Source organism: Rhizobium gallicum bv. gallicum R602sp, assembly GCF_000816845.1.
In the GTDB taxonomy this organism is placed as follows: Bacteria; Pseudomonadota; Alphaproteobacteria; order Rhizobiales; family Rhizobiaceae; genus Rhizobium; species Rhizobium gallicum.
Window position 1 is genome coordinate 1,641,776 of the sequence record NZ_CP006877.1, and the last position, 224,499, is coordinate 1,866,274.

Annotated in this window: 224 protein-coding genes, 9 tRNA genes and 2 pseudogenes (3 of these 235 cut by a window edge); 140 read left to right on the top strand and 95 right to left on the bottom strand. The window is 59.7% G+C overall.

Annotated elements, in window-relative coordinates; all coding sequences use genetic code 11:
- The 4 genes from RGR602_RS08130 to RGR602_RS08145 form a co-directional block, all read right to left on the bottom strand.
- Positions 1-595 carry the beginning of a bifunctional 2',3'-cyclic-nucleotide 2'-phosphodiesterase/3'-nucleotidase gene (locus RGR602_RS08130; protein WP_039844677.1) on the bottom strand. 1,394 nt of this gene lie to the left of the window's left edge, so the window shows 595 of its 1,989 coding nt (coding positions 1-595); its start codon is at positions 593-595; the stop codon falls past the left edge of the window.
- A gap of 99 nt (positions 596-694) precedes the next feature.
- Positions 695-1,027: a PilZ domain-containing protein gene (locus tag RGR602_RS08135; protein WP_223843985.1), complete on the bottom strand. Its 333-nt coding sequence runs from the start codon at positions 1,025-1,027 to the stop codon at positions 695-697.
- 89 nt (positions 1,028-1,116) lie between these two features.
- On the bottom strand, positions 1,117-1,998 hold the full coding sequence (locus tag RGR602_RS08140; RefSeq protein ID WP_039844679.1) for a DMT family transporter: 882 nt from the start codon (positions 1,996-1,998) through the stop codon (positions 1,117-1,119).
- 72 nt (positions 1,999-2,070) lie between these two features.
- On the bottom strand, positions 2,071-2,532 hold the full coding sequence (locus RGR602_RS08145; protein WP_039844680.1) for an Lrp/AsnC family transcriptional regulator: 462 nt from the start codon (positions 2,530-2,532) through the stop codon (positions 2,071-2,073).
- Positions 2,533-2,691: 159 nt separating this feature from the next.
- Here RGR602_RS08145 and ald point away from each other — a divergent pair, with 159 nt between their 5' ends.
- The gene (ald, locus tag RGR602_RS08150; RefSeq protein WP_039844681.1) at positions 2,692-3,810 is read left to right on the top strand and encodes an alanine dehydrogenase; all 1,119 of its coding nucleotides are present in this window, start codon (positions 2,692-2,694) and stop codon (positions 3,808-3,810) included.
- Positions 3,811-3,825: 15 nt separating this feature from the next.
- Here ald and RGR602_RS08155 read toward each other — a convergent pair whose 3' ends face one another.
- From RGR602_RS08155 to RGR602_RS08180, 6 genes are all read right to left on the bottom strand, one after another.
- Positions 3,826-4,335 (bottom strand): DUF1203 domain-containing protein, encoded by a 510-nt coding sequence (locus RGR602_RS08155; protein WP_039844682.1) that lies wholly within the window; start codon positions 4,333-4,335, stop codon positions 3,826-3,828.
- Positions 4,336-4,405: 70 nt separating this feature from the next.
- Positions 4,406-4,966, bottom strand: coding sequence for a GNAT family N-acetyltransferase (locus RGR602_RS08160; RefSeq protein WP_039844683.1), 561 nt, complete (start codon positions 4,964-4,966; stop codon positions 4,406-4,408).
- 8 nt (positions 4,967-4,974) lie between these two features.
- A complete protein-coding gene (gene sseA / locus RGR602_RS08165; protein WP_039844684.1) occupies positions 4,975-5,844 on the bottom strand; it encodes a 3-mercaptopyruvate sulfurtransferase in 870 nt (289 codons plus the stop codon).
- A 21-nt stretch (positions 5,845-5,865) separates the two neighbouring features.
- Complete coding sequence (locus RGR602_RS08170; RefSeq protein WP_039844685.1) at positions 5,866-6,603, bottom strand: alanyl-tRNA editing protein; 738 nt, start codon at positions 6,601-6,603, stop codon at positions 5,866-5,868.
- 5 nt (positions 6,604-6,608) lie between these two features.
- Positions 6,609-7,649: a cysteine synthase A gene (locus RGR602_RS08175; RefSeq protein WP_039844686.1), complete on the bottom strand. Its 1,041-nt coding sequence runs from the start codon at positions 7,647-7,649 to the stop codon at positions 6,609-6,611.
- 104 nt (positions 7,650-7,753) lie between these two features.
- Complete coding sequence (locus RGR602_RS08180; protein ID WP_039844687.1) at positions 7,754-7,975, bottom strand: hypothetical protein; 222 nt, start codon at positions 7,973-7,975, stop codon at positions 7,754-7,756.
- On the opposite strand from RGR602_RS08180, the gene RGR602_RS08185 reads away from it, so the two are divergent.
- Positions 7,962-8,798, top strand: a complete 837-nt coding sequence (locus tag RGR602_RS08185; RefSeq protein WP_039846725.1) for an SDR family NAD(P)-dependent oxidoreductase — start codon at positions 7,962-7,964, stop codon at positions 8,796-8,798. The two genes, RGR602_RS08180 and RGR602_RS08185, sit on opposite strands and share 14 nt — an antisense overlap.
- A gap of 143 nt (positions 8,799-8,941) precedes the next feature.
- On the opposite strand, the pseudogene RGR602_RS37945 reads toward RGR602_RS08185, so the two are convergent.
- The 3 genes and pseudogenes from RGR602_RS37945 to RGR602_RS08200 form a co-directional block, all read right to left on the bottom strand.
- Positions 8,942-9,172: pseudogene (locus RGR602_RS37945) on the bottom strand (DUF6429 family protein); the annotation flags it as partial.
- Between the two features lie 138 nt (positions 9,173-9,310).
- Complete coding sequence (locus tag RGR602_RS35400; RefSeq protein WP_082046505.1) at positions 9,311-9,691, bottom strand: hypothetical protein; 381 nt, start codon at positions 9,689-9,691, stop codon at positions 9,311-9,313.
- Between the two features lie 385 nt (positions 9,692-10,076).
- Positions 10,077-10,151, bottom strand: a tRNA-Asn gene (locus RGR602_RS08200).
- A 117-nt stretch (positions 10,152-10,268) separates the two neighbouring features.
- Between RGR602_RS08200 and RGR602_RS38170 the strand changes: the two genes are divergently transcribed.
- Positions 10,269-10,565, top strand: a complete 297-nt coding sequence (locus RGR602_RS38170; RefSeq protein ID WP_039844689.1) for a membrane protein — start codon at positions 10,269-10,271, stop codon at positions 10,563-10,565.
- A gap of 145 nt (positions 10,566-10,710) precedes the next feature.
- Positions 10,711-10,784, top strand: a tRNA-Cys gene (locus tag RGR602_RS08210).
- A gap of 116 nt (positions 10,785-10,900) precedes the next feature.
- On the opposite strand, the gene RGR602_RS34825 is transcribed toward RGR602_RS08210, so the two are convergent.
- Positions 10,901-11,359 (bottom strand): tyrosine-type recombinase/integrase, encoded by a 459-nt coding sequence (locus RGR602_RS34825; RefSeq protein WP_170250633.1) that lies wholly within the window; start codon positions 11,357-11,359, stop codon positions 10,901-10,903.
- A 683-nt stretch (positions 11,360-12,042) separates the two neighbouring features.
- Positions 12,043-12,261 (bottom strand): DUF982 domain-containing protein, encoded by a 219-nt coding sequence (locus RGR602_RS35405; protein ID WP_082046506.1) that lies wholly within the window; start codon positions 12,259-12,261, stop codon positions 12,043-12,045.
- Between the two features lie 91 nt (positions 12,262-12,352).
- Here RGR602_RS35405 and RGR602_RS08220 point away from each other — a divergent pair, with 91 nt between their 5' ends.
- The 4 genes from RGR602_RS08220 to RGR602_RS08235 all read left to right on the top strand — a co-directional run bounded on the left by RGR602_RS08220 (position 12,353) and on the right by RGR602_RS08235 (position 13,782).
- The gene (locus tag RGR602_RS08220) at positions 12,353-12,646 is read left to right on the top strand and encodes a hypothetical protein (RefSeq protein WP_039844690.1); all 294 of its coding nucleotides are present in this window, start codon (positions 12,353-12,355) and stop codon (positions 12,644-12,646) included.
- The gene (locus tag RGR602_RS08225; protein WP_039844691.1) at positions 12,643-12,951 is read left to right on the top strand and encodes a hypothetical protein; all 309 of its coding nucleotides are present in this window, start codon (positions 12,643-12,645) and stop codon (positions 12,949-12,951) included. The genes RGR602_RS08220 and RGR602_RS08225 overlap by 4 nt, the downstream gene beginning before the upstream one ends.
- Positions 12,951-13,340 carry a hypothetical protein gene (locus tag RGR602_RS37000; protein ID WP_170250631.1) on the top strand — a complete coding sequence of 130 codons (390 nt, stop codon included), beginning with the start codon at positions 12,951-12,953 and terminating at the stop codon, positions 13,338-13,340. Before RGR602_RS08225 ends, RGR602_RS37000 begins: the two co-directional genes overlap by 1 nt.
- Positions 13,341-13,479: 139 nt before the next feature.
- On the top strand, positions 13,480-13,782 hold the full coding sequence (locus RGR602_RS08235) for a hypothetical protein (protein ID WP_039844693.1): 303 nt from the start codon (positions 13,480-13,482) through the stop codon (positions 13,780-13,782).
- A gap of 191 nt (positions 13,783-13,973) precedes the next feature.
- On the opposite strand, the gene RGR602_RS08240 is transcribed toward RGR602_RS08235, so the two are convergent.
- Entirely contained in the window at positions 13,974-14,285 is a 312-nt protein-coding gene (locus RGR602_RS08240; RefSeq protein WP_039844694.1) for a hypothetical protein, read from the bottom strand.
- Positions 14,286-14,417: 132 nt separating this feature from the next.
- On the opposite strand from RGR602_RS08240, the gene RGR602_RS08245 reads away from it, so the two are divergent.
- The 3 genes from RGR602_RS08245 to RGR602_RS08270 all read left to right on the top strand — a co-directional run bounded on the left by RGR602_RS08245 (position 14,418) and on the right by RGR602_RS08270 (position 18,063).
- Positions 14,418-14,600 (top strand): DUF3307 domain-containing protein, encoded by a 183-nt coding sequence (locus tag RGR602_RS08245; protein ID WP_166677328.1) that lies wholly within the window; start codon positions 14,418-14,420, stop codon positions 14,598-14,600.
- A gap of 636 nt (positions 14,601-15,236) precedes the next feature.
- Positions 15,237-15,494, top strand: coding sequence for a hypothetical protein (locus RGR602_RS08250; RefSeq protein ID WP_170250630.1), 258 nt, complete (start codon positions 15,237-15,239; stop codon positions 15,492-15,494).
- A gap of 2,383 nt (positions 15,495-17,877) precedes the next feature.
- Positions 17,878-18,063, top strand: a complete 186-nt coding sequence (locus RGR602_RS08270) for a hypothetical protein (protein WP_039844700.1) — start codon at positions 17,878-17,880, stop codon at positions 18,061-18,063.
- 18 nt (positions 18,064-18,081) lie between these two features.
- Here the strand turns inward: RGR602_RS08270 and RGR602_RS08275 are convergent, their stop codons facing one another.
- Positions 18,082-18,327: a hypothetical protein gene (locus RGR602_RS08275; protein ID WP_039844701.1), complete on the bottom strand. Its 246-nt coding sequence runs from the start codon at positions 18,325-18,327 to the stop codon at positions 18,082-18,084.
- A 471-nt stretch (positions 18,328-18,798) separates the two neighbouring features.
- Between RGR602_RS08275 and RGR602_RS08280 the strand changes: the two genes are divergently transcribed.
- The 7 genes from RGR602_RS08280 (at position 18,799) to exoR (ending at position 27,887) form a co-directional block, all read left to right on the top strand.
- The gene (locus tag RGR602_RS08280; RefSeq protein ID WP_052451508.1) at positions 18,799-19,704 is read left to right on the top strand and encodes a hypothetical protein; all 906 of its coding nucleotides are present in this window, start codon (positions 18,799-18,801) and stop codon (positions 19,702-19,704) included.
- A gap of 348 nt (positions 19,705-20,052) precedes the next feature.
- Entirely contained in the window at positions 20,053-20,718 is a 666-nt protein-coding gene (locus RGR602_RS08285) for a protein-L-isoaspartate O-methyltransferase family protein (RefSeq protein WP_170251337.1), read from the top strand.
- Positions 20,719-20,948: 230 nt separating this feature from the next.
- Positions 20,949-21,773: a PopZ family protein gene (locus tag RGR602_RS08290; RefSeq protein ID WP_039844702.1), complete on the top strand. Its 825-nt coding sequence runs from the start codon at positions 20,949-20,951 to the stop codon at positions 21,771-21,773.
- Positions 21,774-21,890: 117 nt separating this feature from the next.
- Complete coding sequence (locus tag RGR602_RS08295) at positions 21,891-24,731, top strand: valine--tRNA ligase (protein WP_039844703.1); 2,841 nt, start codon at positions 21,891-21,893, stop codon at positions 24,729-24,731.
- A 394-nt stretch (positions 24,732-25,125) separates the two neighbouring features.
- A complete protein-coding gene (locus RGR602_RS08300; RefSeq protein WP_039844704.1) occupies positions 25,126-26,361 on the top strand; it encodes an OmpP1/FadL family transporter in 1,236 nt (411 codons plus the stop codon).
- Positions 26,362-26,593: 232 nt separating this feature from the next.
- Positions 26,594-27,085: a hypothetical protein gene (locus RGR602_RS37010; protein WP_203226190.1), complete on the top strand. Its 492-nt coding sequence runs from the start codon at positions 26,594-26,596 to the stop codon at positions 27,083-27,085.
- A 1-nt stretch (position 27,086) separates the two neighbouring features.
- On the top strand, positions 27,087-27,887 hold the full coding sequence (gene exoR, locus RGR602_RS08310; protein WP_039844705.1) for an exopolysaccharide production regulator ExoR: 801 nt from the start codon (positions 27,087-27,089) through the stop codon (positions 27,885-27,887).
- Positions 27,888-27,896: 9 nt separating this feature from the next.
- Here exoR and xth read toward each other — a convergent pair whose 3' ends face one another.
- A complete protein-coding gene (gene xth, locus RGR602_RS08315) occupies positions 27,897-28,688 on the bottom strand; it encodes an exodeoxyribonuclease III (RefSeq protein WP_039844706.1) in 792 nt (263 codons plus the stop codon).
- A gap of 122 nt (positions 28,689-28,810) precedes the next feature.
- Positions 28,811-29,143, bottom strand: a complete 333-nt coding sequence (erpA, locus tag RGR602_RS08320; protein WP_022715352.1) for an iron-sulfur cluster insertion protein ErpA — start codon at positions 29,141-29,143, stop codon at positions 28,811-28,813.
- A 222-nt stretch (positions 29,144-29,365) separates the two neighbouring features.
- On the opposite strand from erpA, the gene RGR602_RS08325 reads away from it, so the two are divergent.
- The 13 genes from RGR602_RS08325 to RGR602_RS08385 all read left to right on the top strand — a co-directional run bounded on the left by RGR602_RS08325 (position 29,366) and on the right by RGR602_RS08385 (position 44,650).
- Positions 29,366-30,583 (top strand): deoxyguanosinetriphosphate triphosphohydrolase, encoded by a 1,218-nt coding sequence (locus RGR602_RS08325; RefSeq protein WP_039844707.1) that lies wholly within the window; start codon positions 29,366-29,368, stop codon positions 30,581-30,583.
- Positions 30,584-30,636: 53 nt separating this feature from the next.
- Positions 30,637-32,394, top strand: a complete 1,758-nt coding sequence (gene argS, locus RGR602_RS08330; RefSeq protein WP_039844708.1) for an arginine--tRNA ligase — start codon at positions 30,637-30,639, stop codon at positions 32,392-32,394.
- A gap of 61 nt (positions 32,395-32,455) precedes the next feature.
- The gene (locus tag RGR602_RS08335) at positions 32,456-35,458 is read left to right on the top strand and encodes an SPOR domain-containing protein (RefSeq protein ID WP_039844709.1); all 3,003 of its coding nucleotides are present in this window, start codon (positions 32,456-32,458) and stop codon (positions 35,456-35,458) included.
- Positions 35,459-35,577: 119 nt separating this feature from the next.
- Positions 35,578-36,591, top strand: coding sequence for a beta-N-acetylhexosaminidase (gene nagZ / locus RGR602_RS08340; RefSeq protein ID WP_039846731.1), 1,014 nt, complete (start codon positions 35,578-35,580; stop codon positions 36,589-36,591).
- 20 nt (positions 36,592-36,611) lie between these two features.
- The gene (locus RGR602_RS08345; RefSeq protein ID WP_039844710.1) at positions 36,612-37,472 is read left to right on the top strand and encodes a segregation and condensation protein A; all 861 of its coding nucleotides are present in this window, start codon (positions 36,612-36,614) and stop codon (positions 37,470-37,472) included.
- Positions 37,472-38,185: an SMC-Scp complex subunit ScpB gene (scpB, locus tag RGR602_RS08350; RefSeq protein ID WP_052451510.1), complete on the top strand. Its 714-nt coding sequence runs from the start codon at positions 37,472-37,474 to the stop codon at positions 38,183-38,185. The genes RGR602_RS08345 and scpB overlap by 1 nt, the downstream gene beginning before the upstream one ends.
- A 187-nt stretch (positions 38,186-38,372) precedes the next feature.
- Positions 38,373-38,564 carry a twin-arginine translocase TatA/TatE family subunit gene (locus tag RGR602_RS08355; protein WP_022715359.1) on the top strand — a complete coding sequence of 64 codons (192 nt, stop codon included), beginning with the start codon at positions 38,373-38,375 and terminating at the stop codon, positions 38,562-38,564.
- 51 nt (positions 38,565-38,615) lie between these two features.
- Entirely contained in the window at positions 38,616-39,245 is a 630-nt protein-coding gene (gene tatB, locus RGR602_RS08360) for a Sec-independent protein translocase protein TatB (protein WP_039844712.1), read from the top strand.
- Positions 39,242-40,069 carry a twin-arginine translocase subunit TatC gene (tatC, locus tag RGR602_RS08365; protein ID WP_039844713.1) on the top strand — a complete coding sequence of 276 codons (828 nt, stop codon included), beginning with the start codon at positions 39,242-39,244 and terminating at the stop codon, positions 40,067-40,069. Before tatB ends, tatC begins: the two co-directional genes overlap by 4 nt.
- A 101-nt stretch (positions 40,070-40,170) precedes the next feature.
- Positions 40,171-41,454 carry a serine--tRNA ligase gene (gene serS, locus RGR602_RS08370; RefSeq protein WP_039844714.1) on the top strand — a complete coding sequence of 428 codons (1,284 nt, stop codon included), beginning with the start codon at positions 40,171-40,173 and terminating at the stop codon, positions 41,452-41,454.
- A gap of 4 nt (positions 41,455-41,458) precedes the next feature.
- Entirely contained in the window at positions 41,459-42,226 is a 768-nt protein-coding gene (gene surE, locus RGR602_RS08375) for a 5'/3'-nucleotidase SurE (RefSeq protein WP_039844715.1), read from the top strand.
- 6 nt (positions 42,227-42,232) lie between these two features.
- Entirely contained in the window at positions 42,233-42,886 is a 654-nt protein-coding gene (locus tag RGR602_RS08380) for a protein-L-isoaspartate(D-aspartate) O-methyltransferase (RefSeq protein WP_039844716.1), read from the top strand.
- A 171-nt stretch (positions 42,887-43,057) separates the two neighbouring features.
- Complete coding sequence (locus RGR602_RS08385; RefSeq protein WP_039844717.1) at positions 43,058-44,650, top strand: LysM peptidoglycan-binding domain-containing M23 family metallopeptidase; 1,593 nt, start codon at positions 43,058-43,060, stop codon at positions 44,648-44,650.
- Positions 44,651-44,726: 76 nt separating this feature from the next.
- Here RGR602_RS08385 and RGR602_RS08390 read toward each other — a convergent pair whose 3' ends face one another.
- Complete coding sequence (locus RGR602_RS08390) at positions 44,727-45,599, bottom strand: ATP-binding protein (protein ID WP_039844718.1); 873 nt, start codon at positions 45,597-45,599, stop codon at positions 44,727-44,729.
- 211 nt (positions 45,600-45,810) lie between these two features.
- On the opposite strand from RGR602_RS08390, the gene yajC reads away from it, so the two are divergent.
- The 5 genes from yajC to RGR602_RS08415 all read left to right on the top strand — a co-directional run bounded on the left by yajC (position 45,811) and on the right by RGR602_RS08415 (position 50,522).
- Positions 45,811-46,158 carry a preprotein translocase subunit YajC gene (yajC, locus tag RGR602_RS08395; RefSeq protein WP_039844719.1) on the top strand — a complete coding sequence of 116 codons (348 nt, stop codon included), beginning with the start codon at positions 45,811-45,813 and terminating at the stop codon, positions 46,156-46,158.
- Positions 46,159-46,202: 44 nt separating this feature from the next.
- On the top strand, positions 46,203-48,734 hold the full coding sequence (secDF, locus tag RGR602_RS08400; RefSeq protein ID WP_039844720.1) for a protein translocase subunit SecDF: 2,532 nt from the start codon (positions 46,203-46,205) through the stop codon (positions 48,732-48,734).
- Between the two features lie 3 nt (positions 48,735-48,737).
- Entirely contained in the window at positions 48,738-49,124 is a 387-nt protein-coding gene (locus RGR602_RS08405) for an Mth938-like domain-containing protein (RefSeq protein ID WP_039844721.1), read from the top strand.
- 17 nt (positions 49,125-49,141) lie between these two features.
- Positions 49,142-49,978: a phytoene/squalene synthase family protein gene (locus RGR602_RS08410; protein ID WP_407692043.1), complete on the top strand. Its 837-nt coding sequence runs from the start codon at positions 49,142-49,144 to the stop codon at positions 49,976-49,978.
- A 73-nt stretch (positions 49,979-50,051) separates the two neighbouring features.
- The gene (locus RGR602_RS08415) at positions 50,052-50,522 is read left to right on the top strand and encodes a hypothetical protein (RefSeq protein ID WP_039844723.1); all 471 of its coding nucleotides are present in this window, start codon (positions 50,052-50,054) and stop codon (positions 50,520-50,522) included.
- A 3-nt stretch (positions 50,523-50,525) separates the two neighbouring features.
- Here the strand turns inward: RGR602_RS08415 and trmFO are convergent, their stop codons facing one another.
- The 7 genes from trmFO to RGR602_RS08450 form a co-directional block, all read right to left on the bottom strand.
- Positions 50,526-51,959 (bottom strand): methylenetetrahydrofolate--tRNA-(uracil(54)-C(5))-methyltransferase (FADH(2)-oxidizing) TrmFO, encoded by a 1,434-nt coding sequence (trmFO, locus tag RGR602_RS08420; protein WP_039844724.1) that lies wholly within the window; start codon positions 51,957-51,959, stop codon positions 50,526-50,528.
- A gap of 272 nt (positions 51,960-52,231) precedes the next feature.
- Positions 52,232-53,905 carry a GNAT family N-acetyltransferase gene (locus RGR602_RS08425; protein WP_039844725.1) on the bottom strand — a complete coding sequence of 558 codons (1,674 nt, stop codon included), beginning with the start codon at positions 53,903-53,905 and terminating at the stop codon, positions 52,232-52,234.
- 130 nt (positions 53,906-54,035) lie between these two features.
- Positions 54,036-54,527, bottom strand: a complete 492-nt coding sequence (locus tag RGR602_RS08430; protein WP_039844726.1) for a hypothetical protein — start codon at positions 54,525-54,527, stop codon at positions 54,036-54,038.
- Positions 54,528-54,612: 85 nt separating this feature from the next.
- On the bottom strand, positions 54,613-55,959 hold the full coding sequence (locus RGR602_RS08435; RefSeq protein WP_052451511.1) for an HlyD family type I secretion periplasmic adaptor subunit: 1,347 nt from the start codon (positions 55,957-55,959) through the stop codon (positions 54,613-54,615).
- Positions 55,949-58,213 carry a type I secretion system permease/ATPase gene (locus RGR602_RS08440; protein WP_039844727.1) on the bottom strand — a complete coding sequence of 755 codons (2,265 nt, stop codon included), beginning with the start codon at positions 58,211-58,213 and terminating at the stop codon, positions 55,949-55,951. Before RGR602_RS08440 ends, RGR602_RS08435 begins: the two co-directional genes overlap by 11 nt.
- 23 nt (positions 58,214-58,236) lie before the next feature.
- Positions 58,237-60,261 carry a hypothetical protein gene (locus RGR602_RS08445; protein ID WP_039844728.1) on the bottom strand — a complete coding sequence of 675 codons (2,025 nt, stop codon included), beginning with the start codon at positions 60,259-60,261 and terminating at the stop codon, positions 58,237-58,239.
- 147 nt (positions 60,262-60,408) lie between these two features.
- Positions 60,409-61,398 (bottom strand): hypothetical protein, encoded by a 990-nt coding sequence (locus RGR602_RS08450; protein ID WP_039844729.1) that lies wholly within the window; start codon positions 61,396-61,398, stop codon positions 60,409-60,411.
- Between the two features lie 868 nt (positions 61,399-62,266).
- Here RGR602_RS08450 and RGR602_RS08455 point away from each other — a divergent pair.
- Positions 62,267-63,034 carry a helix-turn-helix transcriptional regulator gene (locus tag RGR602_RS08455; RefSeq protein WP_039844730.1) on the top strand — a complete coding sequence of 256 codons (768 nt, stop codon included), beginning with the start codon at positions 62,267-62,269 and terminating at the stop codon, positions 63,032-63,034.
- 13 nt (positions 63,035-63,047) lie between these two features.
- Here the strand turns inward: RGR602_RS08455 and RGR602_RS08460 are convergent, their stop codons facing one another.
- Entirely contained in the window at positions 63,048-63,377 is a 330-nt protein-coding gene (locus RGR602_RS08460) for a hypothetical protein (protein ID WP_052451512.1), read from the bottom strand.
- A 370-nt stretch (positions 63,378-63,747) separates the two neighbouring features.
- On the opposite strand from RGR602_RS08460, the gene RGR602_RS08465 reads away from it, so the two are divergent.
- The 6 genes from RGR602_RS08465 (at position 63,748) to RGR602_RS08490 (ending at position 70,258) form a co-directional block, all read left to right on the top strand.
- Positions 63,748-64,767, top strand: a complete 1,020-nt coding sequence (locus RGR602_RS08465) for a UDP-glucuronic acid decarboxylase family protein (protein WP_039844731.1) — start codon at positions 63,748-63,750, stop codon at positions 64,765-64,767.
- 1 nt (position 64,768) lies between these two features.
- Positions 64,769-65,752, top strand: coding sequence for a UDP-glucose 4-epimerase GalE (gene galE, locus RGR602_RS08470; RefSeq protein WP_039844732.1), 984 nt, complete (start codon positions 64,769-64,771; stop codon positions 65,750-65,752).
- Positions 65,749-67,638, top strand: a complete 1,890-nt coding sequence (locus tag RGR602_RS08475) for a glycosyltransferase family 2 protein (RefSeq protein ID WP_039844733.1) — start codon at positions 65,749-65,751, stop codon at positions 67,636-67,638. Before galE ends, RGR602_RS08475 begins: the two co-directional genes overlap by 4 nt.
- A 46-nt stretch (positions 67,639-67,684) precedes the next feature.
- Complete coding sequence (locus RGR602_RS08480) at positions 67,685-68,191, top strand: DUF995 domain-containing protein (RefSeq protein ID WP_039846734.1); 507 nt, start codon at positions 67,685-67,687, stop codon at positions 68,189-68,191.
- 12 nt (positions 68,192-68,203) lie between these two features.
- Positions 68,204-69,169 carry a glycoside hydrolase family 26 protein gene (locus RGR602_RS08485; RefSeq protein WP_039844734.1) on the top strand — a complete coding sequence of 322 codons (966 nt, stop codon included), beginning with the start codon at positions 68,204-68,206 and terminating at the stop codon, positions 69,167-69,169.
- 123 nt (positions 69,170-69,292) lie between these two features.
- On the top strand, positions 69,293-70,258 hold the full coding sequence (locus RGR602_RS08490; protein WP_039846735.1) for a hypothetical protein: 966 nt from the start codon (positions 69,293-69,295) through the stop codon (positions 70,256-70,258).
- Between the two features lie 156 nt (positions 70,259-70,414).
- Here the strand turns inward: RGR602_RS08490 and RGR602_RS35425 are convergent, their stop codons facing one another.
- Together RGR602_RS35425 and RGR602_RS35430 are read right to left on the bottom strand one after the other, a co-directional pair.
- Positions 70,415-70,558, bottom strand: coding sequence for a DUF1127 domain-containing protein (locus tag RGR602_RS35425; RefSeq protein ID WP_074061123.1), 144 nt, complete (start codon positions 70,556-70,558; stop codon positions 70,415-70,417).
- 299 nt (positions 70,559-70,857) lie between these two features.
- Positions 70,858-71,004, bottom strand: a complete 147-nt coding sequence (locus tag RGR602_RS35430) for a DUF1127 domain-containing protein (protein ID WP_022715389.1) — start codon at positions 71,002-71,004, stop codon at positions 70,858-70,860.
- An 861-nt stretch (positions 71,005-71,865) separates the two neighbouring features.
- Between RGR602_RS35430 and RGR602_RS08505 the strand changes: the two genes are divergently transcribed.
- The 3 genes and pseudogenes from RGR602_RS08505 to RGR602_RS39640 all read left to right on the top strand — a co-directional run.
- The gene (locus RGR602_RS08505) at positions 71,866-72,969 is read left to right on the top strand and encodes a DUF2157 domain-containing protein (RefSeq protein WP_039844736.1); all 1,104 of its coding nucleotides are present in this window, start codon (positions 71,866-71,868) and stop codon (positions 72,967-72,969) included.
- A complete protein-coding gene (locus RGR602_RS08510) occupies positions 72,966-73,556 on the top strand; it encodes a GDYXXLXY domain-containing protein (RefSeq protein ID WP_039844737.1) in 591 nt (196 codons plus the stop codon). The genes RGR602_RS08505 and RGR602_RS08510 overlap by 4 nt, the downstream gene beginning before the upstream one ends.
- 121 nt (positions 73,557-73,677) lie before the next feature.
- Positions 73,678-73,758, top strand: a pseudogene (locus tag RGR602_RS39640) (hypothetical protein); the annotation flags it as partial.
- A gap of 239 nt (positions 73,759-73,997) precedes the next feature.
- Here RGR602_RS39640 and RGR602_RS08515 read toward each other — a convergent pair.
- Positions 73,998-74,192, bottom strand: coding sequence for a hypothetical protein (locus RGR602_RS08515; protein WP_039844738.1), 195 nt, complete (start codon positions 74,190-74,192; stop codon positions 73,998-74,000).
- 840 nt (positions 74,193-75,032) lie between these two features.
- Here RGR602_RS08515 and RGR602_RS08520 point away from each other — a divergent pair.
- From RGR602_RS08520 to tig, 4 genes are all read left to right on the top strand, one after another.
- Complete coding sequence (locus RGR602_RS08520) at positions 75,033-75,224, top strand: hypothetical protein (protein ID WP_039844739.1); 192 nt, start codon at positions 75,033-75,035, stop codon at positions 75,222-75,224.
- 575 nt (positions 75,225-75,799) lie between these two features.
- Positions 75,800-76,327 (top strand): site-specific integrase, encoded by a 528-nt coding sequence (locus tag RGR602_RS08530; RefSeq protein WP_039844741.1) that lies wholly within the window; start codon positions 75,800-75,802, stop codon positions 76,325-76,327.
- Positions 76,328-76,531: 204 nt separating this feature from the next.
- Positions 76,532-76,616 (top strand) — tRNA-Leu (locus RGR602_RS08535).
- A 272-nt stretch (positions 76,617-76,888) separates the two neighbouring features.
- Positions 76,889-78,370 (top strand): trigger factor, encoded by a 1,482-nt coding sequence (gene tig, locus RGR602_RS08540; protein ID WP_039844742.1) that lies wholly within the window; start codon positions 76,889-76,891, stop codon positions 78,368-78,370.
- A gap of 109 nt (positions 78,371-78,479) precedes the next feature.
- Here the strand turns inward: tig and sthA are convergent, their stop codons facing one another.
- The 5 genes from sthA to RGR602_RS08565 all read right to left on the bottom strand — a co-directional run bounded on the left by sthA (position 78,480) and on the right by RGR602_RS08565 (position 83,176).
- Positions 78,480-79,886 (bottom strand): Si-specific NAD(P)(+) transhydrogenase, encoded by a 1,407-nt coding sequence (gene sthA, locus RGR602_RS08545; RefSeq protein ID WP_039844743.1) that lies wholly within the window; start codon positions 79,884-79,886, stop codon positions 78,480-78,482.
- A gap of 102 nt (positions 79,887-79,988) precedes the next feature.
- Entirely contained in the window at positions 79,989-80,564 is a 576-nt protein-coding gene (locus tag RGR602_RS08550) for a dual specificity protein phosphatase family protein (protein WP_039844744.1), read from the bottom strand.
- 425 nt (positions 80,565-80,989) lie between these two features.
- The gene (locus RGR602_RS08555) at positions 80,990-81,340 is read right to left on the bottom strand and encodes an Atu4866 domain-containing protein (RefSeq protein ID WP_039844745.1); all 351 of its coding nucleotides are present in this window, start codon (positions 81,338-81,340) and stop codon (positions 80,990-80,992) included.
- A 135-nt stretch (positions 81,341-81,475) separates the two neighbouring features.
- On the bottom strand, positions 81,476-82,027 hold the full coding sequence (locus RGR602_RS08560) for a nuclear transport factor 2 family protein (protein WP_039844746.1): 552 nt from the start codon (positions 82,025-82,027) through the stop codon (positions 81,476-81,478).
- A gap of 90 nt (positions 82,028-82,117) precedes the next feature.
- Positions 82,118-83,176 carry an aldo/keto reductase gene (locus RGR602_RS08565; RefSeq protein WP_039844747.1) on the bottom strand — a complete coding sequence of 353 codons (1,059 nt, stop codon included), beginning with the start codon at positions 83,174-83,176 and terminating at the stop codon, positions 82,118-82,120.
- Between the two features lie 99 nt (positions 83,177-83,275).
- Between RGR602_RS08565 and RGR602_RS08570 the strand changes: the two genes are divergently transcribed.
- On the top strand, positions 83,276-84,199 hold the full coding sequence (locus RGR602_RS08570; protein WP_039844748.1) for a LysR family transcriptional regulator: 924 nt from the start codon (positions 83,276-83,278) through the stop codon (positions 84,197-84,199).
- Positions 84,200-84,320: 121 nt separating this feature from the next.
- Here RGR602_RS08570 and RGR602_RS08575 read toward each other — a convergent pair whose 3' ends face one another.
- From RGR602_RS08575 to map, 5 genes are all read right to left on the bottom strand, one after another.
- Positions 84,321-85,775 carry a PAS domain S-box protein gene (locus RGR602_RS08575; protein WP_082046508.1) on the bottom strand — a complete coding sequence of 485 codons (1,455 nt, stop codon included), beginning with the start codon at positions 85,773-85,775 and terminating at the stop codon, positions 84,321-84,323.
- A gap of 675 nt (positions 85,776-86,450) precedes the next feature.
- On the bottom strand, positions 86,451-86,900 hold the full coding sequence (locus tag RGR602_RS08580; protein ID WP_039846736.1) for a GNAT family N-acetyltransferase: 450 nt from the start codon (positions 86,898-86,900) through the stop codon (positions 86,451-86,453).
- A 194-nt stretch (positions 86,901-87,094) separates the two neighbouring features.
- Positions 87,095-87,616, bottom strand: a complete 522-nt coding sequence (locus RGR602_RS08585) for a tyrosine-type recombinase/integrase (protein ID WP_039844750.1) — start codon at positions 87,614-87,616, stop codon at positions 87,095-87,097.
- A complete protein-coding gene (locus RGR602_RS39385; RefSeq protein WP_323808238.1) occupies positions 87,588-88,055 on the bottom strand; it encodes a tyrosine-type recombinase/integrase in 468 nt (155 codons plus the stop codon). The genes RGR602_RS08585 and RGR602_RS39385 overlap by 29 nt, the downstream gene beginning before the upstream one ends.
- 226 nt (positions 88,056-88,281) lie before the next feature.
- On the bottom strand, positions 88,282-89,115 hold the full coding sequence (gene map, locus RGR602_RS08595; RefSeq protein ID WP_039844751.1) for a type I methionyl aminopeptidase: 834 nt from the start codon (positions 89,113-89,115) through the stop codon (positions 88,282-88,284).
- 379 nt (positions 89,116-89,494) lie between these two features.
- On the opposite strand from map, the gene RGR602_RS08600 reads away from it, so the two are divergent.
- Both RGR602_RS08600 and RGR602_RS08605 read left to right on the top strand, forming a co-directional pair.
- Positions 89,495-90,397, top strand: coding sequence for an adenylate/guanylate cyclase domain-containing protein (locus tag RGR602_RS08600; RefSeq protein ID WP_039844752.1), 903 nt, complete (start codon positions 89,495-89,497; stop codon positions 90,395-90,397).
- A gap of 95 nt (positions 90,398-90,492) precedes the next feature.
- Positions 90,493-91,389, top strand: a complete 897-nt coding sequence (locus RGR602_RS08605; RefSeq protein ID WP_052451514.1) for an aminoglycoside phosphotransferase family protein — start codon at positions 90,493-90,495, stop codon at positions 91,387-91,389.
- A 26-nt stretch (positions 91,390-91,415) separates the two neighbouring features.
- Here RGR602_RS08605 and RGR602_RS08610 read toward each other — a convergent pair whose 3' ends face one another.
- From RGR602_RS08610 to phaC, 3 genes are all read right to left on the bottom strand, one after another.
- Positions 91,416-92,414, bottom strand: coding sequence for an alpha/beta hydrolase family protein (locus RGR602_RS08610; protein WP_039844753.1), 999 nt, complete (start codon positions 92,412-92,414; stop codon positions 91,416-91,418).
- A gap of 88 nt (positions 92,415-92,502) precedes the next feature.
- Positions 92,503-93,747, bottom strand: a complete 1,245-nt coding sequence (locus tag RGR602_RS08615) for a DUF2778 domain-containing protein (RefSeq protein WP_039844754.1) — start codon at positions 93,745-93,747, stop codon at positions 92,503-92,505.
- Between the two features lie 280 nt (positions 93,748-94,027).
- A complete protein-coding gene (gene phaC / locus RGR602_RS08620; protein ID WP_039844755.1) occupies positions 94,028-95,863 on the bottom strand; it encodes a class I poly(R)-hydroxyalkanoic acid synthase in 1,836 nt (611 codons plus the stop codon).
- Between the two features lie 154 nt (positions 95,864-96,017).
- Here phaC and RGR602_RS08625 point away from each other — a divergent pair, with 154 nt between their 5' ends.
- The 4 genes from RGR602_RS08625 to recJ all read left to right on the top strand — a co-directional run bounded on the left by RGR602_RS08625 (position 96,018) and on the right by recJ (position 101,241).
- On the top strand, positions 96,018-96,434 hold the full coding sequence (locus tag RGR602_RS08625) for a hypothetical protein (protein WP_039844756.1): 417 nt from the start codon (positions 96,018-96,020) through the stop codon (positions 96,432-96,434).
- Positions 96,435-96,656: 222 nt separating this feature from the next.
- Complete coding sequence (locus RGR602_RS08630) at positions 96,657-97,874, top strand: LL-diaminopimelate aminotransferase (RefSeq protein WP_039844757.1); 1,218 nt, start codon at positions 96,657-96,659, stop codon at positions 97,872-97,874.
- 67 nt (positions 97,875-97,941) lie between these two features.
- Positions 97,942-99,264 (top strand): homoserine dehydrogenase, encoded by a 1,323-nt coding sequence (locus tag RGR602_RS08635; RefSeq protein ID WP_039844758.1) that lies wholly within the window; start codon positions 97,942-97,944, stop codon positions 99,262-99,264.
- Between the two features lie 153 nt (positions 99,265-99,417).
- On the top strand, positions 99,418-101,241 hold the full coding sequence (recJ, locus tag RGR602_RS08640; RefSeq protein ID WP_039844759.1) for a single-stranded-DNA-specific exonuclease RecJ: 1,824 nt from the start codon (positions 99,418-99,420) through the stop codon (positions 101,239-101,241).
- Positions 101,242-101,253: 12 nt separating this feature from the next.
- Here recJ and rfbA read toward each other — a convergent pair whose 3' ends face one another.
- From rfbA to RGR602_RS08665, 5 genes are read right to left on the bottom strand one after another with little or no spacing between them, the layout of a single operon-like run.
- On the bottom strand, positions 101,254-102,123 hold the full coding sequence (rfbA, locus tag RGR602_RS08645) for a glucose-1-phosphate thymidylyltransferase RfbA (protein WP_039844760.1): 870 nt from the start codon (positions 102,121-102,123) through the stop codon (positions 101,254-101,256).
- A 10-nt stretch (positions 102,124-102,133) separates the two neighbouring features.
- Positions 102,134-103,021 carry a dTDP-4-dehydrorhamnose reductase gene (rfbD, locus tag RGR602_RS08650; RefSeq protein WP_039844761.1) on the bottom strand — a complete coding sequence of 296 codons (888 nt, stop codon included), beginning with the start codon at positions 103,019-103,021 and terminating at the stop codon, positions 102,134-102,136.
- Between the two features lie 2 nt (positions 103,022-103,023).
- Positions 103,024-104,079, bottom strand: coding sequence for a dTDP-glucose 4,6-dehydratase (gene rfbB / locus RGR602_RS08655; RefSeq protein ID WP_039844762.1), 1,056 nt, complete (start codon positions 104,077-104,079; stop codon positions 103,024-103,026).
- Between the two features lie 6 nt (positions 104,080-104,085).
- The gene (gene rfbC / locus RGR602_RS08660) at positions 104,086-104,661 is read right to left on the bottom strand and encodes a dTDP-4-dehydrorhamnose 3,5-epimerase (protein ID WP_039844763.1); all 576 of its coding nucleotides are present in this window, start codon (positions 104,659-104,661) and stop codon (positions 104,086-104,088) included.
- A gap of 21 nt (positions 104,662-104,682) precedes the next feature.
- Positions 104,683-106,662, bottom strand: a complete 1,980-nt coding sequence (locus RGR602_RS08665) for a CgeB family protein (protein WP_039844764.1) — start codon at positions 106,660-106,662, stop codon at positions 104,683-104,685.
- A gap of 199 nt (positions 106,663-106,861) precedes the next feature.
- On the opposite strand from RGR602_RS08665, the gene RGR602_RS08670 reads away from it, so the two are divergent.
- The gene (locus RGR602_RS08670) at positions 106,862-107,971 is read left to right on the top strand and encodes a DegT/DnrJ/EryC1/StrS family aminotransferase (RefSeq protein WP_039846738.1); all 1,110 of its coding nucleotides are present in this window, start codon (positions 106,862-106,864) and stop codon (positions 107,969-107,971) included.
- A gap of 218 nt (positions 107,972-108,189) precedes the next feature.
- Here RGR602_RS08670 and RGR602_RS08675 read toward each other — a convergent pair whose 3' ends face one another.
- Positions 108,190-109,404, bottom strand: a complete 1,215-nt coding sequence (locus tag RGR602_RS08675) for a Gfo/Idh/MocA family protein (protein ID WP_039844765.1) — start codon at positions 109,402-109,404, stop codon at positions 108,190-108,192.
- Positions 109,401-110,582: an ATP-grasp domain-containing protein gene (locus tag RGR602_RS08680; protein WP_223843986.1), complete on the bottom strand. Its 1,182-nt coding sequence runs from the start codon at positions 110,580-110,582 to the stop codon at positions 109,401-109,403. The genes RGR602_RS08675 and RGR602_RS08680 overlap by 4 nt, the downstream gene beginning before the upstream one ends.
- Positions 110,583-110,928: 346 nt before the next feature.
- Here RGR602_RS08680 and RGR602_RS08685 point away from each other — a divergent pair, with 346 nt between their 5' ends.
- Positions 110,929-111,762 (top strand): SAM-dependent methyltransferase, encoded by an 834-nt coding sequence (locus RGR602_RS08685; RefSeq protein WP_039844767.1) that lies wholly within the window; start codon positions 110,929-110,931, stop codon positions 111,760-111,762.
- 41 nt (positions 111,763-111,803) lie between these two features.
- Here RGR602_RS08685 and RGR602_RS08690 read toward each other — a convergent pair whose 3' ends face one another.
- The 8 genes from RGR602_RS08690 to RGR602_RS08725 form a co-directional block, all read right to left on the bottom strand.
- Positions 111,804-112,793, bottom strand: coding sequence for a fatty acid desaturase family protein (locus tag RGR602_RS08690; protein ID WP_039844768.1), 990 nt, complete (start codon positions 112,791-112,793; stop codon positions 111,804-111,806).
- A gap of 2 nt (positions 112,794-112,795) precedes the next feature.
- Positions 112,796-113,533 (bottom strand): class I SAM-dependent methyltransferase, encoded by a 738-nt coding sequence (locus tag RGR602_RS08695; protein ID WP_039844769.1) that lies wholly within the window; start codon positions 113,531-113,533, stop codon positions 112,796-112,798.
- Between the two features lie 67 nt (positions 113,534-113,600).
- Positions 113,601-114,464, bottom strand: a complete 864-nt coding sequence (locus tag RGR602_RS08700; RefSeq protein ID WP_223844006.1) for a glycosyltransferase family 2 protein — start codon at positions 114,462-114,464, stop codon at positions 113,601-113,603.
- 177 nt (positions 114,465-114,641) lie between these two features.
- Positions 114,642-114,716 (bottom strand) — tRNA-Glu (locus RGR602_RS08705).
- Between the two features lie 344 nt (positions 114,717-115,060).
- Positions 115,061-115,135, bottom strand: a tRNA-Glu gene (locus RGR602_RS08710).
- Between the two features lie 351 nt (positions 115,136-115,486).
- Positions 115,487-115,561, bottom strand: a tRNA-Glu gene (locus RGR602_RS08715).
- A gap of 199 nt (positions 115,562-115,760) precedes the next feature.
- A complete protein-coding gene (locus RGR602_RS08720) occupies positions 115,761-116,813 on the bottom strand; it encodes a YcbK family protein (protein WP_052451636.1) in 1,053 nt (350 codons plus the stop codon).
- A gap of 175 nt (positions 116,814-116,988) precedes the next feature.
- Positions 116,989-117,429, bottom strand: coding sequence for a VOC family protein (locus RGR602_RS08725; RefSeq protein ID WP_039844771.1), 441 nt, complete (start codon positions 117,427-117,429; stop codon positions 116,989-116,991).
- 195 nt (positions 117,430-117,624) lie between these two features.
- On the opposite strand from RGR602_RS08725, the gene RGR602_RS08730 reads away from it, so the two are divergent.
- Both RGR602_RS08730 and RGR602_RS08735 read left to right on the top strand, forming a co-directional pair.
- Positions 117,625-118,203: a cold-shock protein gene (locus RGR602_RS08730; protein ID WP_022715433.1), complete on the top strand. Its 579-nt coding sequence runs from the start codon at positions 117,625-117,627 to the stop codon at positions 118,201-118,203.
- An 11-nt stretch (positions 118,204-118,214) separates the two neighbouring features.
- The gene (locus RGR602_RS08735; protein ID WP_223843987.1) at positions 118,215-118,688 is read left to right on the top strand and encodes a DUF192 domain-containing protein; all 474 of its coding nucleotides are present in this window, start codon (positions 118,215-118,217) and stop codon (positions 118,686-118,688) included.
- Between the two features lie 35 nt (positions 118,689-118,723).
- Here RGR602_RS08735 and RGR602_RS35440 read toward each other — a convergent pair whose 3' ends face one another.
- Positions 118,724-118,921, bottom strand: a complete 198-nt coding sequence (locus RGR602_RS35440) for a hypothetical protein (protein ID WP_082046510.1) — start codon at positions 118,919-118,921, stop codon at positions 118,724-118,726.
- A gap of 57 nt (positions 118,922-118,978) precedes the next feature.
- Positions 118,979-119,055: transfer RNA gene (locus RGR602_RS08740), tRNA-Pro, on the bottom strand.
- Between the two features lie 287 nt (positions 119,056-119,342).
- Between RGR602_RS08740 and RGR602_RS08745 the strand changes: the two genes are divergently transcribed.
- Together RGR602_RS08745 and RGR602_RS08750 are read left to right on the top strand one after the other, a co-directional pair.
- Positions 119,343-119,648 (top strand): ETC complex I subunit, encoded by a 306-nt coding sequence (locus RGR602_RS08745; protein ID WP_039844773.1) that lies wholly within the window; start codon positions 119,343-119,345, stop codon positions 119,646-119,648.
- A 48-nt stretch (positions 119,649-119,696) separates the two neighbouring features.
- Positions 119,697-119,773 (top strand) — tRNA-Arg (locus RGR602_RS08750).
- Between the two features lie 238 nt (positions 119,774-120,011).
- Here the strand turns inward: RGR602_RS08750 and RGR602_RS37015 are convergent.
- Together RGR602_RS37015 and RGR602_RS08760 are read right to left on the bottom strand one after the other, a co-directional pair.
- Positions 120,012-120,173, bottom strand: coding sequence for a hypothetical protein (locus RGR602_RS37015; RefSeq protein WP_170251052.1), 162 nt, complete (start codon positions 120,171-120,173; stop codon positions 120,012-120,014).
- Between the two features lie 125 nt (positions 120,174-120,298).
- The gene (locus RGR602_RS08760; RefSeq protein WP_039844775.1) at positions 120,299-120,829 is read right to left on the bottom strand and encodes a c-type cytochrome; all 531 of its coding nucleotides are present in this window, start codon (positions 120,827-120,829) and stop codon (positions 120,299-120,301) included.
- Between the two features lie 138 nt (positions 120,830-120,967).
- Between RGR602_RS08760 and RGR602_RS08765 the strand changes: the two genes are divergently transcribed.
- Complete coding sequence (locus RGR602_RS08765) at positions 120,968-121,171, top strand: DUF1515 family protein (RefSeq protein WP_039844776.1); 204 nt, start codon at positions 120,968-120,970, stop codon at positions 121,169-121,171.
- On the opposite strand, the gene RGR602_RS08770 is transcribed toward RGR602_RS08765, so the two are convergent.
- The 3 genes from RGR602_RS08770 to RGR602_RS08780 form a co-directional block, all read right to left on the bottom strand.
- Positions 121,152-121,391 (bottom strand): hypothetical protein, encoded by a 240-nt coding sequence (locus tag RGR602_RS08770; protein WP_039844777.1) that lies wholly within the window; start codon positions 121,389-121,391, stop codon positions 121,152-121,154. The two genes, RGR602_RS08765 and RGR602_RS08770, sit on opposite strands and share 20 nt — an antisense overlap.
- A gap of 385 nt (positions 121,392-121,776) precedes the next feature.
- Positions 121,777-122,265 (bottom strand): GNAT family N-acetyltransferase, encoded by a 489-nt coding sequence (locus RGR602_RS08775; protein ID WP_039844778.1) that lies wholly within the window; start codon positions 122,263-122,265, stop codon positions 121,777-121,779.
- Positions 122,266-122,905: 640 nt separating this feature from the next.
- Positions 122,906-123,169, bottom strand: a complete 264-nt coding sequence (locus RGR602_RS08780; protein ID WP_039844779.1) for a DUF982 domain-containing protein — start codon at positions 123,167-123,169, stop codon at positions 122,906-122,908.
- 619 nt (positions 123,170-123,788) lie between these two features.
- Between RGR602_RS08780 and RGR602_RS08790 the strand changes: the two genes are divergently transcribed.
- Positions 123,789-124,442, top strand: a complete 654-nt coding sequence (locus tag RGR602_RS08790) for an HAD family hydrolase (protein WP_210263604.1) — start codon at positions 123,789-123,791, stop codon at positions 124,440-124,442.
- An 88-nt stretch (positions 124,443-124,530) separates the two neighbouring features.
- Here the strand turns inward: RGR602_RS08790 and RGR602_RS08795 are convergent, their stop codons facing one another.
- From RGR602_RS08795 to RGR602_RS08820, 6 genes are all read right to left on the bottom strand, one after another.
- The gene (locus RGR602_RS08795) at positions 124,531-124,686 is read right to left on the bottom strand and encodes a hypothetical protein (RefSeq protein ID WP_223844036.1); all 156 of its coding nucleotides are present in this window, start codon (positions 124,684-124,686) and stop codon (positions 124,531-124,533) included.
- 253 nt (positions 124,687-124,939) lie between these two features.
- Positions 124,940-125,230 carry a hypothetical protein gene (locus RGR602_RS08800; RefSeq protein WP_022715462.1) on the bottom strand — a complete coding sequence of 97 codons (291 nt, stop codon included), beginning with the start codon at positions 125,228-125,230 and terminating at the stop codon, positions 124,940-124,942.
- 216 nt (positions 125,231-125,446) lie between these two features.
- Positions 125,447-126,214 carry an amino acid ABC transporter ATP-binding protein gene (locus tag RGR602_RS08805; RefSeq protein ID WP_039844780.1) on the bottom strand — a complete coding sequence of 256 codons (768 nt, stop codon included), beginning with the start codon at positions 126,212-126,214 and terminating at the stop codon, positions 125,447-125,449.
- Positions 126,215-126,230: 16 nt separating this feature from the next.
- Positions 126,231-127,385 (bottom strand): amino acid ABC transporter permease, encoded by a 1,155-nt coding sequence (locus RGR602_RS08810; protein ID WP_039844781.1) that lies wholly within the window; start codon positions 127,383-127,385, stop codon positions 126,231-126,233.
- 1 nt (position 127,386) lies between these two features.
- Positions 127,387-128,589: an amino acid ABC transporter permease gene (locus tag RGR602_RS08815; RefSeq protein WP_039844782.1), complete on the bottom strand. Its 1,203-nt coding sequence runs from the start codon at positions 128,587-128,589 to the stop codon at positions 127,387-127,389.
- A 97-nt stretch (positions 128,590-128,686) separates the two neighbouring features.
- Complete coding sequence (locus RGR602_RS08820; protein ID WP_039844783.1) at positions 128,687-129,712, bottom strand: amino acid ABC transporter substrate-binding protein; 1,026 nt, start codon at positions 129,710-129,712, stop codon at positions 128,687-128,689.
- Between the two features lie 368 nt (positions 129,713-130,080).
- Here RGR602_RS08820 and RGR602_RS08825 point away from each other — a divergent pair, with 368 nt between their 5' ends.
- Positions 130,081-131,271: a cystathionine beta-lyase gene (locus RGR602_RS08825; RefSeq protein ID WP_039844784.1), complete on the top strand. Its 1,191-nt coding sequence runs from the start codon at positions 130,081-130,083 to the stop codon at positions 131,269-131,271.
- On the opposite strand, the gene RGR602_RS08830 is transcribed toward RGR602_RS08825, so the two are convergent.
- Together RGR602_RS08830 and RGR602_RS08835 are read right to left on the bottom strand one after the other, a co-directional pair.
- A complete protein-coding gene (locus RGR602_RS08830) occupies positions 131,272-132,420 on the bottom strand; it encodes an FAD-dependent monooxygenase (RefSeq protein WP_039844785.1) in 1,149 nt (382 codons plus the stop codon). It abuts the gene before it with no gap.
- 23 nt (positions 132,421-132,443) lie between these two features.
- Positions 132,444-132,689: a zinc-finger domain-containing protein gene (locus RGR602_RS08835; protein WP_039846741.1), complete on the bottom strand. Its 246-nt coding sequence runs from the start codon at positions 132,687-132,689 to the stop codon at positions 132,444-132,446.
- A 157-nt stretch (positions 132,690-132,846) separates the two neighbouring features.
- Here RGR602_RS08835 and RGR602_RS08840 point away from each other — a divergent pair, with 157 nt between their 5' ends.
- The 7 genes from RGR602_RS08840 (at position 132,847) to clpA (ending at position 139,227) form a co-directional block, all read left to right on the top strand.
- Complete coding sequence (locus RGR602_RS08840; RefSeq protein ID WP_039844786.1) at positions 132,847-133,632, top strand: alpha/beta fold hydrolase; 786 nt, start codon at positions 132,847-132,849, stop codon at positions 133,630-133,632.
- Positions 133,633-133,758: 126 nt separating this feature from the next.
- A complete protein-coding gene (gene cysE / locus RGR602_RS08845) occupies positions 133,759-134,589 on the top strand; it encodes a serine O-acetyltransferase (protein WP_039844787.1) in 831 nt (276 codons plus the stop codon).
- Positions 134,590-134,724: 135 nt separating this feature from the next.
- Positions 134,725-134,928, top strand: coding sequence for a DUF3126 family protein (locus tag RGR602_RS08850; protein ID WP_022715471.1), 204 nt, complete (start codon positions 134,725-134,727; stop codon positions 134,926-134,928).
- 160 nt (positions 134,929-135,088) lie between these two features.
- Positions 135,089-135,508, top strand: a complete 420-nt coding sequence (locus tag RGR602_RS08855; RefSeq protein WP_039844788.1) for a DUF3597 domain-containing protein — start codon at positions 135,089-135,091, stop codon at positions 135,506-135,508.
- Between the two features lie 239 nt (positions 135,509-135,747).
- A complete protein-coding gene (locus RGR602_RS08860) occupies positions 135,748-136,116 on the top strand; it encodes a phasin family protein (RefSeq protein ID WP_039844789.1) in 369 nt (122 codons plus the stop codon).
- Between the two features lie 260 nt (positions 136,117-136,376).
- Positions 136,377-136,730 carry an ATP-dependent Clp protease adapter ClpS gene (clpS, locus tag RGR602_RS08865; protein ID WP_027509391.1) on the top strand — a complete coding sequence of 118 codons (354 nt, stop codon included), beginning with the start codon at positions 136,377-136,379 and terminating at the stop codon, positions 136,728-136,730.
- Positions 136,731-136,740: 10 nt separating this feature from the next.
- The gene (gene clpA, locus RGR602_RS08870; protein ID WP_039844790.1) at positions 136,741-139,227 is read left to right on the top strand and encodes an ATP-dependent Clp protease ATP-binding subunit ClpA; all 2,487 of its coding nucleotides are present in this window, start codon (positions 136,741-136,743) and stop codon (positions 139,225-139,227) included.
- A 273-nt stretch (positions 139,228-139,500) separates the two neighbouring features.
- Here the strand turns inward: clpA and RGR602_RS08875 are convergent, their stop codons facing one another.
- From RGR602_RS08875 to RGR602_RS08890, 4 genes are all read right to left on the bottom strand, one after another.
- Positions 139,501-139,932 (bottom strand): HIT family protein, encoded by a 432-nt coding sequence (locus RGR602_RS08875; RefSeq protein ID WP_039846742.1) that lies wholly within the window; start codon positions 139,930-139,932, stop codon positions 139,501-139,503.
- Positions 139,933-139,985: 53 nt separating this feature from the next.
- Positions 139,986-141,176: a GNAT family N-acetyltransferase gene (locus RGR602_RS08880; RefSeq protein WP_039844791.1), complete on the bottom strand. Its 1,191-nt coding sequence runs from the start codon at positions 141,174-141,176 to the stop codon at positions 139,986-139,988.
- A gap of 78 nt (positions 141,177-141,254) precedes the next feature.
- Positions 141,255-141,974, bottom strand: coding sequence for a glycerophosphodiester phosphodiesterase (locus tag RGR602_RS08885; RefSeq protein ID WP_039844792.1), 720 nt, complete (start codon positions 141,972-141,974; stop codon positions 141,255-141,257).
- A complete protein-coding gene (locus RGR602_RS08890; protein ID WP_039844793.1) occupies positions 141,971-142,441 on the bottom strand; it encodes a RidA family protein in 471 nt (156 codons plus the stop codon). Before RGR602_RS08890 ends, RGR602_RS08885 begins: the two co-directional genes overlap by 4 nt.
- Before the next feature lie 137 nt (positions 142,442-142,578).
- Between RGR602_RS08890 and RGR602_RS08895 the strand changes: the two genes are divergently transcribed.
- The 16 genes from RGR602_RS08895 to lpxB all read left to right on the top strand — a co-directional run bounded on the left by RGR602_RS08895 (position 142,579) and on the right by lpxB (position 158,263).
- Positions 142,579-143,418, top strand: coding sequence for a cell envelope integrity EipB family protein (locus RGR602_RS08895; protein WP_039844794.1), 840 nt, complete (start codon positions 142,579-142,581; stop codon positions 143,416-143,418).
- Between the two features lie 144 nt (positions 143,419-143,562).
- Positions 143,563-144,273: a pentapeptide repeat-containing protein gene (locus tag RGR602_RS08900; RefSeq protein WP_039844795.1), complete on the top strand. Its 711-nt coding sequence runs from the start codon at positions 143,563-143,565 to the stop codon at positions 144,271-144,273.
- Between the two features lie 51 nt (positions 144,274-144,324).
- A complete protein-coding gene (locus tag RGR602_RS08905; RefSeq protein WP_039844796.1) occupies positions 144,325-144,969 on the top strand; it encodes a metallophosphoesterase family protein in 645 nt (214 codons plus the stop codon).
- Positions 144,970-145,157: 188 nt separating this feature from the next.
- The gene (gene rpsB / locus RGR602_RS08910) at positions 145,158-145,922 is read left to right on the top strand and encodes a 30S ribosomal protein S2 (protein ID WP_022715483.1); all 765 of its coding nucleotides are present in this window, start codon (positions 145,158-145,160) and stop codon (positions 145,920-145,922) included.
- Positions 145,923-146,163: 241 nt separating this feature from the next.
- Positions 146,164-147,090, top strand: a complete 927-nt coding sequence (gene tsf / locus RGR602_RS08915; RefSeq protein WP_039844797.1) for a translation elongation factor Ts — start codon at positions 146,164-146,166, stop codon at positions 147,088-147,090.
- A gap of 95 nt (positions 147,091-147,185) precedes the next feature.
- A complete protein-coding gene (gene pyrH, locus RGR602_RS08920) occupies positions 147,186-147,908 on the top strand; it encodes a UMP kinase (RefSeq protein WP_039844798.1) in 723 nt (240 codons plus the stop codon).
- A gap of 54 nt (positions 147,909-147,962) precedes the next feature.
- On the top strand, positions 147,963-148,523 hold the full coding sequence (frr, locus tag RGR602_RS08925; RefSeq protein ID WP_039844799.1) for a ribosome recycling factor: 561 nt from the start codon (positions 147,963-147,965) through the stop codon (positions 148,521-148,523).
- A 34-nt stretch (positions 148,524-148,557) separates the two neighbouring features.
- Entirely contained in the window at positions 148,558-149,301 is a 744-nt protein-coding gene (locus RGR602_RS08930; protein ID WP_039844800.1) for an isoprenyl transferase, read from the top strand.
- Positions 149,302-149,304: 3 nt separating this feature from the next.
- The gene (locus tag RGR602_RS08935; RefSeq protein ID WP_039844801.1) at positions 149,305-150,141 is read left to right on the top strand and encodes a phosphatidate cytidylyltransferase; all 837 of its coding nucleotides are present in this window, start codon (positions 149,305-149,307) and stop codon (positions 150,139-150,141) included.
- A gap of 29 nt (positions 150,142-150,170) precedes the next feature.
- Complete coding sequence (gene rseP / locus RGR602_RS08940; protein ID WP_039844802.1) at positions 150,171-151,304, top strand: RIP metalloprotease RseP; 1,134 nt, start codon at positions 150,171-150,173, stop codon at positions 151,302-151,304.
- A 194-nt stretch (positions 151,305-151,498) separates the two neighbouring features.
- On the top strand, positions 151,499-153,841 hold the full coding sequence (bamA, locus tag RGR602_RS08945; protein WP_039846743.1) for an outer membrane protein assembly factor BamA: 2,343 nt from the start codon (positions 151,499-151,501) through the stop codon (positions 153,839-153,841).
- 37 nt (positions 153,842-153,878) lie between these two features.
- Positions 153,879-154,940: a UDP-3-O-(3-hydroxymyristoyl)glucosamine N-acyltransferase gene (gene lpxD / locus RGR602_RS08950; RefSeq protein WP_039846744.1), complete on the top strand. Its 1,062-nt coding sequence runs from the start codon at positions 153,879-153,881 to the stop codon at positions 154,938-154,940.
- Positions 154,937-155,404: a 3-hydroxyacyl-ACP dehydratase FabZ gene (fabZ, locus tag RGR602_RS08955; RefSeq protein WP_039844803.1), complete on the top strand. Its 468-nt coding sequence runs from the start codon at positions 154,937-154,939 to the stop codon at positions 155,402-155,404. The genes lpxD and fabZ overlap by 4 nt, the downstream gene beginning before the upstream one ends.
- Positions 155,401-156,219 (top strand): acyl-ACP--UDP-N-acetylglucosamine O-acyltransferase, encoded by an 819-nt coding sequence (gene lpxA, locus RGR602_RS08960; RefSeq protein ID WP_039844804.1) that lies wholly within the window; start codon positions 155,401-155,403, stop codon positions 156,217-156,219. The genes fabZ and lpxA overlap by 4 nt, the downstream gene beginning before the upstream one ends.
- 2 nt (positions 156,220-156,221) lie before the next feature.
- Positions 156,222-157,100, top strand: coding sequence for an LpxI family protein (locus RGR602_RS08965; protein ID WP_039844805.1), 879 nt, complete (start codon positions 156,222-156,224; stop codon positions 157,098-157,100).
- Positions 157,088-158,263: a lipid-A-disaccharide synthase gene (lpxB, locus tag RGR602_RS08970; RefSeq protein ID WP_039844806.1), complete on the top strand. Its 1,176-nt coding sequence runs from the start codon at positions 157,088-157,090 to the stop codon at positions 158,261-158,263. Before RGR602_RS08965 ends, lpxB begins: the two co-directional genes overlap by 13 nt.
- Positions 158,264-158,288: 25 nt before the next feature.
- On the opposite strand, the gene gltA is transcribed toward lpxB, so the two are convergent.
- From gltA to lexA, 3 genes are all read right to left on the bottom strand, one after another.
- Complete coding sequence (gene gltA, locus RGR602_RS08975) at positions 158,289-159,578, bottom strand: citrate synthase (RefSeq protein WP_022715495.1); 1,290 nt, start codon at positions 159,576-159,578, stop codon at positions 158,289-158,291.
- Positions 159,579-160,018: 440 nt separating this feature from the next.
- Entirely contained in the window at positions 160,019-160,192 is a 174-nt protein-coding gene (locus RGR602_RS37020; protein ID WP_170250838.1) for a hypothetical protein, read from the bottom strand.
- A gap of 338 nt (positions 160,193-160,530) precedes the next feature.
- Positions 160,531-161,247: a transcriptional repressor LexA gene (lexA, locus tag RGR602_RS08990; RefSeq protein ID WP_039844809.1), complete on the bottom strand. Its 717-nt coding sequence runs from the start codon at positions 161,245-161,247 to the stop codon at positions 160,531-160,533.
- 204 nt (positions 161,248-161,451) lie between these two features.
- Here lexA and RGR602_RS08995 point away from each other — a divergent pair, with 204 nt between their 5' ends.
- Both RGR602_RS08995 and kdsA read left to right on the top strand, forming a co-directional pair.
- A complete protein-coding gene (locus RGR602_RS08995; protein ID WP_039844810.1) occupies positions 161,452-162,330 on the top strand; it encodes a VOC family protein in 879 nt (292 codons plus the stop codon).
- The gene (gene kdsA / locus RGR602_RS09000) at positions 162,327-163,172 is read left to right on the top strand and encodes a 3-deoxy-8-phosphooctulonate synthase (protein ID WP_039844811.1); all 846 of its coding nucleotides are present in this window, start codon (positions 162,327-162,329) and stop codon (positions 163,170-163,172) included. Before RGR602_RS08995 ends, kdsA begins: the two co-directional genes overlap by 4 nt.
- A gap of 22 nt (positions 163,173-163,194) precedes the next feature.
- Here the strand turns inward: kdsA and RGR602_RS09005 are convergent, their stop codons facing one another.
- The gene (locus RGR602_RS09005) at positions 163,195-165,039 is read right to left on the bottom strand and encodes a methyl-accepting chemotaxis protein (RefSeq protein WP_039846745.1); all 1,845 of its coding nucleotides are present in this window, start codon (positions 165,037-165,039) and stop codon (positions 163,195-163,197) included.
- A gap of 441 nt (positions 165,040-165,480) precedes the next feature.
- Here RGR602_RS09005 and eno point away from each other — a divergent pair, with 441 nt between their 5' ends.
- The 13 genes from eno (at position 165,481) to RGR602_RS09070 (ending at position 176,651) form a co-directional block, all read left to right on the top strand.
- Positions 165,481-166,755 carry a phosphopyruvate hydratase gene (gene eno, locus RGR602_RS09010; RefSeq protein WP_039844812.1) on the top strand — a complete coding sequence of 425 codons (1,275 nt, stop codon included), beginning with the start codon at positions 165,481-165,483 and terminating at the stop codon, positions 166,753-166,755.
- A gap of 141 nt (positions 166,756-166,896) precedes the next feature.
- Positions 166,897-167,217 (top strand): FtsB family cell division protein, encoded by a 321-nt coding sequence (locus RGR602_RS09015; protein WP_039844813.1) that lies wholly within the window; start codon positions 166,897-166,899, stop codon positions 167,215-167,217.
- A gap of 146 nt (positions 167,218-167,363) precedes the next feature.
- Positions 167,364-168,410 carry a pyruvate dehydrogenase (acetyl-transferring) E1 component subunit alpha gene (gene pdhA / locus RGR602_RS09020; RefSeq protein ID WP_039844814.1) on the top strand — a complete coding sequence of 349 codons (1,047 nt, stop codon included), beginning with the start codon at positions 167,364-167,366 and terminating at the stop codon, positions 168,408-168,410.
- A 15-nt stretch (positions 168,411-168,425) separates the two neighbouring features.
- Positions 168,426-169,805: a pyruvate dehydrogenase complex E1 component subunit beta gene (locus tag RGR602_RS09025; protein WP_039844815.1), complete on the top strand. Its 1,380-nt coding sequence runs from the start codon at positions 168,426-168,428 to the stop codon at positions 169,803-169,805.
- 18 nt (positions 169,806-169,823) lie between these two features.
- Positions 169,824-171,215 (top strand): pyruvate dehydrogenase complex dihydrolipoamide acetyltransferase, encoded by a 1,392-nt coding sequence (locus tag RGR602_RS09030; RefSeq protein WP_039844816.1) that lies wholly within the window; start codon positions 169,824-169,826, stop codon positions 171,213-171,215.
- Positions 171,216-171,234: 19 nt separating this feature from the next.
- Positions 171,235-171,876 carry an SGNH/GDSL hydrolase family protein gene (locus RGR602_RS09035; protein WP_039844817.1) on the top strand — a complete coding sequence of 214 codons (642 nt, stop codon included), beginning with the start codon at positions 171,235-171,237 and terminating at the stop codon, positions 171,874-171,876.
- Between the two features lie 2 nt (positions 171,877-171,878).
- A complete protein-coding gene (locus tag RGR602_RS09040) occupies positions 171,879-172,460 on the top strand; it encodes a GNAT family N-acetyltransferase (RefSeq protein WP_039844818.1) in 582 nt (193 codons plus the stop codon).
- 15 nt (positions 172,461-172,475) lie between these two features.
- Positions 172,476-173,924 (top strand): dihydrolipoyl dehydrogenase, encoded by a 1,449-nt coding sequence (gene lpdA / locus RGR602_RS09045; protein ID WP_039844819.1) that lies wholly within the window; start codon positions 172,476-172,478, stop codon positions 173,922-173,924.
- Positions 173,925-173,977: 53 nt separating this feature from the next.
- On the top strand, positions 173,978-174,232 hold the full coding sequence (locus RGR602_RS09050; protein ID WP_039844820.1) for a GlsB/YeaQ/YmgE family stress response membrane protein: 255 nt from the start codon (positions 173,978-173,980) through the stop codon (positions 174,230-174,232).
- Positions 174,233-174,246: 14 nt separating this feature from the next.
- Entirely contained in the window at positions 174,247-174,495 is a 249-nt protein-coding gene (locus tag RGR602_RS09055; protein WP_039844821.1) for a GlsB/YeaQ/YmgE family stress response membrane protein, read from the top strand.
- Between the two features lie 94 nt (positions 174,496-174,589).
- Positions 174,590-175,561: a lipoyl synthase gene (lipA, locus tag RGR602_RS09060; protein WP_039844822.1), complete on the top strand. Its 972-nt coding sequence runs from the start codon at positions 174,590-174,592 to the stop codon at positions 175,559-175,561.
- A 67-nt stretch (positions 175,562-175,628) separates the two neighbouring features.
- Positions 175,629-176,195 carry an AAA family ATPase gene (locus tag RGR602_RS09065; RefSeq protein WP_039844823.1) on the top strand — a complete coding sequence of 189 codons (567 nt, stop codon included), beginning with the start codon at positions 175,629-175,631 and terminating at the stop codon, positions 176,193-176,195.
- A 9-nt stretch (positions 176,196-176,204) separates the two neighbouring features.
- Complete coding sequence (locus RGR602_RS09070; protein ID WP_039844824.1) at positions 176,205-176,651, top strand: type II toxin-antitoxin system RatA family toxin; 447 nt, start codon at positions 176,205-176,207, stop codon at positions 176,649-176,651.
- Between the two features lie 28 nt (positions 176,652-176,679).
- Here the strand turns inward: RGR602_RS09070 and RGR602_RS38185 are convergent, their stop codons facing one another.
- The 3 genes from RGR602_RS38185 to RGR602_RS09080 form a co-directional block, all read right to left on the bottom strand.
- Positions 176,680-176,988 (bottom strand): hypothetical protein, encoded by a 309-nt coding sequence (locus RGR602_RS38185; protein ID WP_082046595.1) that lies wholly within the window; start codon positions 176,986-176,988, stop codon positions 176,680-176,682.
- 71 nt (positions 176,989-177,059) lie between these two features.
- A complete protein-coding gene (locus RGR602_RS09075; protein WP_039844825.1) occupies positions 177,060-177,560 on the bottom strand; it encodes a CinA family protein in 501 nt (166 codons plus the stop codon).
- 2 nt (positions 177,561-177,562) lie between these two features.
- Entirely contained in the window at positions 177,563-178,783 is a 1,221-nt protein-coding gene (locus tag RGR602_RS09080; RefSeq protein ID WP_039844826.1) for a bifunctional 2-C-methyl-D-erythritol 4-phosphate cytidylyltransferase/2-C-methyl-D-erythritol 2,4-cyclodiphosphate synthase, read from the bottom strand.
- A 145-nt stretch (positions 178,784-178,928) separates the two neighbouring features.
- On the opposite strand from RGR602_RS09080, the gene dusB reads away from it, so the two are divergent.
- The 8 genes from dusB to hflX all read left to right on the top strand — a co-directional run bounded on the left by dusB (position 178,929) and on the right by hflX (position 189,071).
- Positions 178,929-179,951, top strand: coding sequence for a tRNA dihydrouridine synthase DusB (gene dusB / locus RGR602_RS09085; protein WP_039844827.1), 1,023 nt, complete (start codon positions 178,929-178,931; stop codon positions 179,949-179,951).
- Positions 179,951-181,093 (top strand): two-component system sensor histidine kinase NtrB, encoded by a 1,143-nt coding sequence (locus RGR602_RS09090; RefSeq protein WP_039844828.1) that lies wholly within the window; start codon positions 179,951-179,953, stop codon positions 181,091-181,093. Before dusB ends, RGR602_RS09090 begins: the two co-directional genes overlap by 1 nt.
- Complete coding sequence (ntrC, locus tag RGR602_RS09095) at positions 181,090-182,541, top strand: nitrogen regulation protein NR(I) (RefSeq protein ID WP_039844829.1); 1,452 nt, start codon at positions 181,090-181,092, stop codon at positions 182,539-182,541. The genes RGR602_RS09090 and ntrC overlap by 4 nt, the downstream gene beginning before the upstream one ends.
- Positions 182,542-182,765: 224 nt before the next feature.
- Positions 182,766-185,036: a sensor histidine kinase NtrY-like gene (locus RGR602_RS09100; RefSeq protein ID WP_039846746.1), complete on the top strand. Its 2,271-nt coding sequence runs from the start codon at positions 182,766-182,768 to the stop codon at positions 185,034-185,036.
- Positions 185,026-186,390, top strand: a complete 1,365-nt coding sequence (ntrX, locus tag RGR602_RS09105; protein ID WP_039844830.1) for a nitrogen assimilation response regulator NtrX — start codon at positions 185,026-185,028, stop codon at positions 186,388-186,390. The genes RGR602_RS09100 and ntrX overlap by 11 nt, the downstream gene beginning before the upstream one ends.
- Positions 186,391-186,451: 61 nt before the next feature.
- The gene (locus RGR602_RS09110) at positions 186,452-187,315 is read left to right on the top strand and encodes a D-amino-acid transaminase (RefSeq protein WP_039844831.1); all 864 of its coding nucleotides are present in this window, start codon (positions 186,452-186,454) and stop codon (positions 187,313-187,315) included.
- 110 nt (positions 187,316-187,425) lie between these two features.
- Positions 187,426-187,668: an RNA chaperone Hfq gene (gene hfq, locus RGR602_RS09115; protein WP_003539403.1), complete on the top strand. Its 243-nt coding sequence runs from the start codon at positions 187,426-187,428 to the stop codon at positions 187,666-187,668.
- Positions 187,669-187,745: 77 nt separating this feature from the next.
- Positions 187,746-189,071 (top strand): GTPase HflX, encoded by a 1,326-nt coding sequence (gene hflX / locus RGR602_RS09120; RefSeq protein WP_039844832.1) that lies wholly within the window; start codon positions 187,746-187,748, stop codon positions 189,069-189,071.
- Positions 189,072-189,396: 325 nt separating this feature from the next.
- On the opposite strand, the gene mazG is transcribed toward hflX, so the two are convergent.
- Positions 189,397-190,236: a nucleoside triphosphate pyrophosphohydrolase gene (mazG, locus tag RGR602_RS09125; protein WP_039844833.1), complete on the bottom strand. Its 840-nt coding sequence runs from the start codon at positions 190,234-190,236 to the stop codon at positions 189,397-189,399.
- 6 nt (positions 190,237-190,242) lie between these two features.
- Positions 190,243-190,830 carry a nucleoside deaminase gene (locus tag RGR602_RS09130; RefSeq protein ID WP_039844834.1) on the bottom strand — a complete coding sequence of 196 codons (588 nt, stop codon included), beginning with the start codon at positions 190,828-190,830 and terminating at the stop codon, positions 190,243-190,245.
- A gap of 249 nt (positions 190,831-191,079) precedes the next feature.
- Between RGR602_RS09130 and cysG the strand changes: the two genes are divergently transcribed.
- The 5 genes from cysG to RGR602_RS09155 are packed head-to-tail and all read left to right on the top strand — an operon-like array spanning position 191,080 to position 196,283.
- On the top strand, positions 191,080-192,516 hold the full coding sequence (cysG, locus tag RGR602_RS09135; RefSeq protein WP_039844835.1) for a siroheme synthase CysG: 1,437 nt from the start codon (positions 191,080-191,082) through the stop codon (positions 192,514-192,516).
- A 2-nt stretch (positions 192,517-192,518) separates the two neighbouring features.
- Entirely contained in the window at positions 192,519-192,833 is a 315-nt protein-coding gene (locus tag RGR602_RS09140) for a DUF2849 domain-containing protein (RefSeq protein ID WP_039844836.1), read from the top strand.
- Positions 192,834-192,841: 8 nt separating this feature from the next.
- Positions 192,842-194,512 (top strand): nitrite/sulfite reductase, encoded by a 1,671-nt coding sequence (locus tag RGR602_RS09145; RefSeq protein ID WP_039844837.1) that lies wholly within the window; start codon positions 192,842-192,844, stop codon positions 194,510-194,512.
- Between the two features lie 10 nt (positions 194,513-194,522).
- Positions 194,523-195,035, top strand: a complete 513-nt coding sequence (locus RGR602_RS09150; protein WP_039846747.1) for a DUF934 domain-containing protein — start codon at positions 194,523-194,525, stop codon at positions 195,033-195,035.
- A gap of 36 nt (positions 195,036-195,071) precedes the next feature.
- Complete coding sequence (locus tag RGR602_RS09155; RefSeq protein WP_039844838.1) at positions 195,072-196,283, top strand: UbiH/UbiF family hydroxylase; 1,212 nt, start codon at positions 195,072-195,074, stop codon at positions 196,281-196,283.
- Positions 196,284-196,341: 58 nt separating this feature from the next.
- On the opposite strand, the gene RGR602_RS09160 is transcribed toward RGR602_RS09155, so the two are convergent.
- Positions 196,342-197,091, bottom strand: coding sequence for a cytochrome c biogenesis CcdA family protein (locus RGR602_RS09160; RefSeq protein ID WP_039844839.1), 750 nt, complete (start codon positions 197,089-197,091; stop codon positions 196,342-196,344).
- 194 nt (positions 197,092-197,285) lie between these two features.
- Between RGR602_RS09160 and RGR602_RS09165 the strand changes: the two genes are divergently transcribed.
- Positions 197,286-197,361, top strand: a tRNA-Lys gene (locus tag RGR602_RS09165).
- 225 nt (positions 197,362-197,586) lie between these two features.
- On the opposite strand, the gene RGR602_RS38190 is transcribed toward RGR602_RS09165, so the two are convergent.
- Both RGR602_RS38190 and RGR602_RS09170 read right to left on the bottom strand, forming a co-directional pair.
- Complete coding sequence (locus tag RGR602_RS38190) at positions 197,587-197,772, bottom strand: hypothetical protein (RefSeq protein ID WP_082046511.1); 186 nt, start codon at positions 197,770-197,772, stop codon at positions 197,587-197,589.
- Positions 197,773-197,950: 178 nt separating this feature from the next.
- On the bottom strand, positions 197,951-198,133 hold the full coding sequence (locus RGR602_RS09170) for a DUF3606 domain-containing protein (RefSeq protein WP_039844840.1): 183 nt from the start codon (positions 198,131-198,133) through the stop codon (positions 197,951-197,953).
- A gap of 135 nt (positions 198,134-198,268) precedes the next feature.
- Between RGR602_RS09170 and RGR602_RS37025 the strand changes: the two genes are divergently transcribed.
- Positions 198,269-198,709 (top strand): hypothetical protein, encoded by a 441-nt coding sequence (locus RGR602_RS37025; RefSeq protein WP_133937784.1) that lies wholly within the window; start codon positions 198,269-198,271, stop codon positions 198,707-198,709.
- 729 nt (positions 198,710-199,438) lie between these two features.
- Here RGR602_RS37025 and RGR602_RS09180 read toward each other — a convergent pair.
- A complete protein-coding gene (locus RGR602_RS09180) occupies positions 199,439-199,642 on the bottom strand; it encodes a hypothetical protein (protein WP_022715545.1) in 204 nt (67 codons plus the stop codon).
- A 220-nt stretch (positions 199,643-199,862) separates the two neighbouring features.
- Entirely contained in the window at positions 199,863-200,048 is a 186-nt protein-coding gene (locus RGR602_RS38195) for a hypothetical protein (protein WP_039844841.1), read from the bottom strand.
- A gap of 65 nt (positions 200,049-200,113) precedes the next feature.
- Here RGR602_RS38195 and RGR602_RS37030 point away from each other — a divergent pair, with 65 nt between their 5' ends.
- From RGR602_RS37030 to RGR602_RS09220, 6 genes are all read left to right on the top strand, one after another.
- Positions 200,114-200,275: a hypothetical protein gene (locus tag RGR602_RS37030; protein WP_170250846.1), complete on the top strand. Its 162-nt coding sequence runs from the start codon at positions 200,114-200,116 to the stop codon at positions 200,273-200,275.
- 1,389 nt (positions 200,276-201,664) lie between these two features.
- The gene (locus RGR602_RS09200) at positions 201,665-201,874 is read left to right on the top strand and encodes a hypothetical protein (protein ID WP_039844843.1); all 210 of its coding nucleotides are present in this window, start codon (positions 201,665-201,667) and stop codon (positions 201,872-201,874) included.
- Entirely contained in the window at positions 201,874-202,248 is a 375-nt protein-coding gene (locus RGR602_RS09205; protein ID WP_039844844.1) for a GFA family protein, read from the top strand. The genes RGR602_RS09200 and RGR602_RS09205 overlap by 1 nt, the downstream gene beginning before the upstream one ends.
- 146 nt (positions 202,249-202,394) lie before the next feature.
- Positions 202,395-203,690, top strand: coding sequence for an efflux RND transporter periplasmic adaptor subunit (locus RGR602_RS09210; RefSeq protein WP_039844845.1), 1,296 nt, complete (start codon positions 202,395-202,397; stop codon positions 203,688-203,690).
- An 11-nt stretch (positions 203,691-203,701) separates the two neighbouring features.
- Positions 203,702-204,418, top strand: a complete 717-nt coding sequence (locus RGR602_RS09215) for an ABC transporter ATP-binding protein (protein ID WP_039844846.1) — start codon at positions 203,702-203,704, stop codon at positions 204,416-204,418.
- Complete coding sequence (locus tag RGR602_RS09220) at positions 204,408-205,616, top strand: ABC transporter permease (protein WP_039844847.1); 1,209 nt, start codon at positions 204,408-204,410, stop codon at positions 205,614-205,616. The genes RGR602_RS09215 and RGR602_RS09220 overlap by 11 nt, the downstream gene beginning before the upstream one ends.
- 48 nt (positions 205,617-205,664) lie before the next feature.
- On the opposite strand, the gene RGR602_RS09225 is transcribed toward RGR602_RS09220, so the two are convergent.
- A complete protein-coding gene (locus tag RGR602_RS09225; RefSeq protein ID WP_039844848.1) occupies positions 205,665-206,558 on the bottom strand; it encodes a dihydrodipicolinate synthase family protein in 894 nt (297 codons plus the stop codon).
- 95 nt (positions 206,559-206,653) lie between these two features.
- Between RGR602_RS09225 and RGR602_RS09230 the strand changes: the two genes are divergently transcribed.
- The gene (locus RGR602_RS09230; protein ID WP_039846749.1) at positions 206,654-207,268 is read left to right on the top strand and encodes a GntR family transcriptional regulator; all 615 of its coding nucleotides are present in this window, start codon (positions 206,654-206,656) and stop codon (positions 207,266-207,268) included.
- Between the two features lie 46 nt (positions 207,269-207,314).
- Here RGR602_RS09230 and RGR602_RS09235 read toward each other — a convergent pair whose 3' ends face one another.
- On the bottom strand, positions 207,315-208,127 hold the full coding sequence (locus RGR602_RS09235) for a ferredoxin--NADP reductase (protein ID WP_039844849.1): 813 nt from the start codon (positions 208,125-208,127) through the stop codon (positions 207,315-207,317).
- A 244-nt stretch (positions 208,128-208,371) separates the two neighbouring features.
- On the opposite strand from RGR602_RS09235, the gene pcsA reads away from it, so the two are divergent.
- From pcsA to RGR602_RS09305, 14 genes are all read left to right on the top strand, one after another.
- Positions 208,372-209,100 (top strand): phosphatidylcholine synthase, encoded by a 729-nt coding sequence (pcsA, locus tag RGR602_RS09240; RefSeq protein ID WP_039844850.1) that lies wholly within the window; start codon positions 208,372-208,374, stop codon positions 209,098-209,100.
- A 9-nt stretch (positions 209,101-209,109) separates the two neighbouring features.
- Positions 209,110-210,090 carry a quinone oxidoreductase family protein gene (locus RGR602_RS09245; RefSeq protein WP_039844851.1) on the top strand — a complete coding sequence of 327 codons (981 nt, stop codon included), beginning with the start codon at positions 209,110-209,112 and terminating at the stop codon, positions 210,088-210,090.
- Positions 210,091-210,142: 52 nt separating this feature from the next.
- Positions 210,143-211,708 (top strand): ABC transporter ATP-binding protein, encoded by a 1,566-nt coding sequence (locus tag RGR602_RS09250; protein WP_039844852.1) that lies wholly within the window; start codon positions 210,143-210,145, stop codon positions 211,706-211,708.
- Positions 211,698-212,795, top strand: coding sequence for an ABC transporter permease (locus RGR602_RS09255; protein ID WP_039844853.1), 1,098 nt, complete (start codon positions 211,698-211,700; stop codon positions 212,793-212,795). Before RGR602_RS09250 ends, RGR602_RS09255 begins: the two co-directional genes overlap by 11 nt.
- Positions 212,792-213,709, top strand: a complete 918-nt coding sequence (locus tag RGR602_RS09260) for an ABC transporter permease (protein ID WP_039844854.1) — start codon at positions 212,792-212,794, stop codon at positions 213,707-213,709. The genes RGR602_RS09255 and RGR602_RS09260 overlap by 4 nt, the downstream gene beginning before the upstream one ends.
- A 47-nt stretch (positions 213,710-213,756) precedes the next feature.
- The gene (locus RGR602_RS09265) at positions 213,757-214,830 is read left to right on the top strand and encodes a BMP family ABC transporter substrate-binding protein (RefSeq protein ID WP_039844855.1); all 1,074 of its coding nucleotides are present in this window, start codon (positions 213,757-213,759) and stop codon (positions 214,828-214,830) included.
- A gap of 145 nt (positions 214,831-214,975) precedes the next feature.
- Positions 214,976-215,938, top strand: coding sequence for a galactofuranose ABC transporter, galactofuranose-binding protein YtfQ (ytfQ, locus tag RGR602_RS09270; RefSeq protein ID WP_039844856.1), 963 nt, complete (start codon positions 214,976-214,978; stop codon positions 215,936-215,938).
- 117 nt (positions 215,939-216,055) lie between these two features.
- Positions 216,056-217,579: a galactofuranose ABC transporter, ATP-binding protein YtfR gene (gene ytfR, locus RGR602_RS09275; RefSeq protein WP_039844857.1), complete on the top strand. Its 1,524-nt coding sequence runs from the start codon at positions 216,056-216,058 to the stop codon at positions 217,577-217,579.
- Positions 217,576-218,592, top strand: a complete 1,017-nt coding sequence (locus RGR602_RS09280) for an ABC transporter permease (RefSeq protein ID WP_039844858.1) — start codon at positions 217,576-217,578, stop codon at positions 218,590-218,592. Before ytfR ends, RGR602_RS09280 begins: the two co-directional genes overlap by 4 nt.
- Entirely contained in the window at positions 218,589-219,557 is a 969-nt protein-coding gene (gene yjfF / locus RGR602_RS09285) for a galactofuranose ABC transporter, permease protein YjfF (RefSeq protein ID WP_039844859.1), read from the top strand. The genes RGR602_RS09280 and yjfF overlap by 4 nt, the downstream gene beginning before the upstream one ends.
- Before the next feature lie 11 nt (positions 219,558-219,568).
- The gene (locus tag RGR602_RS09290) at positions 219,569-220,321 is read left to right on the top strand and encodes a FadR/GntR family transcriptional regulator (protein ID WP_039844860.1); all 753 of its coding nucleotides are present in this window, start codon (positions 219,569-219,571) and stop codon (positions 220,319-220,321) included.
- A gap of 75 nt (positions 220,322-220,396) precedes the next feature.
- Complete coding sequence (gene glmU / locus RGR602_RS09295) at positions 220,397-221,761, top strand: bifunctional UDP-N-acetylglucosamine diphosphorylase/glucosamine-1-phosphate N-acetyltransferase GlmU (protein WP_039844861.1); 1,365 nt, start codon at positions 220,397-220,399, stop codon at positions 221,759-221,761.
- A gap of 95 nt (positions 221,762-221,856) precedes the next feature.
- Complete coding sequence (glmS, locus tag RGR602_RS09300; protein WP_039844862.1) at positions 221,857-223,683, top strand: glutamine--fructose-6-phosphate transaminase (isomerizing); 1,827 nt, start codon at positions 221,857-221,859, stop codon at positions 223,681-223,683.
- Between the two features lie 116 nt (positions 223,684-223,799).
- Positions 223,800-224,499 carry the 5' portion of a DUF502 domain-containing protein gene (locus RGR602_RS09305; RefSeq protein ID WP_039844863.1) on the top strand. It continues 32 nt past the right edge of the window, so 700 of the gene's 732 nt are visible here — the first part of the coding sequence; the start codon lies at positions 223,800-223,802; its stop codon lies beyond the right edge, outside the window.
- Positions 224,487-224,499, bottom strand: the 3' portion of a protein-coding gene (gene recG / locus RGR602_RS09310) for an ATP-dependent DNA helicase RecG (RefSeq protein WP_039844864.1). The gene runs 2,093 nt beyond the window's last position; 13 of the gene's 2,106 nt are visible here — the last part of the coding sequence; its start codon lies off the right edge, out of view — the gene reads right to left on this strand; it ends in the stop codon at positions 224,487-224,489. The two genes, RGR602_RS09305 and recG, sit on opposite strands and share 45 nt — an antisense overlap.

Sequence of the window (224,499 nt, forward strand, 5' to 3'; positions counted from 1 at the left end):
TCTTGACCGGGCTGTCGTTGCCTGCGCCGTCCTTGATCTGCTTTTCGACGATCACGTAGGGCTTGAAGAAGAGATCGTCCTTCTTCGGATCGGAGGCGAGCTGGCCCTTCGTCAGGTTGGCGCAGACGAACGGGAAATTCGCGCCGCCAAGCACCTTGAACATGAAATCGAGGCCGTAGTTGAACTCGTGGTTTCCGAGCGTGCCGACAGTATAGCCGAGCGTGTTCATCGCCTTGATCACCGGGTGAACGTCGCCATCCCTCATGCCGTGCTGATAGGCCATGTAATCGCCCATCGGATTGCCCTGCAGCAGGTCACCATTGTCGATCAGCAGCGAGTTGGCCGCTTCGGCGCGGATGTTATCGATGATCGTCGCGGTGCGCGCCAGACCCATCGTGTCGTTCGGCTTGTCGGCATAGTAGTCGTATGGGAAAACGTTGACATGGACGTCGGTGGTTTCCATGAGCCGCAGATGCGCTTGATTGGCGGCCGCGCGCGCCGTGAAGGGGTGGAGCAGAACAAGCGCCGAAGTCGCGGCTATGCCGCCAAGCAATGACCGGCGGGTAATCGGGTGCAAATCAAGAATGGGAGACATTGAACACTCCTTCGCAAATGACGCATGGCTCAACAGGCGGCGAGCCTAGGATGATTTGCACGGCAGTGCATCCGGAAAATGACAAACCGGCCTTGGACGTTATCGCGTTAACACCGGCTTCACATCCTTGTGGAAGAAGCGGAAGTAGGATGCGACCTGAGCCTGGGCGTTGGAGTTCGGGTCGAACTGGATACCGAGGCGCCCATTGTGGCTCCACCGGATTATGCCGTGCAGCGTTCCAAGATCTTCCGCTAGGATTTGCACCCGGCTGCCCGATGCGGCATAGAGCGGCGCTCGAATTTCCACCGCAGCGCCCGTTATCGAGAGATTGAGGATGCGGGCGTCTACTTCGTTATTGAGATAGCGAACCTTACCGAAAATGCGGCAATACTTGCGCTCGGCCCTGCGAGCAATGATATTTAGATTACGCATTATACAGCCCTCAATAGAATACTTGGTGCACGGTATCGCGAAAATATTGAAAATACTTTTATAGAAATCGCTAAATTACGAGACGGGCTCTATCTCCGCACAGCGCTGCTGCGCGCCACCACATGCTCACGCCAGATGGTGAAAATGCCGGCAGCCACGACGATCACCGAGCCGGCGATCGTGTTGAGGCTCAGGGCTTCGTCAAAGATGACGACGCCGATGATCGAGGCGTAGACGAGCTGTAGATACGTAAGCGGCTGAACGGCTGCGGCATCGAGCATGTCATAGGCGCGGATCAGGAAATAGTGGCTGGAGATGCCGGTTAGGCAGAGGAGCGTCATCCAGCCCCACTCGCTGGCCGACATCGTGGCCCAGTAGAAGGGACCGATGAGTGTTATCGTTATGGCGCCCGCGACGCCCGTATAGAAGAAGCTCGTCATCGAAGAATCGTCACGGCTGACGAGGCGGGTGGCGATGACGTAGAAGGCGAAGATGAAGCAGCCCACGACCGCAAGCAGCAACTTCGGATCAAAAAAGCCACTTTCTGGCTTCAAGATCAAAAGAACACCGGCAAGCCCCGCGCAGATTGCCGTCCAGCGGCGCCACCCGACGCGCTCGCCGAGCAGCGGCACGGAAAGCAGGGCGATCAGGATCGGAGTGCCTGCAAAGATCGCCTGGGTGCGCGCAAGTCCGATGATTGCGAAACAGGTGATCGCCAGAACGACCTGCGCGGCAAGCAGCACGCCACGCGTGACCTGAAGCAAAGGCCTGTTCGTACGCACGGTCGCCTTCAGGCCGCCGCGCATTCTCGACGCGAGCAGGATCGTGAAAATTGCAAAGGCCCAATAGCGGATCATCGTCACGAAAACAGGCGGATAGGTGCTCGCCAGATGCTTCGAGATGCCGTCCTGCACGGAAAAGATGGTGATCGCCAGAAGGACGAAGATATAGCCTTGCGTCTTGGATTTCATGCCTTGCCGTAAGGCGGGAGAGGCCCGCATACGACTGAAGCTAGGCCAGGATTCATGCCGCTTTGCAAGGCCTCAAAGCCCGACATTCGGCCTGTCGATGATTTCCCGGAGCGCGAAGCTGGAATTGATCTTGACGACGTGGGGAAGGGCGGAGAGCCAGTCGCGGTGTATGCGCTCGTAGTCTTCCAGGTCGTGTGCGGCGACACGCAGAATGTAGTCGTACTCGCCCGACATTAAGTAGCAGACGAGCACGTTCGGGCAGCGCTTCACCGCCGCCTCGAATTCCGCAAGGGTCTTTGCAAACTGGCCGGAGAGCGAGATGTGCACGATGGCGATCATCCTGTAGTCCAGTGCCTTGTGCGAAAGGCGCGCGTGATAGCCGCCGATGACGCCGCTCTTCTCAAGAATGTCGAGCCGTCTGGAACAGGCGGAAGCCGAAAGGCCCACCTTGTTTGCAAGATCGGCATTGGTGATGCGGGCGTTCGCCTGAAGCGCCTTCAGAATCGCACGATCGATGGTATCGAGTTCAGACATTCGAAGAACCTTCGAAAACAGGGTGGTTCCCGCAATAATCCTCGAAAAATAGCTCTCAGGCAAATGCTCTTTGCAAGGACATTTCGCGCGTCCGGTGTTTGGATTTGTGTCATCCAAACGCTCCGCCCCAAGCGGACATAAAATGAGAGGAACGCTTAAATGCGTGTCGGTTGCCCGAAGGAAATCAAGAATCATGAATATCGTGTCGGCCTGACACCCGCTTCGGTTCGCGAATATGTCGCCCATGGCCATGACGTCTGGGTCGAGACAAAGGCAGGCTCCGGCATCGGTGCCGATGACGCTTCCTATATCGCCGCTGGCGCGAGGATCGCCGCCTCGGCCAAGGATATCTTCGATAAGTGCGACATGGTCGTGAAGGTCAAGGAGCCGCAGCCCTCGGAATGGGTGCAGCTTCGGGACGGCCAGCTTCTCTATACCTATCTCCACCTCGCGCCCGATCCAGAGCAGACCAAGGGCCTGCTTGCGTCCGGCGTCACCGCGATCGCTTATGAAACCGTTACCGACGAGCGCGGCGGTCTGCCGCTGCTTGCCCCGATGTCTGAAGTCGCGGGACGCCTGTCGATCCAGGCGGGGGCCACGGCGCTTCAAAAGGCCAATGGCGGCCTCGGCATCCTGCTCGGCGGGGTTCCCGGCGTGCTGCCGGCCAAGGTCGCGATCATTGGCGGCGGCGTCGTTGGCCTGCATGCGGCCAAGATGGCAGCCGGCCTGGGCGCCGATGTCAGTATCCTCGACAAGTCGCTGCCGCGCCTGCGCCAGCTCGACGACATTTTCGGCGGACGCATCCACACGCGTTATTCCAGCATCCAGGCACTGGAGGAAGAGGTCTTCACCGCCGATCTCGTCATCGGCGCCGTGCTCATTCCCGGTGCGGCCGCACCAAAGCTCGTCACCCGCGAAATGCTGTCCGGCATGAAGAAAGGCTCAGTCATCGTCGATGTCGCGATCGACCAGGGCGGCTGCTTTGAAACCTCGCATGCGACGACACATTCCGAGCCGACCTACGAGGTCGAAGGCGTGGTGCACTACTGCGTCGCCAACATGCCGGGTGCGGTTCCTGTCACCTCCGCGCATGCGCTGAACAACGCAACGCTCGTCCATGGCCTGGCGCTTGCCGACCGCAGCCTGCGCGCCATCGCTGAGGACAAGCATCTGCGAAACGGTCTCAACGTCCACAGAGGCCGCATCACCAACAAGCCGGTCGCCGACGCGCTTGGTTATGAAGCCCACGCAGCGGAAAGCGTATTGAACGTAGCGTAATACCATCACGCTGCGTTAGATGAAGGCGCTGGCCTCGCTGAAGGCCGGCGCCTTTTGCTTGTCGATCCGGCACTGGAAGCAATTGTTGCGCGCCGAGCGCACATGCACGTATGCGATCTCCCGGCGCTTCAGCAGCTCTTCGGCATAGCCCGGAACATCGGTGGTCGCGGTGACGGCTCCGGTGCCGTAGACAATTCGATTGTTCTCGCCATAGCCGCGCACGATAAAGTCGCGGCTCGTCTTCAGCACCGGCGGCAGCTCTTCCTCCGCTTTATAACGCTCGCACCGGTTCTTGTGCAGGAAGATCGGGCCGGTCTCGGCATAGGGCTGCAATTCCGGAAACGGGCGGTAAGCGAAAACAAGCAGCAAGTCGCCGGCATCGATATTCTTCAGGCAATGACGGCAGGGATGCCCCGGTCCATCGGAAACCATCGTTTCGGGCAGATTGTCATAGGCATCGCGGCCACCGGTCCAAAGGTGCTCGGCATCGGCGGTCGGCATGGCGGAATAACAGATGGGTGGCATGGCAAATCTCCTTCGTGATTGCCATGAAATGCACTTTTAGAGCCGGCCAAACCACCCGATTCCTGCCGGCTCAGCTCTTCCTGGCAATTTCCAGCAGTTCCTTGTCGCTAAGCGGTCGGACGATGCCGGTGCCGGTTGAGACTGGAGAGAAGCCGAACATCTGATAGAGCTGTAGGGCGCGCGGATGGTCGAGGTTGTTGGTCGTTGTCGTGACGCGCGTTGGGTTCAGCGTCCAGATGGCGTAGAGCGCCTGCAGCAGGAACCACTTGCCGATGCCGAGGCCGAGCGCGTGCTCGATGAGGCCGAAATGGCAAAGTTCGATCGTATCCTCGTCCTCGCAGAAATACTCGTAGAAGCCGGCGGGTGCGCCGTTGACATAGAGCACGCTGATATTGTTGCGCTTGTCGTGCAGGGTTTCGGTAAGCGCCTCGTCGCTCATGCGCAGCCGGTCCACCCATTGCCAGCGGGCGCCGACCTGGCGGTAGAGATAGCGGTAGAACGGCAGCGGAATGCCCGGCGCGCGCATGATCGCCGTCTGGATGTTGACTGGCACCGGTAGGCTTGCCTTGGGCGGCGCCGTCATTTCCAGCCGGGTGATATGCGCCGTGAGCGAGGAGGGGGACTTCGCCATGGTGCGTCTCAGACCTTGATCGGGTCGGGCGGGCCGGTCACCACAGGGGTATCGTCGCGGCTGCCCCACTCGCTCCACGAGCCGTCATAGAGCTTGTTGTCGGTATGGCCGATCGATTCGAGCGCCAGCGTGATGATCGCAGCCGTAATCCCCGAGCCGCAGGAGGTGACGACCGGTTTCGAAAGGTCGATCCCCGCACTCTCGATGGTCTGCTTCAGCTCCGGCAGCGATTTGAAACGGCCCTGATTGGCAAAAACACCGGAGGGAAGGCTGCGGGCGCCTGGCATATGGCCGGAGCGCATGCCGGCCCGCGGCTCCGGCTCGGTGGCGGCGAAACGTCCGGCGCTGCGCGCATCGGCGATCTGCAGCGCGCCGCTGGAAACGATGTCTCGCATGGTTTCGAGGGAAACGACGCGGCCTGCATCATAATTCGTCTTGAAGGTCGTCGGCTTATAGTTCGGGACATCCGTTTTCAGCGGTCTGCCCTCCGCCTTCCAGCCGTCGAGTCCGCCGTCGAGAACGAAGACGTTTTTCGCGCCCATGACCCGGAAGAGCCACCAGACGCGCGGCGAGGCGAACATGCCGATACCGTCATAGACCACGATACGGTCCGTCTCGCTGATACCGAGCTTGCCGGCTTCTTCGGCGAAATAATCCGGAGAGGGGATGGTATGCGGCAGCCCGGTGGAATGATCCGCAATCTTGTCTTGGTCGAAGCGGATCGCGCCCGGAATGTGGCCACTTGCATATTCGGCGTCCGCGTCGCGATTCTGCGCCGGGAGATAGAAAGAGGCATCCAGCACGCGCAGGTCCGGCTTTCCGAGCTCGCCCTGCAGCCAATCGGCCGAGACGACGAAACGGCTCTTCTCTTCGCTCATTCTGATCTCTCCCTGATTGTCTTAGGCTTCGTTGCCGGGCACGCCGAAGCGGATGCGGAAGCGGCGGTTCTCCTTACCCTTCTTCTCGATCTTGGCAATGTGGACCTGACCGACTTCCTGCGTTTCGGAGACATGTGTGCCGCCGCAGGGCTGGCTGTCAATCGCCGAGTTTTCGCCGATACAGACGAGGCTGACGCGGCCAAGTCCCATCGGCGGGCGCACGTTCTTCGATTTCACGATGCCGGGGTTCGCAGCCAGGTCCTCGTCGGTGATCCACTGGACATAGACCGGGTAGTTGTGGGCAACGAGTTCCATCATCTTCGCCGTCACCTCTTCCTTGTCGATCGTCTCGCTCATGTCGAAATCGATGCGGCTCTCGTCCTCGCCAACAGCGGCACCCGTGATCGGATAGGAACAGACGACCGAAAGCAGGTGGCAGGCTGTGTGCATGCGCATTAGCCGGTAGCGGCGCGGCCAGTCGACATGCAGGACGAGCCTTTCGCCGATTACCGGCTGCGGCTGGCCCGCAGACGGGACGTGGACGACGATATCCTTGGTCGCCCCGTGCTTCGTCGGGCCAAGGTCGATCTTCGAACCGTCGGCGCGCTCCAGAAAGCCCGTATCGCCCGGTTGGCCGCCGGACGCTGCATAAAAGCAGGTCTGATCCAGCTCGATGCCCCCGCCTTCGTGGATGGCGGTGACCACCGCCTCGCATGTCGATAGATAGAAATCGTCACGATAGAGGGCATTGACTGGCATGGGGCTCACGCTGCTGGTTCGTAGGGTATCTTTATGTCCTGCGACGCGGTCAGCCACGAGGGAACGGGCAGGCCCTTTGACGTCAGGAAATCGGGGTTGAAGAGCTTTGACTGGTAGCGGTTGCCGTAGTCGCAAAGGATCGTCACCACGGTGTGACCCGGGCCAAGATCCTTCGCAAGACGTACCGCACCGGCAATATTGATTCCCGTCGAACCGCCGAGGCAGAGCCCTTCGTGTTCGACGAGATCGAAGACATAGGGCAGCGCTTCGGTGTCGGAAATCTGATAGGCGAAATCCGGCGTGAAGCCTTCGAGATTGGCCGTGATGCGACCCTGGCCGATGCCCTCGGTGATCGAGGAGCCGGAGGATTTCAATTCACCGTTCTTGTAGAACTCGTAAAGTGCTGCCCCCTCAGGATCGGCGATACCGATCTTGACGTCCTTGCGGAACGCCTTGAGGCCCGCCGCGACGCCCGCAAGCGTGCCTCCAGAGCCGACGGCGCTGACGAAACCGTCGACCTTGCCGTCAGTATCCTTCCAGATTTCCGCGGCCGTGGTCTCGATGTGTGCCTGGCGGTTCGCGATATTGTCGAACTGGTTCGCCCAGATGGCTCCGTTCGGATCGGACTTCGCCAGCTGTTCTGCCAGGCGGCCGGAAACCTTCACATAGTTGTTCGGGTTCTTGTAAGGCACGGCAGGCACTTCGACCAGTTCGGCGCCGAGCAACTTCAGCGCGTCTTTCTTCTCCTGGCTCTGCGTTTCGGGGATGACGATCACCGTGCGGTAGCCGAGCGCGTTGGCGACGACCGCCAGCCCGATGCCGGTATTGCCGGCGGTGCCCTCGACAATCACACCGCCCGGCCTCAGTAGCCCCTTCTTCTCGGCATCGCGGATGATGTAAAGCGCGGCGCGGTCTTTCACCGACTGGCCGGGGTTGAGGAACTCCGCCTTGCCGAGGATGGTGCAGCCGGTCGCTTCGGATGCGCCCTTGAGCTTGATGAGCGGAGTGTTGCCGATCGCCTCGATGACGGATGGATGGAAGGTCATGGAATCTGCCTCTGTGGAACTGGTAGTTTAGGAACGGTCTTTTCCCTTCACAAGGCTGGGTTGGCAAGAAATGCTATTCCATGGCCCCGCCTGCGACGATAAAATTAGACTTCCGCTTTCAAAAATCCCACGTGACTTGCAATTTGCGTCGGACTGCCCGCCTCAAGCACACCAAAACCCTCGACGGGATCATCGGCGGCCGGATCGGCTGAAATGAGCCACAATAGCGTGATAAAGGCATGAATCCGGGAGGCAGCGAGGAACTTCCGGTTCTGGTTTTGTGCTGAATCGGCAGTCTGGAGGAAGTCAATGATGCGTGATTTCATCGCCCGTCCCGAACATGGCATCGCCTGGATTTCCGGCGCGAATTCAGGCATCGGACGGGCATTGGCGCTGAAACTGGCAGGCGAGGGATACAAAGTCGCCGTCACCGCGGGCAATCATGAAGAGCTGGCCGAACTTCAGACCGAAGCAAGCGGGCTTTCCGGCAGCATCGTCGTTCTCGATGGCGACGTGACCGATCCCGAGGATATGGAGCATGTGCTTGCCTCGATCGAATACGAGCACGGCGCGCTCGCCCTGGCGATCTTCAATACCGGCATTTACCAGCCTGTGCATGCCGAGGAATTGAACCGTGCGGATTTCGAGAAGAGCTTCGCCGTCAACCTCTGCGGTGTTGTCAATTGCCTCCTGCCTGCAATTCGGCACATGAAGGCCAAGGGGCAGGGGCAGATCGCCATCGTCTCGTCCGCCGCCGGCTATGGCGGCCTGCCTACGAGCGCGGCCTATGGCGCCACCGAGGCGGCGCTGATCAACATGGCCGAAAGCCTGAAATTTGACCTCGACAAGATGGGTATCCGCATCCAGATCATCTGCCCCGGCTTTGCCGATATGCCGGCGGCGCGCGAGAACAGCTTCCCGCTGCCGACGCTCGTGTCGCCTGCGGAAGCCGCCGAACAGATTGCGGCAGGCCTCAAATCCAATCGCTTCGAAGTAAGTTTTCCGAAGCGCTTCACCTATATGCTGAAACTCCTTCGGCTGATGCCCTACGGCCTCTACTTCCGGCTGGTGAATCGTTCGGCGCGCTGGTGGAAGCATCCACCCCCTTCGTCCGGCCACCATCCGGCGACACCGCATCCTGCGGAGTGATTGGGGTAAAGTCTCTCAGTGCAGCCTACGGCCAATGAAGAAGAGCCGGTTCACGAAGGCGTGCTCGCCCGCCCTGCCGATAATCCGGTCAGCAAGATTGACGAGCATTTGCCTTGGAACTGGAAAGCGAAAAGCGCTGCTAATCTCGGCGGCCGCGTAAACAAGGCCCGAAAAAGCTCCTCCGAGCGCTGTAGGCCTTCATCCGTCAAGATCAATGACTTCGTTTTGCTCGCCGGATCGCCGATCAGGCCCTTCTTGAACAATCGATCTGTTGCATTCCAATCAAAACCCTTCGACGCCCGACGCCCGTCATGCAACGTCAGCCATAGTAGCGCCAAGACAGCGTCGTCGATCTTGTCCTCGTCGATGTCCATGCTCCGATCATAACATGCAAGCGACCCAATCTCATGCGACCTTCAGCGTATGCATACTCAGGCGCCGGCTTTTTTCGCTAACGCAAGGAAATATCGATGGCCAACGATATCGGGTAGACCCTGAGATCGGCCCGGCGCCTACCGGTAATCATCACGATCGCCTCTGGACGATGATGCCCCTTCCAATCTGTCCAGCATTTGCAAGAGAAGGTCGGCGCAAACCTTTGTCGGTTCGTCATCGGCACACTTGATGTCAATTTCAACGTCTCCATCATGGATGTGAAAATGCGCCGCCTTCGATGGGGGAGGAAGGGGTGGACGATCACGCATTCGTCCCCTGCGCCAACCAAGACGACGACGATCCTCATCTGAGGGAGCGGCTTGCTGACCGGGCGGAGTGGATTCAGGCGCCGCTGTTGCATTGTCTGGCGGCCGCGGCGTGTCGGTGGGCTGCTGGGCAAAGCTTGCGCCGGCGGTCAATGCCAAGGTAACGGCTGCAATGGAAAGGATGGGTTTCATGACTGATCCTCGGATTTCGCACATGAAGGAACGCCTCGCACCGAGGTTGGTTGCAACGATACTTTTAAGGGCTAAATGGCGTTGCGCTAATGACGACGTATTGGAAGAGCGTCGTGTCCGACATAGCTTGCGGCGCTTCGAACCATCAAGGTCGTTCCAGCCTTCTAAGCCGGCGTTGGGAGCATGAGGAGGGCCGATATAAAGTCCTGCTGCAAAAGGTCCTCATCGCGCTCGTGAGGGCCGCGCGAGATATATTCCTGCACAAAATCGAAGCCACAGCAGGAGTTTAGCCACCAACAGGAAATAAGTAGTCGGAATAAAATGAGGAGCCGGTTCATTCAAGAACCGACTCCTGCAAATGCATCAACCACTTAGGTTGGAAATCTGGCTCCCCGGGCCGGATTCGAACCGGCGACCTGTCGATTAACAGTCGAATGCTCTACCGCTGAGCTACCAGGGATCACCGCTTGGCGCGGCGTGAGTGGGCTAATACAAATGCTTGTTCGATTTGCCAAGCAGTTTTTTCAAAAAAATGACATCCGCTTGCATTTGCGGCGTTTGTTACCATCTCCTGTGCATGACTGACGGGAAAGACAATAGCAGAAACCCGCGCGAAAAGCGCTTCGGCATCGATCATACAACGGGAAAGCTCGTTCTCGGTTCCCTGCACATCCCTCTGCCGCGCTCGCGGATTGCCCGCGTGTTCATAGGCGTCCTGCTGATCTTCTGCGGTATCCTGGGCTTTCTGCCGGTTCTCGGCTTCTGGATGATACCGCTCGGCTTCATCGTTCTCTCGCACGACCTGCCGTTCGCCCGCAGATGGCGCCGCCGATTCTCCATCTGGTGGCACAGGCGGAACACGTCCGCAGGCTGATGGAGAAACCAAGGAAAAGAGCGTGTGAAGAACGGTTCGGAACACCGTTCAGAGGTTGCCGGGGTCATTTTTCAGAAATGGCCTCTTGCGATTTTTCTAGGATGGTTCTAAACGCTCGCCACGGTTCGATTACTTGAACCTGTGAGGCCTCGTGGCGGAGTGGTGACGCAGAGGACTGCAAATCCTTGTACCCCGGTTCAATTCCGGGCGAGGCCTCCAAACTTTATTCACCCCAGTTGTAAGTAGTCGATTTTGCTTGATTATTTCTCGGGTGCGGCAATCTGGACTTGAACCGCTCCGCCACACCAAAGCAGGTGTGGCAACCCGTTCCCGGTTTAACCGTCCGTCCCATCAGCCGCCGGCAACAATTTTGTGCCGATTCCGTCCCAATTGATCTTGCCTACAGCCATCCTCGCAAGACGTGCCCGGTTTGCATCCCGGGTGTAGATTTTCGACGTCTTTGCATCTTTCCAGCCGAACATCGCCTCAAGCATATTATCGGTCGCTTCGTTACGAGCGACATTCGTGGCCAGTCCCTTGCGCACGGAATGCGATGTCAGATGCGGCATTCCCGCCTGTCTCCACCAATCCGAAATGCGATTGCCAAGCCCCTTCACGCTGAACGGCTTGCCGAATTCTGTGACGAGGTGCGTCAATGCTGTGACTTTGTGCGTTGCCAAGACGCCTTCGAGAATCGGATGAATGGCGATCTCGATATCAACAGGCGTCCGGTTGCGATTCTTGAAGAGCCGAAGCTTGAATGCATCCAGCCTGCGATGCTGCGGACCAAGCACGGCTAGATCCGATACGCGCAAGCCTGTGTACGTCTAGATTGCCTCATAGAGCACAGCCTTGGAGTTTATGCCGTGATGCTCGATGAAGCGATCGACGTCTTCCGGCTTGGCCGTCTCGTGGCCAATCGCTGTAAGCGCGGAAAGGGTCAACGAGGCGCGCGATATTTGGCGAGATCGGCTTATTGTCCTTCTTCGTCTCAAAGACCTGGCGAAGGACTTTCAGGCGCTCGTCGGCTGCGAATGACGTTTCCTTCTTGCGATCCCGGAGAACCTCAACACCAAATATCTTGGCCATGAGCGGGTTGCAAAGGATGGCTACGTCGAGATCAGTGTTGACGAGCCGAACTCTCACACCGGCTACGACCGACGGCATGTCCTGAAGCACAAATATCTCTGGGAAAAGCAGAACGGCCCGCTGCCTGATGGGATGTTCTTGAAGTGCCTGGTTGGCGACAAGACGAACACCGAGCCGCCGAATTGGGAGCCGCTGCGCAACGCTGCCTTACCTCAATGGCCATCGCGGTTTGGGCTACGAGGCTGCGGAGCCGGAGGTCGGGCCTGCGATCATCGCGGTAGCGAAGCTCCGGCACGCTGCGAGAAAGGCAAGATCCAAGGCAGGTTGAAGCATGAATGAATTCGCACTCGCAACCATCCCGGGCGCCGTCGGCTATTAGGTGGACCGATCAATGGCCAGCAGCGAGCTCAACAGCGGACCTAGCCTCTTCAGCGGGCAGTCGGCCTTCATGCACCGCTCGACAAGTTCGCCACGCATGGCGCCATTTGTCGCTGCTCTGGTTGGGCTCGTGGATAAGCCAGTTCATTGCCTCCTCAGCCGAACCGACAATTATCCGGATACGGCCATCTCCCAAGACGAGGGGTTTCTTCCAACGTTGCGTCAACATGGTCTCGCTCCAAACGAAAGTTTCTCGGTCATAAGAAATCCGCCGCGGCGTCAGATCGTTCCATCGAATTTCAAAGAAGCAGGAGCGGTCGATGAACAAATTCGACTGCGGAGCAATGAAGCGCCCACGGCGGATAGCCTACTACCGGCGAGTCCATGACGCCGAGAACCGCGTCCTTCGCGATGGCCGGCACGACATCATCTTCGCGACGGAAACCGAAGCGCTCAAGGCCGCCAACGGTGCGTTCTTCGAACATCTCAACAGCCCGATCACCGGCATTTCCTCCATGGGCGGCAGCAAGAAGGGCGTGGCGAAGAAGACCGCGGAGGCGATCTTCCGGAAGGGGGAGCGGATCGAAGTCGAGCGTAAAGGAGCAGTCGCATGAACGCCAACGTCAAGATCGATTTGGAGAGCGCCTCGGCTCTCTGGAAGGATGGCTCATCGATCGGCGTCATCGCGACCAAGTATGGTGTCTCCCGGCAGACAGTCGGGACATCCCCGCTGCTGCAAATCCACGCTAGCGACGAAGAGCGTCTTGGTACAGGCAAGGAGCTGCATGAACTCGGCGTTCATCAATGCCGGTGGCCGCTGAATAACGGCTCTCCATTCCTGTTCTGTGCCGATGCGACCGGCGGTGATCTTTACTGCTGGCATCACATGAACCGCGGCTATCGCGTCAGGAAGGGTTGATGGTCGACCGTATCTCCTGCTGCATCCCATTTTGCAGCCGCACCACGAAGCACGAATGCCGCGAGTGGATTTGGCCGCTTGTCCGGCGCTACAATGCGCCGCCGCGACAGCAAGCTTGTCCGGCTCTACCAGAAGCGGTTCGAGAAAAATCAGTTCTGGGAATTAAAGACCGGCTCGCCGGAGAGGAGAGCGGCGGTTCGCCTTGCTGGCCTTTGCGCGAAATCATGGTCGGCGTGCAAGAAACAGGCGATCGAAAGGGCTGCTGGTATATGAGCAAAGGCAAGCTCGACGCACTTCTCGACGGGTCTCGGCATCAAGTTGGTAACGGTCTATCGACGCCGTGCGGCCGCGCAAACCAGCTCCGATGGGGATGTACGTTTGAGGCTTAGCCCGGGTGAACTTCCTGACGCATTCTCACTCGGGCTGCGGCGCGGGCACCAATTCGAGGCAACGCTTCAACGATAAAGAATCGTTTTGAATGCCGCGGGCAGTGCTGTTTAACTCGCCTCCATAGGAGGAGGAGTTCCCATGAAGAACGTGATTTTAGCAACTGCGCTTTTGCTCCCGTCGTCAGGCCTTGCCGCCCAGGCCGTGGAAGTCAATGCCCGCGCTCACACGTGTAGTCAGATTGCGCAGATGATCCGCCAATCCAAAGCGACTTTTGTACGCACCGGCTTCGGCGGCCGCAGCTTCCGCTATCCGCCGTCCCGCTGTAGGCTGGGTGACAAGCGCGCCATCGTCAGCTTGCGGGATGCCAACGGACAGATGTGCACCCTCGATTATGCGTGCGTTAATGATCCGGCATCACCCTATAATTGGTCCTTGGATTAGCGTCGGAGTCCAGGGGATAAGTAAACCGAAGGCGGCGCGTCGAACCTGGACCGGCCTGACCACCACAGCCCGCCACCTTAACCGGTGTGCGGGCAGGGATTAACGACCCAGGCAAGGTGATCAAGCTCGAAGACGGCATGATCTTCAATTGTGTTGTGACGGGTAACGCATGACACGTACCGAACGAGCGATCATGTCACAGGGCCAGCTTTAACATCAGAGTCGAATGTGGCTGAGCTCCAGTCGGCGATGAAATACTTCTCGACCGTAAGTTCACCCTTCTCAGCTCTGGCGGCCTTTGCTGCAGCGTTGAATACTGCTTGTGCCGCGTCGCGATCTTGGAAGTCGCCGATCAACGTGGTGTTGGGTAGCTTATACCATTTCTTTGCGGTAGGCGCCCATACCCAAGTCGACCATCCAAGTTTCTCCGCTTGAGCGATAAAGGCGGCGTGCGGATCTCGATGGGTGTCCGCTATATCGTAAACGGCAATGTAGCGTGCCATAGGCGTTCCTTTGCTGGTTGCATCAGCAGTTGATAATGAACACCCATGAGTCGCAAGTGCAGTTCAACAACGCGATCCGCTTTGCGCAGTGGTTTTACGGTTATTCGACTTCTCCACAGGATGCCAGCCAAGATGATCGAAAATATCGTGATGCTGGCCCTTATGCTGCTGGCGGCCCATTGGCTCTGCGATTACCCGCTGCAGGGGCAGTTCCTTTCCGACGCCAAACAATCAGGCCCGCTGCGCGTTTACCACCTGATCGCACATTCCGGCATCCAAGGCGCCGGCGTGGCGGTGGTCACAGGGAAAATCTAGCTCGGCTGGTGGCATGGCTGGCACACACGGCGATCGACGAGGCGAAGGTGAGGGGCAAGACGACGTTGGCCCAAGACCAGGCGTTGCATATCGCCTGCAAGATCGTCTGGCTCGCTTCCCTCGTTCTGTCCGCAACGCTGCTGGATGGGTCGTCTATATTGCTCTGGTGGCGATGATTTTTGCACTGTCATCTATCTCGGCATGGTGGCCGAGATGAGCGGGATGGTTGAACGCGGTGCACTGCTGGTGATGTGTATCGTGGTGGCGGTCACGCTGCTATGCTGGATATTGTAGAAATTCGTATCGCGAAGTGCAGAGTAGCTTGATGTTGTGGAAGCCTAATTCGAACGGTTCTCTGCCCGCCTCGCTCGGCGGCGGGCATTGCGCAACTCAGTGTAATAACATCGCGAAATCTCTGAGGATAGTCTCTCGAAGTCGATGATGCCGATGGGCCACGGTGCGCCAATGAGCGACCTCATCGTCAAATTGGACACCGCCATAGCAGTGGATGTGATGGCCGCCGTCGGCATGGAAGTAGATCTGAAGAACTCGCAGACACAGCTTGGCAAGCGCTTCGACTAGGAGGCGGAAGACCGCAAGGACCAGCAGAAGAATTTGCAGGTCACGCTTGGAGGCATGAATAACCAGATAGGCCAGATCACGCCGTTGCAATTCCAGCAGTCGCGCATGCTCGAACAGATCACCGAAAACAAGGCGGCCATCATAGAGACGAACAAGCGAACCGATCGCGTCGTGGAATCCTTCGGCGGCAAGCTGGTTGGCGAAAATGTAAATGAGGCTTTGACGCAGATCAAAGTTCTCAGCAGCAAGTTCGATGACGCCAATGGGCGGGCGAACAAGACGCTTTTTAGAACGCCGATCGTCCGGCCTTAGACCGCGTATCTAATAAAAAAAGAGCCCCGATCGTCGGGGCAGAGGTAATGACGAATACCGCTCATTGGGGGTGCGCGGCTCCCATAAGATGGGCTAGGTGATCTGCCCGTTAAACTAGCCCAAAGGTATTAGTGCGATTTCGCACAAAAATGCGGCCCTGCGTCCGGGGTTTGAGCAGGGCCAGATCGCCGGCTAGATGCGCGTGCGTAGTAGTGCCGCGCAATCCGATCAATTCAACGACTTAGCCGCCAAGATTGTTCCGCTAGCACATAAAAAAGCGCCGCCGAAACGCGAGGTAGGTGCTTTGGAGCGGGTACTCCTAATAGGATCTAACGAACGTATGAAAAGAATGCTCAATGCACACGATGCCATCTTGGCCCGCTTGCCACCGGCAGCGGAGATGATCCGAGGAGCCGAACGCCTGTCGACTGGAAAGCGAAGGGCTGTGCCCCGGAGACGACAGGGATGAAAAAAGGAGTGCGCCTACCTGGAGTGCGCCATAAATCGTATGGCAACCCCTAGTGTTTCGTAGCGCTGTCGATAGATGGCTTTCAAAGAAGCTCGGTGGGTGATCGCGGCGCTCCAGACGCTCGACCACCTCTCTCAGCGCGATCTCGGACTTGATATTGTCGATCGCCTCGCGGAAGGACTTCTCTATTGTCGGAGAATTCGCGTCGATGAGGGCAGATTTGCTGGCGAAGGGTGGCCGTTATTCAGCATCGGCGCCCTTGGGCCTACCTTCTTCGGAGCGGGAGCCTCATCCTTGATGATCTGCCCGAAGCCGATGGCTTGAAGTGAACCCGCCTCATGCGCGGAATGTCGACGATCTTTCGGTGCGTGCAGGCCCTATAGGTCTAATGCAGTAGCAATTTAGTCATAGGTGTTCCTTTCCATCGTTTCGGCTTTCGATGATACTCCGCCAAGCAGAGACACGGAGTGACGGATGGGAAACTTCGGGCCCGTGATTATCGCAAACATTCCCTATTCGGATTTGGAAAAGCTCTCAAATTCCGTGAAGAAGTGCGCCGGCGTTTACATACTCACGGCACCAAGCGGCGGACCAGGAACACCCGCGGTCGACGCTCACTGCTGGTTCCCATCACTCGATGACAGCATCCAATTCGAGCGTGAATGGGCGGCGCCCCACGACGACTGAGTCACGACAAGGACGACGTTGGTCACGCCATCGCAATTGCTGGGATCGCCGTTGACGACGCGATACGACTTGCCATTGGCCGTGAGGGCGAGAGATCGTGATCCCACGGACCAGATGGAAACCTGCACGTCTCCGGCCTGAATGACAGCCCTCGATCTCGCGCGCCGTGTATCCCACCGGCACGAGCTTGGCCGTGTACGATCTTTCGACCGGATCGCCGCCCAAGACAGGATCTCGAGGCGTTACGCGTGTTACGGTATCCCTCTGGCCGACTTCGCGATGAGGCGATCACCGGAGCCCTGCAAGCGTCTGTCGTTAAATTGTTCCATATTGCACCGCATATTAAAATTAGCAGTTGCTTGTGCACCTGCGAAATTGTGGCATCCTGCGAGCGATCAACAGGGGGTGCTATGACCGCCAAGCTATACTTTATAGGTAGACCACAACCAACACGCATGAACTGCCGGCAGATCGTCGATGCTGCCATGCTTGAATTGGTCGAAAGCCTGCACTCACAAGGTCTTGGACGAGCTGAGGTGGCCCTCGCCCTCGCCGACGCATCCGAAGACTACGTCATCAGGCTAGCGAGTGAGGCGGCTCACAGGGCCTAGGCTACCAGCGCGCGCCAGGATCGGCACAGTAACGGCCAGAGCAGTCCCTCGATCGTGGTTGCCAGCGGGGTGGCGAGCGCAACGATCTCGGCCACGTCGATTAAAGGAGAGGTTGAATACTCGACCTTCTCACGCTTGACCGTGCAGAGCCGGTTATGATCGGTGAATGGCTGCCAGGATTGGAAATCTCGAGGAAACGGCCTCGTAACTCGCGTTCACGATGGCATCGGAGATTCGGTCGTCCGACGTGACCATTTCCGGAGGGTGGTCATTCGTCACCGTCCGGCGCGAGCCCTCTTGAGCCTGTGCTCAGCAAAGACCTCGGCGCCCTCCGCGATGGAAGCGCGCCGGACTCATGCCCGGTTTTCCCACGTCGAATCCCAGATAGATCTGGATGCCTGTATGGGCGATACGAGCGTTCGGGCAACAAGGTAGCCGTCATCGCGCCGGCGCCTTCCCGCAACGGTTACAGCGTCGGTTAAATTCATTGTGGACCCAAGGTTAGGGGCGTAGCCGGGCACTATCCCAATGGATAGGCTCGATATACACACGCACGATTCATCTTTTGGTGGCGAAGTGCTTTTCTATCGATGCTTCAAGAAGGAGGAATTTCCCCATGGAAGCCCACAGGTATAACGTTCATAAGAATCTGAACATCTATTGGTCGGTGTTCGATGAAGTCACCGGGCAAAAAGCAGTGATCAACGGATTTGTCATGGACATGCTCACAGCCGAAGAGGCCAAGGAGTTGGTCGGAGCATTGAACCGCGAGTTAGATCAAGTATTTCTTCTGGCTGCGTGACACCGATGACACCGAGCATCAGACTTCCACTTCCCTGACGCTCGCAAGCCAGTCGTCGATCACTTCTTTAAACGCCTCCGGTCCGAGCAGGATCTCGCCCTGATAGGGTTCGACGGTCGCGCGTTCCGGAGCATCATCGTCGTAAGCGATGGTGATATGCAGCTGTTCTCGGCGTAATCCCAGCTCATCTTCGACGCGAACAGCTCTCCGAACCGCTCCATCAGCGGCGGGCCACCCCGCCGGATTTTCACTTCGCCATTCCATGCACAGTCAATGCCATGTCCAATGATGAAGCCGGAGGAGAATGCCGGGATTTTACGAGATAGAATAGGCGAAAAGAGTATGGCAGGCTGTGGCAGCCACGTTGATTTTTCCAAAGATTTTATTTCAGGCCAAGTGTGGCGGCATCCCTGGCAAACGTTTGAAAGCGCCAGGCTTGGTTATTCGGGGCGAGACCACCAAACTTCTCAATGTTTTGACATTTCGGCGTGCGTTTCATCGCCCCTCCGTACAATTCGTGATGCTAATAAATATGGCGGATTGCATTCGAAAGAAACTTCGCAATCGATTAGCTCGAAACCGTAACAGGTCGGAGGTTTTTCGCGTCTGCCAGGCAATTATTTGACAAACAATCATATTTTGGAAAATGAGCGCCTCTCCGGGAGTAACCTCCAAGGCAAAAGCCGGGCGCTGCGGTCTGGCTGAATTGCCGAAATCAGTCCGCTGTGATCCGATATGCCGGCCATTGAACAGGAAATTCGACAGGACGCACGCATTCCGCCCGGCTATAGCGTTCGGCAGCTTCTGGCATCGCCGCTGTTTGCAATGTCGCTGACGGAGGCGGCGAGCCGCCTCATAGCCATCTATCATGAGGCGCCGCGCGCGGTGCGCTATACCTCTGATCTGCGCCGTTGGCTCGTCGCCCAGGCCGCGCTCGCCTTCTATTTCGAGCGTCGGACGGATGCGAGCTGCGAGGATCTGACGGTTACGCGTCTTACCGAGTTTGCGCCGCTGCACCAATTCGCCAGCAGGAATACGATCGCTTCCTATATTGCGCAGATGCGCCAGTACAAGCTCTTCACCGAACGGGAGAGCCCGGACAAGAGACTGCGGCCGTTGGCGCTTTCCGAAGCGGCGGAGCATCTTATCCGCAACTGGTTCGACAGCCATATGGCATCGCTGGATAGATTAGACGGAGGAGAGCGGCTTGCTCTTTCCCAGGCCGACCCACGGCTGCTTTACTATTCCCATCCGCCCGCTGCCCGGGCACTCATCGCCGATCCGCGCTGGAACGATCCGCCGGAAAGCGTGAGGACCTTCACGTTCACCAATCTCGGCAGCAACGTGATCCATGACCTGGTGGCCCGTTTTCCCTCGGGCAATACGCTTTCCGAGCGCTGCTACGTTGGCGAACTGAGGCCGGGAGATCTTGCAAGCCGCTACCATGTCTCGCGCACGCAGATCGTGCGCGTCCTGAACCGTGCGAGAGCCCTCGGCGACATCGGCTGGGACGGCTCGCAATATGGCGAGAAGTTCTGGATTTCCGCCCGCCTGATCGAAGATTATCGGGGATGGCAGGCCGTCAAATTCGAAGCGCTGTCGAGGTCGATGAGCGACGCTTGCGCGCAGATATACATATAATGCCGCGTTCAGGCGCGCTGCACTTCGCTGACGCTATCGTGTCGTCTCGCTGTCCAGCAGCCCGCAGCAGAATATGGCAATCAGCGCTGCGATGATGAAGAAGTCGAACAGCGTGAGATACTCGAAAAAGGCAGACATGGCCTGCACCTCTCCTCCATTTCCTCCGGTTGTAAGAATACCCCAAACCACCTCTTAGTTCCAAACAAGAGTTGCAGTCCCGGCCGCGCCGGACAGCAGCCCGGTTCAAGCGGGAGGATTCTTGCCGCAGTTGCTTACTGTGCCTTGAAAGCGCACGCCGCGGAGATTAAGAGGACGGGTGACAATGCCGCGTTCAACGGGCGAGAGGATATGATGGATTTCGAAGCAGCACGCGCAAAGATGGTCGACAACCAGATCCGTACGACGGACGTCACGTCGCATTCCGTGCTGACGGCCTTCCTGACGGTGCCGCGCGAGGCCTTCGTGCCGGAGAAATCCAAGGCTCTTGCCTATATCGACAACGATGTCGAAATCTCGCCGGCAGCGGGCGGCGTGTCGGCGCGCTTCCTGATGGAAGCTTCGCCGCTGGCAAAGCTGCTGCAACTTGCTGCCATCAGCACGGACGATGCAGTTCTCGAAGTCGGCTGCGGCACGGGCTACACCTCGGCTCTGCTGGCCATGCTTGCCGGTTCGGTGGTTGCGCTTGAATGCGACGAAGCGCTTGCAGCCGAAGCAAAGAAAAACCTCTCCGGCTATGCCAACGTTTCCGTCGTCACCGGCGCGCTGGAGCAGGGCAACGGTGCCGGCGCGCCCTACGATCTGATCTTCGTCAATGGCTCCGTCGAGGAGGTCCCCGCTGCCCTTCTTGGCCAGCTCGCCGAGGGCGGCCGTCTTGTCACCGTTCAGGGCTACGGCAACGCCGCGCGCGCCAAGGTATTCTTCAGCGAAAACGGCGCTGTATCGGAAAACGTGTTCTTCAATGCTTCGGTCAAGCCGTTGCCGGGCTTTGCCAAGGTTCGAGAGTTCGTCTTCTGAGCGTATTTTTCAGGATTTATGAAGCGGGCGCCTCGGGGCGCCCGTTTTGTTTTCGGCCTGTCGCAAAAGCGTCAGCGGCGCTGGCCTAGACTGCCGCAACAAAACTGTGCACGGGCGCATTCATTTGATTCGCGCTGATTTTTTTCATGTCTGGGGTATTCTAAGGTCTGGGTGATTCGGATGCCCACTCCACGCAATCCGATCTTTTTGCAGGGATAACGGGGATAGATATGGCTCAGCCAGGCGTAGTGCGTGAACCGTCCATGGAAGAGATTCTGGCGTCGATCCGCCAGATCATCGAGAGCAATGAGCCGGGCGCGGGCAGGGCGATTTCGCCGTCCCTGCCGCCTGTCTACGGTGCCGATGACGAGGAGAGTGACTCCAACATCCATCTGACGGTCGACGAGACTTATGCTGACGTCGAGTTCCCCGAGCCTATGATGATGTCCGATCCGCGTTTCGTTGCGGCGAATTCGGCAGGCAGCCGCGAAGCGGAAGCGCCGGCACCGGCGCGGGCGATGTCGCTTGCCGATGTTGCTGCCCGCGTTCGTGCCGCCTCGGAGCGTACCGCACCGCAACCACAGCACGAAGCGCCGCCGGTCTTTCGTCAACCGGAACCGGCCGGATCCCCCGACCAAGAAGCCCGCCATCCGGCGGAAGCCGTTTCGGCACCTTTTGGTGCTCCGCCGCCGGCCGCAATGCCGGCACCTGCCGTTGCGCAGGCAGAACGCGTTGACATGCCGCAGCCAGCTGCCGCAGAACCGGCGCAGCGGGCTGCCGTCCCGCCGGCCGCCGACGCTGAAGAAAAGCTTTTGCCGAATCTTGCCGAAGAAACCCAGAGCCTGATTTCGCAGAGCGCCGGCCTGCAGGTTGCACGCTCGTTCGAGGAGCTTGCGCTTGCGATTGATGGCGCCGAGCGCCGCTCGCTGGACGAGATTGCCGAGGACATGCTGCGCCCGATGCTGCGCGAGTGGCTGGACGACAACCTGCCGACGCTTGTCGAACGGCTGGTGCGCGAGGAAATCGAACGCGTGGCGCGCGGCCCGCGCCGCTGACCGGGACCGCTTTTATCGAACAAGCCGCTCCGGTCCCCGGGGCGGCTTTTTTATTGACTTGCCGTCAGCCATCCTATTTACAACCCCCATCCTAAAACCCCGAAGTTTGGTCATAAAATGCTCGACAAGACCTATGATTCCACCGCAGTCGAACCGAAAATCGCCGCGAAATGGGATGAGGCCGATGCGTTCCGCGCGGGCGCCAACAAGAAGCCCGGCGCCGAGACCTTCACGATCGTCATCCCGCCGCCGAACGTGACCGGTTCGCTGCACATGGGACATGCGCTGAATAACACGCTGCAGGACATCATGATCCGATTTGAGCGCATGCGCGGCAAGGACGTGCTCTGGCAACCGGGCATGGATCATGCGGGCATCGCCACACAAATGGTCGTCGAGCGCAAGCTGATGGAGCAGCAGCTGCCGGGCCGGCGCGAGATGGGCCGCGACGCCTTCATCGAGAAGGTCTGGGAGTGGAAGGCGGAATCGGGCGGCTTGATCTTCAACCAGCTGAAGCGCCTAGGTGCTTCCTGCGACTGGTCGCGCGAACGGTTCACGATGGACGACGGACTCTCGGAGGCTGTTCTCGAGGTATTCGTCACCCTCTACAAAGAGGGTCTGATCTACAAGGACAAACGCCTCGTCAACTGGGACCCGAAGCTTTTGACGGCGATCTCCGACATGGAAGTCGAGCAGGTTGAGGTCAAAGGCAATCTCTGGCATTTGCGCTATCCGCTTGAGGAGGGCGTCACCTATCAGCATCCCGTAGCCTTTGACGAGGAGGGTAAGCCCACCGACTTCGAAACGCGCGACTACCTGGTTGTTGCGACGACCCGGCCCGAGACCATGCTCGGCGATACTGGCGTGGCGGTGAATCCCGAAGACGAGCGCTACAAAGCGATCATCGGCAAACACGTCATCTTGCCGATCGTCGGCCGCAAGATTCCGATCGTTGCCGACAACTACGCCGATCCGACGGCCGGCACCGGCGCCGTCAAGGTCACCCCTGCACACGACTTCAACGACTTCGACGTTGCCAAGCGCACGGGCCTGCGGGCGATCAATGTTCTCAATACCGATGCTTCGGTTACCATCAAGGACAACGAGGACTTCCTGGAAGGTCTCGGCCATCCGGCCGCCTTGCATGGCGCCTGGGACCGGCTGGAAGGCCAGGATCGCTTCACGGCCCGGAAGATCATCGTCGAGATTTTCGAGGAAGCGGGGCTGCTCGACAAGATCGAGCCGCACATACATACGATCCCGCACGGCGACCGTGGCGGGGTGCCGATCGAGCCGCGTTTGACCGAACAATGGTGGGTGGACAACAAGACGCTTGCGAAGCCTGCCATCGCATCGGTCCGTGAAGGTCGCACTCAGTTTGTTCCGAAGAACTGGGAGAACACCTACTTCCAGTGGATGGAGAACATTCAGCCCTGGTGCATTTCCCGCCAACTCTGGTGGGGCCATCAGATCCCGGCCTGGTACGGTCCGGACGGCCAGGTCTTCGTCGAGAAAACCGAGGAGGAGGCGCTGCAGGCTGCGATCCAGCATTACCTGTCGCACGAAGGCCCGATGAAGGCCTTCGTCGAGGACCTCTTGGAAAACTTCAAGCCGGGCGAAATCCTGACGCGCGACGAGGACGTTCTCGACACCTGGTTCTCCTCGGCGCTCTGGCCTTTCTCCACGCTCGGCTGGCCGGAGCAGACCCCGGAACTGGCGCGGTACTACCCGACGAACGTTCTCGTCACAGGCTTCGACATCATACCGTTTTGGGTGGTTCGTATGATGCAGATGGGCCTGCACTTCATGAAGGACGAGGACGGCAATCCGGTCGAGCCCTTCCATACCGTCTATATCCACGCGCTCGTCCGCGACAAGAACGGCCAGAAGATGTCGAAGTCGAAGGGCAACGTCATCGATCCGCTCGAACTGATGGACGAATACGGCGCCGACGCATTGCGCTTCACTCTGGCGATCATGGCTGCACAGGGCCGCGATGTTAAGCTCGATCCGGCTCGCATCGCCGGCTACCGGAACTTCGGCACCAAGCTTTGGAACGCCACGCGCTTTGCCGAAATGAACGGTGTCAAAAGCGATCCGAACTTCGTACCGGAGGCCACGGGGCTGACGATCAACCGCTGGATCCTGACGGAGCTTGCCCGTACGGAACGTGACGTAACGGAAGCAATCGAATCCTACCGCTTCAACGATGCGGCCGGTGCGCTTTACCGGTTCGTCTGGAATCAGGTCTGCGACTGGTACCTGGAACTGCTGAAGCCGGTCTTCAGCGGTGAAGACGAGGGCGCGAAAAAGGAGGCTCAGGCCTGCAGCGCCTATGTTCTTGAAGAGATCTACAAGTTGCTGCATCCGTTCATGCCGTTCATGACCGAGGAGCTTTGGGCGCATACGGCAGGCGAAGGCGTCGAGCGCGAAACGCTGATCTGCCATGCCGAATGGCCGGCGCCGTCCTATGCCGACAATGCTGCAGCCGACGAGATCAACTGGCTGATCGACCTCGTCTCCGGTATCCGCTCGGTTCGCGCCGAAATGAACGTTCCGCCGTCGGCGACTGCGCCGCTGGTCGTCGTCAAGGCCAACAATCTGACGCGCGAACGGCTTGCCCGGCACGAGGCGGCGATCAAGCGCCTTGCCCGTGTCGAAGCGATTACGCTTGCCGATAGCGCCCCGAAGGGGGCAGCGCAGATCGTCGTCGCCGAAGCGACCGCCTGCCTGCCGCTCGGCAGCCTGATCGATCTTTCGGTTGAAAAAACTCGCCTGGAAAAGGCAATAACCAAGACCGAAGGAGAGATCGCGCGCATCAACGGCAAGCTGTCCAACGAGAAGTTCGTCGCCAACGCCAATCCGGAAGTGGTGGAAGCGGAGCGCGAGAGGCTGGCCGAATTCCAGAGCCAGATCGCAAGCCTCAAGGTAGCGCTGTTGCGCGTCATTGAGGCCTAGGCTTCCCTAGGCGTATAATACCTCAAGGCGTCCGATTGGTCGGACGCTTTTTTTGGCCGTTGAAATGATTCGATCGTCCTGGCTGAATATTTCCGGCTGCAAACATACCGTTTTGCGAATTTATGAAATGAAATGCCCTCTCGGGGCGAAAATCACGACTGTTGTCTGATTGATACAGATCACCCGATATGTGGAATGGCAATCCAAAAATACCCATAAATGATTAGGGTATTAGGATAAAATTTTATGAACAAAAAATATTGACGTGCCCGTCAATTCCTTACGTCAATTTAACACCTCTCCCGCATTATGGCTGCAAGAAGGCGCAAGTTGCCATTTATCGCGATCGCCTGCACTCTGCCGCCATTGGAGTGCTTAAGTGGGGGAGACACAGTTGGCATCTGGTATGTTTTTCAAAGGCGTAGCATCGCTCGCCGTCCTTTCGTCCTTCGCTTCGTCATCGTTTGCAGGCGGGCTGGAGCGCGGCGGGTATAATATCGACCTTCTGTTTGATCCTTCGCGCTTTGCGGTCGAATCCACGGCCACTTTCGTGATGCCGCAGCGCAAGCTGAAGAATGTGGATGATATCAACCCTGCGAACGGCGATCTCAACACGATCCCGGGATACTCCACCTCGGCGGATGACAGCGAGGACTACTGGTCTCCCCGTATCGGCGCCAAGGCTGCAATCGGCGATGCGGACTGCATGTTCGATTATTCGCAGCCCTATGGTGCTCACACCAATCCAGGTGCTCGCTGGGCGGGCGCAAGCGATAACATCGAGACAAAGGTCAACAGCGACAACTATGCTCTGACCTGCTCTTACAGATTCGACATGGGGCCAGGTCAGTTTCGCGTCATTGGTGGCGCCAATTACCTCGAAATGGATGGTTTCAAGGAACGCCTCCTCGTTCCACCGGAGCTCCTTGGCCTTCTGGGGCTTCCTGGAAGCGGCGTGGGTCGTCTTGATCTTGAGGGGGACGGCTGGGGATGGCGAGCCGGCGTGGCTTACGAAATTCCGGAATATGCGCTTCGTGCGAGCTTGATGTACTACAGTGAGGTCAAGCTTAACGAAGTCACGGGAACGGTGGACTTGACGCAGGTGCCGGCCGCCCTTCATCCCCTCGGCGGACTGATCATTCCGGTAGAGGGATCGACGGCGATGCCGGATGCTGTCGAACTGAAGCTCCAATCAGGGATTGCACCAGATTGGCTTGCATTCGGCTCCGTCAAATGGACGGACTGGAGCCAATTGCAACGCATCCCGTTCTACAATAGCGGTGTCGAAATCACCTCTCTCGATCTGGGTTATCGAGACGGCTGGACAATTACCGGCGGTGTCGGTCACAAGTTCAATGATCAGTGGAGCGGCGCCGTCAGTGTTACTTGGGACCGCGGCACATCTCAGGAATACGGTTCGCAGACCGACAGTTGGCTGCTCGGTGCCGGTGTTTCCTATTCGCCGAACAAAAACGTCGAGTTCCGCTTTGGTGGCGTGCTCGGCATCCTGACGAGCGGGGATTCGTCTCCGACCACGATTGACGGTGTTGGTGTGGGCGACGAGGCGACATACGAGTTCGACAACGATCTGGTGACGGCGCTCTCGACGTCCCTCAAAGTCAAATTCTGATCTTGCATCAATGACGTAGAAGAGCCCGGCAAATACGCCGGGCTTTTCTTTGCGCCCGCCGTATTAACCTTGCTCCAAGTCATCTCATTTTGTGACGATTCAGCAACACATTTTTACGACAGTTCGCATATCATGCCGGCGGGGCGAATTTGTCCATTTCCCGCCACAAACAGGGCGCAGCGATATTTGCGGGCGAGGGAATGGCAGGCGTAGGGTACGTTTAAGAAGCAAGATGGGTCGAGTTTTTTCCGCGACGGGCAAAGAGCGTATGAGCGCCGGCTTGGATGCCGCTTCTTGTGCGATTCAGCTTTTCCCGCAAGGCGATTCCGCCCGAAAAATTCACTCAGAAGTCACGCACCCAAGCTGTCTTTCCCTCGATGATACGGCGTCCATTGTCGCCGTACGCAGGCACCGCGATCACGCCAGCACCGGTTTGGTCACATTTGGTGTTTACGAATATTTGAAAGGCGGAAGGACGCTTGTTCGCTCCGCAGGAATGACGCCGCAGGCATTGCAGGCGGACCAGGCCGGAACGCGGGTGGTCTATCGCGATGCGCAAAAAATTCAGGCTCTCGAAGAAGGGCCGAAGGCTGGATGCGACGCGGGCAAAGGGGCCATTGAGCCCGCCGCGGGATCGCTCGCCTGGAGGAATACGCCGGGAAGCCGGGCAGCGGAGTATATGCTGCCATGGCGGTCTGCGATGGAAGCGAAAGAAACCGAGTGAAATGCTGACATCCGAGTTCAGACTTTTCAGATTTACGCTTATGGGGCTGTCTATCGCGCTTTCGGCGGCGATATCCTCCCCGGCCAAGGCATTCGATATCAATGCAGGCGTCACCAAGGAATCCGGTCCGTTCGATCTCTTCAAGTTCGGCTTCAAGGCCTATAAGAGCGGCCAGAAGGAAGAGGCCATCGAAGCCTATAAATACGCCGCCGAAAAGGGCCATACGGGTTCGCGCTGGGCGCTCGCCAATATGTATGCCGACGGCGACGGCGTCGCCCAGGACGATTTCGAAGCCTTCAAGATATACAGTGAGATCGCCCAGCAGGGCGTGGAGCCCGGCTCCGAAGATACCGGCTTCTTCATCAACGCGCTTTTGTCGCTCGCCAACTATTACAAGCACGGCATTCCCGGCAGCCCGGTGCGGACCGATCTCAGCCAGGCCCGCCAGCTCTATTTCCAGGTGGCATCGACCTTCGGCGTCGCTGAAGCGCAGTTCCAGCTCGCGCAGATGATGCTGTCGGGCGACGGCGGCACGCGCAGTCCGCAGCAGGCGAAGAAGTGGCTGAACCAGGCCCGCAAGAGCGGCCACCCCGGCGCCATGTCGGTCTTCGGCAATATTCTCTTCCAGGAAGGCCAGTCGGCACGCGGCCTGGCGCTGATGACGGCAGCGCTCGACCGCTGCAAGCCGAAGGATTGCGGCTGGATGGAATCGCTGCAGGAGCAGGCCTTCTCGGTCGCGACCGAAGGTGATCGCCGCACGGCTGTTTCGCTCTCCCACAAGATCGCGACCGGCCGCGACTAATCTGCGACCTTAAGCTGCGAAGTCGAAATAGGCGACGACCGGAACGTGGTCGGACGGCTTTTCCCAGGCCCGTACATGCTTTTCGATCGCCACCGACGTCATGTGATCGGCGGCCTCCGGCGAAAGCATCAGGTGATCGATCCGGATGCCGTTGTTCTTCTGCCAGGCGCCGGCCTGGTAATCCCAGAAGGAATAGAGCTGAACGGCGTCGCTCGAGGTGCGGACGGCATCGGTAAGCCCGAGATTTTCGAGCCTGCGGAAGGCCTCGCGCGTTTGCGGCAGGAAGAGCGCATCGCTTTCCCAGACCTTCGGATCGAAGCAGTCGTGCGGTTCGGGGATCACGTTGTAGTCGCCGGCAAGGATGAAGACGTCCTCATAGGCGAGGCGCGAGACCGCAAATTGGCGCAGCCGCTCCATCCAGGCGAGCTTGTAGGGATATTTTTCGGTGTCGACGGGATTGCCGTTCGGCAGATAGAGGCAGCAGACGCGAAGGGCGCGATTGCCGGGGATCGAGAACACGGTTTCGATAAAACGCGCCTGCTCGTCGAGAGCATCGCCCGGCAGCCCGCGGCTCACCTCGTCCGGCGTGGCCTTGGAAAGGATCGCAACGCCATTGAAACCCTTCTGGCCATGCGTTTCGACGTGATAGCCCATCGCCTCGATCTCGAGCCGCGGGAAGGCCTCGTCGATCGTCTTGATCTCCTGCAGGCAGACGATGTCCGGATCGGAATCCTTGAGCCATTGCGTGAGGTTGTCGATGCGCGCCTTGACGCCGTTGATGTTCCAGGTCGCGATCTTCATAGGTTGTTCCTTTTGCAGCTTCGTACCCGATCTTTTATCGTGCCGTCCCACATGCGGACAAGACGACAAACCAGCCGGAAGGGATACTTCGGCCGGTTCGATGTGGATAGACAGGCAAAGCTTTAAATCGAGAAGCTGGTGCCGCAGCCGCAGCTTGCAACCGCGTTCGGGTTCTTGATCTGGAAGGATTGACCGAGAAGGTTGTCGACGAAGTCGATTTCCGAGCCTGCCATGTAGACCAGCGACAGGCTGTCGATCAGGACCTTGGCGTTGTTCTTCTCGATGACGATGTCATCGTCGCGGGCATCGCCGGTAAGATCGAACTTGTATGAAAAACCCGAGCAGCCGCCGCCTTCGACGGAAACGCGCAGCGCGTTCTTGCCGGTTTCGGCACCGACGATCGCCGCGATTCGTTTTGCCGCCGCGTCGGAAAGGGTTACACTTGTATCCGTCATGTTTCCTCCTGCCGGGGTCAAGATCCGGAGAGAATTGATACTGGCCGATGAAACGTCAAACGGCTGATATCAAAAGAATTTACCACATGCGTTGCCAGAACGCATTAATCGGCAAAGCAGTTAAGAAAGCGCCTCTTTGCCGTTTATGTTGGCTATAGGTATGAAGAGCGCGATGCGGCGTCAATGGGCGAGGTGCTGCGCGATGTTGAATGACGGTGAAAAATGAAGATTGACAGGCAGGCGTTGGGTTTTGGAAATGGCGAGCGGGCAACCTATGCGGCAGACCCCTGGACGACGCGCGGAAGGCTTTATGCCGAAAGCTGCAGCCCGACGCGTTCCGAATTCCAGCGCGATCGCGACCGCATCGTCCATACGACCGCTTTTCGCCGTCTGAAGCACAAGACGCAGGTCTTCATCGCGCAGGATGGCGATCATTATCGCACACGCCTGACGCACACGATCGAGGTCGCCCAGATCGCGCGTGCCTTAGCGCGCGCCCTGAAGCTTGACGAGGACCTGGCGGAGGGCGTGGCGCTTGTCCACGACTTTGGCCACACGCCTTTCGGCCACACCGGCGAGGACGCGCTGCACGAGGTGCTCCTGCCCTATGGCGGCTTCGACCATAACGCCCAGTCGCTCCGCATCGTCACCAAGCTGGAGCGGCGCTATGCCGAATTCGACGGCATCAACCTGACCTGGGAGAGCCTCGAAGGCCTCGTGAAGCACAATGGGCCGCTGCTGACGAAGGACGGGCAGGGCACGCGCGGGCCGGTGCCGCAGCCGATCCTCGATTACTGCGAAATCCACGACCTCGAACTTGCGACCTTCGCCAGCCTCGAAGCGCAGGTGGCAGCGATCGCCGACGACATCGCCTATAACACCCATGACATCGACGATGGTCTGCGTTCGGGCTACCTGACGTTCGAGATGCTGGAGGAAATTCCGTTCCTCGCCGGACTGATGGCCGAGGTCCGCGCGCGCTACCCCCATCTTGAGAAGAGCCGGTTCACGCATGAGATCATGCGCCGGCAGATCACGCGCATGGTCGAAGATGTCATTGCCGTCGCCCAGGAGCGCCTGACTGAGGTGAAGCCGAAAAGCGTCAAAGATGTACGCAAGGCCGGCAAGGTGATCGCAACCTTCTCGGAGGCGATGTCGCAGACCGACAAGCAGATCAAGCAGATGCTCTTCAAACGCATCTACCGCCATCCCGACATCATGCGCATCCGCGCAGGCGCCGCAAAGATCGTCACCGATCTTTTCGCCGCCTACATGGCCAATCCGAAGGAGATGCAGAGCCATTACTGGGTCGATCATATTGCAGGCCTTGCCGATGCGCCGAAAGCCCGCCATGTCGGCGATTATCTGGCGGGCATGACCGACACCTATGCAATCAGCGCCCACCGGCGATTGTTTGACCACACTCCGGATTTGCGATAGGCAGCGGGCGCCGTGGCAGGAGCTGCGTCAGAGCCTATGCATGGAAGAGTGCGATGAACCTTTTTACCGACTTCGAAGCCAGGATTAAGAACGCCCTTGAACAGATTGATATCGTCAAGGAAAAGCGATCCGAGCTCGATTTCGGCCGCATCGCCGTCGAGCCGCCGCGTGATGCAAGCCACGGCGATGTCGCGACCAATGCCGCCATGGTGCTGGCAAAGTCGCTGGGGACCAATCCGCGCGCGCTCGCCGAAATCATCATCGCCAAGTTGAAGGAAGATGCCGACGTAGCCGACGTCTCCGTCGCCGGTCCCGGCTTCATCAACATCAGGCTTTCCATCGGCTACTGGCAGCGCTTGCTTGCCTCGCTCATCGCGGCCGGAACCGATTACGGCCGCTCGAAGCTTGGCGCCGGCAAGAAGGTCAATGTCGAATATGTCTCGGCAAACCCGACCGGCCCGATGCATGTCGGCCATTGCCGCGGCGCCGTCGTCGGAGACGCGCTGGCTAACCTGCTTGCCTTCGCCGGCTATGCCGTCGAGAAGGAATACTACATCAACGATGCCGGCTCGCAGATCGACGTGCTGGCGCGCTCGGTCTTCCTGCGCTACCGCGAAGCGCTTGGCGAAAGCATCGGCGATATCCCGCCCGGCTTTTATCCGGGCGATTATCTGATCCCGGTCGGAAAGTCCCTTGCTGGCGACTATGGCGTGCGGCTGCACAACATGCCGGAAGAGCAGTGGATGCCGATCGTCAAGGATCGCGCGATCGACGCGATGATGACGATGATCCGCGAGGACCTCGCAGCCCTCAACGTGCATCACGACATCTTCTTTTCCGAGCGGATGCTGCATAACGCCGGCGCTGCCGCGATACGCACCGCGATCAATGATCTGACCTTCAAGGGCTATGTCTACAAGGGCGCGCTGCCGCCGCCGAAGGGCCAGGTGCCGGAAGACTGGGAAGACCGCGAGCAGACGCTCTTCCGCTCGACGGAAGTCGGCGACGACATGGATCGCCCGCTTATCAAGTCGGATGGCTCCTACACCTATTTCGCCGCGGATGTCGCCTATTTCAAGAACAAGTTCGATCGCGGCTTCGACGAAATGATCTATGTGCTCGGCGCCGACCACGGCGGATACGTGAAGCGCCTGGAGGCCGTTGCCCGCGCCGTTTCCGAAGGAAAATCGAAGCTCACCGTTCTGCTTTGCCAGCTCGTGAAGCTCTACCGCAACGGCGAGCCGGTGAAGATGTCGAAACGCTCCGGCGATTTCGTGACGCTGCGCGACGTGGTCGAGGAAGTGGGCCGCGATTCGGTTCGTTTCATGATGCTCTACCGCAAGAATTCCGAGCCGCTCGACTTCGATTTCGCCAAGGTAACGGAGCATTCGAAAGACAATCCGGTCTTTTACGTGCAGTATGCGCATGCCCGCTGCATGTCGGTTTTCCGCCAGGCGAAGGAGGCGTTTCCGGATCTTGACCTATCGCCCCAAGACCTTGCGGATGCGGTCTCCGGCATCTACGATCCCACGGAATTGCAGCTGGTTGCGAAGGCGGCAGAATTCCCGCGCATCGTCGAATCTGCGGCACAGTCGCACGAGCCGCATCGCATCGCGTTTTACCTGTATGATCTCGCAAGTTTCTTCCATGCGCACTGGAATAAAGGTAAAGATCAAACGGACTTACGATTTGTTAACGATAAGAACCGAGAATCGAGTATTGCCAGACTTGGGCTGGTGTATGCTGTCGCTTCGGTTTTGAAGTCGGGACTCGCCATTACAGGCACTGCCGCACCGGATGAAATGCGATAACGTCACCATTTCCCCACATTGCGCTGGCATTTGACCGCGTGGGTTTACGGGTGGGATGAGTATGGCTGACAAACAACTGGCGTATGATACGCGAAAGAAGACGGAGCTTTTCGATGAAGGCGATCCGCTGGCTGAGCTTGCGCGTATCGTAGGCTTCGAGCCGCGCATAGCCGCCAATACGGTTGCTGAAGCGCCCCGGCAGGAGCCGGCATTCAATCTCGAGGACGAGCTTCTCCGCGAATTCGAGCGTTTCGACGCTCCGCGTCCGCTCGCCGGCCTCGATCGTCCGGCCGAGCCTGCCGCCGAAGAATATGACTATCCCGCAGCCGAGGCCATCGTCGAGCCGGAGCCTGTCGATCCGCCGGGTGCCACATCGCCCGCCGGGGAGGAGGCCGAGGTCCTTTCCGCCGCCGATTGGGCCGCGCCCCAGGCGTCCGAACCAGTTTTCGGTGGTGCCCGCGATCTGATCGAGGAGCTCGAGCTCTCGATCGGCGGTCCCACGGTTCAAATTCCTCAGGCTTCGGCCTCTGCCAAGGCGCCGCAGTGGTCGGCTGCCAGCATCAAGCTTCCGCTTGCAAACTTCCATGCCGCTCGCCGCGACGAGCCGGTTGAAGCGCCCGTAAAAGGCGTTGCGCCTGTCGAGGCGGTCGCCGCTCCCGAACAGCAGCCCGAGCCTGTTGCGCATGTTCAGCCCGTTGTCCAGCCCGAACCGGTAACGGAACCGGTTATGGAGCCGGTCGCCTTTGATCCGGCCGAGGAATTCGAAACCGCTGCTCCGCAGGGTTTTCCGGCCGAGCTCGATCGCCATGACGAAGTGGTCATGGATGAAGCGCAAGCCCAGGCAATGCTTGCGCCGGTGGAGGCGCCGGTTGCGATGGAGCCCCGGGTTGAAGCTGAACCATTCGATCTGGTTGCTGCCGCAACGGAAGGCGTCGTACAGGCTGACGCCGCGCTGACTGAAGCGCCTCCCGAAGATCAGCCGATCGCCTTCGATTTCGATGATCTGCTGGCGGACGTCTCCCGTTATCCGGTTCCTCAGCGCGCGGCCTCTGCGCCCGAGGAGCCGAAGGCGGCACCTTTCGAGGAGTGGGAGCCGCTGGTCGTTGCGCCCGTTACTGCTGCACCTGACGCCGCTCCAGTGGTTGTTGCGCCTGCTGCCGCCGAAGTTCCCGCTGGGGCCGCACCTGCCAAGCAGGACGCTGACAGCGAAGATCCGTTTGCCGGCCACGATTTCGAACTCGATCTCGAAGGCATCGAACTCGAACTCGCCGATCTAGATTTTGCCGAGCCTGCAAAGACGCCGGAACCTGCTCCTGTCGTTACGGCACCGCCGCCTGCCGTGGTTGTCGCGCGGCCAGTCGGGCAGGTTGCTGCCGCTTCGCTTTACGATAGGCCGCATCCCGCAGCCGTGGAGAGCGTGGAGAGCGTGGCCGCTGCAGCCGACGCCGATGAAGATCTTCCCTTCGATGCCTCGATGATTTCCGAGGCCGACCATCATCCCGAGACTGTCGAGGACATGCATGTGCCGTCGCTGCCGCCCGTCGAGCAGCCGGCGCCGGCTGCGCCGGTAAACGACTTCGATTTCGACGTCGACGCGGAAATTGCAAGCCTCTTCGAAACGTCAGTCCGAAAGGAACCGGCTGCGGCGGCACCCGCTTGGGCTCCTGCAGCAGCCGCTGCCGTTGTTGCAGCAGCGCCGGTGGCGCCTCGGCCGCAGTCGGCTGGCGGACTTGACGAATTCGAGCGTGCGCTTGAGGAGGATTTCCGCCGCAGCGTTCGTGAACCCGTTCGCCGCGCCGAAGCGCCGGCCGAGGTCCGTATCCAATCCGCGGCCGAGGCCGAGGACATGGGTCGCGCCCGTTCCATGAAGCGGTTGCTTGCGGCTGCCGCTCTGATCATCGTCTTCGCCGGCGGTGCCTACGGCGTCTTTTCGGTTGTTACCGACGGCGGCCTCGGCATTGCTGGCGGCGAACCGCGCGTGATCGTGGCCGACAAGGAACCGGTCAAGATCGTCCCGGAAAATCCGGGCGGCAAGACTGTGCCAAACCAGGACAAGGCGGTTTATGACCGCGTTGCCGGTGCCACCGAAGCGCCGAAGCAGAAGGCGCTCGTTTCATCCGACGAAGAGCCCGTCGATGTCGTTCAGCGCACCCTGACGCCCGAAGTTCTGCCGGAAGACAACGATGGACCCATCGCCGACAACCCGGCAAGTACGCCGGTCGGCGATACGCAGGACCCGCGTCTGCTTCCGAACGAGGACACGGCTGAGAACGGTGCTGCGGCCGAAGACGGCCCCGATAGCGATCGTCCGCCCGCCGTTGCACCGCGCAAGGTTCGGACAATGATCGTCAAGCCGGACGGAACGCTGGTTGCCCGCGAAGAGCCTGCCGCACCGGTTGAAGAGCCCGCCGTTCAGCCGCCTGCCGCCGTGACGGCCTCTAAAGGTTCGGCGGCAAGCTTCCCGGCGAGCAACGAGGTCGCCTCTGCCGATATCCGCGCGACGCCTGTTGAAACGACCACCGTCGCGCCGCTGCCCGCCTCTCAGCAGCCATCCACGTCTACCCTGGAAAAGGTTGCCGCTGCAGATCCGGCAAATGCGAAGGTCGATCAGCCTGTCGCCCCGGTTCAGACACCGCCCGCCGCTGAAAAGCCTGCCGATACGGCGCCGGTACCGACGGCCCGTCCGGCCGAGCAGCCGGTCAATGTCGTCGGCACCGTGACCGAAAAAGGCAATGTCCGCCCGGCCGAACAGCAGCCGAAGCCGGCTGAAGTGGCATCCGTCGAGCCTGCCGCTGCCAAGCCGCAGCAGGCTGCACCGGCTGGCGGGTACGGCATGCAGATCGCGTCGTTGCCGTCCGAAGCAGAGGCGAACAAATCCTATGCGAGCCTGTCGAAGAAGTTTGCAAGCGTCCTCGGCGGCCGCAGCTTTGAAATCCGAAAGGCCGAAATCGCCGGTAAAGGCACGTTCTACCGCGTCCGGATCCCGGCCGGCTCGAAGGACGAGGCCGCAGCCCTTTGCCAGCAATATCGCTCAGCTGGAGGCAGCTGCCTGATTTCGAAGTAAACGGTTGATCGTTTGATCCGGAGCGGCGGGCATGTCCCGCCGCTTTTTTGTGTGCTGCTTTCCTGTGAATGGCGATTGACCTTACTCGCAATTCCCCAACAGGCCTCTATGATTCGGATATGAACGAATCAAAAGCGATGATCCTGGGCTGTAGCGGCCTGTCACTCACCCCTGAAGAAAAAGCCTTCTACAAGGCTGAGCGGCCCTGGGGCTTCATCCTCTTCGGCCGCAATATCTCCGAACCGCAGCAAATCGCCGGTCTCGTCGCCGAAATGCGCGAAAGCGTCGGCTGGCACGCGCCGGTGCTGATTGATCAGGAAGGTGGTCGCGTACAGCGCATCCGCCCGCCGATCCTGCAGCACTATCCCTCCGGCCAGGCGCTCGGGGATATCTACCGGCGCAATCGCGAGCAGGGGTTGCGCGCGGCATGGCTGATGTCGCGGTTGCACGCCTTTGATCTTCTCAAATTCGGCATCAATGTCGATTGCCTGCCTGTTCTCGACGTACCGGTCGAAGGCAGCAGCAGCGTCATCGGCAACCGTGCCTATGGCGGAGATCCGAAAACCGTCGCCGATATGGGGCGTGCCGCGGCCGAGGGGCTGAAGGCCGGCGGGGTGCTGCCGGTGATGAAGCATATCCCGGGCCACGGCCGCGGCTTTGCCGATTCCCACCACGAACTGCCGGTCGTCACGGTCTCGCGCGATGAACTGGAAGCGCACGACTTCCCCCCCTTCATCGCCATGAGGGACGAGCTTGCGGCAATGACCTGCCACGTCGTCTTTACGGCGATCGATCCGGACAATCCGGCGACGACCTCCAGCAAGGTGATCGACGGCGTGATCCGAAAGCGCATCGGTTTCAAGGGCCTGTTGCTTTCCGATGATACGTCGATGAACGCCTTGGCTGGGACAATTAGCGAGCGGGCTGCAAATATCATTGCAGGCGGATGCGATATCGTGCTGCATTGCAACGGCCATATGGACGAGATGCGGCAGGTCGTGGCAAACACGCCGGTATTGGCGCATGCCGCGCTGGAGCGGGCAAATGCCGTGCTGGCGGGCTTCCCAAAAGTCGACCAGGCGGACGAGGCGGCGATCCGCGCCGAATTCGACGGAATGTTCGCAACCGTCTGAGCGATGGAAGAGAGGCAGAGGTGAACACGGTCAAAGGCACAGAGTGGACACAGGCGGCGGCAACGCCGATGGACAAGCTTTGGCAGGACAATGGTGCCGACCGCGCGAGCCATGAGCCGGCGCTGGTGATCGACGTCGCCGGCTTCGAAGGCCCGCTCGATCTCCTCCTCTACCTCGCCCGCAACCAGAAGGTCGATCTTTCGCGCATTTCGGTGCTGGCGCTTGCCGAGCAGTATCTGCAGTTCATCGAAACCGCCCGCCGCATCCGCATCGAGCTTGCCGCCGATTATCTCGTGATGGCGGCATGGCTCGCCTATCTCAAGTCCCGCCTGCTGATCCCGCAGCAGGTCAAGGACGACGGTCCCTCCGGCGAGGAGATGGCCGCAACGCTTGCCTTCCGCCTGAAACGCCTCGAAGCCATGCGCGAGGCTGCAAGCGGGCTCGTCAACCGAAACCGTCTCGGCCGTGATATCTTTGCCCGCGGGGCGCCTGAGCATATTCCGGACCGGCAAAAATCCGCGTACGAGGCAAGCCTTTACGATCTCCTGACCGCCTATGCGTCGCTCCGCCAGCGCCAGGCCGTGACCCAGGTCACGATCGCGCGCCGCACCGTCTGGTCCCTGACCGATGCCCGCGAACTGCTGACCCGCATGATTGGCGACATCGGCGGCTGGACTGTGCTGGAGCATTACCTTCTGCGTTATCTGGCATCGCCGGAAGAGCGCGTCACGGCAATCGCCAGCGCCTTTGCCGCCTCGCTGGAACTCGTACGCGAGGGCAAGCTGGAGATCCGCCAGGACGCCGCCTTCGAGCCGCTCTATATGCGCCGGGGACCGAAGCATGCGACCCTGCAGGTCGTCGAGCAGGAGAGGCCCGCTTGATGGATTCCAGAGACGATATCGGCCGCGGTGAAGGCGAGGGCGCTTTCCACGAGAATTTCCAGGCGGAGATGGAAGCCGAGCGCATCGCCGAGGCGTTGGTCTTTGCTTCCTCGCAGCCGGTTTCCGAAGCCTTCATCGCCGATCGCTTGCCGAGAAATTTCAGCGTTCGCGCCGTCATGCTCCGGCTCAAGGAGCAGTATGCGCCGCGCGGCGTCAACCTTGTCCAGGTGGATGATGCCTGGGCCTTTCGCACAGCCGCCGATCTCTCCTTCGTCATCCGCCGCGACGACAACGAAGTCAAGAAGCTGTCGCGTACCGCCCTTGAGGTTCTGGCGATCATTGCCTATCACCAGCCGGTCACCCGCGCCGAGATCGAAGATATCCGCGGCGTGCAAACCTCACGCGGCACGCTGGACGTGCTGATGGAAGCAGGCTGGGTGCGCTTCCGCGGCCGCCGGCGCACGCCCGGCCGGCCGGTGACGCTCGGCACGACCCGCGATTTCCTTGACCATTTCGGCCTCGAGGAACTTCGCGACCTGCCCGGGTTGGAGGAGCTGAAGGGCGCCGGCCTTCTTTCCGGCCGCATTCCCGCGAATTTCAACATCCCATCGCCCTTGATGAGCGACGAACTGACCGAGGACGAGGATCCGATCACGCAGTTGGACCTTGAGGAATTGGGTCTTCTCGCGCCCGGCGGCGCCTCTGAAGATTAGTGTCATCCGGTCTTTGTTTTGACACCGACGACGAAAACAATAGAGATCACTATAATTCGATACCCGGACGACTTGTCATTATGGGCGAAGCCGTGACATTAAGCGTCAATTCAAGGGGAGTTTCGATATTGGAAACGATGTCGGAAACTCTTACATCGAAGAAAGATCGCAACAGGGAGTATGCGTAATGGGTTCTTTTAGCATGTGGCACTGGTTGATCGTTCTGGTCATCGTGCTGTTGCTGTTCGGCCGCGGTAAGATTCCGGAGCTCATGGGCGACGTTGCCAAGGGCATCAAGAGCTTCAAGAAGGGCATCAACGACGAAGAAGCGCCGGACACGGCGAAAACCGTCGATCACAAGGCCGACGAACCGAAGTAACAAGTCCGGGAACGGGTGGCTTTTGCCCCGCTTCCCCTCCAGGAGCCTTGAATGTTCGATATTGGCTGGACCGAGTTGCTTGTCATCGCGGTCGTGTTGATCGTCGTCGTCGGTCCGAAGGATCTGCCGCCGATGCTGCGCGCTTTCGGCAAGATGACGCAGCGTGCCCGCAAGGTCGCCGGCGAATTCCGCGCCCAGTTCGACGAGGCGTTGCGGGAGGCGGATCTCGATGACGTACGTCAGACGATCAGCGATGCGCAGCGGCTTAATCCGGCAAACAGCCTGCGCGAGGCGATGAACCCGCTTCGCCAGATGGGCAACGACATCAAGGCCGACCTGCAGAAGGCAACGGCGGTCGAAAACAAGACCGAAGCGCCGCCGGTTACCGTGCCGGCGCCGTCGATGAGCCTGCCCGAAACGCCGCCTGTCGTTGCGCCGGCTCTAGAAGCGGGCCCCGCACCAGCCGTCGCCGAAAAGCCGAAGGCCGTGCGCAAGCCGCGCGCTGCCGCCGAAAAGGCGCTGCCTGCGGCTGCAACCGGGGCTGCTCCTGCTGCAAAGACCGCCGCCGCCGCGAAAGAACCGGCCGCAGCAACAAAGGCTGCGCCAGCAAAGCCTGCTTTGGCAAAGAAGACTGCAGCCGCTGCGAAGAAGACGGCGACCAGGAAAAAGGACGAGGCATGAGCGGTGATATCGAAGACAAGCCGCAGCCGTTGATCGAGCACCTGATGGAGCTGCGCACGCGGCTGATCTGGGCGATCGGCGCGTTTTTCGTCGCCTTTATCGTCTGCTTCTTCTTCGCCAAGCATCTCTTCAATGCCCTGGTTTACCCTTACAAATGGGCAGTCAGCTGGGCCGGCCTCGATGTAACGAAGGCACAGCTCATCTATACGGCTCCGCAGGAGTTCTTCTTCACGCAGGTGAAGGTCGCGATGTTCGGCGGCCTTGTGATCGCCTTCCCAATCATTGCCGCGCAAATCTACAAGTTCGTCGCCCCCGGCCTCTACAAGAACGAGCGTGCGGCCTTCCTGCCGTTCCTGATCGCATCGCCGGTCCTGTTTCTGCTTGGAGGCGCACTCGTCTATTTCTTCTTCACGCCGATGGTCATGTGGTTCTTCCTGACCATGCAGCAGGCGCCGGGCGAGGGCGATGTCGCGATCTCGCTGTTGCCGAAGGTTTCGGAATATCTGAGCCTCATCATGACGCTCGTCTTCTCCTTCGGTCTCGTGTTCCAGCTTCCGGTCGTCACGACCCTGCTTGCGCGCGTCGGCCTTCTCACCTCGCAGTGGCTTGCCGAGAAGCGCAAGTTTGCGATCGTGCTCGCCTTCGTCGTCGCCGCCGTGCTGACGCCGCCCGATCCGATGTCCCAGATCGGCCTTGCACTGCCGACGATCCTTCTCTACGAGATTGCCATCTACGCTGCGCGACTCGTGGAGCGCCAGCGTTCCCGGCAGGCGGTCGAAGAGGCGGACGGGTCTGCGGACGTTGCCAAGACGGACAGCGTTTGAGCGGTTCTCCGAAATTCCCTCCTGAACGCATGCAAAATATCCGGTCGAGGCCCGGTCAGGCTTTGGCCGGGTCATGTCCTTCGTAACGACCCGGAACGACAATGCTCGATATCAAATGGATCCGTGAGAATCCCGAGGCGCTCGATGAAGCACTGGCCAAGCGCGGTGCGGAGCCCTTGGCCCAAAGCCTCATAGCTCTCGATGAGAAGCGCCGTTCCGCCGTACAGAGGGTGCAGGACCTGCAGTCCCGCCGCAACGCCGCCTCCAGGGAAATTGGCGCGGCGATGGCGCAGAAGAACAGCGAGCTTGCCGAAAAGCTGAAGGCCGAAGTCGCCGAGATGAAGGTTTCGCTGCCGGCGGCCGAAGAGGAAGACCGCCAGCTGACGGCCGAGCTCAACGACGCGCTGGCGCGCATTGCGAACGTGCCGCTCGACGACGTACCGGTCGGCAAGGACGAGCGCGACAACGTCATCGCTCGCACGGTCGGCGAAAAGCCGCGCTGGAACCACACGCCGAAGGAACATTTCGAAATCGGCGAAACCCTTGGCTACATGGATTTCGAACGTGCCGCCAAGCTTTCCGGTTCGCGCTTCACCGTGCTGACAGGACCGCTTGCGAGGCTCGAGCGCGCGCTCGGTCAGTTCATGATCGACCTCCACACGACGGAACATGGCTATAGCGAAGTCAGCTCGCCGCTGATGGTGCGCGACGAGGCCGTGTTCGGCACCGCACAGCTTCCAAAGTTCGCGGAAGACCTCTTCAGGACGACTGACGGTCGCTGGCTGATCCCGACGGCTGAAGTAACGCTGACCAATCTGGTCTCGGGTGAGATTCTCGAGCAGGAAAAGCTGCCCCTCCGCTTCACCGCGCTGACCCCGTCTTTCCGTTCTGAGGCAGGTTCGGCAGGGCGCGATACGCGCGGCATGCTGCGCCAGCACCAGTTCTGGAAGTGCGAACTCGTGTCGATCACCGATGCCGAGAGCTCGATCGCCGAGCATGAACGCATGACGGCCTGCGCCGAAGAAGTGCTGAAGCGCCTCGGCCTGCATTTCCGCACGATGACGCTCTGCACCGGTGACATGGGCTTCGGCTCGCGCAAGACCTACGATATCGAGGTCTGGCTGCCGGGGCAAAACGCCTATCGCGAAATCTCGTCCTGCTCGGTCTGCGGCGATTTCCAGGCGCGGCGCATGAATGCGCGCTATCGCGGCAAGGATGACAAGAGCACGAAGTTCGTTCACACGCTGAACGGCTCCGGCACCGCCGTCGGCCGCTGCCTGATCGCAGTGCTCGAAAACTACCTGAACGAGGACGGCTCGGTGACTATCCCCGACGCGCTGCTGCCCTATATGGGCGGTTTGACGAAGATCGAACGGGCGGCCTGAAGCGATGCGCATTCTGCTCACCAATGACGACGGCATCCATGCCGAAGGTCTCGCGGCACTTGAGCGGATTGCGCGCACCCTTTCGGACGATGTCTGGATCGTCGCGCCGGAAACGGATCAGAGCGGCCTGGCTCATTCGCTGAGCCTTTCGGAGCCGCTTCGTCTGCGTCAGGTGGCCGACAAGCATTTCGCGCTCCGCGGCACGCCGACGGATTGCGTCATCATGGGCATCAAGCAGGTGATGGACATCAAGCCTGACCTCGTGCTTTCCGGCGTCAATTCAGGCTCGAACGTCGCCGACGATGTCACCTATTCGGGCACCATCGCCGGCGCGATCGAAGGCACGATGCAAGGCGTGCGCTCCTTTGCGCTGAGCCAGGCCTATAGCTATTCCGACGGCGCGCGCATCGTGCCGTGGGAGGTCGCCGAGGCCCATGCGCCGGCGCTACTCGACAGGCTGATGACGGTCGACCTGCCGGAAGGCACTTTCCTCAACCTCAACTTCCCGAACTGCCGTCCGGCCGATGTTCAGGGTGCCGAAGTCACAGCCCAGGGCAAGCTCGCCTTCAACCTGCAGATTGATGCGCGCTCCGACGGCCGCGGCTTGCCATATTATTGGCTGAAGTTCGGCGAGCGTGGCGGCGCCTTTGCAGAGGGCACGGATATTCACGCGCTGAAGCATAATAAAATTTCGGTAACACCTTTGAAACTGGATCTAACCGATTATTCCGTGAAGGACCGCGTGGCGCGGGCGCTTTCAGGTACGGAGTAGGACGTTTTGACGGCACGGCTGGTCGAGAAGGAAGGTTTTGCGGCGCTCGTCTTGAGGCTGCGGGCGGAGGGTATCTCAGACATCGATCTCCTGACTGCCGTCGAGCAGACGCCGCGCTCGCTTTTCGTGCCGCCGCAATTTTCCGACGACGCCTATTCCACCCGGACGATCCCGATCGAGTGCGGCTCGTTCCTGGAAGGCGTCGATCTTGCCGTCCGCATCCTGCATCTTCTGAAGGTCAAGCCCGGTCAGCGTGTGCTCGAAGTGGGTACCGGCAGCGGCTTCACCGCAGCTGTCATCGGCCGCATCGCCGAGCGCGTGCTGACGATCGACCGCTACAAGACGCTGACGGCCAATGCGCAGCGGCGCATGGATCAGCTCGGCCTTCGCAGCATCGTCGTGCGGCAAGCCGACGGCAGCAACGGCCTGCAGGGCGAGGGGACTTTCGACCGCATCCTGGTGACGGCCGCATTCAATTCCATGCCGCGCTTTTATGCGGACCAGCTCGTCTCCGGCGGTTCGATGATTGCGCCGCTGATGATCTCCGAGGACCAGTGCCGCATGGTCCGGCTGACGAAGACCGGCAGCCGCTTCGAGCGCGACGAGCTTTTCGACGTGCCTTATTTGCCCATCGTGCCGAGATTGGCTTCCCAGCTCTGAAGCCATTTTGCGAGCATTTCCAGTGTGTCCGGCGGCTATGATTTCTCACCCGCAAAACTATGGTTATCAATTCCTCAAAAAAATCGCACTGATTCCAGCGCTTTAACCGGGTGGTAACACTAACGCGCTTTAATATACACACGAATGGTTGAGTTATGAGTGGGTCGAGTCATGCGTTTTAGCGTTTCGCCAAAGTTCGGAAAGCCGGCCGGCAATCTCTTGTTTATTACCTTGCTGGCAAGCACCGCAACGGGCTGCAGTTCGGATGTGACCCGCTTCGGCGGCCTCTTTGCCGGGTCGGGCCAGGATCAGATGACGACCGGTTCTGTACCGAGGCGGAACATGAGTGGCTCGCAGGGGGATCCGGTCCCGAGCGCCGATCTTCAGTCCGGAATGGCGCAGCCCTCATATAGTGCCAGCAATGACGCATTGAACCAGCCTTATCCGGCGGCGACCGGAACGACAAGCTCCAGCGCGCGCCTTGCGTCCGCCCCGGTTTCTGTCCAGCGCACCGAACTTGCCGCGCCGACGGGCGCATCCCCGGCGCCGTCGCGCGAAAAGCAGATCGCCATGGCGCAGCCGTTCCCGGCAGCTTCCTCCGGCTCGCAGGCTCCCCGCCAGAGGCAGGCTGCTCCGAAGCTGGCTGCGCCCGATCCGATGACGACGGGCACGACTCCGAAGGTGTCCGGATGGTCGGCGGCCAACGCGCCTACTGTGTTGGTGCGTCCGGGCGAAAATCTGGCAACGCTGGCCAACCGCTACGGCGTTCCCGAAAAGGAAATCCTCCGCGTCAACAACATGAAGTCGGCCGCTGCCATCAAGCCGGGCGAAACGATCCTCATCCCGACCTTCAACGGCGGCAGGAATGCTGCCAAGGCTTCCGCGCAGGCCGCCGACCTTTCCAAGACCGGTAAGCTTCCGCAGCCGTCGAAGACGCCGGACCAGAACCTCGCGGTGTTGCCGGGCGCAAACGCTGCTCGCGACAAGTCGCAGGCAAGCGCGGATGCTGCCGCGGGCAAGATTGCGGCCGGTGCCGGAAAGGACCCGAATGCAGGCGGCGGCACTTATACGGTCAAGCCGGGCGATTCCCTGGCCAAGATTGCCAAGGCGACCGGCACAAAGATCGATGATCTCAAGGCTGCGAACAACCTTTCCGCAAGCTCGATCCGCATCGGCCAGACACTGGCGATCCCGAACGGTTCTAGTTCCGCCGATCAGACGAAGACTGCGTCCATCCCGGCCAAGGCCGAGCCGAAGCCTGCTGCTCCGGCCGCAGTTGAAACTGCGTCCGCCCAGCCGGCCTCCTACCACGCGCCGGTCGCAACGCAGACTGTCGACGAAGTCGAGAAGAAGTCCGATGTCGCCTCCGCAGCCCCCGAATCGACCGGCATCGGCAAATATCGCTGGCCGGTGCGCGGCGCCGTCATCGCCGCTTACGGCGCGAACGTCAATGGCAGCCGCAACGACGGTATCGACATCTCGGTGCCGCAGGGAACGCCGATCAAGGCCGCCGAAAACGGCGTGGTCATCTATGCCGGTAACGGCTTGAAGGAGCTCGGCAACACCGTCCTCATCCGCCACGACGACGGCACGGTGACCGTCTACGGCAATGCCGACACGCTGAGCGTCGCCCGCGGCCAGAAGATCCAGCGCGGCCAGACCGTCGCCGTCTCGGGCATGAGCGGCAGCGTCAAGCAACCGCAGGTCCACTTTGAAGTCCGCAAGGACGCCTCGCCGGTCAATCCGATCACCTTCCTCGAGTAGGTAAAGCGTCTCGGGGAAGTGCAAAAGCCCGGCTGGCCGCCGGGCTTTTGTCGTTTTGCAGCAGCCGTAGCTCGGCTCAGTCGCGGGCGAGCGCGACGCGCATGCGCCCTGCGAGATCCTGGATGTACTGCCATGCGACACGGCCGGAGCGCGCACCGCGCGTGGTCGCCCATTCCAGCGCTTCCGCATGCATCTTCTTGCGATCGAGCGTCAGCTTGAAATGCTCGGCATAGCCGTCGATCATCATGAGATAGTCTTCCTGGCTGCATTTGTGGAAGCCGAGCCAAAGGCCGAAACGGTCGGAAAGCGATACCTTCTCTTCGACGGCCTCGGATGGATTGATCGCGGTCGACTGCTCGTTCTCCATCATATGCCGTGGCAGCAGGTGGCGACGGTTGGAGGTAGCGTAGAAAAGCACGTTGTCCGGCCGGCCTTCGATGCCGCCGTCAAGCGCTGCCTTGAGCGACTTGTAGGCGGTATCGTCATGGTCGAAGGAAAGGTCGTCGCAGAAAACGATGACGCGATGGGGCACCTCCTTCAGGATATCAAGCAGGGTCGGAAGGCTCGCAATGTCCTCGCGATGCACTTCTACAAGCTTCAGCGAAACGCCGCTTTCGCGCCGCACGTCCTCATGCACGGCTTTGACCAGCGACGACTTGCCCATGCCGCGCGCGCCCCAGAGTAGCACGTTGTTGGCGGCAAATCCCTCGGCAAAGCGCACCGTGTTTTCGTGCAGGATGTCACGCACGTGGTCGACGCCGCGGATGAGCTTCAAGGCAACGCGGTTCGGCCGCGCGACGGGCTGCAGATGCGTGCGGGCAGGCGACCAGACGAAACAGTCGGCGCCGTTCCAGTCGTTGACGCCGGGCGCCGGGCCTGCCAGCCGCTCGACCGCATTGGCAAGCCGCCTCAGCTCCTGCAAGATGACGCTGTTCAATTCTTCGGCCATCGCATGTCCTCCTGAATTTCCTGCCGCGGCATCCGCGCTTGTGGGTTTCGACGCGCAGTAGCATGGCCTTTCCACAGCGGAAAGGTTATGAGACAGGGGAATCGGTACGCCCGCAGGCTGTTTTTGTTGCATTCGTTCTTGCCGCAACTATAGTCCGGCCACCCGAAAAAGAGAGGCGGATATACGCCGCCCGTAGTTGAGGAGCTTATCAATGTTCATCACCCCGGCATTTGCCCAGGCCGCACCGGATGCCGCTGCGTCGCCCTTCGGCTCCGGCTTCGAAATGATCATCCTGTTCGTGCCGCTGATGGTCGTCTGGTACTTCCTGCTGATCCGCCCGCAGCGCGCCCAGGCCAAGAAGCGTGCAGAAACCTTAAGCGCGATCCGCCGCGGCGACCAGGTCGTCACGGCCGGTGGCCTCGTCGGTAAGGTAACGAAGGTCGTCGACGACAAGGAACTTGAAGTCGAAATCGCTGATGGCGTGCGCGTTCGCGTGGTCCGCAGCGGCATCGCCGACGTTCGCGTGAAGGGCGAGCCCGTAAAGGCAGACGCTGCGTAATTCCGGCAGGCAGATCCAGCCGGATCAGAGGTGTCGAGACTGAAATGCTCCATCTTTCCCGTTGGAAAACAGTTCTGATCTGGCTCATTGTCTTTGTGGCGGCGCTCGGCGCCGCCCCAAATCTTTTCACGGACGTCTGGCTGCCGGGCTGGATGCCGCACAAGCGGGTGGCCCTCGGCCTCGATCTTCAGGGCGGTTCGCATATCGTGCTGAAGGCGGAGCGCTCCGACATCGTCAGGAAGCGGCTCGAAAACACCGTTGCGAGCGTGCGCGGCAGGCTGCGCGAAGCAGGAATTCGCTATACGGGCCTCGCCGGCAATGGGCAGACCATTCAGGTCCGCATCACCGATCCGAACCAGATCGATCGGGCCGTCAGCGTTCTGACGCCGCTGACCGCTGCGGCAACCGGAGCCCGGGATCCCGACGTCACGCTCTCGAAAGGCAATGACGGCCAGCTGACATTGCAAATCACCGGCAAGGCGATCGGCCGAAGCCTGTTGGCGGCGCTCACACAATCGGTCGATATCGTTGGCCGCCGTGCCGTCGAGGCAGGCGGGATCGATCCTGTCATCGAAACCCGCGGCCCAGATCGATTGTCCGTGCAGGTGCCGGGTCTCGCCGACCCGCAGCGGTTCAAGGATCTTTCGAGCCAGGATGGCCGGCTTTCCTTCCACCTGATCGATGGCAGCATGTCGCCGCAGGATGCGATGGGCGGCACCGTGCCGGCGCGCTCGCGGATCGTCTATTCGCAGGACGACCCGCCGGACGCCTTTCTTGTAGAGCGCACGGAAGTGCTGTCGTCGGCCGATCTGAGCGATTTCCAGGTCGAGCCTGGCAACGACGAAGAGAGTTCGATCCTCACCTTTCGCATTAATCCCGAGAGTGCCAGGCGATTTGCCGAGCTGACGCAGAAGAATGTGGGGCGGTCCCTCGCGATCCTGCTGGACGATCAGGTCATTGCCGCACCTGATATCGGCGAACCGGTCGCCGGCAATAGGGGCGAGATACCGCTCAACTATTCGCAGGAGGAGACGGAAGACCTCGCCGCAATCTTGCGCTCCGGGGCGCTTCCCGTAACGCTGACGATTGTCGAGGAGCGGACGATCGATCCTGGTCTCGGCGCCGGATCCATCCGCTCCGGCCTCGTTGCAGGGTTTGTCGGCGCCGTTTTCGTGATCGGCCTGATGGTGGCGTTCTACGGTATCCTCGGCGTGATTGCCGGCGCTGCGCTTGTGGTCAACATCATGATGATCCTTGCGGTTCTCAGTCTGTCGGGAGCGCCGCTAACCTTGCCGGGTGTTGCAGGCATCGTGTTGACGATCGGCATTGCGGTCGATGCCACCGTTCTGATCTACGAACGCATCCGCGAAGAGGTCAAAGGCGGCGCGCATCTCGATCAGGCGATCGAGGTAGGTTATTCCAGAGCCTTTATGACCGTCGTCGATGCCAATATCACGACCTTGATTGCCGCCGCGATCCTCTTCTATCTGGGAAGCGATGCCATTCGCGGCTTTGCAGTCACGCTTGCGATCGGCATTCTAACGACAGCGTTCACTGCCTTCCTCTTCACGCGCCCGCTGGTCGTTGCCTGGGTGCGCCACCGCCGCTTCAAGCATCTGCCGAAGAGCGTCCACACCGATCTCTTCGACGGCACGAACATCCGATTCATGGGCATCCGCCGCTACAGCTTCACCGCGCTTGCCGCCCTTTCGCTCGTTTCCATGCTGGCCGTAACGACGATTGGCATGAATCTCGGCATCGATTTCACGGGCGGCTCCGTCATCGAGGTGAGATCAAAGCAGGGACCGGCCGATCTTGAGGATATCCGTTCGCGGCTGAGCCAACTGAATATAGGCGATATCCAGGCCAGGCGCCTTCGCGATGCCTCAAACGCCATCATCCGCATTGAAGCGCAGGGCGGGGGCGAAAATGCCGAGCAGTCGGCAATCACCCTCGTGCGCAGCGAGCTTGCGGACCAGTATGATTTCCGCCGCGTCGAAGTCGTCGGCCCCGCCGTTTCCGGCGAGCTGACGAGGACGGCGACGCTCGGCGTTCTTGCTTCGCTTGCGGCGATCCTCGTCTACATCTGGTTCCGCTTCGAGTGGCAGTTCGCCGTCGGCGCCATCATCGCGACGCTGCATGACGTCATCCTGACGCTCGGCTCCTTCGTCGTCACCGGGATCGAATTCAATCTGACGAGCATCGCCGCATTGCTTGTGATCGTCGGCTATTCGCTGAACGACACCGTCGTCGTTTACGACCGCATGCGCGAAAACCTGAAGCACTTCAGGAAGATGCCGCTACCGATCCTGATCGACGCCTCGATCAACCAGACGCTGTCGCGCACGATCCTGACGTCTGCCACGACGCTGCTTTCGCTGCTCGCGCTCTACCTCTTCGGCGGCGAGGTCATCCGCTCCTTCGCGCTCGTCATGCTTTTCGGCGTTGCCGTCGGAACCTTCTCCTCCATTTATATTGCAGCACCGGTACTGATCCTCTTCAGGCTTCGCCCGAAGACCTTCGACGAGAAAGAGGATGGGGCCACCGATGAAAAATCCGGAAAGGCCACAGTTTGAGCCATGGCTAAAGGCATCGAAATCCGCGAGGCCCATTTCCCCGGCCGCGCTCCCGTCGACACGTACGGAAATGGCGGCTTCCGCTTTGCCGATATGTCGCATCGCGGCTCCATCCTCTGCCTTCCATCCGGCATCTACGGCTGGGACATGGATATGTCGAAGGCGCTCTCCGTGGAGAGTTTCCAGAGAGTGCTGGATGAGGCAGATGACATCGAGGTTCTGCTCGTCGGGACAGGCACCGAGCTTCGCCGCTTGCCGCCGGAGCTGAAGGATGCCCTGAAGGCCCGCGGTATTTCCTCCGACCCGATGAGCACGGGTGCTGCAGTCCGCACCTTCAACATCATGCTTGCAGAATCGCGCGCCGTCGCGGCGGCTCTGATCGCGGTCTGACGATGACGGACAAACCGATGAGCAACCAGGAGATCTGCCTGGCGATGCTGCGCGACAGCGATCGCGACCGCTATCTCGCCTGCCTTTTGTCTCCGCAGGACAAGCGCGGCGCCCTGGCAGCCCTTTACGCCTTCAATGCCGAACTCGCCCGCATCCGAGATCTCGTGCACGAGCCGCTGCCGGGCGAGGTGCGCATGCAATACTGGCGCGACCTGCTGGAAGGCACCGCCCACGGCTCGACCGAGGCCAATCCTGTTGCCGCATCCTTGCTGAGCGCGATCGAAGCCCACCGCCTGCCGCGCCAGACGCTCATCGACATGATCGATGCGCGCATCTTCGATCTCTACGACGATCCGATGGAAACGCGCACCTCACTTGAAGGCTATGCGGGAGAGACGGCCTCCGCGCTGATCCAGCTGGCAAGCCTCGTCTTGTCGGCGGACGAGGCGGCGAAATCTGCCGAGGCCGCGGGCCATGCCGGTGTCGCACAGGCTATTGCCGGCATGCTGCTGCTGATGCCGCTGCACCGCCATCGCGGCCAGCTCTATATTCCGCTCGAAATTCTGAGCGCCACCGGACTCGACCGCGATAGCTTCCTGGCGGGCAAGGACAAGGCACGCATTTCCGCTGCTATCGAAGCCTTCGTCGGTCTTGGCCGCGATCATCTCGCAAAGGCCCGTGCGGTCGTGCTCCCGCCCGCCATTTTCCCAGCCTTCCTGCCTGTGACGCTCGCCGAGCCAATGCTCATGAAGGCGCAGAAGGCTGGCGCTGCACTGTTTGATCAATCGCTGCAACAGCCGCAATGGCGCCGGCAGCTCGGCATGACGCTGGCGCTGATGCGCAAGAAAATCTGAATCTGTTCAAACTCGCGCAAGGCTCGGGCACTATAAGCGGGCAACCGCTAGACCTGAATCGGAGAAAACGGCGTTGAGCATGATCGTCTGGTCCGTCATTTTTGCCCTTGTGATCTTCCTGGCCTTCGTCGCGACCCGCATGGCCGCACGGAACAAGGATGAGGAGGGCTTTCACGATACTGGTCTCGCGATCCTGGAATTCAATCGTGCCTTCCCGCACGAGGCGATCCGCCAGCTTCAGGCGACGGCCGACGGACAGGTGGTTTTCGTGCGACTGCACGACAACAAGGCGGGCTTCATGCGCAATATGCACCGCCACTTCTCCTGCCATGTGCTGGAGCCGGGCAGGGTGCGCGTCGTCAGTTCGGAAACGGGAAGGGGCCTGGTCATCGATTTCCTCGATCACCCGCATCACAACGGCGTTTTCGAATTCGCTTCCGCCAAGGAGTCAGCCGAAGTTTCGCTTTGGCTGCTCGGCAATTACGTCGCCGACGCAGACCTTGCGCTGCCGCCGACCGAAAGGCCGGCAGCCAACAATCAGTAAAACTCAGGCGCTCTCTGCAAAGGGCGCGCTCTGGCCGAGCCATGCAGCGCAATCGGCAAGCGCGCGCTTGGCAATCAGCTGCCGCTTCAGGATGGTCTTGTCCTTGCCGCGGAAGCGCTTGACGCCCTCCGGCTTGACGATCGAGCCAGGCTGCAGGTCCGGAAACAGGCCGAAATTGATGTTCATCGGCTGGAAGGAGCGCTTGCCCGGTTCCTCGTCGGTGACGAGATGCCCGCCGGTGATATGGCCAAGCAGCGAACCCAGAGCCGTGGTCGCCGGCGGCAGCAATACCGCTTCGCCCTTGCGTTCGGCGGCGGCGAAGCGCCCCGCCATCAGCCCGACGCTGGCGCTTTCGACATAGCCCTCGCAGCCGGTGATCTGGCCGGCAAACCGCAGCCCCGGCCGCGACTTCAAGGTCAGCGACGGATCGAGCAGCGTCGGCGAATTGATATAGGTGTTGCGGTGCAGGCCGCCGAGGCGGGCGAATTCGGCGTTCTGCAGGCCCGGGATCATCCGGAAGATTTCCGCCTGTGCTCCGTATTTCAGTTTCGTCTGGAAACCGACCATGTTGTAGAGCGTACCGAGCGCATTGTCCTGACGAAGCTGCACGACGGCATAGGCTTTGACCGATGGGTTGTGCGCGTTGGTCAGCCCCATCGGCTTCATAGGCCCGTGGCGAAGCGTCTCGCGACCGCGCTCCGCCATCACTTCGATCGGCAAGCAGCCGTCGAAATAGGGCGTGCCTTCCCACTCCTTGAAGCCGACGGTGTCACCAGCGATCAGCGCGTCGACGAAGGCATTATACTGCTCCTCGTCCATCGGGCAGTTGATATAGTCCTTGCCGGTGCCGCCGGGACCGACCTTGTCGTAGCGCGACTGATACCAGCAGATATCCATGTCGATGCTGTCGCGATAGACGATCGGTGCAATCGCATCGAAGAAGGCAAGCGCGTCCGCACCCGTTTCCTCCTGAATTGCCGCAGCCAGTGACGGCGCCGTCAGCGGTCCGGTGGCGACGATGGCCAGATCCCACTCCTTCGGCGGCAGCCCGGTCACTTCCTCGCGCACGACGCTGACGAGCGGATGGCCGTTGATCACCTTCGTCACGGCGTCGGAAAAGGCCTCCCGATCGACGGCGAGCGCCCCGCCCGCTGGAACCTGATGCTTGTCGGCACAGGCCATGATGAGCGAGCCTGCCATGCGCATTTCGGCGTGGATCACGCCGACGGCATTGCTCGTCGCGTCGTCGGAGCGGAAGGAGTTGGAGCAGACGAGCTCCGCAAGGCCGTCGGTCTTGTGCGCATCCGTGCCGCGCACGCCACGCATTTCGTGAAGGACGACCGGCACGCCGGCATTGGCAATCTGCCATGCGGCCTCCGAGCCGGCGAGCCCACCGCCGACGACGTGGATAGGGGAATAGGAAGAGGTCTTGTTCATGCGCGGCTGATATCACGCCCGGCGCGAACAGGGAACTCCCGGCGTGAAAAAGCGGAACCAGGCCGCAAATGCCACAAGACTCCGATCCCAAAATTGTGGCTGGCGATTGCACCAGGGTATCGCATGTCGCAGTCGTCGAGGAATTGCCCAGCACTTACTCCTTGGCGTCAATTCCGTCGAATCCATAGGCTCTGAAGGAGAGCGCCACGCGGATCTCGTGACGCTCGTGCCAGTCTATATCGGTGCGGCAGTCTCTGTGAAAAAGCATGGCCTCATGCCGGCACCAGTTCCGTCGCTCCGCACTCGAATTTTGCCGAAACCCTGCCGGTCTGGTTCCGTCGCGACGTCTTCTGCGGTTTGCTTGCAGCAACCAGCGCCGCTGCGGCTTGTTCGGTTTCGCTGACGATCCGCCGCAGAGCCTCGCGCGACTTTTCAGCGAATTTCCGCTGCACTGGATTGTCGTAGCTATATTGCTCGACCATGGCGAAGACCCGTGCAGCCTCCGGCTGGCGGCCTGCCGCCGCCAGTGCCACGCCTTGCTTGTAGTGCGCCTGCGCGTCGTAGGGCGAGCGTTCGACGATGCGGCCGAAAGTCCTCGCAGCCTCCTCGTAACTGCCGAGCGCGAGTTGCGTGTCTCCAAGACGCAGATAGACCGGAACCGGGTCGTCGATGCGGCCGACAAGCGCCGTGAAGCCGGCCTCGGCTTCGTGCAGCTTGCCCTTCTCGAACATCAGGCTCGCCAGCCCGAACTGCGCACCCATATGGCTGGGGACGGTCTCGAGAAGCTGCCGGAACGCCGCTTCGGCAAAAGCTTTGGCGCCGTCGCGGTACATCTGCAGCGCCTGGTCGTAGACGAAGGGGATGCTGCGGGGATGGATCACGTCACCGAGATTGCGACCGCTGCGCGTGCGGAACAATGTACAGCTGATCCGGCGCTCGTCGGGGCCGAACATGTATTTATAGGGCTCGTTGCCGCGCAGGAAGTCGTATGTCTTGAATCCGTCCGCGATCGCCCTGCGAATGCAGTAGCCATGCAGGATGAGGCCAGGCGAGGGCGTCTTCCAGGTCTCGTCGCGGCCGGTGATGTAAAAGAGGATCGACTTCTTCTGCCGGTCGACGATGTTGGCAAGTGCGCCGAGCGGCCGGTCACCGTACCACATCACCGGCACATCGAGATTGCCGTCCTTGAAGCTGTCCATCAGCAATTGGCGCGTCGCGCCGATCAGCCGTTCGGTGCGTTCCTTGCCCTTCCGCCCGATCCACTTCGTGCGCCACAGCTCGAAGAGAATATCGAGGTCGCGGTCAATGGTTTCCGGCGTCGCCATCGTGATGCGATAGTCGTCGTCGCTCTCGACCTTGCGCAGGAAGCGCCGCAGTTTCTGTCGCGTCTGGCTGCTCATCTTCTGTTCCAGATAGTCGTCAAAGCTCGGTGGCAGCGTGACGACCGGGCAGATGCAGTTGTCTATGTTCTCGGGATTTTGCGGGGAGCTGTCGCGGAACATCACCTCCGGCCCCTGCAGCGCGCCAACCAGTGCTTCGCGCCGCTGCGGAGGGCCGCTGAAATATTCCAGCTTCAGATGCGTCCAGTTCTGCCGTTTCAGATAGGCGGCAAATCCGGCGATCGCGTGCTGCTCATAGTCCGGCTGCGCGATGAAGCCAGTATAGTCGGCCGAAAAATTGCCGGCCATGATGATTTCGTCGAAAAAGGCGCCTGTCTTCTTGTCATGCTGGGTGGTGACACGCAGAGGAAAGAAGGCGACGTAGGGAGAGCGATCCTCGCGTTCGCGCAGCGCTAGAATGAACCAGCGTTTGCGATGAAAAAGATAGGACTTGAGCCATATCCAGGACAGGAAGTGCTGCGCATGAGGATCGTCCATATAGACCCGATCCCAATCATCGCGGACAGCCTCGAAGCCGGCCTCGGTGTCGATCACGTCAATGCGCATGGTCCCCTCCCAATACCCATAACACATTCGGGAGGCTTCATTCTAAGGGCAAATGCAGGGCTTCAAATATGCCGTTCGGATGAAAGGTTTGTATTAAATATGATTAGTCGCCGAGGGTTAGGAGCAGGGGCTAAAGCTCGCCGGATACATGCGAGCTTGCGTTGATGAAGCTCCAAAGCGATTGGCTGATCGAGACGATCTCGGCGATCGATTTCTCCAGCGCCGCAATCTCCTTTTCGTCGAGCTGCTCGACCTTGCCGTAGCTGATTTCCTTGTCGTCCTCGACGAAGCGCATCAGTTGCGTGCCGGAGATCTGGCCCTTGTCGTCGAAGGAATAGATGCAGTGGTTATACTTGTTGCGCATCTTGGATTCCTTCTTCATGCGCGACATGGCGTGAAGGACGGCCTTGCGGTCTGCTGCTGGCGTGGAATGCAGCTTAGCGAGGCGCTCGACCAGGTCGATCCTCGCCCGTGTCGTGTTGAGCGTCAGGAACACGACGATCGCCGCGTCCTTCTGGATTTTGAGAAGGTGGGCAATGATGTAGATCAGCAGGCTTTCCGTATTGGTCCAGACATAGTTCAGGCGGCCGACCCGCAGCAGCACGTCAGACATAGCCGCCATGAAAGCCTCCCTCCGTGATCCTCTAGTGAAACGATACTTCAGATCGCCGTGAGAGGCTTTTGATTTCTTTTGCTGACTGCTGCCATCAGCGTTCCTTGAATGCACGCGACATGCTGTCGGTGATCGGTTTCGTCAGATACTCGAAGAAAGTGCGTTCGGATGTCTGGATCAGCACGTCGGCCGGCATGCCAGGCACCGGATGAAAGCCGTGAACCCGGCTGATCTCGTCGTCGGATATTTGGACACGCACGATATAGACATCCTTCACCTGCTGGCCGGCATTCTCCTCGATCGAGTCGGCGGAAACGTAGAAGACGTTGCCGTTGAGCACCGGTGTCGTGCGCCGGTTGAGCGCGGAAAGGCGTATGGCCGCCGTCTGGCCCTCATGTAACTGGTCGATCGACGTGCGCAGTACCTGCGCTTCGATGATGAGCGGCACATGCGCGGGCAGGATTTCCATGATCGGCTTGCCGGTGGTGATGACGCCGCCTGCGGTGTGATAATAGCTGCGCACGACGGTGCCGCTGACCGGCGAGCGGATGACCGTGCGCTCGAGGACGCCTGCTGCTTCGCGAACCTGCTCGCGCACGCTGTCGAGCTCGGATTCGGCGGTTTCCAGCGCGTCGAGTGCGGCCTGCTTATTGGAGTTGACGGCGATGACCGCTTCCTGACGGAACTTGGCGACTTCCGCCTCGCTTTCATTGAGCTCGCCCGTCAGCCGCGATATATCGCCCAATGCATCGGCCATGGCGCGTTCGATCGCCAGAAGGTCGGTCCTGCGCATATAGCCGACCTTGACGAGACGCGCCTTGGAATCGCGCTCTTCGGTCAGAAGAGACAGCTGGCGCTCGAAGGCCTGCCTCTGGCCGTCATATCCCTTGAAGCGGTACTCCAGCGATTTGATGTTCTTCTCGATGAGGTTGAGCTGTTCTTCCAGCTTGATCTGCTTGCTGTGGAAAACAACGTTCTGGCTCTGGATGATCGCGTTGACGTCTGGGTCGCTCGCCTCGGCCATGACGATGTCGGGTATCTTGAAGTGGCGGGCGCCCTGGGCCTCGGCGCGCAGCCGAGCCACGACCGCTTCAAGGCGCAGGCGCCGCAGCTTCAGCATCCGCTCGTTGGAGAGCGCGGCCGTCGGGTCGAGTGTCACCAGAACATCGCCCTCCTTGACGACATCGCCTTCGCTGACGCTCATTTCCTTGATGATACCGCCTTCGAGATGCTGCACGATCTTGTTGTTGCCGGTTGCGACGAAGCTGCCCTGCGCGATGATTGCGGAGGCAAGCGGTGCGGTTGCCGCCCAGAAGCCGAAGCCGCCGAAGGAGGCAAAAAGGACGCCGAGCCCGATGATGCTGTGATAGCGGATGGAGCGCGGCACTTCGCTGTACCATTCGATCGGGTTGCCGGCCGGTTGCGGTTTTCTACTCACCATTGTCGTTACCTTCGATACGCGGCGGCTGCCGGCCGTTATTCTTGGAAAGCGCTTCCATGACCTCGGTACGCTCGCCGAACATGGCGACGGAGCCCTCCTTCAGAAGCAGGATCTTGTCGACGCACTGAAGCAGGGCGGGGCGCTGCGTGATCGTTACCGTCGTGATTCCCTTTTTCTTCGCATGGATAAGGGCACGTGCAAGCGCTGCCTCGCCCTGCGAATCGAGGTTGGAGTTCGGCTCGTCGAGAACGACGAACCTCGGATCGCCGAAGAACGCACGGGCAAGCGCGATACGCTGTTTCTGGCCGCCGGAAAGCGGAGAACCATCGGCGGCAACGATCGTCTCGTAGCCCTGTGGGAAGCTCGCGATCAGCTCGTGCACGTCGGCAAGCACGGCCGCCTCGAAGATCTGCTGGTCTTCGACGTCGTCGCGCATGCGCGATATGTTGGCCTTGATCGTACCGGGAAAGAGCTGAACGTCCTGCGGCAGATAGCCGATGCTTTCGCCGAACTGCCGTTGGTCCCAGTTGCGCAGGTCCATGAGGTCCAGGCGCACGTTGCCGGAAGTCGGCAGAATCGAGCCGACGAGCATCTTGCCGAGCGTCGTCTTGCCGGAGCCGGAATTGCCGATGATCGCCAGCGATTCGCCCTTCTTCAGCGAGAAGGAGATGCCGTTCAGGATCACCTTCTTCTGCGGCGGCGGTACGAAGAGAATACGCTCGACATCCAGCCGGCCTTCCGGATTGGGCAGCCGCAGCCGCGGAAAGTTCAGCGGCGAGGTGATCAGCAGCTGCTTGATTCTGCCGAAGGCAGACGCCGACTTGTTGAACTGCTGCCAGCCTTCGATTGCACCTTCGATCGGCGCCAGCGCGCGGCCCGAAACGATCGAGGCTGCAATCACCATGCCGCCCGTCATCTCGCCCGAAAGCGACAGATGCGCGCCCCAGCCGAGCAGCGCGACCTGCGTGATCATGCGGCAGGCCTTCGAGACGCCGGAAAAGACGATGTTCCGATCCTGCGCCGAGACATGCGATTTCAGCGAGCCGGCCGTCTCTCGGCCCCACATCTTCACCGCCTCGGGGATCATGGCGAGCGCATTGATGATCTGCGAGTTGCGCGACATGGAATCGAGGTGGAAGTTCGCGCGGCTGAGATAACCGTTCGCCTCTGCGAACTGCCGCGCCGTGAACTTCTGGTTCAAATAGGCGATGACGAAGAGCACTGCGCAGCAGGTCATAATGATGAGACCGAGATGTGGATGCACCAGATAGACCACGACGACGAAGAGCGGCATCAGCGGTGCATCGAGAAAGGCGATGAGCGTGCCCGAGGTCAGGAAGGACCGCAACTGCTGCAGATCCTGCAGCGTCTGGTAGTCCCTGCCGTTGCTGTGCAGCGATGCGCGAGCGGCGGCACTCAGGATCGGCGCCCCGAGTTGCACTTCGAGCTCGACCGCCGTGCGCATCAGGATGAAGCGCCGGATCGAATCCATGAAGGCCTGCAGGATGACGGCGCCCAGAACGGCAACCGTGAGCATGACCAGCGTGTCGATCGAACGGCTCGTCAGCACGCGGTCGGAAATCTGGAAGAGATAGAGAGGGATCGCAAGCAGCAATACGTTGATGGCGATCGTGAAGGCCATGACGATGACCATGTTGCGCCGGACAGCTGCAATACCCCTTGCGAGGCTAACGGCAAAGTTCACCGGTTCGCTACGCTTGTGGAAGCTGGCGCCGCCACCGCCACCACCGCCGCCACCGCCAAAATCGGGGGTCTTGCCGTTGTTGCCGCCGTCGTTGCGCTGGCGGCGCTCGTTCTCCCTGATTGGCCCGCGATTGCCGTCGATCGTCTTGCCGAAGGGAATAGCGGGATTGGCCTTTGCCTCGCTCTGATCACCCGGCGTCTTGAGCGGTACGACGGGCGTGTCAGGCGTTGTCTTGGCAACGGTTTGCCCGGCCTTCGCCTGTTCCGTCGACCGCTCGGGACCCGGGATGGCGCGCGAGCCTAGCGGGATCAGCGGGACCGTCTCCTCGGCTGGATTTTCGATCGGCTCGGGGGCTTTTTCGGCCTTCGGCTCGGCGGGCGAAACGGACTGCGCCGGCGCCGTGCGGTTCTCCGTGAGCTTCCGCAGGCTCGCAACGGCTTCGTCGATCGCCGACATGCAGGCACCCGTCAGCGTTTCGTCGACGCGGCCGGTACTGCCAAACCTGAGCGAGCGGTCGGCGGAAAGCGTATGTTTTGAAATATGATTCACGTAACGTCTCCCTCTGGCTCCGGTTAGGCGACGACGGTTTGCATTACATCGGCCGGTTGAGCCAGCGTCCATGAAAGGTCATGACCTGCGTTGATGACCGCGTCCTCGGATCCACCAAGCGGCTCGTCCTCCCCGAGGAATGCGATAACTTCATTGGCGAGATGATCGCTGTTCGGCTGTGACTGCGATGTGTCGTGCTCCACGAGGCCCCCCTGGATCAGGATGGCATCCGAATAGAGCTGGCCGGCAAGGTAGGTCGTCTGGCCGAAGCTGTCATAATCGGTAATCTGCGCGATGTTGACGACCGCATTGCTGCCCGTATCGATCTTTATATCGGCGTCCTGGTTGTGCTCGAGAATGTTCGATACGGCCTGTGTCACGTCGTCGGAATCGCCAAGGATGCTCACCTGCTTGATGATGTTCACATCGTAGAGATTGCCGGTGATGTAGAGGACGTTGAGGCCGATATAGCCTTCGAAATTGCCGTCATGCGATAGCCCCGACGGCATCGCCGCATCGCGGTCCTCGATTGCCTTTTGCGTCTGCACCACATAGTCGGGCATCGCTTCGAAACGGTCGTTTGCGCCGACGTTATGGATGGATGCGAGGTTCCAGATCAGATTGTTGCCGGATTGCACGGTGGCTCCTGGAGCCCCGTCCTCGGCGCGCACCCAGTCGTTGTCGTAGAGAAGGGCGATCTGCGAAATGACATTCATGTCGAGAATGTCGCCGCCGACGATGATCAGGTCGTACTGCATGCCGATGCCGAGGAAGGAGGCAAGGTTGACGGCGGCATTGCCACCTGTCAGCACGGTTGCCTCCGAACCGGTCGTCGTTACGGTCATCGTGTCGTTGTCGCTGATGAAGTGATACTGCTCGATCCAGTTCACGAAGGAAACATCGCCTTCGATCACGCTGACACGCCATGCGGTCGGAAAGATCGTCTCAGCCGCCGGTTCTGCTGTGTCCGGTTTTCCGTCGTCGTAAGTGCTGCGCTCGAAAATCGCGATGTTGTTTGCAACGGTCGTCGCGCTATCGTCACGATTGAAGACGGAAGCGATCTCGTCGCGATCGCTGTAGACGTAAAACTGCGAGATCGCATCGATCTGATGGTAGTTGCCCATCACGGCGGTAAGGGGCGATATGATTGCCGTCTCGGTGATCTCCACCACGTTTGCAAGCACATTCGCGCCTGCGGCCACATCGAGGCTGTTTTCGCTGCCGCCGTCCTGTTCCACGGGTACGTCGCTTTTCTCAGGCTCCGTGGGCGGCGTTGCGATGCCGCGGTCGGGCATGAAGTCGTCGATCGAAGGCGCTTCTTCGACGAGCTGACCATTTACATAACTATAAGTACTAATGCCGTCGATATGGTTGTCTGGGAGTACGATGATCTGCGGTTCGCCGCTTTCCGTCGTCGTGGCGCTGCTCTCGCGCGCCGCCTGGATGTACTCGTGGATATCGTCGGCAATCGCCCGCAGGCCCTCCTGCGTATCGACGCGGTCATAGGAAGAGAAGGGCGTAAAGGCGTCCGCCTTCTCGCTGAATTCCATGAGGCGGTGTGTGACGAAGCTCGTGTCGCGCAGCTGCGGCTGATCGCCGGTCATATTCAGGTGGTCGTCGTCGATCAGCATATTCGCCTGGGCGACATGGCTGATGACCGAGCCTGGTCCCTGGAAGACTTCGAGTTCTTCTTCCTCCTCCTCGCCGGGAAGGTAGATATTGGCCCCGAAGTGTGGAGCGCTGAGATCGCGCGATGCAATCTCGGCCAGCTTCTTCAGGGTCTCTTCGAACACGCCGCCGAAGTGGCGCGGTTCTGCGTAGTTAATATCGTAGCTGACGGATCGGTAATCGACGCCTGGATCGTAATCTTTCAGCTCAAGGTTCGAAATAAAGGCCGGGCTGAAAGCTTCGTCCTCGGACAGCGAAGGATCTGCTTCGCGCGGACGGGCGCCGTCCAGGTAATTGCTTCGCATCCGCGCTTCGTCGGTTGCAGCGCCGAATAAGCCGATGAAATGGGCAACGATTTCCGAAATCTTCTCTGCATGCATGACGGCCCCTCCCGTTCAACACGGTGTCTGGCCCGAAAGGCAGCAAACTCATCGATGACGAGCTATTCATCTCAGCCGCTTCTCAAGCCACCAAACTGCACCGGCGGAATGCCGGTGCAGTTTGTTTGTTTCCGCACTGGTCGGAGGTCAGGCTCCAGAGTCGGCGTCGTCTCCCGCCAGGTTGCCGCCTACGACGCTGCTGTCGAAGGTGTTGGAGAGCAGATTGGCGCCCTGAACGACTTCCAGATGGAAGCCGGAATTGGCAATGATCGCCGAAGCGTCTGCCGTGCTCGTGCCGGTGATGTCGTCGCCTGCACCGCCTGCCCAGCCGGCACCGTCGATGTCGATGCCTTCCGAGCCGAAGGCCTTGCCGCCATCCGCTTCGAGATGGTTGCGGGCTCCTTCGTTGTCCATCTTGATGTTCCAGGCACTGTCCTGGTCGGCTAGATGATTGGCCTGGACAGCGCTGAAGCCGTTGCCGCCAGCACCGAGCGAGCCGTTGAGGATGTTGTCGACATCAAGCGTGAACGAGAAGTTGTCACCGATGTTGAGGTTGCCGCCGGCGATCCCGAGGTTGTCGAAATCCTTGACGTCTTCAAGAACGGCGAAGTCCGTGTCCGTCTTGTTGAAGCTGTCGGTCGTCGTCGTATTGTGGCTGTTGGTATCGGTGATCGTCTTGATATCGGTGTCAGTATCGGTGATCGTCTTGATATCGGTATCGGTAATGGTCTTGATGTCGGTGTCCGTCTTGGTGCTGGTAAACGTGTCGTTGTCGCTGTAAGACTTGCTGTCGTAGCTCCAGTCGTAATCGGTCTTGACGTCCGTATCAGTGATCGTGGTCGTCTTGGTGTTGGTGATGTTGTCGTTGTCGCTGTACGACTTGCTGTCGTAGCTCCAGTCGTATGAGTTGTCGCGGTTGTCGCCGTTGTTGGCATCGACATCGATCTTGGAGTCCACGTCTACATCGACGCTGCTGTCGCTGTTGTTGCGGTTGTCGCCGTTTGCCACACCGCCGACATAGCCCGTGGAGCCGTCATCTACGTCAGTATCATTGATGGCAGTATTGGCGAAGCCGTCGGCAAGTGCGCCGACATTCGTTTCGATCTCGTCGCCACCATTCGGATAATTGTAGCTCATTTCGCATTTCTCCAAAAAAATTCGGAGCAGCTTTCGAAATCCCTTTCATCTCAACGGGATTTTGCTCGCGCTTGCTCCGATACTGTTACAGATCGGCAGATGTAAGCACTACCTTGTCACCTGCGTTTGATGTTCCGGTTTGTAGATCAAACCCTCGTTGAACTGCGCGTTACTAAGTACAAATGCGCAGGTATCCTGATCCGCAATTGTAAGATTGCAGACTTGATGCACGTATTTCTTTGAGTTACCCCAGCTAAGGCGCCGCGATACCGCAGACACTAGGTGGTATTCGACGCCTCCCATGTCGCCATTTGGCAACGATGCGACTGTGGCCGAGAAAATATTTAGTTGATAGATACCAATTCGGGCTAGCGAATCAGAAATTACTGGAAGCAGCCGGAAGTAATCATGGAAAATAGATCAGCGAAGCATTCGGGCATCCAGTGGCGCCCGCGCATACTGATTCCGCAGAGGCCGCTGGCCTGGCGTTCCGAAGGTTCAGTTTGCTGGTTTTGCGGCCAGAACGTTTTTATAAGTAACTTCTTAGTTCGCTGCCAAGAAGGTAAAATACCAAAAATAGTCTGTCGTCTATAATGACACACAAATACCATTTCGAGGCAAAAATATTGGAACATATAGCCCACAAGTTAGCTGTACTTACGCCGATACAACCAGAACAATAGGAAATATCACTTTAAATCTGCAAAAACTAACCCATTTGGGCCATTTATTTTCGTATCTGTTCATATTACCATAATTAAGAAATGGCTAACTAACTAAGACGGAAATTTTTAGGGCACACCTCTTTGGGTGTTTTCACAGTATCGCCCAAAGCATCTGTAACGTGTAACGCTATGGGGAGGCGTAAATGTTCATGACGGCGTCGAAGACGGGGGATGCCGACCAAAGCCGAAAGTTCGGCCCGGCCGGAGATACAATACTGGTCATTGCAAATGCGGATTTATTCTCCGAATGCCTGGCAGAGGCTTTGGCGAAGAAATTCGCAGGCTGCGAAGTGGTCAGCAAGGGCTACTCGAAAGCCATGCTGGAAAACGACGCGAATGACGCCAAGCTCGTACTCTTCTATCATATAGCAAGCCCCGAACTGAACGAGGCGCTTCAGGTCGTGCGGGAAAACCACCCGTCGACGTCGATCGGTCTCGTGGTCGAGGCGATCGACATGCTGGAGCCCTATATAAACCGGCTGGTCGAAGCGCGGGTCATCGATGGCGTGCTGCCGCTCAATCTCCGCCTCGACGTGTTCATGGCGGCGGTCGACCTTCTGATGAAGGGCGGCGAGCATTTCCCATCGGCGCTGCTTAACCGGCTCACGGGCGCACAGCCGGAGAAATCGCTTTACGAGACGAAGTCGGTTGCTGCAGCCGGTGCCGGCACTTTGAGGCTTCGCCAAGGCGATGTCACCGCGCTCACCACCCGCGAAGTGCAGATCCTGGATCTGATCTGCAAGGGTACGCAGAACAAGATCATCGCCGATGAGCTGCACCTTTCCGAAAACACGGTGAAGGTTCACGTACGCAACATCTATAAGAAGATGAATGTCCGCAACCGCACTGAAGCCGCTTCACGCTTCTTCAACAATGAAGCCGGCAACGCATCGGGCAGGTGGCGAAACTAGATCCTCAGGGTCGTCAGGTGGCCGGTCGCGCGAAGCAGCGCGACTTCTGGCCAAACCCGCTCGGCGTGCAGATCCAGGGCGCGGACCCATAATAAACCTTGGACCCCGCGCTCACTGGCGCTGCCGTTTTGTTGCTCGCCACCGCATAGCTGTAGACCTTGCTGCTGCGCGGCACTTTGGTGACCACGGTTTTTGCCGGCTTTGGATTGGACGCAAGTGGCAGGTCGTCATCGACGGCCGCACATGAAATCGGTCCTGCAGCGATGAGCATCAGCCCAAAGGCTAGCGCAGTCCTGCGGACGGCATCCGACGTCCGCATTCCAGTGAAATCGAAGTTCCGCATCGCTCGTTCCCCTCAACAAGGCAGCCTTTTGCCTGCCTTCCGCTCCCATGTCTAGAACGTATTGGTTGAGCGAAGCTTGCATTGTCGATTTTATAGTCAAATCCAACATGGTTAAGCAGGATTAAACACGCCTATATCAACTGTATTAGAAGAGTAATCAATTCGACATAGCCCACTCTTTTCGTATTGACCTAATATAAAAGCCTAATATCATCAACCATAGATAGACTTGAATTGGCGAGTCAGGCCAAAATCTACTCGGATAACTCAAGTATTTATCTATTTTGCTTCGGAGTAAATCTGGAGACTGAAGGAGATCTATTAAAAAATAAGGATCAGTGTTCTTGGTCCTATTGGGAAGGGGTTTGTAATGCGTAGTTTCGTTCCCAACGAAATATGTTCCGGTTATGATAATCTATCGGGCCGGACACCGAAGAAAGTGCTCGTCAACGGAGGCGCGGGATTCCTCGGCTCCCATCTTTGCGAGCGGCTTCTCAAGGGCGGTCACGAAGTTATCTGTCTGGATAATTTCTCGACCGGCCGCCGATCCAACGTCCACCATCTCCGGCCATTTTCACGTTTTCGGATCATCGAGCACGATGTTCGCAGTCCGTTTGACGTGGATGCGGCGCTGATTTTCAACTTCGCGTCTCCGGCATCTCCGCCCGATTATCAGCGCGATCCGGTTGGAACCTTGCTCACCAATGTGCTCGGCGCCGTCAATGCGCTCGATCTCGCGCGGCGCAACGGGGCGACGATCGTGCAGTCCTCGACCTCCGAGGTCTACGGCGATCCGGAGCACAGCCCGCAGCGGGAGAGCTATTGCGGCAACGTCAACCCGGTCGGTCCGCGTGCCTGCTATGATGAGGGCAAGCGCAGTGCCGAGACGCTGTTCTTCGACTACCATCGAACCTACGGCGTCGATATCCGGGTCGGGCGGATATTCAACACCTACGGGCCGCGCATGCGTCCGGATGACGGCCGCGTGGTCTCGAATTTCATCGTCCAGGCGCTGCAGAACAAGAACATTACCATCTACGGCGATGGCTCGCAGACCCGTTCCTTCTGCTATGTCGACGATCTGATCGAGGGCTTCCTTCGTTTCTCGAACGCCGGGAAGAAATGCACCGGGCCGATCAATCTCGGCAATCCGGCCGAAATCCCGGTGCGCCAGCTCGCCGAGGTGATCCGCGAGATGACGAACTCGCGCTCGCGCATCGTTCATCTGCCTCGGGTGACCGATGACCCGAAACAGCGGCGGCCGGATATCTCGCGGGCACAGGCAAAACTCGGCTGGCAGCCGCGTGTCGCGCTGGAAGTCGGCCTTGGAAGGACGATCGAATATTTCGAGGCACGTCTTTCCGCGGCAAAGGTAGCGGAGGCCGTATGAGATGTCTCCCTACATCATCGTCACGGGTGGTGCCGGCTTCATCGGCAGCCACATCTGCAAGACGCTGGCCGGCGCGGGGTTCACGCCGGTCGCATATGACAATCTCTCGACCGGACATCAGGATGCCGTTCGCTGGGGTCCGTTGATCGATGCCGACATCGCCGATGTCGGTTCCCTGAAAAAGGCGCTCGGCCGGTTCGAGCCGGTATGCGTCATCCATTGCGCGGCGAATGCCTATGTCGGCGAGTCGGTCGCAGATCCGCGCAAGTATTATCGCAACAATGTTTCCGGCAGCCTTGCGCTTTTGGAAGCATGCCTGGACCAGCAAGTCGATCGCATCGTCTTTTCGAGCAGTTGCGCGACCTATGGCATTCCGGCGGCATTGCCGATCCGCGAGGAGATGGTTCAGCTGCCGGTCAATCCATACGGACGCACGAAACTGATCTTCGAAATGGCGCTGGAGGATTATGCCGCCGCCTATGGCCTTCGTTTCGTGTCGCTGCGTTATTTCAATGCCGCCGGCGCCGATCCGCAGGGCGATCTTGCCGAGCGTCATGAACCTGAAACGCATCTCATCCCGCGCGCGTTGCTTGCGGCTGCACACCGTCTGCCGTGCCTGGAGGTTTTCGGCAATGACTACGAGACCGAGGATGGCACCTGTGTTCGCGATTACATCCATGTCAGCGATCTCGCGCAGGCCCACCTTGCCGCCGTCGACTACCTTGCAAGCGGCGGTGAAACGCTGCGGGTCAATCTCGGCTCCGGCCATGGCACCTCCGTCGGCGAGATACTGAGCGCCATCCATCGCATCACCGGACACGAGGTTCCCGTACACTACGATATCCGCCGTGCCGGCGACCCGCCGGTGCTTTTTGCCGATACCGCACGGGCGCGGGCGGTTCTCGGCTTCACGCCGCAGTTCTCCGACATCGACACGATCATCCGCACGGCGAGCCCGACCTTCGGTCTGGAGGTGCGCGCATGAACGTAGCGCCATTCGTGACCAGACAGAGAAGGGCGACGGCGCCTCGTGCTGCCAGACAGGACGCGCTCGAACCCATCTTTGCAGGCTGGAGCCGCGCCGCCTACTGGTTCGGCGTCGCCTGCTGGCTCGCCGCGCTTGCCTATTTCTGGACATGGTGGCTGCAGCCCGCCCATGTGATCTCGACGCCAGCATTCATCATCACGACGGCGACCGTTGCCTGGGTCACGCTGATCCCGGCCTATTTCATTTTCATCTTCGTCAATGCAAAGCGGATGAAGCCTTCGGCAGCCGTCCCCACGGGCCGCGTCGCCATGGTGGTGACCAAGGTGCCGTCCGAGCCCTTCGAGGTAGTGCGGAAGACATTGCTCGCCATGCTGGATCAGAAAGGCGTCGAGTTCGACATCTGGCTCGCCGACGAGGATCCGGCGGAAGAGACGAAGCGCTGGTGCGCCCGGCATGGCATCTACATTTCGACGCGCAAGGGGGTTGCCGCCTATCACGGGACTGAGTGGCCGCGCCGGACGCGCTGCAAGGAAGGCAACCTCGCTTATTTTTATGATCGCTACGGTTATGACCGCTATGATTTCGTGGCGCAGTTCGATGCCGACCATGTACCGGAGCCGACCTATCTGCAGGAAGTCATGAAGCCCTTCGCCGATCCGCGCGTCGGCTATGTCTCGGCTCCCAGCATCTGCGATGCGAATGCCGCCGACAGTTGGGCCGCAAGAGGCAGGCTTTACGCCGAGGCAAGCCTCCATGGTTCGCTTCAGGCGGGTTACAATGACGGCTGGGCCCCGCTCTGCATTGGCTCGCATTATGCCGTGCGCACCGCAGCGTTGCGTCAGATCGGCGGCCTCGGGCCGGAACTTGCCGAAGATCACTCGACGACGCTGATGATGAATGCCGGCGGATGGCGCGGCGTGCATGCGCTCGATGCGATCGCCCATGGCGACGGCCCGGCGACGTTTGCCGATCTCGTCGTCCAGGAATTCCAGTGGTCGCGGAGCCTGGTGACGATCCTGCTGCAATATTCGCGCACTTACGTGCCGAAGCTGCCGCTGAAGCTGAAGTTCCAGTTCCTGTTTTCGCAGGTCTGGTATCCGCTGTTTTCGGCGTTCATGGCGCTGATGTTCGCCTTGCCGGTCCTGGCCCTGCTGACAGGTCACGTCTTCGTCGGCGTCACCTATCCGGACTTCCTGCTGCATTTCTCGCCGCTGTCTCTGGTGCTGGTTGCGCTTGCTCTCTTCTGGAGGCGCAGTGCGACTTTCCGGCCATATGACGCCAAGCTTTTCGGCTGGGAAGGCATTGCCTTCGTTCTCCTACGCTGGCCGTGGTCGCTTGCCGGAACCCTGGCTGCTCTGCGCGATCACGTCTCCGGCTCCTTCGTCGATTTCCGCATCACGCCGAAGGGCACGCAAGCGCAGAGGACGCTGCCGGCGCTCGTTCTGCTTCCCTATGTGCTGCTGGCGGGTATTTCCCTTGCCGCGATGGTGCTGGCACCTGCCGAAGGCGCTGCCCGCGGCTTTTATATCTTCGCCGGCATCAACGCCGTGATCTATGCCGCGCTGACCATGCTGATCGTTGCGCATCACGCACGCGAGAACGGCTTGCCGCTTATGCCCCGCTCACGCGATCTAAGGCTCGTGGCGGCCAGCGCGCTGACGCTTCTTGTCGCCGGCAGCGGCGAAATCCGCCTGCACGGCCTGAGCAGTCTCGAAGCGCTGTCGCATGGCCAGGACATCGTCAGTTTCACGGAAGCAAAATTCGCAGTCGCAGGCGCCGGTCTCGGCGGCGGCAAGACGCGGATCGTCAAATTCCGCTTCAAGTGGAATGGGTTCCGGCAGCAGGCTGCCGCAGGATCAACGAGAGTGGAGCCGAGCGCGTAGAGTCAAAGCCATGTCGGCGGGTGCGCTTCGGTTGAAGGAGGGTGCAATGAAAATAGGAACAAGAACATATGGCGCGGCGGCTGCCGTCCTTAGCCTGGTACTTTGCTTGCCGGGCGCGGCGGCGGGAGCCGAAGCGAAGAAAGCGCCGATGCCGCTCAGCGCCTACGAACTCTACCAGCTCTATCGCGACAAGACCTGGACCTGGGGCGCCGGCGGCGGCCGCTTCATGGACGAAGGGCGCCGCTTCGTCGCCTGGACGAACGACGGCGGAAAGCAATGGGTGGCCGAGGGCCGGTGGGCCGTCGACGATCTCGGACAGATGTGCATGCGCGCCACCTGGACGAACGAAGAGGGCCCGGCCCGCGTCAGCACCTGCTTCGGTCACCGCAAGATCGGCAGGGTGATCTATCAGAAGCGCCAGCCCGACGGTAACTGGTACATCTTCCGCCACGCCTCAGCGCGCGCCGGCGATGAATATCTGAAGCTCGTGCCGGCGGACACCGTCAGCGCCAATGCGGATGCCTACAGGCAGAAGCTGATGGCTCGGAGGTAAGAGGAGAACGTCATGAAGAAGCTAAGGGAAAGAATAGTCTCGGCCACCGCAATCGCGCTGCTGCTGTCGGTCGCAACTCATCCCGCAACGCCGAGCCTGGCGCAGGAAGCAGCTGGAGTTCCAGCACCCTTGAGCCAGGCAATCGTTGACAAGCGCCCCGTTCTACATGCGGACGGCATCAAGTTCGGCGCCTATGACCCGCACGGCGATTTCACGTCGCAGCAAGGTGTCGCGACCGAACACCTGTTCCTGCCGTGGGAAGACGTCGATCTCGAAACGCTGAAGGCGGCAGACGCCTATGCGCAGGCGAGGGGACGCAACCTGCTGATTTCCGTCGAACCCTGGTCATGGGATGTCGACTGGCGGCTGACCTCCGATGAGCTGCGCCAGAAGGTCCTGCGCGGCGATTACGATGTCAACATGCGTGCGATCGCCCAGATGATCACAAAGCTCAAGAGCCCGGTCATCGTCCGCTGGGGGCAGGAAATGGAAGATCAGAACAGCCGGTTCTCCTGGGCTGGCTGGAACCCGCGCGACTACGTCACCGCATACCGGCGGATGATGGATATCGTGCGTGCCGAGGCACCTGGGGTGGAAGTGATGTGGTCGCCGAAGGGACTGGACGGACTCGATGCCTACTATCCGGGTGACGATTATGTCGATCTCGTTGGCCTCTCCGTCTTCGGCCTGGAGCCCTACGACACCCTGGCTTATGGCGGTCCGCGTGACTTCCGCCAGGCGCTGACTGACGGCTACCGTCGAGTCTCGGGATACGGCAAGCCCATCTGGGTAGCCGAGCTGGGCTATGAAGGAAGAGACGCCTACATGCGGCCGTGGATCGACACCGTGACGTTGAAGCACAGCGATTTTCCGAAACTGGAAGAAGTCGTCTACTTCAACGACCGCGACGTCCATGCCTGGCCCTTCAATCTCGGCCGTCCCAACTGGAGGGTCATCAAGGGCGACGAGACGAACTAGTCATCGACCAAGAGCTGTGGATGGCTAGCCCGGATTCTCGTGTCTGCACCGGGCTGGCGCAGGCCAGCAGAAGTGGATTATAAGCGAGCTATCGGCTTCGATCTGCTGATAGGCACGCCCGACATGATTCACTCTGGCTCGGTGATCGACTGGCTTCTCCACTCCGACCCATCGATCCGATGGCAGGTGATGCGCGACCTGATTGACGTCCCGGAGCCGGAGTGGGCGGCGGAGCGGACGAAGGTGGAGAGCGAGGGCTGGGGCGCCAGGCTTTTATCCTACCAGGACGAGGACGGGCAATGGGCGGGCGGCTCCTTCGTCCCAGCCGATTTTGATCCTCGCGAGTGGAAGGAGCACGGTCAGCCGTGGACGGCCACGACCTTTTCGTTGTCGCAGCTGCGGGAGTTTGGTCTCAATCCCTCGTCGGATCGGGCCAAACGAACTGTCGAACTGATCGGCGCTAACGCACGTTGGGATGAGGGCGGCCAGCCCTACTGGGAGGGCGAAGTCGAGGAGTGCATCAACGGCCGGACCGTTGCCGATGGTGCCTATTTTGGGGTTGACGTCTCGTCCATTGTCGACAGGCTGGTAGGCGAGCGTCTCGATGACGGCGGCTGGAACTGTGAGAGGCTCAACGGCTCGGTCCGCTCCTCATTCGCCAGCACGATCAACGTGCTGGAAGGGCTCCTGGAGTACGAGAGAGCCACGGGGGGTACGCGTCAATCTCAAGAGGCCCGTAGGTCTGGCGAGGAGTATCTCCTGGAGCGCAACCTCTTCCGCCGTCTCGGCACGGGTGAGCCGGCAGACGAGCGGTTTCTGCGCTTCCTGCATCCGAACCGTTGGCGCTACGACGTCTTGCGTGCGCTCGACTATTTCCGCTTCTCTGCGATGTTGACCGGCGGCGATCGCGACCCGCGACTTGGCGAGGCTATCGGCCACGTCCGTTCCAGACGCCTGGAGAACGGCACCTGGCCGCTCGACTGGAGCCTGGCGGGGCGGGTGTGGTTCGAGGTCGACGACGGGCAGGGCGAGCCCTCGCGATGGGTGACCCTCCGGGCGATGCGGGTACTTAGGTGGTGGGAGAGTTAGCCGATCTAGAATTTCCCACCAGGCCCACGAACGTTCCACCAAGAAAGAAATCGAGGCTGTTCGTTTGGCTGGCACACTGCGCCTGGAGCCGACAGAACCTTAAAACGAAAACGGCGCCAAATCGGCGCCGTTTTTGGTGTATCACGCCTGCCGCGATTAGCGGAACGAGCGGGATGCGATGTTACGGATCTCGTAGCGGCTGATGCCGATGTCGGAGAGCGTCTGGTTCGAAAGGTTGCCCAGCTCATTGAGCGTGCGGCGGTAGCTAATCCAGCTCTTAGCAATGCGGATCGGGTTCATCGTCATCTTCCTTAGAACGTTGCCTCGCGGGCGGCGCCATCGCCGTCTCTGCGGTTGACATTCATATAGTGGTTCCCGGTCATATTGTGCAGTGCAAAGAAAAGGCATCTGCTATGCATTTGTGCAATGTGATGCACGATAAATACGCAGAAGCCATTTTTTGAGCGGAGAAGAAAAAAGGCGCTTTCCGCTGCAACTAATGCGAAGGTGCAAGTTGAACAAACGAAAACGCCCGTTGCCGAAGGCACCGGGCGTTTTGAAGGAGGAGATCAGCTTGGGAGGACGCTGATCGCCTTGAATTAGCGGCCAGAGGCCTCGCGAGCAACGCGATGGATGTCCGAACGGTCGATGCCGAGGTCGTGCAATTCGCGGTTGGTCATGCGGCCAAGTTCGGTAACCGTCTGACGGTACTTGCGCCAGTTGTTGAACGAGCGTGTGAAGTTCATTTTAATCCCCTTTCCGAGGGCTTGCCATCTGCCAGCTGCTGCCCATCAGCGCTGGCTTGCGTTTGATGACCAGAATATATGTTGCGCCGCGAAGAACTAACAGAGACAAGATTTCATTCCACCTATGCATTCGACGCAAGTCTCTGACAGGAAATTACGTGATTCCGCCGCCTTCTGGTCAACGAATAGGCAGAATGTATTTTCGGCGGGCATGGCTTTCTTCGATTGCTCAAATCGCCGTCAGCCGGCATCGATGCCGCTATGGCCGCTCTCAAAATCCGAATCAGCACCCTCTCGCCCTTCGCCACAGTTTTGGTATTGGCAAGAGACCGGCGCGTTTCCCAAGCGGTCGGAGCCGGGCGTTTCACGACTTGGTGAGGCTCTCGGCGAGATCCTTGCAAACTGGCAGGCTAATCGTTTTATGCCCGCAAACCAAAACGCCCACCGGGGGAGGATCCGGTGGGCGTCATGTTGGTGACTGACAACTGGGAGGAGGAGTGTCGTCAGTCTATCGGAGGGCGCTGGGAGGAGGAGTGCGCTACTCCGAATTTCGTTGCGGACATCATATCCGCAGGCATCCGGTAAACCGGGCCGGGCTGCCATACCCGCGCTTCTTGATCGTCAATATAGTATGACTAATGGTTATTTTGCAGTGCAATATTTTCATGGTGGCCATGCGTTTCATGCATGCCTTATCTGCAAGGACTCCATCCTAGCGCGCTGCTGTTAATGCTCGGTTAATTCCGTACCAAGTTCGCACAGTGAAGTATCTTGAACGGCACAGGCTCGGGAGATTGCGAAAGACGCTGCTCCATCTATAAGATTGATGGGAAAGCCGCTGGAATCGGCACGGAGGCAGGCATGTATCGGGGACGGTTGGAGCGGGATCTGTCGCTCTGGGTGGAAAAGGGTCTGCTGCCCGAGGCGATGGCGGAGTTGCTGCTTGTCGAATATGACAGCCGGCCTGCAAGTTTCAGTCTCGGCAATGTGCTGATGGTGCTTGCCGCGGTCTTGCTTGCGGCGGCAGTCCTGCTGCTCATCGCCTCCAACTGGGAGGCGATTCCGCGGCTGGTCCGCGTCGGCGCGATCCTCGCCCTGATCTGGGCTGTTTATCTCGGCGCCGCACTACTGTTTGCTCGGGGGGCGTCGGCGGTTGCGAGCGGCCTGCTCGTCATCGGTGCCCTGAGCTTCGGCGGCGCGATCTCCCTCATCGGCCAGATGTATCATCTGTCGGGTGACGAGCAGACTGTTATGTATCTCTGGTTCGCGATCGCGACCGTGTCTGCCGCCCTCTTCCGCTCAGGTGTCGTGACTGCCATAGGCGGCTTTCTGTCCTGGGCCTCATTCGCTGTCTATCTGACGGACTACGGCGCGCGCTGGGTGGGTTTCGATCCCTGGGCGCCGCCCGTCATGGCCGTGGTCATTGTCGCACTGGTGCGCTTTACCGGCGCAGCTCGTGCACGGCACCTTGCCTATCTGCTTGCTGTGGGCTGGCTTGCATGGCTCTACACCTTGCATGAAGATATCCGGACTGCGTTCGCCTTCGTGCTTTGCGGCATGGCCGCGTTCATTTCCGTCAGCCTGCCGCCGCTGCGTGGCTCCGCATTCATAAGGGCTGCGGGCGCTGCGCCGGCCTTTTACCCATTCTTGGTGGCGGCAGTCGGATTGCTGTTGCTCAACATAGAGCACGATGAAGGCTGGCCGCTTGTTGTGGTCGGCATGGCAACGCTCGCAACGGCCGTGCTTGCGATCGCGCTGCAGGGCCGAGACAACGGCGCCGTGCGCTATCTTGCCTACGCCACCTTTGCCGCCGAGGTTTTCTATCTTGCTTCCGTCACAGTCGGTTCGATCCTCGGAACGTCGAGCCTCTTTCTTCTGTCCGGTCTGCTGGTGGCGATCGTCGCCTGGGCGGTGATCCGCCTCGAGAGACGTTTCGGTGCAAGGTCGACGGAGGTGACGGAATGAATGCGTTGTCTTCAAAACGTCAATCGGGCAGGGGTTACCTGATTGCGGCGGTCATTGCTGCCGCCCTCCAGACCATCATTCTGGGATACATAATCGAAAGCCGCGCGGCGATCCTGCGTAGCGGCACCGAAGTCCTGCTGAAGACGACACCTGTCGATCCACGTGATTTCCTGCGTGGCGACTATGTCGTGCTGAATTACGAAATTTCGTCGGTTCCGGCACAGACGGTGGTCGGCGAGCTGCCCGCCGTAGCGGGCGAGCAGACGCTCTGGGTCCGCTTGAAAAAGCAACCGGACGGCTTTTGGGCAATCGCCGAATCCTCGTTCCAGCCGCTCCCCGAGGCAGCGGAAAGCGCCGTGCTCAAGAGCCGTCCATTTTACAGCTACGGTGTGCGCACGGCCGACACGATCCGCGCCGAATACGGGATCGAACGCTATTATGTGCCGGAAGGCCAAGGCAAGCCGCTGGAGGAGGCCCGGCAGGACGGCAGCGTTTCGATTGCTGCGCGTATTTCAAGCGATGGCACGGCTCAGATCCGCAGCTTGCTCGTAGACGGCAAGCCCGCCTATGAGGAGCCGCTCTACTGACTTTGGCGAAATGCCAGGCGAGGGGGGCTGGACACGGTTCTCTCCACGGCTCAGAGACAGGGCGTGAACATCATCCTCGTCGAGCCGAACATGGGCGACGGGATGTTCGCTCAGCTTCTCCGTGCCCGGTTTGTGGTCAAGTACCGGTGTCTATCGAGGACGCTGCTGGTCGAAGCACCAGAAGGAAGCTCGGATCATCGACACCCTCGAACCGATCATGAACCAGCACAGGCTCGCGGTCTGCTCTTCGCTCGTTGACTGGGACTACGACAACACGGCCAGCTACACGACCGACGAGGTGAACAAGTCCGTCTGTTCTACTAGATGACCCATATCATCCGGCAGCGGTCCCTTGCTCATGATGACGGTCTTGTGCTGTCGCTGGCTGTGTCTCCGACTGGCTTGGCCTTCCTCGTCTCGTCGTGTCGGCTCATTGATGCCTCAGGATGCCCTTGTCTTCATGTCTTGGAGGTTCAGGAGATCGACCATCTCGTCAGCCTCCTCGGCCTCGAATCTGTTCAGCACGACACCCTTGAGCACATGCGGCTTTCCCGTGAAGATATCGATCACGGACCAATAGGGTTCGTTGTCATACTTCATGACGAAGAACCTGATGTGTGGCGGGCGCTTCTCCATGAGGTGATCCTAACCCCGACCCGGAATTTTGGTACAAAATTCTGAGCCACCTATCGATATGCAGCACGCGCCGTGACCCACGGTACCCCTTCGATCTAACTCATGTGCCGCGTCGGTCGACCCACTGTCACCTTCTTTTGTCACAACGCGCCTAATTCTCCAATGAAATCAATGGTTCACACTAGATGCTGTATCTTGTGAAGGCAGGGGGCGGGGCTAGCGGGCTATCAAAAGGCATTGAAGACCAAGAATGTTCGTTCGAGTGCCTTCTAATCGGTGTCGTTTGATCCGACTGCCGTTCAGTGCAGCGCCAGGGGACCGTTTAGGTCAACCAAAAGAGGTAATAAAGGGAACCGAGAAGCAACCAAGAGTGAACTAAAGGGGATGGTTTATTAGTCTCTGCTAACTGACATAATGTCACAAAATGGCGAATCAGCTAGAATGCGGCTTTAATGTCGGCTGAAGCTCAAGATAGGCGCGGCGATGAGATACGAAATTGAACGGGAAAACAACGGAACCTACCGTATCATAGATCATCGAAGAAGCGATCAGGTCGCGGTCTGGGAGGACGCAGTTCAAGTTCGCTTATCGATTGGCCTTGCAAGTGCCATGGCTGGATATATGAACGCGAAGGACCGGCACGACACGGCTTGCGGTTCCAAATCCTGAACGCGCTTCGGCTCCCACAGGCAAGCTCTCACTGACGTAATGTCAAAATGACCCGGCGATTGGCTGGCGATTGCCAGCTAGATGTTTCGTGGGCGTCATTCTGGCGTGTTCATTAGGTGCAGCTGACCGTCTATCTTAGCGCCATGGGAGGGAAGGCTAAGGGGTTAAGGCATGACAGACATAGCAGACACGCAAAGGGCAAGCGCTGGCGTAACGCTCCGGGCGGACTGGCTCGGCGTCCTATCCATTCTATTCGTTGTGGCATTCATCGGGCTAGCGATCGCTGGATATGGCAAGAGCGCGCCGGGTGACGGTAACGCGGTCCTATCGATCGCACCGAAGGCGCACATAATGGCTCCCTAATATGGATTGGGAATTGGCAATTGAGAGGCTGATTGGGTTGGCTTGGCTTACCCTGTGTGGCACTTGCATATTCATAGCGGCAAAGAAGCACGCTCAAGGCCATACGCTTGAGATGTGGGGAATGATTTTCGTCGCGCTCGTTATGGCTATCATGTTCGCCGAGGTGATCAAAGAAGATGGCGCAATAGCTCCTGAAGGGGATTTTGGGGGTCTGAACCCCAATTAACTCACCCGCGTTCAACCGGGCTGGCACACGCCGGTCTGTGACTTCCCAAATGCAAGCAAGCAATCCTCACGGCCCGCGTCTGGTCTCACTGCACATCGTCGGGGACACCTGACCTCACCATCAAGGAGCTGGCGCAACGCACTGGCCTTGGCGATGGTGGCCGATCAATCACCCGCAAGAACGATGAACTCACGAAGGAGCATTACACGCCAGTCGGGAAGGAACTTCAGAAGGTTCCCGGCCGGAAAGCTTACGAAGACCCGAGAGACCGCAGTTTCAAGCGCGTTCGAGCAACCCTGAAGGGGCAGCGCGTCTTCAAAACCCTCATTGAACTCTTAGAGAGATAGCAATGGCTGTACGCAAACGAGGCGATGCCTTCATGGCGGATTTCATGATCAAGAGAACCCGCTACCGTGGGACTTTCGATAAGGTGCGCCTCTCAGGCGAGACGAACGAACGCCTCCGGTTCCAAACGAAGGACGAGGCGCAGAACCTTCTGGCTTACCGGGAGACGGTCTACCACGACGAGATGTACGCCTTCACAGTCTTCGCGCTTCACTGCGGGGCTCGCTCGGGTACCATCATGGATCTTCGCTGGAACAATTTCGCGCTGAATTGTCGCACGGCCCTGTTCATCGGCGGGGATAAGAAGTCGCCACCGAAGACGCTTCCCATGTCGCAGCCAACCATCGACGCGATCAAGACGATGGAGAGGCTTAACCCGAACAGCAAGGGATCGTTCGCGCACTTCAAGAAGGACGGCAAACTGCGCACGGCATGGGACCGGATGCAGGAGGCTCTCGGGTTCGACGACGTGGTCGTCCATACGCTTCGCCATACATGCGCCTCATGGAGGTGCAACGTGGGGTGGACTTGAAGCGCGTCCAGACGTGGCTCGGTCACAAGCGGATCGAGACGACGCTGATCTACGCGAAGCTCGGAACGGGTACCTCGACGTTTGCTCTGACATCCTCGGAGACTTGTTAGAAAGCCCGAAACCGCTGCTTTCTGTGGTGGGCGAGAACTAGCGTTGACTTGTGACAAAGCCTGTGACAAACGGTGTCAAAATTCACCAGATCATGCGGATGTGGCGGAATTGGTAGACGCAATGGATTTAGGTTCCATCGCCTTACAGCGTGGGGGTTCGAGTCCCTTCATCCGCACCAAAAACTGAGTGGAGAAATGGGTAGAGCCTCGGATTTAGGTTCTGGTGCCGCAAGGCGTGGGAGTTCAAGTCTCTCTACCCGCACCAAAGCTGGCCTGCAGGTGGGAGGACCGGGATAGGTCGCCTCAATTATCCGGCAGGATGGCGCCGTCCCCCCTTGGGAGGGATGCATTGGAATCTGACAAAAGCCACGCGCGGCAATTTTTCCGGCGTCGTGCTCATCGAAACGAACGGCGTCTGGGCACGGCCGCCACGAAATGAAGGTAGGAAGACATGCAGGTTATCGAAACGCTCGCTGAAGGGCTGAAGCGCGAAATCAAGGTCGTTATCCCGGCCAAGGACATGGAAAACAAGATGAACGAGCGCCTTGCCGACGTAAAGGACAAGGTGCGCATCAATGGTTTCCGTCCGGGCAAGGTCCCGGTCGCCCACCTCAAGAAGGTCTACGGCAAGTCGATCATGGCCGATCTCGTCAACGAGATCGTTCGCGAGCAGCCTACTCAGATCCTTTCCAGCCGTGGCGAGAAGTCCGCCACGCAGCCGGAAATCGCAATGACGGAAGACAAGGACGAAGCGGACAAGATTCTCGCCGCAGAGCAGGACTTCGAATTCACGCTCTCCTACGAAGTTCTGCCGCCGATTGAACTGAAATCCGTCCAGGGCATCAAGATCACTCGCGAAGTCGTTGATATTTCTGACGAAGAAGTCAACGAGCAAGTTCTCAAGGTTGCCGAAAGCGCCCGTTCTTACGAAACCAAGAAGGGCAAAGCCGCCAATGACGACCGCGTCACGATGGATTACGTCGGCAAGGTCGACGGTGAAGCCTTCGAAGGCGGCACCGATCAGGGTGCTGAACTCGTCCTCGGCTCAGGCCGCTTCATCCCGGGTTTCGAAGACCAGCTCGTCGGCGTCAAGGCTGGCGACGAGAAGATCATCACCGTGACCTTCCCGGCCGACTATCCGGCAAAGAACCTCGCCGGTAAGGAAGCTACCTTCGACGTCACCGTCAAGGAAGTTGCTGCTCCGGCCGACGTGGAAATCAATGACGAGCTGGCAAAGAAGCTCGGCCTCGATTCCGCCGATCGCCTGAAGGAAATCGTCCGCGGCCAGATCGAGTCGCAGTATGGCTCGCTGACCCGCCAGAAGGTCAAGCGCCAGATCCTCGACCAGCTCGACGAGATGTACAAGTTCGAGACCCCGAAGTCGCTCGTCGAAGCCGAATATAACGGCATCTGGAGCCAGGTGAACAACGATCTCGCTCAGTCGGGTAAGACGTTCGAAGACGAAGATACGACGGAAGAGAAGGCCAAGGAAGAATACAAGACACTCGCCGAACGCCGCGTCCGCCTCGGCCTCGTCCTTTCCGAAATCGGCGAAAAGGCCGGTGTCGAAGTGAGCGAAGACGAAATGCAGCGCGCGATCTACGAGCAACTGCGCCAGTATCCGGGCCAGGAGAAGCAGATCCTCGAATTCTTCCGCAGCCAGCCGGGCGCCGCCGCTTCGATCCGCGCCCCGATCTTTGAGGAAAAGGTCATCGATCACCTGCTGACCGAGATCGACGTCACGGACAAGAAGGTCACCAAGGAAGAGCTGCTCGCCGACGAAGAAGGCGAAGGTTCAGCGAAGGAAACCAAGAAGGCCGCGCCGAAGAAAAAAGCAGCCGCAAAGGCTGAAGATTCCGAAGGCGAAGAGGCAGCTGCTCCCAAAAAGAAGGCCGCCCCGAAGAAGAAGGCCTCCGAAGGCGACGCCGAGTAATCGGTTCTTCAAAGGCTGAAATTAAAGGCCCTGCCGGGTTCGGCGGGGCCTTTTCTTTGGGCGGCAATGCGAGTGCTGTGCTGGCAGCGCTGGAAATGAGGCGGGCGGCTCAGAGTTCCGACTTGATGTCGCCCATGCGGTTCCAGGCGTCGAGGCCGGCGATTTTGTAGGCTTCCGCAAGCGTCGGATAATTGAAGGTATTCTCGACGAAATACTCGACGGTGCCCTTAAGGTTGAGCACCGCCTGGCCGATATGCACGAGTTCGGTCGCCCCTTCGCCGACAATGTGCACGCCGAGCAGACGGCGGGTCTTCAGTGAAAAGATCATCTTAAGGAGACCGGTTTCGAGGCCCATGATGTGACCGCGCGAGGTCTCGCGGAACCGGGCGATGCCGCATTCGTAGGGAATGCCGCGCTCCTTGACCTCTTCTTCCGAAAGGCCGCAGGTGGAAATCTCCGGCACGGCATAGATGCCGTAAGGGAAGTATTTCGGAGGCTCCTTGGCGATCGCGCCGATGGCGACGCGGGCGGCGATGCGGCCCTGCTCCATCGAGGTCGAGGCGAGGCTCGGAAAGCCGACGACGTCGCCGGCGGCATAGATGTTCGGCACCGAGGTCTGGAAGGTTTCCGGATTGACCTTCAGTCGGCCGCGGCTGTCTGCCTCGAGGCCTGCGGCAGCAAGGTTGAGCGCGTCCGTCGCCCCCATGCGTCCGGCGGCAAAAAGCACCATGTCTGTCGTCAGGTGGCGACCGTTGTCGAGCGTTAGCGCGACTTTGCCGTTGTCGAGCGTCTCCACTTTGTCCGCCTTCTGGCCGAGCAGCAGTTTCATGTTGCGGTCGCGGAGCTGGTAGGTGAAATCCTCAACGATCTCCTTGTCAATGAAATCGAGCATGGTCGACTTGGGATCGAGCAGAGTCACGGCCGTATCGAGGGCGCTGAAGATCGTCGCATATTCGATGCCGATGACGCCTGCGCCGATGACGACCATCGAACGCGGCAGTTCCTTGATATCGAGCAGTTCGTCGCTGTCGATCACGCTCCTGCCGTCGAAGGGGATGTAGTCCGGGCGGAATGGCTTGGTGCCGACGGCAAGCAGGATGCTGGCGCAGCTGACCTGCATGGTCTCCCCGTCATCCTTGATCACCTGCAGCGTCGAGGGATCAACGAAGCTTGCCCTGCCGCGGATGTGCTGGACGCGGTTGCGGGCGAACTGGTGCTCGAGCACTTCGACCTCGTGGTCGAGGGTAATCAACAGGCGGCGGCGCAGATCCTCGGCACTGATCTCTTCCTTGACGCGATAGGCACGTCCGTAGAAGCCGCGCTCGCGCCAGCCGGAGAGATTGAGAGCCGTCTCCCGCAGCGTCTTGGAAGGGATGGTGCCCGTATGAACCGAAACACCGCCGACACGCTTGCCCTGTTCGATGACCAGGACCTTCTTGCCGAGCTTCGCAGCCTGGATGGCGCCTCGGCGTCCTGCCGGACCGCTGCCCACAACAACAAGATCGTACTGAAACATGGCTCGGCCCCGGAATTGGAATTTGGAATCATATATTGCGATGCAAAATGTCGCTCATCCGCGGGTAGCTGGTCAATGTTACAGATTGACTTTCGGCTGATGTCAGGAATTGCCGAAAACGAAGGTCTCCAATTTCTCGAACGTGCGATCCATCGCGAAAGCGCGGCTGAACGGGAAGGGCAGGTGCCCGTAGAGAAGCGACAACTGGCCCTCGGCAGCCTCTTCGTCCTTGCCGGCGACGGCGGCCAGATAGAGAGCTGAGGCAAGCCCGGTGCGATCGGCACCGGCGCGGCAATGGATCAGCAGCGGTTTCGGCGCGTCGCGCATGATGGCGATGAGGTCCTTGGCCCTTTCCGAGCTCAGTTCCCTTCCGGCGGACATTTTGAAGTTGATATGGACGATGTTCAATGCTTTCGCCTGCTGAACCTCGTCGGCGTACCATTTGGAGCTGTCGGCTTTACCCCTGAGGTTGAGGATCGTCTTGATGCCATACTGTTTTTCAAGCTCTGTGATTGATTGGGCGGACGGCTGCGACGAACGGTAGACTTCGCCGGCAACGACCGTTGCGAAATTGTCCGTTGCCTGCAGATAAAGGAAATAACCGCCTGCGGTGAGCAGGAATAGGCAAAAAAGCCTTAGCGCCGCCTTCCCGTAGCGTGGCAAGAATTTTGTCGTCATCGAATGCCTCTGCCTCGGAACGCTACCTGCGAGGCAGCATGCGCTCTTTGCGATCCGAAGCTGACAGACACCTGAATGGTGGCGCTTTTAAGCGTCTGCCCTCGCTTGGCGGCAGGCCAGTCCTTGCCGATAATGATGCGGTCGTGGATATACAAGGACTTCTGCTGGGATTGACTGCTGTTCGGCCAATCTTTTTGACCTTGTCAAGGATGGCCGCGACAACGTGCGCCCGGCTGTTCGCACGCGAGGCGAAGAAGGTTAGGTCACGCGCTGCCGCGCTCTTCAGACTTCAATCAGTTCCCTCGCACCAAAAAGGGTGCAGGACGATGGAACCTGCAACCGCCGCAGCATCGCCGATGTGAAAGGAAGACGCGCTTCGACCGCGGCGCGGAAGATCGTACCAAAAGCAGATCGGCGCTGCGCCACTATTCTTTCGAGATGCAGGGGTCTGCGATACGATCCGTAAGGCGGCGCAAAACCATACCGCCGTGGTGCAAGGTATTTGCGTCGACGAAGTCGCCATCGGCGGTGAAGCCGGTGTCGTCCCAATATTCGATATGTGTGCCGGTCACTGCGTAACGCCCCTCATAGGCGCGTTCGCGTTTACCGCGTGCCTCTACATAACGCCCGCTCGGCAGGAGTTCGTGGCGGACATGGCCGTCGTCGGTCACCCACATGCCGGTATAGGAATGGCTAGCCTGCAATTTGGATTCCCCGGCTTGTACCGATTCACTCAAGAGTGTTGCGCTCAACACGATTGCAAATGCATGCCGCATGATCGGGCTCCTAAACATTTATTGTATATCTTGGCTGCCAGAGCCGAATTAGGTTTCTGCATGGGTCTGAGGTCCGGCTGTCTTGGCGCCTGCCGACGCGTGACGCCGACCCACAGGCGAACGCATGACTGCCGGCTATTGCGCACGCGGCTCGTTGTTCTCGACAACCTGCTGATAGGCGACGAGATCCAAAAAGGCCTCGGCCTCGACGACAGAGCCGTCCTTCATCCGAAATATCCAAACGAACTGGTTGCGATAAGGTGTTCCCGAGGTTGTCGTGGCCGTGCCGTCGAAGCGGATGAAGACCATGTCTCCATCGGCCATGATGTCATGCACCTCCGGCAACACAGGGGTCGTGAGACGGCTGACCAGGGGGGCAGAGGCCCGCTCGACGAAATCCCGGAGACTGCGGTAGGTGCCGGCTACGGGGCCGGAGCCATGGATTGTCCAGACGACGTCGGGCGCGAGAAGCTCTGCAAAGACGTTACCGCCTGCACGCCATTTCTCAAACGCCCTGCGCACGATGGCCTTGTTCTGCGTCTCGATACTGGTCTCCTGGATCCCGACACGGGCGTCCGGCGCGCTGGTCTCGGCGTGCGCCGGTCCGATGGTGGCCACGAATGCTGACGCGACCAGCAGTTTGCAGCCTGCGGCGGTGAGGCGATCGGTCAATGAGGAAAAGGTCATGGTATCATTCCATTCTTGGGTTGCTGAAGGGCGAGGAAGGCCGCTGTTTGGGCAACCGCCTTCACGCATGTTGGTATTCTTCGTCTGAGTTCAGATGCGGCGAGCCACGGAAGCACCGCCGAAGATGAGTTGCTGAACCAATGGGCGATCTACGAAACGGGCAGGGAATATCGGATCCGGGTCGCTTACCCGGTTCAGGCGATCGAGGTGCTCTGGCGACAGCGCCACGTCCAGAGCGCCCAGATTTTCCTCCGCCTGGGCGATGGTGCGGGCGCCCATGATGGGAGACACGACCGTGGGATTGGCCAGGGTCCATGCAAGCGCTACCCGAGACGGTGTCGAGCCCATTTCCTGAGCAACGGTGCGAACCTCGTGCGCGATCTCGATTGAGCGCTCGTTGAGATGCCCCGACGAGGCGATGACGCCCTTGCGGCTGGGAGAGACGGCTGCTTCCCGTGATTCCTGAACGTCGTTACGGGAGTATTTACCGGCCAGCACGCCGCCGCCCAGCGGCGACCACGGAAGCACGCCGAGTCCCAAAGCTGCGGCCATCGGCATGAGCTCATGCTCGACGGTTCGTTCCACGAGACTGTATTCGATCTGGAGCGCGACGAAGGGGGACCATCCGCGCATGTCGGCGAGCGTCTGCATTTCGGCGATCCGCCATGCCGGCGTATTGCAGATGCCGACATAGAGAATCTTTCCCGACCGAACGAGATCGTCGAGGGCGCGCATCACCTCGTCTGGCTGGGTCGTCATGTCCCATCCGTGCAGATAGAAGAGATCGATGCGATCAGTGCCAAGCTGCCTGAGGCTCTGCTCGACCGATCGCATCATGTTGAGGCGATGATTGCCGCCCGAATTGGGGTTGCCAGGCTCGCGGGCCATCGTGAACTTCGTCGCGATGACGAGCCGCTCACGCTTGTCGCCGACGAATTCCCCGAGAAAGCGTTCGGCGGCGCCGTTGGTGTAGTTCACCGAGGTATCGATGAAATTGCCGCCCCGATCGACATAGAGATCGAAGATGCGGCGGGCTTCGACACCGTCGGCGCCCCAACCCCAATCCGACCCGAAAGTCATGGTGCCCAGGCTTATGGGCGAAACACGCAATCCTGAGCGTCCTAGCAGCTTGTAGTTCTCGAGCATCATCTTGGTTAGCCATCTCCGATTGACCGAGCCAAAAGTAGCAGTTCTAGAGGGGCAGACAACTTGCCCAATCGTGACCACGCTGGTAAGTTGGGCTAACCAATGGCTATGGACCTGAATGGCATCTCTGTTTTTCTCGCCGTCGCAGAGGCACGAAGCTTCCGCGCGGCCGCCGAGCACTTAGGTGTCACGCGGCCGGCTGTGAGCCAGACGATCCGTCGCCTCGAGGATCGGCTTGGCGTCGCGCTCGTTCAGCGAACAACCCGAAGCGTCAGCCTGACAGAGGCTGGCGAACAGCTTTACCAGCGCGTGGCGCCAGCCATTGCGGAGGTCGCCCTGGCCCTGAACGCCACCGCGGATCGAGACATCGCTCCGAGCGGCCTTTTGCGGCTGGCAGTGTCCTCGATCGCAGAACGGTTCATCTCAGGACCGCTGCTGTCGAGCTTTGCGGACGCCTATCCTGCCGTTCAGATCGATCTGACCGTCACGGACGAAGAATTCGACATTGTGGCGAAGGGATATGACGCGGGGGTGCGGCTTGGCGAAGTGATAGACCAGGATATGATCGCTATCCCGGTGTCCGGCGAGCAACGTCAAAGCGCGGTTGCCGCGCCTTCCTATATCGAGCGCTTCGGGAAGCCGTCCCACCCCTCGGAACTGGCCCAGCATCGCTGTATTGGCTGGCGTCCCGCACCGCGCACCGCGCCTTACCGCTGGGAGTTTGCCGAAAATGGACGTGAGTTCGACGTGGCGGTCAATCCTCAGATCACCACCAATGATATGTGGCTAATGATCCGCACGGCCTGCGCGGGGGGAGGCATAACGTTTGGCATGGAGGAGACATTCAGACCGTTCGTCTCATCCGGCAAACTGGTGCCTCTCCTCCAAGAGTATTGCCCGCCGTTCGCGGGTTTTTTCCTCTATTTTCCCAATCGGCGGAATCTCGCCCCGAAGCTACGCGCCTTGGTTGAGCATGTAAGGCGGTGGCGACAGCGCCGAGGGTCTGCGGGTTCGAGTGAACCTTAGCGATCGGATGTCGCGTCGATGCCAGGAGCGAGCGGAAGCCATGCTGTGGTGCTTCGGGCAAGGCTGAAGGACCCCGGCTCGGGCTCGCCCAAGTCGGCCGAGATCGTTGCGCGGCCTGTCGTCAGGCTTGCAGGCGATCGCGCGGGACTGATAACCGAATGACGAGGCCTTCCGGCTTCCAGTCTCGCTGGATTTCGCCGCCGAGCTGGCTACGGACTGTGGCGCGGCCGAGAGTCGTGCCGAAGCCGTCCCCGTCAGCGGCCTGCATTACGGGCGGGCCGTCTCGCTCGGTCCAGGTGAGGACGAAGGTGTCGCCTTCCTCTTCGCAGGCGATTTCGACGCAACCCTTGTCGGTCGACAGCGCCCCATATTTCGCGGCATTGGTCGCAAACTCGTGCAGCAGGAGCGCGAAGCTCGTCAGAGACCCCCCGGAGATCGTCGCGTCGGGGCCACTTACCACCGCATGCGGTGCGGTTGCGTCCGCGCCGCGATCATATGGCGCAAGGATCGTTCGCAACAGGGTATGGAGCGTGGTCGCCTGCTCGATGCGGTCCGACGCCTGGGACGTCTGCGCCACCGTCAAGGCGTGAGCCTGGGCGAGTGCTCCCAACCTTTGAGACACTGCTGTGGCGAGCTCGCGCGGTGTCGTCGCCCTTTTCGCGCTCAGCGACACGACGCTGCTCGCCAGCGCAAAAAGGTTCTTGACGCGGTGATCCATCTCTCGGAGGAGAAGGTGCTGCTGCTCTTCGGCGCGCCTGCGATCGGTGATGTCACGCGCGATCTTGGATGCGCCGATCACTTGGCCTGCGCGATTTCGGATTGGCGACACCGACAAGGATATCTCGACAAGGCTCCCGTCCTTGCGCCGGCGGATGGTCTCGTAGTGGTCGATCTTTTCGCCCCGTCGAAGCCGGGCGAGGATATTGGGCTCCTCATCGGCTCGATCCAGCGGGATGAGCATGGTGACCGAGCGGCCGATGGCTTCTTCGGCGGTATAGCCGAAAAGCCGCTCGGCGCCGCGGTTCCAGTCGGTGATTGTGCCGTTGAGATCCTTTGCCAGGATGGCGTCGTCGGATGATTCCACTATAGCTGCGACCCGCTGCGCGGCTTCGTCGGCGACAGCAGCGTCCGATTGATCGACGAGCATGTTGACCGCACCGATCAGCGTGCCCTCGGCGTCGAAGATCGGTGTAGGAAAGGCCCGGAACAGGACCCGGCGGCCGTCCGGTCGCTCGGCAAATGCTTCGAGCCCTCGCACCGGGCGCTTTTCGCGCAGCGCCATGGCCATAGGGCATTCGTCATGTGGCAGAGGCGTGCCGTCCGGCCAATATAGCTTCCAGGAGCCGCAGAATTCGCTCTTCCCGAGCTCCGGCCTCACTCCCCACAGCTCGGCGGCCGCCTCGTTGTAAAAGGTTATGAGCCCTGACGCATCGGTCGTATAGACGGCTTCCGGTAGAGCCTGAAGGATGTGCTCGATCGCCATGTTCGCGGGGATCGCGACGACAGCTGAGTGCGGTTCCGCCTCGTGACGGGACCTAGTGAAGGGCGTCTCACTCTGGCTCAGGGGCTTGTTCATGCGATACTCCTTGCAGACTTCGTGACCATCACATTGCTTTGGGCTCTTCCCCGGATGTCCGCACGATCTGGCCGCTGGTGCGGCTGAAGGTAAAGGCTCGTAGGCGAAGGCCCAACCTACCGAATGCAGCGGCGGATAGGGCCCGTCGTCACAACAGCAGTGTGGATTTGACGATACTAGCGGAAATCCCGCGTCTTCACTAATCGTGTCCGGATGCAGGTGGGAATTTATCCCGAGCCCGATACTATGCCGAGCCCATTCCCTAAAGCCCGAGCTTTCCGGTAGTCCAGCATTGAAAGCTCGGCATAATTTGAACGCGTTGGAAGACCGGGTTCGGCCCGTTGCGGCCATTGGTAGTCGCAAAGCTCGGTCGTGAAACCCCGACTTTCGCGACTGAGTTATGCGACAGGAATTCTTGTGAAAATTTAGCCCCGGCGATTTTGTCGCAAGACTTGGGATTTCTGCGACACGGCATTGCCCAATGTGGAGACGACGCCGACAATCAGTGCGACGATGCCGCTGGCCTCGCGCAGTGTGGGCCAACGCCCATAGGCCCTGCGGGTGCTGGGATTGCGAATATTGGCGGTGAAGAATTCGAAGAAGCGATACGAGACATGGTCACCAGCGGCGGTAACAACCGTAGGGGCGTGCTACGCGGCGATGACGGCAGCTGGCTCATGGCGCTACATGTCCGGGCGTCTCAAATCGCTTCTTCAGAAAGATGAAGCTGTGTCCCGGTGGATAATCATCCATGATCCCGAAGGCCTCATACCCAAGCCGTTCGTAAAATCCGCGCGCCTGGAAGCTGTGGGTCGTGAGCCACGCGCCTCGGCAGCCGCGATCTATCGCCTCTTGCTCAGCGAGCGCCATGAGACGACGGCCAATACCACCATGGCGAAGCGCTTCCGGCACTACCAGTAGATCGACATGCAGGTGGTCATGAATCGTGCTGCCCCAAAGCCCACCAATGATATTTCCCGTTTCGGGCTCAGTGACAGTTAAAACTAGCAGTTTATCTTCGGTCGGACGCCCGATACGAGACGCGTTGAACTCAATCAGCGACGCGGCAATGGCGGACCGTTCATGTGAACCCGGATCTCTGACGAGCTGGATCGTTACCTGCATGAGCACCCTCGCGAAAATCCCGATAGAAGCGACACTTGTTTTCCTAACTTTTGCGACGGCGCATAGTACGGGGTTCTGCGATAGCCGCAATGTGCGCTTGTGGCGCTTTCCTGCCTAGTGAAAGTTCCTTGATGATTGGACGGCTCGACCTGACATCGCGGCCCTCACCGCGATGTCAATAGCTCCGGCAGGGATCAAAGTTTGTCGAGAAACGCCAATAACTCGTCGCCAGCCCTGAACCGGCCAGGCGATTGTCCATTGAACGGGTCGATCTTGGCTAGAGCGGCCTCCTTGATTGCCAGGTGGGCATGCAAGTACGGCTGTGTGGACCGCGTGGACTCATGGCCGAGCCACAATGAGATCACCGTGCTGTCGACACCGGCATCCAGCAACTCCATTGCCGCGCTATGTCGAAGGACATGGGGTGATATCCGCTTTGATCGTAACGACGAGCCGCCCTTCGACGCCGTCGACACGTATTTTGCCAGAAGATACTGAACGGCATCAGGGCTCATTCGCCCGCCGTGAACGGTCGGGAAAAGAGAATTGCCGTTCCCCACCGGTGGCTCGTCCAACCAGGCCTTGAGCGTAACTTTGAGCATTCCGGTTATCGGCGTAGCGCGTTCCTTGCGCCCCTTCCCGAAACACCGGATGTGCGCTCCTGTGCCGATGGTGATGGCACTTCGATCAAGGCCCAGTAGCTCGGAGAGGCGCATCCAGCGTCGTACTCGGATGCAGCGGCACGATGCGGGTCTTTCCGAACTTCGTCTCGCGGATCGTCAGCATGCCTGCTTTCAGATCGGCGTCCTCACGAAGCAACCGCGCGGCCTCTGAGAAGCGAAGTCCGGTGGATGCCAGCAAGCCGAAGAAGTAATGATATGTCGGCCCTCGGAAGCTTCCAGGATGCAGGTCGAGCATCGACTTCAGGAGATCGGCGATCTGTTCGTCTGAATAGATGAAAGGACGCGGTCTTCGTTGTGGTGGAAAGATATACGAAGGCGGAATCTCGGTTCGGGGGGTCGACCACCTGGAGATGGCGGGCAAAAGCTCTGACCGTCGAAAGGCGCGACGACCACGTTGCGGGACCACATTGGTGGCTTGCCCAATCCACCGCAATCTTCGCGGTGACCCGCAGTTCGCCATGCGCAGTCGCATACCTCACAAAATTGCGCAGGCGGCTCTCCTGAGTTTGGAGCTTGAACCCGAGTGAGCGCCGCAACTTCAGATATTGTTCAAGGGCATCGGACATATCCGTAGCCTTATGCCGAGTTCGGCATAACGGCACGTGATGTCGCGCGTGCGCGGTTCTTTGGGCGGCAAACCGCGGTGTCGGGTTCAGTTCACCGTTCGTGTGGAACACAGGACCTTTCGCGATCTGCGTTCACCCGTTGAGCGGCAGGCCTGGCCGGTCGAGGGTGCCGGGCGAAAGCGTGAAGATCTCGCAGCCGCCGGCCGTGACACCGACGGTGTGTTCGTATTGCGCAGAAAGCGACCGGTCGCGGGTGACCGCCGTCCAGCCATCGGCAAGCACCTTCACATGCGGACGCCCGAGATTGATCATTGGCTCGATCGTGAAGATCATGCCTTCGCGCAGCTCCGGACCCTCGTTGGCCCGGCCGTAATGCAGGATGTTCGGCGAATCGTGGAAGAGGCGGCCGACGCCATGGCCGCAGAAATCGCGGACGACCGAGCAGCGTTCGCTTTCTGCGTAGGTCTGGATCGCTTCGCCGATCGCGCCGGTGCGCGCGCCGGGGCGGACGGCGGCAATGCCGCGCATCAACGCTTCATGCGTGACTTCGAGGAGACGTTCGGCGGCACGCTTAATCTGCCCGACCGGATACATGCGGCTGGAATCGCCGTGCCAGCCGTCAAGCACGAAGGTAACGTCGATATTGACGATATCGCCTTCGCGAAGCGGTTTTGCGTCCGGAATGCCGTGGCAGACGACATGGTTGATCGAGGTGCAGGTGGATTTGGTATAGCCGCGATAATTGAGCGTCGCCGGATGGGCACCGTTGTCCATACCAAATTCGAAGACGAACCGGTCGATCGCCTCGGTCGGAAGGCCCGGCCTGACGATCGCCGCGAGTTCGTCGAGGCAGCGGGCGGTCAACTGGCACGCCTTGCGCATGCTCTCGAAGGCCTCGGGACCATAGAGCCGGATGGCGCCGGTATTCTTCGGCGGCGCGGAGGAGGCTTCGATATAATTCACCATTGTAGGGCCTTAGCGGAGATTGTCCTCATCGTACATAATGCAGCTATGCCGCTTTCGTCCATCGCGATCAACCGCAACCACGAGATTTGTACCACTTCGATACCGGGCAGGTATGCCTTTCCAGTCACGCACCCCGTATCTTGCGTCTTGCGCTCCACTCGGACGGCGCGCTGGAAATTGCCGCGTTGAAGTGAAACATATGACGGTCCCCGGCGTCCCATTCGAGACGGTAGCGTAAGCCCGCTCGAATGCTTCTAACGGCAGCCAAATCCTTTTCGCAGCAAAACGGACATTGCGCAAATCGCGCTTACGGAACCGGATTTATTGACGACTTGCCCTAGCTTTGCTGATTGGACACTAGGAGATACGACGGGACCTCATGAGCGAAACGCGACGCAAGCTGACCACGATCTTCTCCGCCGACGTGCAGGATTATACGCGCCTGATGGGTGCGGATGAGGAGGGCACGCTGGCGATGCTGAAGCGGTATCGCGATGCGATGTCGCGGCTCATCGCGTTGCACGGAGGGCGGGTGATCAATACCTGGGGCGACGGATTGATCGCCGATTTTCCGAGCGTCGTCGAGGCGGTGCGTGCGGCAGTCGACGTTCAGAACGAGCTCGCAGGCATGAACGCTACGCGGCCGGCGGACGGTCGCATGCTGTTCCGGATCGGCATCAATCTCGGCGATGTGATCGTCGAAGGCGACGATCTCTATGGTGACGGTGTCAATATTGCCGCGCGGCTGCAGGCGTCTGCCGCCGCCGGCGGGATCGTGATATCGAATACCGTCTACGACCAGGTCCGCAACAAGGTGGCCGTCGGTTTCGATTTTCTCGGGCCTTTGGTGGTGAAGAATGTCACGGAACCCGTGCCGAGCTATGCCGTGCGCATAGGCGAAGACATAAAAAGCGCCCCGCAGCCGGAGGCTGCAACGAACCGACCGAAGGCTCCGGCAGTGACCAATTGGTCGCTTGGCGCAAAGGCTCGCAAGATGTTTGGTCTGCTCGCCTTGTTGAGCGCTTTGCTGGTTGTCGTTAATCTTCTCTCCTGGCGGGGCGTCTTCTGGGCGGCATGGCCGCTTCTGGCCTTTGCTGTCTTGACGGCAATGATATGGGTGCGGAACCAGAACCGCATCGATCGGGGCATTGCCGCCCTCGGCGTCGCCGGGCTTGGCATGGTCGCGATCAACCTGCTGTCGTGGCACGGGATATTTTGGGCGATATGGCCAGTTCTGGGGCTGGCCGCCGCTGCCGGCGTTCGATGGGTGATGCGAAACTGACCCAAGAGTGCATTGGCCGCGATTACGAGGCGGCGTTGCCAGTGCTTACGAATTGCATATCTTGCCGCGCTAGTCGATGACCGACGAAAGCCACCATGACAACGGAAAAGATAGATCAGTTCCGGGACATCATTCTCAGCGAGTATCCGGACTTGGCCGCATCGACGTTCGAGCTCGCCCCGGTAGGCTGGGATTCGATCGCCGTTGACGTGGATGACCGGCTGATCTTCAAGTTTCCCCGCAATGAGGTCGCACAAAAGGCGCTTGTGAGGGAGGCCGCATTGCTTGCCGTCGTCCGGCCCAGGGTCTCAATGGCCGTCCCGGAGCTGCGCATTCTTCAGAGAGGCCGGCACCTGTTTTCTCTTCATGAGAAGCTGAAGGGCGAACATCTGCTTGCGGCCGAATATGACAGGCTGCCGGAGCATGTGCGCCGGCGCCTTGGCGATGCATTGGGGCAGTTTTACACCGAGCTTCACCGGCTCGACAAGGAGCAAATGGCGGATGCCGGCGCCGCGACAATCGGCGCATGGCAAAGCCCTTCAGCGCTTCGCGGTAAAGCCGTGCCGGCCCTTCCGGTCGAACTGCGTGGCGTGGCAGAGGATATCATCGCAGGATTCGAGCAGCTTCCGCCCGATCCCCACGGACAGACCTATGGCTTTTTCGACGGCCATGGATGGAACATGGCTTTCGACCGTGTGCGGGGCCGCCTCAACGGCATCTACGATTTTGCCGATTCCGGCTTTGGTCCGGTCCACCAGGAGTTCATCTATTCGAACTTCATATCGCCGGATCTCACCGAGCGGATCGCTGCGGCTTATGAAAAGGCGTCAGGCCGGACGCTCGACCGGCGCCGTATCGCGATCCTCACCGGTATTCATAGGCTGTCGGAACTGGCAGAGCTACCGGACGATTTTCGCCATACTCCGGCAATGACCCGCCATACCGTGATATGGCTCGAGACGATGTCGGGCCGCGGTTTCGCTGCGAGCTAATGGCGAAAGAGGCGGCGGAGACGATTTCAGACAACGGAACCAAAGAACCGAGCCGCGATGCTGGCGACTTCGTCGTGAATAGACCGCCGATCGATGCCGTCGGCATCCGTGAAAATGTCCGGTGCCAGTTTCCTGCCTTGAGGCGTCGGTTCCGGCATAAAAATGTAATGGTCAACTCCGCCTTTGAGAATATCCAGCCCAGCGCCCGGCAGAAGGCTGTGCAGCCAGCTGCAGCACTCCTGCGCAGGCGCGATGGTATCCGCATCACCGCCGACAATTCGAACCGGCTTTGCGATCCGCTTCAAGCTTTCGGCCGAAAAACCCAACACCGAGCGGCCAGGCGCAAGGACGAGGGCAGCATCAAATCGAGGGTCGCTATAGTCCTTTGATCTGCGGCTCCACGACTCGCGAAAAACGGCGCTGCGCTCCAGCAGGGGAGATATGTGGTCCGCCAGATTGGGAAACTCCCTCGGTCCACGGTGCGGGCTCTTGATCGGGTTTGCAGATTCAAACTGGGAATAGGCCACGCGTGCGCCCATCAGCAACATAGCCGTGTAGGCACCGGCGGAAAAACCAGCGACGCAGGCGTGAGCGCTGATCATTCCGCCCAGTTGCGTTCGCCAGCTGCGATCGTCAAGCATTGCACTTATGTCGCTTGCCCGTTCCCAGAGGCAGAGGAAGCCTTCCGGTCTATGGGGTTCGGCACCGGTGTGGCCGTGATGATTGACCGCAAGGGCGACGAAGCCCTGCTGCGCCAGGCGATGGGCCAGCCATTCGAGACCGGCGGCAACTCCCCCGGTGCCATGAGAGAGCAGCACGAGGGGATGGGGCCTCGCTGCCGGTTTAAGAGCCGCGTCACGCGCAACAGGCTTCAGCCAAAACCAAGATGCGTCAGATACGGGCGTCTCGATTGCGCCGTCATCCGCAGGATACCAGGCCGCCCAGGAAAGAGGCCGGGGGCCGCTACCGTCCCAATTCGTCCTGTTCGCATCAAGGCAGAGGCCCTTTGCTAAGCCCACCGGCATCTCATTGCTCCAATTCGCCAGCTATCCCGTCGCGTCCTACTTTCGCAAGAAGATGGACCAAAGGCCATCCAGCGAGGCGAGGCGGTGCTTAGCTTCGTTTCGAAAACAGCGATGCGAGACTTGGACGTGGAGAGGGCGGGTTTTTCAGGCGCGGCACGACCACGAGGCGTTTGACCTCGCCGCGCTTGAAGGCGGCAAGGAAGCGGCGGTAGTCCTTGAACGAAACGCATCCATTGGAATCGCCACGCTTGCCGAGCATGTAGGTGTGGGCGAGCAGGCCGACGCGACCGTGGATCTTCTGCGGGCCGCCGACGGGATGGAGGCGGATCGCCTCGACGCCGTGGAACAGCGCTTCGCGCATGGCGAGGTCATAGGTGTGCGGCGGGGTTGGGCCGCGCATTTTCTTGTCGGCGTAGCGCGGCTTGTCGCGCATGCCGCCGAGGCCGGAATGGGCTTCGAGCTTTTCGCCGTTCGGCAGATAGACGATGCTGGCCTCGATATCGTAGATCGCCACCCCATTGCGGGCGCTCGGCATCAAGGCCGGCTTGGCGAATGCCGGCATCTCCTCGTCGTCATCTTCCGTTCGCGCATAGGCAAGAGCCGGTCCGGCTTCGGGCGCGTCGATCTTCGGCTTGCCGGGGCGTGCCATCGGAAGCGGAATATCGGTGCCAGGCGCCAGAACGAGGCCGAAAGGCTCGTCGGACGTAGCCGTTTCGGCAGAGGCGGTTTCGACAGGAGCAACGGCCGGTATGGGCCGGGCGGAAGGAAGCGTTGCCGCAAGCGCGAGGCTTGACGCCGGTTCAACCGGCTTGGCGGAGGCGGTCCGGATCGAATAATCAGCTGCCGGAAGGGTCGCATGCGCGGTAACCGCCACAACAGGTGCGGCGCTTGCAAGCACCAGCGCCTGCTGCTTCAGCGCTGCGGCCATCGCCGCGCTGTTGTTGCGCATGGCAAGCAGTGACAGGCCGCGGCGCTGCAAGAGGGCGACCATATCCTTCGAGGATTTCGGCGAGAGTTCGGCAACCATGCGGTCCGAAACCGTCGTCTTGCCCGGAAGGCGCGAGAACTTGCCGACGCGGATCAGCGGGTGCGCAGGCGTGCCAACATGTGCAACCGGCTTTCGGACGATCGCGACATCGGCGATCGTCGCAGCTGCGGGTTGCGGCAAGGCGGAGGTGTGCATAGCCGCGACAGAGGCAATCGTCCAGGCCGACAAAGTGACCGCGATACCAATTGCAGCAATTCCGGATATCAGCCGGAGGGGTTTGGCTGAGCGAAAAAAAGCCCAGCCGAAAGGGTTGACGCTTTCATGCGCCTCAACAGCAAACGCCATACTACTCGGTTTCCCAACGCGTCACATTACCGGCGGCTTACGCGGAACGCCCTCGCCGGAGCCGGTAATGAAGCAAGAGGGCCAAAATGAGGCCCGATGCGACTTGCCGACTACCGAGAAGCATGACGCACTATGGTAACTAATTCCTTTACGGGATTATCTGGCTGGCCGAAATGGCCCGGTTTGCCGGTTTTCGCGATGCGGGAACAATGAAGCTGGCGCCGTCGCCAGCGAGCCTCATCGCCTTTGAATGAACGCGTTTGCCTTGCAAGGCGTGCCTTTATGTCCGCTCCATGACGTAGCTGCCCGGTGCTTCCTCGATAGCGTTGAGCGCCGTGCCGCCGGGTTTGCGCGCGGGCACGCGTTCAGCGTCCTTGGCTTCGATCCAAGCGTGCCAGTGCGGCCACCAGGAGCCGGGGTTTTCCTCGGCTTTGGCAAGCCAGGTATCGTAATCGCCCCTGGTTGGGCCGCCGGTCCAGAACTGGTATTTCTTCTTGTCGGGCGGGTTGACGACGCCGGCGATATGGCCGGAGCCGGCCAGCACGAAATCGACTTTTCCGCCGAAGAACTGGCTGCCGAGGAAGACCGAATTCGCAGGAGCGATATGGTCTTCGCGTGTCGCCAGATTGTAGACCGGGATCTTCACGTCTTTCAGCGATACGGTCTTGCCGCCAAGCATCATTTCGCCGGCGGTGAGCGCGTTCCTGAGATAGCAGTTACGCAGGTAGAAGGCGTGGTTGGCGGCCGCCATGCGGGTGGAATCGGCATTCCAGAAGAGTAGGTCGAAGGGCATCGGCATTTCGCCCTTCAGGTAGTTGTTGACGAAATAGGGCCAGATCAGCTCGGAAGCACGCAGCATGTTGAAGGCGGTTGCCATCTTCGAGCCGTCGAGATAGCCGGTCGCCTGCATATGCTCCTCGAGTGCTTGCAGCTGCTCCTCGTCGACGAAAACCTTGAGGTCGCCAGCATGGGTGAAGTCGACCTGGGTGGTGAACAGCGTCGCCGTCTTGATGCGCTTGTTCTTCTCCTTGGCGTGCAGCGCCAGTGTTGCCGCAAGAAGCGTGCCGCCGACGCAATAGCCGACGCTATTCACATCCTTTTCATCGGTGGCTTTCTCGATCGTTTCCAGCGCGAAATCGATGCCCTCGCGGGCATAGGCCGTCCAATCCTTTCCGGCATGGCGGGCATCAGGGTTCACCCATGAGATGACGAAGACGGTATGGCCCTGGTCGACGCACCATTTAATGAAGGATTTCTGCGGGTTGAGGTCAAGAATATAGAATTTGTTGATCCACGGCGGGCAGATGAGGAGAGGGCGTTTCAGCACCGTATCGGTGGACGACTCGTACTGGATGATCTGGCAGATGTCGTTCTGCGCGATCACCTTGCCGGGGGTGAGCGCCATGTCCCGGCCGACGGCGAATTTAGTCATGTCGGTTTGGCGCAATTTCAGGTCGCCGCCGCCGGCCGCGATGTCCTCTGCCAGCATCTTCATGCCGCGCACCAGGTTCTCGCCGCTGGTTGCGATCGTTTCGCGGTAGAGCTGCGGGTTGGTGGCGACAAAATTGCTCGGCGAAAGGGCAGCAGTGATCTGCTTCACGTAGAAGCTCGCCTTATGCCTCGTATGCTCGTCGAGCCCCTCGGTCTGGGCGACGATTTTCTCTGCCCAGTCGGCGGTGATGAAATAGACCTGACGCAGGAAATCGAAGAAGGGGTTTTTCTGCCAGTCGGCGTCGGAAAAGCGCTTGTCCTTGCGCTCCGGCTCGGGTTCGCCGGCCTCGCCCTGCAACCGTTGCATCGAGCGCATCCAGACGGCGAAATAGCTGCTCATCAGCTGTGTTTGCGCCTCGAAAGTCCGGCGCGGATCGGACATCCAGTATTCAGTGACCTTGGAGAGCGTCTTGACCATGTCGGTCATCGGCGCGGCGAGCCGGTCGTTGATTTCCCCGCTCTTGCGCGGCGCAAGCCAGACGGAGGCCGCCTTCCCGAGGTTTTCCAGGGCGCGGGCAATGTTCACCGCCATCGCCTCCGGATCCTTCAACACGTAAGGATCGAGATTCGGTTCGAAACCCGGGGATTTCGTCTTCCCGCCATTTTCCTGCTTGCTGTCGGTCACGCGTCTCCTCCGGCGGCAGCAATCCTCTTGCAAATCTTGTTGTACATCGTCCCGGATCGAGAAAACAAGTTCAACGCAAGCGCACTCGTGCTATTGCTTTGTTGCTGCGACAAATTTAACAGTCGCTGAGGCTTCAGGATTTGGAAGATCTGGCATGACGACGAACGGCATCTTAGGCATCGCACTCGCAACCCGCATGGCACTCGCTGCCGCGGCCGCAGCGATGACGCTTGCTGGATGCGCCTACACGCCGGAGCAGAAGGCGGCCGCTGCGGCGCGGCGCGCGCCTCCGACCGCTGTCGTCATGACGCCCACCAAGGGCGAGGAGCCGGCACAAAGCAGCCTTGCCCATTATCCGGATGGCTATCCGAGCTTCGGCGCGCCGCTGACGGCAGCAAATGCCCAAATGAGCAACGAGGAAGCCGCAAGCTTGGGACAGAAGCTTTCGGGACTCCGCGTCCAGCGCAAGGCAGGCACGATTTCGGAAGCCGAATATCAGCGGCGCGTGGCCGAATATCGCAAGCTTGCCGCCGAGCACGGCACAGAAGCGCTCTCTGCAATCGGCAATTAAGCCTTGCCTTTCAGGCGATTTGGACGCAAAGCCTTCCGCAGCTGGCGGGAGACGCAATTTTCCCGATAATCCGCGTCTGTCGTGGCCTTTCGTCAAAGAATCGCCGCGGGACGAAAGTCTGATGAATACGGCGTTTGCGATTGTGAAGTTCGTGTCGCAGGCAGCCGGGAACAAGCGAGCTTCGAGCGCGGTCATGGTGGCCGCATTTCCATGGGGAAAGAGATGGAAGAATTTCACAAAGTCCGGCGTTTGCCGCCTTACGTTTTCGAACAGGTCAACCGTTTGAAAGCGAGCGCGCGAGCGGGCGGCGCCGATATCATCGATCTCGGCATGGGAAATCCGGATCTCCCCACTCCAAAGGCGATCGTCGACAAACTGTGCGAGGTCGTCCAGGATCCGCGCACGCATCGCTATTCCTCCTCCAAGGGCATTCCCGGCCTTCGCCGGGCACAGGCCGCCTATTACGCCCGCCGTTTCGGCGTGAAGCTCAATCCCGATACGCAGGTCGTCGCGACCCTCGGCTCGAAGGAAGGCTTTGCCAACATGGCGCAGGCGATCACAGCGCCGGGCGACGTCGTTCTCTGCCCGAACCCGACCTATCCGATCCACGCCTTCGGCTTCTTGATGGCGGGAGGTGTGATCCGTTCGATCCCGGTCGAGCCGGACGAGAACTTCTTCCAGCCGTTGGAGCGGGCCGTGCGCCACTCGATCCCGAAGCCCTTGGCGCTGGTCCTCAACTATCCGTCCAACCCGACGGCGCTTGTCGCGACGCTCGATTTCTACAAGGATGTCGTTGCCTTCGCGAAGAAGCACGACATCATCGTGCTGTCGGACCTCGCCTATTCGGAAATCTACTTCGATGGCGAGCCGCCGCCGTCCGTCCTGCAGGTTCCTGGCGCCATCGATGTCACCGTCGAGTTCACCTCGATGTCGAAGACCTTCTCGATGCCCGGCTGGCGCATGGGTTTTGCGGTTGGCAACGAGCGGCTGATCGCGGCCCTGACGCGCGTCAAGTCCTACCTCGACTACGGCGCCTTCACGCCGATCCAGGTAGCGGCGACGCATGCGCTGAATGGTGACGGTTCCGACATCGCGGAAGTCCGCAACGTCTACAAGCGCCGCCGCGACGTGATGGTCGAGAGCTTCGGCAAGGCCGGTTTCGACGTGCCCCCGCCGGCAGCCACGATGTTTGCGTGGGCGAAGATCCCGGAAAAGTTCCGTCATCTCGGTTCGCTGGAATTCTCCAAGCTGCTCGTCGAAAAGGCCGATGTCGCGGTCGCACCGGGCGTCGGCTTCGGCGAGCAGGGCGATGATTACGTGCGTCTGGCGCTCGTGGAGAACGAGCATCGCATCCGCCAGGCCGCCCGCAACATCAAGAAGTTCCTGTCGACGGCCGACGAGACGATGCACAACGTCATCTCGCTCAACGCGCACCGTTGATATCTTCACACCTCAACGGCAGCCGCTTTTTGGCGGCTGCCTCTCATAAAACACGCAGGATCGTTCCATGACAGACGCCCTCAAAATCGGCATTGCGGGCCTTGGCACCGTTGGTGCTTCGCTCGTCCGTATCATTCAGAGCCGCAGCAACGAGCTTGCTGCCACATGCGGGCGGCCGATCCTGATTACGGGCGTTTCGGCTCGCGACAAGACCAAGGACCGCGGCCTTCATCTTGCCGGCGTCGAGTGGTTCGACCGGCCGGAAGACCTGGCTGAAAAAGGAGACATCGACGTTTTCGTCGAACTCATCGGCGGCGCCAACGGCCCGGCCAACGGTTCGGTGCGCGCCGCTCTCGAACGTGGTATCCATGTGGTGACGGCCAACAAGGCGCTGCTTGCCTATCACGGCGTCGAACTGGCGATGATCGCGGAAGAAAAGGGCACGCTGCTGAATTTCGAAGCGGCCGTGGCCGGCGGTATTCCCGTCATCAAGGCGCTGCGTGAATCGCTGACAGGCAACACGATTTCGCGCATCTACGGCATCATGAACGGAACCTGCAACTACATCCTGACCAAGATGGAGAAGGAGGGCCTCTCCTTTGCAGATTGCCTGAAGGAAGCACAGCGTCTCGGCTACGCTGAAGCCGATCCGGCCTTCGACATCGAGGGCAATGATACGGCGCACAAGCTCTCGATCCTGACGACGCTTGCCTTCGGCAATCAGATCGCTGCTGACGACATCTACCTCGAAGGCATAACGAATATTTCGATCGAGGATATCCATGCGGCGGCCGAGCTCGGCTACCGCATCAAGCTGCTCGGCGTCGCACAGCGCACCGAGACCGGCATCGAACAGCGCGTGCACCCGACCATGGTGCCTGTCGATTCGGTCATCGCCCAGGTGGACGGCGTCACCAATGCTGTGGCGATCGAGTCCGATATTCTCGGCGAACTGCTGATGGTTGGCCCGGGTGCCGGCGGCAATGCGACTGCATCCTCGGTGCTTGGCGATATTGCCGACATCGCCAAGAGCCAGCCTGGCGCGCAGCGCGTACCGGTTCTCGGCCATCCGGCAAAGGCGTTGGAGCCCTATCGCAAGGCCCGCATGAAGAGCCATGAAGGCGGCTATTTCATCCGCCTGACGGTGCTTGACCGCACCGGCGTTTTTGCAAGCGTCGCGACGCGCATGGCGGAAAACCACATTTCACTGGAATCCATTGTGCAGCGGTCGCAGCAGCACCTGGCGCCGTCGCACCACCAGACGATCATCCTCGTCACCCATGCGACGATGGAGGATTCCGTGCGCAAGGCCGTTACTGCTATCAAGGGCGAGGGCTACCTCGTCGGCGAACCGCAGGTGATCCGCATCGAGCGTCCCAAAGAAGATTGACAACCCGTCTTCCTTAAAAGAACTGGTGAGCGAGGCGGCCGGGGCAGTCTCGTCCACAGCTAACATGCGCCTTGGCGTCCAAAATCGTTGTGTGCTCCACCAAAGCCACATAAATCTGCCCACAGCGCTCCGGTCCCGGGGCGGTGACAAGCGATGGGCGATCAGAGGGGCGTTGTGGATATTGCCGCCGATCCGGTACAGCGGGCATTCCTGGGGGTGGAGAAATCCGTCCTCGATAACCGCTGGGTGTCGCGTCTGGATCAGGCGGGACAGAACCGCGCGCTTGCCATAGCCCAGGTGCACGGCCTGCCGGATTTGATTGCCCGCGTGCTTGCCGGGCGTGGGGTCGGGGTCGACGAGGCCCTGGAATTTCTCGATCCGACGATCCGCAGTTTAATGCCTGATCCCTATACGCTGACGGATTGCGAGAAGGCGGCCAGACGCCTGGTCGGGGCGATCCGGCGCGGCGAGAACGTTGCGATCTTCGGCGACTATGACGTCGATGGCGCGGCTTCCTCGGCGCTGATGTATCGTTTCCTCACGCATTTTGGCGTGAAGGCCAATATCTATATTCCCGATCGCATCTTCGAAGGCTACGGGCCCAATCCGGCGGCGATCAATCAGCTGATCGACAACGGCGCGCAGCTGATCGTGACGGTCGATTGTGGCTCGACCAGCCACGAAGCTCTGGGGGCTGCCGAAAAGCGGAATATCGACGTCGTCGTCGTCGATCACCACCAGGTGACACATGATCTGCCGCACTGCCATGCTCTGGTGAACCCGAACCGCGAGGACGATCTTTCGGGGCAGGGGCATCTCTGCGCTGCGGGTGTCGTCTTCCTGGTGCTAGTCGCGGCGCTGAGGCTGCTTCGCGAGGCGGGCGACAAGCGAATTCCAAAGGTCGACTTGCTGCAATGGCTGGACATCGTGGCGCTGGCGACGGTCTGCGATGTCGTGCCGCTCAAGGGGCTGAACCGGGCCTATGTCGTCAAGGGCCTGGTCGCCGCGCGCCACCAGAGCAATGCCGGGCTCACGGCACTTTTTCGCAAGGCAGGCCTTTCCGGGCCGGTGACGCCCTATCATTTCGGCTTCCTCATCGGTCCGCGTATCAATGCTGGCGGCCGCATCGGCGACGCGGCACTTGGCAGCAGGCTTCTGACGCTTGACGATACCGGCGAGGCGGAGGTCATCGCCCAGCGGCTGGACGAGCTCAACCGCGAGCGCCAGGCGATGGAAGCGGCGATGCTGCAGGAGGCCGAGGCGGAGGCGCTTGCCGAGTATGGAGACGGCGAGGGCGCTTCGGTGATCGTCACCGCACGGGACAAGTGGCATCCGGGCATCGTCGGCCTGCTGGCTGCGCGGCTGAAGGAGAAATTCAAGCGTCCGGCCTTCGCCATCGCCTTCGACCCGTCGGGCCGCGGAACGGGCTCCGGCCGCTCGATCAACGGTTTCGACATGGGAAGGATGGTGCGCGCGGCGGTCGACGAAGGCCTGCTCCTGAAGGGGGGCGGTCACGCGATGGCTGCGGGCTTGACCGTCGAGCGCGAAAAGCTCGGAGCCTTGCGCAACTTCTTCACAGAACGTGCCGGAAAAACCGTGGCGGCATTGGTCGCCAACGAAACGCTGAAGATCGACGGTGCGATCGGCGCCAGCGGCGCCACGATCGAATTGATCGACCGGCTGGAAACGGCCGGGCCCTACGGCTCGGGGCATTCGCAGCCGATCTTCGCAGTGCCCGCGCATCGCCTGCGCGACGCGCGGTTGGTCGGCGATAGACATGTGAAGGTAACGCTTGAGGCGATGGACGGCTCGCGCCTCGACGGCATCGCTTTTCGGGCCGCGGACACCTCGCTTGGCAACCTCCTGCTCAATTCCCGCGGGGCGAACCTGCATGTCGCGGGAATGCTGGGCGCCGAGCATTATCAGGGTGCGCGACGCATCCAGCTGCGTGTCTGCGACGCGGCGCCGGCGCGGTAGTTACCGAGCAAGTCACCAGTCGGAGGAGAGCTTCGTCAGATATTGACCGTAGGCGCTCTTGCCGAGCCTTTCGGCGAGCTTGGCGAGGTCATCCTGCGAGATGTATCCCATCCGCCAGGCGACTTCCTCGGGACAGGCGATCTTGAAGCCCTGGCGTTTCTCCAGCGTGCTGACGAAACCTGCGGCGTCGAGCAGGCTGTCCGGTGTGCCGGTGTCAAGCCAGGCGTAGCCTCGGCCCATCAGTTCCACGAAGAGCTGTCCGCGCTCGAGATAGGTGCGGTTGACATCGGTGATCTCCAATTCACCGCGCGGTGACGGCTTCAGATTGGCGGCGATATCGACCACCTGCTGGTCGTAGAAATAGAGGCCGGTCACCGCCCAGTTCGATTTCGGCTCATTGGGCTTTTCCTCGATCGACAGCGCATTCATGTTCGCATCGAAGCCCACGACGCCGTAGCGTTGCGGATCGGTGACGTGATAGGCGAAGACCGTCGCGCCTTGAAGGCGGCGCGTGCCGGATTTCATGATTTCCGGGAGGCCGTGGCCATAGAAGATGTTGTCGCCGAGGACGAGTGCCGAGGTGTCGCCATGCACGAAGTCGGCGCCGATAATGAAGGCCTGGGCAAGCCCGTCCGGGCTTGGCTGCACGGCATAGGTCAGCGAGATGCCCCATTGCGATCCGTCGCCGAGAAGGCGCTTGAAGGCTTCGACGTCATGCGGCGTGGTGATGATCATGAGGTCCCGGATGCCGGCGAGCATCAGCGTCGTCAGCGGATAGTAGATCATCGGCTTGTCGTAGACCGGCATCAGCTGTTTCGAGACGGCCTGGGTGATCGGGTGCAAACGAGTTCCGGTACCCCCCGCCAGAATAATCCCCTTCATCAATATCTCCCTAAAAGCCTCTGTTTAAAATGACTTGCATGACAATCCTCAGGGATTGCTTCCAGTCCGGTAGGCGGATTCCGTATATGCTGGCGAGCTTGTCGGCGCTGAGGCGCGAATTGGCGGGACGCTTCGCCGGGGTCGGATAGTCGGCCGTCGTGATGCGTTCGACGCGAATGCTCTTGCCGCCAGATTTGTGAAGTTCGGCGAATATCTCCTCGGCGAAATCCGCCCAGCTCGCTTCGCCGCTGCCGGTCAAGTGAAAGGTGCCGCGGAGCGACGGAGCCGGGTCGGTGACGAGACGGGATGCGATCGCAAGGATCGCCTCGGCGATGTCGAGCGCTGACGTCGGGCATCCGGTCTGGTCGGCGACGACGCTGAGATGATCGCGCGTCTCGCAAAGCCGCAGCATCGTTTTCAGGAAATTGGCACCGAAGGGCGAATAGACCCAGGCGGTACGCAGGATCACGTGATTTGGGTTTGCCGCCGCCACGGCCCGTTCACCCGCAAGCTTCGACTGCCCGTAGACGGAGATCGGCCCGGTCAAATCCTCTTCAGTGTAGGCTGACGGCTTGTCGCCACTGAAGACATAGTCGGTCGAAATGTGGATGACGGGCACACCGATCCGCGCGGCAGCTTCGGCAACCGCCGCAGCACCTGCCGCGTTGACGGCAAAAGCGAGGTCGGGCTCGCTCTCGGCCCTGTCGACCGCCGTATAGGCGGCAGCCGAGACGATGAGATCGGGATGAACGCGCGAAAAGGCGGCCGCAACGCTGGCGGGGTCGGCAAGGTCCATTTCCGGACGCCCGACTGCGATGATTTCGACGCCCTTCTCGGCGCCACGTCTCATCAGCGACTGGACGGCCTGGCCCTGTTTGCCGGTGACGGCAATGCGCATCGCTATCGCCCCTTGAATACGCCGAGGCGTTCGCCGGAATAGACGTTCTCGCGCAGCGGTCGCCACCACCATTCATTTTCGAGATACCAGTGTACGGTCTTCTCGATGCCGGTTTCGAAGGTCTCCTCAGCCTTCCAGCCGAGTTCGCCTTCGAGCTTGGAGGCATCGATCGCGTAGCGTGCGTCGTGTCCTGGACGGTCGGTGACGTTTGTGATCAGCTGCGCATGCGGGCCATTGTCCTTGTAGACGCCGTCGAGGATGGCGCAGATGCGCTGAACGACATCGATGTTCCGGCGCTCATTGCGGCCGCCGACATTGTATTTTTCACCCGCGCGACCTCGGGAGGCGATGGTGTAGAGCGCGCGGGCGTGGTCTTCGACGTAGAGCCAGTCGCGGACATTGGCGCCGTTGCCGTAGACCGGCAGTGGCTTGCCTTCCAGCGCATTCAGGATCATCAGCGGAATGAGCTTTTCCGGGAAGTGGTAGGGACCGTAGTTGTTGGAGCAGTTGGAGACGACGACCGGCAGGCCGTAGGTGCGGTGCCAGGCGATCGCCAGATGGTCGCTTGCCGCCTTGGAGGCCGAGTAGGGCGAGGACGGATCATAGGGTGTCGCCTCCTCGAAAAGGCCCTCGTCGCCGAGCGAGCCGTAGACTTCGTCCGTCGAGACGTGCAGGAAGCGGAAGGCACTCTTTCCACGGGCGTCAAGGCCCTCCCAATAATGCCGCGCGGTATCCAGCAGGCTGAACGTCCCGACGATGTTGGTCTGGATGAAATCGGCAGCGCCCGAGATCGAGCGGTCGACATGGCTTTCGGCGGCGAGATGCATGACGATGTCCGGGCGGAAGGAGGCGAATGCTTCCTGGATCTTGGCGCGGTCGCAGATGTCGGCGCGCAGGAACTGATAATTCGGCGCCGATTCGACGGATGTCAGTGATGCCAGATTGCCGGCATAGGTCAGCTTGTCGACATTCAGCACCTCGGCGCCGATATCGCCGACGAGATGGCGCACCAGTGCCGATCCGATGAAGCCCGCTCCGCCCGTGACCAGTATGCGCATCGTCGATCAATCCTTGGTTTGTTTTGCTGAATAAGGAAAGTTAGGCAAGTCGGCGAGCCTCGGCAGCGTCCTGTCCTTGTCGGACAGCACCATGGCTTTCTCGTCGACCGGCCAGCGGATGCCGATCGCCGGGTCGTTCCACGCAATGCCGCGATCATGCTGTGGGTTGTAGGGAGCGGTCACCTTGTAGTTGATGACGCTGTTGGGCACGAGCGTGGCAAATCCATGCGCGAAGCCGGGCGGCACCCAGAGCTGCGTGCCGTTTTCCGGCGAGAGCTCCTGAGAGAGCCAGTTGCCGAAGCTCGGTGAGCCGGTGCGGATATCGACGACGACGTCCATGATCCGGCCGGCAATGCAGCGCACCAGCTTGCCCTGTGCGAAGGGCGGTATCTGGAAATGCAGGCCCCTGACGGTGCCGGGCTCAGCCGAAAGCGATTCATTGTCCTGGATGAAGGTGACGTCGGCGACATTTTCTCTGAACCAGGCATCCTTGAACACCTCGGAAAAGTAGCCGCGGTGATCGCCGAAGCGTGGCGGCGTGATCGCGACGATGCCCTCGATGGCCTTGGTCTCAATACGCATGACGCACCTTTTTTGCGGTTTTCATCGAGCGTTGGCCTCCATGACGCTCATCAGCATGTCCGCCTGCGAGCGGCTTTGCATGGCCGCAAAACCCTTTGCGGCAATGGTATCGCGCTCATTGGCATCTGCGATCAGCTTGTGGCAGCGATCGATCATGCTTTCGTAGGGCTCGATCGCCAGACCGCCGATGAACGGCTGGAGGTCCGGATCGCGGATGTCGCCTTCGGTCAGCACGCAGACGCAGTTGGCGAGCAGATAGGAAATGCGCACGATCTCGAAGACGCCGCTCGCATAATGATGGATGTTGATGACGATCTTGGCGCGGGCAATGGCCGCATCGCGTTCCGGACCATAGATGTTGAAGAGATGTGCGACCTTCAGCCCGCCCTGTTCCAAACTCTTCAGGATATGGTGGCGGCGCTCGTTCATCGAGCCGTAAAAGAGCACGTCGATGTCCTTGACGGGGGCGCGCTTTATCTGGCTGAGACAGCGGCTGTAACCGATTTCGAGCACGCCAGCGTGTTCGATGCCCTTGGCGGCGAGGTTTTGCCGGTTGCGCGGGCTGTAGTCGAGAACGGGCAGCGACTTCAGGATCGAGGTGTAGCGCGAATTGATCCAGATGCTTTCTTCGGAGACCTGCTCGAGATTGATGACGACGCTGTCCTTCGGTAGGTGTCCAACGATTTCGGCAGAAAGAAGATTGCCCCCGTAGATAATCGGCGCACGACCCGCGAAAGCATTCATGTCGCGGACGATCGGTGCGGAGCCACCGAGTTCCTCGAAGGCACCCTGCAGGCCGAGCGCGACCTCGTCGAAGGCATGGCTATGATTGTAATTGGCGGGTGTCACGATCCAGATGCAATGACGGTCCTTGTGCGCCTGCCATCCGCCGGCAAAGGGCTGTATGGCGTTGCGCAGTGGCTGCTCGATCTTCGGTGCGGCAGGCGCCACGGGCATTTCGGCATGTCCCGTTTGCTGCTTCGCCGGGGCGGTGCCAGAAGGCTGCGGAGCATCGGCGCGCATCAGTTCGCGCCCACCTATGAACTGGCCGCGCGGCATCCAGGCCGGCGGGTCGTCGGCGCCCCAGATGAGATGCGGCTGCTTGATCAGCGGCTGGCGGCCCTCCTGCCAGGAAGTCAGGAGAGCTTGGTCGCGGCTTTGCAGAAAGGCTTCCTTTGCGGCGAAGAGGCTATGCAGCATGCGGCCGAGGCGGACGCCGAACTTCCACTCGAATTCGGCGACTGTCGGTACGAAGGCGGTGATCTTCAATCCGGAGGCGGCAGCCTCCTGGACATAAAGCCCGAGCAGACGCTCGATCACGAAGGGACGCATATTCGCATTGGCATCGCGTGAATAGTGGGCCGCACCTGCATAGGCGGTGCCCGCCGCCGTGCCGAGACGCGCTTCGTTTTCCAGCGATCCGAGAATGCGTTCGCAAAAGGCGAAATACCCGGACCAGAATTTCCGGTTGCCGCAGAAATAGTTGCAGAACATGAAGGCCGTCTTGTCCTGCGGCGTCGCGATTGGATGACCGAGCTTCTGGATATGCAGGAAGATCGGCTCCATGCCGGGATGACCGCCGAGCAGAGAATGTTCCCAGACATTGCTGTAGATTGCCGCATGGCCGATCAGCGGATTGTAAAGATAGGCATCTGCACCTTCCGCCCTGGCCCTTTCCGCCTCGGTGACGAAGGAGGGGAAGCTGGTGACGGACTTCATCTCGAATTTGCTGGAAAGAAGCCCCCAGAAAACGTCATCGCCAAGGCCGATCGCCTCGTGATGGTGATGTAGGATGCGGAAGAGCTCGTATTCGCGGGTCGAAGCCTGCGTATTGAATGAGATGTCGAGCGGCACTGCGGCTTTGTCAAGCTGGCCGCGCTGCGAAGGATCGAGATAAGGCTGATAGATAATGACAGATCCGGTGCTGGCAGCTTTTTCCGTGAGAAACGCCAGATCAGGAAGGCCGGCCGGCAGAGCGGAAATGGGCTGATTGATCGTCAAGGCATCGTCCTTCGCGCATGGCTGCCGTCTCCGTGATTCACGAAACGGCATTCGGGCTTGTTTGGGTGCCGACTATTGGACGTGAAGCTTGCGCCACACTGTTCGCGAGGACTTTTGCTGGTCAGCCTGGGAACAGGTTGAAGCATGATGTTGGACCAAGCCCACTTTGCGCGATATGCCCAACCTCTGGACGGCGGTCATGAAAAACGAGAAGATCTTTGTAACGAGGCCCAGTCTGCCGCCGCTCGAGGAATTCATTCCATCGCTGGAAGCGATCTGGAACAACCGCATCCTGACCAATGGCGGACCATTTCATCAGCAATTGGAGCAGGAACTCTGCAGCCATCTTGGTGTGAAGCATATCAGTCTGTTCTCCAACGCCACCGTTGCGTTGCTGACTGCGCTTCAGGCACTCCGCATCACAGGCGAGGTCATCACAACGCCCTATTCCTTCGTAGCCACCTCGCATTCGCTTCTCTGGAACGGCGTGAAACCCGTCTTCGTCGATATCGATCCGGTGACGCTCAATCTCGATCCGGCAAAGATCGAGGCGGCGATTACGCAGCAGACGACGGCGATCATGCCGGTGCATTGCTACGGCCACCCTTGCGACGTCGACGCGATCCAGAAGATCGCCGATCTCTACAATCTCAAGGTCATCTATGACGCCGCCCATGCCTTCGGCGTGGAAGACGAGCGGGGAAGCGTTCTCAACCACGGCGACCTTTCCGTCCTGAGCTTCCATGCGACGAAGGTCTTCAACACATTCGAAGGCGGGGCGATCGTCTGCCCGGACGCGAAGACGAAGACCCGGATCGACCAGCTGAAGAACTTCGGTTACGTCGATGAAGTGACCGTGGTGGCGCCGGGCACAAACGGCAAGATGAGCGAATTCAACGCCGCGCTCGGCCTGCTGCAACTGAAGTACATCAAACTCGCGCTTGAACGCCGCGAGTTGATCGACCGCGCCTATCGCGAGCGGCTTTGCGGCGTTGCAGGCATCGAATGCCTGGATCGTTCCGGCGAGACCGTCTCCAACTTCTCCTATTTCCCGATCCTCGTACGCCCTGGCTATTCCATCTCGCGCGACGGACTATATGAGCGGCTGAAGGAGAACGGCATTCACCCGCGCCGTTACTTCTATCCGCTGATTTCGAGCTTCTCGATGTATCGCAGTCTGCCGTCCGCGCAGCCATCGAATCTGCCGGTCGCAACCGAAGCCGCCCAGCAGGTGCTTTGCCTTCCCATTTATCCGGACATGGAGATCGAGATCGTCGATAAGGTTTGCGCGCTGATCGAATCGGCCTGAGAACACTTCCGACTGTTGTCTGGCGGCTGCAGATCGAAAGACCTGCGGCGCGAGATCGCGCGCAATAGCCGGCCAGCGACCTCCTTTGTTTTCAGGCGTCATGAGCAAGCGCTGCCTCAGCGATTGGCGCCACGATGGCAATTCATTGGCGGCTGGTCATGCCGAGGCGGCGTGACCATCGATCACGCCGCTTCCGGCTGCTTTCATAGGGCGCTTGGCTAGAGCGCCATTTGCGGAGCCCGGATTTCGACCCGTTCCGCAACCGAGCGACGTACGCCTTGCGGCTCAATCTCGACCCAGCGGTTTTCAAGTCGGGAGCATTCGATTGCTTCCAGCAGCCGCAGTCCTTCCTCCGCCTCTTCGAGTCCGAGCACGTAGGGGTGGGACAGGCGGGTGGTCTTTGCCTTGCATTGCAACAGGGCATCGGCAAGGTCGGCATAGTAATTCGCGAAGGCTTCTATGAAACCTGACGGATGGCCTGCCTTGAAGCGCTCATAGCGCGCATCATTGGCGATCATGATCTCCGGGCTGGCGCGATCGAGGATCTGCTTGCGGCCGTTGCGGTCGTAGAAATAGGCGACCTCGGGGACTTCCTGGTGCCATTCGATCGATGCCTTGGAGCCGTAGAGCCGCACACGCAGGCCGTTGCGTTGCCCGAGCGCGGTCTTGCCGTACCACATGCTGCAGTGTAGGCCGCCGGCACAGCGCACGAGCGCGTGGACATTGTCGAGCACCTGCGGAAAGTTGCCGAAACTCTGGCTGGTTGCGCAGACTTCTTCCGGCTTCCGCTGCGTCAGGAAATATAGAAGTGAATGCACATGAACGCCGAGATCGAGCGAGACCGTTGGCACGACACCGTCGTGCAAGCGCCAATCCTGCGGTGTCATCGGCGTCCCGTCGCGGCGGAAACGAAGGAAGGTCTCCTGCGGCATCTCGATATGGATCTGCTGCAGCTCGCCGAAAATGCCGTGCTCGACCATGCTGCGGATTTCGCGAAGCATGGGATATCCCGTGTAGTTGTAGGTAACGGCCAGAAATGCTCCGTTCTCGCGGGCTCCGCCGATCATACGGGCTTCGGCGCTCGAACCGGCAAGCGCCTTCTCGCAGATCACCGAGACGCCCGCCTTGAGCGCTGCGACGACCTGCTTCGTATGCTGCTGCGTGGGCGTGAGCACGACAAGGGCGTCGATATTGCCGGCCTCCTTGGCAAGCAGGGTATCGAAGTCGGCATGGCAATGCTCCGGCAGGATGCGATACTGCCGCGCCGTCTCGCGATTGATGTCGTCGTGGCGGCTGAAGCAACCGGCGACGAGGTCGAATTTCTGATCAAGCTCGATTGCATCGCGATGGGCGCGACCTATGGCAGAATTGACGGCGCCGCCTAGAAAAGCGAGGCGCAGCTTCTCCGGTACTCCCTGTCTTGAGCGGATCATGCGAGATCTCCTTGCATCGTTTGAAGCGAAATGAATGTCTTGAAGTCCGGCGTTACCTTCAGCATTTCGTCGCGCGTCTCGAAGCGCGCGTAGAGGATGGCGAGCTTGTCGAATGGCGCCGAGTTCATCGGCTTGCCGGTGGTCTTGAGCTGCGCGATGCGGACATCGGACGACGGAATGGAGTGCGAGAAGGAAAACGGCGTCGACGGCGTATCGGAGGTGATGGTGTGGCGCCCGAAGAACAGCGGCGGCTCGAAGCGCGGCGTGACCGAGAACGCCTCGCCGAGCAACAGCGTTATGACGAGGTCGGCATAATCGATGCCGAGAGACTGGTCGACGAGCGAGCCATAAAGATCGCCGGGGCAGCGCCGCATGCATTCGATGATCCAGACATCGTCGCCATTCGACAAAAACTGCGTATGGATCAGGCCGTCCTGCAGTCTTAGCAGCTTGACGACGCGCGCCATGATGGCTCGCGTCTTCAAGCGAACGGTTTCGAAAAGGCGTGAGGGATGGTTCGATGAATCGACCTGGTACGGATAGACCGTGCAGTATTCATCGACGAAGACGTCGAACGCAATCTCCTGATCCTTGATGAAGGCGGAATGGCTGTGCAGGCTGCCTTCGATGAATTCCTCGATGACGACCTCAGCAGTCCGCGAGTTCCGTCTGGCATCGGCGACGGCGGCGGCAAGTTCCGTTCGGTCGAAAATCTTCGTGACGCCACGGCCGCTAAAACTGTCGCTCGGCTTCACCAGCAGCGGATAGCGCAGCGCCCCGGTCTCGATTGGCGAATCGCCCTGCAGGCGCACGGAGCGCGGGGCAGGGATATCGTTCCGCTCGGTAAAGCGACGGAATGCCTGCTTCGTGTGAATGATAGTTGCGGTTTCCATCGAATCGAAGCGCGGAAATCCGAGTTTTCCGGCAACGAAAGTGGTCGACATATAGGCGACGTCATTGCCCGTCGGCACGATGAAGTCGAAATCGCCGTTCTCGACGAGGGAAAGCAGCGCGTTCGGATCGCTGTAATCTATGAAATATGATTGGTCCGCATGCGCATGGCAGGGTTCGTCCGGCCGGTTTCCGCAAACGGAAATATGCAGGCCGCGCCTTTTCAAAGCGAATAGAAGAGGAACTGCGCTGAAGTTACTGCCGACGAGCAATGCTCTCTTGGTCATTCTCAAATCCATTCCACGCATGCCTGGATGGTCAGATGCGCTGCACATTGGCCTGTTGGAACGGCACAGCCCGTAACAGGGTGTGCAGTCCCACTTCGTCCGTTTTCGATATACGAAGACAAAGCGGACGCGATAGCGAGAGTCATAGGATGCGGGCGTTACCTGAGGCTTGCCGCCTGGAGGCCTGGCGGCGTCTGTGTTCAACCCCCGTGTCGCTGCCTTGTTTGTGGGAAGCAGAAGGGCCGCCTTGTTAAGCCGATTACCATCTCATACGCTTTCAGCCGTGATTCCAACGTCCGCATCGGCCAAAGATGCAGACCGCAGCTGCGAAAAGAGACACCGCGTAATGAATGAAAAACTGCCTGATCTGATTGAAGGCGAGCGTATCTTCTTCCAAAAGGTGTTCGAACGGCAGTCCCGCGCGACAATGCAGATGCGAGAGCAATGGCGCGCGGAAACGATTCTTCAGCGAAGAAGACGCGTGTCGTCGGAGATCTACGACCTGCTTGGCGGGGTGGTGAGATACGGTCCCTTCAAGGGGCTTTCGCTTGCGAAGAACAACTGGTGGGGCGGCGGCGACTTCGGGTCGATGCTCTTGGGCCTGTATGAGAAGGAAATATTGGATTTCCTGTTCTCCGAAAGATTGGCTGGCTTTGAGAGCTTCGTCGATGTCGGGGCCGCCGATGGATACTATGCGATCGGCATGCTTCGGTCGGGCCGGGTGAAAAACGCCGTCTGCTTCGAGCTGAGCGAGGAAGGGCAGCGCACCATTGCATCGAATGCCCAGTCGAATTCCGTGTCGGACAGGATCGAAATATTCGGCGCCGCAGACAGGCTGTTTTATGAAAAGCTCAGCCATCTTGATCTGGCGAAAACAGTCGTCCTCGTTGACGCCGAGGGTGCGGAATTCGAAATCTTCGACCACGACTCTTTGGCGGCCCTCAAGCAGGCGACGATCGTCATCGAGATCCACAATTGGGTTGAGGATTTCTGGGACAAATACACCCGTTTCCTCACCTCGGCCGCAGCGCTCTTCAATGTCGAATTCATTGCTCCTGCCGTCAGGGATCTGACGCAGTTTCCGGAATTGAACGATTTCACCGACGACAACCGCTACCTCATTTGCTCCGAGGGGCGGCCAAACGTTATGCGCTTCATGGTCTTGACGTCCAGGGGCTGATTGCGCCGAGAGGTCTGGAGCGCACCAAACGCTCCAGCCTGTCATTCAGGCATGGCATTGCCTTCCAATTTTGCCGATACTCCGATCGAGCTCCAGAAGTCCCGGGCAAAGAGATAGCTGAATTCCTTTTCCTCGCGCTCCATTTTGAGCTTGGCATTCAGGATATCGTGCAGCTTCGGCAAATTGTAATAGGGAACAGATGGCATAAGGTGGTGCTCGGCATGGTAGTTCATGTTGGCATAAAAGAATGCGACCGGTGCCGGCAGATTGACCGTTCTTGAAAAAAGAAGCGCGCTTTCGTCCTTGTGATCTTCAAGACCGAGGTGTTGCGCAAGCGCCAGGACACGATTCGGCAGCGATCCGACGAACGGCGTGACGAAAAACATGAGAGCGAGCGCAGGCGACAGCGTCACCAGGAAAAACAGCACCAGGCAGATCGCGTTGAGCGCAAGCATAGAGATCGCATCGGATTGGGCCGCGCGCCGTTCGGGGGGCATCAGTTTCAGTCGGATGCCCTTGCCGAAATATGCTTCGTAGCCGAAGGCGTTGCAGAGTGCATAGAGGACCCGCCTGCAAAGGCTTTGATAATCAAGCAGGACGAGGCGCGCTGCGCCCAGCAAGTCGAGCGGAAAATCACGATAGATTTCGCTGTCATCCTCATGGAAAGTGGAAGCGTGGTGGAACTGATGAGTTTTTTCGAAATAGCTCGGATTGTTCCAGGTCACATAGGAAAACAGCTTGAAGAACAGGATATTCAGCCATTTCCTGCTGAAGACTTTCTTGTGAAACAACTCATGGCCGATGCCGGCATAACCGGCAAACTGCCATAGGACGGCGTTAAGATAAAAGCATGCGAAAGCAAGCGCGGGATAACCGCCTTCCCACGCGCGGACCATCACGAAAAGCAGCCCGGCATGGATGCCGATCCTGAGCGCGAGGTGGGAATAAGCGATCCGGTCGTTCGGTGCCGTGAGTTCCCGGAACTCGTCCTTCGTCAGCAGGCTGCCGATTTTGATCTCGCTAGGACCCATGATCAGAGCTCTATGTTGACCAGTGCAAAAGCCACAAGGCTGTTTGCGACATGGAAGACCACCTGCGATTTCGAGAATTCCGCCAAATACTCGGTGACGTCCCCGTGGATCTTAGAATTGTAGTCATGCCAGACGATGACGCCGCGTTTGACGATGCCGAATGCGTTTTCCGTATCCGCCCGGACGATCTGGTGCTCATGCCCGCCATCGATGAAGATCATCTCGGCCGACTGGAAGGCCTCCTTGAAATTGATCGTCGTCGAGTCTTCCTTGACGAGCGTGAGGCGCTTCCGTTGCGCCTCGGTGATCGACGCGAGATAGGCCTCCCCGTCGATTTCCTGACGCTTGCGGAGATAGTCGTCATTCTGCTCGGCGGACGACAAGGCGCTGCGCTCGTCAGTCTCGGCTAGATGCGCCGTGAGGCCCTTCGGCAAGTCGATGGAGACCACATCGCAGTCTTCCGGCGTGTTTTCGATGAAAAGGCGTGTGGTGAAACCTTTGTACGTGCCGATCTCGATGATCTTGCGCGGCGTCACGATCTTGGCGAGCAGCACCAGGACAACCTGGTCGACAAGCGTGATGCTGCCGATTTCAATCGGCGGCAGGCTGGCGGTATACTCTGTCGCGATCTTCAATTCATCGGCGAGTTCCAAAAGTGCGCGCAATTTCAGTTCGTAAATTCCCGATTTCGCGGCAAGCGCGGAGCGTAACGTCGCGGCACTTTCGATGAGCTTTTGCATCCCTGACCCCGTCATTCCATCCATTGTGATATAATCCTTTGCGATTTCTATTGCGCCTGCATGGGACTTAGAGACGTGTGCTGATGCGGGCGATCCGTTCATCCAGTTCCGGGAACAATCCTCTCCAGTAGGAATAGTGATTGATGAGGTTCCGATAGGCGATGGGTAGATCGGAGGGCTGCAGGTAGGCCTTCTCGATCGCGAGATCGAGCACTTCCTCGTAGTAGGTGATCGAGTAGATAAAATAGCGGTTGGCCGCCGGATTGGACTGCGAATTGGAGTGCTGGCGGAAATAGGAGAGGGGCATGGGATGCCCGACGATCGCCCCGCGGAGGGAGAGCCCAATCCAGGACGAAAGATCGAGCGGTCCGGAAATGATGCCATCCACGACTTTGAAAAGACCGAAACGGCCGGATTCATCGAAGCAATCGGCCGTCCGCATGAGCACCGACGAGAACTCGCCAAGCAGATTATGATGCTTGACGGCGGTGATGCGTATGAAGTCGCGGCCCTCGATCACCTTCAGAGTGCCTTCGACCATCAATCCGTTGCCGAGATTCGTAACCTGGTTCCGCTCGTCGATGAAATAGCGCGGGGAAAACGCGAGTTTCGTCCCACTGTTCTGTGTGGCTTCAAGCGCCTGGAGCAGGTACTGGATGCAGAACGGATTGAGGACGTCGTCGTCGAAGAGATATTTGATGTACTCGCCGCTGGCGAGCCCGGCGAGCCTTATGACGTTTTTGTACTCGGCAGGATCCGGATTGCGGCTGTACTGAACAACACCTGAGTATCTTTGGCAGATCTTCTCGATCGCATCGGTCGGGCAATCGTCGGAGACAATGATTTCCGTGTCATCGAAACTTTGCGCGATCGCGCTTTTCAGCGCGAGTTCAAAAAAATCGGGCTTGTAGGCCGGTATACATATCGACACGCGCGGCAAATGTTTCTCCCTCCAGGTGCCTCTCTCAAGCCATTTGAAACGTCTGCCCGTTCCGCCGGCAAGAGCGATGGTCGGCTTGCCATGCTCATAGAACGCGGACTTTACGCGAGGCTTGCGGAGGACACGCATGGCTCGCCCGGCGATACAACTGTATTTGAGAGGAGAAAATGGCACGCCCTAGGGGAGTCGAACCCCTCTTCCCAGAATGAAAATCTGGTGTCCTAACCGATAGACGAAGGGCGCTTCCTTCGTGGTGGCGCCCTTATAGTCAGCACCTTTGTGCGCCGCAAGCGGCAAAACGCGAAAAATTTGCGATCACGCAGATTTTTTCGAGGCTTGTGGAAAAGGCGGTTGGTGCAGCCGTGTCGGGACGAACAAACCATCCTGCACGGCTTTGTTCAACCATAGATGTGGCACCATCGCCGGGGCGATCATTTCGGACTTGTCGGCGGGCCTTGGAATACCGTCGGCGCTTGCTTCGCTCGGCGCGGGCGCGCCCGCCGCAAAATTGCCGCCGGCCTGACCCGAATCATGGATCGTTACTCAAGCTTTTTCCTAAATAACCATATGGTTTTGTTTGGTAAAGTTGGTACGCCCTACGAGAGTCGAACTCGTCTTTACAGAATGAGAATCTGTCGTCCTAACCGATAGACGAAGGGCGCATTGTGTCGCGTGCAGATAGGAACACTCGACCGCTTTCTCAAGCGTACCGATAAACAGACACAATGAAAAGAAAAATGGCACGCCTTGGCCCACGCCTTTCGCCCCGCGTAAAGGAGCGTGCGCTGCCAAGCTCGTCGGCCGTATCCAAATGCGACGCAAACGAGATGCCATGCCGGCCGAACAGTGGAAGTAGGATGCTCCCGAGCGAAATCATGTCCGTTACGGGGATAAGAATATGGCAGGAGTGCAGACGTACTCGGGCCGCGAACTCAACGAAGGAACCGGGGTAAATGTTTACCCGTGGTTCTACCCGAAACTGGTCCGACTTGACGATTTTGTCGTTGGATTGATGGCACGCCCTAGGGGAGTCGAACCCCTCTTCCCAGAATGAAAATCTGGTGTCCTAACCGATAGACGAAGGGCGCTTCCTTCGTGGTGGCGCCCTTATAGTCAGGCGCTTTGGATCCCGCAAGCGGGAATTTCGGATTTCTTTCAAAAAAATGACAGGAAGTCAGAGCCTGTGTGAGAGGCCGATTATCCGAGCTGAATCAATAGGCTGCCGACTGTTCCTTTTACGGGATGCTGCGGCGTTGCCGCAACGTGGTGCGGGAAACCGCGCTGCCGTCAGATAGCTCTTCCGTTCGGCGTCCTGGTGCGTCCGGCGCCACAGCTCCAGTTCCAGTCGCGGGTTTTACCGGTGTCGAGATGGACCGATTCGGTGTGGCAATAGGTGCCGACGCCGCCGCGGTCCGGCAGCGATCGGATAAAGGCGGCGATATCCCATTTGGAGACGCCCTCGATCTTGATATCGGCGGCATCGCAGGTCTTGTGCATTGATTCTTCGGCGCCGCCGACCATGCGGTTATGCCCCGCGTCGCGATATCCGGAGGTGACGATGACCGGCTTGCCGAAATGGGTCTCGACCGCCTTGATGACACTGAGCATCCCGGGCTTAAAGCAGCCGACTTCGACATTGCCATTTTGGATGTGCAGGCCGTTCGGTGCCACGCGCGTCATGCCCGGCAGAGACGCCTTCTCAAGGAGCCCGGCGAGGCCGCCGACGAGGTTCTGCTTCGGAGCGGCATAGAGCGCATTCATCGACCCGCCTTGCAGGCTTCCGGACGCGAGCGATGCCGTCTGATAGGCAGGTGCAAGACGTGTGTTGGTTTTTTCGGAGGATTGCTGCGGCAGAAGCATCGCGCCGTCCTGTGCCGGCTGGGCGGGCGGCGGCGGGCTGAAGACGCTGCTGCGCGCGGCATCGATGCCCTGAACGGGTGCATAGGCGTTGGCGTCCGCCGGCTGTATGATCGTTGAGGTCGTGTTGTTCTGCGGCCTCGCGGGCTGGGCGGAAAAGATGCTCATCGCGTTCGCATTGATGCGGCTTGGCTGCATCGCCAAGCCGCCGATATTGGCGGGCTGCGTGGACGCAGTGCCGGCGGACATGGTGGTGGCGTTGGAATCCTGCGCTGCCGCCGTCCGCTGCGCGCCCGACACATTCGTGACCATCGGATCACGATAGGCGCCGTTGGCGGTTTTGCCCGGCGTGTTCGCGGCAAGCTGCGCGGCTGAAGGATCGGCAGCTATGGCAGCTGCGGAATCGAGGGCCTTCTGGTTCGAGACGCAGCCCGACAGCGCAACCGCGGCAACAGCGATGAGAAGCGCGCCCGTGGCGGGCATCCGCTTTTGGAGAATGAGCAAGCGACGGTCTCCGTTGGTGCGGAGAACGATTCAACCGTGTCGTCTTCCGCTTCGAGTCGTCCGGAGAGTGCCTACGGGGCGGGCTTGCGGCAAGCGCGAAGCGGGCGCGGCTGCCCGAAATCGCAAAAACCGCAAGCCTCGCAAAAGCCTCAGCTTACCAGGCGCCGGTATTGCCCATCGAAAGCCACGGCTCGGCCGCCGGAAGGCTGCCGTTTTTCTGCAGGATTTCGATGGAAATCCCGTCCGGCGAACGAACGAAGGCCATGCGGCCGTCGCGTGGTGGACGGTTGATGGTGATGTTATTGTCCATCAGATGCCGGCAGGTCGCATAGATGTCGTCGACCTCGTAGGCGAGGTGGCCGAAGTTGCGTCCGCCGGTATACTCCTCGGAATCCCAATTGTAGGTAAGTTCGAGGCAGGGGGCGCCATTTTTCTCTGCATTTGTGATATCCTCGTTTGCGGCGAGGAAAACCAGGGTAAAACGGCCGCTTTCGTTTTCGGAGCGCCGGATTTCCTTCAGGCCGAACAGCGTGCCGTAGAAATGCAGGGAGGCATCCAGATCCTTCACGCGGACCATAGTGTGGAGATAACGCATTCTATTTCCTCTCTAAAATGTGGGAGCTGCTTCGTTATGTGGCGGGGGGTCAGCTTCGGGCAAGGCATGCGACTAAAATGAGCAGTTGGGAATAACCGAAAACAGGACTTGCGCTTATCCGTTACCAAGATGTTAATCTTGATTTCAAGAATCAGTTAACCGTAACAGTGTGACGCGTATTGAGGGGCTGGCGACATGGCTGACAGGATTTCATCGAAGGAATTCACCGATATCGACGAGCTGTCCGGGGATGCCGTCGACCTCGTTGAAATCACCGGTGTCGTCAAGTGGTTCGATGTCGCCAAGGGCTTCGGCTTCATTGTCCCGGACAACGGCATGCAGGATGTCCTGCTGCACGTAACCTGCCTTCGCCGCGACGGTTACCAGACGATCCTCGAGGGCACGCGCATCGTCGCGCTTATCCAACGCCGCGAGCGCGGCTACCAGGCCTTCAAGATTCTCTCCATGGACCAGTCGACCGCCGTCCATCCGTCACAGCTGCCGCCGGTGCGCACCCACGTGCAGGTCACCCCGACGAGCGGCCTCGAGCGGGCACTGGTGAAGTGGTTCAACCGCACGAAGGGCTTCGGCTTCTTGACGCGCGGCGAGGGTACGGAAGATATCTTCGTGCATATGGAAACGCTTCGTCGCTTTGGCTTGACGGAGCTTCGCCCCGGTCAGGTCGTCCTCGTCCGCTACGGCGATGGCGACAAGGGCCTGATGGCAGCCGAAATTCACCCGGATATGCCAAGCCCGGCAAGCCGGTCGCACTGATGCCTCGCGGCATGGCAATACAGGCCATCAAAGGCGCCTTTCTGGCGCTTTTTTTCATCCTGGCCGTCTCCGCCTTTGCCCAGCAGCAACCCCATTTCGACAAGGAACCGTTGGTGATCCAGACTGCCTCCGGCAGGATGCTGAATTTCACGGTGGAGATTGCCGCCAGCAGTGAGCAGCGGCAGTACGGCCTGATGTTCCGCAAGGAAATGGCCGAGGATGCCGGAATGATCTTCGACTTCGGCCAGCCGCGGCGGGTGACCATGTGGATGGAGAACACCATTTTGCCGCTCGACATGCTCTTCATCGACAGCGGCGGCACCATCCGCCACATCAAGGAAAATGCCGTGCCCTATTCGAGGGCGATCATTGATTCGATGGGTGAGGTGAAATACGTCGTCGAGCTGAACGCCGGCATCGTCAGGAAATTCGAAATCAAGATCGGCGACAAGGTCGCAAGCGCCACGGTGACGAGGAAAGAGTAGCGGCGCGCCGAAGCGTCGGCCGGATCCTCTTGGAATTACTGCTTTCTCACCGGTTTGGCCTTGGACTGGATCAGTCGGTCCATGAACAGCGCCATCTTGCGCTTGATGGTGCCGTAGGTGCCGAGTTCGAAGTCACAGTGATAGCAGGTGATGATGTCGCTATCGAGCGGCTGCGGGCGCGGAAAGTTCATCCGGGTCTTGCCGCACTTGGGGCAGGGGACTTCAACTTGCATTTACGGCTCCTGCGCAGGGCCATTGGCCGTCTGCGAAGACAACATTTTTTGAAAGGATGGTCGGAGTGGAGAGATTCGAACTCCCGACCCTCTGGTCCCAAACCAGATGCGCTACCAGACTGCGCTACACTCCGTGAGAGGGGGCAATACACGCTTCACCCCGGCCCCGCAATATCTAATTCGCGTCTTCCCCGTCTTCAACACGGCATTGTCGTTTCAATCACCAAGCCCTCCGCGGGCTGGATCTCGGCTTGCGGCGCAAGCATTCCCCTCAGTTGGCTTTTTTCTTGAAAGTCGAGGGATTCGCGGCTAAGCAAAATTCATCTCGTCGCGTTATAGAGGCGATGAAGACCATTCCGGAGACGGGATGGGAGGGTAAGTTACAGCGGGTCAGGCCCGCATATCCGGAGGCGAGCAGCTGATGTCTGCCAAGATCTACCGTCCAGCCAAGACCGCCATGCAGTCCGGCAAGGCGAAGACGCATCTTTGGGTGCTTGAATTCGATCAGGAGCAGCCGCGCAGGATCGATCCGATTATGGGCTACACGTCCTCCGGCGATATGCGCCAGCAGGTGAGACTGACCTTCGAGACGCAGGAACTGGCGGAAGCCTATGCCAAGCGCAATGGCATCGAATACCGCGTGATCGCGCCGAAGGAACCGGCTCGCCAGACAGTCGCTTATCCTGATAATTTTCGCTATACCCGCACGCAGCCCTGGACGCATTGAGCGCTCAGGCATGCCCTTCTCGCCGCTGCAAGGACGCAGCGGCTGGATGGCCCCTTAGCTCAGCTGGATAGAGCACCTGCCTTCTAAGCAGGTTGTCGCAGGTTCGAGTCCTGCAGGGGTCGCCAAACCATATTCCAAGTTATTGATTTCATTATAGATACGACCGCGCAGGGCAAATGGAACGACCTAGGTTCTGTTCGACAGGCGTTCCGACGCGCCGCGCGCCAACTTCTTCTTGTAGGGTTCCTTCGTGTAGATTTCGGAGATCGCTCCCGGCCGGGGGCGTCGTAGATTTCGACGATCCGGGTCAGCACACTGCAGCAGCTGTGAGCATTTCAGGCATTGCGAAGAAACGCAGCTTGTTCATGATGGCGTATGGCGAAATCCAGCTTTGGCCGGATCGTCGAGACCGTCATGCACGAGAGCATCGCCGTAGGCCTGCGACGCCTCGTCAATGTATTCGACGAACAGCCGCCGCGGATCCGCAACATCGTCATGGCGCTGAGTGAGCCAAGTCGTGGTCAAGGACGACAGGCACCCATCGCGGAGCAAGTGCGATAGTCGGAATGGATGCAGCGTTCAATGGCTGCTTTGGGTGCTTCCTGACGCCCGCAACTCCACCGCCACCTTCACCCGGCATTCGTTACCTCCTAGTTTGGCGCGGCGGCTGCGGTTTCGCCCGGCGGCAAAATCCGGAACATAAAGGTTGAAACCTTCTCCCCTGGCTTGAAAGGACCAGGTACTTGATGGCTTACCGGTTTCAGGCTTTGAAGGAATGCCGCAATCGATGTCACGTCTTCTTCGGTGAGCTTCGCGAATGCATGCCACGGCATGATTGGCGCCAGGGCGCGACCATCGGGCCGTTGCCCGGTCTGAATCGCAGTCACGATTTGCTCGCTGGTCCAGTTGCCGATGCCGGTCTCCTTATCAGGCGTAATGTTGGGGCTGACGAAAACACCTTCCCCCGGGATTTCAAAACCGACATCCGAGCCGCCCAGAAATCGCGAGCTGTCCGGTTTTCCAAAGAAGTATCCCGGTGTGTGGCAGTCGTTGCAGCCGCTGATCGTGACGAGATATTCGCCGCGCGCAATCTGCGTATCGTCGGCAGCCGCTGCCATGGACGGCTGCAGACTCAATGCAGAGGCGGCTAAAAACGCGAACCGAGCGCTCAATCGAAACACCTTACCCTCCCTGACTTATCTCTTGAAACGACTGAATAACACGACGAACCTGCTCTATATATTAGCCATTTGGAATTATCGATTACGCGGAAGAGGTCCGCTATTTCAGGCAGCGGCCATCTAGGAGGATCTTCCGGAATGCGAAAGGTCACAGATGATGTTCAGCATTGCAAGCTGACGGGGATCGGCGCGCTTGCCGACATCGGCGTCGGCGGCATGGCGATGGGCATTGCGTTCGCAGACGCAATCCGGCGGATAGGGCGATTATTCTTGGACGGTAGTGCCATAAGACGAAGGACTACCTCGTCGCCACTAGCGTTTACTAGTCAACAAGAGACCTAGGATACTCCGGGGCGGGCGGCGCGCAAACCTCATCGAGCCTCCCCACGATGGCACCCGGCGAACTCATGCCGGAGCTGACGAGGGCGATTGCCTGCGCTAGCGCAGCCTGGCCGTGTTCGCTTTTGACATCAACATGATTTCTCTCTGACCAACGGCCGACTACGGACGTTATCAGTTCAATCTCATCATCGGTAAAGGAAATTAATTCGAAAAGAGACATAACAGCTCTCCTATTTCAGGCAAGAGCAGATCGTCTCTCAAGCGGCCCGGGGCACCCGGTTGAAATTGTCGGACCGATAACTAAAAATACGCTTAAACGCCCCATAAGGCAAACGAAGCCATCTTCTTGTTCGTCCAGCGCCGGCCGCATGGGATTCTTCGAAGGTCAACCGCACTGCCGAACGGGTAAGTTGCCGTAACGGCCGGCGCTCCTTGCCTTCACATTCGCTCCCTCATTAAAAAGAGCTCCGCCGCAGCGGGTCTAGGCCGTGTACTCACAAACGATAGCTAGCCGATGTCGGCTTTCGGCATAACCGCCGAGTGTTTGACCAATCCTCCGCATGTGTCGGCAGCGCGGGACATTGCTGCCGTTGCATTCGCGACGCTTAGTTCTTAGCCAACATGGGCAAGATCAGACCCCACTGTGTTTTCTGAGGTGGTCCAAACAGCTCGAAACCCAGCTTCTTATAGACGGCTATCGCCCGTGCATTGTCTGGATGCGGATCAGTCGCGATCACAGGTGCCCCCTCATCAAAGAGAGCCTGCATTCTCATGCTGATAAATGCTGATCCATGCCCAACACCGACCATTTCGGGGTCTCCGATGTATTGGTCAATTCCCCGCGAGCCTTTGGGAAGAAAGGCAAAATGGTGATCTTCCCACCCGTGAACTGTGTAGTCCTGCATGAACGCAAATGGGCGCTCGGCGTTTGAAACAATCCAGCGCGCTGCCCGAGGATCAGCCAAGTCCGCTTCATCGTATGGCTCATCTGAATCCCACCATTCACGGACATGCGGGTTCGATTGCCATCCCATGAGCATATCGAGATCATCCAGCGTCACCTTGCGAAAACTGTACCGATTGGTTGTCATCATTCGAACAGTTTAGCAGATCGCCCGCCGGTAGGTATGGGCCCAGCGCTGTCATCCGCCTTGCGTAATCCTTGGGGAGCCGATGTTTGTTCAAAATTGTCGTTGGGATGATGCATGTATATGGCACGATCCCGGCCACGTCCTGGCGCGTCATGTTCTTCGGTCGTGCTTCCCGCCAACACTCGACGCCAAAGGCAAGAAGAACCGGAAGGGCTTGAAGCCGTGGCTGAATGCGCGTGCCGGGCATTGCCGCCACAGACGACAATCGCCAATCGCCCACGATGCCGCCGAGGCTTTGCATTGGCCACCTGCTGGCGCGGCACAAAACGCCATGCACGGCAGTACGAAGCAGCGTTCATGGCTCCCACGGCAGCGGCACGAGAGGAGCGCGGCATGAGGGAGCGCTTGAACTCACTTCATCGTCGGCGGAAACTCTTTTGGAGGCGGAGTTGGATTCGGAATTTCTTCGGGCGGCAAATCCGGAATGGGCTCTTCGATGGGCGGTTCGGGAACATCGGGCGGCCGATCAGGAACCGGCCCCGGCTTTGGGCCTGGCGTCGGCTCAGGCGGCATGGTCGTCATGGCGGCTCCCTTCTATGGTCCCAAACCAAACCATTCCAGTGTTGATTTGTTCCTGCGACCCTCAGTGAACAACCGTGATCACCGGAATGCCAGCTTCCTCGGCCGCTCGAATCAGTGCAGATCTCGCCTCAGCCGGCGACGTCGTGCCGTGCAACGCCTCCAAACACGTCTTAACGGCCACGAGGTATTCCTCGCCATCGTCGAGGGGCCACGACGCGAACAGGGCTTCTGCAGCGTCTCCCAGCGACCTCACCAACTTGTATTTTTCAGAGCCATTCATCACCAGCATCAGCGGCGCGAACGATCCGAATTTGTGCCAGTTCATTACACTTGAACTCCTAGCGGCAAACACATTAGTAACTGTGCAAGAGTCGTGCCGTTCAGGGTGGCAGCATTAACGTCTACCGTGACCGCCAGATTCATAGCTGTGTTAGCGCCCAAGATGGACACGTTATAGGGCCGGACAAGGAGAAGGGTCGGGTTTGGCAAGCCATGCTGCGCAGTTGCTGAAGGACGGTCCACCTGAGCTTGCCGGACAGGAGCTGGATGCTCTCCGATATCAGATCACCGATTTGTTGGACGATCATTCGGGGTGAACGCAGCGGAGCTGAAATCCGCGCGATTGCGTCCCAGCCTCATCAGCCTCTTGCCGACCTGATGCTTCTTGGACGCGGCACATGGTCCGGGAAAGGAAAATGGATTCCCCGCCTTCTGAAGCAGCTCGACAACGAGTTGTTTGATACGTTCGACGTAGGTTTCAAATGCGCCGCTGAAGGGCGGGCTGCAGAGTTTTGCCGTTTGACCGAAGCGGAGCTGGCTCGCAAAAGTGGCCGGTATTTCGATGGAGATCGCCGCGAGACGCGCCTTGATGCCCGCAAGACAAGTGCCGTGCCTGGACGGTCCCGCTGACTTGCGATTAGCTGGGCTTCGATGCAGGATTTGGGATGGTGAAAATCTCCTTTGATGTTGACGGTGTTCTGATCGATGGCTGGCATTCAGATCCGTCGCTTCGCAAGCCCTGGGATGCGACGATCGAGGCCGATCTCGACGTTGACCGGGCAGCATTCGGCAACCTCTTCTTTGGAAAAGCGGGCGACCGTTCGATCTCGCTTATGGCTGAATGCATCATCGGCAAACGCGATCTCGAGGAGGCGCTTGCCGAGATTCTCCCTCAGGTTGGATATCACGGCGATGCGAAGGACTTCATGAGATATTGGTTCGAAAAGGATTCGAATCTCAACAGGGAGGTTTTTGATCTGGTCGAGAGCATAAGGAGCGGCAGTGATGTCGAGCTCTACGTCGCCACCGGCCAGGAGCATCACCGGGCGCGATTTCTCTGGAACGAACTCGGCTTCTCGAAGCTGTTCGACCGTATGTTTTACAGTGCGGAAATTCGATACCCGAAGAAGGACATCCGCTTTTTCGAGGCGATCAATTCCCGATTGAGCATCGGCTCCGGCGAGCGCCCGATATTTTTCGACGACCAGCCCGAAATCGTCGCGGTGGCGAGGCAGGCTGGCTGGGACGCAAATCCGTTCGTTTCCGCGTCAGACATTCGCCAGCTCCCGCGGCTGCGCCATCTTTTGGCATCCGGGTGATCGCCGGTGGATATTGCCCGCGTTTCCGCCCTGGAATGCGCGCAAACTCTGTACGCTTCGCAGGGCGGTTAGGCGCGAGGTGAAGCCGTCAGTGGCTTCCGGCTTTTTTGCTGGCGAGCAGCATCACATAATCTTCGGCCGCATCCGCAAGCGCGAGCGCCACCTCGGCAGGCGTCCAGCCATGCTGCTGCAAGCGCTTGATCATTTCGAACATCGCGGCTTCGACTTCCGTCCGGCAGTTCAAAGGATGCTCCGGTCTGCCATTTGCATGCTGAGAACCGTGAATTTCAATCATTTTCTCTGCCCCCGTGTTTTGGAACCTGTTATTTCAGGCGCCATTTAGGCAAAGAGCATCGCATAACTTCACGCTGAAGCAAATGGATGCCTAATCAAGAGTTAAAGCAGACCGTTGCATGACGTCATTTGACGACATTTCAGCAAGCCGCGCATTGGCGAATTGGTGGGCAGGAATGCCACGATGCCCCGTCGCGGTGCTTCTAGCGGTCATCACCCCAGTCGAAAAACGGCCGATAGACGCGCCTTGCAATCATCAGGCTGCGGTCGGGACGGATGATGTAGGTCTCCTCCACCTCGCGTCCCCTGTTGTCGTAAAATGTGTGTGGGAATGCGGAACCGATCGGTGATTTCGTCAGCTTCGTGCGGGGCTGGCCGCTATAGGTGATGCTGCCGGGGATGGGCTCCAAGCCAGGACCGGAAATGTCGCCAACGGCCGTACATCCTGCGATCAATGCCCCCACGATAAGAATTGCGGCAAACTTGGCTTTCATCGGGGTGCTCCATGACGTGGGTCGGCAATGCTATCCTAGATAGGTATGCCCCTCCGCTTTTCCATGGCTGAACGGATGCCGATCCTTCAGTGTGCGTTGCCGTTCAGGCGGGTGATCTTGCAACCGTGGTTGTGAGCGATGAGGATGCTCGCTGGCGATAAAATAAACGCCGCCGGAGGGCCTCTCCGGCGGCTTTTCTCAAGGCAGTTCTTTCGCTTAATGCAGGATCTGGCTGAGGAAGAGTTTGGTGCGCTCGTGCTGCGGGTTGTCGAAGAATTCGGCGGGCGAATTCTGTTCGACGATCTGGCCCTGGTCCATGAAGATGACGCGGTTTGCGACCTGACGGGCAAAGCCCATTTCGTGGGTGACGCAGAGCATCGTCATGCCTTCTTCCGCAAGGCCCACCATCGTATCCAGCACTTCCTTGATCATTTCCGGATCGAGCGCCGAGGTGGGCTCGTCGAATAGCATGATCTTCGGGTTCATGCAGAGCGAGCGAGCAATCGCCACGCGCTGCTGCTGGCCGCCGGAAAGTTGGCCGGGATACTTGTTCGCCTGTTCCGGGATCTTGACGCGCTTCAGGAAGTGCATGGCGACCTCGTCGGCCTGCTTTTTCGGCATCTTGCGCACCCAGATCGGCGCCAGCGTGCAGTTTTCGAGGATCGTCAGATGCGGAAATAGATTGAAGTGCTGGAACACCATGCCGACTTCGCGGCGCACTTCGTCGATCTTCTTCAGGTCGTTCGTGAGCTCCGTGCCGTCAACGAGAATGTGGCCTTTCTGGTGCTCTTCCAGACGGTTGATGCAACGGATCATCGTCGACTTTCCCGACCCCGACGGGCCGGCGATGACGATGCGCTCACCACGCATGACCTTGAGGTTGATGTCGCGCAGCACGTGAAAATCACCGTACCACTTGTTCATGTTGATGATTTCGACCGCCACGTCCGTTGCGGAAACGGTCATTTTCTTGGGTTCAGCCATGTTTATTCCCTCATTCTTATCGTTTGTGGCCGGTGTCGAGGTAGCGTTCCATGAACACGGAATAGCGCGACATGCCGAAGCAGAAAATCCAGAAGATGAAGCCTGCGAAGACGAGGCCTGTCAGCGGCGTGACCGAGCTTGCCCAGTTGGAATCGGTAAAGTTCAGGCGCACGATGCCGAGCAGGTCGAACATGCTGATGATCGAAACGAGCGACGTATCCTTGAACATGCCGATGAACGTATTGACGATCCCCGGGATGACCAGCTTGATCGCCTGCGGCAGAACGATGAGCCGCATCTTCTGCCAGTAGCCAAGACCGAGTGAATCGGCTCCCTCATACTGGCCCTTCGGGATCGCCTGCAGGCCACCGCGAATGACTTCCGCCATATAGGCGGAGGCGAAGATCGAGACACCGATCACCGCGCGCATCAGCTTGTCGACATTCCAGCCGGTCGGCAGGAAGAGCGGCAGCATGACGCTTGCCATGAAAAGGACTGTGATCAGCGGTATGCCGCGGATCACTTCGATGAAAGTGACGCAGACCATCTTCACGACGGGCATTGTCGATCGCCGACCAAGCGCGAGCACGATGCCGAACGGCAGCGAGACGGCCATGCCGACGAAGGACACGACCAGCGTCACGAGCAGGCCGCCCCAGAGCGGCGAGTCGACGACTTCAAGGCCGAAGCCGCCGTACAGCAGGAAGAACGAGACGATCGGCAGCACGGCGAAGAGCAGGATCGCGTTCAGACCTTTGCGCGGTACCGACGGGATCAACAGGGGGATCAGCAGCACTGCAAAGAGGATGAAGACAATCGTCGGACGCCAGCGCTCGTCGAGCGGATAGCGGCCGAAAATGAACTGATCCAATTTCGCATTGACGAAGGCCCAGCAGGCGCCGCTCCAACCATCGGGCTGAATGCCGCCTTGAACGGCGGTTGCACAGAAGGTGCGGTCGCTGCCCGTCCACACGGCCTGGATGAACAGCCAGTCGATCAACTGAGGCACGACCCAGGCGAGGGCGGCGATCGCAAGCACCGTCAGCAGGATGTCCTTGGGCGTTGCGAGCAGGTTGCGCCTGACCCAGGCGACAGCGCCGCGTTCGCCGGGCGGCGGCGGTTCAGCCGTGAGGATCGCCGTTCTGACAAAGGGGGTGTTGGCAACGGACATCTTATCTCTCCACCAGTGCCATCTTGGCGTTGAACCAGTTCATGAACAGCGACGTGAGGATACTGAGGCTGAGATAGACGACGATCCAGATCAGCACGATTTCGATGGACTGTCCGGTCTGGTTGAGGGTCGTTCCCCCGACCGCGACAAGGTCCGCAAAGCCGATCGCAATGGCCAGCGACGAGTTCTTCGTCAGGTTCAGATACTGGCTCGTCAGCGGCGGAATGATGATGCGGAAGGCCTGGGGCACCACCACAAGGCGGGTGATGGCGGAAGGATGGAGCCCAAGGGCGCCTGCCGCCTCCGACTGTCCTTTGGCTACGCCGCGAATGCCGGCGCGGACGATCTCGGCAATGAAGGCTGCCGTATAGAACGAAAGTGCCAGGAAGAGCGACATGAATTCCGGGCCGACGACCGAGCCTCCAGTCAGGTTGAACTTGCCGGCGACCGGAAGGTCGAAGGACATCGGCAGGCCGGTCACCAGGAAGGCAAGGATCGGAAGGCCGGCGATGAGTGCGATCGAGACCATGATCGTGTGGAACGGCTGGCCTGTCGCGGCCTGGCGCTTATGCGCCCAGCGCGCGGTTATAATGGCGGCGATGATGCCGACGACAAAGGCGATCAGAACCGCCCACATCCCCGCTTCGAAGATCGGCTTCGGGAAGGCCAGACCGCGATTGTTCAGGAACATGTTCAAAGGCAAGTGATACGATTCTCTGACCGCGGGCAGAATGGCAAGAACGCCGGAATACCAGAAGAAGATGACAAGCAGCGGCGGGATGTTGCGGAACACTTCGACATAGACCGTGCAAAGCTTGGCAATCAGCCAGTTGTGCGACAGGCGCCCGATGCCGACGATGAAGCCGATGATCGTCGCGGTGATGATACCGGTAACCGCGACCAGGAGGGTATTCAGGAAGCCGACGACGAGCGCGCGTCCGTAGGTCGAGTCGCTGGAGTAGGAAATCAGCGACTGACCGACCTCGAAGCCGGCGCGTCCTCTGAGGAAGGCGAAACCAGAGGCCGTATTGCTGCGTGCGAGGTTCTCGATCGTGTTGTCCACAATCCACCAGGCCACTCCAGCGATCGCGAGGACGGTGAGAACCTGATAAAAGATACCCCGGTATTTGGGATCATACATTGCGGACCGGAAGGTCCAGCCGGTTTTAGGCAACGGTGTCGTGCCCAGAGCCTCTTGCGTCATGCCGAGCCAATTCCCCTATGTGCCCGTTTTGGGCTTTTTTCTTGGACGTGGGAAAGGCGGTTTCCCGCCTTTCCGGTATTTCATTCCAGGCCGGCGATCAGCGGACCGGGGGCGCGTACTGGATGCCGCCCTTGCTCCACAGAGCGTTCAGGCCGCGTTCGATCTTGAGCGGGCTGCCCTGACCGACGTTGCGCTCGAAGACTTCGCCGTAATTGCCGACGCCTTTAATCACATTATACGCCCAATCGTTGGTGAGTCCGAGGTCGGTGCCGATCTTGGTGTCGGTTTCGGAACCGAGGAAGCGCTTGATATCCGGGTTCGGCGAGTTCTTCATCTCGTCGACATTGGCCTGGGTAATGCCGAAGTCTTCAGCATTGACCAGAGCAAAGGCAGTCCAAGAGACGACATCGAACCACTGGTCGTCACCCTGGCGAACGGCCGGGCCGAGCGGTTCCTTGGAGATGATCTCCGGAAGGATCATGTGCTCGTCGGGGTTCTTCAGCGTCAGACGCAGAGAATAAAGGCCGGACTGGTCGGTCGTATAAACGTCGCAACGGCCGGAGTCGTATGCGGCGTTGACTTCCTCGAGCTTTTCGAAAACGACCGGGTTATACTGAAGGTTGTTGGCCTTGAAGTAGTCGGCGAGGTTGAGTTCGGTGGTCGTGCCGGCCTGAACGCAGACGGCAGCGCCGGAAAGCTCGAGAGCCGACTTAACGTTCAAGCCCTTGCGAACCATGAAGCCTTGACCGTCGTAATAAGTGACCGCGCGGAAGTTGAAGCCGAGAGCAGTATCGCGGTTGATCGTCCAGGTCGTGTTACGCGACAAGACGTCGACTTCGCCGGACTGCAGGGCCGGGAAGCGGTCCTTCGCGGAAAGAGGCGTATACTTGACCTTGGTCGGATCGCCGAACACGGCTGAAGCAACCGCCTTGCAGAAATCGACGTCGAAGCCGGCCCAGTTGCCGGACGCGTCAGGCTGAGCAAAGCCGACGAGGCCGCTGTTGACGCCGCACTGGACGAAACCCTTTGCCTTCACGTCTGCGAGAGTGGCTGCCGCGGCAGACGAGGCGCCAAGGGCGAAAACTGCTGCGCCGACGGCGGCGGACAGGAGCTTAATCTTCATTTTTCCCAACCTTTATCTGTTGTCTTATGTTTTTGTGGAGGGGACGGCTGAAGCAAACCATTCGCCCCCCAATTCTCGACACCCTCCCGGCGCGAGCGGTTCTATCACAGTCGCAAATATCACCACGGTCAAGTGTCGCGGTTCACAATTGCGGCAGAAATTGGCATTTTGGTAAAATGCGCCGCCCTGATAGGCATTTGAGCAGGAAATGGGCACCCCTTTGCGGAAAATTGTCGCGTAATCCACTGATATATCTGATAAAGTAACGAACTGGGGAATTTGTGTAGTCTTAGCCCGGGGTTGACCGTTTTGCGGGGCGGGTCCAGAAGTGCAGCTTTGCATCATTCCGCCAAAGGCCATTCCAGATTATGAACGACAGAGACAATCTACTGCAGAACGCGGGCATCAATACGCGCCTGACGCATATCGGCAACGATCCTTCGGACTACTTCGGTTTCGTCAATCCACCGGTCGTCCATGCCTCCACGGTGCTCTTCCCCAATGCCAGGACGATGGAGACGCGGTCGCAGAAATATACTTACGGCACCCGCGGGACGCCGACGACGGATGCGCTCTGCGATGCGATTAATGCACTTGAGGGGTCTGCCGGAACGATTTTGGTTCCTACGGGCCTTGCCGCCGTTACAGTGCCGTTGCTCGCATTTCTCTCGTCCGGCGATCATGTTCTCATCGTCGATTCGGTCTATACGCCGACGCGGCATTTCTGCGACACGATGCTGACGCGTCTCGGCGTCGACGTCGAATATTACGACCCGGCGATCGGCGCCGGCATCGAGCAGCTTTTCAAGCCGAACACGAAGCTGGTGCACACCGAGGCGCCAGGGTCGAATACGTTCGAAATGCAGGACATTCCGGCAATTGCCGCAATCGCCCACAAGCATGGTGCGGTCGTTGCAATGGACAATACATGGGCGACGCCGGTCTATTTCCGGCCGCTCGACTTCGGTGTCGATATTTCGATTCATGCCGCGACGAAGTATCCCTCCGGCCACTCCGACATCCTGATGGGCACGGTTTCGGCCAATGCCAGGCATTGGGAGCAGTTGAAGGAAGCCAATATCACGCTCGGCATTTGCGGCGCTCCGGACGACGCCTACCAAATCCTGCGCGGCCTGCGCACCATGGGTGTAAGGCTTGAGCGGCACTATGAAAGCGCGCTGACGATCGCCAAATGGCTTGAGGGCAGGGAGGAGGTCGCGAGCGTCCTGCATCCGGCGCTGCCGAGCTTCCCGTCGCATGAACTCTGGAAGCGTGATTTCAAGGGCGCGAGCGGTATCTTCTCCTTCGTGCTCGCAGCCGAAGCTCCGGAGAAATTCAAGGCCAAGGCGCATGCCTTCCTAGACGCACTCCAGGTCTTCGGCCTGGGTTATTCCTGGGGCGGCTTCGAGAGCCTTGCAGTCCACGTCAATCTCAATGATCGCCGTATCCGCAAGGCGCCGCAGGAAGGGCCTGTCATCCGGCTTCAGATCGGTCTTGAAGACGTTGTAGACATCAAGGCCGATATCGAACGTGGTTTTGCAGCCGCCAATGCCGTCTGATCAGTCGGTCGGACGGTAGCCGTAGACCCAGTCGAGATCCGCCGCGAGGCTTTGCGGCGCCTTCAGCAAAAGAACGATATCGCGGCCGATGCGCACCGGACCGCGGGCATGATAAGCGAAGCGGTTGAAGGCGCCGCGCTTGCGAATTTTTGCGACGCGCGGCGCGCGCTGTTGTTCGAAGCGTAGCAGAGCTTCCTTTACGGGATGGGCTGCAAGCAGCGCCGCGAGCTCGTAGGCATCTTCGATTGCCATCGCCGCGCCTTGGGCCGCAAAAGGCGTCATGGCGTGAGCCGCGTCGCCGATAAGGACGGTGTCACTTCCGTTTTGCCAGTTGCCCTCCGTCGCCTCGTAGAGCGGCCAGAAGGTCATGCGGGCCTCACCGAACAGCGATTTGATATCGGCACTCCATCCGGAAAAGCGTATTGAGAGCTGCTTCAATTGCTGCTCCGTCGGATCGTTGCGCCAGTCCTGCGGCGCAGCATTGCCGGCCGTGATGGCGACGAGATTGAGGCTGCCGGCCTCCTTCAGCGGATAGCAGACGAGATGGGCCGACGGCCCGAGGAATGCCGAGACATTGACGCGGTCGAGGAACGACGGCGCGGAATTGCCGGCGATCGTGAAGCGATAGGCTATGTCGCCGGAAAAGTGCGACGAGGGACTGCCCTTGATCGACTGCCGCAGCTTCGACCAGACGCCGTCGGCACCGATGATTACATCCGGCCGGCGGGTGGTTTGAGGAAGCGCGCCCGGGGCGATCCTATGGCCGAGATGGATCGTGCAACGAGGGTTTGCTTCGACTGCCATCAGCAGCGCCCCCTGCAGCGTCGCGCGGTGCAGGACGCCGTAGGGAGCGCCCCAGCGGATGCGAGCGAAGTCGCCTGCGGGAACGGCCGCAAGCGGGCGGAGCGTATCCCCGGAGAAAAGGCGAATGAACTGCGGCTCGAGCCAGACTTTTTCGATGTCCTGCAGGACGCCGAGTTTTGCGAGGATGCGCGAGGCATTCGGCGAGATTTGCAGGCCGGCGCCGACCGCTGCAAGCGCGGCAGCCTGCTCGAAAATATCCGAACTGATGCCGCGCTCAGCCAGGGCCAGAGCCGCGGTCAGGCCCGCAGTTCCGGCGCCGATGATGGCGGCGTGCTCGACCGGCATCTGATGTCCGATCTTGAGTGAATTTACGCTGCCTTGACGTGGAAGACGCAACCGGCGGGCTTCGTCTGGCTCGGCTTTAGCGCGCCGTTGAAGCGATAAAGCGTCGAACAGTAGGAGCAGACCTTTTCGTTGTCGTCGCCCATGTCGATGAAGATGTGCGGATGATCGAAGGGCACGGATGCGCCGGTGCACATGAACTCTTTCACGCCGACTTCAATCACGCGGTGTCCGCCGTCGTTCTGGAAGTGGGGAATGTTGTGGCCGGCCATGTCTGTCTCCGAATGCTTTGGAATGTGCGCGGACATTATAATCCTTCGCCTCAAATGTGTAGAGCCAAAGCGCCGCGCGGCAAATGGTTTTTTGGCGCGGCCGAGGGTTCACCTCCGCTGCTCGATAAAATATGGTCCGGCCAAAAAGGACGGCACTATGAATCTGAATACGCCCGCATTTTCCAGTTTCTCCCACGGCGGCCTGAAACTCGTCTTTTTCGACGAAGGGGACCCCAACGGTCCACCGGTGCTGCTCATTCATGGTTTTGCTTCGACCGCCAACGTCAACTGGGTGCATCCCGGCTGGGTGAAGACGCTGGGCGATGCAGGCTATCGGGTGATCGCGATGGACAATCGTGGCCACGGGGCAAGCGACAAACCCCACGATGCCGAAGCCTACCGGCCGTGGATCATGGCGGAAGATGCCGTGGCGCTACTCGACCACCTAGGCATTCCGCAAGCCAATGTCATGGGCTACTCGATGGGCGCGCGGATTTCGGTTTTCACGGCGCTTGCCCATCCGCATCGCGTGCATTCGCTGGTGCTAGGCGGCCTTGGCATCGGGATGACGGATGGCGTTGGCGATTGGGATCCGATTGCCGACGCGCTGCTCGCGCCCTCGCTGGACGACGTCACGCATGCCCGCGGGCGCATGTTCCGCGCCTTCGCCGAGCAGACCAGGAGCGACCGGCAGGCGCTCGCTTCCTGCATCCGGGGATCGCGCGATCTCGTGGCGCGGGCCGACATGGGCAGGATCGGTGCGCCGACTTTGATCGGCGTTGGAACAAAGGACGATATTGCAGGTTCGGCAGAGGAATTGGCGGGCTTGATGCCGCATGCCGAGGCGCTGGACATTCCGGGCCGCGACCATATGTTGGCGGTTGGAGACAAGGTATTCAAGAAGGCGGTCCTAGAGTTCTATGAGAGAGTCGCCAGGCGGTGACGATCCGTCTCAGAGTGCTGCGATTACCAAAAAATCATCCTAAAAAAGCACAGGACCGGCACCCATTTATGTTCTGGGCATTATGCCCTATATAATGTTGTTCCGACGGAAACGAGGAGACCTGGAATGGTCGCGAAGACTGACGTTCGTTTTGAGGCACCAAACCCGCTGAAGGTCATGGATCCGATCTGGGACAGCCTGCGCGAAGAAGCGCGTGTTGCTGCCGAGAAGGACCCGGTGCTGGCGGCTTTCCTTTATTCGACGGTGATCAACCATCGCTCGCTGGAAGAATGCGTCATTCATCGTATCTGCGAACGCCTCGACCATCCCGACATGCAGGCGACGCTGCTTCGCCAGGTCTTCGACGGAATGCTGGAAGACTGGCCGGAATGGAGCGATATCCTGCGCGTCGATATTCAGGCCGTCTACGACCGCGACCCGGCATGCCTGCGCTTCATGGAGGCGGTGCTGTATTTCAAGGGATTCCATGCGCTGCAGACGCATCGCCTGGCCCACTGGCTGCTCAATCACGGGCGCCGGGATCTGGCGCTCTATCTGCAGAGCCGGTCGTCCAGCGTCTTCCAGACGGACATCAATCCGGCAGCGCGCATCGGCCGGGGAATCTTCCTCGATCACGCGACTGGACTCGTCGTCGGCGAAACGGCGGTGATCGGCGACAACGTCTCGATCCTGCATGGCGTCACGCTTGGCGGCACGGGCAAGGAGGGTGCTGACCGTCATCCGAAGATCGGCAGCGGCGTGCTTATCGGTGCGGGCGCGAAGATTCTCGGCAATATCCAGATCGGCTATTGCTCGCGCGTGGCGGCCGGCTCGGTCGTTCTAAAGGCCGTCCCGCCGAAGACGACGGTTGCTGGCGTGCCGGCGAAGGTGGTCGGGGAGGCCGGGTGTTCGGAACCGTCGCGCATCATGGACCAGGTGATCGGCGCCGATATCTGATCCGATTATATTTGTCGGAACGGAAAAGCTGGCGAAATCCTGAGGGAAAGCCGGGGCAGATATGCCGCGGCAACCTTTACAGCTCCGCTTTTCCTGTGCAAGAAGCGGCCAACGAAGACCGCTAGGAGACCAAGTGTGAAGCCTGAAGAACTCAAGAAGCTCGACGCCTATTTCAAGAAGACGCTCAATCCGCAGATCGTCGTCAAGGCGCGCCCGCGCAAGGATGATTCCGCGGAAGTTTATCTCGGCGAAGAATTCCTGGGTGTCGTCTATGTCGACGACGAAGACGGCGATCGTTCCTACAACTTTTCGATGGCGATCCTCGACGTCGATCTCTGATCCTAGGGGCGGGCCGTATCATTGCGGCTTGCCTTGCCGGACGGCATCGGCCCGTCGGCAGCCTGCTCGGCAACAATTTAGTCATCCGCGCTGGATGAGTTCGTCCTCCGCCCCATTTTAGTTTTTGCGAATGCAACCGAACTAAATTGGAGGATGAGACGTGGGTATTTTCGATAAGATCAAGAACGCGATTTTCGGCGGCGAAGCGCAGGCAGCACCGGTGACCGAGGCGGCGTCCGCGCCGAAAATGGAACCCGCGCAGAGGCCGGCCGCGCCATCGGCAGCACCGTCGGCAACCCCAACGACCTCGCCCGCGACCGCGACCGTCGATATCGTTCCGATTCTCGATGCTGCCGTCAAAAAGAGCGGGCAGAAGCTGGATTGGCGGCACTCGATCGTCGACCTGATGAAAGCGGTCGGTATGGATGCGAGCCTTTCGGAGCGCAAGGAACTTGCCGCGGAGCTCGGATATTCGGGAGACACAGGCGATTCCGCCAAAATGAACATGTTTCTTCACAAGGCGCTCATGAAGAAGCTGTCCGAAAATGGCGGCAAGGTTCCCGCAGATCTTATGGATTGAGACAGCCTTGCCGACCTCGAGATTGTGGGCTTCGCGAGATTTTTTATGAAGCCTCAGGTTGTGGACGGCTGATATATGTTTTGAAAATCAATCGGCGACGTACGTTGATCTTTTTTCGGGGCGCTTTAGAGCAGCGTCATGCAATCCAAGGTAGTTGTGCAGCGCACAATATCGCTTGACTATTTGTGCAACGCAGCTACCTTTTGCACCAGCCACTACCACAAAAGGAGGAGACGAACATGTTCAACTTCGACGACACGAGCCGGAAGAGCAAGGAAGCTATGGACACGATGCTGAAGAGCTATTCCGACACGGCCAAGGGCGTCCAGGCGATCGCCACCGAAGCTGCCGAATATTCCAAGAAATCCTTCCAGGACGCCGTCAATCATTTCGAGACGCTCTCGGGCGCCCGAAGCTTCGAAACGGTTTTCGAATTGCAGACCGGCTTCATCAAGTCTTCCTACGAGAATTTTATCGCCGAGGCGACGAAGATGGGGGAAATGTACGCCGATCTCGCCAAGGGCGCCTATAAGCCTTACGAACCGCCGGTATCGGCTCCGTCCGCGAAGTCGCCCAAGGCTCCTCAGGTGACGCCCGCAGCTGCGTAAATGCGATGGTGCGAACAGCGCACCCCTTGAAAAACGAAGACCGGCAACGCATCTGCGGCCGGTCTTTTTTGTTTCCAGAAGCCCTTCAAGAATTCGAATCGGACTTTTTTAGTCTTTGCGTCGAGTCCTGCGGAATTGTGATTGCAGTCGCAAACAAGGGGCTTAAAATCGCTCTATTATGAACTAAGTTAGTGTTTCAGATATCCGGCGGGTAAAGCAGCCTCCCATGCACCACCGGATAGACCGAGGAATGAATGACAATGATCGCAAAGCCGATCCGGATGCAGAACGACAGCGAAAGGAACGGGGACAACGGAAATCGCGGAACCTCGGTCATCACACGCACAAAGCCGAAGACCAAGAAGCCCAATCTCTACCGCGTGCTCATCCTGAATGACGACTACACTCCGATGGAATTCGTCATCCACATTCTGGAGCGTTTTTTTCAGAAGGATCGTGAAAGTGCCACCCGCATCATGCTTCATGTCCATAACCACGGCGTCGGCGAATGCGGGATATTTACATACGAGGTAGCGGAGACGAAGGTAAGCCAGGTGATGGACTTCGCCCGTCAGCACCAGCATCCGCTGCAGTGCGTCATGGAAAAGAAGTGAGGATCTCAACGTGCCAACATTTTCGCCTAGTCTTGAGAAGGCGCTCCATCAGGCACTGACCTTTGCCAACGAGCGGCATCACGAATATGCGACGCTCGAGCATCTGCTGCTCGCCTTGATCGACGATGCCGATGCGGCAGCTGTCATGGGTGCATGCAATGTCGACCTCGACGCGCTGCGCAAGACGCTGATCGAATACGTCGACAACGAACTTTCCAATCTGGTCACCGGATATGACGAGGACTCCAAGCCGACCTCCGGCTTCCAGCGCGTCATCCAGCGTGCCGTGATCCATGTGCAATCGTCCGGCCGTGAAGAAGTGACGGGGGCGAATGTCCTTGTGGCGATCTTTGCCGAGCGCGAAAGCCACGCGGCCTATTTCCTGCAGGAGCAGGAAATGACCCGATACGACGCGGTCAACTACATCTCGCACGGAATCGGCAAGCGCCCCGGCTCTTCGGAAGTGCGCACGCCGCGCGGCGCCGACGAGGAAGCGGAAAGCAAGCCTACTGCATCGCGCGGCGGTGAGGATGAAGGCGGCGCCAAGAAGCAGCAGGATGCTCTGAAGGCCTATTGCGTCAATCTCAACGAGAAGGCCAAGAGCGGCAAGATCGATCCGTTGATCGGCCGTAACTCGGAAGTCAGCCGTACAATCCAGGTGCTGTGCCGCCGCTCCAAGAACAACCCGCTTTATGTGGGCGATCCGGGTGTGGGCAAGACGGCGATTGCTGAGGGCCTTGCCAAGCGCATCGTCGAAGGCAAGGTGCCCGAAGCGCTCGCCGACGCCACCATCTTCTCGCTCGACATGGGCACGCTGCTTGCCGGCACGCGTTACCGCGGCGATTTTGAAGAGCGCCTGAAGCAGGTCGTCAAGGAACTCGAAGAATATCCGGGGGCCGTGCTCTTCATCGACGAAATCCATACCGTCATTGGTGCGGGCGCCACCTCTGGCGGCGCGATGGATGCATCGAACCTTCTGAAGCCGGCGCTTTCGTCCGGCGCGATCCGCTGCATCGGTTCGACGACCTACAAGGAATACCGCCAGTTCTTCGAGAAGGACCGGGCTTTGGTTCGCCGTTTCCAGAAGATCGATGTCAACGAGCCGTCGATCGATGATGCGATCGAAATCATGAAGGGCCTGAAGCCGTATTTCGAAGAGTACCACCACCTGCGCTACTCGAACGACGCCATCAAGTCGGCGGTCGAGCTGTCGGCCCGCTATATCTCCGACCGCAAGCTGCCTGACAAGGCCATTGACGTCATCGATGAAACGGGTGCCGCTCAGATGCTGCTGCCGCCATCCAGGCGCCGCAAGCTGATTACCGAAAAGGAGATCGAGGCTACGGTCGCGACGATGGCCCGCATTCCGCCAAAGAGCGTTTCGAAGGACGACGAAGCCGTTCTCGCCAACCTGGAGCAGGAACTGCGCTCGGTGGTCTACGGCCAGGATACGGCAATCGAAGCCCTTTCGACCTCGATCAAGCTCGCGCGTGCCGGGCTCCGCGAGCCGAACAAGCCGATCGGCGCCTACGTCTTCTCCGGGCCGACCGGCGTCGGCAAGACGGAAGTGGCCAAGCAGCTCGCGTCGTCGCTCGGCGTCGAGATGCTGCGCTTCGACATGTCGGAATATATGGAACGGCACACGGTTTCTCGCCTACTCGGCGCACCTCCCGGCTATGTTGGCTTCGACCAGGGTGGGCTTTTGACCGACGGCGTCGACCAGCATCCGCATTGCGTGGTCCTTCTCGACGAGATCGAGAAGGCGCATCCGGATATCTACAATATCCTGCTGCAGGTCATGGACCACGGCGCGCTGACCGACCATAACGGCAAGAAGATCGACTTCCGCAACGTCATCTTGATCATGACGACCAATGCGGGCGCGTCGGAAATGGCCAAGGCCGCAATCGGCTTCGGTTCGTCCAAGCGGACCGGCGAGGATGAGGAGGCGCTGACCCGCCTGTTCACGCCGGAATTCCGCAACCGTCTCGACGCGATCATTCCCTTCGCGTCACTGCCGACGGCCGTCATCCACAAGGTCGTGCAGAAGTTTATCATGCAGCTGGAGGCTCAGCTTTCTGAACGCAACGTCACTTTCGACCTGCAGGAGGAGGCGATCGACTGGCTCGCAGAAAAGGGTTACGACGAGAAGATGGGAGCCCGCCCGCTTGCCCGCGTCATTCAGGATGCGATCAAGAAGCCGCTGGCGAACGAAATCCTCTTCGGCAAGCTGAAGAAGGGCGGCGTCGTGAACGTCACCGTCGGCCCGAAGGAAGACGGCAAGCCCGGTATCATCCTCGAAGCGATCCCCGAATCCGCGCCGATCAAGCCGAAGCCGGAAGCCGAAACCGTTCATCCGGAAACCGACGACGAGGATGACGGCGAGCTGACGACGAAGGCAAAAGCCAAGAAGACAGCAGTTAAGAAGGCGAAGGCTGAGGTCAGGGACGCACCGAAGAAGGCGAGCGCAGTGCCGAAGGTGCCGCGGAGGAAATAGTCCCTCGCCGTGACGTGAATGAAGAAGGCCGCAGCGATGCGGCCTTTGATTTTTCTAGTTTTTCGGGGGGCGCAAGGCCGCTCCAACTGAACGTGTCAACATCTTTGAGCTTTGGCGCGATCGGCAGTGTCTGGACGCCTTGCCGCAGGTCGCGAACCCTCCGAAAAGCGATAGGTGGGAAACCTACGTGGACCTCCCTCGAAGTTCGCAACGGTCAAGGCTGGGCTCGCCGCAATCATTCGACAGGCTCTGCAAAACTAATAGGTCCTGAAACTAGTTCCCAAGCTCACCCTTTATCTTTTCGGCATTCGCAGCAAGCACGCCGCCATCCTCCATCTTGCCGGAATGCGGCTTGAGAGCAACGCCCTCGTGGCGCGGGATGACGTGGAAGTGCAAGTGGAAGACGCTCTGGCCGGCGGCCGGTTCGTTGAATTGGCAAATAAGGACACCGTCGGCATCGAAGGCCTCCTTCACGGCCTTCGCGATCTTCTGGACGACGGGAATCGTCTGCGCGAGGACCGTGGGGTCGGCATCGAAAATATTGCGCGACGGCGCCTTCGGTACGACCAGGACATGGCCGGGGGCCTGCGGCATGACGTCCATGAAGGCCACCGTATGATCGTCCTCGTAGATGCGGTGCGACGGGATCTCGCCGCGCAGGATCTTGGCGAAGATATTGCTGTCGTCGTAAGCGGCGCTGGTCATCTCGAAATCTCCTCGTTCTCCGGTGATCGGGTAGCGCGGCAAAGGCGCGAGCGTCAATCCTCCTGCCGCCGCTCGCCCTTGCGGAACGGACTGTGCTCGGCGAGGATCTCGTTCATGTGCTCGACGTCCTCGCGTTCGCGTTTCAGATAGTCGGCAATCGCGCGCCGCAGGCCGGCATGGGCGACGTAGTGCGCCGAATGTGTTGTCACCGGCAGGTAACCGCGCGCGAGCTTATGCTCGCCCTGCGCGCCCGCCTCGACGCGCTTCAGGCCCTTGGCGAGCGCGAAGTCGATCGCCTGATGATAACAGACCTCGAAATGCAGGAAGGGATGGTCTTCGACGCAGCCCCAGTGGCGGCCGTAGAGCGTATCGCCGCCGATAAAGTTGATGGCGCCCGCGATATAGCGGCCGTTGCGCTTGGCCATCACCAGCAGGACATCTTCGGGCATACGCTCGCCGATCAGCGAATAGAACTTGCGGGTCAGGTATGGCCGCCCCCATTTGCGGCCGCCGGTATCCATGTAGAAAGCGAAGAACTGGTCCCAGATGCGCTCGGTGAGGTCGCTGCCGGTCAGCCAGTCGATGCTGATGCTGTTTTGGAGCGCCGTGCGGCGCTCCTTGCGCAGCGCCTTGCGCTTGCGCGAGGCCAGCGTTTCGAGGAATTCCTCGTGATTGGCATAGCCCTCGTTGATGAAATGGAACTGCTGGTCGGTCCGGTGCAGATAGCCGTCGGTCTCGAAGACGCCGATCTCGTCTTCAGGCACGAACGTGACGTGCGCCGATGAGACGCCGAGGCGACGGACGACTTCCTTCAGGCCCTCGGCAATGGCGTTCTGGATCGGCCGCCGTTCAAGGCCCTCGGCAACGAGCAAGCGCGGACCGGTCGCCGGCGTGAACGGGATCGAACATTGCAGCTTCGGATAATAGCGCCCGCCGGCGCGCTCGAAAGCATCTGCCCAGCCGTGGTCGAAGACATATTCGCCCTGGCTGTGATTCTTCAGATAACCGGGCAGAGCGCCGATCAGCTCGCCCCTGTCCGTCTCAAGCAGCAGATGATGGCCGAGCCAGCCAGTTTGCGTGGTGGCAGAGCCTGAATCTTCGAGCGCGGAGAGGAAGGCGTGCGACAGGAAGGGGTTATAGGCGAGCGCCTTGCCTTCTTTGGACGTTCCGGAAAGCCGGGACCAGCTCTCCGGGGAAATCGCGGTGAAGGACCGTTCGACGCGGATCGATAGTTCGTCTGTCATGGAGCAAATGCGAGGCCCTTGGGAGGAGGATATTGGCTCCCCTTCAGTCTGCGCACGATCTTGTCCAAAAAGCGAGCGTCAAACCGAACCGCGGGGATCGAAACCTTCGAACGTCATCTGATCGGCATTCTCGACGGTATGCATGCGCGCCTTCTCGTCGCGGACCGTCCAGGTAATGACCGGGATGCCCTTCGCGCGCTGGCCGGTGATGAAGGCATTCGGCAGATCGGCGAAGAAATAAGAGATGAAATCGAGGCCGGTTTCCATGGCCCGTTCGTGGTTCGCGAATTCTTCCGGCTTGTTGCCGCCGGCGGTAAGGCCGAGCGGGTAGGGCGCGTTCAAGGCTTTGAGGTCGCGCAGAAGCCAATGGTCGAAGCTCATGAGCGCAACCTTGCCGTCATAGCCTTCCAGCACTTCGACCACCGCTTCGGCAAAGCCCTCATCATCCGCCTCGCGGCCCTTGAGTTCGAGGACGAGCGGAACCTTGCCCTTCACGAGATCGAGCAATTGCCTGAGTGTCGGGATCTTGTCGGCCGTGCCGCCGACGGACAGCAGGCCGAGTTCCCTGGAGGTGCGCTCGCGGATATCGCCCTTTATGTTACACAGACGCTCGAGGTTCTCGTCATGAAAGATGATCGGCACGCCATCGGAGGCATAATGGAGATCGCATTCGATCGCGAAGCCGGCTTCGACGGCGCGGGCAAAGGCAGTCAGCGTATTTTCCCAGACGAGCTTGTTGGTGTCGTGGTAGCCGCGATGGGCGACCGGCAGTTCCTTGATCCAGGCGGCGGAGGTCATGACGCAATTTCCATGATGGCATCGATTTCGACGGCGGCGTTGAGCGGCAGCGCCGCCATGCCGACGGCGGCACGGGCATGCTTTCCGGCCTCGCCGAGGACGCCGGCGATCAGGTTTGATGCACCGTTGATGACAAGATGCTGTTCGACGAATTCCGGGGTAGAGGCGACGAAGCCGTTGAGCTTGATGACGTGCTTGATGCGGCCGAGATCGCCGCCTAGCGCTGCCTTCGCCTGGGCGAGAATGTTGATGGCGCAAAGCTCCGCGCCGCGCTGGCCGGCGGGGACGTCGACATTTCTGCCAAGATGGCCGCTCACGGCGACCTTGCCGCCTTCGAGCGGAAGCTGGCCGGAGATATAAAGAAGGTTGCCGCTGATCACATAGGGAACATAATTGGCAGCGGGTGCGGCGGCTTCCGGCAGAGTTATCCCCATTTCCGTCAGGCGGGCCGCGATTTCATTCGACATTTTCGTCTCCGCTTTTTGTTTCAGTTCTTCAAAAAATTATGCATCGGGACTAGAATCTTGCGTATGACGGTTTCGAGCCTCGATTTGGCCGAAAGCGTTCTTATAACATCGCGGCCGAGTCCAACAGGAGATTATGGATGTTCCGACCGAGTCTTGCCGCCCTTCTTCTTGCCGGCGTCGCAACAAGTGCGTGGGCGGCCGCGCCTGCCTCCGGCGCTGCGATCGCCTCCGGTCTTGTCGCCCACCGGGCGATCTACGATCTCGAACTGAAGGACGCGACCGAGCGCTCTGGCATCGCCGGCATGTACGGCCGCATGGTCTACGAATTCAACGGCAATTATTGCGACGGCTTCACCACCAATTTCCGCTTCGTGACGCAGATCAACACCGGCGACAGCACACGCGTCAGCGACCAGCAGACGAAGACCTTCGAAAACGTGAAGGACCGCCGCTTCACCTTCGAAACGAAGTCTTTCACGGACGATCAGCTCGACAAGGAAGTCAACGGCGAGGCAAACGACAAGCCGGACGGCGTGACAGTCGATCTGACCCGCCCTCAAAGCAAGGAATTGCAGCTTGCCGAAAGCCGCTTCCCGACCGAGCACATGCTCGACGTGATCGAGAATGCCAAGGCGGGCAGGCGTTTCTTTGAAGCCCGCGTTTTCGATGGCTCGGACGATGGGGACAAGCCCTTGGCGACGACGACCGTAGTCGGCAAGCAGATTACGCCGGTTGCCGGTGACGAGGCGGATGCGGGCAATGCCGGCGCGTTTTCCAAGACGGCCGTCTGGCCGGTGACGATCTCCTATTTCAACGAGAATACGAAATCAGACGCGCTACCGGTCTATCGCATGTCATTCAAGCTTTACGAGAACGGCATTACGCGCGATCTCACCATGGATTATGGTGATTTCGTTCTGACCGGCAGGCTCGCGAAGCTGGAAATGCTGGATAGCAAGGCCGACACCTGCAAGTGAGCCGCTGGCGGCATTGAGGCGCATCTTAAACAACGTTTTATGCACGATTTCTCTTTTTCTGGCGCATAATAGAAGTGCAGGACGTACGTTGTCCTGTGCGGGCCTGCCGCCGTTGAGGGGGCGGGGCCGATAGGGGGTGGGATTATGAAGAACTTGTCACGGATTGCACGTTCAGGTCTTGCGGTGGCGCTCCTTGCTGCTGCATCCGCGGTATCGGGCGGTCATGTGATGGCAGCCGATTGCCACGACACGCCTAACGCAGGCGTTGACTGGAGCGAATGCACCAAGAAGAACCTTATGCTTGAAGGCAGCAACTTCGAAAAAGCCAGTCTGGCGGGCACGGATCTGTCGCAGACCAGCCTCAAGAATGCGAACCTTGCCTCGGCAAACCTCGAAAAAGCGACCCTGATACGCGCGTGGCTTGAAGGTGCAAAGGCCGACGAGGCCAAATTCGACAAGATCGAAGCCTACCGGGTCGTGTTCCAGAATGCATCGGCGCAGCGCGCTTCCTTCATCAGCGCTGAGCTGCAGCGTGCGGATTTCACTGGCGCACAGCTTTCAGGTGCGAACTTCGAAAAGGCCGAGCTCGGGCGCGCGACTTTTGAAACCGCCGTATTGACCGGAGCCAGGTTTGCGCTTGCCAATCTCTCCCGCGCCGATCTCAGCGGCTCGAGCTTCGAAGGTTCGATCGATTTCGATCGCGCCTTCATGTTCCTGACGAGAATAGAGGGGCTCGATCTTTCCGCTGCAACCGGGCTTCTGCAGTCGCAGATCGAACTGGCCTGCGGCGATACGTCGACCAAGCTTCCTTCCGGTCTTACGATGCCAAAGAACTGGCCCTGCGCAACGGACTGAGTGAGCGCGCAAACGGTGGCAATGAAATCAATGTCCCGCAGGAGGCGCGGCATGAATTTCACATTTGCGGTTGGCGACATCCATGGCTGCCTGGAGCCGTTGAGAGAGATGCTTGATCGCATCAGGACATACGCATGCGCCGGCACGGTGGTTTTCATCGGCGACTATATCGACCGCGGTCCTGACAGCAAGGGAGTGATCGATCTCCTGATGAACGGATCGGGCAGCGAAGCCTGGCGATGGGTATGTCTGAAGGGCAATCACGAGGATATGATGCTGCGCGCCTGCGCTAACGATGACGAGCGTATCTGGTGGTTGGAAAACGGCGGGTTTGAAACGGAGCTTTCCTATGGGGGTAAAGTAGCCGCAAACCATATGCTGTGGGCCAGTCAGCTGTCGTTGATGTATGCCGATTGCCACCGGATCTTTGTGCATGCCGGCGTTGTTCCGGATTTGCCGCTAGAGATGCAGGCCCCCCAAGACCTGCTCTGGCTCCGGGTTCCCGACGACTATTCAGCGGATTTTTGGGGAAAACACCTGTGTCATGGACACACGCCCTCGGACACGAATCCGCTGACCGTTGGCAACCGCACGAATATCGACAGCGGATGCGTGTTCGGCGGTCCGCTTTCCTGCGCCGTGTTTGAAGATTCGCTGGCCGGCGGGCCGGTCGAGTTTATCCAGGTGCAGCGCTAGGGGCAGTCAGACGCCAGTTTTTTTGAGCGAACGCCTTGCATTTTCGGCGGATCGACGGTAAGGGCAGCCGCATTCCACACGTAAGGCATGGGATCGTCCGGGAGAAATCCGGATTTTTCCGCCGGTGGCATCTTCGAAGAGGATGCTGTTCGCCTTGCGGAGGTTCAACCGGAAAAGGAGTCAAAGGCATGGCATTGCCTGATTTTTCTATGCGCCAGCTTCTGGAAGCTGGCGTTCACTTCGGCCACCAGACCCACCGCTGGAACCCGAAGATGAAGCCGTACATTTTCGGCGATCGTAACAACATCCACATCATCGATCTGGCTCAGACCGTTCCGATGCTTTCGCGCGCGCTGCAGGTTGTCAGCGACACCGTTGCCCGTGGCGGCCGCGTTCTCTTCGTCGGTACCAAGCGCCAGGCTTCCGAGCTCATCGCTGACTCGGCCAAGCGTTCGGCCCAGTACTACGTCAACTCGCGCTGGCTCGGCGGCATGATGACGAACTGGAAGACGATCTCCAACTCGATCCAGCGTCTGCGCAAGCTCGACGAAATCCTTTCCAACGAAGCCCAGGGCTTCACCAAGAAGGAACGTCTGAACCTCGAGCGCGAGCGTGAAAAGCTCGACAAGGCTCTTGGTGGTATCAAGGACATGGGCGGTACCCCGGACCTGATGTTCATCATCGATACCAACAAGGAAAAGATCGCGATCGACGAAGCCAAGCGCCTCGGCATCCCGGTTGTCGCGATCATCGACTCGAACTGCGATCCGGACCTGATCGACTATCCGATCCCGGGCAACGACGACGCTTCGCGCGCTATCGCTCTCTACTGCGACCTGATCTCCCGCGCCGCTATCGACGGTATCGCCCGTCAGCAGAGCGCATCGGGCCGCGACCTTGGCGCTTCCGTTGAAGCTCCGATCGAGCCGACGCTCGACGAGGCTCAAGCCTGATAAACAGGCGGACGGGCCGAAAGGTCCGTCCAGCTTGACTGGATTGGGAAAGGCCGCGCGAGACTTTGCGAAGCTCCGGCGGCCTTGACCTTTTTAGGGCGGTAGGTTCAGGCCGGTCCGCCCAACGAATTCTGATATGGCGCGTCTTCATCACGCTGTCATACATAAAGGTACATTTCGTGCCTCAATCCGGTGGCGCAGAGCATTTTGCGGACCACCGTAAACCGACAAGAGGAAGCTTATGACCGAGATTACGGCTGCAATGGTGAAGGAACTGCGCGAAAAGACCGGCGCAGGCATGATGGACTGCAAGAAGGCTCTCGCTGAAACCAATGGCGACATGGAAGCGGCGATCGACTGGCTGCGCGCCAAGGGCATCGCCAAGGCTGACAAGAAGTCGGGCCGCACCGCCGCCGAAGGTCTCGTCGGCGTTGCCAGCCAAGGCACCAAGGCCGTCGTGGTCGAAGTCAATTCCGAAACCGACTTCGTTGCCCGTAACGACGCCTTCCAGGATCTCGTCCGTGGCATCGCAAAGGTTGCCGTTTCGACCAACGGTTCAGTCGAGGCCGTCGCAGCCGCGACCTATCCGGCTTCCGGCAAGTCCGTTGCTGACACGATCAAGGACGCGATCGCGACCATCGGCGAAAACATGAACCTGCGCCGCTCGACTGCCCTCTCCGTCGAGGACGGCGTCGTCGCCACCTACATCCACAACGCCGTTTCCGACGGCCTCGGCAAGCTGGGCGTTCTGGTTGCGCTGAAGTCGACCGGCAACAAGGAGGCGCTGAACGCCATCGGCCGCCAGATCGCCATGCACATCGCTGCGACCTCGCCGCTCGCCATCCGTCCGGAAGAAGTCGACGCTGCTGTCGCCGAGCGCGAACGCAACGTCTTCATCGAGCAGTCGCGCGCTTCCGGCAAGCCCGACAACATCATCGAAAAGATGGTTGAAGGCCGCATGCGCAAGTTCTTCGAAGAAGTCGCGCTGGTTTCCCAGGCTTTCGTCATCAATCCGGACCTGACGGTCGGTGCCGCGCTCAAGGAAGCTGAAAAGACCGTCGGTGCGCCGATCGAGATCACCGGCATGGCACGCCTCCTGCTCGGCGAAGGCGTCGAGAAAGAAGAAACCGACTTCGCAGCCGAAGTCGCGGCCGCCGCCAAGGGCTGATAAAACCTCATATAATGTGAAAACGGCAGGGCATCGCGTGACAACGCGGTGCCCTTCGTGTATCCGGCAATCATGCCAACATACGAGGAGCCAAGATGTCGTCAGAGCCTGTCTATAAACGCGTTCTACTCAAGGCTTCCGGCGAAGCGCTCATGGGCAGCCAGGGATTCGGTATCGACGTTGCGGTAGCGGACCGCATCGCGTCGGACATCGCCGAAGCCCGCCAGATGGGCGTCGAAGTCGGTGTTGTCGTCGGCGGCGGCAATATCTTCCGCGGCGTAGCCGTCGCCTCCAAGGGCGGCGACCGCGTGACGGGCGACCACATGGGCATGCTGGGTACCGTAATCAACGCGCTGGCGCTTGCAACGTCGCTGCGCAAGCTGAACATCGATACGGTCGTGCTTTCGGCAATCTCCATGCCGGAACTCTGCGAAAGCTTCTCGCAGCGCGCGACGCTCTACCATCTGTCGATGGGCCGCGTGGTCATTTTCGCGGGCGGCACCGGCAATCCGTTTTTCACGACCGATTCTGCCGCAGCCCTTCGAGCCGCCGAGATGGGCGCCCAGGCGATCTTCAAGGGCACCCAGGTGGATGGAATCTATTCCGCCGACCCGAAGAAGGATCCGTATGCCACGCGCTTCGACCGGCTGACGCACCAGGAAGTGCTCGACAAGGGCCTTGCCGTGATGGACGTCGCAGCTGTCGCCCTCGCGCGCGAAAATTCCATTCCGATCATCGTCTTCTCGATCCACGAGAAAGGCGGGTTTGCTGAAATCTTGACGGGCGGTGGCCTCAAGACCATCGTATCGGACAACTGATAGAGAGACGGCGCTGCGACGGCCGCGCGTCTTCGACTGACAGGAGTATTGAGCATGACTGAAGCTACAGACATCAAGGAACTGAAGCGCCGCATGGACGGCGCGATTTCCGCATTCAAACACGATATCGCGTCGCTGCGTACCGGCCGCGCCTCGGCCAACATCCTGGACCCGGTGACGGTCGAAGCCTATGGTTCGCGCTTGCCGCTCAATCAGGTTGCCAATATCACCGTGCCGGAGGCGCGCATGCTTTCGGTATCCGTCTGGGACAAGTCGATGGTAAGCGCGACGGAACGTGCGATCCGCGAGTCGAACCTCGGACTCAACCCGATCGTCGACGGCCAAAACCTGCGCATTCCTTTGCCGGAACTCAACGAAGAGCGTCGCAAGTCGCTGGTCAAGGTCGCGCATGACTACGCCGAGAAAAGCAAGGTTGCGATCCGCCATGTACGCCGCGACGGCATGGACGGCCTTAAGAAAGCCGAAAAGGACGGTGTCATAAGCCAGGACGAAAGCCGGGCGCAATCAGATCGTGTGCAGAAGATGACGGATGAGATGATTTCCGAGATCGATCGCTTGCTTGCCGACAAGGAAAAGGAAATCATGCAGGTCTAGGGCTTTGCCTGCGCCCCTGGAGACCGGACGGGAAATGTCGGAACCAGTATTCTTGAGTATGCCAGAACATGTTGCCATCATCATGGATGGCAACGGCCGTTGGGCAAAGCAGCGAGGGTTGCCGCGCGCGATGGGTCACCGCAAAGGTGTGGAAGCCGTTCGCGAGACCGTGCGCGCCGCAGGCGATGCCGGCATCAAGTACTTAACGCTCTTTGCCTTTTCTTCGGAGAACTGGCGCCGGCCGGAAGCGGAGGTCTCGGACCTCATGGGATTGCTCAAGGCCTTCATCCGGCGCGACCTCGCCGAACTGCACGCGCAGAATGTGCGGATCAGGATCATCGGCGACCGGCATAGTCTTCGCAGCGATATCCTCAACCTCCTGCTCGAAGCCGAAGAGACGACGCGGGACAATACCGCGCTGACGCTGGTGATCGCTTTCAACTACGGCTCGCGCGACGAGATCGCCAGAGCCATGGTGAGCCTTGCCGAGGATGTCGAGGCCGGGCGGCTGCGAGCCCGGGAGATCACACCCGAGCTCGTCAATGCCAGGCTGGATACGGCCGGCATTCCCGATCCCGATCTAATCATTCGCACCAGCGGCGAGGAGCGCCTTTCGAACTTCCTTTTGTGGCAGGCCGCTTATTCCGAGTTTGTTTTCGTGCCGGAATACTGGCCGGATTTCGGCCGGGAGCTCTTCTATGCCGCGCTCGAGAAGTTCGCCGCGCGCGACCGCCGATTCGGCGGCCTGTCGCCGCAGGCCGCCGCAGTAGGCACCTAACTGATGCAGCAGGAACTGAAACTCCGCATTATCTCCGGCGTCATTCTGGCAATCATCGTGCTCGCGGTGACCTGGTACGGCGGCTTCGCCTTCCGCCTGCTCTCAGCGGTAATTGCCCTGCTTATCTATTATGAATGGTCGACAATCACGCGGCTGCAAACCGAGCAGCCGGTCGCGAATGTGGCAGGCTGGGTGGGGCAGGCGGCCATCGCGGCTGCAATCCTGCTCGGACGCTTCGATTTTGCGTTGAGCCTACTTGTCTTCTTTTTTGCGATTGCTGTCGGCTTCGTGGCGGCGCAGAGCGCCAGCCGCTGGTTTCCGGCTGGTATCGTCTATGCCGGACTGACCGGCATCGCACTTGCCGAAATCCGGGGCGGGGATGCTGCTGGGCTGCAAGCCATGCTCTTCGTCTTCGCGGTAGTCTGGGCAACCGACATCCTTGCCTATTTCGTCGGCCGAGCAGTTGGCGGGCCAAAGCTCGCACCGAGGATTTCGCCGGGAAAGACGCAATCCGGCGCTTTTGGCGGCGCGGTTTCGGCTGTGATTGCGGGCAGTGTCATCGCCTACTTCTTCATTCCCGAGGCGGACTGGCTGATGGCGGCCGCCGTCGCCTTCATTCTTTCCGTCTGCAGCCAGGCAGGCGATCTCTTCGAATCGTTCATCAAGCGGCGATTTGGCGTGAAGGATTCCAGTCACCTCATTCCGGGACACGGTGGCGTGATGGATCGCGTCGACGGGCTGATATTCGCTTGTTTTGCAGCGTTCTTGCTCGCGACATTATTTTCCCTGATAAAGGGTGACGGCATGGCGCCGCTAGGCGCCGCTTTGTTCGGGTTCTGATATCTGCGCTGGGCGCAGCGGAAGGATTAATGGAAGGCATGACCGGTATATTCGGCTTTCTGACGGGTTATATCATTCCGTTCGTTCTGGTCCTCTCGCTGCTCGTTTTCGTGCACGAGATGGGCCACTATCTGGTCGGCCGCTGGAGTGGCATCCGCGTGCTCGCTTTTTCTGTGGGCTTTGGACCAGAGCTTGCGGGCTTTACCGATCGGCATGGAACGCGCTGGAAGATCTCGGCGATCCCGCTTGGCGGCTATGTGCGCTTCTTCGGCGACGAGGACGCCTCGAGCAAGCCGGACATGGATAAGCTCGAATCGATGTCGGAAGCGGATAGAGCGCGCTCATTTGCCGGCGCGAAGCTCTGGAAGCGCGCAGCGACGGTGGCCGCAGGTCCCATCGCCAACTTCCTGCTGGCGATCATCATCTTTGCGGTTCTTTTCTCGATCTACGGCCGCTCGATCGCCGATCCGGTCGTCGCCGAAGTGAAGCCGGAGAGCGCTGCCGCGGAGGCGGGAATCCTGCCCGGTGACCTGCTGATCGCAATCGACGGCGGGAAGGTCGATACGTTCGACGATGTGCGCCGCTACGTAAGCGTTCGCCCGGAACAGCGGATCGTCGTTACCATCGAGCGGAGCGGCGAGAAGATGGACCTGCCGATGGTGCCGAAGCGCACCGACATGACGGACCAGTTCGGCAACAAGATGGAGATCGGTCTGATCGGCATCGTGACGAACCAGGAGGTCGGCCATTTCCGCGTGCAGACATATACGCCGCTCGCAGCCTTGGAGGAAGGCGCCGTTCAGACCTGGCATATCGTCACCGGCACCTTCAAATATATCGGCAATCTTTTCGCGGGCTACATGAAGCCCGATCAGCTCGGCGGACCGATCCGCGTCGCCCAGGCGTCCGGCCAGATGGCAACGCTCGGTGTTGCAGCCCTGCTTCAGCTTGCCGCGGTGTTGTCCGTTTCCATCGGATTACTGAATTTGATGCCTGTTCCGGTACTTGATGGCGGGCATTTGATGTTCTATGCGATTGAGGCGGTGAGGGGTAAACCTTTAGGGGCATCGGCCCAGGAAATTGCATTTCGCATTGGTCTAGCTATGGTCCTTTCACTGATGGTTTTTGCTACCTGGAATGACATTAGCGCGTTGATAGGTTAACGCGCGCGGTGAGGGGAAATTACCGTTTATTTACGATGTTTCAAAGCTGTAGTGGCGAATGGGTCACGCTTCGAAATGAAGTAAACAGAAATTAACTTGCTGCCTTGCTTGTAGGGCAAAAGCGGGTAAAACGACACACGTGCCGGAATCGGGTTCGCCCGGCGACGGGGACGAGAAAAAAGGTAATGGGTGAAATGAAGGCTGGTTCAAGATTTTTGAACGCAGTATCGGCGGTTGCGCTGTCTGCAGGTATTGTCGCTTCGGGCGCAGGCGCAATTACATTCGTCTCTGCGACGGCTGCGGAAGCGGCGGTTATCCAGCGGATCGATGTGCGTGGAGCGAGCCGCGTCGGCGCTGAGGCAGTCCGGTCAAATCTCACCATCGCCCCAGGCAGGAACTTCTCGAATACCGACATCGATGACTCGGTAAAGCAGCTCTACGGCACGGGGTACTTCTCCGATGTCAAAATCTCCGTTTCCGGCAGCACGCTGGTAGTGACCGTCGAAGAAGCCCAGCTCGTCAATCAGGTCGTTTTCAACGGCAACCGCAAGGTCAAGGACGACAAGCTGGCCTCGGTTGTACAGACGCGTGCCTCCGGTCCCTACAACGATGCGCTGATCCAGGCCGATATCGCGGCGATCAAGGAAGCCTACGCGGCAACGGGCCGCAGCGAAGTGCAGGTCACGACGCAGGTCGTTCCGCTTGGCGAAGGTCGCGTAAACCTCGCTTTCGTCATCGATGAAGGCGACCGCACGAAGATCGCGGCCATCAATTTCGTAGGCAACAATGCTTACAGCACCGGTCGTCTAGCTGCCGTCATTAGCACCAAGCGCTCGAACTTCCTCTCGTTCCTGACCCGCAAGGACGTTTACAGCGAAGATCGCCTGCATGCCGACGAAGAAGCGCTGCGCCAGTTCTATTTCAACCGCGGCTATGCCGACTTCAAGATCATCTCTTCGGATGCTACTTTTGATGAAGCCACGAACAAGTACACGCTGACCTTCAACATCGAGGAAGGTCCGCGTTACGACTTCGGTCCGGTAACCGTACAGTCGACCGTAGAAGGCGTAACCGGCGAGCAGCTTCAAGGCCTGGTAGTGACGCGCGAAGGCGAAGTCTACAGCGCCAAGGACGTCCAGAGGTCCATGGAGGCCATTTCGGATCAGGTTGCTTCGGCAGGCTATCCGTTCGCCCGCGTGACGCCGCGCGGCAACCGCGATCTCGGCAACAATACGATCGGCGTCGAATACCTTGTCGACCAGGGCGAACGAGCCTACATCGAGCGCATCGAAATCCGCGGCAACAGCCGCACGCGCGATTACGTCATCCGCCGCGAATTCGATATGAGCGAAGGCGACGCCTTCAATCAGCAGATGATCACCAAGGCGAAGCGTCGTCTCGAAGCGCTCGGCTTCTTCTCGTCGGTGAACATCTCGACCGCGCCGGGCAGCTCGCCTGACCGCGTCGTTGTCATCGTCGATGTACAGGATCAGTCGACGGGTTCGTTCGGTATCGGTGCCGGTTACGCCGCAGGCGGCGACGGTCTGATCCTGGAAGCGTCCATTGAAGAAAAGAACTTCCTGGGTCGCGGCCAGTATATCAGGGTTTCAGCTGGTGGCGGTGTCGAAGGCTCGCAGAGTTATGGTTTGAGCTTCACCGAGCCTTACTTCCTCGGTTATCGCCTTGCGACCGGTTTCGACCTCAATCACAGTGAGACCTCAAGCAACGATAATTACGACTATACCGAAGATAGCGCCGTTCTCCGCGCGACGGCGCCGATCACCGAGGATCTGGCGACGACGTTCCGCTACAACTTCAAGCGGATGAACTATGATGCCGACGGCAGCGATCTGAGCGATCTTTCGACACCTTACCAGGATCTTGTGAACGATGGACCTTGGATCCGTTCATCGATTTCCAATACGCTGACCTATAACACACTCGACGACATGACGCTCCCGCGCGAGGGCATATACGCGACCTTGACGCAGGAAATTGCCGGCCTGGGTGGCGACTCGCAGTTCTACAAGATCTACGGGAAGGCGCGCTATTATCATCTGCTGGCTGACGATGCCGATATCATTGGATCTGTTGCGGCCGGCGCGGGCCATGTTGTAGGCCTTGGCAAAGACCTAAACATCTTCGACCAGTTCACATTGGGCAACAACGACATCCGCGGCTTCGAAAACAAGGGTATCGGTCCTCGCGTTGGTGGCGGACCGGATGATCCGCTCGGGGGAACGACTTATTTTACCGTGTCGGCGGAAGCGACCTTCCCGATGCCCGGATTCCCGCGTGACTTTGGTCTACGTGGTGCGGTCTTCGCTGATGCGGGTACGTTGTTTGGAAATGACGTTGACGTGAGTTCGCCAGAATTCGTGAGAGGCGATAGCGCGGCACTTCGTGCGTCCGTCGGTGTTGGCCTTGTCTGGCAATCGCCATTCGGCGCGCTGCGCGTCGACTACGCGATCCCCGTCGTGAAGGAAGATTACGACCAAACGCAGTACTTCAAGTTTGGCATCAACAACCAATTCTGATATCGGCAATCCAGAATCGAAAACTGGAGCTTTGCCGGTGGAGCAGAACAATTTCTTTCCGCCCCGCGACGGCGTCAAACTTTCAGAGTTGGCGCAATATCTCGGGGCGGAACTTGCCGACCCTGAAAATGGCGACACCCTTATCCGATCGGTGTCGCCGGTCAGCCGTGCGAAGGCCGGTGATCTTTGCTACATCATCTCACGCAGGAGTCGCGCCGAGCTTGAAACCTGTCGGGCGTCGGCAGTCCTTTGCGAGCCCGCGATAAGAGCGGCGGTACCTCCTCATATTCCGGTTCTCTTGTCGAAGAATCCCCATGCCGCCTTTGCGATGGCAGGCGGGCATCTCCATCCGGCTGCTTTGAAGCCGCTGGCAACAATGTCTTCGACGGCAGAGATCGCGGCGACCGCGGCGGTCGATCCGACGGCGCGGCTGGAACCGGGCGTGATCGTCGAGCCTTTGGCTGTCATCGGCGCGAATGCGGAAATCGGTCACGGAACACGGATCGGCGCCGGCGCGCTTATAGGTCCCGGTGTCAAGATCGGCCGCGATTGCACGATCGCCGGCGGTGCCAGCGTTATATGCGCACTCTTGGGCAATGGCGTGATCGTGCACAACGGCGCGCGTATTGGCCAGGATGGCTTTGGATATGCGCCTGGCCCCAGAGGGATGATCAAGATCGTTCAGATCGGCCGGGTCATCATCCAGGACAATGTCGAGATCGGCGCGAACACGACGATCGATCGCGGCACGATGGACGACACGGTCGTCGGCGAGGGAACCAAGATCGACAACCAGGTGCAGATAGGCCACAACGTCAGGATCGGGCGTCATTGCGCGATCGTTTCGCAGGTCGGCATCGCCGGCAGTGCGGTTATTGGAAACGGTGTGCAGATCGGCGGCCAGACAGGTATCAATGGCCATATTACGATTGGCGATGGCGTACAGATCGCGGCAAAGAGCGGCGTCATTCACAGCATTCCTGCCGGTGAGCGTTATGGGGGCATTCCGGCACGTCCGTTAAAGGATTTTCTTCGAGAGTCGGCGGAGATAATGGCGCGCGCGAGCGCTCGGGCTCATAAAACGGGAGATCAAGAATGACTGAAGGGGTCAAGGAGACGCTTGCTTCGGCGGACATCATGGAGATCATGAAGCTTCTGCCGCATCGCTATCCGTTTTTGCTGGTCGACCGGATTATTGAGATCGATGGCGATGACTCCGCGATCGGCATCAAGAACGTCACTGCCAACGAGCCTCATTTCACCGGCCACTTTCCCGAGTCGCCGATCATGCCGGGTGTGCTGCTGATTGAAGGCATGGCGCAGACGGCGGGTGCGATCTGCGCGCGTAAGGATGGAACGACCGGTAACCTCGTCTATTTCATGACCATCGACAATGCACGTTTCCGCAAGCCCGTCATCCCGGGCGATCGGGTCGAATTTCATGTGAAGAAGCAGAAGCAGCGCGGTAATATCTGGAAGTTCCATTGCGACGCCAAGGTCGACGGCGCATTGGCCGCGGAAGCTGATATCGGCGCGATGATTCTTCGTAAGGACGAGGCATGAGCACGATCGCAGGGAGCGCCCGCATCCATGCCATGGCCGTTGTCGAGGATGGCGCGGTCATCGGCGAAGGCGTGTCCGTCGGTCCGTTCTGCCATGTCGGTCCGAAGGTTGTTCTTCATGACAATGCCGAACTGCTGGCGCATGTCGTGGTGACCGGCAGAACCGAGATCGGCAAAGGCACCCGAATTTTCCCGATGGCGGTCATCGGCGGCGATCCCCAGAGCGTGCACCATGGCGGCGAGGAGACGACGCTGACGGTAGGCGAGAATTGCACCATCCGCGAAGGCGTGACGATGAATACCGGCACCGCCGATTTCGGCGGCAAGACAATCGTTGGCGACAACAACCTGTTTCTCGCCAATTCTCATGTCGCCCATGACTGCCGTGTCGGCAATCACGTCATCATGTCGAACAATGTCATGCTCGCCGGGCATGTGACGATCGAGGATCGGGTCATTCTCGGCGGCGGATCGGCCGTGCATCAATTCACGCGCGTCGGCCGCCAGGCCTTCGTCGGCGGCCTTTCGGCTGTCAGCTACGATGTCATTCCGTATGGGATGCTCAATGGAAATCCCGGTTTACTGGGCGGTCTCAACGTTGTCGGCATGACGCGGGCCGGGATTGATCGCGCTGTCATTCATACGGTGCGCCGCGCTTACAAGGCGATTTTTGAGGGATCAGGTTCGATCCGCGACAATGCGGCAGCGATCCGGGACGAATATGCCGATTGCGAGCCGGTGATGCAAATCCTCGATTTCATTGCCGCGGAAAGCGACCGCGCGCTGTCATCGCCGACGCGAGGACAGAAAGGCTGACCTTGTCTCCCGCCGATGATACCGACAAAGGCCGTCTGGCGATCATTGCGGGAAACGGTCTTCTGCCGTCTTATGTCGCCGAGGCGGCGCGGGCAGCCGGCGAGGATCCATTCGTGATTTCGCTGAAGGGCGAACTTGACCGGTCATGGGAGGACTATGACCACGCAGTCATCGGCGTCGGTGATTTGTCGGCGCTGGCAGATATTTTCAAGCGCAACAACATCACCCGCGTCGTCATGTCTGGCGGCGTTCGCCGTCGCCCCGAATGGCGGGAAGTGAGGCCAACCTGGCGGACGGTGGCAAAGATGCCGGGTGTGGTGCGTACGCTGCTTTCGGGCGGCGACGATACCGTGTTGCAGATGGTCATCAAGCTCATCGAAGACGACGGTCGGCGGGTCGTCGGCGCGCAGGATATTGCCCCCGACCTGCTGGCGGCTGTCGGGCCGATCGGCGCCATGTCGCCGGGGAATGACGACAAGATCGATATCCTGAAGGCGGCAGCAGCCGCCGAAGCGCTTGGTGCGCTCGATGTCGGGCAGGGCGCAGTCTCCGTCGGCGGACGCATCGTGGCGCTCGAAGGCGCCGAAGGGACCGACGGAATGCTTGAGCGCGTCGCATCGCTGCGTGGCGCCGGGCGTATATCGCCGCGCCGCCGTGGCGTGCTGGTCAAGCTCTGCAAGCCGCAGCAGGATGTCCGCGCCGACCTTCCGTCGATCGGCCTCTCCACGGTGACGAATGCCAAGGCGGCGGGTTTGGCGGGAATTGCAATCGAGGCGGGACGTGCTCTCGTGCTGGATCGCCAGGCTGTGATCAAGGCAGCCGACGAAGCCGGGCTTTTTGTCTGCGGGCTCGATCGCGGCCTGCCGTCATGGGGGCTGTGATGAAGATCGCGATCGTGGTAGGCGAGGTTTCCGGAGACCTTCTCGGCGCCGATCTCGTGGCTGCACTGAAGCGCAGGCATGCCGGGATTGAACTTGTCGGCGTCGGCGGCGACGCGCTGGAGGCACAGGGGCTGAAGTCGCTCTTCGACTTCTCCGAGCTTTCGATTATGGGCATCACACAGGTGCTTGGAAAATTGCCGAAGCTTGTCGCCCGCATCAGGCAGACGACGGCTGCAATCGTTGCGGCAAAGCCCGATATTCTTTTCATCATCGACAGCCCGGATTTTACCCATCGCGTTGCCAAACGTGTTCGCGAAGCCCTGCCGGAACTCCCGGTCGTCAATTATGTCTGTCCCAGCGTTTGGGCGTGGAAGGAATATCGCGCCCAGCAGATGCTCGGTTATGTCGACCATGTGCTGGCCGTTCTGCCGTTCGAGCCCGCGGTGATGGAGCAGCTCGGCGGACCGCAGACGACCTATGTCGGCCACAGGTTGACGGCGGATGCGGACCTGATTGCCGCCAGGCGCGGCCGGGCAGAAAAGCTCAGGACCGTCGGCGAGGGCCGGAAAACGATCATGCTGCTCCCGGGCTCGCGCTCGTCGGAGATCACAAAGCTGCTTCCCTATTTTCGCGATGCCGTCAATGAGCTCGTCGCCCGCGGTGGCACAATGCGGTTTCTCATGCCGACCGTCAGCCGCAGGGAATCGATGGTTCGCAACCTCGTGGAGGACTGGGAAACGAAACCGGAGATCCTGATTGGCAATGAACAGAAATGGCGAGCTTTCGCGGAGGCCGATGCGGCAATGGCTGCCTCGGGGACTGTCATCCTCGAGCTTGCACTTACAGGCGTGCCGACAGTCTCAGTCTATAAGACAGACTGGATCATCACGATGATGACGCGGCGCATCAAGACGTGGACAGGAGCAATCCCGAATCTGATCGCCGACTATGCCGTCGTCCCCGAATATATCAACGAGGTCGTTCGTGGCGCGAGTTTGGCGCGCTGGATGGAACGCCTTTCCAGCGACACGCTCCAGCGGCGCGCAATGCTCGAAGGTTTCGACCTTGTCTGGCAGCGCATGCAGACGGAAAAGCCGCCGGGCGAGAAAGCGGCGGATATCGTTCTCGACATTCTGGACAGGAAAAAACCCGGCCGTCTCTGACCGGGTTTTTTCGGGCGGAAGCGGCTTAGCGCTTCGAAACCGGAACGTAGTCGCGCAGCGGTTCGCCGATATAGAGCTGGCGCGGGCGGCCGATGCGCTGCTGTGGATCCTCGATCATCTCGTTCCACTGGGCGATCCAGCCAACCGTACGGGCCAACGCAAAGAGCACCGTAAACATCGTCGTGGGGAAGCCCAGCGCCTTCAGCGTGATGCCGGAATAGAAGTCGATGTTCGGGTAGAGCTTCTTTTCGATGAAGTATTCGTCGGTCAGCGCGATGCGTTCCAGCTCCATCGCGACTTCGAGAAGCGGATCGTCCTTGTGACCGAGTTCGGCGAGGACCTCATGCGTCGTCTTCTGCATGATCTTGGCGCGCGGATCGTAGTTCTTGTAGACACGGTGACCGAAGCCCATCAGGCGGAACGGGTCATTCTTGTCCTTGGCGCGGGCAATATATTCCGGAATGCGCTCGACCGAGCCGATTTCCGAAAGCATGTTGAGCGCCGCCTCGTTGGCACCGCCATGAGCCGGGCCCCAAAGGCAGGCAATGCCGGCCGCGATGCATGCGAACGGGTTGGCGCCCGAAGAGCCGGCGAGACGAACTGTCGAGGTCGAGGCGTTCTGCTCGTGATCGGCGTGCAGGATGAAGATACGGTCCATGGCGCGCGAGAGGACCGGGTTCACGACATATTCTTCGCACGGGACCGCGAAGCACATGCGCAGGAAGTTCGAGGCGTAGTCGAGATCGTTCTTCGGATAAACGAAGGGCTGGCCGATATAGTACTTGTAGGCCATGGCCGCGATAGTCGGCATCTTGGCGATCATGCGTAGGCTTGCGACCATGCGCTGATGCGGATCGGTGATGTCTGTCGAGTCGTGGTAGAAGGCAGACAGAGCGCCGACACAGCCGCACATGACGGCCATCGGATGGGCGTCGCGGCGGAAGCCGGTGAAGAAGCGAGACATCTGCTCGTGCACCATGGTGTGATGCGTGACGCGGTAGTCGAAGTCCTTCTTCTGGGCAGCCGTCGGCAATTCGCCGTAAAGCAGTAGATAGCAGACTTCCAGGAAGTCGCCATGTTCAGCAAGCTGTTCGATCGGGTAGCCGCGATGCAGCAGAATGCCTTCATCGCCGTCGATATAGGTGATCTTCGATTCACAGGAAGCGGTCGAGGTGAAACCAGGATCGTACGTGAAGGAACCGGTGTTTTTATAGAGTGCACCAATATCGATGACGTCCGGACCGATCGTTCCGCTTTTCACGGAAAGATTGGCGGTTTTGTCGCCGATTTTGATTGTTGCGCTTTGATCCGTCATGCTGATCCTCCAAACTGGCGGCGGCGCCATAAAAGCGCCATAGGGTTAAGCGTCCTCTCCGATAGCTATATGATCAGAGCGCCAATGCCAAGTTACCGTGGCGCCATTTTGTGCATCGCAGTATCAACTTTTGGACACTCCTGCGATGCCGGAGGCGCATAGCGGAAGCCAATGATTTAATTCGGCTTTTTGCAATCCAATTTTTTGGTCTTTTTTCAATCGATTATTGTTGCTGAAACGCCCTCAGGGCTGCATTCTGGTTGTATTCATAGGCTGTCGGCATGCTGGGTGCATGCCGGAGTTGAAAACGGCTGAGCTGCGCATTTCCGCTTCTGTAGATGTCGCGGACAAGCAGTTTGCGAGCTTCCCGGCTTGCGCTTTTGGAATGCGGGAAGGAGCCTTCGGCAACAGGACAGCGCTCGCCCGTCAATAGCCACCGTTCACCCCAATAGCCACAGATCAGTCATTGTGGATGCATACCGGCTTTCGGCCTGCAAATGGCGAGCGAAGGAGCCGCTCAGGGCACGCGCCTGCGCATTGCGACGGTTTTTTCGAGCTTGGGCGGCGATCTGGTTTGCGTCCGGCACGAATCTTTCGCCGCCTTCTTCGATCATATGGCCATGCTCAGCGCTTTGGCTTTGACCGATCGCAGCCGTGAGGCGCGCTGCGACCCGCGAAAAGACGGGGGATGCAAACTTTTCATCGCGGCAGCAGGAAGAGGTAAGCAATGCGATGCGAAACGGTGCCACGCCCGGCTTGCGATGCCGCGGACATCGTCCGTCACGCGGGCAAGGTTGCGGTTCGGCGCCTGCCAATGGCGCAGTGCATTTCGCGGATGAAACCTCGCGGAAAACCGGCGCCGTCGAACCGTGCTTTGAACAACTGCCTTCGAGAAACTCGATTGCCCGTAGAGCTTGGCGCGCCGGCGCCTTTGCCGGCGACGCGCTGCCAGTCAATGGTAGCGGCGGATAAGGCCGACGAGCTTACCCTGAACCTTCACGCGATCCGGTCCAAAGATGCGCGTTTCGTAGGCCGGGTTCGCCGCTTCAAGCGCGATGGACGCACCCTTGCGGCGGAACCGCTTCAGCGTCGCTTCCTCGTCATCGACCAGTGCCACGACAATGTCGCCGGGATTGGCGGTGCTGGTGTTGCGGATGATGACCGTGTCGCCATCGAAGATGCCAGCATCGATCATCGAATCGCCCTTGACCTCAAGCGCATAGTGTTCGCCGGAGCCGAGCATATCGGCCGGAACGTTGATGTCGTGCGTGTTGTTCTGGATCGCCGAGATCGGCACGCCTGCCGCAATGCGGCCCATGACGGGAACCGAAATAGAGCTGTTATTGTCTTCGTTCGCCGGCTTCGGCGCGGCGGCAGCAGGCTGCGGCTTGCCGAGGCTGCCCTCGATGACGCTCGGCGAAAAGCCGCGGCGGGGCTGCATGCTCGGGCTGTAGGCTTCCGGCAGCTTGATCACTTCAAGCGCGCGGGCGCGGTTCGGTAGGCGACGAATGAAACCGCGCTCTTCCAGAGCGGTAATCAGCCGGTGGATGCCGGATTTGGACGCGAGATCCAGTGCATCCTTCATTTCGTCGAAGGATGGCGGAACGCCGGATTCCTTCATACGCTCATGAATGAAGAGGAGAAGCTCCTGTTGTTTGCGTGTCAGCATCGAAGTTTAACCCCAAATTCGTGAAACAAAGCCAGAACAGACACTATATGTTCCATATGTGTTCCGCAAGTACCTAAATTTTCGTAAAACTTCGTCCCAATACCGGTCATTTTCGGAAACTTTGTTTGCCGGATCATCGCTTTCAGCTTGCATTGACCACGTAGCGGCACACATCTTCAGCACAGGAAATGGAGACCTGGCGCCATGCAGCATCCGTTGGATCATCTTGTTCTACCGGTCACCAACATCGATCTCGCGCGGGAGCGGCTGGGACGACTGGGGTTCACGGTTGCCGCCGAGGGCCGTCATCCTTTCGGCACAGTGAATGCTTGCGTTTTTTTCGCCGACAAGACCTACCTCGAGCCGCTTGGCGTCGCGAGTGCGAAAGAATGTGAAGAATCAGTGCGGCACGGAAACGTGTTTGTGGCGCGCGACCAGGCCTTTCGTTTCCGGTGCGGCAATGACGGATTCTCTGCGGCAGCATTCAGCACGGACGACGCGGACGCCGATCATGCTCATTTCGTGCGTGCGAGAAAGAGCGGCGGCGCCATGCTGGAGTTTTCGCGCCTGATCAAGATGCCGGACGGGTCGCAATCGACAGGCACTTTCAAGCTTGCGTTTGCCGCCGATCTTCGGGCGCCGGATTTCTTCCTGTTTGACTGCCAGCGCATCAACGCCTCTCCGGCCGATCGGAGCGCGTTAGAAAAGCACGCGAACGGTGCAACCGGTATCTCGGAGATGGTGCTAAGCGCGCCCGAGCCTGAAGCCTTCGGCTCGTTCCTTCAGTTGGCCGTGTCTACGACAGAAATTGAGCGGACACCGTTTGGCGTGGCGATCGCGGCAGCGAATGTCAGGATCAGTCTGCTGTCGCCGGAAGGGGTGGAGGCTTATTTCGATTCGGTGCCGTTAACCGTGGATAAGGGTCTGAGAGGCAGCGCTATCGTTTTCCGCACCACCGATCTTGCCGTGACAGAAGCGCTTTTGGCTGATAACGGGATGCCCTATACACGCAAGAACAACAGAGTCCTGGTGAAGCCTGCGCCCGGCCAAGGCGCGATCTTCGCCTTCGAGGAGACCCGATGAGCAATACGAATTCCGAAGTCGCAGTCGGCGAAGGTGCCGGCCGCGTCGTATTTTCCAACAGTGGCAGGCTGTCGCTGATCGCCGGCGCATGCGAAATGGAGAGCCGCGACCATGCCTTCATGGTTGCTGGCACGCTCAAGGAGCTTTGCGGCAAGCTTGGCATCGGGCTCGTCTACAAGACCTCCTTCGACAAGGCGAACCGCTCTTCGCTGTCGAGCAAACGCGGTATCGGTCTAGAGAAGGGCTTGAAAGTCTTCGCCGACCTCAAGAAGGAACTCGGCATTCCGGTTCTGACAGATATCCATTCGGAAGAGCAATGCGCGCTGGTCGCCGAGGTCGTGGACGTTCTGCAGATCCCGGCCTTCCTCTCCCGTCAGACGGACCTGCTTGTGGCAGCCGCGAAGACCGGCCGTGTCATCAATGTCAAGAAGGGCCAGTTTCTCGCTCCCTGGGACATGAAGAATGTTCTCGCCAAGCTAAATCAGAGCGGCAACCCGAACGTTCTGCTTTGTGAGCGTGGCGCGTCCTTCGGTTACAATACGCTGGTCTCGGACATGCGCTCGCTGCCGATCATGGCGGCCATGGGGGCTCCGGTCATTTTCGATGCGACCCATTCCGTACAACAGCCAGGTGGCCAGGGCACGACGTCGGGCGGGGAGCGCCAGTTCGTCGAGACGCTGGCGCGGGCGGCGGTTGCGGTCGGAGTTGCAGGTGTCTTCATCGAGACCCACCAGGATCCGGACAATGCCCCCTGCGACGGCCCCAATATGGTGTACTTGAACGACATGCCGCGGCTTCTGGAAAAGCTGTTGGCCCTCGACGCCGTCGCCAAGGCGGAGTGATCCTGGCCGAAGGTGCCCGCCGTCAACCGGCGAGCGCCATCCTTTGGCTTGAGTACGACCGCGTTGCGGCGGACGTCGTTACGTCATCGAGAAGGAAGCGGGCCAGCAGGTGATTGAGGTGTATCGCCTCGTCACCGAGTTCGCGGCAGGCGGCATTTGTCTGTTCAACCATCGCCGCGTTCTGCTGCGTGACGCTGTCCATAGTGTTGACGGCGGCGTTGACTTCCAGGAGAGCGGTCGTTTGTTCGGCAGAGGAACGCACGATCGACTCGATCAACGCGGTCACCTTCAGAACCTGCTGATCGATATTGCCGAGCGCTTCACCGGTGCGGTTGACCAAGGCAACGCCGGCCGAAACCTGGCTGGAAGACGTCTCGATCAGCTGCTTGATTTCCTTTGCCAGATTGGCGGAGCGGCTGGCAAGGTCGCGCACTTCCTGTGCAACCACCGCAAAACCCTTTCCGGCCTCGCCGGCGCGGGCGGCTTCCACGCCGGCATTGAGCGCGAGCAGGTTGGTCTGGAAGGCGATTTCGTCGATGACGTTGATGATCTCGCCGATCTGTGCAGATGATGTCTCGATCTCCTCCATCGCAGCGACCGCCTCGTGCACGACGGTTGCCGAATAGCTGGCGCTTTCCTTTGTCGCCGTCATCATCACGTTGGCTTCTTTGGCCCGTACCGACGAGTTCTTGACGGTGACCGTGATCTGGTCGAGCGCCGAGGCCGCCTGCTCCAGCGAGGCGGCTTGATGTTCGGTTCGCCGGGCCAGATCGTTTGTGCTCGATGCGATTTCGCCGGAGCCGCTCCTTACTACATTCGTCACGATCGAGATTTCCTTCATCGCTTCACAAAGCGTGCGGACGCTCGAATTGAACTGCTCGCGCAGCTTCTCGTAGGCTGCGTCGAAAGGCTCGCTAAGCTGGACCGTGAGATCGCCGCCGGAGAGCCGTTCCAGGCCGCGGCTCAGGCTGGCGATGACGCCCTCGCGGATGGCTTCCTCGTCTGCATTGGCAGCGGCAAGCGCCGCATCGCGCTGTGCTTGGGCCTGACGTTCGGCATCCTGGCGGGCACGGATATTGTTCCGCTCTTCGGCGGATTCGCGGAAGACGGTGACGGCGCGCGCCATCTCCCCGATCTCGTCGGCACGCCGGCTGAAGGGCACATCCTTCGAATAGTCGCCGCCGGCAAGGATCGCCATATAGTCGCGCATCGCCGAGATCGGCACGATGGCGCGGCGGCGGAAGACGTAAAGGCCGCCAAGAAGCAGGCAGAGCGAGACTGCGGCAGCCGCGAGCGTGATAGCCGAAAGGATGCGTGTCTGTTCGGCGGCGTCCTTTTCAGCGGACGCCAGGAAGGTGTTCGCCATACCGACGAGTTCGTTGACGGCGTTTTCATGGATATGGAAATTCGTCGCAAGCTTTTCGAAGGACGCCGGAATGACTGCGGAGTCATTCTTGACAATGGCCGGAGCGAGTTCCTCCCGCATCACCTTCCAAAACACCTCGCCTTTGACAAGGACATCGTTCAAGAGCTTCTGCTTGAGGTCCGAGCTGAGCGCGGTCGCCAGCCAATATTTGCGGCGGTCCTCGTAGGCGGGCTTCAGGACATTTTCTATGCGGTCGACGTTATTCTTGGCAACGCCGGGGCGCTGCACCGCTTCGAGCGCAAGCATGTAAGACTCAACGAGGTAGAGGGGCGGCGGCAGTATATCGGCGACGAGATCCTTGCCGTAGATGATTTGTTTGTACATCTCGCCGTTCACCCGCAGCTTATTGAAGGCATAATTCTGTATGCCGATCGAAGCGATCAATCCCGCGGCGACGACCATCGCGAAAATAGCAAGGCTGCGTGCAATATTGAGTTTCATCCTGCGCCCCATGAAGTGAATAGCGAACAGATGCTGTTCGTTTGAAATTATTCTGGAATTTTCGAGGGACCTGAAATCGTGAGATCCGTATAACCAAGCGGATTTGGACCGCACGAGGAAGCGCATCATGCAATACTACTTGCCGGGAAGCGGGGCAGTATTTCCTCACTGAGTATTAATTATAATATTGATTGGTTACTGACCGATAAATTTACAACCAGATCGAAAGTGACCGGGTATCATTTCAAAACCTGAGGTTCCGAAAAGCCGGAGCAAGCTCGCGACAGGGATCGATGGGGTGCGAGCGGCTTCTTCAAAAGCCTGACATATTCGGGCTATAGGCCATACCATGCCGTGTGTCGTCGGTGTGGCATTGTAATTTGCGTGCCTTCGATTAAACAGGCTTCGAACGATTAATCACCCACCGAGCAGGAAGAGATCATGACTGCAATTACCGACATTATCGCCCGCGAGATTCTCGACAGCCGTGGCAATCCGACCGTTGAAGTCGATGTCTATCTCGAAGACGGCAGCATGGGCCGTGCGGCTGTGCCGTCCGGCGCCTCGACCGGTGCGCATGAGGCCGTCGAAGTTCGCGACGGCGGCAAGCGCTATCTCGGCAAGGGTGTTGAAAAGGCCGTCGAGGCTGCCAACACGGAAATCTTCGACGCGATCGGCGGCATCGATGCCGAAAACCAGATCCAGATCGACAACATCATGATCGACCTGGACGGCACGGCGAACAAGGCCCGCCTCGGCGCCAATGCCATCCTCGGCGTATCGCTCGCCGTCGCCAAGGCTGCCGCCCAGGCTGCCGGCCTGCCGCTCTATCGCTACGTTGGGGGCGCGAGCGCGCATCTGCTGCCGGTTCCGATGATGAACATCATCAACGGCGGCGCGCATGCCGACAATCCGATCGACTTCCAGGAGTTCATGATCATGCCGGTCGGCGCCGATTCGATCCGCGAAGCGGTTCGCATGGGCTCGGAAGTCTTCCACGTCCTCAAGAAGGAGCTCTCGGCCCAGGGGCACAACACCAATGTCGGCGACGAGGGCGGATTTGCGCCGGGCCTGAAGAGCGCGTCCGAAGCGCTCGACTTCATCATGAAGTCGATCGAGAAAGCCGGCTACAAGCCGGGCGATGACATCTGCCTCGGTCTCGATTGCGCTTCGACGGAATTCTTCAAGGACGGCAAGTATGTTCTGGAAGGAGAGGGCCGCACGCTTGAATCGGGCGCCATGGCTGAATACCTCGCCGATCTCGCCGGCAAGTACCCGATCATCTCGATCGAGGACGGCATGGCTGAGGACGATTGGGACGGCTGGAAGGCGCTGACGGACCTCGCAGGCAAGAAGGTGCAGCTGGTGGGCGACGATCTTTTCGTCACCAACTCGGAGCGCCTGCGCGACGGCATCCGCATGGGTGTCGCCAACTCGATCCTCGTGAAGGTCAACCAGATCGGATCTCTGACCGAAACGCTCGACGCCGTCAACACCGCGCACAAGGCAGCCTACACCGCCGTCATGTCGCACCGCTCGGGCGAGACCGAAGACTCCACGATCGCCGATCTCGCCGTCGCGACCAACTGCGGCCAGATCAAGACCGGCTCGCTGTCGCGCTCCGACCGTCTGGCGAAGTATAACCAGCTGATCCGCATCGAAGAGGGCCTTGGCCCCCAGGCTCGCTACGCCGGTCGCTCGATCGTCCGAGGCTGATATCCTTTAAAAATCATATCCTTGAAACCCGCGCTTTGCCGGCGCGGGTTTTTTGTTGCTCTCAATTCATAGTCAACGGACGGTTAATCTCTCAGGCGTAAGCTTGTTGAATAGGTAATGCGTTTGAGAGCATGTGCGCGTATGTGGACAAAGCATCATAAGAAGAGAAAGCTCGGCCGGTTCGTCATTCCGGCCATGACGGTCGCTTTTCTCTCCTATTTCGGTTATCACTGCATTCACGGCGACTATGGTCTCCGGGCCACAGAAGGCTTCGAGAAGCGCCGAATTGCGCGTGAGCGTGAGCTTGCGGTCTTGAAGGCGAAACGCGAACATCTGGAGCAGCAAGTCGCGCTGTTGAGCGATGGCTCGCTCGACAAGGACATGCTGGACGAAAAAGCCCGCTATCAGTTGAACATGTCGCGGGCCGACGAAATCGTCATATTCAATTCCTATGCCAATTAACCGGAAATAGGTTAATTGGCAATTCTGTAGCTTTATCAATTATTTAAAGCAGAATACGTGCCATGCATTTATGGCATTGCTGTGGCCAAATTTCTTCCCTATGGTACGCGCCACCTAAGAAACGACAAACCCATAGGGAGGGTTGAATGGCGCCGCGAAAGACCGCGACCGTTTCCAGCCGCAAAACCAGCGCAAAACCGCAGAGCAAGCAATCGAATGGCGGGGCTATCGCCGATTTCGACCGCGATACCGAACTTAAGGCCTATCGCGAAATGCTACTCATCCGCCGTTTCGAGGAAAAGGCAGGCCAGCTGTACGGCATGGGCTTCATCGGCGGTTTCTGTCACCTTTATATCGGCCAGGAAGCCGTTGTCGTCGGCATGCAGTTCGCGCTCAAGGAAGGCGACCAAGTCATCACCGGCTACCGCGATCACGGCCATATGCTGGCGACCGGCATGAACGCGCGCGGCGTGATGGCGGAGCTGACGGGACGCAGGGGCGGCTATTCCAAGGGGAAGGGCGGCTCCATGCACATGTTCTCCAAGGAAAAGCATTTCTACGGCGGCCACGGCATCGTCGGCGCCCAGGTTTCGCTCGGCACCGGCCTCGCGTTCGCCAACAAGTATCGCGGCAATGACAATGTCAGCGTCGCCTATTTCGGCGACGGCGCGGCCAACCAGGGCCAGGTCTACGAAAGCTTCAACATGGCGCAGCTCTGGAAGCTGCCCGTCATCTACGTGATAGAGAATAACCGCTACGCCATGGGCACCTCGACCGCCCGCGCGACCGCGCAGGCCGATTTCTCCAAGCGCGGAGCGTCCTTCGGCATTCCGGGTATGCAGGTGGACGGCATGGACGTGCGCGCCGTCAAGGCTGCTGCCGATGAAGCGATCGAGTACTGCCGTTCCGGCAAGGGTCCGATGATCCTCGAAATGCTGACCTATCGTTATCGCGGCCATTCGATGTCCGACCCGGCGAAGTATCGTTCGAAGGACGAAGTGCAGAAGATGCGCTCCGAATCCGATCCGATCGAGCAGGTGCGCCTGCGCCTCATCGAGAAGGGCTGGGCGTCGGAAGATGACCTGAAGTCCATCGACAAGGACGTGCGCGATATCGTCGCCGACAGCGCCGATTTCGCCCAGGCCGATCCAGAGCCGGATGTATCCGAGCTCTACACCGACATTCTGCTCTAATCGGGGAGGGAACCCATGCCTATCGATATCCTCATGCCCGCCCTCTCTCCGACGATGGAAGAAGGCACGCTGTCCAAATGGCTCAAGAAAGAAGGCGACAAGGTCACTTCCGGTGACGTGATTGCCGAGATCGAAACCGACAAGGCGACGATGGAAGTCGAAGCCGTCGACGAAGGCGTGATTGGCAAGCTTTTGGTCCCGGCCGGCACCGAAAATGTCAAGGTGAACGCCAAGATCGCCGTGCTGCTGCAGGATGGCGAATCGGCTTCGGACATCTCCACCGCAGCCCCCGCCGCACAGCCGGCTCCGGTTGCGGCTCCTCAGGCCGAGGAAAAAACGGCCGCCCAGGCGTCCGTTCCGGCCGAGCCTAAGGCTTTCGTTCCGAACGATCCGGAAATCCCGACAGGCACCGAGATGGTGTCGATGACCGTTCGCGAAGCGCTTCGCGACGCCATGGCCGAAGAAATGCGCGCCGACGAGAGCGTCTTCGTCATGGGCGAGGAAGTTGCAGAATACCAGGGCGCCTACAAGGTGACTCAGGGCCTCTTGCAGGAGTTCGGCTCGCGCCGCGTGGTCGATACCCCGATCACCGAACATGGCTTTGCCGGCATCGGCGTCGGTGCTGCTATGGCCGGCCTACGACCGATCGTCGAATTCATGACTTTCAACTTCGCCATGCAGGCGATAGACCAGATCATCAATTCCGCCGCCAAGACGCTCTACATGTCCGGCGGCCAGATGGGCGCACCGATGGTCTTCCGCGGCCCGAACGGCGCGGCTGCCCGCGTTGCCGCCCAGCACAGCCAGGACTACGCTGCCTGGTACTCGAGCATTCCGGGCCTCAAGGTTGTCATGCCGTACACGGCGTCGGACGCCAAGGGCCTGCTAAAGGCCGCAATCCGCGATCCGAACCCGGTCATCTTCCTCGAGAACGAAATCCTCTACGGCCAGCACTTCGACGTGCCGAAGCTCGATAACTTCGTTCTGCCGATCGGCAAGGCCCGTATCCACCGTCCAGGCAAGGATGCGACCGTCGTATCATGGGGCATTGGCATGACCTATGCCACGAAAGCCATCGCCGAACTCGAAAAACTTAGCATCGACGTCGAACTGATCGACCTTCGCACCATACGTCCGATGGATCTGCCGACCATCATCGAATCGGTTAAGAAGACGGGCCGCTTGGTCACCGTCGAGGAAGGCTATCCGCAGTCGTCCGTCGGCACGGAAATCGCCACCCGCGTCATGCAGCAGGCCTTCGATTATCTCGATGCGCCGATCCTTACGATTGCCGGCAAGGACGTTCCAATGCCCTATGCCGCCAACCTCGAGAAGCTGGCTCTGCCGAATGTCGGCGAAGTCGTCGATGCGGTGAAGGCCGTCTGCTACAAATAACAAGGGGAGGGTATTTCGATGCCTATCAACATCACGATGCCAGCCCTATCTCCGACGATGGAAGAAGGCAATCTGGCCAAGTGGCTCGTCAAGGAAGGCGACACCGTCAAGTCCGGCGATGTGATCGCCGAGATCGAGACAGACAAGGCGACAATGGAAGTCGAAGCCGTCGATGAGGGCACGATTGCCAAGATCGTCGTTCCGGCCGGTACGGAAGGTGTCAAGGTCAATGCGCTGATCGCGGTTCTTGCCGGCGAAGGCGAGGACGTTGCCGCCGCTGCAAGCGGCGCGGGTTCGGCTGCTGCCTCGTCCTTCGAAGCGAAAGCCCAAAGCGCTTCCGCTACTCGCGACGAGGCAGGCAAAGGCACCGCGCCAGCCGCTGCCCTGCTTGCCGCGAATGCCAATGTGAGCCCTCACCCTGAGGTGCCGCTGCAGGCCGCCCCGAAGGGGGAGGGCGTCACACGCACCTTCTCCTCGCCGCTCGCGCGGCGTCTGGCCAAGGAAGCCGGTATAGATCTTTCCACAATTGCCGGTTCCGGCCCGCGCGGCCGTGTGGTTAAGAGCGATGTCGAGACCGCCGTCGCCGGTGGTGGCGCTAAAGCGGCGCCCGCTGCTGCGGCGGCTCAGCAGGCTGCTGCGGCTCCGGCTCCGGCACCGGCTGCAGCCAAGGGTGCACCGGAGGAGGCTGTCCTCAAGCTCTTCGAGCCGGGCTCCTACGAGCTCGTGCCGCATGACGGCATGCGCAAGACGATTGCCCGCCGCCTGGTGGAATCCAAGCAGACCATCCCGCACTTCTACGTCACCGTCGATTGCGGACTGGATGCGCTGCTGGCGCTGCGTTCCCAGCTCAACGATTCCGCCCCGCGCAAGGATGGTGCCCCGGCCTACAAGCTTTCTGTCAACGACATGGTCATCAAGGCGCTTGCGCTTGCGCTGCGAGACGTTCCGGACGCGAATGTGTCCTGGACCGAAAATAACATGGTCAAGCACAAGCATGCCGATGTCGGCGTCGCCGTCTCCATTCCAGGCGGGCTGATCACCCCGATCGTTCGCAAGGCTGAAGAAAAGACGCTGTCCGCCATCTCCAACGAGATGCGTGATCTCGGCAAGCGCGCCAAGGACCGCAAGCTGAAACCTGAGGAATACCAAGGCGGCACCACCTCGGTCTCGAACATGGGCATGATGGGCGTGAAAGACTTCGCAGCCGTCGTCAACCCGCCACATGCGACGATCCTTGCGGTCGGCGCCGGCGAGCAGCGTGTCATTGTCAAGAAGGGCGAAATGGCGATCGCGACGGTGATGAGCATCACGCTTTCGACCGACCACCGTTGCGTCGACGGTGCGCTCGGCGCCGAGTTGCTGCAGGCCTTCAAGGGCTATATCGAAAACCCGATGAGCATGCTTGTCTGATCATTGAGCGGAGACGGAAATGACGAAGACCGTTCTTTGCTATGGCGACTCGCTCACCTGGGGCTACGATCCGGTTTCGCTGAGGCGGCATGCCTATGAGGACCGCTGGCCGAGCGTGCTGCAGGCAGCGCTTGGCGCTGCGGCGCATGTCATTCCCGAAGGCATGAACGGCCGGACGACCGCTTTCGACGACCATCTCGCCGATTGCGACCGCAACGGTGCGCGCGTCCTGCCGACGATCCTGCAGACGCATGCGCCGCTTGATCTCGTCATCATCATGCTCGGAACCAACGACATGAAGTCGGTCGTGGCGGGATCGGCTTTTGCCGCCTGCCAGGGCATCGGCCGCCTGGTGCGGCTGATCCGCAATCATGCCTGGCCCTTCGAGTTCGATGGGCCGGACATCCTAATCATAGCACCGCCGGCGATCTGCGCGACAGGGAATGTGCCTTTTGCCGCTTCGTTCCCGGGCGGTATCGAGGAATCGGCAAAACTTGCAACGCTTTATCGTGACCTTGCCGACGAACTCGGTTGCGGATTCTTCGACGGCAACTCAGTCGCGAAGACGACACCGGTCGACGGCATCCATCTCGATGCGGAAAATACCCGCGCTCTCGGGCGCGGGCTAGAATCAATTGTACGGATGATGCTGGGGCTCTGACCATGGCCGCTTTCGCCGCGCTGCGGCCGGCAGAACGGCGGGACGCGGCAGAGCTGGCCATCCTCGTGGACATCGGCTCGCACGGCTTTGCTTCCTGGCTTTGGTTCGCGGAGGTGGCGGGCAGCAGCGCCGACACGCCGCTGGAGTGGGGCCGGATGAAGATGAGCCGCGATGGCGGATGGGGGAATTGGCAGAACGCGGTGATTGCCGAGGCTTATGGTGAGATCGCCGGAACGGCGGTGGGCTATGCGCTTGGCGAAGAGATCAGAGCGATCGCGGCGGATCGTCGTGCGCTGGAGCCGGTAATAGCGCTACAGAAGCAGGCGGCCGGAAACTGGTTCATCGGCACGCTGGCCGTCTATCGCCATCTGCGCGGCATCGGCATCGGAAAGCGATTGCTGGGGGACCAGATCGAGAAGGCGGGAGAGCGGGCTGTCAGCCTGATCACCGCAAGTGATAATGAGGCAGCGCTCGCGCTGTACGAGAAGAATGGATTTTCGCAAGCCGCCCGCGCTGAGGCCGTGGCGCTTTTCGAAAACAGCAGGAAACACGAGTGGGTGCTTCTGACCCGCCTCGCCGGATAAAAAAGGCAGGAAAACATGGCTGAGAATTACGACGTCATCATCATCGGCTCCGGCCCGGGCGGCTATGTCGCGGCCGTGCGTGCCGGCCAGCTCGGTCTGAAGACCGCGATCGTCGAACGCGAGCACCTTGGAGGCATCTGCCTGAACTGGGGCTGCATCCCGACCAAGGCGTTGCTGCGCTCCGCCGAAATTCTCGACCATTCCACTCATTTGAAGGATTACGGCCTCGTTCTCGAAGGCAAGGTCAGTGCCGATGTGAAGGCCGTTGTTGCCCGTTCGCGCGGCGTTTCCGCACGCCTCAACAGCGGCGTCGGCTTCCTGATGAAGAAAAACAAGGTGGATGTGATCTGGGGCGAAGCCAAGATCACCAAACCCGGCGAGATCGTCGTCTCCAAGACTTCCAAGCCGGTTGTTGAGCCGCAGCATCCGTTGCCGAAGAACATCAAGAGCCAGGAAGGTACTTACACCGCCAAGCATATCATTATTGCGACCGGCGCCCGCCCGCGCGCTCTGCCGGGCATCGAGCCGGACGGCAAGCTGATCTGGACCTATTTCGAGGCGCTGAAGCCGGATGTCCTGCCGAAGTCCTTGATCGTCATGGGCTCGGGCGCCATCGGCATCGAATTTGCGAGCTTCTACCGCTCGATGGGTGTCGATGTGACCGTCGTCGAAGTCCTGCCGACGATCATGCCGGTCGAGGATGCGGAAGTGACCGCCATGGCCCGCAAGCAGCTGGAAAAGCGCGGCATGAAGATCTTCACGAGCGCCAAGGTGGCGAAGGTCGAGAAGGGCGCCGGCAGCATCACCGCCCATGTCGAGACGGCTGATGGCAAGATCCAGCAGATCACCGCGGACCGTATGATCTCGGCCGTCGGCGTGCAGGGCAATATCGAGAACCTCGGTCTCGAAACACTCGGCGTGAAGACGGATCGCGGCTGCGTGGTAGTTGACGGCTATGGCAAGACCAGTGTTCCCGGCATCTACGCGATCGGCGATGTCGCCGGCCCGCCGATGCTGGCCCACAAGGCCGAACATGAAGGCGTTGTCTGCGTTGAAAAGCTCGCCGGCCTGCCGAATGTTCATCCGACCGACAAAGGCAAGGTTCCGGGCTGCACCTATTGCCAGCCGCAGGTTGCCTCTGTTGGTCTGACGGAAGCAAAGGCCAAGGAACTGGGCCGCGACATCCGCGTCGGTCGTTTCTCGTTCGCCGCAAACGGCAAGGCGATCGCGCTCGGCGAGGACCAGGGCCTCTGCAAGGTGATTTTCGACAAGAAGACCGGCGAACTCCTCGGAGCGCATATGGTTGGCGCTGAGGTAACCGAGCTGATCCAGGGCTTCGTCGTCGCGATGAATCTCGAGACGACCGAGGAAGAACTGATGCACACGATCTTCCCGCACCCGACCGTCTCCGAATCGATGAAGGAAGCCGTGCTGGACGCTTACGGCCGGGTGTTGAACGCTTGATAATTTCCCTTTTCACCCTCTATCCGAGGTAGAAAAAACGAAAGGAAATCATCATGTCTATGGAGACGCAGGCATGGCTTGTCTTCCTGCTGATCGGCCTCGTTGCGGGCTTCCTCGCGAGCTTGGTGGTCGGCGGAGGCGGATTGGTGCGCTGCCTGCTCAGCGGCATCATCGGCGCGTTCGTGGGCGGGTTTCTGTTCAATGCGCTGGGTATATCGCTCGGCATTGAAAATGCGTTGGTCGTGCAGATCATTCACGCCACAGTCGGCGCCATTGTCGTGGTGTTGATTGCAAGGGCGATAGCTTAGGGAAAACGATAATCATGGAAGGCGTCGGCTGGATAGCGGCAATCATCATCGGCGGTTTTGCGGGCTGGCTCGCCGGCAAGCTGATGGAAGCGCGATATGGCATTGTGCTGAACATCGTGCTCGGCATCGTCGGTTCGGTGGTCGCGACTGCCATCCTGGCGCAGTTCCACGTCGAGGTGGCCGCAGGACGGCTCGGCTACTTCGTCACCGGTTTCCTCGGCGCCTGCCTGCTGATATTCATCGCCCGGCTCGTGCGGCGATAATGCGCATCACGACACGAATTGTAAGGTTCGAGCAAAACGCTTATGTGCAGACAGGTGACGGAGCCGCATGGGGCGGCGGAAAGTTGATACTGCAATGGTAACCATTCTCGACACGGTCAATCCCGACGCCAAGCGCGTGCGGCATCCGGAAAAGGCTAACCGCCCCGATACGGAAGTCATGCGCAAGCCGGACTGGATCCGCGTCAAGGCCCCGACCTCGAAGGGCTATGCCGAAACGCGCGCGATCGTGAAGGAAAACAAGCTCGTCACCGTCTGCGAAGAAGCCGGATGTCCGAATATCGGCGAGTGCTGGGACAAGAAGCACGCGACCTTCATGATCATGGGCGAGATCTGTACCCGTGCCTGCGCCTTCTGCAACGTCTCAACAGGCAAGCCGAACGCGCTCGACATGGCGGAGCCTGAGAACGTCGCCAAGGCCGTCAAGGAGATGGGCCTTTCCCACGTCGTCATCACCTCGGTCGACCGCGACGATCTGGAAGACGGCGGTGCTGAGCATTTCGAGAGGGTGATCTGGGCGATCCGCGCAGCGTCGCCGGCAACCACGATCGAAATCCTGACGCCGGACTTCCTGCGCAAGCCGGGCGCCCTGGAGCGCGTCGTCGCCGCCAAGCCGGATGTCTTCAACCACAATCTGGAAACCGTGCCGTCGAACTACCTGACGGTCCGTCCAGGCGCCCGCTATTTCCACTCCATTCGCCTGCTGCAGCGCGTGAAGGAACTGGACCCGACGATGTTCACCAAGTCCGGCATCATGGTTGGCCTTGGCGAAGAGCGTAACGAAGTGCTCCAATTGATGGACGACCTGCGCACCGCCGACGTCGACTTCCTGACGATCGGCCAGTACCTGCAGCCGACCCGCAAGCACCACAAGATCGAGAAGTTCGTGACGCCGGATGAATTCAAGTCGTACGAAACCGTCGCCTACACCAAGGGCTTCCTAATGGTGGCATCGAGCCCGCTCACCCGCTCTTCGCACCACGCCGGCGACGATTTCACCCGATTGAGGGCAGCACGCGAAAAGAAGCTGCTGACGGCGGCGGAATAATCAACGAAGGCTTGCATTTTCTGAAAGCCGCGGCGATCCTCCCGCGGCTTTTTTGTTGGAGGATGCCATGGCCTGGTTGAGCGATGTCAGGGATGCCGCCCACCGGCTCAAGACGGCTGATCGCGTACTCGTCATCGGCTGCTCCGGCGGCGGCAAGACCACGCTTGCGCGGACGATCGCAACGCGCTTCAGCCTGCCCTTCATTTCCATGGATCGCGAGTTCTTCTGGCTGCCGGGCTGGGTCGCACGCGCACGCCCGCAGCAGCGGGCGTTGATAGCCGAACGGATCAAGCGAGATCGCTGGATTATGGACGGAACCAACACGTCGAGCTTTGATCTCCGGCTGCCGCGGGCCGATATCGTCCTGTGGGTCCGCATGCCGCGTCTGATATGCGTTTGGGGCGCGGTCAGCCGCTGGCTGAAGTGGATTGGACGTACACGGCCGGAAATGACGCCGGGCTGTCCGGAGAAGGTCGATCTCGAATTCCTGCGCTACATCTGGAATTTCGAGAAGAAGCATTCGCCCATGGTTCTCGCCGCCATGGCCGCCCACGGCCCCGATGTCCCGGTTCTCCAGCTAAAATCACGCCATCAGATGCGCGAGCTTCTTGATCTTCTCGGTTCCCCCGCTTAACTGCCGATCATGCCGCAATTCGAAACGCATCACCGCGTCCCGCACTCCGCTGATCAGATGTTCGACCTCGTGGCCGACGTGGAACGCTATCCCGAATTCCTGCCGCTCTGCGAAGCCTTGAGCATCCGCAGCTGCAAGGAGCGCGACGGCAAGATCTTGCTGATTGCCGACATGACCGTCGGCTACAAGGCGATACGCGAGACCTTCACGACGCAGGTGCTGCTCAACAAGGCGGAGCGCTTCATCGACGTCAAATACATCGACGGGCCGTTCCGGTATCTCGACAATCGCTGGCGCTTTGAGGAGGCCGTCGGTGACGGCTGTACCATCCATTTCTTCATCGACTACGAGTTCAAGAGTCGCATCCTCGGTGCGCTGATGGGCTCGATGTTCGACCGCGCCTTCCGCATGTTTTCCGAGGCCTTCGAAAAGAGGGCGGAAGCGGTCTACCGATAGCCGCCAGACGGCCGTGTCCTGGAAGTCCTTACCGATCGAAGAAGTGATAGAAGTACCGATTTGCCGGATAGGCATATGCCCCCCGATCAATAAAGTTGCGCCGCGACAGGCAACTTCTCAGGGCCGCGTTGTAAACGAGGCTGTACGGGTTGGGCGACCCTCTTGGCCAGGACATCGCCTCGTACCGGCAATATCCAAGCGCACGGTCGTATTTCGCTAGCAAGACAGGGTCGGAATCGACGCGGATTCCATGATATGTCTGATAGTTTGACGGGGCCTCGGCAGCCGATACGCAGCCCAGGCTCAAAGCAACTCCCATTGCGGCCAGATATCTCATCGACGTAACCCTTTGCGGAATGAAATCCGGCATAGGAACGGGCGCCAGTGCTCTTTGTTCCAAGCGCGGGATTATGCCCGGTTTTCCCGGAGTTCGATCAGCATTTCCAGCGCGGTCTGTACGGTTGCAAGACGCACCTTGTCGCGGCCGATATCGCCATAGAGCATCTTGCGGCGGATGAGGGCGCCGGTGCGCGATTTCGCCGCCAGATGAACCAATCCGACCGGCTTTTGCGGCGAGCCCCCGCTCGGCCCGGCAATCCCTGTCACGGCGACCGCAACGTCGGCGCGGGAGCGGAAAAGGGCGCCGTGCGCCATCTGCAGCGCTGTCTCCGCGGAAACGGCGCCGAAGCTTTCGAGTGTACCTTCCTGAACGCCGAGCATCTCGATCTTGGCGGTATTGGTATATGTGACAAAACCGCGATCGACGACTGCCGAGGAGCCGGAGATTTCGGTGAGCGCGCCGGCAATCAGCCCCCCGGTGCAGGATTCAGCAGTTGAGATCGTATTCTTTGCCGTCGTGAAATCGCGCACGATGATCTCCGCGAGCGAGAGAATGTCGGCGGTGAACATATTTACCCCTTTGCTCGGCGGTAGACGACGGTCGCGGTTGCGATCGCCGCAATGCCCTCGCGGCGGCCGACAAAGCCGATCGTCTCGTTCGTCGTGGCCTTCACTGAGCAGCGGTCGATCGAGATACCTAGAAATTCGGAGAGATTAGTCCGCATCGCGTGGCGGTGCGGGCCGACTTTCGGTGCTTCGGCGATCAGCGAGACGTCGGCATTCATGATCGTGCCGCCGCGATCGCGCACGATCTTCGCTGCATGTTCGAGGAAGATGCGCGAGGCTGCACCTTTCCATTGTGGGTCCGAAGGCGGGAAGTGATCGCCGATATCGCCTGCGCCGCAGGTGGCAAGCAGCGCGTCGGTCAGGGCATGCAGCGCGACGTCCGCATCCGAATGGCCTTTGAGCCGCTGCTCGTGCGGGATGAAGACGCCGCAGAGCGTGACCCCATCGCCGGCTTGCAATTGATGCACATCATAGCCGTTGCCGGTGCGCACGTCAGGCAGCTGCGATGACGAAAGCCGGTCGTCGGCAAGGGCGATATCCCGTTTAACCGTCAGTTTCACGTTGTCGGCAGCACCTTCGACGATTGTCACGGGAATCCCGGCCCATTCGGCGATTGATGCGTCGTCTGTGAAATCCGTGCGGCCCATCTCGCTTGCCTTTTCATGCGCCGAGAGGATGGTGTCATAGACGAAGGATTGCGGCGTCTGGGCCGCGAAAAGATGCTCGCGCGACACCGTTTCCAGAACAGTGCCCGTAGCGTCAGCCCGCTTCAGCGTGTCGGCAACAGGTATTGCGGGCAGGACCGCCGGCGCGCCGCCGGCCAGTGCATCGGCAATGCGATCGAGAAGCTGGTGGTCGAAGAAGGGGCGAACGGCATCATGAATGAGGACATGCGTAATGCCTTTGTTTTTCAGGTGCCTCAGTCCGGCGAGAACAGACTGCTGTCGCGTTGCACCGCCGTGAACGGCTTCGATCGGCGTGGCGGACAGCACCTGGCGAAATGCCTTTGCGACCAGCGCGTCGTCGTCGGGATGGATGACGACGACGACGTGGGCGGCGTGCTCCCATGTCATGAAGTTTTCCAGCGTGTGCGTGATAACCGGCTTTCCGCCGATTAACCGGTATTGCTTCGGACCTTCCTCATGCGAGCCCGCCCGCTCGCCGCGGCCGGCAGCAACGATGACAATTCCAGCCGAGATCGGTTGCGTCGAATGCATTTGCGGCATAAATCCCTAAAAATGTGCGGAAAGCGGCGTGACTGCTCTATCCCCTTCGCGGTTCGCTTTCCAGCATCTGCCCAAAAAATATCAATTCTCACCGAAGCCTCTTGGCAAGCCCCCTTAGTATGGCTAAAAATAGTGCAGCAGTACCGTGTGCCTGAAAGATAATCAATTGCATCCAGTAAACCTTGCGGCGCCCTTGCAGATCGGAAATGTCTCCGTGCGCAACCGCGTTGTGCTGGCGCCGATGTCCGGCGTCACCGACATGCCCTTCAGGCAGCTCGCCTGGCGCCACGGCGCAGGCCTGGTTGTAACCGAGATGGTAGCGAGCAGGGAGCTCGTGAACAATACGGCCGAATCATGGTCGCGACTGAGGGATGCCGGCTTCAAGCCGCATATGGTGCAGCTCGCCGGCCGCGAGGCGCATTGGATGGCGCAGGCGGCCAAGATCGCGGCCGATAGCGGCGCCGACATCATCGACATCAACATGGGTTGTCCGGCCAAGAAGGTGATCGGCGGCTATTCCGGATCGGCGCTGATGCGCGATCCGGATCATGCGCTGAGCCTCATCGAGGCAACCGTGAAGGCTGTCGATGTTCCGGTTACGCTGAAGATGCGGCTCGGCTGGGACGACAATTCGATTAACGCACCAGAGATCGCCAAGCGTGCCGAAGCTGCAGGGGTAAAGCTGATAACCATTCATGGCCGTACGCGGATGCAGTTTTACGAAGGCAAGGCGAACTGGGACGCGATCCGCGACGTTCGCAACGCAATTTCGGTTCCGCTGATCGCAAACGGCGATGTCGACACAAAGGCAGATGCGCAGGAGATCCTTCGCCGCTCGGGCGCTGATGTGGTGATGATCGGCCGGGGTTGTCAGGGACGGCCATGGCATGCAGGCGTGCTGGCTGGCGCACCCGCGCCGTCGCCGGGGAAAATACCGGACATTGCCGTCGAGCATTACGAAATGATGCTGGATTTCTATGGCGAGGCGACGGCCATCCGCCATGCCCGCAAGCACCTCGGTTGGTATCTGGAGCGTTTCGCACCGGTGCTGCCGGTTTCGCAGAAGGCGGCAATCATGACATCGCATATACGGGCAGAAGTAGTCTCGCGCCTTCGCGATGCGCTGGCGGCCGGTTTGGAAATTTCAAAAAGCCGGGAGGCGGCATGATGGACAAGGTTCAAGCCGATCATACCGGTGGCGTTGCGATGGCAGTGCTGAACGCGATCCAGAATCCGGTGGTGATGGTCGACGAGGCGGGCCTGATAGCCTTCGCGAACTGGGAGGCGGAATCGTTTTTCGGCGCCAGCGCGTCGCACCTTGCCCGCTACAAGATTTCCACCTTCATTCCGTTCGGAAGCCCGCTACTGGCCCTGATCGATCAGGTGCGGGAGCGCAGGGCACCCGTCAACGAATACCGCGTCGACCTGAGTTCGCCCCGTCTTGGCCAGGACAAGCTGGTCGATATCTACGTCGCGCCGGTGATCAGCGAGCCCGGCTCCGTCGTCGTGGTGTTCCAGGAGCGTTCGATGGCCGACAAGATCGACCGTCAGCTGACGCACCGGGCGGCCGCCCGGTCGGTGACGGGCCTCGCATCCATGCTCGCCCACGAAATCAAGAATCCGCTCTCCGGCATTCGTGGTGCCGCCCAGCTTCTCGAGCAGTCGGTCGTCGATGAGGACCGCGCGCTGACGAGGCTCATCTGCGACGAGACCGACCGCATCGTGTCGCTGGTCGATCGCATGGAGGTCTTCTCAGACGAGCGCCCTGTCGATCGTCTGCCCGTCAACATCCATTCGGTCCTCGACCATGTGAAGGCGGTGGCAAAGGCAGGCTTTGCGCGGCACATCCGCATCACTGAGAATTACGATCCGTCGCTGCCTGCAGTTTACGCCAACCGCGATCAGCTCGTGCAGGTCTTCCTCAACCTCGTGAAGAATGCAGCCGAAGCAGTCGGAGACCGGCAGGATGGCGAGATCATGCTGACGACGGCCTATCGCCCCGGCATCCGCCTTTCTGTCGCCGGAACGCGCGAAAAAATCTCGCTGCCGCTGGAGTTCTGCGTGCACGACAACGGTCCCGGCGTGCCGTCCGACTTGTTGCCGCATCTCTTCGATCCGTTCATCACCACGAAGACGAACGGCAGCGGCCTCGGCCTTGCACTGGTCGCCAAGATCATCGGCGATCACGGCGGAATCATCGAATGCGACAGCCAGAACAACAAGACGACGTTCCGCGTCCTTATGCCGGCTTCGAAGGATGCTTCGGCCGATGATGCGGCAATTGCAAACCCAACAGGAACTTCTCGATGACAGCAACGATCCTCGTCGCGGATGATGACGCGGCCATCCGTACCGTGCTAAACCAGGCGCTCAGCCGTGCAGGTTATGATGTTCGCATCACCTCCAATGCCGCCACGCTCTGGCGCTGGGTTTCGGCTGGCGAGGGCGATCTGGTCGTGACTGACGTGGTGATGCCGGACGAGAATGCCTTCGATCTGCTGCCGAGAATCAAGAAGGCTCGTCCCGAGCTGCCGGTGCTCGTTATGAGCGCGCAGAATACATTTATGACGGCCATCAAAGCCTCTGAGAAGGGCGCCTACGACTATCTTCCAAAGCCCTTCGACCTGACGGAACTCATCGGCATTATCGGTCGCGCGCTGGCGGAACCGAAAAAGAAGCCAGCCAAGCTCGACGAAGACATGCAGGACGGCATGCCGCTTGTCGGCCGTTCCGCGGCCATGCAGGAAATCTATCGCGTCCTCGCCCGGCTGATGCAGACCGACCTGACTCTGATGATCACGGGTGAATCCGGTACCGGCAAGGAGCTTGTGGCCCGCGCGTTGCACGATTACGGCAAGCGCCGCAACGGACCGTTTGTAGCGATCAACATGGCGGCCATCCCTCGTGACCTCATCGAATCCGAGCTCTTCGGCCACGAAAAGGGTGCCTTTACCGGGGCGCAGACCCGTTCCACCGGCCGCTTCGAACAGGCCGAAGGCGGCACGCTCTTCCTCGATGAAATCGGCGATATGCCGATGGACGCACAAACGCGTCTTTTGCGCGTCCTGCAGCAGGGCGAATATACGACTGTCGGCGGGCGTACGCCGATCCGCACAGACGTCCGCATCGTCGCGGCGACCAACAAGGATCTGAAGCAGGCGATCAACCAGGGGCTCTTCCGCGAGGACCTCTATTACCGCTTGAACGTCGTCCCGCTAAGGCTTCCGCCATTGCGCGACCGCGCCGAGGATATTCCGGACCTGGTTCGGCACTTCATCCAGCAGGCCGAAAAGGAAGGGCTCGGTACCAAGCGGTTTGACCAGGAAGCTATCGAGCTGATGAAGGCCTACGCCTGGCCGGGCAATGTGCGCGAGTTGGAAAATCTCATCCGCCGCTTGGTGGCACTTTATCCACAGGACGTGATCACGCGCGAGATAATCGAAGCCGAACTTCGTTCCGACGTGCCGGACAGCCCGATCGACAAGGGGCCGATCCGTGCGGGATCAATGACGATTGCCCAGGCAGTGGAAGAAAACATGCGGACTTATTTCGCAAGTTTCGGCGATAACCTGCCACCTCCGGGCCTTTACGACCGGGTGCTGACAGAACTGGAATATCCGCTGATCCTCGCCGCCTTGACAGCCACGCGGGGCAACCAGATCAAAGCGGCGGATTTGCTCGGACTCAACCGCAATACGCTGCGCAAAAAGATACGCGAACTCGGCGTTTCCGTTTACAGAAGCTCTCGAACAGCTTGACAAGGCTGCAGGCCGCGTTGCATTTTCGCCACAATGCGTTGCTTAAAGGTCACGCATAGGGTTTGGACTTCGCCATCGCATCGAGGCTGCTGAAGCTCATGTTTCAGGCTGTCCGGCGCCGTTTCAGCAGAAGGCTGAGACGCCGGGGGCTTTGCATGCATGGCGATCATATCCGGTCGATGAACCGTGACATACCGGCTTCTGCCGCTTGGAGTGATGACTTGATGAAGCAGGATGCGGCACCGCCTGCGGCAGATAGCGATGCGGTCTCGACCGTTACCGATCGCCGGGCGCTGTTTGCGCTGCCGGGTCTTGTCCTGGCCGGCGGCGCATTGCTCTGCGCGACGCTGACGCTCTTCATCCTGCTGGGTGTGACACCGATCGACCCGACGACCCGCGTCGTCATCACTTCGGTCGTGGTGAATTCCTTCTTCGTGCTTGCACTGATAGCGCTGATCGGACGCGAAGTTGCGCGGTTGCTCAAAGCGCGCACCCGCGGCCGCGCCGCTGCCCGTTTGCACATCCGGATCGTCGTCCTGTTCTCGATCGTCGCCATCACGCCGGCGATCCTGGTGGCGATCTTTGCAAGTATCACGCTGAATGCGGGGCTCGACCGGTGGTTCGCGCTGCGCACGCAATCCATCGTCAGTTCATCGCGCAATATCGGCCAGGCCTACATGATGGAGAACGCCAGCTATCTGCAGGGCCAGACCATCTCCATGGCGAACGATCTGGAACGCAACCGGGTGCTTTACAACCTCGACCGCACGGGCTTCGGGGAGTTGATGACGCGTCAGGCGCGGGGCCGCGGGCTGCTCGGCGCATTCCTAGTTGAAAGCGACGGCACTGTCATCGTTCAGGCGGACATCAAGACCGAGAAGCCGTTACCAGCGATCCCGCAGGATGCCCTGCAGAAAGCCGCCGCTGGCCAGCCGACGCTCATTCCGCCGGGCGTAACCAACCTTGTCGGCGCCATCATCAAACTCGAGCAGATTCCAAGCGCGTTCCTCTACACCGTGCGCGCCGTCGATCCGAAGGTCATGGGCGCAATGCGCATGATGGAGGAAAACGCGACGGAATACCGCTCGATGGAGGCGGGTCGCGTCTCGCTGCAGATCGCGTTCGCGGTTCTCTATATCGGTTTTGCCCTGATCGTGCTGCTTGCGGCGATCTGGACGGCTATTGCCGTTGCCGACCGGATCGTCCGCCCGATCCGCCTGCTAATCACCGCGGCCGACAGCGTGGCGTCCGGCAACATGGATATCGTCGTGCCGGTTCATGCGGTCGATGGCGACGTTGCAAACCTATCCCGCACGTTCAACAAGATGATTTCGGAAATCCGTACACAGCGTGACGAGATCCTGGAGGCGAAGGACGAGGTGGACGACCGCCGCCGCTTCATCGAGGCCGTGCTGTCGGGTGTCACCGCCGCAGTGATAGGCGTCGAAAACGACCGGCGGATCACCATCGTCAACAGTTCTGCCGAGACGCTGATGTCGCTGCCGGCACGCGAGATGCTCGGGAAGCAGTTGAATGAAATTGCTCCCGAAGTCGATCAGGTGCTGAGCGAAGCTGCATCGCGCTACCGCGGCGATTTCCGCAAGCAGATTGCTCTCGTGCGCGGCGGAACGGTGCGAACGCTGAGCGTGCAGGTCACGCGCGAGGAAGTTCGCGATACAAGCGATTCCTACGTGATTACCCTCGACGACATTACCGATCTCGTGATCGCGCAACGCTCGACGGCCTGGGGCGACGTGGCAAGGCGCATCGCCCATGAGATTAAAAACCCTCTGACGCCCATCCAGCTCTCCGCCGAGCGCATCCAGCGCCGTTACGGAAAGCAGATCAATCAGGAGGATCGCACGGTCTTCGATCAATGTACCGATACGATCATCCGGCAGGTTGGCGATATCGGCCGCATGGTGGACGAGTTTTCGGCTTTTGCGCGCATGCCCAAGCCGACGAAGGAACAGACTGATCTGCGCAATATTCTCCGCGATGCCATCTTCCTGCGTGAGATGGGCAATACGCATGTGAGCTTCCAGCAGGAATTCGGCGACAAACCGCTGGAGGGCCAGTTCGACAGCCGCATGCTGGGTCAGGCGTTCGGAAACCTGATCAAGAATGCGGTCGAATCCATTGAGGCTGTTCCGAGCGGCGAGCGCGATCAACGGAAGGTTCTCGTCAGGGCGTCGTTGGACGAGAGCCGCGACCGCTTCACGGTCGACGTCATCGACAATGGCCGGGGACTACCGGTGGAAAACCGGCACAGCATCCTAGAGCCCTATATGACGATGCGGGAGAAGGGCACTGGCCTCGGCCTCGCTATCGTCAAGAAGATCATTGAAGAGCATGGCGGGCAGTTGGAACTGCATGATGCGCCCGCCAATTTCGACCAGGGAAGGGGGGCCATGATCCGCGTGCATCTGCCGCGTCTCGAGCCGGTTCCCGCCGCCCCGGCGCCAAATGACAAGGAAAGTGTGTATGGCCTCTGATATTCTCGTCGTCGATGATGAGCATGATATTCGCGAGATCGTCTCCGGCATCCTCTCTGATGAAGGACACGAGACGCGTACCGCGCATGACAGCGACAGCGCGCTCGCCGCGATTTCCGATCGCGCGCCGCGCTTGATTTTCCTGGATATCTGGATGCAGGGCAGCAAGCTCGACGGTCTCTCATTGCTGGACGAGATTAAGACGCGCCATCCCGACATACCGGTTGTCATGATTTCGGGCCACGGCAATATCGAAACGGCTGTTTCCGCCATCAAACGCGGCGCCTTCGATTTCATCGAAAAGCCCTTCAAGGCTGATCGCCTGATCCTGATTGCCGAACGCGCGCTGGAAAACTCGAAGCTGAAGCGGGAGGTATCCGAGCTGAAGCGGCGCGCAGGCGACGCCGTCGAACTGATCGGCACGTCCGTCGCGGTCTCGCAGCTTCGCCAGACGATCGAAAAGGTCGCGCCGACCAACAGCCGCATCATGATCTTCGGCGCATCTGGCTCCGGAAAGGAGCTGGTGGCGCGGATGATCCACAAGAAGTCGGCGCGCGCCAACGGACCGTTCGTGGCCTTGAACGCTGCGAACATTACGCCGGACCGCATGGAAGTCGCCCTCTTCGGGACGGAAGGCTCCCCTGGCCAATCGCGCAAGACCGGGGCGCTGGAAGAAGCCCACCGCGGCATACTCTATCTTGATGAAGTCGGCGAAATGCCGCGCGAGACGCAGAACAAGATCCTGCGCGTGCTTGTCGACCAGCAGTTCGAGCGCGTCGGCGGATCGAAGCGCGTGAAGGTGGATGTCCGTATCATCTCTTCGACGGCTTACAATCTGGAAAGCCGCATCGCCGAGGGCTGGTTCCGCGAGGATCTTTACCATCGCCTCGCCGTCGTCCCCGTTCGCGTACCGGCATTGGCGGAACGCCGGGAGGACATCCCGTTCCTTGTCGATCAGTTGATGCGCCAGATTTCCGAGCAGGCGGGCATCCGCCTGCGCCGTATCGGCGACGATGCAATGGCGGTGCTGCAGGCTCATGACTGGCCAGGCAACATCCGACAGCTGCGCAACAATATCGAACGGCTGATGATCCTTGCACGCTCGGATGGTCCGGATGCGCCGATCACAGCCGACATGCTGCCGACGGACCTCGGCGACATGCTGCCCAAGGTGTCCGCTAAGAACGACTACCACATCATGACGCTTCCGCTGCGCGAAGCCCGCGAGATGTTCGAGAAGGATTATCTGATCGCGCAGATCAACCGCTTCGGCGGCAATATCTCGCGCACCGCGGAATTCGTCGGGATGGAGCGCTCGGCGCTTCATCGTAAGCTGAAGTCGCTCGGCGTCTGACTGCTCCGGCGCAATTTTCTGCGCCGGTTTCCCATTTCATTGCCTTGGATGCAGGTTTTCCATGCCGAGAATTTCCTATGTAAATGGCCGCTACGTGCCGCACGCCGATGCGATGGTACATATCGAAGACCGCGGCTACCAGTTCGCGGACGGCGTCTACGAGGTCTGCGAAATACGTCACGGCTACATCGTTGATATCACGCGCCATCTCGACCGCTTGAACCGCTCGCTTGGCGAGTTGCGTATTACCTGGCCGATGAGCCGCCAGGCGATGATCCATGTGATTCGTGAAACGGCGCGCCGCAACAAGGTACGCAACGGCCTGTTCTATCTGCAGGTGACGCGCGGCGTGGCGCGCCGCGACCATGTCTTTCCGGCCGAAGGCACCAAGCCTTCGCTGGTCATCACGGCCAAAAGCACCGATCCCGCGGTCATCGCGAAGAAAAACGCAAACGGCATCAAGGCGATCACCGTTCCGGACAATCGGTGGGATCGGGTTGATATCAAGACGGTCGGTCTTCTTTCGAATGCCCTGGTCCGCCAGCAGGCGAAGGAAGCCGGCGCCCAGGAGGCCATCTATGTCGATGCCAACGGCTGCGTGAAAGAAGGTGCCGCGACGAATGTCTGGATGGTCGACGCCGACGGCACCTTGATCACGCGCCCTGCCGAACATGGTATTCTGCGCGGCATCACGCGCACGACGCTGATGGATGTCGCGGAGAAGCTTGACCTCAGGATCGCCGAGCGGAACTTCACCGTCGCCGAAATGCTGGCGGCACGCGAGGTCTTCATCACGGCCGCCACAAGCATTTGTTTTCCCGTCGTTTCCATCGACGGGCAGACAATTGCCAACGGTCATCCCGGCACGATCTCGCAGAATATTCGAGAAGCCTTTTTCGACGTTGCGGAAAAGATTGCGATTTGATACCAAGATTTGCTGGACGGAAGGGATGAGGGTTACCCTCCGTCTTTCAGGAGAGGTTGATTAATATTCACCGGCCAGGTCAAGCCGGCAATAAAGAAAGAAGCGGCGCGATGGCGGAACGTTCTCAGAATTTGCAGGACTTATTTCTCAATACTGTTCGCAAACAAAAGATTTCTCTCACAATTTTTCTCATTAACGGCGTAAAGCTCACGGGCGTTGTCACTTCTTTCGACAATTTCTGCGTTCTTCTTCGCCGTGACGGCCATTCGCAACTCGTGTATAAACACGCGATCTCAACGATCATGCCGGGTCAGCCCATGCAGATGTTCGAGAGCGAAGAAGCAGCGTCCTAACAAGGTCAGCAGTCATTTCGACACGCGATACCAGGAATGATTCCATCATCCCGGAGGCTCAGAGACTTCGGGATGATATGCGGGCAACCGTCGTCGTGCCTGTGCTCAAGCAGGCGCGGAGCAGGAGTACGCCCATCGAAGGAGCTGCGACCCGCTCGCCGGAAAGCCGCCTTGAGGAAGCGACTGGTCTCGCTGAGGCAATCGATCTGGATGTGGTCAACGGCGCGATCGTACCGATCTCCGACCCGCGTCCGGCTACGCTGCTCGGCACCGGCAAGATCGAGGACATCAAGGCGCAGCTCGATGAGCATGATTCCGGCCTGGTGATCGTCGATCACCCGCTGACGCCGGTGCAGCAGCGCAATCTCGAGAAGGAGTGGAATGCCAAGGTCATCGACCGCACGGGCCTGATTTTGGAAATCTTCGGCCGCCGCGCCTCCACGAAGGAAGGCACGCTGCAGGTCGACCTTGCGCATCTGAACTATCAGAAGGGCCGTCTGGTCCGCAGCTGGACCCACCTCGAACGCCAGCGCGGCGGCGGCGGCTTCATGGGTGGCCCGGGCGAAACGCAGATTGAAGCCGACCGCCGTCTGCTGCAGGATCGGATCATCAAGCTGGAGCGCGAGCTGGAGCAGGTCGTCCGCACCCGGCAGCTGCACCGGGCCAAGCGCAAGAAGGTGCCGCATCCGATCGTGGCACTTGTGGGCTACACCAACGCCGGCAAGTCGACGCTCTTCAACCGCATCACCGGCGCAGGCGTGCTCGCGGAGGACATGCTCTTCGCCACGCTCGACCCGACGCTTCGCCGCATGAAGCTTCCGCATGGCCGGACCGTTATCCTGTCCGACACCGTCGGCTTTATCTCCGACCTGCCGACGCATCTCGTCGCCGCCTTCCGCGCAACGCTTGAAGAGGTGCTGGAATCCGATCTGATCCTCCACGTCCGCGATATGTCGGATGCAGACAATCAGGCGCAGAGCGCAGACGTGATGCGCATCCTGAAAGATCTCGGTATCGACGAGGCTGAAGGGGCACGACGCATCGTCGAAGTCTGGAACAAGATCGACCGTCTCGAACCGGAAACGCATGATGCGATTGTGCAGAAGGTTGCGGGCGCCGAAAACGTGGTCGCTGTTTCGGCCATCAGCGGCGAGGGCATCGATCACCTGATGCAAGAAATCAGCAAGCGCCTTTCCGGGGTGATGACCGCGACGACGATCAAGCTGCCTTTGGGCAAGCTGGCGCTGCTACCCTGGCTTTACGAACATTCGATCGTCGACGGCCGCGAAGACAATGAAGACGGCACGGTGACGCTCGACGTAAGGCTCGCCGAAAGCGAAGCCGCCGAATTGGAACGGCGCATGGGCGACGGCCCGAAGCCGCAGAAGGAAGACTGGGAATAGCAAGCCCCTGACCGCTTCAAAGCACATTCGGAACCCGGCGTCCGTTGCGGATGAAAAGACGGTCGGCACAGAAGCTGTCGCTGTTTGACGTCGCCTCGCCCCCCTTTCTCATCCCCATGCCTGGCGCAGGGATCCAGCGCTCAAGTCCTTGGGTGCAGGCAACTTTTCTCGCGGAGGCTGGCTTCCTGTGAGGCGAGCATGGGATGGACGCTGACGGCAGCAACGGCGACCTGCGGGGAGGAGATCCTTCGCGGCCCTGTGGCTTCGCCTTCAGGCACCTATGCCGAAGGCGACAGATTCGACGAATGAGCGCCGACCTTCGACGCTAGCCCCCCGCGACTGCCCGCTCGATCGCCTTGGCGGCCTGCCAGATTTCCTCCATGCGCTCAAGCGTTGCCGCCTCAAGCGTTTCGCCATCTGCTTCAAGTGTTTTCTCGATGTGATTGAATCGGCGCCTGAATTTCGTGTTCGTGCCGCGAAGCGCCTGCTCGGGATCGGCCTGTACATGCCGGCCGATATTGGCAATGGCGAAGATCAGGTCGCCGAGTTCATCGCTGACCTTCGCGTGATTTCCCTCCTTGAGTGCGGCACGAAGCTCGCCGATCTCTTCCTCTATCTTGTCGAGGATGGGCTCTGGCGCCGACCAGTCGAAGCCGACCTTTGCGGCGCGTTCCTGCAGTTTCAGCGCTTCTGTAAGCGCGGGGAAGCTCCGCTGCACGGAGCCAAGAAAGCCTGCCCTGAAATCTTCGGAAACGCCGCGCCTTGCGCGCCTTTCGGCGCGCTCGTGTTTCTCCGCCTGCTTGATCTCGTCCCACTGCTTCTTGACGAGTTCCGGCGTGTCGGCATCGGATCGCGCGAAGACATGCGGGTGGCGGCGGATCATCTTGCGCGTTATGGCTTCGACGACGTCGCCGAAGGTGAATTCGCCGGCTTCCTCGGCCATGCGGGCATGGAAGACGACCTGCAGCAGCAGGTCGCCAAGTTCCTCGCAAAGGTCGTCCATGTCGTTGCGTTCGATCGCATCGGAAACCTCGTAGGCTTCCTCGATCGTATAGGGCTTGATCGTTTCGAAGGTCTGGACGATGTCCCAGGGGCAGCCGGTTTTGGGATCGCGCAGTGCCGCCATGATCTCGATCAGGCGCGAAATATCTTTTGAAGCTTCCATGATATCTCAGTTCAAGGGGATGGCATTGGCGTCTTTGGACGCCTGATAGATGTCGGACAGCGCATCGTAGCGGGCCTTGATTCCGGCGGCCCGCGCTTTCAGACCGGTTTTCAGCGGTTCGTCCTCGCTTTCGATAAGATCGGCGATCGCAAAGCTGTTCCAGAATGCGTTGTGACGGCGGTATCCGCCCGGTTCGAGCCCGAAGACCTCCTTCAGAATCTTCAGATCATGCGGGATGGCAAAGCTGTCGCGCGAATCCTCATGGCTGAAGAAATAATAGAAATTGTCGAAACCCGCCCAGGTGATCGCCGACATGCACATGCTGCAGGGCTCGTGCGTCGAGAGAAAGATGAGATCCTTGGTCGAGGGCTTATCGGACAGCTCGTAAAAGCGCTTCAATGTGTGGACTTCGCCATGCCATAGCGGATTTTCCAGTTCGTTGTTCGTTTCCGCGACGACCAGCGCCAGGTCGGACTTACGCAGGATTGCCGCGCCGAAGACCTTGTTACCCTCGGAAACGCCGAGCTCCGTGATCGGCAGGATATGCTTCTCGATGACTTCGAGAAGACGGGGAGCAATCGTCTTTTCCGGCATAGTGTTCTCCTGTTTCGAGCAGTTTACCGGTTGCCGCCGGGAAGCGGAATGCATGATCGCGCCGAATCTGGGCATTTGTCACCAGCTTATGATGCGCTGCAGCAGCATTTTCAAACGACCGGGCGACTTTTCTCAAATCCTTGAGATGGCGAGCAAAAGAATACGCACTCAGCGGGGCTTTCGAATTTCTGTTTCTTCAATCCGTTGACCGTAAAAGGCATAGTCGGCCAACTTCGAAGTGGAATGATAATGCCTTCCAGCAACGAACTGCTATCGGTGTTTCCCGCATTCTTCCGTGTGGAAGGGCGGATCGCAGCCGTTTTCGGCAATGGAGACGAGGCCTTCGCCAAGGTGCGCCTGCTGCTGAACACGCGCGCCCGCATTGTTGCTTATGCGGACCATCCCGAGGCCGATTATCATTCGTTCCTGATTTCCAATCGAATCGAAACCGTCCGTGGCGCTTTCTCGCCCGAGCAGGTGGATGGTGCGACGCTTGTTTTTGCTGCAACCGGTAATGCTGCCGAAGATCGCGCGGTCGTGGAAGCTGCCCGGGCGGTCAGAGTTCCGGCCAATGCAGTCGACCAGCCGGACTATTGCGATTTCTTCACGCCCGCTCTCGTCAATCGCGCGCCGGTCGCCGTTGCGATCGGCACGGAAGGTGCCGGCCCGGTGCTCGCGCAGATGATCCGTGCGCAGGTCGATCAGTTGCTTTCCCCGTCGCTCGGCCGCCTGGCCGATCTTGCGACGAGCTACCGCAAGACCGTCGAACATCTCGTTCCACGCGGCGTCGCCAGAAGGGTCTTCTGGCGCCGTTTTTTCTCTGGTCGCGTGGCGGACGCCGTTGCAAACGGCAATCTTCCCGAAGCGCGGCGTGCCGCAAACGGCCTCCTGCGCCCGGCGGAAAAGGTTGACGGTCGCGTCTGGCTCGTCGGTGCCGGTCCTGGAGCCGAAGATCTGCTGACGTTGCGCGCCCAGCGCGTGATGATGGAAGCCGACGTCATCGTTTTCGATGCGCTGGTGCCGCAGGCGATCGTCGATATGGGTCGCCGCGATGCCGAGCGCCTTTCGGTCGGCAAGCGCAAGGGTTGCCATTCGAAATCGCAAGAAGAGATCAACGATCTGCTTGTCCAGCTTGGACGCCAGGGCAAGCGCGTCGTGCGCCTGAAATCCGGCGATCCGCTGGTTTATGGCCGGGCAGGGGAAGAGATGGCGGCGCTGCGTGCCGCGGGCATCGGCTACGAGGTCGTTCCGGGCATCACTTCCGCTTTCGCCGCCGCGGCCGATTTCGAGCTGCCGCTGACGCTGCGCGGCGTTGCCTCGTCGCTGGTCTTCACGACCGGGCATGATCTGACCGGCGACGTGCTGCCCGATTGGGCAAGCCTTGCCGTGTCCGGCGCGACGATCGCCGTCTATATGGGACGGACCGTCGCAGCTTCGGTCTCCGAGCGGCTGATGAGCGCTGGGCTTCCCGCCGAGACGACCGTTGCCGTCGTCGAGAATGCAAGCCGTGCGGACCGTCGCCTACTGCACGGCATTCTGCGCGATCTTCCCGACTTGCAGCATCGTGACGAGTTGACCGGACCGGTCATGGTCATTATCGGCGATGCCGTCGCAGGCGCCAATTTCGAACTGTCCGAGCCACTGGTGCGCCATGAGGCGACCGCGCCGGAATTTGCAAGGAGCTGAACATGGTCGACAAGGTTCTGACCGCCAACAGGCTGACGGACGGCGTGGCGGTCTGGCTTAACGCCGGCGGCGAATGGGTAACCTCGCTGCAGGATGCGCTCATCGCCCGCCATGCCGAGGCCGTGACGGCTTTGGAAGAGATCGGCAAGAAATCCTATGCCGACAACAAGGTCGTTGACGTTGCCGTCATCGAAGTTCAGGAAGCCAACGGAGTTCTATGGCCGCTTCGCCTCCGCGAGCGCATCCGCGCCCAGGGCCCGACCATGGAATATGCGCCGGGCTACAAGCCGGCCGATCCCGAATTCATTGCAGTCTGAGGAAGCTGATGTACCGTTACGACGAATTTGACCACGCCTTTGTCGCCGAGCGCGTCGAGCAGTTTCGCGACCAGGTCCAGCGCCGTCTGACCGGTGAGCTTGCCGAGGATGCGTTCAAGCCGCTGCGCCTGATGAATGGCGTCTATTTGCAGCTCCATGCCTATATGCTGCGCATCGCCATCCCCTATGGCACGCTCTCCTCGCGCCAGATGCGCATGCTCGCCCATATCGCCCGCACCTACGACCGCGGCTACGGTCACTTCACGACCCGCCAGAACCTGCAGTTCAACTGGCCGAAGCTCTCCGACATGCCGGACGTGCTTGCCGAACTTGCGACGGTTGAGATGCATGCCATGCAGACCTCCGGCAACTGCATTCGCAATGTCACGGCGGATCATTTCGCCGGTGCCGCGGCGGACGAAGTCGCCGATCCGCGTCCCTATGCGGAAATCCTGCGCCAATGGTCGTCCGTGCATCCGGAATTCTCCTTCCTGCCGCGCAAGTTCAAGATCGCCGTCACCGGCGCCGAGCGCGACCGCGCGGCGATCCAGGTCCACGATATCGGCCTGCATTTGAAGAAGAACGACAAGGGTGAGATCGGCTTTGCCGTTTACGTCGGCGGCGGCCAGGGCCGCACGCCAATGGTCGCCAAGCTGATCCGCGACTTCCTACCGGAAGAGGACCTGCTGTCCTACACGACCGCGATCATGCGCGTTTACAATCTGCACGGCCGCCGCGACAACAAGTACAAGGCGCGCATCAAGATCCTCGTGCACGAGACCGGTGCCGAAGAACTGGCGCGCCAGGTCGAGGTTGAGTTCGTGCAGCTCAAGGATACCGAGCTCAAGTTGCCGGAGAAGGACGTCCAGGCGATCGCCGCCTATTTCGCGCCGCCCGTGCTGCCGGAACGCGCCGAAGGCTGGGAGAACCTTGCCCGCTGGAAGAAGGCTGATCCGGCATTTGCCCGCTGGGTGCAGCAGAACGTAGCACCCCACAAGAACCCCGATTACGGCATGGTGACGATCTCGCTGAAGCCGATCGGCGGCATCCCGGGTGATGCCTCTGACGCGCAGATGGATGCCGTTGCCGACATCGCCGAGGAATATGCCTTCGACGAAATTCGCGTGAGCCACGAACAGAACCTCATCCTGCCGCATGTGGCGCTGGGCGATCTGGAAGCCGTCTATCGCGGCCTGGTCGCGGCTGATCTCGAAACTGCCAATGCCGGCCTCATCACGGATATTATTGCCTGTCCGGGGCTGGACTATTGCGCGCTCGCCAATGCGCGCTCCATTCCGGTTGCGCAGGAGATTTCCAAGCGATTTGGTGATCCTGCGCGTCAGGCGGAGATCGGCGAACTGAAGATCAAGATTTCAGGCTGCATCAACGCCTGCGGGCATCACCATGTCGGCCATATTGGCCTGCTCGGCGTCGAGAAGAAGGGTGCCGAACTCTATCAGATTACGCTCGGCGGCTCCGGCGACGAACACACCTCGATCGGGGAGATCATCGGCCGCGGCTTCGAACCGGACAAGGTGACGGACGCAATCGAGACGATCGTCGATACCTATCTCTGCATCCGCCGGGACCCGTCTGAAACCTTCCTTACAGCCTATCGCCGCGTCGGACCGCAGCCTTTCAAGGACGCGCTCTATGGCGCGGCCGCGGAAGCGGCATAAGGAGGGGATGATGACGAAGATTTGGAGAGAAACCGGTTTCGTCGCCAACGATCCCTGGGTGATCGAGAGCGATGAGGTGAAAGCGACCGAAGATCAAAAGCCTCTGCTCGGCCTCGACGAGTTGATCGCCACGGCCGGAGAGAGCAACGATGTCGGCCTTGGTGTGCTCATCAAGCCCGCCGACGACGTGCGCAAGCTCGAGCCTTACCTCGATCGCCTCGATATCGTCGCTGTTGCTTTTCCGGCATTCAGCGACGGCCGTGCCTTCAGCCATGCTTCGCTGCTGCGCGAGCGACTGGGTTATGCCAACGAATTGCGGGCGGTAGGCGATGTGCTAATCGACCAGATCCCGTTGATGCTGCGCGTCGGGATCGACAGCTTCGCCGTGACCAATGAAACGGCGCTCAAGCGCCTTTCCGAAAATCGGCTGCCCGGAATTCCGCATCATTATCAGCCGGCTGTGCGTGACGCGGACGTCGGCAGGGGCTATAGTTGGCGCCGTCAGGCGAAGCCGGCGGCATAATGCCGGTTCGCCGTTTCTGATGACGGAAGCGATGCAATGAAACATTTCGAAGTGGCGGTGATCGGCGGCGGTCTCGCCGGCATGGTGGCCGCGATCGCACTGGCGCGCGGCGGCCGCAGCGTGGCGCTGATTGCGCCTCCCGCCGCGACCGAGGACCGGCGCACGACGGCCCTGATGGATCAGTCGATCCGCTTCCTTGATCGCCTGGCTCTCTGGGAAAAGCTGAAGCCCGAGACCGCGCCGCTGAAAAGCATGCGCATCATCGACGGCACACGTCGCCTGCTGCGTGCACCAACCACGACGTTCCGCTCCGTCGAAGTCGAGCTCGATGCCTTCGGCTACAACTTCCCGAACAAGGCTTTGACCGAGGTGCTCGAGGCGGCGGTCGCCATCGAAGGCAATATCACGCGCTTCACTGCTTTTGCTGACAGCATTGATATCGGCGAGAATGCCGTTTCCATTATGCTGGCGGGCGGCGAGATGCTGTCTGCAGATTTTGCTGCCGGCGCCGACGGTCGCAAGTCGAAGCTTAGAGAAAAAGCCGGCATTGGCGCGCGCAACTGGTCCTATCCACAGTCGGCCATGGTGCTGAATTTCGGCCATTCGCTGCCGCACGAAAACACCTCGACGGAATTTCATACCGAATGCGGCCCCTTTACCCAGGTACCCTTGCGCGGCAATCGCTCCAGCCTCGTCTGGGTACAGAATCCGTCGGATGCTGCCGCCGGCCTCGAATTGTCGCTTGCCGAATTGAGCAATGTCGTCGAAGAGCGGATGCAGTCGCTGCTCGGCAAGGTGAGCGTCGAGGAAGGCGTCCAGATTTGGCCGCTTTCGGGCATGGTGGCGCACCGCTTCGGCAAGGGCCGGATGGCGCTGATCGGGGAAGCCGCGCACGTTTTCCCGCCGATCGGAGCACAAGGCCTCAATCTCAGCCTGCGCGATATCATGGCGTTGACGGATATTCTCTGCGACCGGGCCGAACTGCCGATACCAGCCGATTCGGGCGATCGGTTTGACCGCAGGCGCCGCGCCGACATCATGACGCGAACGGTCAGCGTCGATTTGCTGAACCGCTCGCTTCTCTCCGGTTTCCTGCCGGTGCAGATGCTGCGCGCCGCGGGCCTCCACATGCTCTCGGCGTTTCCACCTCTACGCAGCGTCGTCATGCGCGAAGGCATAGAGCCGGGTCGCGGATTGCGTGATATTCCGACTGCCTTGCGGGAAAAACTCAGCCGGAAGAAAGGCTGAACTGATCGCGGTCGGTACGGCGGCTTACTCTTTGCAAGGCAGGCATGATTTGCTGCCTTTAGCCAATCCGCATCAAGATCGGAAAGGTCTGCTGGAACCAGATGGCAGTATCGCTGACGAAACCGAAGATGAAGGCAAGCCCCGTGAGCACGAGGAAGCCTCCCATGATCTTTTCGATCGTGCCGAGATGGCGGCGGAAGCGCGCCAGAAAATTCATGAAGGCACCGGAAAAGCCTGCGGCGATCCAAAAGGGAATAGCGAGGCCGAGCGAATAGACGGCGAGAAGCCCCGCGCCGGAGCCGACGGTCTCGCGCGATGCTGCAACCCCCAAAATGGCACCGAGCACCGGCCCGATGCAGGGCGTCCAGCCGAAAGCGAAGGCGAGCCCCATGATATAGGCGCCGGTCAGCGTCGCCGGCTTTCCGCCGCTCTGGAAACGGGCCTCGCGGGCGAAAAGCCCGATTCGGAAGACGCCGAGGAAGTTTAGTCCCATGAGGATGATGATGAGGCCGCCGATCTTTGCCAGAAGGTCCAGATGCTGGCGCAGCAGCATTCCGATGCTGGAAGCGCCGGCGCCCAGCGCGACGAAGACCGTGGCGAACCCGAGCGTGAAGAACAGCGCCGAAAACAGCACCCCGCGGCGGACATCGGGCGCAACCGCAACAGCATTGCCGCCCCGGAACTGCTCGACGGATATCCCCGCCATGTAGCAGAGATAGGGCGGAACGAGGGGAAGCACGCAGGGGGAGAGAAAGGAGAGGGCACCCGCAAGCAGGGCGCTCAACAGGGAAATATCGGCAATCGACACGCATTCTCTCCGGCTGCAATCTGGCGGATGTTTAGCGCCGCAAACAACCGAAAGCCAATCACCTTTTCGAGCCCCGGCAAGAAATATGCCTAACGCGGCGAAAAAGGGAGATTTTTCGGTTGACCGCAATAGGTCGCCTGCATATGTTCCGCGCACTTCCGGCCGGGGCTGTTTTTGAGTTCAAGGCGTCAAGGGAGAGCGTAGCTCAGCTGGTAGAGCAACTGACTTTTAATCAGTAGGTCCCGGGTTCGAACCCCGGCGCTCTCACCAAAAATTTACCAGCGAAATCAGATTCTTACCGACACTCCTAGATGGTTTTTTGGCGAGATCATGAGGCGAAATTACCTGATTCTTACGGCGTTTACGGCACATGTGCTAAGATTGCCGGCACATGAATGGCAAACGGCACACGTTTATGCGAGGTCCTCTGAGATCCTGTCGAATGCATCTTTGTGATTCTCGCTAGGGAAGAGGGCGATCGATGACGGGACGGCCCTACCGCCACCGCGGCTCTCGTGTTGCGTTGTGCAGCAATTCGCTGGCGGACGCAAATGGTCCAAACAATTGTAGAAGTCGAGCCTCTTCTTTCTCGTTGAGCCGGCGCCGCTTGGAAAAATCCTTGACTGACCAAACACGTGTCGTGGCTCCGGTGCCGACGATATTAGGTTCAACTCGCTGCATACGCTACTCCTCCCATACAGTTGGGGAGACCTATACCAAAGTATAATTTAGAAATAAATAAAATAAGACGTGTGACGCTTTTTTTGCGTCGTTCACCCATCCGCATGGCGCTGCCTCCTCCGGCAACGTGATGATCTGCGGCCGGTTGAGCTTGCAATTAGGCTCCCTGCCGCTTTTGCTATTTGATCTTTTCTGCCGCCTTATTCGCGGCGTCACGATCTGAGCCGTGCTTCTTCACGATCTTCTCAGCCTGCTCCTTTGAGATGCCGTGCTTCTTCGCGAAGTAGCTCACCTCGTACGGTTCACCAGCCGCTACCCGGCTCCGGTCAGGTTTGCCACGCTTGCTCTTGTCGTCTGCCATTGTGGTCCTCCTTCCACTGCAGGTTCTGAACGTATGACCGAATCCAAGGTTCCCCATCGACGCAGCGGGCCAAAGTCTGGCATCGTCTTTACGATACCAGCAGAGTGAAAACCACCGCGCCAATACCAGTTGGCAATGGAGCCGCTTTGTCGTTTCTGCCTGATCACAGAAGAAGTGACCGAGGCCACGATCGTCGACCACATCAATGCTCATAAAGGCAATGGCGAACTTTTCTTCGATCAGTCGAACCTGCCGTCATTGTGCAAACATCAAGCCTCGTGTTCTTCGCTGGATACAGGGTTTGCGACGGCATTTTTGACCGCGGCTATGGTGCGGCCAGCGCCAGAAGCCGCACGGATTGCCGTAATGCAGGCCGCCAACGAATCCCTACAAAACAATATTCAGGAGCTCCAGCGTGAAGCTGGTAAGATCCTGATGCCGGAAAGCCTGTGCTTGGTGCTCCCAGCGTGCGCCGAGCAAGTCAGGCATGAAAGAAATCAAGGGCGAACGCCGTGCCTTGAATGTCATCGGCCAACTTTGCGCATGCAGGCGGTTGGATCTCGACCTCGACAATGAAGTGAAGCCTGTTCGGCACCATCAGCATACCTCCCCAATGTGCCCGCGCCGTACTTAGGTGGCGCTCGTGAAAGGCGGATCGCGTAGCAGTGCAAGGGTCATTGCACATCACAGGAGGGCTGTAGCCACGCGACCCGGTTTCTAACATTCAAGACTGTCAAATGTTCCTGGCTTGACGCGCTGTCGGCTTTGATCGGCCGGAAAGTGGTCAATCACGAGGCGTGACGGCACTTGCCGGATCGTAGTTGAAAACCTCCAGCGCCACCGGAAATGAAAACTCCCAGATAGGATCATCATATCGACGCAAGGTCTTCACTATCCGTCCATCCTTATCGGAATCCCAAAGGTCCATATTGGCGCGTTGTCGGGAAATTTGTGACAACAAGCGACGTTCCCACCGGTCCGAATGCTTCCTCGCTGCGTGTAGAATGAAGGCAATCGCCGAACCGATGAACTCGGGGCAGGTCTTTGCTGAAGTCGGACCGCTTACCCGCTTGTTGGTCGGCTGATCTATGAGGTTATGAACCTGGAACCCGACGCCGCTCCTGGGTAGGGTGTGAATCCTTGCGCTATTCGATCTGAGCGCGGACGCGAGGCTTTACGGACTGCGGCTGATGAAACATCCGACAGAAGGCGCTTCACATACGTTGCGCAGGCCGGGAAGGTGCATGACACGTTCTACGAAAGGGCAAAGTGGCGCCGGGAAGCGCCGTAGGCAGCGAACGACCATCACTCCGCAGCGAAAGGTGCTGCATAGCGGCTCGAATCTCGTTCGATAGCATCCAGAGAGTTCATCAAGTCGACAAAGTCACAGGCTTCGGCCCAAGACATGCCACTCACCTTCACGTCACCAAGCGTGGCAGGCTCCATCGTGAGCCCATCCACAACAAGCCACTTGTCATCGACTTCATGTCGAAGATTGAAACGTCGCATCGCAAAGTCTCCAAACGGTGAACCGCGGTACCATATTTTAGGAGGGATGAATATGAGAAAGTTAACCGCCGTTAACGATAAAATATCGCGATCAGCAAAGCCACCGGCGTAGCCGGTGCACACCAAGACTGGGAAAATCGGTTACAAATACAAAACGTATTCCGAGGCCGCTATCGCGCTCAAGGCCAACCAAGCGAAACGCAGCAGGACGCGCTCACGATTACCGCCACTTCGGTGCCCGTTTGGCGTTGTGCATGAGCTCGCATGCAGTCGCGAATGGACCAAACAGCTGAAGTAGTCTCGTTTCTTCTTCCTCGTCCAATCGATGTCGCGCGCAGAACTCGGTCACCGACCAGACCTTCGTTGCCATATTGGAATCTGCATTTTCCGGCTCAACGCGTTCCATGGAATCCTCCCGCTCCTAATGCGAGAACACTACTAAAGTCTAATTTAGAAGCAAATGAAATAACAATGCAGGCGGGATATTTGTTGCTCTCCAATGCCAGCCCTCGCGCGCCTCAAGCCAAGGCCGGCATGCAGGAGCACATCGCTCAGTTGCTTCGCGCGATCGAAGGCGTGGCTAACCGCATCGACGGTCTGACGAGCGGCTTGAAAGGGCGTTTGAGCGGATAACGAAACGACGCGCAGTTGACGGCGTGTTCTGGGGCATCCACGCGGTGATTAACCCTACATATTGGCCGTCTCATGACATCGTTGGTTAATGCCGACCGCCGCTTGCACAGCGGTGTCGGGAACCAGAATTTCACGGGCGCGGAAGTGGCGATCTACCTGCCTGAACCCGTGGCTGCGTTCCCATCCGGCATTGGAGCCTTCGGCACGGTCTTCGAACCTGCCGACATCGTCTCGGCCCCCGCGACAGCAATGTCATCAACTACGGCGTCGGCAACGGTCTGCACATCAATTGGGCGAACGGCACGGCTAAGGTGGCAATCTTGACCGCGTTTAAGACGTTCAGGCGATCGGATATCCAACGATATGACCGAATAGGCGTCGGGCAGATCTCAAAATAACATCACTTAGCGAAGGTTGAGGGCCGTGAAGGAACTCTACGCCAGCGCGGGTCAACGAGAAATGCATGCAGACGTCGAAGCCGGAGCTGTTTTCCTCAACTAGATCCATCTCCCAGGCCTCACTGAGACCCGGCAAATTGGTATTCATTTCCTCAGAATCGGACACCGGGTATCGGGCCCATGCCTCAACGGTCAGAAGCGCATTTCGGATTTGTGTCATGCAAGTATCGCAAGTCCCAGAAAGTTGATTAACCGAACAAGAAATACTTAAGCATACTTGAAATTTATTGTCGAGTGACTTGGAAGTGACACATGGACTATTTTTGGGGGGTGCCGGGGTAGCAAGGCGGCGAAGATGACCAGCCAGCGATCCTGTAAACAGTGCTGTTCTTCTTTTGCGTGTTCGGCTTGATCTTCTGGAAGTACTTGGACAGCAAGCTAACTGCGGAACGAAATGAGACTGAGAAGGTTGCCGAACCCCTTGCGGCACCTAGGCTGCATACGGCTGAGCACTATGTCTCCAAGCGGGGACCTCGGCAAACCACAGATCAGATCATGGACGCGATGCGGATCGGCTAAGAAGCAGCAGAATTGCTGACAGTCGGGCCCGCCTTCGAGCAGGCATTTTGCGCCTCCGGATCCGAGAACGTAATGGCGGAGACCCAGCCGCGGACCTCCTGTAGCCCGATTGCCAGGTCTCCTGCCGTAGCGGGGAGGGGTGTTCTACGGCCCGATAACGTTGATCGGCTTTCGTTGAGTCGGTCCATTTCAATGAACCGGTAAGGATAATAGCCGGTAAATATCCACCGCATGCGTCTCGATCCGAGGCATCATTAGAAGGAGTCTCCCACACCAACTGACGCCGAGTGTTTCGTTATGCGCCGCGGAGGGCTCGACGGTTCGAGCCTTTAGTCTGTCGTTTTTCGGGCTTCAGCAAGCTTCCCAACCGCCCTGAGCGCCCTAACTTCCGGGTTGTATAAAGGAGGTTGCCATGGCCGAATCTGCCAATCAGACGGTGCCGACGCGCAGAGTGTTGCGCGGCCGGCCTTACAGCATAAACGAATTCGCCCGGAAATACCGTTTGGATGAAAAGGAGGCCAAGCGGCTCTATGAAAAATTCGGACCGTCGGCGACCGAGCTCGATCTCCTGATGGCCGCCAAGCGCAAGCCGCCGAGGCTGCCGCTGGATTTCGACGCCTGATGAGAATGCGCACTGGGGGCTGCCTTTGCGGCGCCGTCAGATATGAAGTGAAGGGCGAGCCGCTTCGTGCCGGGCTATGCCACTGTGCGGACTGCCGGAAAGAGAGCGGCTCGGCCTTCGTCACGTTCGCCGTATGGCCGCTCGCGGCATTCGAGCATTCCGGTTCGGTCGCGACATATGAAGGCCGCAGCTTCTGTCCGGCGTGCGGCGGTCGGCTGTTTTGTCTTACCGAGAAGGAGGCGGAGCTCCGACTTGGATCTCTCGATGATGCGCCGATGGAAATCGAGCCGCTCTACGAGGTGTGGATCAAACGCCGCGAAAGCTGGCTGCATCCGCTGCAGGGGAGCGACCAGTATCAGGAAGATGCCGGCTAAAGCGGACTTTTCATTACCAAGATTTAATTGCACTTTTTCGTCATTCCGTGCGAATGCGCCTCTAACGCTAATTTCCGGTTCATCTTCGCTATGACTATTTGGATGGTAAACGGAGCAGGCGCTTCTAATGTTGACTTGAGGGTCTTATGGACGATTCCGGAAGCGGCAGGAAGGCTGCAGCAGCCAATACCGATCTTGCTGCCGTCCTAGCGGCCTCCGCCAAGCGCGGCAAAGGCCGCCGCTGGCGCGGCCGCCTTATCGCCGCTGCAGCATTGATCGCGGTCGCCGGGACCGGTGCCTATTTTTACAACGGCCGCGGCGGCAACGGATACAGCTATGTGACGCAGCCGGCAAAGCGCGGCGACCTGACAGTTCTCGTGACGGCGACGGGCTCGGTGCAGCCGACGGAGCAGGTCGACATATCGAGCGAACTTTCCGGCACCGTGCGCGACGTCAATGTCGACTACAACAGCGAGGTCAAATCCGGCGAGGTGCTGGCAGTTCTCGATACGAACAAGCTGGAGGCCGATGTGAAGAGCTCGCGCGCGAAACTCGATTCGGCCAAGGCGAATGTGCTGAAGGCGAATGCCGATCTGCTGTCGGCGCAGGTTTCGCTGGAACGCTTGAGGAGCCTCGTCAAAGGCAGCGTCTCGACGCAGCAAAGCCTTGACGATGCGACCTACAAATACGAGTCCGCCGCAGCCACGAAGCAGATCAACGAGGCGGAAGTGCTCTCTGCCGAGGCCGACCTGCGGCTCGCCGAGGTCAACCTTGCAAAGGCCAGGATCGTTTCGCCGGTTGACGGCGTTATCCTGACGCGCTCTGTCGATCCGGGTGCCACCGTCGCCGCGTCTCTTTCGGCGCCGGTTCTCTTCACCATCGCCGGCGATCTCAGGAAGATGGAACTGCAGGTCGATGTGGACGAGGCCGATGTCGGCCAGATTGGCGTCGGGCAGAAGGCGACCTTCACGGTCGACGCCTATCCGAACAAGTCCTTTCCCGCCGAGATCGAGCAGATCCGCTTCGCCTCCGAGACGACCAACAATGTCGTCACCTACAAGGCCGTGCTTTCGGTCGACAACGCTGATCTCCTCTTGCGCCCGGGTATGACGGCAACGGCGGATATCACCGTCGAGGCCGTCAAGGATACCCTGATGGTGCCGAACGCCGCGTTGCGCTATGCACCGCCAGAAGCCGAATCGCGCGGCAGCCGCGGCATCTTCGGTCTTTTCCGCCCGCCGCGTATGGGGCCTCGCTCCGGCGGCAACCGCAGTGAAGCGCTCACCGGCGCCAAACGGCGCGTGTGGGTGTTGCGCGAGGGCCGCCAGGTGCCCCTCGTCATCCAGGTTGGTTCCTCGGACGGTCAGTTGACACAGGTCACGGCCGGTGAACTCAAGGAAGGCGATGCGCTTGTGACCGACGCGACGACACGGACGCAATAGGCGGGCGAACGATGACCAGTCCGCCGCTTCTCGAATTCAGGCAGGTATCGAAGATCTATGGTCACGGCGAGGCGGCGATCCGCGCGCTCGACCATGTCGATCTCCGGATCGGCGCCCATGAATTCGTTGCGATCATGGGGCCGTCGGGGTCAGGCAAGTCGACGGCAATGAATCTCCTCGGCTGCCTCGATGTTCCGAGCGCCGGCGACTACGTCTTCCAGGGCATTTCCACGAGCGGTTTCGGTCGCAGTCAGCTGACGCTGCTGAGACGCCATATGCTGGGCTTCGTTTTCCAGGGGTTCAATCTTCTCGCGCGGACATCGGCGGTCGAGAATGTAGAGTTGCCGCTGATCTACCGCGGTGTCGCAGCGGGCGAGCGCCACCGGCGCGCCAAGGAAGCGCTCGGCTTGGTCGGACTGACGGGGCGCGAGCACCATAAGACGCAGGAGCTTTCCGGTGGCCAACAGCAGCGCGTGGCAATCGCGCGCGCGATCGTCACCGAACCAGCCCTGCTGCTTGCCGACGAGCCGACCGGCAATCTCGACACGAAAACCAGCGCCGAGATCATGGATCTGATGACGCGGCTGAACCGGGAGCAGGGCATCACCATCGTCATGGTCACGCATGAACCCGACATTGCGGCCTATGCAGAGCGCATCCTCCGTTTCGTTGATGGAAAGCTCGAAGCCGAGGTCGCGCATCAGGGCGAGGCGGATCATGTTTCTTGAAACACTGAAACTCGCGCTGCGCGCCATTAGCCGCAACATCCTGCGTTCCTTCCTCACCGTGCTCGGCGTCGTCATCGGCGTTGCCGCCGTCATAGCCTTGGTGACGATCGGCAACGGCACCACAGAGCAGGTCTCCGCAGAGCTCTCGCGGCTCGGGACCAACATGCTCTTCGTGCGTCCCGGCCAGTTCGGTCCGGGGCGCGCGAGCTCCGAGGCGAGACGGTTCACCGTTAAGGACGTCGATGCGATCCGCGATCAGCTAACTGGCCTACGAGCAGTCGCGCCACTCAACCAGACGACGGCGACGGCGATCTACGGTGGCCAGAGTCATTCGACTACCGTCATGGGCACGACCAACGACTATTTTATCGCGCAGGACTGGGACATTGCTCTCGGCCGCACCTTCGAGGCGGCCGAAGAGCGCGGCCGCGCCCGCTGCATCCTCGGCGAGACGGTCCGATCGCAGCTTTTCGGCGCGGCCAGTCCGACAGGGCAGCAGATTCGCGTGGGCAAGGTGTCCTGCGGCGTCATCGGCGTGCTGGCGAAGCGCGGGCAATCGGGCATGGGCACTGACCAGGACGATGTCGTGATCATGCCCGTGAAGATCTATCAGCGCCGGATCGGCGGCAGGGCCAACGCCAATGTCCAGATGATCGTCATTTCGGCCCGCGATGGCGTTTCGACCTCCAAGATTCAGACGGAGACCGAGAACCTGCTGCGCGAGCGCCGCAAGATCGTTCCGGGCCGCGAAGACGATTTCAACGTCAACGACATGACGCAGATCGCCGAAGCCATGACGGGTACGACGACATTGCTTACGGGATTGCTTGGCGCTGTCGCCGCAATCAGCCTTCTGGTCGGCGGGATCGGCATCATGAACATCATGCTAGTGTCGGTCACTGAACGCACACGGGAGATCGGCATCCGGCTTGCGATCGGCGCATTGGAGACGCAGGTACTGTTGCAGTTTCTGGTCGAGGCGGTTGCGCTGTCGCTCTTCGGCGGCATCACGGGCATCGTATTCGGATTAGGCATCGGCTTCACCGCCGTGACGCTCTTGAAGGTTCCCTTCGTCGTCAGCCCGCTGATGATCGCCGTCGCCTTCGTCTTCTCGGCCGCAATCGGCATGATCTTCGGCTATTTCCCGGCGCGAAGGGCCGCGCAGCTCAATCCGATCGAGGCCTTACGGCACGAATGAACAAGGCCGGGCGATGCCCGGCCTTGGAACACTCCGTGTGCCGATTGATCAGAACTTCGGCAGTTCCGGGCGGTTTGAAAGCGCCTTTTCAATCACGCCAACGACGCGCAGGCGCTGTTCGCCGCAGAGCGGCAGGCGAGGGGCGCGGACGCGGTCGTTCGACTGAATGGCGTAGACTTCCGCAAGCTTGATGTTCTGGACGAGGAAGGTCGAGACGTCCAGGTCGAGCAGCGGCCGGAACCAGCGGTAGATGGCGCGCGCTTCATCGAGGCGGCCCGCCTGGACGAGCTTATAGATTGCGACCGTTTCCTTCGGGAAGGCGACGACGAGACCGGCGACCCAGCCGTGCGCCCCCATCAAGAGACTTTCGAGCGCCAGGTTGTCGACGCCGGTAAACACATCGAAGCGTTCGCCGAAGGCATTGAAGACGTCCGTCACGCGGCGGATATCGTCGGTCGATTCCTTCATGGCGACGACGAGATCGTTCTTCGCCAGCTCTTCGAACATCGGGATCGTGACGTCTACGCCATAGGCGATAGGATTGTTGTAGACCATGATCGGCAGGCCACCGGCCGCGGCAATCGTCTGGACATGCGTCAGCGTCTCTTCCGGAGCGGATTTGTAAGGTACGCCTGGCAAGACCATGAAGCCGCTCGCACCGGCCTTTGCTGCGGCCTTGGCTGCAGCGGCGCCACGCTTTGTCGAGCTTTCGCAAACCGTCATTAGGACTGGCCTCGAACCCGCAGCCGAGCGCGCGACATTCAGGATCTCCAGCTTTTCTTCCGGCTCGAGCGTCATGTTCTCGCCGAGCGAGCCGCAGACGATGATGCCATCGACACCTGCATCGGCCTGGAGCCCGAAGCAGCGTTCCATTTCGGCAAGATCTAGCTCGCCGCTCTCAGTGAATTTCGTCGTTACTGCAGGAAATACGCCGCGCCACATGTTCGTCTCCTTAACTCTGATATATCACAGTAGCTTGCCATCTGATTTGCGTCGTGTCAATATCTGATATATCAGGATGAAGTATGGACTATCGAATGCAGAGTTCACAGAGCCATCTAGCCTATCTCGCACTTGAACACGCGATTGTGACGCTGGTGTTGAAGCCGGGCGCGCTGGTGACCGAAAAGCAGCTGATCGATATTGCCGGTCACGGCCGTACGCCGGTGCGCGAAGCGATACAGAAGCTTGCCTGGCAGGGGCTCGTCATCGTCAGGCCGCGGGTCGGGCTGCAGGTGGCGGAGATCAAACCGGACGACCATGCCAATGTCATGCAGGTGCGCAGGGAACTGGAGCCTATTGCTGCGTCGCTGGTCGCGAAGCATGCGACGGACGAGCAGCGGCGGGCGCTGATAGACTGCGCCCGCACAATGACCAATTGCGCGGTCAATGGCGATCTTGCCGCCTTCTTCGCTGCCGACAAGGCATTCGACGAGCTACTCGAAGAGGCTTGCCCGAATACATACATCACCGCGTCGCTCGGACCTGTGCAGACACATTCACGCCGTCTTTGGTATTCGATGGCCACTCCGGAGCGGATGGACCGCTCGATCAAGCTGCACGTCACGGTTATTCGCGCCATCCAGCAGGGCAAGGTAGAAGAATCGCGGCAGGCAATGGCGGCCTTGATCGACTATCTCAGCCACAAATGAAAACGGCCCCGTCTCCGGAGCCGTTCAATCAATAATCCAAAAACCGTCAACCGACGAAGGCGCGTTCGATGACGAACTCGGCCGGCTTGCTGTTGGCGCCTTCTTCAAAGCCTGCCTTTTCGAGCAATTCCTTAGTGTCCTTCAACATGGCGGACGAGCCGCAGATCATGCCGCGGTCGATTGCCGGGTCGAGCGGCGGAACGCCAAGATCGGTAAAGAGCTTGCCGGAGGAGATCAGGTCGGTGATGCGACCGCGATATTCGAAATCCTCGCGGGTGACCGTCGCATAGTGACGCAGTTTGTCGCCGACGATCTCGCTCAGCAGTTCGTCGTTCCGGATCTCTTCTATCAGATCGAAGCCGTATTTCAGTTCCGCGACCTCGCGCGTCGTGTGGGTGAGGATCACTTCCTCGTACTTCTCGTAGGTATCGGGGTCGCGGATGAGGCTTGCGAAGGGCGCGATGCCCGTTCCGGTCGAGAACATGTAAAGCCGCTTGCCGGGCGTCAACGCGTCAAGCACCAGCGTACCCGTCGGCTTCTTGCGCATCAGAACCTGGTCGCCCGGCTTGATGTCCTGGAGATGCGATGTGAGCGGGCCGTCCGGCACCTTGATCGAGAAGAATTCGAGTTCTTCGGCCCAGGCGGGGCTTGCAATGGAGTACGCACGAAAAATCGGCTTGCCATCGACCATGAGGCCGATCATCGCGAACTCGCCGGAACGGAAACGGAAACCCTGCGGTCGGGTCATGGTGAAGCGGAAGAGCCGGTCCGTATATTGCGTGACGCTCAGCACCGTTTCGGCATAGACATTTGCCGGAACGGCGGAGGCGAAATCTTCGGTCTTTGCTGGAGCGTTCATTCGGTATCGGATCCCGTATTCGTCGCATGATAGGTCTGATGCGAGGCAGATATTACAAATATGCCGGAAATTAAAGGCATTCCATTCTCTGCGACGCTATCAGTAGGAAATATGCGTATCATTGTCATGTATCAATGCCTGCATGATCTTGTTGCTTTTGCGCTGGCGAAGCGGGGCAAAGGATGCATATTAAGGCCAAAACGCTGCCCACAGGTTCAAGCGGCGGCAGGCGGTACGGGGGAACATGAAGATTTTCAACTACAAGCGCGTTCCTTATGCAGAGATACGCGCCTTTTCCGTCCATATTTTGACGGCGTCCGGCTCTTTCCTCGCATTTCTGGGCGTGGTCGCCGCCGCCGAACACCGCTTCATCGACATGTTCTGGTGGTTGGGCCTTGCTCTGCTCGTCGACGGCATCGACGGTCCCATCGCCCGTAAGGTGCGGGTGAAGGAGGTGCTGCCCAACTGGTCGGGCGACACGCTCGACAATATCATCGATTATGTAACCTACGTGCTTTTGCCGGCTTTCGCACTATACCAGAGCGGCATGATCGGTGAACCCTGGTCTTTTGCCGCCGCCGGCATGATTGTCGTGTCGAGCGCCATCTATTATGCCGATATGGGAATGAAGACCGAGGAGTATTTCTTCTCCGGTTTCCCTGTCGTCTGGAATATGATCGTCTTTACGCTCTTCGTCATCGACGCAAGCGCTGCGACCGCCCTGACGGTGGTGATCGTCTCGGTGATCCTTACCTTCCTGCCAATCAATTTCCTGCATCCGGTGCGCGTCCAGCGTCTGCGGTTCATCAATCTCGGCGTTTTCTTCTTCTGGTCGGCGCTCGGCATGTTTTCACTGCTCATGCACTTCAGCATGCCGCAATGGGCCATTATTCTCTTCGTGATCAGCGGTATCTATCTTTATTGCATCGGCGCCGTACTGCAGTTCTTCCCGGCGCTGGGACGTAGCGAATAGGAGGCGGTTATGACAAAGACGCAGGCGATTGCTTTCAGCCGCAATGGCGGTCCTGAAGTTCTTGAGTATGTCGATGTCGATTTGCCGCCGCCATCCGCCGACGAGATCCAGATCAGGCACGCTGCCATCGGGCTCAATTTCATCGACGTGTATTTCCGCGATGGAACTTATAAGGCGGCGCATCTGCCGTTCATCGCCGGGAAGGAAGCGGCAGGCACCGTGACGGCGATCGGACCTGGCGTCAACGGTTTCGCAGTCGGTGACCGGGTTGCCTATGCCGGTGCCGACGGCGCCTACAGCGTCGAGCGGAATGTCGAGGCCAAGCACCTCGTCAAGGTGCCCGACGCGATCAGCCTGGAAACAGCAGCCGCGATGATGCTGAAGGGCATGACCGCCGAATATCTGCTGAACCGAACATTCAAGGTCGGTCCTGAAACGGTTCTGCTTTTCCATGCTGCCGCCGGCGGCGTCGGCCTCATCGCAGGGCAATGGGCAAAGGCGCTGGGCGCTACCGTGATCGGTACCGCCGGCTCGCAAGACAAGGTGAAGCTCGCGCTCGAGCATGGCTACGATTACGTCATCAACTACAGGACGGAAAACTTCCTCGACCGCGTTCGTGAGCTCACCGGCGGCAAAGGCGTGGACGTCGTCTACGACTCGATCGGCCGTGATACATTCCCGCAATCGCTCGACTGCCTGAAGCCGCGCGGCATGTTTGTCTCCTTCGGTCAATCCTCTGGCGCTATTGAGAATTTCACGATGGCGATGCTGGCGCAGCGGGGCTCGCTATATGCAACGAGGCCGACGCTTTTCACCTACATTGCCACACGCGATGAACTGACCGCCTGTGCAAACGCGCTATTTGATATTGTGCTAAGCAGCAAAGTGCGTATCAATATCAACCAAACCTATCCGTTGCGTGAGGTGGGACGAGCTCACACGGATCTAGAAACAAGAAGAACTACGGGAACTACGCTGCTGATCCCATAAACGATCCGGAACGGACAGGTCGGCAGAGGGAAATGAGGGGAACGTGTCGTCATTGAATGCGCTGCCGTCCGGTGCGTTACTGTCGGTCCAGAAACTGACGAAGCTCTTCGGTAGCTTTACCGCCTGCAACGAAATCGACCTCGATATCGCTCCGGGCGAGATCCACGCGCTTCTCGGAGAGAACGGCGCAGGCAAGTCCACGTTGGTGAAGATGCTGTTCGGCGTTTTGGAGCCGACGGCCGGCGATATCCTCTGGGAGGGAAAGCCGGTTGCGGTTGGCGCACCTGGAGAAGCCCGCAAGCTCGGCATCGGCATGGTCTTCCAGCATTTTTCGCTTTTCGAAGCCCTGACGGTCGCCGAAAACATTGCGCTCTCCCTCGATGACAAGATTCCGATCGGCCGGATCGCCGAAGAGGCGAGGGCATTGTCGCGCGCTTACGGGCTGCCGCTCGATCCGCACGCCCATGTGGCCGACCTTTCCGTCGGGGAGCGTCAGCGCATCGAAATCGTCCGCGCATTGCTGCAAAATCCGAAGCTGATAATCCTCGACGAGCCGACCTCGGTTCTGACGCCCCAGGAGGCCGACAAACTCTTCGAAACGCTCTTCAAGCTGAAGGCGGAGGGCCGTTCTGTGCTCTATATCAGCCATCGCCTCGAGGAGGTGCAGCGCATTTGCGATCGCGCAACCGTGCTTCGCCACGGCAGGGTTACCGGCGCCTGCGATCCGAAGCGGGAGACTCCCGGTTCCCTCGCCAGAATGATGGTCGGCTCCCACGTGCCGAGGGTGAGCCATCCCGATCGCGGCAAAGTGGGGGACGTTCAACTTGCAGTAACGAGCCTTTCGGTCGCTCCGCGCACGCCCTTTGCCACACCGCTCAGGGATGTGTCGCTTGCGGTCCGCTCCGGCGAAATCCTGGCGATTGCCGGTGTCGCCGGTAACGGGCAGGGCGAGCTTTTCGACGCATTGTCCGGCGAATATCCGGTGGCGCGGCCTGAGGCGATCATGATCCGCAGGAAGCCTGTCGGCACGCAGGGCATCACCGCCCGCCGCCTGCTCGGTGCGGGCTTCGTCCCGGAAGAGCGCCACGGCCACGCCGCAGTTTCGGCCATGAAGCTTTCGGATAATGTGGTGCTCGCGCGCAGCCAGTCGGACCGCAAGGCGTTTCTTGGCGGTGGCTTTCTCAAGATCATCCGGCGCGGAGCGGTGAGGAGTGCGGCAAAACGCATTTCGGAAAACATGGACGTCCGCAGGAGTGGTGAGGATCCCGCCGCAGGGGCGTTGTCGGGCGGCAATCTCCAGAAGTTCATCGTCGGCCGGGAGCTCGACCGCCAGCCGGGGGTCCTCGTCGTCAATCAGCCGACCTGGGGCGTCGACGCGGGGGCTGCGAGCCACATTCGTCAGGCGCTCGTCGATCTCGCACGCGCCGGCTCTGCCGTCGTCGTCATCAGTCAGGACCTCGATGAGATATTCGAAGTCGCAACCGATATTGCCGTCATCTCGGAAGGGCGTCTTTCGCCGCCGTTCCCGGCCGGTGAACTGACCCGCGAGCAGATCGGCATCCTGATGGGCGGTCTGCATGAAAGCGGGCCTGCCGCGGAGACCGGCGATGCGCATTGAACTCGAAAAACGGCCACAGGTCTCGAAACTCTTCGGGTTCGTTTCGCCGCTCCTGGCACTGGTGCTGACGCTGGTTGCAGGCAGCATCATGTTCGCTCTGCTCGGCAAGGATCCAGTCGGGGCACTAAACGCCTTCTTCGTCGAACCCTTGCTCGAAATCTGGTCGCTGCACGAACTGGCGATCAAGGCCGCGCCGCTCATCCTGATCGCAGTCGGCCTTTCGGTTTGCTATCGCTCGAACAACTGGAACATTGGTGCCGAAGGCCAGTTCACCATCGGTGCGATCGCAGGCTCGATCCTGCCGATCGTCTTCTACGACTGGCATTCGCCCCTCGTGCTGCCGCTGATGCTGATCATGGGCGCCATCGGCGGCGCGCTCTTCGCCGCCATCCCGGCACTCTTGAAGGCGCATTTCAATACCAATGAAATCCTGACCTCGCTGATGCTGGTCTATATCGCCCAGCTTTTCCTCGATTGGCTGATCCGTGGTGCCTGGCGCGATCCGAAGGGCTTCAATTTTCCCGTTTCGCGCGACTTTGCTCCGGAGGCGGTCCTTCCGGCTATCTGGGAAGAGTCGGGACGCGCGCACTGGGCCTTCATTTTTGCGATCCTCGCGGCGATCCTCGTCTGGTTTATGATGCGCTATACGCTGAAGGGCTTCGAGGTCGTCGTGCTCGGCCAGTCCGAGCGGGCAGGGCGCTTTGCGGGCTTCTCCTCGAGGCGGATGATCTGGTTCAGCTTTCTGTTGTCCGGCGCGCTTGCCGGTCTCGCCGGCATTTCCGAAGTGTCTGGTTCGATCGGCCACCTGCAGCCGGCCATTTCGCCGGGTTACGGCTTCACGGCGATCATCGTCGCCTTTCTCGGACGCCTCAATCCCCTCGGCATCACTGCCTCCGGCTTAGTGCTGGCGCTTACCTATCTCGGCGGCGAGGCGGCACAGCTCTCGATCGGGGTGTCCGACAAGGTGACGCGCGTCTTCCAGGGGCTCCTGCTATTTTTCGTGCTCTCTTGCGACACGCTGATCTTCTACAGGATCAGGATCGTCTGGTCGCGAGTGCAGGTAGTCACCGGGAAGGTGGCGCAATGATCTTCGAAGCCATCCTGCTGACCGTCATCACGGCCGCCACGCCCCTCGTGATCGCTGCATTCGGCGAACTTGTGACGGAGCGCGCCGGAGTCTTGAACCTGGGCGTTGAGGGTATGATGATCATGGGCGCCGTCGGCGCCTTTGCCGCTGCCCAGGCCACCGGATCGCCTTATATCGGCCTGCTGGCCGGTATCGCGACCGGCGCAGTGTTCTCGCTTCTCTTCGGCTTCCTGACGCTGACGCTGGTAACCAATCAGGTCGCGACCGGCCTTGCGCTGACGATCCTCGGGCTTGGGGCCTCCGGGATGCTCGGCGAGAGCTATGTCGGCATCCCCGGTATCAAGGTTCCGCAGATCTACATTCCGTATCTTTCCGACATTCCCTTCATCGGACCGGTTCTTTTTCATCAGGATCTGGTTTTCTACCTGTCCATCGCGCTCGTCATCGGCATCAACTGGTTCCTCTTCAAAAGCCGCCGGGGCCTGAAGTTGCGGGCGATCGGCGACAATCACAGTTCGGCACACGCGCTCGGGATTGATGTCATTCGTACCCGCTACCTGGCGGTCATGTTCGGCGGCGCCTGTGCCGGGCTTGCCGGGGCGCAGCTTTCGCTCGTCTATACGCCGCAGTGGGTGGAGAACATGGCGGCGGGGCGCGGCTGGATCGCGCTTGCGCTCGTCGTCTTTGCGTCTTGGCGGCCGTGGCGGGTGCTTGCGGGAGGCTATCTATTCGGTGCGGTCTCGATCGGCCAGCTTCACGCGCAGGCCTTTGGGATCGGCATTCCGTCGCAGTTTCTTTCGATGCTGCCTTATGCCGCGACTATTGTCGTTCTCATCATCATTTCTCATAATCGGCGCACGACGTTGATCAACACGCCGGCATCGCTTGGCAAGGCCTTCGTGCCTGACCGGTGACGCACAACAACAGACGGGTTTCAAACTCCCAACCAACAGGGGCTAAAATGAAGAAACTAGCACTCGCACTTGCGGCAACCGCTGCGCTTGTCATCAGCGTCGGCTCGGCCGCACAAGCCGCAGACAAGACCAAGGTCTGCTTCATCTATGTCGGCACCCGCACGGACGGCGGCTGGACGCAAGCCCATGAAAACGGCCGCCTGCAGGTCGAAAAGGAATTCGGCGATAAGGTTGAAACACCTTACCTCGAAAGTGTTCCGGAAGGTCCGGACGCCGAGCGCGCGATCGAGCGCATGGCCCGCTCCGGCTGCTCGCTGATCTTCACCACCTCGTTCGGCTTCATGGATGCCACCGTCAAGGTCGCCCAGAAGTTCCCGAAGGTGAAGTTTGAGCACGCAACGGGCTTCAAGGCAGCGGAAAACGTCGCGACCTACAATTCGCGCTTCTATGAGGGCCGCTACATTCAGGGCCAGATCGCCGCCAAGATGTCGAAGAAGGGCCTCGCCGGCTACATCGCTTCCTTCCCGATTCCGGAAGTGGTGATGGGGATCAACGCATTCGAACTCGGCGCGAAGTCCGTGAATCCCGACTTCAAGCTGAAAGTCGTATGGGCCAATACTTGGTTCGACCCGGGCAAGGAAGCCGACGCCGCCAAGGCACTGATCGACCAGGGCGTCGACATCTTGACACAGCACACCGACACCACGGCGCCGATGCAGGTTGCTGCCGAACGTGGCATAATGGCCTTCGGTCAGGCGTCGGACATGATCAAGGCCGGTCCGAAAACCCAGTTGACGGCAATCGTCGACACATGGGGCGCTTACTATACCAAGCGCACAAAGGCCCTGCTCGACGGCACGTGGAAGTCTGAACAGATCTGGGACGGCCTGAAAGACGGCATCTTGACGATGGCGCCCTACACGAACATGCCGGACGACGTGAAGAAGATGGCCGAAGAAACCGAGGCCAAGATCAAGTCCGGCGAACTGCATCCCTTCACCGGCCCGATCAACAAGCAGGACGGTACGCCCTGGCTGAAGGATGGCGAGAAGGCCGATGATGGCACGCTGCTCGGCATGAACTTCTACATCCAAGGCGTCGACGACAAACTGCCGCAATAATCGCTGCATTTTCGCAGTTGCAAAAGGCGCTCCCTCTCTGAGCGCCTTTTTTTGCGAGCCATCCTAAAATAGTAATTTACAAAAGTAATACTATATGATTTTTTCTCTCCTGCGCCGCGAGGAGCGGCATTTGGGAGAGACAATCATGAAATTGAAAAATGCACTTTTGAGTGCCACGGTTTTGGCTGCCTGCATGTTCGGTTCTGCATCTGCAGCTGAGCTTGTCGTGGGCTTCTCACAGATCGGCTCGGAGTCCGGCTGGCGTGCCGCTGAGACGACGGTGACTAAGCAGGAAGCTGAGAAGCGCGGCGTTGATCTAAAATTTTCCGATGCCCAGCAGAAGCAGGAGAACCAGATCAAGGCGCTGCGCTCCTTCGTTGCACAAGGCGTCAACGCAATTTTCCTCGCTCCCGTCGTCGAAACAGGCTGGGACGATGTCCTCAAGGAAGCCAAGGAAGCCGAAATCCCGGTCATCCTGCTCGACCGTACCATCAAGGCTCCGGATGATCTCTATCTGACGGCTGTGACCTCCGACCAAGTCCATGAAGGCAAGGTTGCGGGCGAGTGGCTCGTCAAGAATGCCGGCGACAAGAAGTGCAACATCGTCGAACTGCAAGGCACCACCGGTTCCTCGCCGGCGATTGCCCGCAAGAAGGGCTTCGAGGAAGCGCTTGCCGGCCACGAGAACTTCAAGATCGTCCGCAGCCAGACCGGCGACTTCACCCGCTCCAAGGGCAAGGAAGTCATGGAAAGCTTCCTGAAGGCTGAAAACGGCGGTAAGGACATCTGCGCGCTTTATGCCCACAACGACGATATGGCCGTCGGCGGCATTCAGGCGATCAAGGAAGCCGGCCTGAAGCCCGGCAAGGATATCCTCGTCGTCTCTATCGACGCCGTTCCGGACATCTTCCAGGCGATGGCGGCAGGCGAAGCCAACGCGACGGTCGAGCTTACGCCGAACATGGCCGGCCCGGCATTCGATGTGCTTGACGCCTATCTGAAGGACAAGAAGGAGCCGCCGAAGTGGATCCAGACGGAATCGAAGCTCTACACGCCGGCTGATGATCCGATGAAGGTCTACGAAGCCAAAAAGGGCCTCGGTTACTAATTGACACTGTTGCCGCACCGGTCCCTCATGGATCGGTGCGGCGCTGCCCGTGCGAGCGGGACATCATGTCCGGCAAGTGCAAGGGCATGCGCGGTCATATCTGGAAAATATCGAGCCATGATTCAAGATTTCGAGAACGTTCTCGTCGCGTCCGGAATATCGAAGTTCTTCCCCGGCGCCGTGGCGTTGGACAAGGTCGATTTCACGCTTCGCAAGGGCGAAGTCCATGCGCTGCTCGGCGAAAACGGAGCCGGCAAATCCACACTCATAAAATGCCTGACCGGCGCCTATCGCCGCGACGAGGGAAGACTTGCGCTCGAGGGCAGCGAGATCGATCCCCCCGATACGCTGGCGGCACAGAGGCTCGGCATCGGGACCGTCTATCAGGAGGTGAACCTCCTGCCGAATCTCAGCGTCGCCGAGAATCTTTTCCTTGGCCGTCAGCCACGTCGTTTCGGCATGGTCGATACGCGCGCGATGAACCGGATGGCGCGCGAGCTGCTGGCGCAATATGGCTTGGACATCGATGTCACGGCACAGCTCGAGCGCTTCTCCGTCGCCGTCCAGCAGGTGATCGCCATTGCCCGTGCAGTCGATCTTTCGGGCAAGGTTCTGATCCTCGACGAGCCGACCGCGAGCCTTGATACGCACGAAGTCGCGATGCTGTTCAATGTCATCAATGACTTGAGGAAGCGTGGATTAGGCATTGTCTTTATTACACACTTTCTTGAACAGGTTTACGAGATCAGCGACCGCATCACAGTGCTTCGCAACGGCAGGCTTGTCGGCACCCGGGAAGTGGCGGAACTGCCGCGGCAGGCGCTGATCCCGATGATGCTCGGCCGCGAACTGGCGCAGACGGAAGAGGCCGCAAAGGAACGCACGGCCGCTGCGGGCAGCGTCAAATATCGCTTCGAGGGCTATGGCAAGCGCGGCAAGGTAAAGCCTTTCGATCTCGATATTCGCGTGGGTGAAGTCGTCGGCATAGCCGGGCTGCTCGGTTCCGGACGTACCGAGACGGCAGAACTTTTTTTCGGCATAGAGCATGCCGACAGCGGCAGGGCGGTGATCGATGGAAAGGTTGTGGCGCTGTCGAGCCCGCGCGCTGCGATCAGGCACGGCTTCGGTTTCTGCCCGGAGGACCGCAAGACCGACGGGATTATCGGCGATCTGTCGATCCGCGAGAATATCGCGCTGGCGCTTCAGGCCCGCCGCGGCTGGGCAAGACCGCTGTCGCGCGGCGAACAGAATGCTCTTGCGGACCAATATATCAAGGCGCTCGATATCCGCACGACCGACCGTGAGAAACCGATCCGGCTGCTTTCGGGCGGCAACCAGCAGAAAGCCATCCTCGCGCGGTGGCTTGCCACCAATCCTGATTTCCTGATCCTCGACGAGCCGACGCGCGGCATCGACGTCGGTGCCCATGCGGAGATCATCCGACTGATCGAGGAGCTTTGTGCAAAGGGCATGTCGCTGATCGTGATCTCATCTGAATTGGAAGAGCTTGTCGCCTATAGTTCACGCGTCGTCGTCCTTCGCGACCGCGAGCACATTGCCGAGCTTGCTGGGGACCGCTTGACGGCATCCCACATCATCGACGCGATTGTCGCGGCCGAACAGAAAACGGAGGATGCATGAGTTCCTCGCTGAAGGCGCTTGCCATACGCCTGGCGCCGCAATTGATTGCGCTGGCCGTCATTCTTTTGTTAAATTTCATCATGTTTCCGCAGTTTTTTAATGTCGTCGTTCAGAATGACCGCCTCTATGGCAGTCTGATCGACGTCCTGAACCGCGGCGCCCCTGTTGCCCTGCTCGCCATCGGCATGACGCTGGTGATCGCCACGAAAGGCATCGATCTTTCGGTCGGCGCTGTCATTGCGATCTGCGGTGCGGTTGCCGCCTCGTCGATCGTCTCCGGCAATTCGCTGGCCTACACGCTGATCACGACGCTCTGCGTCGGGTTGCTTTGCGGCGTTTGGAACGGGTTCTTGGTGGCAATCCTGAATATCCAGCCGATCATCGCCACGCTTGTGCTGATGGTCGCCGGACGCGGCATCGCCCAGCTGATCACCGAAGGCGTGATCATGACTTTTAATGATCCGGGTCTGATATTCTTCGGCAGCGGCTCCTTCGCCTTTTTGCCGATGCCCGTCGTGATCTGGCTGATCGCCGGCGCGTTGGTGATCCTGCTCGTCAGGCGGACCGCACTCGGCATGCTGATCGAATCGGTCGGTATCAATCGCCGTGCCAGCACGCTCTCCGGGGTTCGCACGCCCGTTCTATTGATGGCGGTCTATATGCTTAGCGCGCTCTGTGCGGCGATTGCTGGCATTATCGTGGCCGCCGACATCAAGGGTGCCGATGCCAACAATGCCGGTCTCTGGCTGGAGCTCGATGCGATCCTTGCGGTCGTCGTGGGTGGTAATTCTCTCCTCGGCGGGCGCTTCAGCATTCTCGGCTCGCTGATCGGGGCGATGATCATCCAGGCGGTCAATACCGGCATCCTGCTATCCGGTTTCCCCCCGGAATTCAACCTGATCATCAAGGCCGTGATCGTCCTGATCATTCTCATCATCCAGTCGCCTGCGTTGCAATCCGCCGCAGTCTTCTTCAGCCGCAAGCCGGAAGTCAGAGCGGAGCTGTTGAAATGAACTCGAAATACCTGCCGCTCCTGGCAACCATCGTCATCTTCGTCCTTTCCTATGCGGCCTGCGCGCTGCAGTACCCGAACATGCTCTCGACCCGCGTCGCCGGCAACCTGCTGACCGACAACGCTTTTTTGGGAATTGCTGCGGTCGGCATGACCTTCGTCATCATCTCGGGCGGTATCGACCTTTCAATCGGCTCGGTCATCGCCTTTACCGGCGTGTTCCTTGCCGTCGTGCTGCGGGACACCTCGATTCATCCGCTCGCAGCCTTTGCGTTGGTTCTCGCCATCACCACTGCCTTCGGTGGACTGATGGGCGCGGTAATCCACTATCTGAAGATGCCGGCCTTCATCGTGACGCTTGCCGGCATGTTCCTGGCGCGCGGCATGTCCTACGTGCTTTCGATCGACAGTATCCCCATCGATCACGATTACTATTCGACGCTGACCGGAATTTACTATCGTCTGCCGGGCGGCGGACGACTGACGCTGGTCGGCGGAGTCATGCTGCTGGTTTTCATCGCCGGCGTCTTCATTGCGCACCGCACCCGCTTCGGAGCAAACGTCTACGCGCTCGGCGGCGGCGTCCAGACGGCGGAGTTGATGGGTGTGCCGGTCGGCCCGACGACCATCCGGATCTACGCGCTCTCCGGTTTTTTGGCGGGCCTATCCGGAATCGTTTTTTCGCTCTATACGTCTGCCGGATATTCCCTGGCGGCGGTCGGTGTCGAGCTTGACGCCATCGCGGCGGTGGTCATTGGGGGGACTCTTCTGACCGGGGGGGCAGGATTCGTAGCTGGAACCTTCATCGGTCTCCTGATACAGGGCCTTATTCAGACATACATCACCTTCGACGGGACGCTCTCGAGCTGGTGGACGAAAATCCTGATCGGCCTTTTGCTCTTTGCGTTTATCCTGATGCAAAAGGCCATCCTGTTCTTGTCCAGTTTGAACAAGAGGTACGCCTGACGGAGGACTTGTTGCGCAACCGTTTGCTTGAGACACGAAGGACCGGCCGAAAGACCCGCACGAGCCACGCGCAGGTCGTGGACGAGCTTGGCAAGGCCATCGTCGCCGGAACCTATCCGGTCGGCTCGATTTTGCCTGGAGACGTCGAGCTTGCCCAGCGCTTCAAGGTCTCCCGCACCGTCCTTCGCGAAACGATGAAGACGCTTGCAGCCAAGGGCATGGTTGTTGCCAAGGCCCGCGTCGGCACGCGTGTGACGGAGAAGAACCTCTGGAACATGTTCGACAGCGAGATCATCGCCTGGCACTTCGACCACGGCGTCACCGAAGAATTCCTGCTGCAACTCTACGACATCCGCCTTGCTGTGGAACCCTTTGCCGCGGGCCTTGTGGCAGAACGCGCAAACGCCGATGACATCGCGACGCTGCGTGCATTGGCGCTCGACATGGCTGCGCCAGGCCACACGACGGAGAGCCTTGCGCTCGCCGACCTGAAATTCCATCTCGCCGTCGCCGATGCCTCCCACAACCCATTCATGCGCACGCTCGGAAGTCTGATCGAGGCGGCCCTGGTCGGTATGTTCCGCCTGAGCACGCCGCCATCGCAGAACGGTTTCGCCACCATTGCCGACACGCATATGCGCATTGTCGATACGATCGTCGCCGGCGACGTTGTCGGCGCTCGCAAGGCGATGGAAGATGTTATCGTTGAAGGCCGCAAACATGTGCGTGACGCCTATGCGGCGTTCTCCGAGGTTTCCGCCTGATCCAAATTCATCTTTGTCGCCGGTTCGCCTTGCTGCTATGGCAGAGCTGAACAATGGATTCCCGGAGCCTGCCCCATGGAACGCACCTGCCTTGCCGTCATTCTTGCCGCCGGCGACAGCACACGCATGAAATCCTCGAAATCGAAGGTGCTGCATCCGGTCGCCAACCGGCCGATGATCGCACATGTCGTGGACGCCGTGGCGAAGGCCGGCATTTCGTCGGTTGCTCTCGTCGTCGGGCGTAATGCCGGCGAAGTCTCGAAGGCCGCCAGAATCGGCGGCGTCGAGGTCGAGGCACACTTGCAGAAGGAGCGCCTCGGAACCGGACATGCAGTTCTTGCGGCACGCGAAGCGATCGCCCGCGGCTACGACGATATCCTGGTGACGTATGGCGATGTCCCGTTACAGACCGAGGGGCCGCTGAAGGCGGCGCGCCAGGGACTGGCGGAGGGCAGCGACATCGTCGTCATCGGCTTCCATACGAGCAAGCCCGCGGGCTACGGCCGGTTACTCGTCAAGGACGGCGAATTGATTGCGATCCGCGAGGAGAAGGACGCGACCGATGCGGAGCGCGCCGTCAAATGGTGCAATAGCGGCCTGATGGCGATCAACGGCCGCAAGGCCCTCGATCTCCTTGCGCGCATTGAAAACAGCAACGCCAAAGGCGAATACTATCTCACGGACCTCGTCGAGATTGCCCGCTCGCTCGGCGGCCGGGTAACGGCCGTCGATGCGCCGGAAGTGGAAATGACCGGTTGCAACAACAGGGCAGAACTCGCGGCGATCGAGCGTTTCTGGCAGGAGCGCCGCCGCCACGAATTGATGATCTCCGGCGTGACGATGATCGCCCCCGAAACGGTTTTCCTGTCGCACGACACCGTCATCGGCCAGGATGCGCTGATCGAGCCGAATGTCGTCTTCGGTCCGGGCGCGGTGATCGACGGCGGCGCGGTGATCCATGCTTTCTCCCATATCGAAGGCGCGCATGTCAGCGTCGGTGCGACGGTCGGTCCCTTTGCACGCCTGCGGCCGGGCGCCGATCTCGGCGAGAGATCGAAGGTCGGCAACTTCTGCGAGGTGAAGAACGGGCAGATCGGTGAGGGCGCCAAGGTCAACCACCTGACCTATATTGGCGATGCGGTCATCGGCGCCGGAGCCAATATCGGCGCGGGCACAATCACCTGCAATTATGACGGCGTGAACAAGCACGAGACCCGCATCGGTGCCAACGCCTTCATCGGCTCCAACAGTGCGCTGGTTGCTCCGGTCAGCATTGGCGACGGTGCCTATATTGCGTCGGGCAGCGTCATCACCCACAATGTCCCTGCCGAGGCGCTCGCTTTCGGCCGGGCGCGCCAGGAAATGAAACCGGAGCGCGCCAAGGCGATCCGCGAGCGCGCGCAGGCGATCAAGGCCGCAAAGCAAGCCAAGACTGAGTAACGGCCGGAAATCGAAAGTGACCGGCTGACCGATTGAGAAATAACAGCAAATCGCTAGGACTGACTCGTTATTTTCGAAGCGTTGGGGACATTTTCATGTGCGGTATTGTGGGGATCGTCGGCAGTCAGCCGGTCGCGGAACGTTTGGTTGATGCACTGAAGCGGCTCGAATATCGAGGTTACGATTCGGCGGGTGTCGCGACGATCCACGAGGGCGTGATGAGCCGTCGCCGCGCCGAGGGCAAACTCTTCAATCTCGAGAAGTGCCTCGACGTCGAGCCGCTGCCCGGTACGACCGGCATTGCCCATACGCGCTGGGCAACGCACGGCGTTCCGAACGAGACCAATGCGCACCCGCATTTCGTCGAGGGCGTGGCGGTCGTCCACAACGGCATCATCGAAAACTTCTCGGACCTGCGTGACGAGCTCAACGCTGAAGGTGCCGTATTCGAAAGCCAGACCGACACCGAAGTCGTCGCCCACTTGATGGCGAAATACCTGCGCGAAGGGCTTGAGCCCCGCGCTGCCATGCTGAGGATGCTGAACCGCGTGACGGGCGCCTATGCGCTCGTCGTCATGCTGCAGAGCGATCCTGGCACGTTGCTGGCAGCGCGCTCCGGCCCGCCGCTTGCTATCGGCTTCGGCAATGACGAAATGTTCTTGGGCTCGGATGCAATCGCTCTATCGCCCTTCACCAACGAAATCACCTATCTCGTCGACGGCGACTGCGCGGTCATCACCCGCGACGGTGCGGCCATCGTCGACTTCTCCGGCAACCCGTTAAATCGCCCGCGGCAGATATCGCAGGCGACGGCCTATGTCGTCGACAAGGGTAACCATCGTCACTTCATGGAGAAGGAGATCTATGAGCAGCCGGAGGTCATCTCCCACGCGCTCAGCCACTACATGAATTTTGCCGAGAACACGATTGGTGCGAATGCGTCGGAGATTGATTTCAAGACAGTCAGCGGCCTCGCAATCTCGGCCTGCGGCACCGCCTATCTCGCCGGTCTGATCGGCAAATACTGGTTCGAGCGCTATGCCCGTCTGCCGGTCGAGATCGATGTCGCCTCGGAATTCCGATATCGCGAAATGCCGCTGCAGCCGTCACAGGCGGCACTCTTCATCTCGCAGTCCGGCGAAACCGCAGACACGCTGGCCTCGCTCCGCTACTGCAAGGACAACGGCCTAAAGATCGGCGCCGTGGTCAATGTGCAGGAGTCGACGATCGCGCGCGAATCCGATGCCGTCTTCCCGATCATGGCCGGTCCTGAGATCGGAGTTGCTTCGACGAAGGCCTTCACCTGCCAGCTGGCCGTCCTCGCGTCTCTGGCGATTGGGGCCGGCAAGGCGCGCGGCACCGTCAGCGCCGATGAGGAAAAGGGGCTCGTCCGGCAACTCGCGGAAATGCCGCGCATCATGAGCCGTGTGCTGAACCTCGTCCAGCCGCAGATGGAAAGTCTCTCACGCGAACTCTCCAAGTGCCGCGACGTGCTTTATCTCGGCCGCGGCACCAGCTTCCCGCTGGCGATGGAAGGTGCGCTGAAGCTCAAGGAAATTTCCTATATCCATGCGGAAGGGTATGCGGCGGGGGAATTGAAGCACGGGCCGATCGCGCTGATCGACGAGAACATGCCAGTCATCGTGATCGCGCCTTACGACCGGTTCTTTGAAAAGACCGTTTCGAACATGCAGGAAGTCGCAGCCCGCGGCGGCCGGATCATATTCATCACCGACGAAGCAGGCGCTGCTGCCTCCAAGCTGCCGACAATGGCGACGATCGCGCTTCCGAACGTTCCTGAGATCATCGCGCCGATGATCTTCTCGCTGCCGATCCAACTGCTCGCCTACCACACCGCCGTCTTCATGGGCACGGATGTCGACCAGCCACGAAACCTTGCAAAATCGGTCACGGTGGAGTGAATCGGAAAGCCGCCGGAAGGCTTGTGAAAGGGGCCGAATTCTGGCAGCTTCGTTCCAGGTGCGGGGGAGCGCCTGATCACGTCAGCCGGTAGATTCAAGGGAGTTCATCGCGAGCGATGACGCACAAACTGCCCCGATTGCCGATAGCGACCCGCATGAGAAACAACTTCCTTGCGGGCCTTATCATCTGTGCTCCGATTGCGATCACGCTGTGGCTCACGTGGTCCGTCGTACGGTGGGCTGACAGCTGGGTGAAGCCTTACATTCCCGCGCGTTACGATCCGGAGGGCTACCTGAATTTCGCCGTACCCGGCTCCGGCCTGGTGATCGCGATGATCTTCATCACCATCATCGGTTTTCTCGGCAAGAACCTCATCGGCCAGACCATTGTCCAGTTCGGTGAGTCGGTGGTACGCCGCGTGCCGCTGGTGCGCAGCATCTACAAGAGCGTGAAGCAGATATTCGAGACGGTGCTGGAGGAACGCAGCAATTCCTTCAAGAAGGTGGGCCTCATCGAGTATCCGAGCCCCGGCCTCTGGGCGCTGGTGTTCATCGCAACCGATGCAAAGGGCGAGATCGCTTCGAAGTTCAACGCGATGGGCCAGGACATGGTGAGTGTGTTCCTGCCGCCGACGCCAATTCCGACCGCGGGATTTCTGATCTTCGTGCCGCGCGAAAAGATCGTCATGCTCGACATGAGCGCGGAAGACGGCGCCAAGCTGCTCGTCTCCGGCGGCCTCGTGGCGCCAGACTTTCCTGCCAAGCCGTCCAAGGAACCGGCGGTTCCGGGAAAACCGAGACTGCTAGCCCGCGCGA

Bases quoted from the DNA above. Each gene is read 5' to 3' on its own strand.
- RGR602_RS08135 (WP_223843985.1), bottom strand. From the start codon at position 1,027: ATGCGTAATCTAAATATCATTGCTCGCAGGGCCGAGCGCAAGTATTGC.
- RGR602_RS08140 (WP_039844679.1), bottom strand. From the start codon at position 1,998: ATGAAATCCAAGACGCAAGGCTATATCTTCGTCCTTCTGGCGATCACC.
- RGR602_RS08145 (WP_039844680.1), bottom strand. From the start codon at position 2,532: ATGTCTGAACTCGATACCATCGATCGTGCGATTCTGAAGGCGCTTCAG.
- ald (WP_039844681.1), top strand. From the start codon at position 2,692: ATGCGTGTCGGTTGCCCGAAGGAAATCAAGAATCATGAATATCGTGTC.
- RGR602_RS08155 (WP_039844682.1), bottom strand. From the start codon at position 4,335: ATGCCACCCATCTGTTATTCCGCCATGCCGACCGCCGATGCCGAGCAC.
- RGR602_RS08160 (WP_039844683.1), bottom strand. From the start codon at position 4,966: ATGGCGAAGTCCCCCTCCTCGCTCACGGCGCATATCACCCGGCTGGAA.
- sseA (WP_039844684.1), bottom strand. From the start codon at position 5,844: ATGAGCGAAGAGAAGAGCCGTTTCGTCGTCTCGGCCGATTGGCTGCAG.
- RGR602_RS08170 (WP_039844685.1), bottom strand. From the start codon at position 6,603: ATGCCAGTCAATGCCCTCTATCGTGACGATTTCTATCTATCGACATGC.
- RGR602_RS08175 (WP_039844686.1), bottom strand. From the start codon at position 7,649: ATGACCTTCCATCCATCCGTCATCGAGGCGATCGGCAACACTCCGCTC.
- RGR602_RS08185 (WP_039846725.1), top strand. From the start codon at position 7,962: ATGCGTGATTTCATCGCCCGTCCCGAACATGGCATCGCCTGGATTTCC.
- RGR602_RS08180 (WP_039844687.1), bottom strand. From the start codon at position 7,975: ATGAAATCACGCATCATTGACTTCCTCCAGACTGCCGATTCAGCACAA.
- RGR602_RS35400 (WP_082046505.1), bottom strand. From the start codon at position 9,691: ATGAAACCCATCCTTTCCATTGCAGCCGTTACCTTGGCATTGACCGCC.
- RGR602_RS38170 (WP_039844689.1), top strand. From the start codon at position 10,269: ATGACTGACGGGAAAGACAATAGCAGAAACCCGCGCGAAAAGCGCTTC.
- RGR602_RS35405 (WP_082046506.1), bottom strand. From the start codon at position 12,261: ATGTTGACGCAACGTTGGAAGAAACCCCTCGTCTTGGGAGATGGCCGT.
- RGR602_RS08220 (WP_039844690.1), top strand. From the start codon at position 12,353: ATGAACAAATTCGACTGCGGAGCAATGAAGCGCCCACGGCGGATAGCC.
- RGR602_RS08225 (WP_039844691.1), top strand. From the start codon at position 12,643: ATGAACGCCAACGTCAAGATCGATTTGGAGAGCGCCTCGGCTCTCTGG.
- RGR602_RS37000 (WP_170250631.1), top strand. From the start codon at position 12,951: ATGGTCGACCGTATCTCCTGCTGCATCCCATTTTGCAGCCGCACCACG.
- RGR602_RS08235 (WP_039844693.1), top strand. From the start codon at position 13,480: ATGAAGAACGTGATTTTAGCAACTGCGCTTTTGCTCCCGTCGTCAGGC.
- RGR602_RS08240 (WP_039844694.1), bottom strand. From the start codon at position 14,285: ATGGCACGCTACATTGCCGTTTACGATATAGCGGACACCCATCGAGAT.
- RGR602_RS08245 (WP_166677328.1), top strand. From the start codon at position 14,418: ATGATCGAAAATATCGTGATGCTGGCCCTTATGCTGCTGGCGGCCCAT.
- RGR602_RS08250 (WP_170250630.1), top strand. From the start codon at position 15,237: ATGAATAACCAGATAGGCCAGATCACGCCGTTGCAATTCCAGCAGTCG.
- RGR602_RS08270 (WP_039844700.1), top strand. From the start codon at position 17,878: ATGGAAGCCCACAGGTATAACGTTCATAAGAATCTGAACATCTATTGG.
- RGR602_RS08275 (WP_039844701.1), bottom strand. From the start codon at position 18,327: ATGGAATGGCGAAGTGAAAATCCGGCGGGGTGGCCCGCCGCTGATGGA.
- RGR602_RS08280 (WP_052451508.1), top strand. From the start codon at position 18,799: ATGCCGGCCATTGAACAGGAAATTCGACAGGACGCACGCATTCCGCCC.
- RGR602_RS08285 (WP_170251337.1), top strand. From the start codon at position 20,053: ATGATGGATTTCGAAGCAGCACGCGCAAAGATGGTCGACAACCAGATC.
- RGR602_RS08290 (WP_039844702.1), top strand. From the start codon at position 20,949: ATGGCTCAGCCAGGCGTAGTGCGTGAACCGTCCATGGAAGAGATTCTG.
- RGR602_RS08295 (WP_039844703.1), top strand. From the start codon at position 21,891: ATGCTCGACAAGACCTATGATTCCACCGCAGTCGAACCGAAAATCGCC.
- RGR602_RS37010 (WP_203226190.1), top strand. From the start codon at position 26,594: ATGGGTCGAGTTTTTTCCGCGACGGGCAAAGAGCGTATGAGCGCCGGC.
- exoR (WP_039844705.1), top strand. From the start codon at position 27,087: ATGCTGACATCCGAGTTCAGACTTTTCAGATTTACGCTTATGGGGCTG.
- xth (WP_039844706.1), bottom strand. From the start codon at position 28,688: ATGAAGATCGCGACCTGGAACATCAACGGCGTCAAGGCGCGCATCGAC.
- erpA (WP_022715352.1), bottom strand. From the start codon at position 29,143: ATGACGGATACAAGTGTAACCCTTTCCGACGCGGCGGCAAAACGAATC.
- RGR602_RS08325 (WP_039844707.1), top strand. From the start codon at position 29,366: ATGAAGATTGACAGGCAGGCGTTGGGTTTTGGAAATGGCGAGCGGGCA.
- argS (WP_039844708.1), top strand. From the start codon at position 30,637: ATGAACCTTTTTACCGACTTCGAAGCCAGGATTAAGAACGCCCTTGAA.
- RGR602_RS08335 (WP_039844709.1), top strand. From the start codon at position 32,456: ATGGCTGACAAACAACTGGCGTATGATACGCGAAAGAAGACGGAGCTT.
- nagZ (WP_039846731.1), top strand. From the start codon at position 35,578: ATGAACGAATCAAAAGCGATGATCCTGGGCTGTAGCGGCCTGTCACTC.
- scpB (WP_052451510.1), top strand. From the start codon at position 37,472: ATGGATTCCAGAGACGATATCGGCCGCGGTGAAGGCGAGGGCGCTTTC.
- RGR602_RS08355 (WP_022715359.1), top strand. From the start codon at position 38,373: ATGGGTTCTTTTAGCATGTGGCACTGGTTGATCGTTCTGGTCATCGTG.
- tatB (WP_039844712.1), top strand. From the start codon at position 38,616: ATGTTCGATATTGGCTGGACCGAGTTGCTTGTCATCGCGGTCGTGTTG.
- tatC (WP_039844713.1), top strand. From the start codon at position 39,242: ATGAGCGGTGATATCGAAGACAAGCCGCAGCCGTTGATCGAGCACCTG.
- serS (WP_039844714.1), top strand. From the start codon at position 40,171: ATGCTCGATATCAAATGGATCCGTGAGAATCCCGAGGCGCTCGATGAA.
- surE (WP_039844715.1), top strand. From the start codon at position 41,459: ATGCGCATTCTGCTCACCAATGACGACGGCATCCATGCCGAAGGTCTC.
- RGR602_RS08385 (WP_039844717.1), top strand. From the start codon at position 43,058: ATGCGTTTTAGCGTTTCGCCAAAGTTCGGAAAGCCGGCCGGCAATCTC.
- RGR602_RS08390 (WP_039844718.1), bottom strand. From the start codon at position 45,599: ATGGCCGAAGAATTGAACAGCGTCATCTTGCAGGAGCTGAGGCGGCTT.
- yajC (WP_039844719.1), top strand. From the start codon at position 45,811: ATGTTCATCACCCCGGCATTTGCCCAGGCCGCACCGGATGCCGCTGCG.
- secDF (WP_039844720.1), top strand. From the start codon at position 46,203: ATGCTCCATCTTTCCCGTTGGAAAACAGTTCTGATCTGGCTCATTGTC.
- RGR602_RS08405 (WP_039844721.1), top strand. From the start codon at position 48,738: ATGGCTAAAGGCATCGAAATCCGCGAGGCCCATTTCCCCGGCCGCGCT.
- RGR602_RS08410 (WP_407692043.1), top strand. From the start codon at position 49,142: ATGAGCAACCAGGAGATCTGCCTGGCGATGCTGCGCGACAGCGATCGC.
- trmFO (WP_039844724.1), bottom strand. From the start codon at position 51,959: ATGAACAAGACCTCTTCCTATTCCCCTATCCACGTCGTCGGCGGTGGG.
- RGR602_RS08425 (WP_039844725.1), bottom strand. From the start codon at position 53,905: ATGCGCATTGACGTGATCGACACCGAGGCCGGCTTCGAGGCTGTCCGC.
- RGR602_RS08430 (WP_039844726.1), bottom strand. From the start codon at position 54,527: ATGGCGGCTATGTCTGACGTGCTGCTGCGGGTCGGCCGCCTGAACTAT.
- RGR602_RS08435 (WP_052451511.1), bottom strand. From the start codon at position 55,959: ATGGTGAGTAGAAAACCGCAACCGGCCGGCAACCCGATCGAATGGTAC.
- RGR602_RS08445 (WP_039844728.1), bottom strand. From the start codon at position 60,261: ATGCATGCAGAGAAGATTTCGGAAATCGTTGCCCATTTCATCGGCTTA.
- RGR602_RS08450 (WP_039844729.1), bottom strand. From the start codon at position 61,398: ATGAGCTACAATTATCCGAATGGTGGCGACGAGATCGAAACGAATGTC.
- RGR602_RS08455 (WP_039844730.1), top strand. From the start codon at position 62,267: ATGTTCATGACGGCGTCGAAGACGGGGGATGCCGACCAAAGCCGAAAG.
- RGR602_RS08460 (WP_052451512.1), bottom strand. From the start codon at position 63,377: ATGCGGAACTTCGATTTCACTGGAATGCGGACGTCGGATGCCGTCCGC.
- RGR602_RS08465 (WP_039844731.1), top strand. From the start codon at position 63,748: ATGCGTAGTTTCGTTCCCAACGAAATATGTTCCGGTTATGATAATCTA.
- galE (WP_039844732.1), top strand. From the start codon at position 64,769: ATGTCTCCCTACATCATCGTCACGGGTGGTGCCGGCTTCATCGGCAGC.
- RGR602_RS08475 (WP_039844733.1), top strand. From the start codon at position 65,749: ATGAACGTAGCGCCATTCGTGACCAGACAGAGAAGGGCGACGGCGCCT.
- RGR602_RS08480 (WP_039846734.1), top strand. From the start codon at position 67,685: ATGAAAATAGGAACAAGAACATATGGCGCGGCGGCTGCCGTCCTTAGC.
- RGR602_RS08485 (WP_039844734.1), top strand. From the start codon at position 68,204: ATGAAGAAGCTAAGGGAAAGAATAGTCTCGGCCACCGCAATCGCGCTG.
- RGR602_RS08490 (WP_039846735.1), top strand. From the start codon at position 69,293: ATGATTCACTCTGGCTCGGTGATCGACTGGCTTCTCCACTCCGACCCA.
- RGR602_RS35425 (WP_074061123.1), bottom strand. From the start codon at position 70,558: ATGAACCCGATCCGCATTGCTAAGAGCTGGATTAGCTACCGCCGCACG.
- RGR602_RS35430 (WP_022715389.1), bottom strand. From the start codon at position 71,004: ATGAACTTCACACGCTCGTTCAACAACTGGCGCAAGTACCGTCAGACG.
- RGR602_RS08505 (WP_039844736.1), top strand. From the start codon at position 71,866: ATGTATCGGGGACGGTTGGAGCGGGATCTGTCGCTCTGGGTGGAAAAG.
- RGR602_RS08510 (WP_039844737.1), top strand. From the start codon at position 72,966: ATGAATGCGTTGTCTTCAAAACGTCAATCGGGCAGGGGTTACCTGATT.
- RGR602_RS08515 (WP_039844738.1), bottom strand. From the start codon at position 74,192: ATGGAGAAGCGCCCGCCACACATCAGGTTCTTCGTCATGAAGTATGAC.
- RGR602_RS08520 (WP_039844739.1), top strand. From the start codon at position 75,033: ATGACAGACATAGCAGACACGCAAAGGGCAAGCGCTGGCGTAACGCTC.
- RGR602_RS08530 (WP_039844741.1), top strand. From the start codon at position 75,800: ATGGCTGTACGCAAACGAGGCGATGCCTTCATGGCGGATTTCATGATC.
- tig (WP_039844742.1), top strand. From the start codon at position 76,889: ATGCAGGTTATCGAAACGCTCGCTGAAGGGCTGAAGCGCGAAATCAAG.
- sthA (WP_039844743.1), bottom strand. From the start codon at position 79,886: ATGTTTCAGTACGATCTTGTTGTTGTGGGCAGCGGTCCGGCAGGACGC.
- RGR602_RS08550 (WP_039844744.1), bottom strand. From the start codon at position 80,564: ATGACGACAAAATTCTTGCCACGCTACGGGAAGGCGGCGCTAAGGCTT.
- RGR602_RS08555 (WP_039844745.1), bottom strand. From the start codon at position 81,340: ATGCGGCATGCATTTGCAATCGTGTTGAGCGCAACACTCTTGAGTGAA.
- RGR602_RS08560 (WP_039844746.1), bottom strand. From the start codon at position 82,027: ATGACCTTTTCCTCATTGACCGATCGCCTCACCGCCGCAGGCTGCAAA.
- RGR602_RS08565 (WP_039844747.1), bottom strand. From the start codon at position 83,176: ATGATGCTCGAGAACTACAAGCTGCTAGGACGCTCAGGATTGCGTGTT.
- RGR602_RS08570 (WP_039844748.1), top strand. From the start codon at position 83,276: ATGGCTATGGACCTGAATGGCATCTCTGTTTTTCTCGCCGTCGCAGAG.
- RGR602_RS08575 (WP_082046508.1), bottom strand. From the start codon at position 85,775: ATGAACAAGCCCCTGAGCCAGAGTGAGACGCCCTTCACTAGGTCCCGT.
- RGR602_RS08580 (WP_039846736.1), bottom strand. From the start codon at position 86,900: ATGCAGGTAACGATCCAGCTCGTCAGAGATCCGGGTTCACATGAACGG.
- RGR602_RS08585 (WP_039844750.1), bottom strand. From the start codon at position 87,616: ATGCGCCTCTCCGAGCTACTGGGCCTTGATCGAAGTGCCATCACCATC.
- RGR602_RS39385 (WP_323808238.1), bottom strand. From the start codon at position 88,055: ATGCGACTGCGCATGGCGAACTGCGGGTCACCGCGAAGATTGCGGTGG.
- map (WP_039844751.1), bottom strand. From the start codon at position 89,115: ATGGTGAATTATATCGAAGCCTCCTCCGCGCCGCCGAAGAATACCGGC.
- RGR602_RS08600 (WP_039844752.1), top strand. From the start codon at position 89,495: ATGAGCGAAACGCGACGCAAGCTGACCACGATCTTCTCCGCCGACGTG.
- RGR602_RS08605 (WP_052451514.1), top strand. From the start codon at position 90,493: ATGACAACGGAAAAGATAGATCAGTTCCGGGACATCATTCTCAGCGAG.
- RGR602_RS08610 (WP_039844753.1), bottom strand. From the start codon at position 92,414: ATGCCGGTGGGCTTAGCAAAGGGCCTCTGCCTTGATGCGAACAGGACG.
- RGR602_RS08615 (WP_039844754.1), bottom strand. From the start codon at position 93,747: ATGGCGTTTGCTGTTGAGGCGCATGAAAGCGTCAACCCTTTCGGCTGG.
- RGR602_RS08625 (WP_039844756.1), top strand. From the start codon at position 96,018: ATGACGACGAACGGCATCTTAGGCATCGCACTCGCAACCCGCATGGCA.
- RGR602_RS08630 (WP_039844757.1), top strand. From the start codon at position 96,657: ATGGAAGAATTTCACAAAGTCCGGCGTTTGCCGCCTTACGTTTTCGAA.
- RGR602_RS08635 (WP_039844758.1), top strand. From the start codon at position 97,942: ATGACAGACGCCCTCAAAATCGGCATTGCGGGCCTTGGCACCGTTGGT.
- recJ (WP_039844759.1), top strand. From the start codon at position 99,418: ATGGGCGATCAGAGGGGCGTTGTGGATATTGCCGCCGATCCGGTACAG.
- rfbA (WP_039844760.1), bottom strand. From the start codon at position 102,123: ATGAAGGGGATTATTCTGGCGGGGGGTACCGGAACTCGTTTGCACCCG.
- rfbD (WP_039844761.1), bottom strand. From the start codon at position 103,021: ATGCGCATTGCCGTCACCGGCAAACAGGGCCAGGCCGTCCAGTCGCTG.
- rfbB (WP_039844762.1), bottom strand. From the start codon at position 104,079: ATGCGCATACTGGTCACGGGCGGAGCGGGCTTCATCGGATCGGCACTG.
- rfbC (WP_039844763.1), bottom strand. From the start codon at position 104,661: ATGCGTATTGAGACCAAGGCCATCGAGGGCATCGTCGCGATCACGCCG.
- RGR602_RS08670 (WP_039846738.1), top strand. From the start codon at position 106,862: ATGAAAAACGAGAAGATCTTTGTAACGAGGCCCAGTCTGCCGCCGCTC.
- RGR602_RS08675 (WP_039844765.1), bottom strand. From the start codon at position 109,404: ATGATCCGCTCAAGACAGGGAGTACCGGAGAAGCTGCGCCTCGCTTTT.
- RGR602_RS08680 (WP_223843986.1), bottom strand. From the start codon at position 110,582: ATGACCAAGAGAGCATTGCTCGTCGGCAGTAACTTCAGCGCAGTTCCT.
- RGR602_RS08685 (WP_039844767.1), top strand. From the start codon at position 110,929: ATGAATGAAAAACTGCCTGATCTGATTGAAGGCGAGCGTATCTTCTTC.
- RGR602_RS08690 (WP_039844768.1), bottom strand. From the start codon at position 112,793: ATGGGTCCTAGCGAGATCAAAATCGGCAGCCTGCTGACGAAGGACGAG.
- RGR602_RS08695 (WP_039844769.1), bottom strand. From the start codon at position 113,533: ATGCAAAAGCTCATCGAAAGTGCCGCGACGTTACGCTCCGCGCTTGCC.
- RGR602_RS08720 (WP_052451636.1), bottom strand. From the start codon at position 116,813: ATGCCCGCCACGGGCGCGCTTCTCATCGCTGTTGCCGCGGTTGCGCTG.
- RGR602_RS08725 (WP_039844771.1), bottom strand. From the start codon at position 117,429: ATGCGTTATCTCCACACTATGGTCCGCGTGAAGGATCTGGATGCCTCC.
- RGR602_RS08730 (WP_022715433.1), top strand. From the start codon at position 117,625: ATGGCTGACAGGATTTCATCGAAGGAATTCACCGATATCGACGAGCTG.
- RGR602_RS08735 (WP_223843987.1), top strand. From the start codon at position 118,215: ATGGCAATACAGGCCATCAAAGGCGCCTTTCTGGCGCTTTTTTTCATC.
- RGR602_RS35440 (WP_082046510.1), bottom strand. From the start codon at position 118,921: ATGCAAGTTGAAGTCCCCTGCCCCAAGTGCGGCAAGACCCGGATGAAC.
- RGR602_RS08745 (WP_039844773.1), top strand. From the start codon at position 119,343: ATGTCTGCCAAGATCTACCGTCCAGCCAAGACCGCCATGCAGTCCGGC.
- RGR602_RS08765 (WP_039844776.1), top strand. From the start codon at position 120,968: ATGCGAAAGGTCACAGATGATGTTCAGCATTGCAAGCTGACGGGGATC.
- RGR602_RS08770 (WP_039844777.1), bottom strand. From the start codon at position 121,391: ATGTCTCTTTTCGAATTAATTTCCTTTACCGATGATGAGATTGAACTG.
- RGR602_RS08775 (WP_039844778.1), bottom strand. From the start codon at position 122,265: ATGATGACAACCAATCGGTACAGTTTTCGCAAGGTGACGCTGGATGAT.
- RGR602_RS08780 (WP_039844779.1), bottom strand. From the start codon at position 123,169: ATGAACTGGCACAAATTCGGATCGTTCGCGCCGCTGATGCTGGTGATG.
- RGR602_RS08790 (WP_210263604.1), top strand. From the start codon at position 123,789: ATGGTGAAAATCTCCTTTGATGTTGACGGTGTTCTGATCGATGGCTGG.
- RGR602_RS08800 (WP_022715462.1), bottom strand. From the start codon at position 125,230: ATGAAAGCCAAGTTTGCCGCAATTCTTATCGTGGGGGCATTGATCGCA.
- RGR602_RS08805 (WP_039844780.1), bottom strand. From the start codon at position 126,214: ATGGCTGAACCCAAGAAAATGACCGTTTCCGCAACGGACGTGGCGGTC.
- RGR602_RS08810 (WP_039844781.1), bottom strand. From the start codon at position 127,385: ATGTCCGTTGCCAACACCCCCTTTGTCAGAACGGCGATCCTCACGGCT.
- RGR602_RS08815 (WP_039844782.1), bottom strand. From the start codon at position 128,589: ATGACGCAAGAGGCTCTGGGCACGACACCGTTGCCTAAAACCGGCTGG.
- RGR602_RS08820 (WP_039844783.1), bottom strand. From the start codon at position 129,712: ATGAAGATTAAGCTCCTGTCCGCCGCCGTCGGCGCAGCAGTTTTCGCC.
- RGR602_RS08825 (WP_039844784.1), top strand. From the start codon at position 130,081: ATGAACGACAGAGACAATCTACTGCAGAACGCGGGCATCAATACGCGC.
- RGR602_RS08830 (WP_039844785.1), bottom strand. From the start codon at position 132,420: ATGCCGGTCGAGCACGCCGCCATCATCGGCGCCGGAACTGCGGGCCTG.
- RGR602_RS08835 (WP_039846741.1), bottom strand. From the start codon at position 132,689: ATGGCCGGCCACAACATTCCCCACTTCCAGAACGACGGCGGACACCGC.
- RGR602_RS08840 (WP_039844786.1), top strand. From the start codon at position 132,847: ATGAATCTGAATACGCCCGCATTTTCCAGTTTCTCCCACGGCGGCCTG.
- cysE (WP_039844787.1), top strand. From the start codon at position 133,759: ATGGTCGCGAAGACTGACGTTCGTTTTGAGGCACCAAACCCGCTGAAG.
- RGR602_RS08860 (WP_039844789.1), top strand. From the start codon at position 135,748: ATGTTCAACTTCGACGACACGAGCCGGAAGAGCAAGGAAGCTATGGAC.
- clpS (WP_027509391.1), top strand. From the start codon at position 136,377: ATGATCGCAAAGCCGATCCGGATGCAGAACGACAGCGAAAGGAACGGG.
- RGR602_RS08875 (WP_039846742.1), bottom strand. From the start codon at position 139,932: ATGACCAGCGCCGCTTACGACGACAGCAATATCTTCGCCAAGATCCTG.
- RGR602_RS08880 (WP_039844791.1), bottom strand. From the start codon at position 141,176: ATGACAGACGAACTATCGATCCGCGTCGAACGGTCCTTCACCGCGATT.
- RGR602_RS08885 (WP_039844792.1), bottom strand. From the start codon at position 141,974: ATGACCTCCGCCGCCTGGATCAAGGAACTGCCGGTCGCCCATCGCGGC.
- RGR602_RS08890 (WP_039844793.1), bottom strand. From the start codon at position 142,441: ATGTCGAATGAAATCGCGGCCCGCCTGACGGAAATGGGGATAACTCTG.
- RGR602_RS08895 (WP_039844794.1), top strand. From the start codon at position 142,579: ATGTTCCGACCGAGTCTTGCCGCCCTTCTTCTTGCCGGCGTCGCAACA.
- RGR602_RS08900 (WP_039844795.1), top strand. From the start codon at position 143,563: ATGAAGAACTTGTCACGGATTGCACGTTCAGGTCTTGCGGTGGCGCTC.
- RGR602_RS08905 (WP_039844796.1), top strand. From the start codon at position 144,325: ATGAATTTCACATTTGCGGTTGGCGACATCCATGGCTGCCTGGAGCCG.
- rpsB (WP_022715483.1), top strand. From the start codon at position 145,158: ATGGCATTGCCTGATTTTTCTATGCGCCAGCTTCTGGAAGCTGGCGTT.
- tsf (WP_039844797.1), top strand. From the start codon at position 146,164: ATGACCGAGATTACGGCTGCAATGGTGAAGGAACTGCGCGAAAAGACC.
- pyrH (WP_039844798.1), top strand. From the start codon at position 147,186: ATGTCGTCAGAGCCTGTCTATAAACGCGTTCTACTCAAGGCTTCCGGC.
- frr (WP_039844799.1), top strand. From the start codon at position 147,963: ATGACTGAAGCTACAGACATCAAGGAACTGAAGCGCCGCATGGACGGC.
- RGR602_RS08930 (WP_039844800.1), top strand. From the start codon at position 148,558: ATGTCGGAACCAGTATTCTTGAGTATGCCAGAACATGTTGCCATCATC.
- RGR602_RS08935 (WP_039844801.1), top strand. From the start codon at position 149,305: ATGCAGCAGGAACTGAAACTCCGCATTATCTCCGGCGTCATTCTGGCA.
- rseP (WP_039844802.1), top strand. From the start codon at position 150,171: ATGGAAGGCATGACCGGTATATTCGGCTTTCTGACGGGTTATATCATT.
- bamA (WP_039846743.1), top strand. From the start codon at position 151,499: ATGAAGGCTGGTTCAAGATTTTTGAACGCAGTATCGGCGGTTGCGCTG.
- fabZ (WP_039844803.1), top strand. From the start codon at position 154,937: ATGACTGAAGGGGTCAAGGAGACGCTTGCTTCGGCGGACATCATGGAG.
- lpxA (WP_039844804.1), top strand. From the start codon at position 155,401: ATGAGCACGATCGCAGGGAGCGCCCGCATCCATGCCATGGCCGTTGTC.
- lpxB (WP_039844806.1), top strand. From the start codon at position 157,088: ATGGGGGCTGTGATGAAGATCGCGATCGTGGTAGGCGAGGTTTCCGGA.
- gltA (WP_022715495.1), bottom strand. From the start codon at position 159,578: ATGACGGATCAAAGCGCAACAATCAAAATCGGCGACAAAACCGCCAAT.
- RGR602_RS37020 (WP_170250838.1), bottom strand. From the start codon at position 160,192: ATGATCGAAGAAGGCGGCGAAAGATTCGTGCCGGACGCAAACCAGATC.
- lexA (WP_039844809.1), bottom strand. From the start codon at position 161,247: ATGCTGACACGCAAACAACAGGAGCTTCTCCTCTTCATTCATGAGCGT.
- RGR602_RS08995 (WP_039844810.1), top strand. From the start codon at position 161,452: ATGCAGCATCCGTTGGATCATCTTGTTCTACCGGTCACCAACATCGAT.
- kdsA (WP_039844811.1), top strand. From the start codon at position 162,327: ATGAGCAATACGAATTCCGAAGTCGCAGTCGGCGAAGGTGCCGGCCGC.
- RGR602_RS09005 (WP_039846745.1), bottom strand. From the start codon at position 165,039: ATGAAACTCAATATTGCACGCAGCCTTGCTATTTTCGCGATGGTCGTC.
- eno (WP_039844812.1), top strand. From the start codon at position 165,481: ATGACTGCAATTACCGACATTATCGCCCGCGAGATTCTCGACAGCCGT.
- RGR602_RS09015 (WP_039844813.1), top strand. From the start codon at position 166,897: ATGTGGACAAAGCATCATAAGAAGAGAAAGCTCGGCCGGTTCGTCATT.
- pdhA (WP_039844814.1), top strand. From the start codon at position 167,364: ATGGCGCCGCGAAAGACCGCGACCGTTTCCAGCCGCAAAACCAGCGCA.
- RGR602_RS09025 (WP_039844815.1), top strand. From the start codon at position 168,426: ATGCCTATCGATATCCTCATGCCCGCCCTCTCTCCGACGATGGAAGAA.
- RGR602_RS09030 (WP_039844816.1), top strand. From the start codon at position 169,824: ATGCCTATCAACATCACGATGCCAGCCCTATCTCCGACGATGGAAGAA.
- RGR602_RS09035 (WP_039844817.1), top strand. From the start codon at position 171,235: ATGACGAAGACCGTTCTTTGCTATGGCGACTCGCTCACCTGGGGCTAC.
- RGR602_RS09040 (WP_039844818.1), top strand. From the start codon at position 171,879: ATGGCCGCTTTCGCCGCGCTGCGGCCGGCAGAACGGCGGGACGCGGCA.
- lpdA (WP_039844819.1), top strand. From the start codon at position 172,476: ATGGCTGAGAATTACGACGTCATCATCATCGGCTCCGGCCCGGGCGGC.
- RGR602_RS09050 (WP_039844820.1), top strand. From the start codon at position 173,978: ATGTCTATGGAGACGCAGGCATGGCTTGTCTTCCTGCTGATCGGCCTC.
- RGR602_RS09055 (WP_039844821.1), top strand. From the start codon at position 174,247: ATGGAAGGCGTCGGCTGGATAGCGGCAATCATCATCGGCGGTTTTGCG.
- lipA (WP_039844822.1), top strand. From the start codon at position 174,590: ATGGTAACCATTCTCGACACGGTCAATCCCGACGCCAAGCGCGTGCGG.
- RGR602_RS09065 (WP_039844823.1), top strand. From the start codon at position 175,629: ATGGCCTGGTTGAGCGATGTCAGGGATGCCGCCCACCGGCTCAAGACG.
- RGR602_RS09070 (WP_039844824.1), top strand. From the start codon at position 176,205: ATGCCGCAATTCGAAACGCATCACCGCGTCCCGCACTCCGCTGATCAG.
- RGR602_RS38185 (WP_082046595.1), bottom strand. From the start codon at position 176,988: ATGAGATATCTGGCCGCAATGGGAGTTGCTTTGAGCCTGGGCTGCGTA.
- RGR602_RS09075 (WP_039844825.1), bottom strand. From the start codon at position 177,560: ATGTTCACCGCCGACATTCTCTCGCTCGCGGAGATCATCGTGCGCGAT.
- RGR602_RS09080 (WP_039844826.1), bottom strand. From the start codon at position 178,783: ATGCCGCAAATGCATTCGACGCAACCGATCTCGGCTGGAATTGTCATC.
- RGR602_RS09090 (WP_039844828.1), top strand. From the start codon at position 179,951: ATGGACAAGGTTCAAGCCGATCATACCGGTGGCGTTGCGATGGCAGTG.
- ntrC (WP_039844829.1), top strand. From the start codon at position 181,090: ATGACAGCAACGATCCTCGTCGCGGATGATGACGCGGCCATCCGTACC.
- RGR602_RS09100 (WP_039846746.1), top strand. From the start codon at position 182,766: ATGAAGCAGGATGCGGCACCGCCTGCGGCAGATAGCGATGCGGTCTCG.
- ntrX (WP_039844830.1), top strand. From the start codon at position 185,026: ATGGCCTCTGATATTCTCGTCGTCGATGATGAGCATGATATTCGCGAG.
- RGR602_RS09110 (WP_039844831.1), top strand. From the start codon at position 186,452: ATGCCGAGAATTTCCTATGTAAATGGCCGCTACGTGCCGCACGCCGAT.
- hfq (WP_003539403.1), top strand. From the start codon at position 187,426: ATGGCGGAACGTTCTCAGAATTTGCAGGACTTATTTCTCAATACTGTT.
- hflX (WP_039844832.1), top strand. From the start codon at position 187,746: ATGCGGGCAACCGTCGTCGTGCCTGTGCTCAAGCAGGCGCGGAGCAGG.
- mazG (WP_039844833.1), bottom strand. From the start codon at position 190,236: ATGGAAGCTTCAAAAGATATTTCGCGCCTGATCGAGATCATGGCGGCA.
- RGR602_RS09130 (WP_039844834.1), bottom strand. From the start codon at position 190,830: ATGCCGGAAAAGACGATTGCTCCCCGTCTTCTCGAAGTCATCGAGAAG.
- cysG (WP_039844835.1), top strand. From the start codon at position 191,080: ATGCCTTCCAGCAACGAACTGCTATCGGTGTTTCCCGCATTCTTCCGT.
- RGR602_RS09140 (WP_039844836.1), top strand. From the start codon at position 192,519: ATGGTCGACAAGGTTCTGACCGCCAACAGGCTGACGGACGGCGTGGCG.
- RGR602_RS09145 (WP_039844837.1), top strand. From the start codon at position 192,842: ATGTACCGTTACGACGAATTTGACCACGCCTTTGTCGCCGAGCGCGTC.
- RGR602_RS09150 (WP_039846747.1), top strand. From the start codon at position 194,523: ATGACGAAGATTTGGAGAGAAACCGGTTTCGTCGCCAACGATCCCTGG.
- RGR602_RS09155 (WP_039844838.1), top strand. From the start codon at position 195,072: ATGAAACATTTCGAAGTGGCGGTGATCGGCGGCGGTCTCGCCGGCATG.
- RGR602_RS38190 (WP_082046511.1), bottom strand. From the start codon at position 197,772: ATGCAGCGAGTTGAACCTAATATCGTCGGCACCGGAGCCACGACACGT.
- RGR602_RS09170 (WP_039844840.1), bottom strand. From the start codon at position 198,133: ATGGCAGACGACAAGAGCAAGCGTGGCAAACCTGACCGGAGCCGGGTA.
- RGR602_RS37025 (WP_133937784.1), top strand. From the start codon at position 198,269: ATGGAGCCGCTTTGTCGTTTCTGCCTGATCACAGAAGAAGTGACCGAG.
- RGR602_RS09180 (WP_022715545.1), bottom strand. From the start codon at position 199,642: ATGCGACGTTTCAATCTTCGACATGAAGTCGATGACAAGTGGCTTGTT.
- RGR602_RS38195 (WP_039844841.1), bottom strand. From the start codon at position 200,048: ATGGAACGCGTTGAGCCGGAAAATGCAGATTCCAATATGGCAACGAAG.
- RGR602_RS37030 (WP_170250846.1), top strand. From the start codon at position 200,114: ATGCAGGCGGGATATTTGTTGCTCTCCAATGCCAGCCCTCGCGCGCCT.
- RGR602_RS09200 (WP_039844843.1), top strand. From the start codon at position 201,665: ATGGCCGAATCTGCCAATCAGACGGTGCCGACGCGCAGAGTGTTGCGC.
- RGR602_RS09205 (WP_039844844.1), top strand. From the start codon at position 201,874: ATGAGAATGCGCACTGGGGGCTGCCTTTGCGGCGCCGTCAGATATGAA.
- RGR602_RS09210 (WP_039844845.1), top strand. From the start codon at position 202,395: ATGGACGATTCCGGAAGCGGCAGGAAGGCTGCAGCAGCCAATACCGAT.
- RGR602_RS09215 (WP_039844846.1), top strand. From the start codon at position 203,702: ATGACCAGTCCGCCGCTTCTCGAATTCAGGCAGGTATCGAAGATCTAT.
- RGR602_RS09220 (WP_039844847.1), top strand. From the start codon at position 204,408: ATGTTTCTTGAAACACTGAAACTCGCGCTGCGCGCCATTAGCCGCAAC.
- RGR602_RS09225 (WP_039844848.1), bottom strand. From the start codon at position 206,558: ATGTGGCGCGGCGTATTTCCTGCAGTAACGACGAAATTCACTGAGAGC.
- RGR602_RS09230 (WP_039846749.1), top strand. From the start codon at position 206,654: ATGCAGAGTTCACAGAGCCATCTAGCCTATCTCGCACTTGAACACGCG.
- RGR602_RS09235 (WP_039844849.1), bottom strand. From the start codon at position 208,127: ATGAACGCTCCAGCAAAGACCGAAGATTTCGCCTCCGCCGTTCCGGCA.
- pcsA (WP_039844850.1), top strand. From the start codon at position 208,372: ATGAAGATTTTCAACTACAAGCGCGTTCCTTATGCAGAGATACGCGCC.
- RGR602_RS09245 (WP_039844851.1), top strand. From the start codon at position 209,110: ATGACAAAGACGCAGGCGATTGCTTTCAGCCGCAATGGCGGTCCTGAA.
- RGR602_RS09255 (WP_039844853.1), top strand. From the start codon at position 211,698: ATGCGCATTGAACTCGAAAAACGGCCACAGGTCTCGAAACTCTTCGGG.
- RGR602_RS09260 (WP_039844854.1), top strand. From the start codon at position 212,792: ATGATCTTCGAAGCCATCCTGCTGACCGTCATCACGGCCGCCACGCCC.
- RGR602_RS09265 (WP_039844855.1), top strand. From the start codon at position 213,757: ATGAAGAAACTAGCACTCGCACTTGCGGCAACCGCTGCGCTTGTCATC.
- ytfQ (WP_039844856.1), top strand. From the start codon at position 214,976: ATGAAATTGAAAAATGCACTTTTGAGTGCCACGGTTTTGGCTGCCTGC.
- ytfR (WP_039844857.1), top strand. From the start codon at position 216,056: ATGATTCAAGATTTCGAGAACGTTCTCGTCGCGTCCGGAATATCGAAG.
- RGR602_RS09280 (WP_039844858.1), top strand. From the start codon at position 217,576: ATGAGTTCCTCGCTGAAGGCGCTTGCCATACGCCTGGCGCCGCAATTG.
- yjfF (WP_039844859.1), top strand. From the start codon at position 218,589: ATGAACTCGAAATACCTGCCGCTCCTGGCAACCATCGTCATCTTCGTC.
- glmU (WP_039844861.1), top strand. From the start codon at position 220,397: ATGGAACGCACCTGCCTTGCCGTCATTCTTGCCGCCGGCGACAGCACA.
- glmS (WP_039844862.1), top strand. From the start codon at position 221,857: ATGTGCGGTATTGTGGGGATCGTCGGCAGTCAGCCGGTCGCGGAACGT.